The following is a 225,196-nucleotide window of genomic DNA, read 5'->3' on the forward strand; positions in this document are numbered from 1 at the left end:
TCGGCCGAGAGCGGCGCCGTGAGGGGCCGGCCGATCACGGCGAGCCCCGCGACCAGGGCCGCGAGGCAGAGGGCGGCCCACTTCGGCGCGGAGGCAGGGCGCAAGGCGGGAGGGACGGCGCGCGACATGACGGGCTCGGAACGACGACGGGCGGCGCGAGCCTAAGGCGTCGGGCGTTAACGGAGCGGTGCCCCCGCCGCCTCCGCCATGGCGACGAAGAGCAGCGCATGGCGGCCGGCCAGGGTGTCGATATCCGTGGCGTAGCCGCCGCCGATGACCCCGACGAGGGGAACCCCGCGCCGCCGGGCCTCGCCCACGACGAAGCGATCCCGCGCCAGCAGGCCCGCATCGGTGAGATCGAGGCGCCCGAGGCGGTCGTCACCGTGGGGATCGACGCCGGCATTGTAGAAGACGATGTCGGGCGCGAGCGCGTCGAGGAGCGGGCCGACATGGGCCTCCAGCACCGCGTGGTACCCGGCATCGTCCACGCCGTCGGGCAGCCCGACGTCGCGGTCGCTCGGGATCTTGCGGGCGGGATAGTTCTTCTCGGCATGGATCGAGAGGGTGAAGAGATCCGGGGTCACGCTGAGGCAATCGGCGGTGCCGTCGCCCTGGTGGACGTCGCAATCCACCACGAGGGCGCGGGCGATGGTGCCCTCCGCCTGGAGGGTGCGGGCGGCCACCGCCACGTCGTTGAAGATGCAGAAGCCGGCCCCGGTCGCGCGCCGGGCGTGGTGACTGCCCCCCGCCGTGCTCCCCGCGAGGCCGTGCGCCAGCGCGAGCCGGGCCGCCGCCAGGGTTCCGCCCACGGAGGCGCAGGAACGGGCCACCACCGAGGCGCCGACCGGCAGACCGATCTCGCGCTCGATGGCGCGGGGCACGTCGAGGGCGAGGACCGCCTCCACGTAGGCGCGGTCATGGGCGGCGGTGAGGAGGTCAGCGCCGGCGGGCTCGGGGCGTACGAAGCCGTCCGGCACGAGGCCCCGCGCCAGCAGGATCTCGGCGAGACGCCCGTACTTGCGCATGGGGAAGCGGTGCCCCTCGGGCAGGGTCGCCTCGTAGGCGGGATGGAAGACGATGGGCATGCTCAACGAGCGACCCCCACCTGCGCCGGCCCCATCATCGCCGTCCCCTTCGCCGGTTCTCCGGCCGGTTCACCGGCCGGTCCATCCGCCGAACCCTTCGCCGGCTCGGGCTGTCATACGCCTGAAGCATCAGGGCTGTTAGGGGCGCTGGGGTGGATCGGGTTGCGGCGTCGTGTCCGCGACCCGGGGCGGCGCGCGACGCCGGACCTCGTGGATGAAGGGACGTGACCGATGGGAGACGGTCTGATGGGACTTGAGACCGGACCCGTCGTCGCGCTGGCCCTGTGCGCGGCCCTGACCCTGATCAACCTCGCCGGCATCGGAGTGGCGGCGATGCGCCTCGGCCGGCGCAACCGCGATCCGGTGTTTCCCCTCGGCGCCCCGATCTCCCTGGTGCGGCCCGTCTGCGGGCTCGAACCCTTCAGCGAGGAGCTGCTCGCGCGCGGCTTCCGGCTGGCCCATCCCGATTACGAGCTCATCTTCTGCGTGGCGGATGGCGCCGACCCCATCGTCCCGCTCCTGCACCGGCTGATGGCGGCCCATCCGGGTGTTCCGTCGCGCCTCATCGTCGGCGACGAGCGCATCAGCGACAACCCGAAGCTCAACAATTGCGTGCGCGGCTGGGAGGCGGCCCGGCACGACTGGGTGGTGCTCGCCGATTCCAACGTGCTGATGCCGCCGGACTACCTGCAGCGGCTCCAGGCGGCCTGGCGCCCCGACACCGGCCTCGTCTGCTCGACGCCGATCGGCGCCCGGCCGGACGGGCTGTCGGCGGCGGTGGAATGCGCCTTCCTCAACACCCTGCAGGCGCGCTGGCAATATACCGGCGAGGCCCTCGGCCTCGGCTTCGCCCAGGGCAAGAGCATGCTCTGGCACAAGCCCTTCCTCGAAGCGCGCGGCGGCATCCGCGCCCTCGCCGCCGAGATCGCCGAGGACGCGGCGGCGACGAAGCTGGTGCGCGCGGCCGGCGCCCGGGTCCACCTCGTGGCCGCACCCTTCGACCAGCCCCTGGGGCGCCGCACCCTGCGCGAGGTCTGGTCGCGCCAATTGCGCTGGGCCCGCCTGCGCCGCGTCACCTTCCCGCTGTTCTTCGCGCCCGAGATCGGCAGCGGCCCCCTCCTGCCCTTCGCCCTCGCCCTCGCGGCCGCCCCCTCGGCGGTCCTGACCGCCTGCCTCCTCGGCCTCGCCGCGCTCTGGTACGGCGCCGAGATGGCCCTGGCGGCACGCGCGGACTGGTACCGCGCCCCGCGCCTCCTCCTCGCCTTCGTCATCCGCGATGCGCTGATCCCCCTCCTCTGGACCAGCGCCTGGATGCGTGGCGCGATCCTTTGGCGTGGCAACGCGATGGATATCCGAAGTAAAGGCGTCTCAGGCTTGAAGTGGCGACGCCTACGCCCAGGCACAGGCGTAGCGTGAAACCAACGCCTTCAGCTTTGGCTTTCAGTGAGCGATCATTCTCCAAGCATCAATCAATTTCTGATAAATATAAAATACACTGGCCTGATTAAAATCCACTACTATAAATGTAAATTAATTTTCGAGAATTCAGCCTAAATTTTCCGGATCAGCGCGATAAGCTCTGAATCCTACACTGTACTGCAAGCCGCCGAACAGTTGGCATCGGCCCATAGATTGCCGTAAGATGGCTGCGAAAATTCTAAAGCCACAGCAACCTTCTGCAGGCAAGACGTGACGACGCCATCCGAAATTCTACACAAGATACGCCAATCGATCGTATCCGGCGATCGCAGCAACATCTCGGATCTTGTATCGCGAGCCCAGCGCATAAGCGTAACCGACTATCATATTGTGGTAGAAATTGCCATTCTGCTACGTGACAACGGGCATTTCGATCAGTCTGCGTTCATGTGCAATGAGGTTCTCCGCAACGACGAAAACCATGTCGCAGCACTCTACGAACTGTCTATTTTACAAGCGATGCAGGGCCGCCATGTAGAGGCTTTGCTGGGCTTGGAACGGATACTTGTCTCCTGCCCGGCGGATGAACGGAGCCTCCGGTTTGCCGCCCGTATGAGCGCGCGTATCGGCGATTACGCCGCGGCGCGGCGCTATATCTATCGCGCCGACGAGACCTGTCCGGCGCATCCGGACATTCCGTGGCTCCGTGACCTGATAGGCTACATGGAAGCGTTTCCCGCCGGCGTCGCGGATCGTCTCACGCAGCTCTATGAGCGGGACCGCCTTTCGACCACAGCGGAAACCATTGTGAGCTGGGCCTCCGCTTCATTGCAGAGACGTGAAGGATTTTCCCTCATTCGGCTGGGCGATGGGGAGGGTGCGTTCTGTCGAATTTCGTCGGATGACGAGAGACAGTACCCACATATCTACGAGCATTGTCGTCAGGACCGAGCCCGGGTCTGGTTCAACAACGAGATTGACATCCATCAATCGGGCTTCACGGAGACGGCCTTCACCCTGCGGGATGCGATCCAGAATGCCAATGTCGTCGGCATGCCATACCGGAACTGGGTCGAACACGAGTATAAGTTCTGCAGTCCCACGGGGATCGTCGGACTTATCAATGCACTTCGAGTCGCACAACTTCCATCCGTGAAACGATCTCAATCTTGGACGTCACAATTAGTCCATATGGACCTTCTTCAGAAGGGAATTCTGGGGAACCTGCTACGCGAGCACCGGCGCGTAAGTCTTATCTCCTGCCTCTCAGGCGCGGCGGAGGCGATCAGGACCCATTTCGAACTCGAGGAGGTGACGCTCTACCGGATCCCGGGGGAAAAGCTGCACGCGGCGCAGCTTGGAGCAGAGACAACGGTCGGGCGCCACTACCCTGAACGCTACAACGAACTTATGGAAGAGTTAGCAAAACCGCTGCACGGACAACTCTTCCTCGTGGCAGGAGGGCTACTTGGAAAGCTGTACTGCAATCGCATCAAAATCAGCGGCGGCGTCGCCCTGGATATCGGCTCGGTCGTAGACAATTGGATGGGAAAAGCGACCCGTCCTGACAACGATCCGCGTCATGCTTTGTAAGGGGTGGTCTTGATGCACCCCGACCGGCACGATCATATACGTGGCCGAGAATACGCCTGCCGAAGGCTGTACAGACCGCAAGGGGGGCAGTCTCCCTCTGGCCGATGTCGATCAAGGTGATACCGACGGGAGACTTGGAGCGCCTAACAGAACGGTACCGAGCGGGCCTTTCCAGCGTTGGCTTGGCATAGACGGATCAATTCTCCCCGATGATTTTCGGAATGAGTTCGCTCCGCTCCTGCCGCCGCCTCAGCCGCGCCCGAAGGGTCGGCGTCGTCCGATCGAGAACTGGGCCGCACTGACGGGCATCCTGTTCGTGCTGCGCTCGGGCCTCCCATGGGAGATGCTGCCCGCTGAGAAGAGTTGCGGCTCCGGTATGAGTTGCGGGCGTCGGCTGCGGGATCGATAGGCGGTCGGCGTGTGGAGCCGTTTGAATCAGGTGTTGCTGTAGCGCCTACCCGCGTCGAGTGAGATCAACTAGAGCCGAGCTTGCCTGGACAGCGCGTCTGTCCCGGCAAAAAGGCGGCCTGCCACCGGCCCGAACCCGACAGACCGGGGCGAGACGGGCACGAAGCGCCACCTCGTAACCGATGCGCGCGACACGCCGCTCGGCTTCTGCCTGAGCGAAGCCGACTGGCGCGACAACCGCATGCTGGCAGCCACCATCGATGCCATCCCCTCTGTGCAGAGTGGGCGGCCCGGGGGATCGTCCCGCGCATCGCGCGCAAGGGCATGAGAGCCGCGAGAAACTCGGTCGTCACCATTGGGATTGTGGAGCGCACCCACGCCTGGTTCACTCGCTTCCGCCGCCTGCCCATCCACTACGAGCGACGCGCCGACATCTACGAGGCCTTCACGAGCCTCGCAGCCCGCATCATGACCCTCAATCAGATCAGACGGCTTTGTTAGGCGCTCTAAGCCGGCTAGCCTCGCGCGACCGGTCGATACCTTCCTAGTCTAAAACTGGGGCCTAGTCTAAAACTGGGGGAGGTCTTCAATCACGACAGATGAAGCAAAGCCAGAACTGGTGCCCGCGGAGGGACTCGAACCCCCACGCCTCTCGGCTTCCGATTTTGAGTCGGACGCGTCTACCATTCCACCACGCGGGCACGCGGCGAATGTCCTGCCGCGCGCGCCGCATCCTGTCAACCGAGCCCCACGAGCGGCCGCGCCCACCGCCTGCGGTTTGTTGCGGATGCGGCCCGGGATCGCTCGCCAGGGCGGGCGGGGTGTGGTCAAAGAGCGCCGCCCGTCGCTTCCAGCCTGTCCGGACTCCCATGATCCGTCGCCTCTACGAATGGATCCTCGCCCTCGCGGGGAAGCCCTCGGCGCCCTACGCCCTCGGGGCGGTGGCCTTCGCGGAAAGCTCCTTCTTCCCCGTGCCGCCGGACGTGATGCTGGTGCCGATGGCGGTGAGCCGGCCCGACCGGGTCTGGTTCTACGCGCTCGTCACCACCCTGGCCTCCGTGGCGGGCGGGTTGCTCGGCTACGCCATCGGGGCGCTGCTGTTCGATTCCATCGGGCAATGGGTGTTCCGGGTCTACGGCCTCAGCGACAAGGCCGCGACCTTCCAGGAATCCTACGCCCAGTACGGCCACTGGGTGATCCTGCTGAAGGGTCTCACCCCGATCCCGTTCAAGCTCGTGACCATCACCTCGGGCTTTGCCCATTACGACCTGTTCTGGTTCGTGGTGCTCTCGCTGCTGACGCGGGGCGCGCGGTTCTTCCTGCTCGCTGGACTTCTCGGGCGCTACGGCGTTCAGATCCGCGGGGTGCTCGACCGGCACCTCAACGTGGTGGCGGCGATTTCCGTCGCGGTGATCGTCCTGGGCTTCGTCCTGTTCAAGGTTCTGCTGTAGCGATGCGAGGGACACCCGTGGAGATCGATGACGCTTCGCTGCTGCGCCTGCGCCGGGCCGCCCTCCTCCTCCTCGTCGGCGCGGTGCTGACGCTCGGCGGGGCCTTCTATTTCCAGTGGGTGCTCGGCTACGTGCCGTGCAAACTCTGCCTGACGGAGCGCCTGCCCTATTACGCGGCGATTCCGCTGGCGCTCGCCGGACTCGTGCTGCCCCCTCGCCTGACCCGCCTCGCCCTCGGCCTCGCGGCCCTGGGCCTGCTCTACGGCGCCGGCCTCAGCGTCTATCACGCCGGGGCCGAATGGAGCTTCTGGCCGGGGCCCAGCGATTGCGGCGGCGGCGCGGGAGCCAACCCGGCGGCGATCGGGGATTTCCTGAATGCCCTTCAGACCACGCGGGTGGCCGATTGCTCGACCGCGGCCTGGCGCCTGCTCGGGATCTCGCTCGCGGGCTGGAATGCCCTGGTCGCCTTCGCCCTCGCCGCGATCTCCGGAACAGCGGCGCTGAAGCCCTGAGCTCAATGCCGCTCGTCGGGAGCCGGCGGCAGCGGGGCCACCGCAATGCCCTCGTCGAGCAGCGCCCGCGCTTCGTCGAGGCTGGCCTGCCCGTAGATCGCGCGGGTCTCGGCCTCGCCGTAATGCATGCGGCGAGCCTCCTCGGGAAAGCGCGGCCCGACATCGTCCGCGCCCTTCGTCGCTTCCGCACGCAGGGCCTGCATCAGGGCGCGCAGGCGCTGTTCCGGCTCGGTCGTGGCCAGTTGCGGCACGACCTCTGCGGGTTGCGGGGGCGTGGCCACCGCAGGCGCTTCGGCCCCCCGCCCGCTGCGGGCGATGGCCGGAGCCATCATGCCCTTGCCGACCCGCGCCGAGCCGCAGACCGGGCAGGTCACGAATCCGCGCGCCACCTGGTCGTCGTAGGAATCGCTCGAGGGAAACCAGCTCTCGAAGCCGTGCCCGGCCTCGCAGGCGAGGGTGTAGCGAATCATGGGCGAGGGTGATGCGACCGAGGGGGACGGGACCGGAGGTGACGGAACGGGTTCGCGGACGGGGTCAGGAGGGCCGCCCCACCCGCTCGACGGTGAAGGGGCGGGCGTGCTGCAGCGCCGGGATTCGGGCGCGGGCGTCGGTGACGCGGGCGAGGTCGATCTCGGCCAGGATCACGCCGGGCTCCGCTCCGCCCGCATCGGCGAGCACCTGGCCCCAGGGATCGACGATGAGCGAGTGGCCGTAGGTGTCGCGCCCGTCCTCGTGGTGCCCGCCCTGCGCCGCCGAGATCATGAACGAGCCGGTCTCGATGGCGCGGGCCCGGTGGAGCACGTGCCAGTGCGCCTCGCCGGTCCGCTGCGTGAAGCAGGCGGGCGCGGTCAGGATCGTCGCCCCGGCCTCGGCCAGGGACCGGTAGAGCGCGGGAAAGCGGATGTCGTAGCAGATGGCGAGCCCGAAGGGCGCCCAGGGCGTCTCGGCCACCACCGCGCAGGCGCCGCCCGTATAGGTCGCCGATTCCCGCCAGCGCTCGCCGTTGGGCAGGTCCACGTCGTAGAGGTGCAGCTTGTCGTACGAGGCGGTGATCGCGCCCTGCGCATCGATCAGGAAGGCCCGGTTGGCGACCTTGTCCCCGTTGCGGATCGCCAGCGACCCGACCTGGATCACGATGCCGCGCTCGCGGGCGACCTCGCGCAGGGCCGCCAGGGTCGGGTCGTCGTCCTGGCCCGTGACCTTCTGGAACAGGCTCGCCTTGCTGCGCTCCACCAGGGAGGTCATCTCGGGCGTCTGCACGTAATGCGCGCCCGCCTCGGCCGCTTGGCGCACCAGCGCCACGGCGGCGTCGCGGTTGGCCAGCGGATCGCGCCCGGAGCGCATCTGCACGCAGGCGGCGGTGAAGCGGGGCGCGGGGCTCACGCGGCCACCAGGGGGTCGAGCTTGCCCGCGCCGTTGAGGGCGTAGAGATCGTCGCAGCCGCCCACATGGGTGTCGCCGACGAAGATCTGCGGCACGCTGGTGCGTCCGCCGGCGCGCTGGACCATGGTCGCGCGGGAGCCCGACGTCTTCTCGACGTCGATCTCCGTGAAGGCGATGCCCTTGTCGCGCAGCAGGCTCTTGGCCGCCGAGCAGTACGGGCACCACGCGGTTGTGTAGATCGTGACCGGCTTCATCGTCGCAAGCGCCCCATCCCAATCCCACCAGCATATAGGCGAGCGCGGCGGCTCTTCCTACTGCCCGGTTCGACGGGGACGCGGAAGCGACGGTCAGGCCGCGAGCAGCTTCTCCACCTCGTTGACGAGGTCGCGCAGGTGGAACGGCTTCGAGAGGACCTTGGCGTCCTTCGGGGCCTTCGAATCCGGGTTCAGCGCCACGGCGGCGAAGCCCGTGATGAACATCACCTTGATGTCGGGATCGAGCTCGGTGGCGCGGCGCGCCAGCTCGATGCCGTCCATCTCGGGCATCACGATGTCGGTCAGGAGCAGTTCGAACGGCTCTTCGCGCAGGCGGTTATAGGCTGAGAGGCCGTTGTCGAACGACAGCACGTCATAGCCGGCGTTCTGCAACGCCTTGGCCAGGAAGCGGCGCATGTCGTTGTCGTCTTCCGCCAGGAGGATCTTCATCGAGCGGCGTCCCGTACCTTTGATTCGCAGTGTTCTTTCCACAAAGCACCGGCTTGGTAAACAGAACGTTGCCGAAGCCCCCGGGCGCGGGTGTCCAATGGCACGACGGGAGCCGCGCCTGCGGACGCGATGCCCTGGACAGGCCAGCCGGCAAACCGCAAAGTGGACCGATGCGTTGTCCCGTCCGCACCGAGGCGCCCGCGCCGCGATGACAGAGCCGTCGCCCTTCCCGAACGCGTCCGAGGTGGCCGCGTTCGACCCGCCCTTCGCGGTCGACGAGCCGGCGGCGCACACGCTGCCCTTCGTGTTCAACACGCCCCATTCCGGGGCGGTCTATCCTCCGTCCTTCCTGGCCGCCTCACGTCTCGGCGCCCTCGCGCTGCGGCGCTCCGAGGACGCGCATGTGGACCGCCTGTTCGCCCCCGTGGTCGACCTCGGCGCCCCCCTGATGCGGGCGCATTTCCCCCGCGCCTATCTCGACGTGAACCGGGAGCCCTACGAACTCGACCCGCGCATGTTCGACGGGCGCCTGCCGACCTTCGCCAACACGCGCTCCATGCGGGTGGCAGGCGGGCTCGGCACGATCCCGCGCCTCGTCGCGGACGGGCAGGAGATCTATCGCGGGCGCCTCCCCGTCGAGGCCGCAATCGAACGCATCGAGGCCCTGTACAAGCCCTATCACCGGACCCTGCGCGCCCTGATCCAGCGCACGGCGCGCCAGTTCGGCCACGCCATCCTGATCGATTGCCACTCCATGCCCTCGTCGAGCCTGGGGCGCGACGAGGCGGCCCGGGCCGACTTTATCTTGGGGGACCGCTTCGGCACGGCCTGCGCGCCGATCCTGATCGACGCCTTCGAGCACCATCTGCGGGCGCGGGGCTACCGGGTGCTGCGCAACAAGCCCTATGCGGGCGGCTTCATCACCGAGCATTACGGCGAGCCGAACGTCGAGCGCCACGCGCTCCAGATCGAGATCAATCGCGGCCTCTACATGAACGAGGCGACGCTGGCGATCACGCCGGGTTTCTCGGAGCTGGTCTGGCACCTGCGCAGCGTCGTCACGGCCGTGGCCGCCGAGGTGCAGGGCCTTTCGCCGACGCGAATGGCGGCGGAGTAGCGGGAACGCGAAAATTCATTTGCGTCGGGTCCGAAAAGATTTGTCCGGTCCGCGCGGGAAAGTGACGGTTTTGTCGGCCCCTTCCGGGGCAAGTCCGGTTAGGAGTAGCCCGGACCCGGCGCATACCTATAATGCAGGCCTGACGCCGCCGCACGAGCCAGAGCCCATGACGTCTCGCATCCCCGACTTCGCGTCCGTTCCCTACACGGCCGATGCCGTCCCGGCTCCGGTGCCGCCCGTGGGCGAACCCTGGATGACGCCCGAGGGCATTCCGGTGAAGGGGGTCTATGGGCCCGAGGACCGCGACGGCATCGAGTTCCTCGATACCTATCCGGGCGTGGCGCCGTTCCTGCGCGGGCCCTACCCGACCATGTACGTGACCCAGCCCTGGACCATCCGGCAATATGCCGGCTTCTCCACGGCGGAGGATTCGAACGCGTTCTACCGGCGCAACCTCGCGGCCGGGCAGAAGGGCCTGTCGGTGGCCTTCGACCTCGCCACCCACCGGGGCTACGATTCCGACCACCCGCGCGTCTCGGGGGATGTCGGCATGGCGGGTGTGGCGATCGACTCGATCTACGACATGCGGACGCTGTTCTCCGGCATCCCGCTCGACGAGATGACGGTGTCGATGACGATGAACGGCGCGGTGCTGCCGATCCTCGCCCTCTACATCGTGGCCGCCGAGGAGCAGGGCGTGCCGCCCGAGAAGCTCGCCGGCACGATCCAGAACGACATCCTCAAGGAGTTCATGGTCCGCAACACCTACATCTACCCGCCGGCGGGTTCGATGCGGATCATCGGCGATATCTTCGCCTACACTTCGAAGAACATGCCGAAGTTCAACTCGATCTCGATCTCCGGCTACCACATGCAGGAAGCCGGCGCGACGAACGACCTCGAGCTCGCCTACACCCTCGCCGACGGCGTCGAGTACATCAAGGCGGGCTTGGCGGCCGGGCTGACCATCGACCAGTTCGCGCCCCGCCTGTCCTTCTTCTGGGCGATCTCGACGAACTTCTTCATGGAGATCGCCAAGATGCGGGCCGCGCGCCTGATCTGGGCCAAGCTCGTCAAGGAGTTCGAGCCGAAGAGCGACAAGTCCCTGCCACTGCGCACCCATTCGCAGACGAGCGGCTGGTCGCTGACCGCGCAGGACGTGTTCAACAACGTCACCCGCACCTGCATCGAGGCGATGGCGGCGACCCAAGGCGGCACCCAGTCGCTGCACACCAATGCCCTCGACGAGGCGCTGGCCCTGCCCACCGACTTCTCGGCCCGCATCGCCCGCAACACCCAGCTCTTCCTGCAGCAGGAGAGCGGCACGACGCGCATCGTCGACCCGTGGGGCGGCTCCTACTACGTGGAGAAGCTGACGCAGGACATCGTCGCCCGCGCCTGGGAGCATCTGCGCGAAGTCGAGGAACTCGGGGGCATGGCCAAGGCCATCGAGGCCGGGATCCCGAAGCTGCGCATCGAGGAGGCCGCCGCCCGCGCCCAGGCCCGGATCGATTCCGGCCGCCAGACCATCGTGGGCGTCAACAAGTACAAGCCGGAGGACGACCGCGCCATCGAACTGATGCGGGTCGACAACGGCAACGTCCGCACCCTGCAGATCGACAAGCTGAAGCGCCTGCGCGCCGAGCGCAGCCAGGCCAACGTCGACGCGGCCCTTGCCGCGCTGACGGCCGCCGCACAGGGCCAGGGCAATCTCCTCGAACTCGCGGTCAGCGCGGCGCGGGCCAAGGCCACGGTCGGCGAGATCTCGGATGCCCTCGAGAAAGCCTGGGGCCGGCACCGGGCCGAGATCCGCTCGATCTCGGGTGTCTACAAGCGGGAGGTGGGTGGCATGTCGCCGGTGGTCGAGACCGTTCGCAAGCTCGTGGAGGCCTTCGAGGAGAACGACGGGCGCCGGCCGCGCATCCTCGTCGCCAAGATGGGCCAGGACGGGCACGACCGTGGCCAGAAGGTCATCGCCTCCGCTTTCGCCGATCTCGGCTTCGACGTGGATATCGGGCCGCTCTTCGCCACTCCGGCCGAGGCCGCCCGCCAAGCCGTCGAGAACGACGTCCACATCGTCGGCGTGTCGTCGCTCGCCGCCGGCCACCTCACCCTGGTGCCGGAACTCAAGGCGGCGCTGACCGAGCAGGGCCGCGGCGACGTGATGATCGTCATCGGCGGCGTGATCCCGCCGGGCGACTACGACGCCCTCTACGCAGCCGGCGCCTCGGCGATCTTCCCGCCCGGCACCGTCATCGCGGAAGCCGCCGTGAAGTTGATCGAGGAGCTGAACGGACGTCTCGGCTACGCGGCGCGCCAGGCCGCCGAGTAGCTTCGCCGGCAAACCGGAAGAGCCCTGCGTGCCGGCCCGGCTACGGGAACGCGCATTAACACCGTTGTGTCTTTCGCAATCCAGGCTGGTGGCGGCCAAGCTTCGGACACGCTACGATGCAGCGGGGAATCCGGCCTGAGCGCCGCACGGGGGGAAGCCCTGCGCGACCCGGCTCCGGGGGAAGAAGTGTCGATGTCCGAGCAGACGAGCCAGTTGATTCACCCGGTGATCCTGTGCGGTGGTTCGGGCACCCGGCTGTGGCCGGCCTCGCGCGAGAGCATGCCCAAGCAGTTCACCCGGCTCGTCAGCCTCGAGTCCTCGACCTTCCAGGACACCGCACGGCGCCTCGCGGATGCCGACGTGTTCGAGCGGCCCTGCGTGCTCACGAGCAGCGATGCCCGCTTCATCGTCGCCGAGCAGCTCGCGGAGATCGGCATCGACGCCGACATCATCCTGGAGCCGGAGCGGCGCGACTCGGCGGCCGCCGTGGCCGTGGCGGCCCTCCACGCGGCGCGGCGCGACCCGCGGGCCGTGGTGCTGATCCTCGCCGCCGACCACGTCATCGGCGACACGCCCGCCTTCGTGGAGGCCGCGCGCCACGCCGCCGCCGGCGCGCGGGCCGGACAGATCATGACGCTCGGCATCACCCCGACCGCGCCGGCCACCGGCTACGGCTACATCCGCGTGGGTGCTGCCCTCGACGGCGCCTCGGGCAATCACCGGGTCGAGCACTTCGTGGAGAAGCCGGACCGGGCCGGGGCCGAGCGCCTGATCGCCGAGGGCGCCCTGTGGAATTCCGGCTATTTCCTGTTCCGCGCCGACGTGATGCTGGCCGAACTGGAAGCCCACGTTCCCGAGATCCTCACCGCGACGCGGGCGGCGCTCGACGGCGCGGTGCGCGACCTCGACTTCGTCCGCCTCGATGCCGCCGCCTTCGGGCGGGCGCCGAAGACCTCCATCGACTACGCGGTGATGGAGCGCACCGAGCGGGCGGGGGTGCGTCCCGTCGCGTTCCCCTGGTCCGATGTCGGCACCTGGGACGCGGTCTGGGCCGTGCTGCCCCACGACGCGGAGGGCAACGCCCTGCGCGGCCGGGTGGAAGCTCTCGATACGCGGGGCAGCCTGATCCACAGCGAGGGCGAGCACCTGACCACCGTGGTGGGCCTCGACGACGTCGTGGTGGTGACCACCGCCGACGCGGTGCTGGTGACCTCGAAGGCGCGGGCGACCCAGGTGAAGGACCTCGTCACGCGCTTGCGCGAGAAGGCCCATCCGGAGGCGGACGCCCATCGGCGCATGTACCGCCCCTGGGGCTGGTACCAGCGCATCGACATCGGCGAGCGCTTCCAGGTGAAGCGCATCCTGGTGACGCCGGGCGGACGGCTCTCGCTGCAGAAGCACTACCACCGCGCCGAGCACTGGGTGGTGGTCAAGGGCACGGCGGAGGTCACGCTCAACGACGCGGTGGTGCTGGTGCACGAGAACGAGGCGATCTACCTGCCCATCGGCTCGATGCACCGCCTCACCAACCCGGGCAAGATTCCCCTCGAACTCATCGAGGTGCAGGTGGGCTCCTATACCGGCGAGGACGACATCATCCGCGTCGAGGACATCTACGGGCGCTAGCTTTTCGGTCCCTGAGCGGATTCAGAGACGCTCCAGCAGCTCCGCGATCGGCGCGACGATGACGGCCAGTGCCTGCGCACAGCGATGCGCCGTGAAGGCGCAGGCCGAGCGGGCATCCGCTGCCGCGCGCGCCAGGGTCCAGCGCGCGCCCCGTCCGACGGCGAGGCCGCGCAGCCGGTTGCTGAGGGCGAGGCTCTCGCGGTCGAAATCCGTCTTGACCCGGTCGGCGTAGAAGCCCGCGATCTTCTCCGTGCCCATGCCCGGCGTCGCGAGCCAGGCCGGGACGTGTTCCCGGCAGAGGCGCTCCACGTCGATCAGCGCCTTATGCATGCCGGTGCCGGAGACGGGACACGACGTGCAATAGGCATCGCCGATCAGGACGACCCCCGCGCGCTCGTGTCCCCGGGTCTGGCGCAGGTCGATCGGCCGGATATCGACGCCGCCCTCGATCGCGAGCGGTCCGCAGACCCGCTCGAGGTTCGGCAGCGTCCGCCGCAGCGTCGCCTCCGGTGCCTGCCGGAAGTCGCGCATCCAGGCCTCGTCATGCTCGCGGTAGACGAACAGGTTGGCGCGCATGCGCGACCCGATCGGGAACAGCGAGATGTAGGAGACGCGGTCGCTCCGGTGCTCCCCGTAATAGACGATCGACTCGAACGGATAATCGCTCGGCGGCGCCTTCAGGTAGAACCCGATGCAGATCGAGTGGTCGTGCGTGGCATCGACCACCTCGATCCCGACATGCCGGTGGATGGCGGCACTCGGGCCGGTGGCCACGATCAGCAGGCGCGCCTCGACCACAGCGCTGTCGTTCAGGGTTACCCGCTGGAGGTCCGGCCCGGTCGCGATCTCGGCGATGAGCCCGAACCGGAGCTCGACCCGTGCCGGCAGGGCCGCCCGCAGGGCGGTGACGAGGCTCTTGTAGGCGAAGGCGTATTCCAGGCGGGCGCGGCGCTTCATGACCCGCCCGAACCGGGCGATCCAGACGCTGCGGATCGGCGTCGCCGCCGCGCGCACCGTCTCGCCGAGGCCCAGCCGGTCGAACAGGGCGAGGATGTCGGTTCCGAGCTTCTCGGCCCTGAGGCTCGGCGGCACCACCGCCGCCGCGTCGATCAGGACCACGTCGGCCCCGCCCCGCGCCAGCGTGGCGGCCGCGACGCTGCCCGCGAGGCCGGCGCCGATGACGACGATGTCGGCCCGTCGCGGTTCGGGCGCGCCCGCCAGGGCCGCAAGCGTCTCCGGGACCTTCGGGGGACTCGTGACAGCGGGTTCGTGACGCATGAAAACCGTATCGGCACACGGGATTAAAATCGATCACGATCCTGTCAGCGAAATCCGACCGCGCAAAGCACGGCGCGACAGCCGAAGGTTGAAAAGCCGAGACTTGAGTAGTCTGCGCCCCTCCCGGATCCGTCCTCCCCGGGCCCCGGCAGCGAGTCGCCGGTCCCGCGCCGACGCCCCGGCCCCGATCAGGCGGGGACCGGCTGCTCCGCCCGGCCGCGATAGGACAGGGCCTCGGCGAGGTGGATGCGACGGACCTGCGCCTCGCCGTCGAGGTCGGCCAGCGTCCGGGCGACCCGCAGGGTCCGGTGGAAGCCGCGCGCCGAGAGGCGCATCGATTCGGCCGCCGTGCGGATGAGGGCCGCGCCCTCCGGGTCGGGGGCCGCCACCGCCTCGATCACAGGGGCGGGGCAGGTCGCGTTGGTGACGGAGCCGGGCAGGTCGCGGGCCTCGTAGCGTGCGCTCTGGAGGGCGCGGGCGGCCGCGACCCGGGCGGCCATCTCGGCCGAGCCCTCCGCGGGCGGCGGCAGGATCAGGTCGGCGGCCGTCACCGCGCCGACCTCGATGCGCAGGTCGATGCGGTCGAGGAGCGGGCCGGAGATGCGGGCGCCGTACTGCGCCACGCAGCGCTCGTTCGGGCCCTTGCGGCAGGCATAGCCCGGCTCCAGGGCCTGGCCGCAGCGGCACGGATTCATCGCCGCGACGAGCTGGAAGCGGGCCGGATAGGTCACGCGGTGGTTCGCGCGCGCGATCATCACCGTGCCGGTCTCCAGGGGCTGGCGCAGGGAATCGAGCACCTGGGGCGTGAATTCGGGCAACTCGTCGAGGAACAGCACGCCACCATGGGCCAGCGAGACCTCGCCGGGGCGGGCATTGACGCCGCCGCCGACGAGGGCCGCCATCGAAGCGGAGTGATGCGGCTGCCGGAACGGGCGTCGGTTCGAAAGGGCGCCGCCCTTCAGCTCGCCGGCGACCGACTGGATCATCGAGACTTCGAGGAGTTCGCGGGGGGCCAGCGGCGGCAGAATGGAGGGCAGGCGCGCGGCCAGCATCGACTTGCCCGCCCCCGGCGGTCCGTTCATGAGCAGGTTGTGCCCGCCCGCCGCCGCGATCTCCAGAGCGCGCTTGGCGCCCTCCTGGCCCTTGATGTCGCGCAGATCGGCCAAGGGGCCGCCAGGGGCCGCGATGGCGGGCTCCGGCCGGGCCATGACCTGCGTGCCCTTGAAGTGGTTGGCGAGCTGGATCAGCGAACGCGGCGCCAGGACGTCGAGGTCGCCGCCCGCCCAGGCCGCCTCCGGCCCCGTCGCGGCCGGGCAGATCAGCCCGAGCCCGCGTTCATGGGCGGCCATCGCGGCGGGCAGCACGCCGGAGACGGCGGTGATCGTCCCGTCGAGGGCGAGTTCGCCGAGCACGCAGTACCCGGCCAGGGCATCCGCCGGCAGGGCGCCGATGGCTCCCATGACGGCAAGCGCGATGGGCAGGTCGTAGTGCGAGCCTTCCTTGGGCAGGTCGGCGGGGGCGAGGTTCACGGTGATGCGTTTGGCCGGCAGCGCCAGGCCCGAGGCGATGAGGGCGGAGCGGACCCGCTCGCGCGATTCCGCCACCGCCTTGTCGGCCAGTCCCACCACGGTGAAGGCCACGATGCCGGGGGCGATCTGCACCTGGACATCGACGGCCCGCGCCTCGACGCCCTCGAAGGCCACGGTGGCGACGCGGGTGACCATGCTGAGAACCGCCCCTGTCCGCACGCATGCGGGCACCCGATGCCGGGCCCGCGAAATCCCCGCGACCGTAGGGGCGGGCCGGGCCCGATACAACCGCTGGACGCAGGGGATCCGGCGCCGGCGGTGGAACCTCCCCCGCGTTGAAATGTTCGCAGGGCGTCGGAAGACCAACTCATCAGCAACAGGGAGTTCGCACATGACGCTCAAGGTCACGGGCCTCGCCGCCCTCGCCCTCGGCCTCGCCCTCACGGGTTCCGCCTCCGCCGATCGGGCACCCACCCCGGAAGAGCAGACCCGGATCGAGGCCGTGCTGAAGCAGGAAGGCTTCACCAAGTGGAAGAAGATCGAGGTCGAGGACGACGAGATCGAGGTGGACGACGCCATCGACGCCAACGGCAAGCAGTTCGACCTGGAACTCGACCCGAAGACCTTTGCCATCGTGAAGCGCGAAGCCGAGTAGGCCGCCAGGCCAGCCGGATCGGAGCCCATCGGAACGGGGCGGGGCGGAATGGGGCGGGGCGGACTGGGGGTGTCGAGGGCATCGCCCGCTTGCATCCGCCCCGGACCCCGGCCATATAGCGCTCGGGAGGTTGGCGAGGGACGTTTCACTCGCCAACCGGGTCAGGTCCGGAAGGAAGCAGCCCTAACGAGACCGAGCGGGTCTTCGTCCAGCCTCCCACCTCTTTCGATGCCCGGGCTCGCGCGGCGGCACCCTCCGACCGGAGCCGCACCCAACCCACAAGGCGGCATGGACGCGACCTCCGGTCACTCAAGCGATGCCGGGCTCCTGCCCGGCCTTCCCGAGCCGGTGCAGGCCGCCACACCCTACCGGGTGCTCGCCCGCAAGTATCGCCCCCAGAACTTCGACGACCTGATCGGCCAGGGCGCCATGGTGCGCACGCTGGCCAACGCGTTTTCGGCCAACCGCATCCCGCAGGCCTGGATGCTCACCGGCGTGCGCGGCGTCGGCAAGACCACCACGGCCCGCATCCTGGCCCGCGGCCTCAACTACGTCCGCGACGGGCATCCCGATACCGGCCCCACCATCGCCATGCCGGAACTCGGCCGCCACTGCCGCGCCATCATGGAATCCCGGCACATGGACGTGCTGGAGATGGATGCGGCCTCGCATACCGGCATCGACGACGTGCGCGGCATCATCGACGGCATCCGCTACTCCCCGACGGAGGCCCGCTACAAGGTCTACATCGTGGACGAGGTCCACATGCTCTCCGAGAAGGCGTTCAACGCCTTCCTGAAGACGCTGGAGGAGCCGCCCCCGCACGCCAAGTTCGTGTTCGCAACCACCGAGATCCGCAAGGTGCCGGTGACGATCCTGTCCCGCTGCCAGCGCTTCGACCTGCGCCGCGTCGAAGCCGAGACCCTGGTGGGGCACCTCGCCCGGATCTGCGCGGCCGAGAGCGTCGAGGCGGATGCCGAGGCGCTGGCCGCGATCACGCGGGCGGCGGAAGGCTCGGTGCGCGACGCGCTCTCGCTCCTCGACCAGGCCATCGCGCACGGGGCCGGCCACGTCAGCGCCCAGGGCGTGCGCGACATGCTGGGCCTCGCCGATCGCGGCCGCATCGTCGACCTGTTCGAGGCGATGATGCGCGGCGACATCCCGGCCGCCTTCGCGGAGGTGCGCGGCCAGTACGAGGCCGGGGCCGACCCCGCCGTGATCCTCTCCGATCTCGCGGGCTTCACCCACCTCGTCACGCGCCTGAAGCTGGTGCCGGAGGAGGCCGCCGCCGACCCGACGCTGAGCGAGGCCGAACGCGCGCGCGGAGCCGAGTTCGCCCGCAAGCTCTCGATCCGGGTGCTCTCGCGGGCCTGGCAGATCCTCCTGAAGGCCATTCCCGAGGTTCAGACCGCGACGCGCCCGCTGGCGGCGGCGGAGATGGCCCTGGTGCGCCTCGCCTACGCGGCCGACCTGCCGACCCCGGATGAAGCGCTGCGCCAGATGAAGGCACAGGCACTCGTGGGGACGCCATCCTCCTCCGGCGCGGGTGGTTCCCCCTCCCCCGCGCCCGAGACCATGGGGGGCCGGCCGGCGCTGCCGCCGATTCCAACCTTCACGGATCGACCCGCGCCGCCCGCACCCGTGGCGATGGCCGCTCCGGGTGCCGTGGGTCTTACGCAAGGCGCCGGCAGCATGAGTCAGGGCGCCGCGAGCCTGGCTCAAGCCAGCCCCGCTCAGGCCGCCCGCCCGGTCGTGGCGCGCGTCGCGCCCGCGCCGCAGCCCGAGGGCCCGCGCCTGACGCGGTTCACCGACGTGGTGGCCCTCGCCGATGCCCGGCGCGACATCGGCCTGAAGATGGCGCTGGAGCGCGAGGTCCACCTCGTGCGCTTCGAGGAGGGCCGCATCGAGTTCCGCCTCGCCGAGGGCGGGCGCCCCGGCATCGCCAACGACCTCGCCCGGGCGCTCGACGCCTGGACCGGCCGCCGCTGGATCGTCGCCCTGTCGAAGGAGGCGGGCGAGCCGACGCTGGACGCCACCGCCCGGGCCGCGACGCAGACGCGCCACGAGAACGCCGCCGCCCACCCCCTGGTGCGCGAGGTGCTGGCGCGCTTCCCCGGTGCGCAGATCATCGACGTGCGCGACCTCGCCCCCGAGGTCTCGCCCGCCACCGAGGCCGCCCCGACCGGCGAGGCCGAGACGGACGAGCCCGACGACGAGGCATAGCCCCGGCCGGCCCGCCGCCTCAGATTCCAGTCCGTCACCGGACGTGAAACCAGCAAGGAGCAGACCCGATGCGCGACCTCATGGGCATCATGAAGCAGGCTCAGGCCATGCAGGAGAAGATGGCCGCCCTGCAGGACGAACTCGACACCGTCGAGGTCGCCGGCGCCTCGGGCGGCGGCGCCGTGCGGGTGACGATGACGGCCAAGGGCCTCGTGAAGGGCGTGCAGCTCGATCCCGCGCTGATGAATGCGGACGAGCGGGAGATCCTCGAAGACCTCATCGTGGCGGCCGTCAACGACGCCCGGGGCAAGGCCGAGCAGGTCGCCGCCGAACGGATGGGCGAACTGACCAAGGGCCTGCCGATCCCGCCGGGCATGAAGCTGTTCTAGGCCTCGTCAGCCGACACGGCCGGTCCGGGCGGGCCACCGCCGTTTCCCGCGCAACGGGCGCGATCGGGCGCGCTTTCGATGATCGCGGTACGGGTACCTTAACGAGTCCGAGCGTTTGATCGACGGATGGTTGAGCATCGCAAGACGATCCGCGCCCAGACGCATCTCGACGGCCGGGCCGCCCTCGATCGGGCGTCACCGGACATGCAGCCCTGCCTCGTGCGGAACCTGTCGCCGATCGGAGCCTGCCTCGAGTTCTGCTCGGAGGTGACGGTGCCGGACTCCTTCGACCTCTATCTCGGCGAGAGCCCCCGGGCCCACCGGGCGCGACGGGTCTGGCACCGGGCCAACGAGGTCGGCATCAGCTTCGTGAAGGCGCGCGAGAACGCACCCGAGGTGCTTCACGACGGGGACGTGTCCGGACGCTGAGACGCCCGGACATCAATGGGGCGCAGGCGCGATCGCCCGCGCCCGCTCGGCATGTCAGGCGGCGGCGAGAACCGGCTCGGCGGCGCGGACATCCGCGTCGACATGCGCGGCGAAGCGCTTGAAGTTCTCCTGGAACATCGTGACGAGGCGTGTCGCGGTCTCGTGGAAGGCCGGCTTGTTCGTCCAGGTCTCGATGGGCGAGAGCACCTCCGTCTCGACGCCCGGCACCGCGACGGGCACCTGGAAGCCGAAATAAGGGTCGCGCCGGAACGCGACATGGGCGAGCGAGCCGTCCAGCGCAGCGTTGAGCAGGCGGCGGGTGACGCGGATCGGCATGCGCCGTCCGGTGCCGACGCCGCCCCCGGTCCAGCCGGTGTTCACCAGCCAGCAATCGGCCCCGTGCTCCGCGATCAGGTCACGCAGCAGGTTGCCGTAGACGCTGGGGTGGCGCGGCATGAACGGCGCGCCGAAGCAGGTGGAGAACGTCGCCTCCGGCGCGGTCAGGCCCCGCTCCGTGCCGGCGACCTTGGCGGTGTAGCCGGACAGGAAGTGGTACATCGCCTCTGCGCCCGTCAGCCGGGCGATCGGCGGCATCACGCCGAACGCGTCGCAGGTCAGCATGACGATGTTCTTCGGGTGCGCGGCCCGCCCCGTGGCGCTGGCGTTCGCGATGAAGTCGAGGGGGTAGGCGCAGCGGGTGTTCTCGGTGAGCGAGGCGTCGTCGAAATCCGGCACGCGGGTCTCGGGGTCGATCACCACGTTCTCCATCACCGTGCCGAAGCGCTCGGTGGTGGCGTAGATCTCCGGCTCTGCGTTGCGCGAGAGGCGGATGGTCTTGGCGTAGCAGCCGCCCTCGAAGTTGAAGATGCCGTCCCGGCTCCAGCCGTGCTCGTCGTCGCCGAGGAGCTGGCGCGAGGAATCGTTGGAAAGCGTGGTCTTGCCGGTGCCGGAGAGCCCGAAGAACAGGGCCGAATCACCGGCCTCGTCGAGCGCCGCGTTGGCCGAGCAGTGCATCGGCATCACGCCGGCCCCGGGCAGGGTGTAGTTCAGGTAGGTGAAGACGGACTTCTTCATCTCGCCGGCATAGGCCGAGCCGCCGATGAGGACGAGCTTGCGGGCGAAATCGATGGCGATCACCGTCTTCGAGCGGCAGCCGTGGCGGTGCGGCTCGGCCTGGAAGCTCGGCAGGTCGATGATGGTCAGCTCGGGCACGTAGGTGCCGAGGGTCGCGCGGTCCGGGCGGATCAGCAGGTTGCGGATGAACAGCGAGTGCCAGGCGAGCTCGGTGAACACCCGGGCGTTGACGCCGTGAGCCGGGTCGGCGCCGCCGCGCAGGTCCTGCGCGAAGAGTTCGCGGCCCTCCGCATGGGCGAGGAAATCCGCGTACAGGGTCTCGAACTGCTCCGGCGTGATCGCGCCGTTGTTGTCCCACCAGATCTGGTTCTCGGTGGTGGCGTCGCGCACCACGAACTTGTCCTTGGGCGACCGGCCCGTATGGGAACCGGTGGTCGCCACGAACGCGCCGCCGCGCGCCAGCTGACCCTCGCCGCGCGCGAGCGCCTCCTCGTAGAGGCGCGGCGCCTCCAGGTTCCAGTGCACCGCCTTCAGGTTGCGCAGCCCGCTGGCGTCGGAACCGTGTGCCGCGTTGTAATCGCCGATGTTGGTCACGCTCATCTCTCCTCGGGCCCCTGATCGCGTCGCCGTCCCAGTGATCGGATGCCGTTCCGGCTTTTCCGTCGCCGCGTCCCGGAGCGTCCGCACGGTCGGTCAGGGCCGCCGCACGCAGGTTCACCGCTCGAGGAACACGCCCTTCTGCATAGACGCGGATCGTTTGCCGTCAATCCGCCTGTCGGCTGACAAAAAGACTTACATGATCCCGGTTTCCGGCCAGGGCGTCGCGAAATTTCCCCGGCCTTGAGGGCGCATGGCGCGCGTGGGGGCGAAATCCGGGCATGGAAACCCTATTTAGGCGGACATGGGATCGGATGCGGCGCGCCGTGATCCGTCAGCCGCCCCGCGTCCTCGGTACTCCACCGTGTGGACGCCTTCTTCGTCACGAGATCCGCCTTCATGCCCCAAGCCGTCGCCGGTCCCGAGATCGAGCGCCTGATCCAGCTTCTCGCCCGGATGCCGGGCCTGGGGCCCCGCTCGGCCCGCCGGGCCGCCCTGCAGCTCATCAAGAAGCGGGAAACCCTGCTGGCGCCCCTCGCCGACGCGATGCGGGTGGCGTCCGAGCGCATCGTGGTCTGCCACGCCTGCGGCAACGTCGATACGCGCGATCCCTGCACGATCTGCTGCGACGAGGGCCGTGACCCCGCCACCCTCGTGGTGGTGGAGGACGTCTCCGACCTCTGGGCCCTGGAGCGCTCCGGCGCGGTCACTGCCCGCTACCATGTGCTCGGCGGCGTGCTCTCCGCCCTCGACGGCGTACGGCCCGAGCACCTCAACCTCGAGAGCCTCGTCGCCCGCGCCGCCGATCCGGCGATGCGCGAGATCATCCTGGCGCTCAACGCCACCGTCGACGGGCAGACCACGGCGCATTACGTCACCGAATCCCTGAAGGAGCACGGCCTGCGGATCACGCGCCTCGCGCACGGGGTGCCGGTGGGCGGCGAGCTCGACTATCTCGACGAGGGCACGCTCACGGCCGCGATCCGCAGCCGCACACCGTTCTGAGGGCGGCGCGCGCCGTGCATTTGACCGGCCCCGGCCCGGACCGTATCTGCGGGGGCTCAGGCGGCCGCCGGCCCCGCACCCGACCCGCAAGTCCGATCGCCCCATGACCATCCGCCCCCTCGTGATCCTGCCCGATGCGCGCCTGCGCCTTGCCTCCGAGCCCGTCGGCCCCGTGACGGACGAGATCCGCACGCTCGCCGCCGACATGCTGGAGACGATGTACGACGCCCCCGGGGTCGGCCTCGCGGCGATCCAGATCGGCGTCCCGAAGCGCGTCGTCACCATCGACACCTCGAAGGACGAGAACGACCGCCAGCCGCAGGTCTTCCTCAACCCCGAGATCGTCTGGTCCTCGGAGGAGAAGCGCGTCTACGACGAGGGCTGCCTGTCGATCCCGGAGTATTACGGCGAGGTCGAGCGGCCGGACCGGGTCCGCGTGCGCTTCCGCGACCTCGACGGCGCGGAGCGGGAGATCGAGGCCGACGGGCTGCTCGCCACCTGCATCCAGCACGAGATCGACCACCTCGACGGCGTGCTGTTCATCGATCACCTGTCGAAGCTGAAGCGGGACCGGGTGGTGAAGAAGTTCGCCAAGGCGGCCAAGCGCGACGCCTGATTCGCCCCGTTCGAGGAACAGCCATGCGCGTCGTCTTCATGGGCACGCCGGATTTCGCCGTGCCGACCCTGGCGCGCCTCGCCGCGGACGGGCACGCGATCGCGGCCGTCTACACGCGTGCGCCGGCCCGGGCCGGGCGCGGCATGGCGCTCAAGCCCTCGCCGGTCCACGTCCTGGCCGAGACGCTCGGCGCGCCCGTGCTCACGCCCGCCAGCCTGAAGGATCCGCAAGCCGCCGAGACCTTCGCGGGGCACGCGGCCGATGTCGCCGTCGTGGTGGCCTACGGCATGCTCCTGCCGCAGGCGATCCTCGACCTGCCGCGCCACGGCTGCCTCAACCTGCACGGCTCGCTGCTGCCGCGCTGGCGCGGCGCCGCGCCGATCCAGCGGGCCGTGATGGCGGGCGACGCGGAGAGCGGCGTCGGCGTGATGCGCATGGAGGCCGGCCTCGATACCGGCCCCGTGGCCCTCGAGGCGCGGTTGCCCATCGCCCCCGGCATGACCGCGGGCGAACTCCACGACGCGCTGATGCCGCTCGGCGCCGACCTGATGGCGCGGGCGCTGCGCGCCCTGGACCAGGGCGACCTTCCCTTCACGCCCCAGGCGGAGACGGGGGTGCTCTACGCCCACAAGATCACCAACGAGGAGGCGCGCATCGACTGGACGCGCCCGGCACGCGAGGTCGCCAACCACGTCAACGGGCTCTCGCCCTTCCCCGGCGCCTTCTTCGAGGCGGATTTCGGGAAGGGACCGGAGCGCGTCAAAGTGCTGCGCGCCGAAGCCGTGCCGGGCTCGGGCGCGCCGGGCACCCTGTGCGATGCGCAGGGAACAGTGGCCTGCGATGCGGGCGCGGTACGGCTGCACGCGCTGCGTCGCGCCGGCAAGGGTGGCGTCGTCACCGGCGCGGAGTTCGTGCGCGGCGCGCACCGCGTGCCGGGCGACCGGCTCGCGTGAACGCCTGATGCCGCGCTACAAGCTCGTCATCGAGTACGACGGAACGCCCTTCTGCGGCTGGCAGCGCCAGACGTCGCAGCCCTCCGTGCAGGGCGCGATCGAATCTGCGGTCAAGCGCTTCTCGGGCGAGGTCGCCGGCCTCACCTGCGCCGGACGCACCGATACGGGCGTCCACGCCACCCATCAGGTCGCGCATCTCGATCTGGAGAAGGCCTGGCGCACCGACGTGGTGCGCGACGCGCTCAACGCGCATCTGCGGCCGAACCCGGTGGCGATCCTCGGCGTCGAGATCGTCGGCGAGACCTTCAATGCCCGCCATTCGGCCACCCGCCGGCACTACCGCTACCGGATCCTCAACCGGCGCACCCCGCCGGTGCTCAACCGCACCCAGGTCTGGCAGGTGCCCTGGCCCCTCGACGTGGGCCGGATGCAAGAGGCCGCCATCCGTCTCCTCGGGCTGCACGATTTCACCGCCTTCCGCGCCGCCGAATGCCAGGCCAAGAGCCCGGTCCGGACCCTGGACCAGCTCGACGTCGCGGTGCGACCGATGGGCTTGCACGAGGAGATCGTGGTCGCGACCTCGGCCCGCGCCTTCCTGCACCATCAGGTCCGCTCGATGGTCGGCACCCTGATGCTCGCCGGGAGCGGCCGCCTCAGCGCCGACGACGTCGCCGAGATCCTGGCGAGCCGCGACCGCAGCCGTTGCGGACCGCTGGCCCCGGCCTGCGGGCTGACGCTGGTGGGGGTGGACTACACCACCGATCCGAGCGGGTTCGAGGCCCCGAAATAGGCCGCCAGCACCCGCGTATAGATCGCGGTCAGCCGGTTCAGGTCGGCGACGGCCACGCATTCGTCGGTCTGGTGCATGGTCTGGCCGACGAGGCCGAACTCGATGACCGGGCAGGCCTCCTTGATGAATCGGGCATCCGAGGTGCCGCCCGTGGTCGAGAGCAGCGGGCGGCGCCCGGTCTCGGTGGCGATGGCGCCCGCCACGAGCTCGGTGAAGGCGTCCGGCTCAGTGAGGAAGGCGGGCGAGTTCGAGGGCAGGAGGTCGAGGGTGTAGCGCAGGCCCCGGCCCGCCGCCCGGTCCAGGCGGGCGCGGATCTCGGCACCGAGGGACTCGGCGGTCCAGGTCTCGTTGAAGCGGATGTTGAAGGTGGCCCGCGCCTCGGCCGGGATCACGTTGGTGGCCGTGTTGCCGACATCGAGGGTGGTGAATTCGAGGTTCGAGGCGTCGAAGTGCCGGGTGCCCGCATCGAGGGGCGCGGCGAGCAGCGCCGCGGCGAGGCGCAGGAGGCCGGGAATCGGGTTCTCGGCGAGATCCGGATAGGCGACGTGGCCCTGGCGCCCGTGCACGGTGAGGTGCCCGGTGAGCGATCCGCGCCGGCCGATCTTGATCATGTCGCCGAGCGAATCCGGGTTGGTCGGCTCGCCGAGCAGGCAATGGTCGAAGCGCTCGCCCCGCCCCTTCGCCCAGTCGAGGAGCTTGACCGTGCCGTTGATGGCCGGCCCCTCCTCGTCGCCGGTGATGAGGAAACCGATCGAGCCCGAAAAACCCGGGCCGGCGGCGTCGAGGTAGTCGAGGGCGGCGGCGAGCATGCAGGCGATGCCGCCCTTCATATCGACGGCACCCCGCCCGTACAGCACCCCGTCCTCCACGGTGCCGGCGAAGGGCCCGTGGCGCCAGCGGGCCGGATCGCCGGGGGGCACCACGTCGGTGTGGCCGGCGAACAGCAGGTAGGGCGCGCCCGAGCCGATGCGGGCGTAGAGGTTGTCGATGTCCGGAGTGCCAGGGCTGGAGAAGCGCGGGCGCTCGACGCTGAAGCCGGCCGCTTCGAGCACGCCGCCGAGCCATGCCAGCGCGCCGCCCTCCTCCGGGGTCACGGAGGGGCAGCGGATCAGCGCCTGCGCGAAGGCGAGCGGGGAGCGGTCGAGGGGCGCATGCGGCACGGACGGGACTTTCGCATGAGGTCGGGGTGCGGACGGCCATAAGCGCCGGCTCGCGGGGGCGCAATTCGCGGGCGGCCTTTCGGAGCGCCGCCGTCGGGGCTATCTGCGGGAGATGGCCCTCTCCTCGGACGAAATCGAACGCTACGCCCGCCACCTCGTCCTGCCGGAGGTCGGCGGGCCGGGACAGGCACGGCTCAAGGCGGCCCGCGTCCTCGTCATCGGCGCCGGCGGGCTCGGCGCCCCCCTGATCCAGTACCTCGCCGCCGCCGGGATCGGCACGATCGGCATCGTGGACGACGACGTGGTCTCGCTCTCGAACCTGCAGCGCCAGGTCATCCACGGCACGCCGGAGATCGGGCGCCTCAAGGTGGAGAGCGCGCGCGAGGCGGTGGACCGCCTCAACCCGCATGTCGGCGTCGAGACGCACCCGACCCGGCTGACGCCGGAGAACGCCGCCGGCCTGATCGGCGCCTACGACGTGGTCGCCGACGGCTCCGACAATTTCGCCACGCGCTACGCGGTCTCGGATGCCTGCTTCCACGCCCGGCGCCCGCTGGTGACGGCGGCCCTCGGGCGCTTCGACGGCTCGCTGACCACGCTGAAACCCTACGCCACCGATGCGCGGGGACGGCCGAACCCGACCTATCGCTGCCTGTTCCCGAACCCGCCGCCGCCCGGCAGCGTGGCGCCCTGCGCCGAGGCCGGGGTGCTCGGCGCGCTCGCGGGCATCATGGGCTCGCTCATGGCGCTGGAGGTGATCCGCACCGTCACGGAGTTCGGGGAGCCCCTGGTCGGACGCCTGCTCATGGTCGACACCCGCGCCATGCGGTTCGAGACCCTGGGCTACGGCTGGGACGAGGCGAACCCGCTGAACGGGACCGACGCGCCGGGCTGAGGGGCGTCACCGCCCCTCGCCTCCCCCTATTCCGCCGGGAGCGCGCTGAGGCGCGGACGCGGCTCCCGGCCCCGCGCCGTCTCGTCGAGGGCATCGGTGAACTGGAGCGCCGCGAGCTGGGCGTAGAGCGCGCCCTGCGCCAGCAGACTCTCGTGGGTGCCGCTCTCCACGATCCGCCCGCCGTCGAGGACGAGGATGCGGTCGGCCTTGCGGATGGTGGCGAGGCGGTGGGCGATCACCAGGGTCGTGCGGTCCCGCATCAGGGTGTCGAGGGCGGTCTGCACCGCGCGCTCGCTCTCGGCGTCGAGGGCGGAGGTCGCCTCGTCGAGGAGCAGGATCGGCGCGTTCTTGAGGATGGCCCGCGCGATGGCGACCCGCTGGCGCTGGCCGCCGGACAGGGTGACGCCGCGCTCGCCCACGCCCGTGGCGTAGCCCTGCGGCAGGGCCTGGATGAAGCCGTCCGCGTTGGCGAGTTCGGCGGCGCGCCGCACCTGCGCCTCCGTCGCCTCCGGGCGTCCGTAGCGGATGTTCTCGAGGACGGAGCCCGAGAACACCGTGGGATCCTGCGGCACCAGGGACAGGCGCTCGCGCAGGGCGTCCGGATCGGTGCGCGCGATGTCGACGCCGTCGACCCGGATGGTGCCGGATTGCGGGTCGTAGAAGCGCAGCAGCAGCTGGAGCACCGTGGTCTTGCCCGCGCCCGAGGGCCCGACCAGGGCCACGCGCTCGCCCGGCGCGATCGTGAAGCTGATCCCGTCGAGGGAGGGATGCTCCGGCCGCGTCGGGTACTGGAAGCGCACGGCCTCGAAGGAAACCGCGCCCCGGGCCGGCGACGGCAGCGGCAGCGGGTCGGCCGGCGCGCGAATCACGGGCTCGGCGGCCAGGATCTCGCCGAGGCGCTCGGCGGCACCGGCGGCCTGCGCGAGTTCGCCGTAGACCTCGGAGAGCTGGCCGAGGGCGCTGGCGCCGAACACGGCGTAGAGCACGAACTGCGAGAGCTGACCCGCCGTCATGGTGCCGGCCAGCACCCCTTGCGCCCCGTACCACATCACCCCGACGACGCTCGCCGAGATCAGGAAGATCGCCACACCCGTGAGCAGCGCCCGCGCCTGGATCGAATCCCGCGCCGCGCCGTAGGCGTTCTCGGAGGCAGTGCCGAAGCGGTCGGCCGTGGTCCGGCCCATGCCGAAGGCCTGCATGGTGCGGATCGCGTTCACCGCCTCGGCCGCGTAGGCGGAGGCGTCGGCGAGCCGGTCCTGCGCCGCCCGCGAGCGCCGGCGCACGCCCCGCCCCGACAGGATGAGCGGGAACACGATGAGGGGAATCGCGGCCAGGACCAAGACGGAGAGCCTGGGGCTGGTGATGACCATCATCACCACGGCGCCGGAGAACAGGAAGGCGTTGCGCAGCAGGATCGAGATCGAGACGCCGAACACCGCCTTGACCTGTGTCGCATCGGCGGTGAGGCGCGAGATGATCTCGCCGGAGAGCGAACGGTCGAAGAAGGCCGGGTCGAGCTGGGTCAGGCGCCGGAACACGGCGGTCCGCAGGTCCGCCACCACCCGCTCGCCCAGCGTCACCACCGTATAGTAGCGCGCGCCGCTCGACAGGGCGAGCACCGCCACCACGCCGATCAGGGCGGCAAAATAGGTGTCGATGACCCCGTGGCCGTCCGGCGAGAAGCCGTGGTCGATCACCCGGCGCAGGGCGATCGGGACGACGAGGGTCGCGCCGGACGCCGCCAGGAGCGAGAGGAACGCCGCCAGGATCCGCCCGCGATAGACCGCCGCGAAGGGAATCAGCGGGCGCAGCGATCCCAGGGGTGCCTTGGGACGGGCCTCTCCGGGATTTTTCTTGTCACGGCCGCGAGCCATGGTGCCTCGTCATCATTGGTCTTCAAGGAAAAGCGACCGTTGGGCGGTCTCTTCGAGCGGCGCACGCTTGTCGGGCGAAGGTGCGTGGGGTATAGGCGCGCCTTCATCCGATTGCGCGTGATCTATGGCCGCGGGCCGCCAGACGGGCCGGTCGGCTTGGCTATTCAAGGATTTCGTCATGGCAAAGAGCGCGGCCGACAAGGCCAAGGGTACCGAGCATCCCGACTACCACTTCATCAAGGTCGTGATGACCGATGGGTCGGACTACATGACCCGGTCGACCTACGGCAAGGAGGGCGACACCCTCAACCTCGATATCGACCCGAACACCCACCCGGCCTGGACCGGCGGCGAGCAGAAGATGCTCGATCGCGGCGGCCGCGTCTCGCGCTTCAACTCGCGGTTCGGCGCCCTCTCCTTCGGCAAGAAGTAAATCGACTTCGGTCGGCCGCCACGGCAACGTGGCGGCGCAGGTCATAGTACGACGCAGAACGGGCGGCTCCCTGGAGCCGCCCGTTCTGCGTTCCGGCCCTTCCTGGAGGGGCCCTCCCGGCGATGACGCCGGGAGGGCCCGCGGCGCCTCAGGCGGAGGCCGGCGCGAAGGCCGCGTGCAGGCGGCCGAGCTGCGCCACCACTGGGCTCTCCTGCGGCATCGGGACGGGACGCTCCTCGGTGATCGCGCCGTCGAGGTGGAGGATGCGGGTGTGGAGCCGGCGCGAGCGCACGATGAGATCCTGCAGGGTCGCCGGCAGCTGGCCGAAGACCTCGGCGCGGAAGGTCTCGGGCGTGGTGAGGCGCACGCGGGTCTTCTCCTGCATCGCCTCCGCCGGGGTGAGCTCGCCCTCGGACACCGCCCGCTGCACCAGCAGCCAGGAGGCGATCTGCATCAGGCGGGTGGTGAGGCGCATGCTCTCGCTGGCATAGCTCAGCGTGCCGTCGCGGGACATCAGACGCGATTCCTCGCGGCCCGTCCCGTCGAGATAGGCCGCCGCCTCCTCGACCAGCGTCATGCCCTCGCGGAACAGCACCTTGAACGCCTCGGAGGTGACGTAGGTGTCACCGAAATTCACCCAGTCCCGCCGGTCCTGAAACATGACGTCGAATCCGCTCATGGTGCCTCCTGTGCCGCGACCGGACCGAATCCGTCCCACGATGGGACGAAGGCGACGCGCTTGCACCTCGGAGCGCAATCCTAGCGCCGGAAGCGCGGCGCCGGGGGCTTTACCCAGTGTTAACGTTAATGGCGGGCGGTCGGTGCCATGGCGCTGCAGGCACGAAAAAAGGCCGCCCGTTCTCGGGGCGGCCGCATAAGGGAGAGCGTTGGGAGCAATCGTTACATGCGGGTAGGTCATCCGCACGCTGTCCGGCGCCGCCGAACAGGATCATAGGATGCCGCAGCGCGGTTAACGACGCGTTACCGCCCGCGAGCCTCGATTCGGATGAGATCGCGATTCGAAAGAGATCTCAACTCGAGAGAGATCCTGGCGTCGAGGAGCCTCCCGGAGACAGGCGTTCGGAATTGACTCGCGCGAGCCCTTCGGTCATAAGCCGCGCCATCGCGACGCGGCGCCCTTGAGGGGCGCTGTCCGCGCTTGCAGACACATTTCAGGGCGAGTGAATATCCGGCGCGGCCTCTGGCGCAGCCCGGATCGATCCTCGGCCATTCGGAGATCGCGCCATGAAGAGAACCTATCAGCCCAGCAAGCTCGTGCGTAAGCGTCGTCACGGCTTCCGCGCCCGCATGGCCACCGCCGGCGGCCGCAAGGTCATTGCCGCCCGCCGCGCGCACGGCCGCAAGAAGCTCTCGGCCTAAGAACCCGGCGCCGTCCCGGCGGCGCGCCTCATCACGGATCCGGCGTCTGGGTCTCGCGACCCGAGGCCGGACAGCGAGCCCCAGGATCGCATCGGCCATGTCGACGATCGGACGGCTCAGACGACGCGCCGAGTTCCTGGCTGCGGCCAGCGGGCGGCGCTTCCACAATGAACGCCTCTCGGCGCAGGGCCTCGTCCGCGCCGACGATGCGGCGGTCTCTGATGACGGCCTGCGGATCGGTTTCACGATCACCAAGCGGGTCGGGCATGCCACGGAACGCAACCGCATCCGGCGCCGGCTGCGCGCGGCCGTGGCTCAGGCGGCGGGCGACCTGCCGGCGCGCAAGGCCGACGTGGTCCTGGTCGCGAGGCGTCCTGCCCTGCACGCGCCCTTCGCGACGTTGATCGACGACCTGCGCCGCGCCGTGGCCGTGGTGACGAAACCCCAATCGGGGAAACCGACCGAAGCGGGCCGGACGCCGTCCCGTCGCGGACGCGGCAAAGGCGCGCCCGCGTCTGGCGCATCGGCGTCGGCTCCGCTATTGGCCTCGGGCGCGACGGCGTCCGCCGCGACGTCCGGCCCAGCGCCGGCTCCCGCGAAGGCGCCCTTCCCTCCATCCCACGCATGCGACGGACCGACCGATGGGTAATGACAAGACGAACATGATCGTCGCGATCGCCTTGTCGCTGGCGGTCCTGCTCGGCTGGAACTACTTCATCGCCGCCCCTCGGATGGAGGAGCAGCGTCAGGCCGCCCTGCAGAACAAGGCGGCGACGCAGGCCGCCGGCCCGGACGGCGTGCCGAGCCCGAGCCCGAAGGAGGGCGGCCCAGCGAGCCCCATGCCCGGCACCCTCCCGAGCGCGTCCGGCGGCACTGGCGGGGTCGTGTCCCGCGATGTCGCCATCGCCCGCTCGCCCCGCGTGAGCATCGACACCCCGGCCCTTGCCGGCTCGATCGCCCTCAAGGGCGGCCGCATCGACGACGTGTCACTGAAGAATTACCACGAGACCGTGGACGACAAGAGCCCGCGCATCGTGCTGCTCTCGCCCACCGGGACCGAGACCCCCTACTACGCCGAGTTCGGCTGGGTCGGCCAGAATGCCGGCCCGCTGCCGAACGGCGATACGGTCTGGACGGCCGACGCCACCAGCCTCGCGCCGGGCAAGCCCGTGACGCTGAGCTACGACAACGGCGCCGGGCTGCTGTTCAAGCGCGTGATCGCGGTGGACGACAAGTTCCTGTTCACGGTGCGCGACGAGGTGGAGAACAAGGGCGCCAACGCCGTCAGCCTCTATCCCTACAGCCTCGTCTCGCGCTGGGGTAAGCCGCACACCCAGGGGTACTACGTGCTGCACGAGGGCATGATCGGCGTGCTCGGCGCGGACGGCCTGCAGGAATACACCTACGACCACCTCGCCAAGGAGCCCGCGCTCGGCAATGCTGGCACCAAGGGCAAGACCTGGGCGGGCGTGACCGGCGGCTTCGTCGGCATCACCGACAAGTACTGGGCCGCCGCCGCGATCCCCGACCAGACGGCCCCCTATACGGGCAGCTTCACCGAGCGCACGGACGGCGCCACCAAGGTCTACCAAGCCAACGTGCTCGGCAACGTGCAGGTGGTGCAGCCCGGCGCCTCGGTGGCCGCGACGCAGCAGCTCTTCGCCGGCGCCAAGGAGGTCAACACCGTCAACGCCTACCAGGCGAACCAGAACATCAAGCAGTTCGACCTGTTGATCGACTGGGGCTGGTTCCACTTCATCACCAAGCCGATGTTCCGGGCGCTGGACTTCTTCTTCCACCTGTTCGGTAACTTCGGCGTGGCGATCCTGGTGGTCACGCTCTGCCTGAAGCTGCTGTTCCTGCCCATCGCCAACAAGTCGTACCAGTCCATGGCCAAGATGAAGGCCGTGCAGCCCGAGATGACCTCGATCCGGGAGCGGTACAAAGACGATAAGATGAAGCAGCAACAGGCGATGATGGAGCTGTACAAGAAGGAGAAGATCAACCCGGTCGCCGGCTGCTGGCCGGTGCTGATCCAGATCCCGGTCTTCTTCGCGCTCTACAAGGTGCTGTTCATCACCATCGAGATGCGGCACGCGCCGTTCTTCGGCTGGATCCAGGATCTGGCCGCGCCCGATCCGACGAACATCCTCAACCTGTTCGGCCTGCTGCCCTTCGCGGCGCCCGACTTCATCCACCTCGGCATCTGGCCCATCATCATGGGCGTGACGATGTTCATCCAGATGAAGATGAACCCCGCACCGCCGGACCCGGTCCAGGCGCAGATCTTCACCTTCATGCCCATCGTGTTCACTTTCATGCTCGGCTCGTTCCCGGCCGGCCTGGTGATCTACTGGGCCTGGAACAACACCCTTTCGGTGATCCAGCAATACGTCATCATGCGCCGCAACGGCGTGAAGGTCGAATTGTGGGACAACCTGAGCGGGATGTTCAAGCGCAAGAACGCCGTCGCTAAGAGCTGAGCGTCCCCCCTCTCCCGGTCCCGGCCGGAGAGGCTGCCCTCGACCCAGTCCTCCCCGTCCGGCGACGGGGAGGACTTCCTGTTTCCGGTGTGTCGGCGCGCGAGGGCGGCGGACACGCCTGCCTGGCCGGAGCGCCCCGATGTCCCAAGCCGAAGACGATGCCGCGCTCCTGGAGGCCGGCCGCCTGCTGTTCGCCGGTGCCGCCGACTTCATCGCCTCGGCCCCGAACGTGCCCGCCCTGCCCCCGATGAAGGGCGTGGAGATCGCCTTCGCGGGACGCTCCAACGTCGGCAAGTCGAGCCTCGTCAACGCGCTGACCGGGCGCAACACCCTCGCGCGCACCTCGCACACGCCAGGGCGGACCCAGCAGTTGAACTTCTTCGACATCGGCGGCCGGCTCACCCTGGTGGACATGCCCGGCTACGGCTACGCGGCGGTGGAGAAGACCAAGGTCGAGGCCTGGACCGACCTGATCCACGACTACCTGAAGGGTCGCTCGAACCTCGCCCGGGTCTTCATGCTGATCGATTCGCGCCACGGACTGAAGAGCATCGACACGGGCGTGCTCGACGGCCTCGACAAGGCCGCCGTCAGCTACCAGATCGTGCTGACCAAGGGGGACGCCCTGAAGAAGTCGGAGATGCAGGCCCGCATCGCCGGCATCCAGAGCGCCATCGCCCGGCGCCCGGCGGCCTATCCGGAGATCCTGCTCACCTCCAGCCGCGACGACCGCGGCGTCCCGGAATTGCGCGCCAGTGTCGCCCGGCTGCTGCAGGAGCGCGGCGCATGAGCGCCGTCGATCGCATCCTCCTGGCGCTCGGCGCGCTCGCCGGCCTCCTCGGCGTCGCGGCGAGCGCGGCCGCGGCCCATGTGAGCGGCGCCGACAGCCTGAAGACCGCCGCCCAATTCCTGTTGTTCCACGCGCCCGCGATCCTCGGGCTCGGCGCCCTGGCGGCGACGGGCACGACGCACCGGCTCCTCACCCGTCTCGCCGCGGGCGCCCTCGTCCTCGGCCTCGCGCTGTTCTCCGGGGACCTCGCGCTCCGGGCGCTCCAGGGTACGCCGCTGTTTCCCAGGGCGGCGCCGATCGGCGGCATGGCGCTGATGGCGGGCTGGCTGCTGGCGATGGTGGCGGCGTTCGTACCCGCGCGGCGGTGACCCTGGTCGTCAACGCGCAGACGAAGCGCCTCGCAACGGCCCTGAACACGACCGCCGGTTCGGGCCTCACGGTCGGCACCGCGAGGCCCGTTGCGGAATACGCCTGCACGCGGCTGCCGGCGCCCGTCAGGGTCGCTGAAGGCGGCCCTCAGCGGACGAGCGGCGGCAAAGGCGGTTCGGCCCCGTCCGGCAGCGCCGTGCGGGCCATGTTCATGCTCATGGCGAGCAGCGTGTAGTACCCGTTGATCCCTGCCATCTCGACGGCGCCCTGCTCGCCGAAGGCCGCGACCGCGCGGGCATAGGTCGTGTCGCTCACCGCGCGGTTGCGGTGAAGCTCGGTCGAGAAGGCGTGGACGAGCGCCTCCGCCTCCCCCATCGTATCCGGCCGGCGCCCCTCGCGAATCGCCGCCACGATGGCCGGATCGAGCCCGGCCTTCAGGGCGATCGGCGCGTGGATGTGCCATTCGAGCTGCTGCGTCCATTCCCGCGCGGTGATGAGGATGATGAACTCGCTCAGGTGCAGGGGCAGGACGCTGCGGTAGCGCAGGTGCAGCCCCATGGTGCTGGCGTTCGTCATCAGTTCGGGGCTGCGCAGGAGCGGCACGAACGGTCCGAAGACGGGCGTGCCGCGCGCGGCGCGAAACGCCGCCGCCGCCGCGACCTGCGCGTCGCTGAGGGCCTCGGCCGGGATCTCCGGCAGCCGGTCCTGGGTCGAATCCGTGAGCGGCATCGCGATTCCCTCGTTGAACGGCCCGAACCCGGGCGCCGCGTCACGCCTCGCGAAAGTCGAGGTTCGTCGGCGCCGCGGCGAGCTGGCCCTTATCACAGCGTGGGGGCGTACGGGGCTCGCCGGTGACGGGGATCTCCGGTCCGACGCCGTCGAGGCGCACGCGGCGCGCCCAGACCTGGCCGTAGCCCTTCAGAAACAGGCCGTAATGGAGGCTGTCCGCCGCGTCGGGTACGTCGAGGACGACGCTGCGGCGCGTCCAGTCCCGGTCGCCCGTCAGCGGGCCGTCGGTGGTCCGGCTCAGCATGTTGTCGAAGGCGAGGCCCATCCGCTCGCGTCCGTCGACGCGCATCCAGACCGTGCCGCAATCGGCATCGCGGCAGCGCAGATCCACGCTGAGCCGCAGGCGCTGGCCGCGATACGCGTCCGCTGCCACGCTCTGCATGAGCACCGCGATGCAGTCGGTGAGCGCGCCGAGTCCCTGCCCCCGCTCCAGCCGGCTCTCGATCAGGATCGCACCGGGCGTGGCGGGATCGAGCCCGAGGCGATGGCTCTCCGGGCGAGCGTCGCCCGGATTCTGGCCGAGCGCGGCGCATGACCGGCTTCGACCGCACCCTCCTTGCTCTCGGCGCGCTCGCCGGCCTGCTCGGCGTCGCCGCGAGCGCGGCTGCGGCTCATATCCCCGGGGCCGACAGCCTGAAGACGGCGGCGCAGTTTCTGCTGTTCCACGCGCCTACCATCATCGCACTCGTGGCCCTGACCGCCACCGGAATCACTCACCGCCTCACGACTCGGGTCGCCGCTGCCGCTCTGGTGATCGGACTCGCGCTGTTCTCCGGTGATCTGTCCTTGCGCGCCCTGAAGGGCATTCCGCTCTTTCCGATGGCCGCGCCGACCGGCGGCGTCATCCTGATGGCCGGCTGGCTCCTGGCCGCCCTGGTCGCACTGATCCCGACCCAGCGTTCCGAACGCTGACCCTCGACCTGCGGGGCCGAGGGTGTACGCTCCCCCGGACCCATCAGAAGGGAGGACCGCTTGCTGAAACCCGGTATTCTGCTCGCCGCCTATCTCGTGGCCTTCGCCGCCAGCGCCGCACAAATCGAAGAGAACAAGCCGCTGGTGATGCGGATCATCTTCGAGGATTGCCTCGGCTATATCCGCCACGGTCGCATGCCGTTCCAGGGGCTCGCGACGCGGCCTGCCTCGCGCGAGGCGATCGACACCATCCCGCGCCGGGCGCCGGACCGGGAGAAGGCAGTGGAGCTTTTGTCGCCGCGCTACGTGGCATCCTGGGGGCAGGACGAGAATAGCCGGCACTGCCTCATCCGTACGGTCTGGCAGGCCGAGCCCGACGCCCGGCCCATACGCCTTGGCGTGCGAAGTGAGGGCTTCCTCCAGCGCGTCGATGCGCGCGCCCGCTCCGAAGGCCTGACGCAGAGCGGAATGGCGGATACCTTCACGCCGATATCCGTCAGCTTCTGGTCCGAGGGCGAAACCGGCCATGACAGCGGTCCGCTACGACCGGTCATCTTCTCGCTCGTGGCCTCTGCCGCCGACGAGGCCCGGGGTCTCGCCGATGCGGGCGTGATCGCCATGGGCGGTCCGCCGCAGGGGCGCCCCTGAAAGCCCGACCGCTGTTCCATACGGCAGAGCGGAATGTCCGATCGGGACAATCGGCAGGCTCACGCCACGTAGTCGGGTCAGCCCCCAAAAAAAGAGGCCGCCCCCTACGGCATCACCGGCGGGTGATAGGTCAGCGTGAACGCGAGCGCCCAGAGCAGGAACAGCACCACCGGCAGGTGGATGAGCAGTTGCAGGAAGCTGAACCCGACGATGTCGCGCGCCTTCAGGCCGAGGATGCCGAGCAGCGGCAGCATCCAGAACGGGTTGATGAGGTTCGGCAGCGCCTCGGCCGCGTTGTAGACCATCACGGCCCAGCCGAGATGGACCTGCAGCTCGTTGGCGGCCTGCATCACGTAGGGCGCCTCCAGCAGCCACTTGCCGCCGCCCGAGGGCACGAAGAAGCCGAGCACCGCCGAGTACACGCCCATCGAGATCGGGAAGCTGCCCGTGGTGTTCAGGCTGACGAAGGCGTGGGAGATCACCTCCGAGACCGAGATCCCGGCCGCGTTCTTCGGCCCCGTGAGCATGGCGCTGATGGCGGCGTAGAGCGGGAACTGGATCAGGATGCCCGCGGTGGCCGGCACGGCCTTGGCGACGGCCACGAGGAAGCGCTTGGGGCGCCAGTGCAGGAGGAGGCCCAGCGTGATGAAGATGAGGTTGTAGGTGTTCAGGTTCGAGATCGCGGTGATCCAGGATTGGCGCGCGAATTCCTGGACGATCCATCCCCCGGCGATCAGCACCAGCAGGAGGGTGAGGATCGGCGAATGCTCCAGCCACTCGCCGGGCTGCTGCGGACGGGTGAGGTCCGGCTGCTCACGCGACACGTCGGCGCCGAGGTCCTGGGCCGTCACCGCCGTTCCGGGCTTGGGCGCGGAGGCATAGGCGATGATCACCGACATCACGAACAGGATGAGCGCGATCAGCATCGACTGCCAGAGGAAGATGGTCTCGCTGAACGGGATCACGCCGGTGATCGGCAGGAGTGCCTTCGGCAGGCTCGCGGGATTCGCCTGAAGCTGGGCGGCGGAGGAACTCAGGCCCATCGCCCAGGTGGCGCCGAGCCCGAGATAGGCGGCCGCCCCGGCGGCACGGTAATCCATGCGCAGTTCGGTGCGCCGGGCGAGCGCCCGGGCGAGCAGGCCGCCGAAGATCAGGCTGAGGCCCCAGCTCAGGAACGAGGACAGCATGGTGGCCGCCGCCACGAAGCCGACGGCGCCGCGGCCGGTCTTTGGGATGCCCGCCAGCCGGTCGATCAGCGCCTGCACGGGGGGAGCCGTCGCCACCACGTAGCCGCCGATGGTGACGAAGGCCATCTGCATGGTGAACGGGATCAGGCTCCAGAACCCGTCCCCGAAGCTCTTGGCGACGGCGGTGGCGGGCGCGCCGTTGGCCAGCGCTCCCAACGCCACGATGACCACCGCGATGGCCACGAAGATGAAGGCGTCGGGAAACCACTTCTCGGCCCAGGCCGTGAAGCGGATGCCGGCACGGGAGAGCGCACCCTCCTCGGTACGGGCGCGGGGCTCTACGGGCGCTTCCATGAACGTCGACTCCTCATCCGCGGCACGAGCGGCCACGGTTCGCATGAGTTAGAGAGGGGCCGGATCGTCGTTTCAAGCGCGTCCTGGCGCGAAACCCCAGGGCGCACAGGATTTGTCAGCCGATCGCGCGGCCGCCGGGAACACCCGCGCCCGCGCACCGGCCGTCCGACGGAGGTGTCCGCGATTCCCGTGGCGGCGTCGGGAACGGCTTCGGGGGCCTGCGCGCGAGCCTCGCTGAGTTCAAGGTTTCTTGAGACTCTACCGGGTAATTCCATTCCTCGATGCACGCGAGGATTGTCGGTGACCAGAACGTCGGAACTCCGGGATCTCGAAACCAGGATGGCCGAGCGGCGCCTGCGCGGTGCCAGGATCTGGAGCCAGGCCCCGCGCCGCCAGTGGGAGGCCCTCACGCCGGAGCAGCCGTTCCGGTCCCCGCTGCGCTGGCTCGCCGCGCTGCTCCTCAGCACCGCCCTGATCCTCGGGGTCGCGGCCGCCGTGGTCCTGGTGCCGCCCGGCCTCGACTGCCGGGCGCAGAGCGAACGCGGCTTCTTCGCGGGCGACAGTATCTCGGCGTGCTACGCACGGGGCGTGGCGACGCGGTTCGCGGAGCTCGACGGCCGCCTCCGGCGAATCATCCTGCGCTCCGGTCAGTGAGCGGATGACGAAAAGGGCCCGCGCCGGCCGATGCCGACGTGGGCCCCAAGGGTCGAGAAAAACAGCCCCGATCAGTTCAGGGTCGCACCCGGCGGACGACGCTCGGCCCCGAGGCCGGACGCGCCCACCGTGAGGCCGAGGGGGCCCACCTGCACCGGCACCGCCTCCCCGTCATGGACCAGGCCGGACAGGAGCTGTTCGGCCAGGCGATCCTGCACCGCCTTCTGGATCACCCGCTTCAGGGGACGGGCCCCGTAGGCCGGGTCGTAGCCCTTGTCCGCGAGCCAGTCGCGGGCCTCCGGCTCCACCTCGAGGGTGATCTTGCGCTCGTCGAGGAGCTTCTGCAGGCGCTTCAGCTGGATATCGACGATCGCGCCCATCTCCGACCGCTGCAGGCGGTGGAACAGGATAATCTCGTCGATCCGGTTCAGGAATTCCGGCCGGAAGTGGCTGCGCACCACCCCCATCACCTCCTCGCGCACGGCCTCGGTATCGTCGCCCTCGCGCTGGTTGACGAGATATTCCGAGCCGAGATTCGAGGTCATGATCAGGAGCGTATTGCGGAAATCCACCGTCCGCCCCTGGCCGTCCGTCAGCCGCCCGTCGTCGAGCACCTGCAGCAGGACGTTGAACACGTCCGGATGCGCCTTCTCGACCTCGTCGAACAGCACGACCTGATAGGGCCGGCGCCGCACGGCCTCGGTCAGCGCCCCGCCCTCCTCGTAGCCGACATAGCCCGGAGGCGCGCCGATGAGGCGGGCGACCGAGTGCTTCTCCATGTATTCCGACATGTCGATGCGCACGAGCGCCGTGTCGTCGTCGAAGAGGAAGCCCGCGAGCGCCTTGGTCAGCTCGGTCTTGCCGACGCCGGTGGGCCCCAGGAAGATGAACGAGCCGATCGGCCGGTTCGGATCCTGCAGGCCGGCGCGGGCCCGGCGCACGGCGGTCGAGACCGCCTCCACCGCCTCGCGCTGACCGATGACGCGCTCGCCCAGCGCCTTCTCCATCGCCAGGAGCTTGTCGCGCTCGCCCTCCAGCATCTTGTCGACGGGCACCCCGGTCCAGCGCGAGACGACACCCGCGATATGGGCCGGCGTCACCGCCTCCTCGACCATGCCGTCGCGCGCCACCGCGCTCTCGGCCTGAGCCTCGATCTCGGCGAGTTGGCGCTCCAGACCCGGGATCACGCCGTAGGCGAGTTCGCCCGCGCGCTGGTACTGGCCCTGGCGCTGGGCCGAGGCCAGTTCGTTGCGCGCCTCGTCGAGCTTGCGCTTGAGTTCGGCGGCGGCCCCGAGCTTGTCCTTCTCGGCCTTCCAGCGCGAGGTGATCGCGGCGGATTGCTCCTCGAGATCGGCCAGTTCCTTCTCGAGCCGCACGAGGCGGTCGCGGGAGGCAGCATCGGTCTCCTTCTTCAGAGCCTCGCCCTCGATCTTCCGACGCACGATCTCGCGGTCGATGTTGTCGAGTTCCTCCGGCTTCGAATCGACCTGCATGCGCAGGCGCGAGCCCGCCTCGTCCATCAGGTCGATGGCCTTGTCGGGCAGGAAGCGGTCGGTGATGTAGCGGTTCGACAGGGTCGCGGCCGCCACGAGCGCGGCGTCCTGGATGCGGACGCCGTGGTGCTGCTCGTACTTCTCCTTGATCCCGCGCAGGATCGAGACCGTATCCTCGACGGTGGGCTCGGACACGAAGACGGGCTGGAAGCGCCGGGCGAGGGCCGCGTCCTTCTCCACGTGCTTGCGGTACTCGTCGAGGGTGGTGGCGCCGACGCAGTGCAGCTCACCGCGGGCCAGCGCCGGCTTGAGGAGGTTCGAGGCGTCCATCGCCCCATCCGCCTTACCGGCTCCGACCAGGGTGTGCATCTCGTCGATGAACAGGATGATGCCTCCCTCCGCCGCCGTGACCTCGGAGAGCACGCCCTTCAGCCGCTCCTCGAACTCGCCGCGATACTTCGCGCCCGCGATCAGCGAACCCATGTCGAGGGCGAGCAGGCTCTTGTCCTTGAGGCTTTCCGGCACGTCGCCGTCGACGATGCGCAGGGCCAGCCCCTCGATGATCGCGGTCTTGCCCACGCCGGGCTCGCCGATCAGGACGGGGTTGTTCTTGGTGCGCCGGGACAGGACCTGGATGGTGCGGCGGATCTCCTCGTCGCGCCCGATCACCGGGTCGAGCTTGCCCTCGCGGGCCGCCTCCGTGAGGTCGCGGGCGTATTTCTTGAGGGCGTCGTAGGCGTTCTCCGCCGTGGCGTTGTCGGCGGTGCGGCCCTTGCGGAGCGCATTGATGGCGCCGTTGAGGGAGGCGGCGGTGACGCCGGCCGCCGCGAGCGCCTTGCCGGCCTCGGTCTCCTTCTCGACGGCCAGCGCGAGCAGCAGGCGCTCGACCGTCACGTAGCTGTCGCCGGCCTTCTCGGCCGCCTTCTCGGCGGTGTCGAACAGGCGCACGAGTTCGCGCGTCGCCTGCGGCTGGGACGCGTTGCCGGACACCTTCGGCTGCTTGGCGAGCCAGGCCTCGACCTGCGCGAGCGCGACCCGCGACTGGCCGCCGGCCCGGTCGATGAGACCGGCGCAGAGGCCCTCGGGATCGTCGAGCAGCACTTTGAGGATGTGGCCCGGCTGGAATTGCGGATGGCCCTCGCGCATCGCGAGGCTCTGGGCCGCCTGCACGAAGCCACGGGCCCGTTCGGTGTAGATCTCGAAATTCATGTGTCTCTCACCCTCCCCGTTCCGGCTTGACCCTCCGCCCGCATGACGCGGCACGGTCAGTCGCCGAGACGTCGCCCCCTCGGCCGCAGGCCGCCGGGGACCCCGGCGCCACCATGGCCGCCGGTCCGCTGGATGTGGTGTTGTAATTCGGCACCACAAGGGTTGCGGGCGGGGCATTTCATTCCCCTGGAGCGGAGCCCAGGGGGTGCCGCAGCGGCTTGCATCGGCGCGCAAATCAGGGCCACGCTGGGCGCATGAACCACGCCCCCCTGCACCTCGACGCCCTCTACCGCTATCCTGTGAAGGGGCTCTCCCCCGAACGCCTCGAGGCGGTGGACCTCGCGGCCGATGCCTACTTCCCGGGAGACCGCCTGTTCGCCGTGGAGAACGGCCCGTCCGGCTTCGATCCGGCCGCGCCGGTGCATCAGCCGAAGGTCAAGTTCCTGATGCTGATGCGCCACGAGGCCCTGGCGCAGCTCGACACCCGCTACGATCCCGCCACCGGAACGCTGACGATCCGCCAGGGCGGAACGATCGCGGCCGAGGGCGACCTCGCGACGCCGGAGGGCCGGACCGCCATCGAGGCGTTCTTCACCCGCTACCTGCCCGAGGCCCTGCGCGGCCCGGTGCGGGTTCTGACGGCGCCGGACGGATACCGCTTCACCGATTCCCCGCGTGGGTTCGTCTCGCTCCTGAACCTCGCGAGCGTCGCCGCCGTCGAGACCATGACCGGCGCGGCCGTGGACCCGCTCCGGTTCCGGGCGAACCTCCACCTGTCGGGCCTGGCCCCCTGGGCCGAACTCGACCTCGTGGGGCGCACGATCACGGGGCCGGGCGGCTTGCGCCTGCGCGTCCTCAAGCGGACCCAGCGCTGCGCCGCCACCAACGTCGACCCGGCCACCGGCCAGCGCGACCTCTCCATTCCCCACACCCTGACCCAGCATCTCGGCCACATGGATTGCGGGATCTACGCCGAGGTGATCGAGGGGGGTGCGCTCCGGGTCGGAGACGCGCTTCGGGTCGAGGCGGCCTGAAGGGACGGCACCGACCCGCCCGGTCGCCGGGATGGGTGGACGGTCGATCGGTCACAAGGCGTCGCGCGCCACGAGCACGATCGCGGCGGCATAGCCGGCGCGGCGCAGGTGGCGCAGGTCCGCGTGGCGGCGCTCGCAGGTGACCTTGAGGTAGCGGCCCTCCCCGCCGGGCAGGCCGGTGGCGGCGGCCACGGCCTGCCCGTGCATCAGGCATTCCATGGGCGTTCGGACCGGCGAGACGATGACGTCGAGGGCGGTATCGCGCGCGCAATCCTTGGCCATGAGGGTGGAGGCGCAGATGAGGGCGACGGACAGCAGTTCGGACATGACGGATCCCGTGTTCGAGATGGCGAATCAGGTCCGCGGTGTGGCTCCGGCGTCCGAGCGGCCGCGTGATCGTTGTCCTGGTGTTTCCCCGTGGGTCTTGTCGTCGGGTGCATCGTGAGGGGCACCCCGGCCTGAGAATGCACGGGGTATGCCATCGTGGGCCGCCACGCGGGCGGCGGGACTGCCTTCAGCGCCGGGTCGGCAGCCAGTGCGGCTCCGGTGCGGAGCACGGCAGCAGGGCCGCCACGGCGTCGAGGTCGACGGCGAAATGCTCGGTCAGGAGGCGCCAGACATCCGTCCGGGAGCCGGCATGGTGGGTGAGTTGATCCACCGCATCGGCGAGGTGCCCGGGGTTCAGGAGCGTCGGGCGGGGCAGCAGCGTTTCGGCGTTCGGCATGGCGCGGGATTCCGTGGCGACGGTCCGATCATGGATCATCAACCTTAATGGGGTCCTACCCGGCGGTGCCGCGCGCGAATTCCCGCCTTCGCTGCTTCGCAGCATCGCATTGCTGCGCTAGAAGCCCTGCGTCGCGCGCCGTACCCGATGCGCCATCGAGGACCAGACCCACGATGAAAGACCCGCTGCCCAACGTCCATGTGCGCGCCGAAGTGCTGGTCCAGGCCCTGCCGCACATGCAGCGCTACGACCAGGAGATCGTGGTCATCAAGTATGGCGGCCACGCCATGGGCGACCGCGCGGCGGCCGAGGACTTCGCCGAGGACATCGTGCTCCTCGAGCAATCCGGCCTGAAGCCGATCGTCGTGCATGGCGGCGGCCCACAGATCGGACGGATGCTCGGGCGGCTCGGCATCGAATCCGAGTTCCGCGGGGGCCTGCGCGTCACCGACGAGGCCACCGTCGAGGTGGTCGAGATGGTGCTCGCCGGATCCATCAACAAGCAGATCGTCGGCTGGATCTCGGCCGAGGGCGGGCGCGCCATCGGCCTGTGCGGCAAGGACGGGAACATGGTGCGGGCCCGTAAGGCGACGCGCACGATCATCGACCCCGAGAGCCAGACCGAGCAGGAAGTCGACCTCGGCCTCGTCGGCGAGCCGGACCATGTCGAGCGCGGCGTGCTCGACGCGGTGCTGAAGGCCGAGCTGATCCCGGTCCTGGCCCCCGTGGCCTTCGGCGCCGACGGACAGACCTACAATGTCAACGCCGACACCTTCGCGGGCGCCATCGCGGGGGCGCTGCGGGCCAAGCGCCTGCTGCTCCTCACCGACGTGCCGGGGGTCCTCGACAAGGACAAGAAGCTGATCCCGGAATTGTCCATCGACGATTGCCGCCGCCTCATCGCCGACGGCACCATCACGGGCGGGATGATCCCGAAGGTCGAGACCTGCATCTACGCCCTGGAGCAGGGCGTCGAGGCGGTGGTCATCCTCGACGGCAAGGTCAGCCACGCGGTGCTGCTCGAACTCTTCACCGATTACGGTGCCGGCACCCTGATCCGCCGGAGCTGATCCGGCCGTGCCCCGCGCTCATGCGGCGCGGGGCATCCGATCCCGGCGTGGCCGGAACGCCACGAGGGTCATGTCGTCCCGGCGGGGTTCGCCGGACCGGTAATCGGCCAGGGCCGCGTCGAGCCGCGCCACCTGCTCGGACAGGGGTGCGTCGGGACCGTCGCCGAGGATATCGGTGACGCCGCGATGGCCCAGCAGCCGGCGGCTGGGACCGGTTCCCCCCATCTGGTCGGTGATGCCGTCCGTCATCAGGTAGAAGCTCTGACCGGGCGCCACGCGCAGAATGGTCTCGTCGGCCGCCATCCGCTCGCCCGGGCGCTGCGGATAGCCGAGGCCGCGCCTGCCCCCCCGGATGCGGGTCACGTCAGCGCCGTCGAGGATCGTCAGCGCGGTTCCGGCCCCGGCGAAGCGAAGCTCCGCACGGGCCGGATCCCACACGCAGATCCCGCAATCGAGACCGTCGTCGGATTCCGAGCCGCGACCGTCCTGGCGCAGCTGCGTCCGCACCATGCCGTCGAGGGCCGTCAGGATGGCGACCGGGTCGCGCAGGGCCCGCTCGTGCAGCAGGCGGTCGAGGGCGGTGGCGACGATGAGCGTGAGGAAGGCCCCCGGAACGCCGTGGCCGGTGCAATCGGCCACCACGAGGATGCCGAGCCCGTCGACCTCCTCCAGCCAGAAATAATCGCCGCCGACGAGATGGAGCGGCTCGTACAGGACGGCGACCTCGAGGCCGGTGCCGTCCAGCGCCGTCCGTTCGGGCAGCACCGAACTCTGGATGCGCCGGGCGTAGCCGATGCTCTCCATGACGAGGCGGTTGGCCTCCGCGAGCTTGCCGTGCGCCTGTTCCAGCTGCTGGAGGAGCTGCTTGGCCTCGTCGCCGGAGCGCAGGCCCTCCACCATGCGGTTGAAGGCCTGCGAGATCACGTCGATCTCGTTGCTGGGCCGATACGCCCCGTCGAGCTCCACCGGGACCCAGCGCTTGTGCTCGACCGCGCGCATGGCGACGAGCAGGCGCTTCAGGGGGGCGAGGACGTGACGGCGCACGTTGGCGTGGAGCGTCAGCACGAAGGCGAGCATCAGGACCAGGCTGGTGCCCAGCGCGAGCAGCGCCTGTTTCTCGGCGTTGCCGCGCAGATCCTCGGCGGAGATCGAGAGCGTGAGGTGGCCGAGCGGCGCGGAGCCGGGGGCGGCGACGAGGTCGGCGCCAGCCGTGATGCGCTCGAACGCGCGGCCGTGCCGGGCTTCGCCGAGGGAGACCAGGACCGCTCCGTCGGCATCCCGCAGGGTCGCCGCCCGCAAGGCGCGGTCGAGGGTCAGGGCCTCCATCTGCCGACGGTAGACCTCCGGGCTCGCGGTCCAGTCCGGCCGGGCGATGGCCTTGGCCGTGAGGGCGGCCATGAGGTTCGCCCGCTCGGTGTAGAGGTGGAACTGGTCGCGGTAGTTGACCCAGGCGATGCCGATCTGGGTCACCAGCACGACCACGGCGATGACGGGGTAGATCCGCAGGAACAGGGTGTGGGCGAGGGTGTCGAGGTCGCGCCCGCGCGCCGCGCCGCGCAGGGCGCCCGGCCGGGCGGTGCCGGGCTCGGCGGTGGGCACGTCGACGAAGCCCGCCGCGTCCAGGAAGTCGCTGCTCCGGCGCGGCCCAGCCCCACGCAGGGAGCCGCCGCGCATCGGTGGGGGGGACGCCTCGGCGCTCACGGGTGCGCGCTCTGCGACGGGGCGCCGTCGGGTTCGAGCCCGACGCGGTTGCGCCCCTCGCGCTTGGCCGCGTAGAGCGCCGCATCGGCCCGCTGCATCGCGCTCTCCAGGCTCTCGCCCCGCCAGGCTTGCGCGGCACCGATGCTCACCGTGATGGTCACCCCCGCCTCCACCCCCGGCACCGGGGTCGCGGCGACCGCCTCGCGCAGGCGCTCGGCGAAGGCGTAGCCCGCCTCCAGGGTGGTATCCGGCAGCACGACGGCGAATTCCTCGCCGCCCGTCCGGCCGATGACATCGAGGGTGCGCAGGTTGGCCCGGCAGGTCGCCACGAATGCCACCAGGGCCGCGTCGCCGGCCGCATGGCCGAAACTGTCGTTCAGGAGCTTGAAGCGGTCGAGGTCGAGCATGAGGATGCAGACCGGGGCGCCGGCGCGCTCGTGGCGCAGCCATTCCCGAGCGGCGATCTCCATGAAGCGGCGCCGTGCCAGGGCGCCCGTGAGGTCGTCCGTATCCGCGAGGCTGCGCAGTTCGGCCTCGAGCCGGGTCCGGTGCTCGATCTCGCTCGACAGGGCCGCGTTCAGGACCTGGAGGTCGCGGCGCTGCTCGGCCAGGGCCTGGTTGGCCTTCTGCAGGTCGAGCTGCATGCGGTCGCTCAGGCGCACCAGGCGGCGCTGCTCGCGGTACCCCCGGCGATAGGCATCGGCGAGGGCCTTCACGCCCCCGGCCACGTCGGTGAGGCCGGCCAGCATGGCCTCCGAGCGGGTCAGCACCGCCTCCTCGGCATCGTAGAGGCTGAAGGTGTCCTCCGGCTTGGCGGGCGGCGCCCCGTCCACGGCCCTCACGGCGCGCGTCATGCCCCGGCCTCCCTCACCATCTCGAAGCGCGCATGCGCGAAGTCGGCGGCGAAATCCTCGCCCGCTTCCTCGATGGTCTCGTCGCCCTCGGCGAACAGCCAGCGCACGGTCACGGCGCGGCCCTCCTCGGCGGCATCCTCGAGGGGCATGAACAGGTTCATCAGCGCCTTGGCGCTGGAGGAATTGAAGTAGGCGAGCCCGACCTCGAAGACGATCGGCGTCTTCGAGCCCGCCGTGAGGTGGGCGCGCAGAGCCTGCAGGAGCGGGCCGAAGAAGGCGGCGGCGTCCTCAGGGTAGGATTCACCGCGCAACGACAGGTGACCGCTGGAGAAGTCGAAGTCGACCTCCGGCGAACGGTCCGTGGCGGCGAGCTGGATTCGGTCCATCGTGGGCGGGCTCGTCAGATATAGGCTTTGAGGCAGAAGAAGCTACGCCGCGTACCCAACGGCTGGAAGCCGTACTCCACCGGAGCGCTCGACCGCCGCGCGATCTCAATGAGTCCGATGCTACCCCCGAGGCTACCTTCGTCCGGGGGCTGACGCAGCTTCTCGCGGTAGAAAGCCTTCAGTTCGTCACTGTTCAGGCTGGCGATGTGATCGAGGCGAGCCCGCAGGGCCGGCACCTCGTCGTCCGGCAGTTCGTTGCCGCACAGGACGTAGAAGCGGGACGCCTCCATGCCGACGACGATCACGCCGTTGCTGATCAGTCCAGGCCCGGCCGGCTTCGTCACCTTGTCGGCGGAGTAGCGGATCACGTTCTGCGCCTGCTCGACGAAGATCGCGAACACGCGGTTGGCCACGGCGGCGTCGGTCTCGCCCTGGTTCATGCGCAGCTTCAGCACTTCGCCGAGCGAGAACAAGACGTTCTCGGAAATATCCCCGCCGAAGGACAGGATCACACCCTGACGCCTGGACGCGTCGAAGAAGTTCATGAAATCGCGAGCGAGCAAAGCACTCTTTCCCGGCAAACGAGATCGACGGCCAGCATCCACGTTGCGCCAGCCCAGTACCGATGACTAGCAGCGCATGCGTATATGCCGCGTTAAAGTGGCGCAAGGACGCACGTGACCGCGATGCTGCAGCACGCGCGCAACACATCGCAAGTCATGCACCGAACAACGATTAATTTTCCAGCGATTTGCCTCTTCAACGATCAAACAACGGGTCGTGAGGCCGGATCAGACCGGTCCATCCCGGCAGGCCGGGACGGTTTCGGGTCGCGCCCTCGCCCAGGTGCTTGCCGGATGCCCACGGCCATGCTCTGAAAAGCGTCCGTGCAACGCTTCCCTTCGCGGGGACCGGCCCCCATCTCGAACGGCCGGGCTTCGCGAGCCCACCCAGAACCGTGTCCAGACGCCTTGTTCCTTCCCGGCGAGAGCCACTTCACCACCGCCCAATCCCGCGGCTTTCGCCACGTCGACACCTGGGTGTTCGACCTCGACAACACGCTCTATCCGAGCGACGCCCGGGTCTGGCCCCAGGTGGACGAGCGCATCACGCTCTACGTCATGCGGCTCTACGGGCTGGATGGGCTCTCCGCCCGCGCCCTGCAGAAGTATTTCTACCATCGCTACGGCACGACCCTGAAAGCGCTGATGGTCGAGTCGGCGATCGACCCGCACGACTTCCTCGACTTCGCCCACGACATCGACCACTCGACGATCCGCCTCGATCCGGCGCTCGGCGATGCCATCCAGCGCCTGCCGGGGCGCAAGCTGATCCTCACGAACGGATCCCGGCGGCACGCGGAGAACGTGGCGGCCAAGCTCGGCATCCTCGATCACTTCGAGGACGTGTTCGACATCGCCGACGCCGATTTCGTGCCCAAGCCCGAGCGCTCCACCTACGAGCGCTTCCTCGCGCGGCACGGTGTCGACCCGCGCCGGGCCGCCCTCTTCGAGGACATCGCCCGCAACCTCGTGGTGCCGCACGACATCGGCATGTCCACCGTGCTGGTGGTACCCCCGACCCTCGACCCCTTCCGCGAAGCCTTCGAGCAGGAAGCCGTGCGCGAGCCGCATATCGACCACATCACCAGCGATCTGGCCGGCTTCCTGGAGCAGCGCGTGCTGCCGGACTGCGCATGAACGCCGGCGCCGAGACGGACTGGGCGCGCACGCGGGCGCCGGACCTCGCAGCCTTCGAGGACCTGGCGCACGCCGCCTTCGCCAATCTCCCCCTGACCTTTCGGACGCTCTGCGCCGGGGTGGTCATCCACGTCGAGGATTTCCCCGACGACGAGACCCTGTCCGAGATGGACTGCGAGAGCGAGTTCGACCTGCTCGGCCTGTTTCGCGGCATCGGCCTCGCGCAGGGCGGCGGGGTCGCGACCGGGCAGATGCCGAACCAGGTCTGGCTCTACCGGCGCCCCCTGCTCGATTACTGGGCCGAGCACGACGAGACCCTCGGGCATCTCGTCACCCACGTCCTCGTGCACGAGATCGGCCACCATTTCGGGCTGTCCGACGACGACATGCAGGCCATCGAGGCGGCGGCCGACGCCTGAGCCGGGGTCCGGTCGGACCCGGAACCGGATCAGGCCTCGCTGGCGGGCCGAAGCAGGCTGGCCTTGGGCCGGCGCGTGCGGAACTGGCCGCGCTCCACCGCGACGAAGACCAGCACGGCGAGCGCCAGGGTGGTGAGCCACCACATCACCATCATGCCCACACCGACGCAGGCGATGAGGAAGGCGGCCGCGAAGGCCGCCATGGCGCCGGGCACCAGCACCGAGACCTCGCGCCCGGCCCGCAGGATCGCGGCCCGCAGCGCGAAGGCGGCGGCGAAGGCGCCCACGAGCCCGAGTTCGTACCAGAGTTCGAAGAGCAGCGTCCGCGGCGCATTCATCGGCAGCAGGCCGACGAAGCGGCCCCGCAGGGCCGTCTCGAACCCGTGCCCGGTGATGAGGCGCAGGGGCTCGGAGGTGACGATCGCCTGCCAGGCCTTCAGGCTGAGCACGCCCGGGGCGCGGCCGCCGAACAGCCAGGCTCCGATCGGACGGGCGATGAAGGGCAGGACCGGGCCGAGGATCAGCAGGGCCGCGGCGACGGAGGCCACGATGCGGGGCCCCAGGACCGGGCGGGCGGCGGTGAGCGCGAAGGCCAGCGCTCCGACCGCGAGGGCGACGAGGGTGGTCGGCCCCGGCGAGACGATGAGCGCCACCGAGACCAGCACCGCCAGCCCCAGCGCCTCCGCGTCGCGCGCGCGCGAGCGCAGCCAGGCCACGCCCGGCCAGACCAGCAGCACGAGCAGGATCAGGCCGCGGTCGAGGATGGAATCGTCGTCGCCCGGACGGGCCAGCCCCTTGCCGAACAGGCCCGTATCGAACAGGCCGAGGCCGATGGCGAAGATGGCGGCGGCGGCCAGCCCCACCGGCAGCAGGTAGAGGTTGGCCGAGCGCATGCGGTCCGGCAGGGCGAGGTAGCCCGCCATGGTCATGAGCAGCGTCGCCACGAGGTTGAGCAGGCGCTCGGTGGCGACATCGAGGAAAGGCGTCCAGACCAGCGAGAGCGCCGCCCAGAGGATGAACAGGCACCCGGCCAGGAAGGCGGACGAGCGCAGGAGCCGGGTCGAGGCCGGGCGCACGGCCCGGGTCTTGCCGTCGATGATGCTGGCGAGCACCAGCAGCGCGATGGCGATGGGCGCCATCACCACCACGGCGCGGCGGGCATACTGGGCCGCCACCGGCATGATCACGAACAAGCCGAAGAAGCCGACGCGGCGCAGGAGCGCGGCGGCGTCATGGGCGGGATCGACGGAGGGATGAGGGACGCGCGCCATACGTTCGATCGAGGCCGTGAAACGGCGCCAGGATGGGCCCGCGCGCTACGCCCCAGTCCTAGTGGAGCCGCACCGGCCGTGCTGTAGACGCCGTGCAACAGTCGCGCGCCTGTCAGGGGTCGGCATGGAGCGCCGCCGCGACATCGGCCTGCGTGACCTCGGCGAGTGGGCGCGCCACCTTGAACGCCTGCGTCGGGCGCCCCGGCGCCATGACGAGGATCACCGTCTCCATGCCCGGGCAGGCGGGATCGGCGCAGACGATCTCGCTGACCTTGACGAGGACGCCCGTGTCGAAGCCGGCGAGCCGGCGGACCCAGGCGATGACCGCGTCGCGGGCGCCCTGGTCGACCGGGGGCCGGCGCGTACCGAAGCCGAACAGGGCCATCGCGTCGGCCTCAGCCCGGCAGCGTGAGCAGGCCGGCCTGCCCGTCGGCACAGCCGAAGGCGAGGCGCGCGCCGCGCCCGTCCCAGGCCAGCGCCGAGATCGCGCTGCCCTTCACGGCGGGGCGCACCAGCAGTTCCGATGCATCGGAGAAGCGCACGAGCAGGATGCAGCCGTCCTCGTAGCCGATGGCGAGCACCAGGGCCTTGGGGTGGAAGGCGACGCGGGAGACGCGGGCCGGGCGCACCCCGCATTCACGCGGAGCCTTGCCGGTGGGGCCCTCCTTCGAATCGAAGGGCCAGACGATCGCGGCCTCGGCGCCGCTGGTGGCGAGCCAGTCGCCGTCGCCGGACCAGGAGATCGAGCGCACCTTGCCCGGATAGCCCGACATCCGCATGTGGCCGCGATCCGGCTGCAGGCGCCAGCCATGCAGGGAATTCTCCTGCATGGTCGTCACCACGAAGCGCCCGTCCGGCGACCAGGTCGCGTCGATGTGCGAGCCCTTCCACTCGATGAACTCGGGGGCGGTGTCGAGGTTCGGGTACCACAGCGTGGCGCCGTTGTAGTGCGCCACCGCGAGACGGTAACCCTTCGGCGCGAAGGCGAGGCCCCGCGCCGTCGAGGGCGCCGCGAAGGTCTTCTCGCGCCCCTTCGCGTCCCGGGCGACGACGTTGCGGCCGGCCGCGTACGCGATCCCGCCCTCGGGATGCAGGGCCAATGCGTCGATCCAGGCGCCGTTCTTCGCGGCCGCCATCTCCAGGACCTCGCCCCGGGCGGAGGTCGCGACGACGCGGCCGTCGTCGCCGCCGGTGACGAGGCGACGCCCGTCCCCCGCCCCCACCAGGATACCCGCGTCGGGATGTGCGTCGACGCGCAGGGTCTCCGAGCCCGAGACGAGGAGGACGCCGCCATCCCCCAGGGCCAGGGCCAGGGTGTCCTTCAGCCAGACGGCCTGCGTGACGTGGGCGCCGGCCGCGACCGGCATGACGTGATCGAGGAGGGAGGGGGCGCTCATGCGAACGGGTCTCTCGAAGCGATGTCGGGCAGGCTCATGTCGCGGCGCCCTTGGCGGCGAGCGCCTTCGGGGTGGCGCGCGCGGTCAGGATCGTCGCGACGAGCGCGAGGAAGCCGGCGATGCCGGCGGGGATGGCGAGGGCATACAACGCCAGCCGCCCGTAGGCGACCGTCCCGGCCAGGGAGCCCACGAGGAGCGCGAGCCAGACGACGCCGTCGCCGACCCAGGCCCAGCGCGCCCCGCGCCGCGCCAGCGCCAGGGCGAGCTTCTGGCCGAATCCGAACAGCGCGCCGGTGACGAAGGTGGTCCCGGCCCGGAACCCCTGGACATGCGACAGCACCGCGTTCTGCGCGCCCATCGCCAGGGCCAGCATCAGCGAGGCGACGCCGGATTCCGGCGCGGCGGTGGCGGCCTGGAAGGCCGCGCTCACCACCGCCGTCTCGAAGCCGAGGATGACCGGCGTCACCCAGCGCGACGGGGTCAGGGCCGAGAGGCCGCCGCCGCAGAGCCCGCCGAGCAGGAAGGCGAGGATGAGCAGCCCCGGAAGCAGGGCATGGTGCGGATCCCCATGGCCGAGGGAGACCGCGAACTGCGTCGTGTTCCCGCTCATGAACGAGGTGTAGAGGCCGCCGAGGCGGATGAAGCCGAGGGCGTCGACGTAACCGGCGAGGGCCGTCAGGACGAGGCCGAAGCCGAGATGCCAGGGACGGGTCATGGCTGCGGCGCGAACCCGTCCGTCACACGGCCGGCAAGGTTAAAGCTTCGCTTACCAAGTCCGCGCAATTGGAGTGAACGGCGGCGAACGATGCACCCGGACGGCCCGTTTGTTCGATGATCCGGCACGGGGCCCTGGCCCACGTACCGGGTGAGTAGGAGTTGCGTCATGATTTCCTTCGCCTGCGCCTTTCCCGTTCAACCCGCCTTCCGCCCTCGCGCCGTCGGCGAGACCGTCCTGGTGGTCGAGGATGAAGCCATGGTCTGCGAGCTCGCCGCCGAGGCGCTGCTGGACGAGGGCTACCGCGTTCTCACCGCCGCCGATGCCGATGCGGCGGAGGACATCCTGGCGCGGGAGCGCGTCGATCTGCTCTTCACCGATATCGATCTCGCCCGCAACACGAACGGCATCGCTCTCGCCCATCACGCGCGCCGGCACTGGCCGAACCTGCCGGTGGTCTACACCTCCGGAGGACGCGGCCACCTCTCGCAGGCGGATGCGGTCTCCGACTCCGTGTTCGTGCCGAAGCCCTACCGCCTGAGCCAGCTCGTGGCCCTGGCCAACGACATCCTGCGCCCCAACCCCCATCACGCCTGACACCCGCCCCGCGCACCCCGCGGGACCCGCCGTTCCGGAGCCTCACGATGCGCATCATCATCCTCGCCCTCGCCGCCAGCCTCCTCGCGGCCAGCACCCTCGTGACCAGCTCCTTCGGCGCGCCCGCCGCCTGCGACGTGAAGGGCGCCAAACTGGAGGAGGCGATCGCCGGCAAGTCGGAGCTGCGCGAGGCCGCCAACAAGCAGACGGTGCGCGACCTGCGCACCCTGCGCGACGCCGCCATCGTGCTCGAGACATACAAGTATGAGGCCGAGTGCGCGCGCCTCGTGACGATCGTGCGGGCGCTGGCCGCAAACCCCGAGAAGACGATCGAGCGCGGCGGGGACACCGACGAGGAGAAGGCCGAGGACCTCATGGAGGCCCGCGAGCCCAAGGCCCCGGCCGAATTCGAAACCGTCAAGCCGAAATAACGTCCAAGCCTCTGATGGGTCCAAGCCTTCGATGGGTCCAAGCCTTCGATGGGCTCAAGCCTTCGGTCGGCCCAAGGCAGAAGTCGGCCCAAGCCAGAAGTTGGCCAAGCCCGAAGCGCGTCCTCGTGCGTTGAGTGGCGCACGACGGCGCACGAGAAGGGTGGGTGGACCGGCATGGCAAGAGAGACTCAGATCCGCGAGGCGGGAATCGCCCACGCGGCGCAGCGGCTGCCGTCGGTCAGCATCGACCACTACAACATCGAACTGAAGGACGGCGACGGCTTCATCGGCGACCGGGTCTCGAAGGCGGCCTTCCGCGAGATGCTGGAAGCGTGCCGTGAACCGCTTCGCGCCCTCGGCCTCGATCCGCTGGGCGACAAGGCGAGCTGCGATTTCACCAAGCGGCGCCTCGACCATATCCTGCTGGCCGAGGACCCCCTCGCCTCGGGCACGGTGTGGAGCGCCATCGAGGCGTTCGCGCAGGAACTCGCCCGGGTGGTCCGGGTGTTCTTGCGCCAGGAGGGCTGGGAGGGAACCCAGGCCATCGCGGTCGGCGGCGGCTTTCGCGACAGCCGCGCCGGCTGCCTCGCGATCGGACGGGCGGGCTACCTGCTGCGGGCCGAGGGCATCGACATCACCCTCGAGCCGATCCGCCACCATCCCGACGAGGGCGGCCTGGTCGGCGCCGTGCACCTCGCCCCCGCCTGGATCTTTTCCGGCTACGACAGCCTGCTCGCGGTGGATATCGGCGGCAGCAACATCCGGGCCGGCGTCGTCACGACGAACCTGCGCAAGGCGCCCGACCTCTCGCGCAGCGCGGTCTGGCGCTCGGAGATCTGGCGCCACCGCGACGAGGATCCCACCCCGAGCCGCGACGAGGCCCTGGAGCGCCTCATCGGCATGCTGAACGACCTGATCCGCCGCGCGGACCGGGCGAATCTCGCCCTCGCGCCCTTCATCGGGATCGGCTGCCCGGGGCTCATCACGGCCGACGGCACCATCGAGCGCGGCGGCCAGAACCTGCCCGGCAACTGGGAGGGGCGCGACTTCAACCTCGCCGAGCGCCTGACGGCGGCGATCCCGCGCATCGGCGAGCACGCCACCATGGTGGTGATGCACAACGACGCCGTCGTGCAGGGCCTCAGCGAGGTGCCGGACCGCAAGGACGTGACGCGCTGGGGCATCCTCACCATCGGCACCGGCCTCGGCAACGCGCGCTTCACCAATCGCGAGTCCGACGAAGCGGAGGGCTGATCGAGGCCCGCACCCGAGCTCCGCCCGAGTCAGCGCGCCTTCGCGCTGCTGCGGGCGAAGGCCTGGGCGATGCGCTCGCGCAGTTCGTCGTTCAGTTCGATGTCGACGATGCGCCAGGTCCAGCCGCGCAGGCGCAGGCGGACCCGCAGGCGGCGCTCGCGGCTCGCCTCGGGGGGTACGCCGACGACCACGGTCCGGAAGCCCCGCATCTCGGAGGCGAGATAGAACGGGATCAGCCGGCGCAGGTTCTCGATGCGCAGGCCCCCGCCCTTCGCCTCGGGCGCCCCCCGGGCGAGTTCGACCGATTGCGGCCAGCCGTCATCGAGGAGATCGACCACGGTGGCGGGCGTCACCAGCGCCTCGGCGATGGGGATCGCGAGGGCGGCGGCGGCCTCGGACAGGCGCTGTCGCTCGCGGGGCTCGACCTCGGGGGCGGCCGGGTCCCGCGCCTGCGCGGCGGCGGCGGCCTGACGGATCACCGACAAGCGCAGGGTCCGGAAGTTCACGTGCCGCGCGATGTAGTCGGTGTCGTGGGCCTGGACCGCGCGGGCGATGTCGTAGAGCGCCCACAGGGGCGTCAGCGTGAAGGCGAACCACCCGAGCGCCAACAGGATCGGAATCGACCACCAACGCATCGGAGCGCGGGCTCAAGCCGTCACGAGGGCGCGCGCCAGGCGGTCAGCCCGGAAAAGGCGGCGACCACCCCCTCGTAGACCGGCCGCTTGAAGGGCACGATGAGGTCGGGCAGCCCGGCCATGGGCTCCCAGCGCCAGGCGTCGAACTCGGACTTGAAGGCCCCGCCGCCCGGCGTGGCGACATCGATCTCGTCGTCGGAGCCGAGGAACCCGAAGGCGAACCATTTCTGGGTCTGCCCGCGATAGCGTCCCTTCCACGCCTGCTTCAGCACCGCAGGCGGCAGGTCGTACGAGAGCCAGCCCTCGGTCTGCCCCAGGGGGACGACAGAGCCGGGCGCGACGTTGGTCTCCTCGTAGAGTTCGCGCAGGGCGGCCGCCTCCGGGTCCTCGCCCGCATCGATCCCGCCCTGGGGCATCTGCCAGGCCCGCCCGTCCGCGACGTGTTCCGGTCCCGCATCGACCCGGCGACGCCCGATGAAGACGAGGCCGGCGCGGGAGATCAGCGTGATGCCGACGCAGGGACGATACGGCAGGTCGGCGCCGTCGGCGATCGGGGATGCGGTCATGGCGCGACCATAGGCAGGCCGGCCATGTGCTGCAACGCACGAAACGACGAACCTCTGCGATTCGGTTTCGCGGATTTTGCCCGGGCGATGCCGGGTCGTGCGGCTCAGGGCTTCGCGCTGGAGAGGCGGGTCTCCGGGTTTCGCAGGGCGACGCTCACCGGCACGAGGCGGATGCCGCGCGCCTCGGCCTCGGCGGCCCAGCGGGCGATGCGGTCGATGCTCATCGGCATGGCGCTGGCGGAGGCGAAGGCGAAGCCCTTCTGGCGAGCCAGGGCCTCGAGGCGCGCGAGTTCGCGGTCGATGGCATCGGGACGCGGCAGCGCGTCGAGGACGATCTCGGCGCGGGCCACCGGCACCCGGGCCTTGGCGGCGAGCGTCGTGGCGAGCGAGCGCGGCGAACTGCCGTCGTCCACGAAGCCGAGGCCCCGCGCGCCGATCTCGCGCATCACGGGCTCGAAGGCGGCCCCGTCGCTGGTCAGCTTGGCGCCCATGTAGTTCACGATGCCGACGAAGCCCGCGAACCGACTCATGACCCAGCTCAGGCGATCGAGATTCTCCGGCGGCCGCGAGCTGGTGAGCAGCGTCTGGGGGCCGGGATCGCTGTCGGGATAGTCGAAGGGCTCCATCGGGGCCTGGAGCAGCGCCTCGTGCCCGGCCTCCCGGGCGCGCGCGACGGTGCGCTCGAGATCGCCGCCATAGGGCGCGAAGGCGAGGCTGATCGCGGGCGGCAGCCGGGTGATGGCACTCGCCGTGGCGGCCTGCCCGATGCCGAGGCCCGAGACCAGGATGGCGACGCGCGGGCCGGATCCGCCCCCGTCAGGGCGAGCGTAGAGGTCGAGGGCGCGCAGGCGTCCCTCCCCGAGGCGCGGGAGGTTACCGTGGCGCCCGCGCTCGATGAGGCGCGGATCGGGCGCCGCGGCCAGCTTGACCGGCGCGGCGGAGGGCACCTGGATCACCACCGCGTCGGTCGGGGCGGCGGTTCCGGTGGGGCGGACGACGGTGACGCCGGAGGCGGTCTCGACCTCGTCGGCGCTGCTCGGACCGGTCCTGGCGGGCTCGACCCTGGCCGCGACCGGCGCCACGGGCGCGGGCTCGCGCAGGGTGATGGTGGCGACGGCGCTGGGCTCGCCCCCCTCGGGGTCACCGAACACCGCCAGGGCGCTGGCGCCCGCGACGAGCGCGGCGACGAGGCCACCGAGCAGCATCGGCCCGGTCACGCGGACCTGCCGGAGGGATCGGCTTCGCTGGCCGGAGCGGGCCTTGGTTCCGAGAGGCCGGGTCAGGATGTCGTCGGTGGCCACGCGCAGCCGCTTCCCCAGGCTTGCGAAGCGACGTCGCGGGGCCTTCGCTCAGACGGAAACGGCCCCCGAGGTCGGTTCTGAACCGACATTGGGGGCCGTCATGGTTAACGCTTCGCTAAAGCGGGCCGGCGATCAGTTCGGCACGGTGGCCTTCGTATTCGCGGCGCCCTTCTGGATGCCCCGCAGGAAGTCGAAGGCTGCGATGAGCTGCTTGTCCTTGGCCGGGTCCGGCGGGATGTAAGCCGACGAACCGCCGCGCTCCTCGACATCCTTCTGCTTGAGGTGGCCCTTCAGGCCGGCCTCGCCCTTCGTCTCGTCCTTGCCCTTCAGCTCGTCCGGCACCTCCTGCAGGATCTCCTGATCCGGCTCGATGCCCTTGGCCTGGATCGAGCGGCCCGACGGCGTGTAGTAGCGCGCCGTGGTCAGGCGCAGCGCGCCCGAGCCGCCGAGGGGGATGATCGACTGCACGGAGCCCTTACCGAAGGAGCGGGTGCCGAGCACGGTGGCCCGCTTGTGGTCCTGCAGGGCGCCGGCCACGATCTCGGAGGCCGAGGCCGAACCGCCGTTGACCAGCACCACGATCGGCTTGCCCTTGGTGAGGTCGCCGGACTTGGCCGAGAAGCGCTGGGTCTCGTCCGGGTTGCGGCCACGGGTCGAGACGATCTCGCCGCGATCCAGGAATGCATCCGACACCATCACGGCCTGGTCGAGGAGGCCGCCGGGGTTGTTACGGAGATCCAACACGTAGCCCTTGAGCTTGTCGGCGCCGATATCGCTGTTCAGCTTGTCGATGGCCGAGCGCAGGCCGTCGAAGGTCTGCTCGTTGAACTGGGTCAGGCGGATGTAGCCGACATCGCCGCCCTCGGCGCGGGAGCGCACGGGCTTGATCTTGATCACGTCGCGGTTGAGCGTGACCTCGATCGGGTCCTTCGCCTCCTTGCGGCTGATCTTGAGCTTAACCGGCGAGTTGACCGGGCCGCGCATCTTGTCGACGGCCTGGTTCAGGGTGAGGCCCTGCACCTGGTCCTCGTCGATCTGCGTGATGACGTCGTTGGTGAGGATGCCGGCCTTGGAGGCGGGCGTGTCGTCGATCGGGGTGACGACCTTGATCAGGCCGTCCTCCATCGTGACCTCGATGCCGAGGCCGCCGAACTCGCCGCGCGTCTGCACCTGCATGTCGCGGAAGCTCTTGGAATCCATGTAGCTCGAATGCGGATCGAGGGAGGTCAGCATGCCGTTGACGGCCGCCTCGATCAGCTTGGCCTCGTCCGGCTTCTCGACGTAGTCGGTGCGCACCTTCTCGAACACGTCGCCGAACAGGCTGAGCTGGCGGTAGGTCTCGGCGGAGGCCGCGATCGCGCTCGTTCCGGAGAGAAGGCGGGTCTGGGTCGCGACCATGGATGACCCGACGCCGAGGAACGCGCCGAGCAGAACGAGGGAAACCTTGCGCATTATCCGCGAACCTTCTCGCTGGGGCTTTTGGCCCACCAAGGCTCCGGATCGATGGAGCCGCCGTCTTTTCTGAACTCTACGTAGAGGACCGGATCGCCGCGATCACCGGCCGCCGCATCGGGACCGGGGCCGCCCTCCCCCATCGCCGCCACCGGCTCGCCCGCGAGCACGAACTGGCCGACCTCGACGTTGATCTGGTCCATCCCCGCCAACAACAGATAGTAGCCATCGCCGGCGTTGATGATCAAGAGTCGCCCGTAGGAGCGGAACTGCCCGGCGAAGGACACCCAGCCGTCCGCCGGTGAGGAAACGACCGCCTTGGGCCGGGTCGCGAGCGATATGCCGCGGGTGGTGCCGCCGTTGCCGTCGGGCTGGTTGAAGCTGCGCAGGGTCGCGCCGCTCACCGGGCGCGGCAGGTCGCCACGGGTCTCGACGAAGCGCACCTTCGGGGTCAGGCGGGCCGGGTCGCGGGCCCCGGCCGCCGCGAAGCGCTCCTGCGTGGCGCGGGCTTCCCGGGTCTCGGCGGCGCGGGCCTCCTCGGCGGCACGCCGCGCGGAAGCAACCTCGCCCTCCATCCGGTCGAGGAGGTCCTTGAGGCTGCGGGCCTGCACGGAGAGTTCGGCCGTACGGGTGCGCTCGGCGGCGAGCCCGCTCTCCACCTCCGCCTGACGGGTCCGGCGCGCGGCGATCAGCGCGTTCAGGCGCTGCTGCTCCCGCGCCCAGCCCGCGAGGTCGCCGGTCAAACCTTCGCGATCGGCGGCAATGAGCCCCTTCAGGCGGACGAGCTCGGACAGGTCGCCGGCCAGGGTCTCGGCCTCGCCGCGCAGTTCGGGCACCACCGCCCCGAGCAGCATCGAGGTCCGGATCGCCGCGAGCACATCCTCCGGCCGCACCAGCACGGCGGGCGGCGGGCGGCGCCCCATGCGCTGGAGCGCGGCGAGGATCTCGGCGATGACCCCGCGTCGGGATTCCAGCGACCGGCGCAGGGCCGTCTCGCTGGCGCCCATGGTCTTGAGGCGCTCCTCCAGCCGGCTCATCCGGACTTCGGTGGCCTGGGCCTGCCGGGCCGCATCAAGGAGCGCGGTATTGAGCTTGGCCCGGTCGCCGCCGATCGCCGCGATCTCGGCCTCGTACTTCGCGCGCGCGCCGGTGCTGGCCGCCAGGGCCTCTTCGATGCGCTTGAGGTTTTCGGCGCGGCGGTTCTTCTCGTCCAGCGCCTGCTGGACCGCTTCGGGACTCGCGGGCGCCTCCGCCCGCACGGCCCCCGTCAGGGTCAGCAGAACGGCCAGGACCAGCCCGCCGCGCCCTCCGTCTCGCCTGCATCGCCTGACCGGATTCATCGCTCGTCGAGGTTTCCGCGGTGATACGGGTGGCCGGCGAGGATCGTCAGCGTGCGATACACCTGCTCCAGGGCGAGCACGCGCACAAGCCCGTGCGGCAAGGTAGCGGCACCGAAGGAGAGACTCAGTTCGGCCCGTGCCCGCAGGGTCGGGTCGAGCCCGTCGGCCCCGCCGATGGCGAGGACGAGGGCGGGACGCCCGGCATCCCGCCAGCCCGCGACGCGCTCGGCGATGGCCTCGCTGGTGAGGTCCGAGCGGCCGCGCTCGTCGTAAAGCGCCAGGACGGCGCCCGTGGGGAACTGGGCCAGGAGGGCCGTCCCCTCCTCGGCGGCGCGGTCCGGCGCGCGGCGCGCCCGGCTCTCGGGAATCTCGGCGATGTCGCAGGCGGGGAAGCCGAGGCCCCGGCCCACCTGGGCGGCACGCTCGCGGTAGCGGGCGGCGAGGTCCCGCTCCGGACCGGGCTTCAGGCGGCCGACCGCCGCCACGAGGAGGCGCACGGGGCGCCGGCGCTCACTCGGCCACGGCGGCGGGGCGGTCGGCCCCCCACATCTTCTCAAGATTGTAGAAGCCGCGCACCTCCGGCCGGAAGATGTGCACGATGATGTCGCCGGCATCGATCAGCACCCAGTCGCAGGCCGGCATGCCCTCGACCCGGGCCGTGCCGAGCCCCTTCGACTTCATCTCCTGAAGGACGCGATCCGCGATCGCGCCGACATGGCGCTGCGAGCGACCGGAGGTGATGATCATCGTGTCGGCCAGGGAGGTCCGGCCCGTGAGATTGATCTCGATCGTCTCTTCGGCCTTCATGTCCTCGAGGCAGTCGAGGGCGAGGCTCCGGAGATCGTCGATCTTCCGGTTCGTGAGTTCGTCGGAGCCCGGGGCTCCGGTCTGGACCGCGTCGTTCAGCGTCTGGGTTCCTGCAATCGCCATCGTCATCCCGCCACCGTACTCCGGATAGGGATAAAGTGGAACGTGGCTCTTGCCTTTTCCATGCGCGACCTACGCGACACCGTCGTGTCCGGCGCGCAGGGCGGTGGAGGAGAGAGTCGAACGGGGGCCGTGCAGGAAGACCCAGGCCGGAGCGGCCCGGCTCGCGAGGCTGCCCGCGTCCGTTTCCGGAATGCGCCAGGGCGCCAGCCTGCGGGCGGCCCGGGCGGCGGGCGCGGTCAGCGTGAATCCGGGACGGTCGATGATGGCGATCGGCATCAGGGCGGCGATCTCGGAAAATCCGCGCCAGCGGTGAAATGTCGCGAGGCTGTCGGCACCCATGATCCAGACGAAGCGCACGGCCGGGTTGCGCCGGACGAGGAAGCGCAGGCTCTGCTGCGTGTAGCGCGCGCCGATCCGCGATTCGAAATCCGTCACGCTGATGCGCGGGTGATCGGCGACGCGGCTCGCCCGCGCGACGCGGGCCTCGATGGCGGCGAGTTCGCCCCGGTCCTTCAGGGGATTGCCCGGCGTGACCATCCACCAGATCCGGTCGAGCCGGAGCCGCTTGAGGGCGACGAGGCTGACATGCCGGTGGCCGAGATGGGCCGGGTTGAACGAGCCGCCATAGAGGCCGATGCGCAGGCCCGGCGCGACGGGGGGCAGGTGCACCGGCCCCGGCGCGTCAAGGCGCATCGGGGCCGGGCCGCGACGCGGGCGGACGCGTCAAGGACGCGTCTGCCCGTTCCCATGGACGCGGTACTTGAAGGTCGTGAGCTGCTCGACGCCCACCGGCCCGCGCGCATGCATGCGGCCGGTGGCGATGCCGATCTCGGCGCCGAAGCCGAACTCGCCGCCATCGGCGAACTGGGTCGAGGCGTTGTGCGTGACGATGGCGGAATCGACCTCCGCCAGGAAGCGCACGGCCGCGTCCTCATCCTCGGTGATGATCGCGTCGGTGTGGTGCGAGCCGTTCGTCTCGATGTGCTCGATCGCCGCGTCGAGGCCGTCGACCACCCGCACCGCGATGATGGCGTCGAGGTATTCGGTGCGCCAGTCGGCCTCCGTGGCGGCCGTCACCCGGCCATCGACGGCCTGCGTGTCCGCGTCGCCGCGTACGGCGCAGCCGAAATCGAGCAGGGCCCTGACCAGGGGGGCGAGGTGGGTGCCCGCGCAGGCGCGGTCGACCAGCAGCGTCTCGGCGGCGCCGCAGATGCCGGTGCGGCGCATCTTGCTGTTGAGCACCACCTTGAGGGCCATATCGAGGTCGGCGGCCGCCGCCACGTACACGTGGCAGATGCCGTCGAGATGGGCGAAGACCGGCACGCGGGCCTCCACCTGCACCCGCTCCACGAGGCCGCGCCCGCCACGCGGCACGATGACGTCGATGCCGCCGTCGAGACCCGACAGCATGGCGCCCACCGCCGCGCGGTCGCGGGTCGGCACGATCTGGATGGCGTCGGCGGGCAGGCCCGCCGCCTCGAGCCCCGCCCGCATGGCGCGGGCGATGGCCATGGCGGAGCGGTGGCTGTCGGAGCCCGCCCGCAGGATCGCGGCGTTGCCGGCCTTCAGGCAGAGGGCGCCGGCATCCGCCGTGACGTTGGGCCGGCTCTCGAAGATGACGCCGATGACGCCGAGGGGCACGGCGATGCGCTCGATGAGCAGGCCGTTGGGGCGCTCGAAGGCCGCGAGCTGGCGCCCGACGGGATCGGGCAGCGCGCCGATCTTGGCCACCGCGTCCGCGATGGCGTCGAGGCGGCCCGCGTCGAGGGTGAGCCGGTCGATGAGCGCCTGCGTCTGGCCGGCGGCCTGGGCCGCCTCCACGTCGCGGGCGTTCTCGGCGAGGATCGTGTCCCGCTCGGCGCGCAGGCGCTCGGAGATCAGGCGGAGCGCCGTGTCCTTGGTCTGGGCTGGGGCGAGGGCGATCTTGCGGGCGGCGGCGCGGGCGCGCCGGCCGAGGGCGTTCATCTCGGCGGAGAGGTCACCGGGGGGCGCAAGATCGGTTCGCAGGTTCAGAACGGGCACGGCCTTCATCCTCGCGACCGACGCGGAAAGGGCGCGGCCGCCATGTGTTCCCGCTCGTCATGGCATGCCGCGCAAGGCGAAAACAAGCATTGCCGCTGACAGATCAGCTATTCCCCCACCATCGCGAGGTCATCGCGATGCACCATCTCGGCGCGGCCGGGATGGGTGAGAAGATCCGCGATTTCGCGACTCGGCCGGCCGATGATGCGCAAAGCCTGATCACTGTCATAGGCGACGAGCCCCCGCCCGAGCGTGCGGCCGGCCTCGTCCCGGATGACGACGGCGTCGCCGCGCCCAAACCCGCCCTGGACCTTGGTGACGCCCACCGGCAGCAGGCTCGCCCCACCCTGGAGCGCGCGGGCCGCCCCCGCATCGACGGTGAGGATGCCGCGCGGTTCGAGCGAACCCGCGATCCAGCTCTTGCGGGCGGTGACCGGGTTGGATCCGGACAGGAACCAGCTGCAGCGCCCGCCCTTCAGGATGGTGCGCAGCGGGTTCTTCTCGCGCCCGTCGGCAATGACCATGTGGGTGCCGCCACTCGCGGCGATCTTGGCCGCCTCGACCTTGGTGCGCATCCCGCCGCGTGAGAGCTCGGAGGCCGGGCCGCCGGCCATGGCCTCGATCTCGGGCGTGATCCGCTCGATCAGGGGCAGGTGGCGGGCCGTCGGATCGGTGTGCGGCGGCGCGGTGTAGAGCCCGTCGATGTCGGAGAACAGCACCAGCACGTCCGCGCCGATCATCGTGGCGACGCGGGCGGCGAGGCGGTCGTTGTCGCCGTAGCGGATCTCCGAGGTCGCCACCGTGTCGTTCTCGTTGACGACCGGCACGGCCCGCACCTCGAGGAGCTTCAGCACCGTGGCGCGGGCGTTGAGATAGCGTCGGCGCTCCTCGGTGTCCTGCGGCGTCACCAGGATCTGCCCGGCCGCGATGCCGTGATGGCCGAGCGCCTCCGACCAGTGCCGGGCAAGCGCGATCTGCCCCACGGCCGCCGCCGCCTGGCTCTCTTCCAGGCGCAGGGTGCCGGGCGGGTAGCCGAGCACCGTGCGCCCGAGCGCGATGGCGCCCGACGAGACCACGAGCACGTCGGTCCCGCCCGCATGCAGGTCGGCGATGTCCTCGGCGAGCGCACTCAGCCAGGCATGACGCAGGCGCCCGCGCGCCCGGTCCACGAGGAGGGCCGAGCCGACCTTGATGACGATGCGGCGGAAATCTTGGAGGTTGGGGATCTGGACGTCGGAGGTCATCGGCAGCGTCGGCGGGAGGACGGTGTAGCGCTTGTGACGACCGGGTGCCCGCCACACAAGGGCCGGACGCTGCTCAGGGCTGCCACGCCTCGGCCGGCTTCGCCTCGGCCTCGGCGAGCCTCGCCGCATCCATCTCGTGCGCGAGTGCCCGCAGGGCGTCCTGTACCCCGAGGCCGGTGGCCGAGGAGAGGATCAGCGGCTTCTTCTTCGAGGCGCGCTTCAGGCGGGCGACCTGCTCCTTCAGGGTATCCGGATCGACCACGTCCGCCTTCGACAGGGCCACGATCTCGGGCTTCTCGTCGAGGCCGTTGCCGTAGGCCTCGAGTTCGCGACGGACGAGCTTGTAGGTCTGGCCCGCATGCTCGTTCGTGGCCTCCACGAGGTGGAGCAGGACGCGGCAGCGCTCCACATGGGCCAGGAACCTGTCGCCGAGACCGACGCCGTCATGGGCGCCCTCGATGAGCCCCGGAATGTCGGCCAGCACGAACTCGCGCTCGTCCGAGCGCACGACGCCCAGCCCCGGGTGCAGGGTGGTGAAGGGGTAATCGGCGATCTTGGGCTTGGCCGCCGTCACGGTGGCGAGGAAGGTCGACTTGCCGGCGTTCGGCAGTCCGACGAGGCCCGCATCGGCGATGAGCTTGAGGCGCAGCCAGATCCACTGCTCATGGCCTTCGAGGCCCGGATTGGCGTGCTTCGGGGCCCGGTTGGTCGAGGTGGTGAAGTAGGCGTTGCCGAAGCCGCCATTACCGCCCTTGGCGAGGCGCACGCGCTGTCCGACATGGGTCATGTCGGCGATCAGGGTCTCGCCGTCCTCGGCCAGGATCTCGGTCCCGGCCGGCACCTTCAGCACCACGTCGGCGCCGTTGGCCCCGTGCCGGTTCGAGCCCATGCCGTGCTCGCCCTTCTTGGCCTTGAAGTGCTGCTGGTAGCGGTAGTCGATCAGCGTATTGAGGCCGTCGACGCATTCCACCCAGACGTCACCGCCCCGGCCGCCATCGCCGCCGTTGGGGCCACCGAACTCGATGAACTTTTCACGGCGGAAGGCCACGCATCCGGCGCCACCGTCGCCGGAGCGGACATAGACCTTGGCTTCGTCGAGGAATTTCACGGGCGGACTCGGATCAGTTTCAGTGTCGGAACGTGGAGGTGTCGCCGAAACGACAACGGGGAAGACGGTTTCCCATCTTCCCCGGGATTATCTGGTGGTCGGGCCCGCCTGGCGGAAGGCCCCGGGGAAGCGCCTTACTCGGCGGCTTCCTGGACCGGCACGACGGTGACGAAGGCGCGGCCGCGCTTCGTCTCGAAGAGCACGCGGCCGGCGGCCTTGGCAAACAGGGTGTGGTCCGTGCCGATGCCGACATTGGTGCCGGGGTGCCACTTGGTGCCGCGCTGGCGCACGATGATGTTGCCCGGAATGACGGCTTCCGAACCGAACTTCTTCACGCCGAGGCGCTGGCCGGCGGAATCGCGGCCGTTGCGGGACGAGCCGCCTGCTTTTTTATGGGCCATGGGGAGCTACTCCGAAGTCTTGATCTCAGGGCGGATCGTCAGGCGCTGATGCCGGTGATGCGGACCACCGTGTGGTGCTGGCGGTGGCCCCGCTTGCGGCGGGAGTTCTGACGGCGGCGCTTCTTGAAGGCGATGACCTTCGCGTCGCGGCCGTGGCTGACGATCTCGCCGGTGACGCTGATGCCCGAGAGCAGCGGCGCGCCGACCTGGGTGGCGCCTTCGCCGTTCGTGAACAGGAGCACGTCACCGAAGGTGACGGCCGAACCGGCCTCGCCCTCGAGGGTGGCGATCGTGATGGTGTCGTTGGCGGCAACGCGATACTGCTTGCCGCCCGTCTTGATGACTGCGAACATCGTTCTCTCTTCGTGTTCTCTGCCGGCCTCCGGCGCGCCTCGCGGCGAATCCTGGACCGTCTTCTTGTTCAGGTCATCCGCGACACCGGATCGAGCCGAGCGCGAACGCGAAACGCGCGGACTTCGTCGAGGAAGCCGCGCGAGAGGCGGTGGATAGTCGGTGACGGGGTGATTTGTCAATGCGGGCGGGCCTCGCCCGAGCGATCACCAAGCCCCCCCTAGCGCCTCAGGATGTCTGGCCAGGCGATCTCTGGCCGGAAAGAACGGCGTCGACGATGGCCGGATCGCGGTCGATGATCGCCAGCAGGATCTTGGCTGCCCCATCGGGCTGGTTGCGGCCCTGATCCCAGTTCTGGACGGTATCGAGTTCGAAGCCGAACCGCAGGGCGAATTCGCTCTGAGACAGGTTCAGCCGCGCCCGGACCGCCTTCGTGCTGACCTCCGGCAGACGCAGTTCCAGCGCCTCAACGGCAAGTTCGGCGAACCGGGTCACCAGTTCCTCCACCCGAGGGGCTACCATCTGCACGGCCACGACCTCGCCCTGGACCAAGCTCCGCAGGAAGCCATGCGCCCGCCGAAGGGATACTCCGTGCTCCGTCATCAGGCGCGCCGCATCGACGGGGCGCACGATCTCACCCGTCGCCCGAAGGCGATAGCGGGTGGGGAAACCGGAAGGCTCGCTGGATGCGGCCCTGGGCACGTCCCGTCGTCCGAGTGCTTCCCTCAACGACAACGCCTTGGACATCGGCCTCCCCCATTAGCTTGCGGGCGATCGCGTTCAGGCCGGTGCGGCCCAATGCCCCCGGCCGGAGGCCCTGGACGTGGGCAGCCTCGATCCACAGCCAGCCGTCGCGGACACTGACGTGGCCCAGGAAATCGATCCGGCCGACGGGCGTCGTGATCGCCACAAGCATGATCTCGCGTTCGACGTCCGAGACCTCGATCGTCAGTTTATCGAGAGACCACATATACGCGATCCGCGCACAGAAGAGAAGGCGCGCCCGGCGCCCTACCGCTTGGTCAGCCCACCCAGCACGTTGCGCAGGATCGCGTTGCCCACTTCGGTCCCGACCTTGCGCGCCATCGAGCGGGCGGCGTTGCCGAGCACCTGCTCGGCGAGGCCCGGGGCCGGCCGGCGGCCGCCCTTGCCGGCGGGCTTGGTGCCGAGGACCCCGCCGAGCCAGCCGCCGAGCATCCCGCCCAGGCCGCCCTCGGCACCCTCGGGTCCCGCTGCCTTGAGCCCCTTGCGGGCCGCCAGCATCTCGTAGGCGCTCTCGTTGTCGACGGATTGGTCGTACTTGCCGCGCACCGGGCTCTGGGCGATCAGCGCGGCGCGCTCGGCCGGGGTGATCGGGCCGACGCGTCCCTGCGGCGGGGCGATCAGGACGCGCTCCACAACCGACGGGGTGCCCTTGGCCTCCAGGAAGCTGACCAGGGCCTCGCCGACCCCGAGTTCGGTGATCGCCTCGGCGACGTCGAAGCCGGGATTCTGACGAAACGTCTCGGCGGCGGCCTTCACGGCGCGCTGGTCGCGGGGGGTGAAGGCGCGCAGGGCATGCTGCACTCGGTTGCCGAGCTGGCCCAGCACCGATTCCGGCACGTCGAGGGGGTTCTGCGTCACGAAGTAGACGCCGACGCCCTTCGAGCGGATCAGGCGCACCACCTGCTCCACCGCCTCCAGGAGGGCCTTCGGCGCATCGTCGAACAGCAGGTGCGCCTCGTCGAAGAAGAACACCAGCTTGGGCTTGTCGAGGTCGCCGACCTCGGGCAGCTGCTCGAACAGTTCCGAGAGCATCCAGAGCAGGAACGAGGCGTAGAGCCGGGGCCGCTGCATCAGCTTGTCGGCGGCCAGGATGTTGACGATGCCCCGGCCCTCGCGGTCGACCCGCATGAAGTCGTTGAGGTCCAGCGCCGGTTCGCCGAAGAACCGGTCCGCGCCCTGGTTCTCCAGCATCAGGAGCTGGCGCTGGATCGCACCGACGGAGGCCGCCGAGACGTTGCCGTACTGGCCCGAGACCGCCTTCAGGTTCTCGGTCAGGTAGAGGAGCAATGCGCGCAGATCCTTGAGGTCGAGGACCGGCCATTGGTTGTCGTCCGCGACCCGGAAGGCGATGTTGAGCACGCCCTCCTGGGTGTCGTTGAGCTCGAGCAGGCGCGCGAGCAGCAGCGGCCCCATCTCGATGACCGTGCAGCGGATCGGGTGGCCCTGGTCGCCGAAGAGATCCCAGAACACCGTGGGGAAGCGGTCGGGCTCGTAGGGGATGCCCAGCTCCTCGGCGCGCTCGACGAAGACCGGCTTCGATTCGCCCGCCGCCGCCAGGCCTGAGAGGTCGCCCTTGATGTCGGCGGCGAAGACCGGCACCCCGGCATTGGAGAAGCCCTCCGCCATCACCTGCAGGGTCACCGTCTTGCCGGTGCCGGTGGCACCCGCCACGAGCCCGTGGCGGTTGGCGAGCCGGAGGGTCAGGCCCTCGGGCTTGAGGGTTCCGTCTCGGAGCGGAGCCTTGCCGACCAGGATCGTGCCGTCGTCCCGCATGAGCGTCCGCTCCCCCTGCCCGTCGAAGCGCAGCGGCATCGACCTGCAGCGTTATGGCGTCCGGCGCGGCATTTTCCAACGCTCGCGTTCCCGCCCTTGATTTCGCGTCGGCGAGGCCGGAAGGACTAGCTCCCGACCGTGCTGGAGCTGTTACGAGATGGAAGAGTTGATCGCCCGCGTCACGACCCGGACCGGCCTCGATGCCGCGACGGCCCAGACCGCCATCGGCCACATCCTGGCCTTCCTCCAGAAGGAGGGACCGGCCACCGAGGTCAGCCAGCTGCTCGCCGCCCTGCCGGGCTCCGAGACGGCGATCGCCGAGTCCAATGCCGGCGAGGGCGGCGGCGGCCTGATGGGCATGCTCGGCGGCATGATGGGCGGCGGCGTCATGGCGCTCGGCCAGAAGCTGATGGGCGCCGGCGTGCCGATGGGCCAGATGCAGCCGCTCGGCCAGGAACTCTTCGCCTATGGCCGCGAGAAGGCCGGCGAGGACGTGATGGGCCCGATCGTCGGTTCGATCCCCGGCCTGAATCAGTTCGTCTGAGTTTTCGAAGGCCCGATCCTTCGGCGACTACCCATCGGGCGGCCGCCGGAGGAGCGATGCGAAGGCCACGCAAGCCCCTCGGAATCCACGCGATTCCGTGTCATAAAAGCGTGCGCGCTTCGTGATGTTGTGACCTCCCGTAGGCACGAGGCCGGGGGCTCCAGCGGGAGCCCGCCTCGCGGTCCCGACAGGGCGGATTGGACGATGGTCCCGAACTTCGCGCGTGATGCCTCGACGGCGTGGCTGAATGGCTGGGAGGCGCACGTGAACGCGCCCTTCGCCCGGCTGAAGCAGAAGACCGCCGGCGCGGGGTTCGCCGGACTGCCGGGCTTCAACCCGCGCGGCCTGTTGCTGCCGCCCGGCGCCGCGCCGATCCGGTTCAAGCCCCGGCTGAAGAAGCCGCTCGCCGCGCCCGGCCTCGCCCCGAGCCTCGGCCGGATCGGAGCACTGGAGGTCCGGCTCGCCACCTCGGTCGCCGAGATCCGCCGGGCGCAGCGCCTGCGCTACCGGGTGTTCTACGAGGAGATGTCGGCGGTCCCGAGCGGTCTGGCGATGCTGTCGCGCCGGGATGTCGACGATTACGATGCGGTCTGCGACCACCTCCTCGTCATCGACCACGCCGCCGTCGACGCCAAGAGCTTCCCGGGTCGGCCCGCCCGCCCGAAGGTGGTGGGCACCTACCGCCTGCTGCGCCAGGAAGCGGCGGACCGGAACTTCGGGTTCTACACGGCGGGCGAGTACGACATCGCCCCGCTGATCGCCGCCAATCCCGGCGCGCGGCTGCTCGAACTCGGGCGCTCCTGCGTGCTCAAGCCCTACCGGACCAAGCGGACGGTGGAACTGCTCTGGGCCGGCATCTGGGCCTATGTCCAGCATCACCGCATCGACGCCATGCTGGGCTGCGCCAGCCTGGAGGGGACCGACCCGGAGCGCCTCGCCGTTCCCTTGAGCTTCCTGCACCACCACGCCCGCGCCTCGGAGGGCTGGTGCGCCCGCGCCCTGCCCGAACGCTACGTCGCCATGGACCGCCTCGCCCGCGAGGCCGTGGACCCGAAGGCGGCGCTGCAGGCCCTGCCGCCGCTGATCAAGGGCTATCTCCGGGTCGGCGCCACCTTCGGCGACGGGGCCGTGGTGGACCGCCAGTTCGGCACCACCGACGTCTTCGTGGTGCTGCCGGTCCCGGCCATCGCGGCGCGCTACCGCGACCATTTCGGGCCGGCGGCGAACCGGCAAGCGGCCTGAGCGGACCTCAGTCCCGCGCATCCGTCACGAGGGCGGCTAGGCCCTCGCGATAGGTCGGGTAGGCGAGCGTCACGCCGAGTTCCTCCCGGATGAGGCGGTTCCGCACCCGCTTGTTCTCGCCGTAGAAGCTGCGGGCCATCGGGCTGAGGTCGGCGGTTTCGAAATCCACCTCCGGCGGAAGCGGCAGCCCGGCGAGCTTGGCGGCGTATTCCGTCACCACCTGCGGCGGGGTCGGCGCGTCGTCGGTGACGTTGTAGGTCGCGCCCCCGCGCGGCCGCGCGATGGAGGCGAGCAGCGTGGTGGCGATGTCGTCCACGTGGATGCGGTTGAAGACCTGGCCCGGCTTGATGATGCGCTGCGACTTGCCCTCGCGCAGCTTCACGATCGGGTTGCGACCCGGCCCGTAGATGCCCGACAGCCGGAACACCTGCACCGCCTTGCCCGTCTCGGCCCCGAGCGACAGCCAATCGGTCTCGACGGACAGGCGCCCGCGCGAACGCGCGCTCACCGGCACCGGGGTCGTCCCCTCGTCGATCCAGGCGCCCTCGTGGTCGCCGTAGACGCCGATGGTCGAGAGATAGCCGATCCAGCGGATGCGGCTGGTCGCGATGGCGTCGCGGTAGCGGGCGAGCACCGTGTCGCCGTCGCGCCCCGGCGGCGCCGAGACGAGGAGGATGTCGCTGTCGGCGAGGTCCGCGGCGATGCGCGGGTCGTCGCTTTCCGGACCGAAGGCCCGCAGGTCGGCGAGATCGCTCGGGCCGGCGCGCGCGGGATCGGTGACGGTGGCGCGAACCTGCCCGAACCGGCCGCGTGCGCGCTCGACGAAGTGGCGCGCGGTGAAGCCGAGGCCGAAGACGAAGAGGTTCATGAAGAGGGCTGTCCTGTCGTCCCGGGGGTGACGCCGAGGGCGAGGTGCCACTCGGCCCGCACCGCCGCGTCGGTTTCGCCCAAACCCCGGGCGTTGAAAAGGGTGCGCAGCCGGGCCGGCGGCACGAGGCGGCCGAGGGCCCAGACCGCCATGCCGCGCACCAGGGCGGCGGAATCGGACAGACCGTCCTCGGCCAGGCCGGCCAGCGCGGCATCGCCCGAATTGCCGATGGCGATGAACACGTTGCGCAGGAAGCGGTCGCGACCCGTCCGCTTGATCGGCGTGCCGGCGAAGCGCGTGCGGAACGCCGCATCGTCGAGGCGCGCGAACTCGGCGAGCGGGGGTGCGGCGAGATCCGCTTGCGCCGCCATCCGCCCCTCACCGGCCCGCACCGCGAACTTGTTCCAGGGACAGACCGCGAGGCAATCGTCGCAGCCGAAGATGCGGTTGCCGATGGCGGAGCGGAATTCCGGCGCGATCGGCCCGGCATGCTCGATGGTCAGGTAGGCGATGCAGCGGCGCGCATCGAGGCGGTAGGGCGCCGGAAAGGCGTCGGTCGGGCAGATGTCGAGGCAGCGCCGGCACGAGCCGCAATGGTCGGCCTCGGGCGCGTCGGGCACGAGGTCGGCCGAGGTGTAGATCGCCCCGAGCAGGAGCCAGTTTCCGGCCTCGCGGGAGATCAGCACCGTGTGCTTGCCCTGCCAGCCGAGGCCGGCGGCGGCGGCGAGCGGCTTCTCCATCACCGGGGCGGTATCCACGAACACCTTCACGCGCACGTCGCCCTTCGCGGAGAGGTAGCCGCCGAGTTCCTTCAGCTTGCCCTTGACCACCTCGTGATAGTCGCGCCGCTGGGCGTAGGCCGCGATGGCGCCCCGGTCGCGCTGCCCGAGCACGACCCGGGGATCGACCTCGGGTCCGTAATTCATGCCGAGCACGATGATGCTGCGGACGCCGGACCAGAGGGTGGCGGGGTCGGCACGCTGGTCGGCCCGCTCCCGCATCCAGTCCATGGAGCCGTGATGGCCCGCGTCGAGCCAGGCGGGCAGGCGCTCGCGCAGTTCCGGGACGGCATCGGGACGGGTAACGCGGATCGATTCGAAGCCGAGGTGGCGGGCCCGCGCTTCGACGGCTTGGCGCAGCGCATCGCCGGCCAGGATTTTTCGCGGGGCCTTGATGTTCTGGAGAGCCTTGGTGTTCTGGAGAGCCTTGGTGTTCTGCGATTCGTTCAGAAATCCAGATTCGCGTAGTGGTCGGCCGGGGCCATGCCCGGCACCCGGTCCGCCAGCAGGGTGCGGAAGGACGGGCGCGACTTCACGCGCGCGTACCAGTCCCTCGCCGTCTCGTCCTCGTCCCATGGCACGTCGCCGAGATAATCCACGCAGGAGAGGTGGGCCGCCGCCGCCAGATCCGCATAGGTCAGATGGTCGCCCGCCAGCCATTTCCGGCGGGACATGAGGTAGCCGATATACTTCATGTGGTAGCGCACGTTGATGCGCGCGGCGCGAATGGCATTCATGTCCGGCGGACCGCCGCCGTTGGCGCTGTTCATGAAGCGTTTCGAGATCTTCTCGGTGACGAGGTAGTCCGTCACCTCCGCGTCGAACTTCACCAGGAACCAGTCGAGCAGGCGGCGCACCTCGACCCGCGCGGCGGTGGTCTCCGGCAGGAGGCGCCGGCCGCTCAGGCCCAGCCCCCGGGTCTCGTCGAGGTATTCCGCGATGATGCCGGCGCCCGGCACCGCCAAGCCGGTCTGCTCCACCAGCACCGGCGTGGTTCCGGCCGGGTTGATCAGCAGGAAGGCCTCGCGCCGGTCCCAGGCCCGCTCCTCCATCAGCGTCGGCTCCATGCCCATCTCGGACAGGACGAGACGGATGAAGCGGGAGTGCGGGCAGAAGGGTGAATGGTAAAGCGTCGCCATCGAGGCCGTTTCGAACGGGGGAAATACGCCGGGGACGATTCGCGTCGTCGCCCCGCTGGGATGGTCGGCAGGACAAGCCCTATCGCCCGATCATTGCCGCCTCATTAACACGAGCGCGGCGAACGCGATAACCGTCCGTCAACCTTGACGGATCAGGCTTGATCCGCGAGGTCGAAGCCGCCGGGGCGAACCACCGGCGCCGTCCGCATGGCCGGGCGAGCCTTTCGAGACGATCCCAACCGTAGAGGCGATGAGATGATGGATGCGATGAGCATCACGAAAGCGGTCGTGCTCGCGGTGGTGGAAGGGGCGACCGAGTTCATCCCGGTCTCGTCCACCGGGCACCAGCTCCTCGTCGGCCACTTCATCGGCTTTCAATCGCCCAACAACACCTTCGAGGTTCTGATCCAGCTCGGCGCGATCCTCGCCATCCTGACGGTGTATTTCCGCCGGCTGCTCGGCATCGCGCTGGCGCTCCCCAACGACCCGAAGGCCCGCCGCTTCGTGGCCGGAATCCTCCTGGCGTTCCTGCCGGCGGCGATCATCGGCGGCATCTTCTCGAAATACATCAAGTTCTATCTCTTCAACCCCTGGATCGTCTGCGCCACGCTGGTGGCGGGAGGCCTCGTCCTCCTCGTCCTCGACGACACCGAGCTCGACGTGAAGAAGCGCGACGTCTTCGACTTCACCCTGCCGATGGACCTGCGGATCGGCCTGTTCCAGTGCCTGGCGATGATCCCCGGCGTCTCGCGCTCGGGCGCCACCATCGTGGGCGCGATGCTGATGGGGGCCGACAAGCGCTCCGCCACCGAGTTCTCGTTCTACCTCGCGATTCCCACCATGGCGGGCGCCTTCGCGAAGGACCTGCTCGACAATTACAAGAACCTTTCGCCGGACGACACCGGCCTGATCGTGATCGGCTTCTTCGTGGCCTTCATCTCGGCCTTCATCGTGGTCCGCACGGTGCTCGACTACGTGGCCTCCCACGGCTTCCGGCTGTTCGCCTGGTGGCGCATCATCGTCGGCTCGCTGGGCTTTGCCGGCCTCATCATCTTCGGCTGAGCCATCCGGCCCCCCACCCCGAAGGGATATAAAATACAGCGTGGCCGGGCGATTGCCTCCGCGCGCCACGCCGTGCAAGGGCTTTGCGCAATCACCGTTGGGTCAGCCCGGCGGAAAAGTTCAATGCGGAGGCCCGCCCCGATGGAAGACCGTCCCCTCGCCGACCTGTTTCCGCCCGCGACCCGCGAGCGCTGGCTCGGCCTCGTCGAGGGCGTTCTGAAGGGCGGCGACTTCGAGAAGCGGCTGGTCTCGAAGACCGCCGACGGCATCCGCGTCGAACCCCTCTACGAGGCGGCCGCCCCCGTGGCGCAGCCGGTGCGGGCGCCGGGCCCGTGGCGGGTGTCCCAGCGGGTCGACCACCCGGAGGGCGAGACGGCGAGCGCCCTGGCCCTGGCGGACCTCCAGGGCGGCGCCGACGCGCTCACCCTGGTCTTCGCCGGCGCCCCCGCCGCACGTGGCCACGGCCTGAACCCGGCCGACGCGGCGGCGCTCGACGCGGCCCTCGGCAACGTGATGCTGCCGCTGATCGCCACCCGCCTCGATGCGGGCGCGCGCGGGATCGAGGCCGCCCAGCTCATCCGCGACGTGGTCGAGGCGCGCGGCGAGACGCTCAAGGGTCTCGACCTCGATCTCGGCCTCGACCCGATCGGCGTGCTGGCCGCCACCGGCAGCCTCGCGGAGGATCACGGCGCGCAGATCGCCCGCACCCTCGCGGCGTTCGACGCCGAGGGCTTCACCGGCCGCGCCTGCCTCGCCGATGGCCGGCCCTATCACGAGGCGGGCGCCAGCGAGGCGACCGAACTCGCCGCCGTGCTGGCTACGGCGGTCGCCTACCTGCGCGCGCTGGAGGCCGGCGGCCACGATCTCGCCCGTGCCCGCGACGCGGTGGCCGTGCTCCTCACGGCGGATGCCGACGAGTTCCTGACCATCGCCAAGTTCCGCGCCATGCGCCGGCTCTGGGCCCGGGTTGAATCGGCCTGCGGGCTTCCGCCGGCACCGCTGCGCCTCCATGCCGAGACCGCGTGGCGGATGATGACCCGGCGCGACCCCTTCGTGAATATCCTGCGGACCTCGATGGCGGCCTGCTCGGCCGGCCTCGGCGGGGCCGATTCGGTCACCGCCCTGCCCTACACGGCCGCACTCGGCCTCGCGGACGCGTTCGCCCGCCGGGTGGTGCGCAACAGCCAGATCGTCCTGATCGAGGAATCGAACCTCGCCCGCGTGGCCGATCCGGCGGCGGGGGCCGGCAGCTTCGAGACCCTGACCGAGAAGCTGACCGAGGCGGCCTGGGCCGCGTTCCAGGAGATCGAGCGCGAGGGCGGCATCGTCGCCAGCCTCCGGACGGGCGCGATCCAGGGGCGGATCGCCGCCACCCGTGCGGCGCGCGCCAGGGCCGTCGCCACCCGCCGGGAGGCACTGACCGGCGCCAGCGAGTTCCCCTACCTCGCCGAGAGGCCCGTGACGGTCCTCGACGTCCCGGCCGTGACGGCGCCCCCCTCGGCCGGCTTCGGCGCAGGCACCGCGCTGACCTGCGAGCCCCTCACCACGCTTCGCCTTGCCGAGCCCTACGAGGCGCTGCGCGACACCTCGGACGCGGTCCTGGCCGCGACGGGCCGGCGGCCGTCGGTGTTCCTCGCCAATCTCGGCCCCGTCGCGGCCTTCAACGCGCGCTCGACCTTCGCCGCCAATGCCTTTGCGGCCGGCGGCATCGAGGCCGTGAACCAGGACGGGTTCTCGGATCCCGCGGCCCTCGCCGAGGCGTTCCGGGCCTCCGGCGCCCGCATCGCCTGCCTGTGCTCATCGGACGCGATCTACGCCACCCATGCGGTGGAGGCCGCCCGGGCCCTGAAGGCTGCGGGCGTGACGACGCTCTATCTCGCCGGCAAACCCGGCGACCTCGCCGATGCCCTAGGCGCGGCGGGCGTGGATGCCTGTCTGCACGCGGGCGGCGATGTCCTCGCGCTGCTGCAGGGAGCGCTCGCGCACGCGACGGCCGCGTAGGGCTGCAACCGATCGGCCCTCCGTTCGTTCACGGCCAAGTCGAGACACAGCACGAACGGAACGCCATGCGACGCGCAGCCCTTGCGGTGACCACCTTCGTCCTTCTGACCGCCTCCCTCGGCAGCGCCGACGCCGCCAAGAAGAAGGTCCAGGTTCCGAACCGCTACGATGGCACCTGGAGCATCGAAGTGGTCACCCTCGAAGGCCCCTGCGACCGGGCCTACCGCTACGGCGTCCAGATCCGCCGGGGCGAGGCGAGCTATGCCGGGGGCGAGTTCAACATCCGTGGCCGGGTCTCGCAGGCCGGGGCGGTACGCGCCGTGATCTCGCGCGGCGACGATGCCGCCGACGTGGTCGGCAGCCTCGGGCGCCAGGGGACCGGCAACGGCACTTGGCGGACCACCGGCCTGATCGGGTGCAGCGGTCGCTGGAACGCCGAGCGCCGGAGCTGAGCCCCGCCTGTGGTGGACGTGCCACAACCCGGCACGGATCACCGCCGGGACCCGGCCTCGCGACGCTCTGCCCTTCTCCGGACGAAATCCGCAGGGAATACTGACGGCGAATCGAACTCGATTTCGCACGGGATGCCCCACGATGAAGGCTTTGCTGATCGGCGCATTCGTCATGACCTTGGGCCTCGGCGGCGTGGCGGACGCCGCCGGTCGCAACCCGGGCAAGCCGCACGCGGTGATGTCGCCCCTGGAAACAGCCGCGACGGATTGCTTCGCCGAGACCGTCCTGTCGAACCCCGCCGCTACGCGCCACGCCCGCGCGGGGCGCTGGTACGAGGCGGCCAGCGTTACGGGCTTCCTGTGTCGGCCGGAGGTCGACGCGATGGTCCAGGCCCATGACCGCCTCTATGGGCGCGGCACCGGTGTCCGCTACTTCCAGACCGCCTATACCCGCCATCTCGGCCAGCACCTCGCCGAGCGTTTGCAACCAATGCTGGAGCGCACGGCCATGGCCAGCGCCGAGCCGCCGGCGGACAAGGGCGAGATCCACGAATCGGACAAGCCGGCCGAATAGCCATTCGGCAAGCCGAACAGTTGTGTTAACCGACATCCGCTAACTATAGGGTTGCAGATCCGGCGCGGATGGAGGCGTTCCTGACGGTTTTGGCGCGTTCCCAGCCGGATCCCGCACGTTCAGGGGTGCCGGCGCCCTCGGTTGCCATGCCCGAGGCACCGGCTGGATCACGATCGCCGCAGAGCCGGCCCACCCGCCTCGGCCTGTCCCTCGCCGTCGTCGAGCTTGCCCATCGCGTCGTGCATGCCGCCGACCTTCGGCGCGTGGACGACGCTGTCACGATCGCCGCCCTACGGGCCGAGGTCGCCGCGCAGGCCGCGCAGATCCGCTCCCAGTCCAAGGCGCTCGTCCAGGCGAGGACCACCTTCGACGAAGCGATGACGGCCGCCGGGATCGGCCTCTGGGAATGCGACCTGCCCTGCGAGACCCTCCGCTGGAGCGAACCGGTCTTCGACCTGTTCGAGTTCCCGCGCGGCAAGGTTCCGGACCGGTCGGTCACCCTGGCCTGTTACCCGGAGGAGGCGCGCCGGAGACTGATCGAGATCCGGGCGGATGCCCTCGCCTGCCAGTCGACCTTCAGCCTCGACACCGAGATCGTCGGCCGCAAGGGCACCCATCGCTGGATCCGCATCACCGCCACGGTCGAACGCCGTGGCGGCGTCCCCGTGCGCCTCTTCGGCCTGAAGCAGGATATCACCGAGGAGAAGCTGCGGTCCGACCGCACCCGTTACCTGGCGGAATACGATTTCCTCACCGGCCTGGCCAATCGGGCCCATTTTCAGTCGCACCTCGCATCCCTGCCGGAAACGGGGACGCTGCTGCTCATCGATCTCGACGGCTTCAAGGCGATCAACGACGCACATGGGCATGCGGCCGGCGATGTCTGCCTGAAGGAAGCGGCGCGGCGCCTCGCCGTGGCGTGTCACGGCGCCGACCTGATCGCCCGAATCGGCGGGGATGAATTCGCCGTGCTGGTGATGAACGACCCGGATGGCAGCCGCGCCGAGACGTTCGGCCAGCGGATCGTCACCACGATGCGCGCGCCCGTGCTGGACGGGACCGCAAGCCATGGCTTCGGCGCTTCCGTGGGGATGGCGCGGGCCCGGCATTTCGCACCGGCGGACCTGGTCCTGAAGGCGGACGAAGCCCTGTATGCCGCCAAGGCCGCGGGTCGCGGCAGGGTCCGGGTTGCCGTGCCGGATCGATCCTTCGCCAGCGTTGGCGAACATCACGGCGGAATCTGACCGCCATTTGCGCAACGCAACGAAGCGCCGCGAAGACGCTCTCGATCCGCGCAGATTGACCGTGACCGGGCGACATCGTTCTCGAAGCCATGACCATCGATGTGCCGCGGTCCGCGTGAGCCGAACGACGTCGCCGAGCCTGCTTCGGCGGATACAAGGGGCGTTGTGCGGAAGACCGCCCTGCGGAGGCGTCAGACCCGATCCGTTCGATCCCTGCGGGATGGCGGCTTTGGGGGACGGCGCCAGGACATCCATGCGGGCCCGGCTCCTGGCCGCCGGCGGCGACAGCGCTCTGGCCCCGGACGAGACCTCGGCGCGCCTGCGCGACCAGAGGCACGATCTCACCGTGGCGGCGCGCCAACGCGTGGGCTCGGGCCGGTCGGCGAACCCGACCGGACGGCGGGCCGTGTCCGGTATCAAACTCCAGATCCGTTCACATAAGTGAGCACTGACTCCGGAGAACGGCTATACCGTTCAGGTTCCGGATGTTCTGCCCTCGCAGCTCGCGTCGTCCGGCCCAGACATGCGGCTCCGTTGATCCGCATTCGGACGTCATCGGAGCTCGTGAATGCTTGGCTGGTTCAAGGCCCTGATGCCGAGAGAGGATGGTTTCTTCAATCTGTTCGCACGACATTCACGAACGCTCGTGGCCGCCGCCGAAGCCCTGCAGGGTGTCCTGGAAGGCGTCGAGGCCGTACCGCGCCATTGCCAGATCATCGTCGATCGTGAGCACGAGGCCGATGCCATCACCGCCGAGGTTCTGCTCGCGGCACGCCGGACCTCCGCCGTACGTTGGAGCGTTGCCAGCAGCATCGTCGTTGCCTGGGTGTTGACACTACCGGCGGCCGGACTCGTCGCGGCGACCTGTTACGGCCTCACCACCCTGATCCGCTGAAAGGTCGAACCCCGCCCGTGCCGTCCGCCAAGATCACGCCCAAGAAGGATGCGGCCAAGAAGGATACGGCCAAGGCTCCAGGGTCCAAGGTCCATGGGACGAAGCCGCAAGGTGCCAGACCACCGAGAGCCAAACCTCACGTCTTCCTCGTCGCGGTAAAGCGCCGGCGCGAGGCGCTGCGCGTCTACGCCGTGCAGAGCCCCTCCGAGGCCGTGGCGCTCGCCATCGTGGAGGCCGCGAGCGCGGAGGATGCGAGCGTCGAGCCGGTGGGTCGGCTCTCGAAGAAGTTGGCGCGCCCGCTCAAGCTCCTGACGGGCGAGCCGCACCCGATCTGAGGCGGCTCATACTCAATCCGATTGATCCCCTCGGGATGGGGGATTTGGGCTTCGCTCAGACGCCGCGCAGGCTGATCTGCTTCGGCGTCCGCTTCGATCAAGCGGCAGCCGGATCAATCGTCCATCTTCAAGGCGGCGATGAAGGCCTCCTGCGGGATCTCGACCTTGCCGAACTGGCGCATCTTCTTCTTGCCCTCCTTCTGCTTGTCGAGGAGCTTGCGCTTGCGCGAGATGTCGCCGCCGTAGCACTTGGCCGTCACGTCCTTGGACAGGGCCTTGATGGTCTCGCGGGCGATGATCTTGCCGCCCAGGGCCGCCTGGACCGGGATCTGGAACAGGTGACGCGGGATCAGGTCCTTCAGCTTCTCGCACATGGCCCGGCCGCGATGCTCGGCGCGGGTGCGGTGGACCAGCATCGAGAGGGCGTCGACCGGCTCGGCGTTGACGAGGATCGACATCTTCACGAGGTCGCCCTCTCGGTAGTCCGAGATGTGATAGTCGAACGAGGCGTAGCCCTTGGAGATCGACTTCAGGCGGTCGTAGAAATCGAACACCACCTCGTTGAGCGGCAGGTCGTAGACCACCATGGCGCGCTTGCCGACGTAGTTCAGGTCGACCTGGGTGCCGCGCCGGTCCTGGCAGAGCTTCAGCACGCCGCCGAGATACTCGTCGGGCGTGAGGATGGTGGCGCGAATCCACGGCTCCTCGATGGCCGTGATCTTCATCACGTCCGGCATGTCGGCCGGGTTGTGCAGTTCCTTGATGGTGCCGTCCGTCATCTGCAGGCGGTAGACCACGGACGGGGCCGTTGAGATGAGGTCGAGGTTGAACTCGCGCTCCAGGCGCTCCTGGATGATCTCGAGGTGGAGCAGCCCGAGGAAGCCGCAGCGGAAGCCGAAGCCGAGCGCGGCCGACGTCTCCATTTCGTAGGAGAACGACGCGTCATTGAGCCGGAGCTTGCTCATGGCGCTGCGCAGGGTCTCGAATTCGGCCGCATCCACGGGGAAGAGCCCGCAGAACACCACCGACTGCACGTCCTTGAAGCCCGGCAGCATCTCCTTGCAGGGGCGCTTGTCCTCGGTGAGGGTGTCGCCGACGCGGGTGTCGGCGACCTCCTTGATCGAGCCGGTGAAGAAGCCGACCTCGCCGGGCCCGAGTTCGCCGATATCCGCCATCTTGGGGCGGAAGACGCCGATCTTGTCGACGCCGTGCACGGCGTCGGCCCGCATCATGCGGATGTTCATGCCCTTCTTGAGCACGCCGTCGACGATGCGCACCAGCACGACGACGCCGAGATAGACGTCGTACCAGCTGTCCACCAGCAACGCCTTGAGGGGCGCGTCGCGGTCGCCCTTGGGCGGCGGCAGGCGCGTCACGATGGCTTCCAGCACCGCCTCGATGTTGAGGCCGCTCTTGGCCGAGATCGCCACCGCCTCGGAGGCGTCGATGCCGATCACCTCCTCGATCTGGGCGCGGATGCGCTCGGGTTCGGCCGCCGGCAGGTCGATCTTGTTGAGGACGGGCACGATCTCGTGGTTGGCGTCGAGGGCCTGGTAGACGTTGGCGAGCGTCTGCGCCTCGACGCCCTGGGAGGCATCGACCACCAGCAGCGAGCCCTCGCAGGCGGCGAGCGAGCGCGACACCTCGTAGGCGAAATCGACGTGGCCGGGCGTGTCCATCAGGTTGAGGACGTAATCCTTGCCGTCCTCGGCCTTATATTCGAGGCGCACGGTCTGCGCCTTGATGGTGATGCCGCGTTCCTTCTCGATGTCCATCGAGTCGAGCATCTGCTCGCTCATGTCGCGCAGCGCCACCGTGCCGGTGGTCTGGATCAGCCGGTCGGCCAGGGTCGACTTGCCGTGGTCGATATGCGCGACGATGGAGAAGTTGCGGATGTTGTCGATGGGGGTCGTGGTCATCGAGGATGCGATCTCCGGCGCGCGCGGCCCGTCGTCTGAGGACGAACCCGGCGCACGGTCTTAAGGGGCTGAAAAACTGGAACGCCGCAGATAGCAGTGCGGCCTGTCTACGCCAAGCGTGGGACGGGACCGGCGACGCTCTGCCCCGAGCCCGATCGATCCCGGCGGATCGGGAGCGGTCGGGGTCGCGTTGCATCGTCCAGGCGAAACGCTATGTTCTCCAAAACTCAATCTTGTTGAACGCGGGACCTGCGCATGTCCAAGAGCAACGCGGTTTCGGAGTCCGGCGGTCCGGCTGGCACCGCTCCGGGCACGGCGGCCGAGCGCATCGAGGCCGTCATGCGCAAGGCAGCGGGCGAGGGACTGACGCGGGCCAAGGACGGCCGCATCACCGGGCGCGTCAGTGCAGCGTTGATCGCTGCTGCGAAGGTGCGGACCGGGCTGCAGTCGGACACCGAACTGGTGGCGTTCGCGCTGGCGAACGTGGCGCTGGAGGACAACTTCGCCCGCGCCTTTCGCGATGCGAAGGGAACCGTCGACCCCGATATCGACCTCTGCGTCTGAGATGGGTTTCAGCTTCGAGGCCGCCGAGCGGGTCCGGAGGCACGATCCACGGCGAACCCTCGGCCGGCGACCGGACAAGCTGCTGCCGTTCCTCGGTGAGGACATCTCGGCGGGGGGCGGCCTGCTGCTCGATACCTGCTGCTACATCGACCAGATGAAGGCGGCTGCACCCGAGGTGGTGGAACGCCTCTTGGATATCCGGATCGTCAACCACTCCATGGTTGCCGTTCAGGAACTCATGGTGGCCGTCGGCGCACTGCATCCCGACGATCCGCGAAGCCAGGGCGTCATCGCGTCGATCGAATGCATCGTACGGGCGATGCCCTCGCATCGCCTCTTCGAGCCCGACTCCGACGTCCTCGGCCGGGCCGCCGTCTATGCCGGGATCATCGGGCGGACGCAGGGCTATGCCCGCGACGACAGGATGAAGGCCCTGCACGACTGCGTGCTGTTCCTTCAGGCGGAAAAGCTCGGCCTGACCCTGCTCACCGCCAACGCCGCCGAGTTCGATGTCCTGCTGCAGATGCGGCCGAGCGGGCGAGTCCTCCTCTACCGCCCCGTGCTCGCGCGACGCACCGCCTGAACCTGCCCGGCCGCGCCCTCAGTCCGGCTCCGACCGCGCCCGCGCCGCCATCGCCACCAGCACCTTGCGCAGGGCACCCATCTCGCGCACCGGCTCGGGGTAGAGCACCCGCGCGGTCCGATCGCCGGTGAGCAGGTCCATGCCCTCCGGGTCGAGGCCGGTGAGACGCCAGGGGCCGGGCTCGGCCCCCGCCGCCACGGCGTAGAGCGCCAGTGCGTCGGCGTGGTCGGCGTTCATGTGCTCGACGGCGCCGGCCTCGCCCGCCACCAGGGTCTCGGCGCCGGCCAGGTCCAGGCGCAGCTCGGCGGCCGTCAGCACGGCGGCCTTGGCAAAGCCTCCGTTGAGGTGTCCAGCCGTCGGCTCCAGGGCGAAGAAACCGAAATCGGGAAAATCCGCGTAGAGCTTGGCCTTCGGATGCCGGGCGAGGAAGCGCGCGCGGGCACGCGGCTCGGTGGTCCGCGCCACGCGCCCCGTCACGGTCAGGCGCGGATGGGCCAGCGGGTCGCCCTTGCCGCCGGCGCTGAACAGCAGCGAGGCGCGCGGGTCGGCGAGCAGGTTGCGGGTGTGGGCCGAGAGCCGCGAGAGCAGCATCAGCGGCGTGCCGTCCGCGTCGGTGGCGATGGTCACCAGCGAGACGAAGGGGGTGCCGTCCTCCGGGTCGAGGGTGGCCAGCGCCCCGGAGCGGATCGTGCGCAGGAGGTGGCGCGCCAGGCCGATCGCGTCGAACGGCGCCTCCGCCGCCGGCAGCGGCACCGCCGGCCCGCGCCGCTCCGGCCCGGAATTGGTCTCGGCCTCACCCATGAACGTCTCCCCCTCGGCGCTTCCTGCGCGGCGCTCAGGCCGCGTTCAGCGAGGAGATCATAGCGAGGAAACGGGGCTCAGCACGAGGGCGCGGGAGTGCGGCCCGTTCGCCTCAGTCAAGCGCCAAACGGACAAACGCGCGACGTCGCTCGCTTTTATCGCACATTGGGATTACAGAGCCTGACTCTCCGCGCGAACGCGGCCCGTTCTCCGGCACGGCCGCCACCGCGTTTTTGCCGCTCCCCGGCCCGCCATCCCCAACGGCGAACCGGGGTGGGATGCGGAGGGGTGGGCGCCATCAGACGTCCGCCGAGCCGCCTTCCGAGCAACAGGATACGCGCATGCCGACCATCGCCCTCGTGGACGACGACCGAAACATCCTCACCTCCGTCTCGATCGCGCTGGAGACGGAAGGCTACCGCATCCAGACCTACACAGACGGCGCCTCGGCGCTGGACGGCCTGAAGCATTCCCCGCCCGATCTCGCGATCTTCGACATCAAGATGCCGCGCATGGACGGGATGGAGCTTCTCAGGCGTCTGCGGCAGAAATCCGACCTTCCGGTGATCTTCCTGACCTCGAAGGACGAGGAGATCGACGAGTTGTTCGGCCTCAAGATGGGCGCGGACGACTTCATCCATAAGCCGTTCTCGCAGCGCCTGCTGGTCGAGCGCGTGAAGGCGGTGCTGCGCCGCTTCGCCCCGAAGGACGGCCCCGGTGCGGCCGCCCGCGAGGCGGATGCCGCCGCCCGCTCTCTGGAGCGCGGCCTGCTGATGATGGACCCCGAGCGCCACACCTGCACCTGGAAGGGCGAGCCCGTGACCCTGACGGTGACGGAATTCCTGATCCTGCAGGCGCTCGCCCACCGCCCCGGCGTCGTGAAGAGCCGCAACGCCCTGATGGACGCGGCCTACGACGACCAGGTCTACGTGGACGACCGCACCATCGACAGCCACATCAAGCGGCTGCGCAAGAAGTTCAAGGTCACCGACACCAACTTCGACATGATCGAGACGCTCTACGGCGTCGGCTACCGCTTCAAGGAAGGCTAGGGCTGCGCCCCTCGCCGCCGCCTGCGTTTCCCTTCACACCCGGACGATCGTGGCCAGCACAGACCAAGCCGAGATTCCGCCGCGCGGCATGCTGAACTGGCCGCGTCAGATCTGGAATGGAATCGGCCAGCGCGCCTCGTCGAGCCTGACGCGGCGCATCGTCGTCCTCAATCTCGTCGGGCTCATCGCCCTGCTGTTCGGCTTCCTCTACCTGAACCAGTTCCGGCAGGGGCTGATCCAGGCGCGGGTGCAGAGCCTGCTGATCCAGGGCGAGATCATCGCGGGCGCCATCGCGTCCTCGGCCTCCGTCGAGACCGACGCGATCCGGATCGACCCGGACCAGCTCCTCCAGCTTCAGGCCGGCGAGGGCGAGGACAAGCCCTCCCCCCTCACCTTCTCCCTCAACCCCGAGCGGGTGGCGCCCCTCCTGCGCCGCCTGATCACGCCCACCGGCAACCGCGCCCGCATCTACGACCAGGATGGCGGCCTCCTGTTCGACACCCGCACCCTCTCGGCGCGGGGCGAGATGAACCGGAGCGACCCGGACGTCCGGCCGCGCAAGCGCACCGTCCTGGAGCAGATCTGGGATTTCGTGCAGGCGCGGTTCGGCGGACGGGCGGACGCGCCCGGCGCCGCGGAGGAGGTCGGCCCGGCGAGCGGGCACGGCCTCAAGGAAGTGCAGGTCGCGCTCGGCGGCGCACGCGGCACCATCGTACGCCGCAACCCGGCCGGTGAAACCATCGTCTCCGTGGCGGTGCCGATCCAGCGCGGCAATTCCGTGCGCGGCGCCCTGATGCTGTCGACGCAAGGGGGCGACATCGACCGGGTCATCGCCTCGGAGCGGTTCGGCCTGCTCCAGGTCTTCCTCATCGCCGCCGCCGTGATGCTGGTCCTGTCGATCCTGCTCGCCGGCGCCATCGCGGGCCCGGTGCGGCGCCTCGCGGATGCCGCCGAGAAGGTGCGGCTCGGCATCAAGTCCCGCGAGGAGATCCCGGACTTCACGGGCCGTACCGACGAGATCGGCCATCTCTCGGGAGCGCTCCGGGACATGACCCAGGCCCTCTATCGCCGCATCGACGCCATCGAGAGCTTCGCGGCCGATGTCAGTCACGAATTGAAGAACCCGCTGACGTCGCTCCGCAGCGCCGTCGAGACGCTGCCGCTGGCGAAATCCGATGATTCGCGGAGCCGGCTGCTGGCCATCATCCAGCACGACGTGAAGCGCCTCGACCGGCTGATCTCGGACATCTCCGACGCCTCGCGCCTCGACGCCGAACTCGCCCGCGCCGAGGCCCGGCGCGTCGACATGCGCAAGCTCATGACCACGGTGGTCTCGGTCGCCAACGAGCGCCGGCGCGCCAAGGATGCGCCGATCCAGTTCGACGTGGACACGGCCGCCGGCGAGGTGGACGCGCCCTTCACGATCTTCGGCCATGACAGCCGGCTCGGGCAGGTGGTGAACAACCTCCTCGACAATGCCCGCTCGTTCTCGCCCCCCGACGCCAAGGTGCGGGTCGCCCTGCGGCGGGTGCGCAACGATGTCGAACTCATCGTGGAGGACGAGGGCCCCGGCATTCCGGAGCATGCTCTGGAGCGGATCTTCGAGCGCTTCTACACCGACCGTCCGGAGCAGGGCTTCGGCCAGAATTCCGGCCTCGGGCTCTCGATCTCGCGCCAGATCGTCCAGGCCCATCGCGGCACGATCCGGGCCGAGAACCGGCCCGGCCCGGCGGACGAGGAGGGTGAGCCGACCGTGCGCGGCGCCCGCTTCATCGTGCGCCTGCCGGCGGCTCGCTAGACCGGCCCGTGTCCGCCCCGGCACGCGACGCGATCTGGATCCACGCCAGCTGCATCGCCATCGCGGGGGCCGGCATCCTGATCCGTGGGGCCTCGGGCGCCGGCAAATCGACGCTGGCGCTCCTCATCCTCGACCGGGCCGCCCTGACGGATCGTTCGGCCGGGCTCGTCGGGGACGACCGCATCGGGCTGACCCGCCTCGGCGACACCATCCTCGCTCGACCGCATCCGGCGCTGGGCGCGCGCATCGAGGTGCGGGGGGTCGGCCTCCTCGAGGCGACCGCCGCCTCCGGCTCGGCGCCCCTCCGCCTCGTGGTCGATCTGGTGGCTGCGCGGCCCCGCCTGCCCGACGCCCCGATGACGGGGATAGACCTCCTCGGGCTCCCCCTACCCGGGCTCACGCTCGATCCCGCGACCCTTCGGTCCGGCCTCGCCCCGCGCCTCGTCCTCGACGCGCTGGCGGCGTGTCAGGGCGTGACAGGCGGGACGGATGGTTCGGTCCTGAGGTTTCCGAAGCCGTCGGAACCGTAGCGCCGGGGCCACCACCGTGGCATGATCATGACGTTCGGGCATACAAAATGCCGCAATTATCTTGCGTTAGACCTTGCGGTGCACAAAATGGCGGCTCCGCTCACAGGGGCGTTGGAACCCGCGTCGATGATAGGAATGGTGCTCGTCACCCACGGCCTGCTGGCGACGGAGTTCAAGGCTGCCCTTGAACACGTCGTCGGCCCGCAGAAGCAGATCGAGACCATCACCATCGGTCCCGAGGACGATATGGAGTTGCGCCGGCTCGACATCATGACGGCGGTGGGCCGGGTCAACACCGGCAAGGGCGTCGTCGTGCTCACCGACATGTTCGGGGGCACGCCCTCGAACCTCGCCCTCTCGTGCATGACCGGGGGGCAGGTCGAGGTGGTGGCCGGCATCAACCTGCCGATGCTGATCAAGCTCGCCAGCGTGCGCGATGCCGAGCCCCTCGGCGACGCCGTGCTGCACGCGCAGGAGGCGGGACGGAAATACATCAACGTCGCGTCGCGCGTGCTCGCCGGCAAATAGTCTTCCTTCCCCTCCCGCCACGGCTTACAGGCAATCCGAGGCCCGGTTCGACGCGGGGCCGCGCGAGGCGGCGCGAACACGCCAGCGAGGGGATGGCCGACGCCCATGAGCCACGACGAGTACGACACCGACGACACCCTGCCGCCGGTGCCCGAGGGCGGGCTGATCCAGGTGCTCCCCATCATCAACCGGCGCGGCCTGCATGCGCGGGCCTCGGCGAAATTCGTCCAGACGGTGGAGCGCTTCGACGCCGCCGTCACCGTGACCCGCTCGGGGGAGACCGTCGGGGGGCGCTCGATCATGGGCCTGCTGACGCTCGGCGCGGCGCGGGGCACCTCCATCGCGGTCGTGGCCTCCGGCAGCGATGCCGAGGCCTGCATGCAGGCGATCACCGACCTCCTCGCCAACAAGTTCGGCGAGGACGAGTAGGACCGGATCAGGCCGAACGCTCGACCCGCGGCACCACCGGCTCCCTGGCCGCGTGGTGCCAGAGTACGGCCTGGGCTCCGTTGCCGAGGGTCACGGACGCGGCGACCACCGCGCCCGCGCGGCGGGTCAGCGCCACCGTGACCTGCCGGCGCTGCGCGAACAGGCGTGTCACCCGGCGCACCATCGCGACCGCCGACGGATCGCCGAGGATGGGCGCCGCCGAGACCTCGGCATCGAGGGCGAGGAACGCCTCCACGGCCTCGGGAACGCGCTGCGGGTCGCTGATCCGCTCGATCGTGGTCGCGGACGGGGCGTGGACCGGGCGCACGCCGACGAGGCTGTGCGTAGGGATGCCGCCGCGCGGGGCCACGGCCCGGAGGCGTGGGGCGGTGGTCCGGGACGTGGGCTCGGTAACGAGATCGAGGGCGAATCGCGGCCGCGCCTCTCCCAGGCGCGCGACCAGCGCCTCGCGCACGGCGGCCTCGTGGCCGGACGCGATGGTCGGAGCGACGGCCGTCCCGAAGGGCTGCCAGACCACGATCCGACCCCGGCCCCACAGGGAATGCGGCAGGGCGAGCGGCACCACGGCCTCCAGGCGCTCATGGCCACTGCCGTCGGCCCAAGCCAGGGCGAAGACGAGCTCGCGCCCGCCCGCCTGATGCTCGGCGGCCGGCAGCAGGTAGTCGGGATCGGCATGGATCGGGTCCGCGACGCCGGCGCGAACGAGGAGGGCGCGCCAAGCCGAAATCTCGCCCGCGCCGACGGCCGAGGCCGTTCGGAGGTCGACACGCCACGTCACGGGAGCGGCGGCGTCTCCGGTGCGGCCGGCCGCAGCCGTCACGCCGCCCGCGATCACCGTGAAGGGTTGTCTCATCGTTCTCGATCCGATCCCGCTTTTGTCCCGATCCGGGACGCTTGCGCGCCCTGGGGCGCCCGTTGGGGGTCGGGTCTCAAGATCGGTGCCGGCCCGGCGGTCGGCGTTCCCTCAGCCGCCCGGGATGGCGAGGGGGTTGTCGGTGAGCGCCGCCGCGTCGGGGCCGTCGACGCGCGGGCGACCGAGGAAGGCATCCCAAAGCCGCGCCACGAAGGCCGGGTCGAGGTCCCGCACGATGAGGACGAGGCGCGAGCGGTGGTCCGCGTCCGGCCAGGCATCGAGGTGAACGGGCGCGTGAACGACGTGCTGAACGCCGTGCACCACCTGCGGCCGGTCCGGCGCGTCGGCCAGCGCCACCAGCCCCTTGAGGCGCAGGAGGTTGGGGCCGTGATTGGCCCGCAGCAGATCGAGGAACATCTCGAAGGCCGCGCGCGGGACCGGTGCGTCGCTGGTCAGGCTGAACGCCCGGATCGCGGCGTCGTGCCGGTTCACATCGTGGTGGTGACCGTGGTGATGCCCATGCGCATGGTCGTGCGCATGATCATGTCCTTGCGCCGCACGCTCCTCGGCACCGAGCCAGTCGCGGACATCCGCGCCCTTGCCCGCGAGGCCGAACAGCCCGCCCAGCAGCGCGCTCGGCTCCACCGAGGCGGAATGGATCGGCGCGGCCGGGTTCAGGGCCCGAAGGCGCGCCTCCAGGCTCGTGCCGTCATCGTCGGCGAGATCCCGCTTGCCGAGGACGAGGTGGTCGGCCACGGCCACCTGCCGCACCGCCTCCGGATGGTTGTCGAGGGTGGAGACCCCGTTCACCGCATCCACCACGGTGACCACGCCCTGCAGCCGGTACCGGATGACGAGGTAGGGATGGTAGATCAGCGCGTGCAGGATCGGGGCGGGGTCGGCGAGCCCGGTGGTCTCGATCACCACCCGGCGGAACGGCTGGATGCGGCCGTTGTCGCGCTTGCGCAGGAGATCTTCCAGGGTGGCGATGAGGTCGCCGCGCACGGTGCAGCACAGGCAGCCCGCGCCGAGTAGCACCATATCCTCGTCGATGGTCTCGATGAGGAGGTGGTCGAGGCCGATCTCGCCGAACTCGTTGACGATCACCACGGTGTCGGCGAGCGCCGGATCGCGCAGCATCCGGTTCAGCAGGGTGGTCTTGCCCGCCCCGAGAAAGCCGGTGAGGACCGTGAGCGGGATCGGCTCGGGCGCGCGGGGATTGGGCGGGGAGAGGTCGGTCATGCCCCAGGCCTAGCGCGACCGGCCGCTCCGCTCAATCCATCGTCGATGTTATAACGTTACTCTATCCTGCGCCCGGCTCATTCGTCGGCCTGAGCGCGCCCGTTCGCCCGGGTGGATTTCTCGACTTTGGCGACGGGTTTCGCCGCCTTGGACTCCGTCTTCCGCGGCTCGGCCTTCGCTTCGGGCTTGGAGTTCGGCTTGGCCGAGGCCCTGGGCGCCGCCGGGGCCGGCTTCTTGACCGCTCCCACCTTGAGCTTCGGCGCCCCCTCCATCACGGGCGTGGACTCGGACGAAGCGTAGGCGCTGGCGGTGCTCGGCGCGCCGGCCCTGCCCCGGGCTTGCGCCTTCTTCGGGTCGGGCTTCGAATCGGGCTTGGCGACGACCTTCGCGGCCGGCCCCTTGGCCGGCTTGGCGGCTTCCCTGGTGGCCTGGGCCGCCTCGCGCTTGGCCGCGATCGCGTCGAGCTTGGCCTTGCGGGCCTCGGCGAGCTTGGCGGCCCGCTCGGCCTTGTCGGCCTCCTCCTGCTCGTTCAGGGCGATCGCCCCCTCGGCCGGGTCGCGGCCGATCCAGACCAGGATCGGCTGCAGGGGCGCGCGGGGCGGCAGGGCGCGGTTGCGCAGGGCCGCGCTGTTCATGGTGGCGAAGGCGAGCGCGGCGGAGGGCGGGGCGGCGGCGGCCATCAGCTGCGCGTTGGCATTGTCGGCGCTGGCGCCGGCCGCTCCGGCGCTCGCCGTGATGGCGCCCTGGCCCTCGTCGACGGGCATGGGCTTGCGCCGGTCACAGATGTAGGGGCGAAGGTCCGGCGGCGCGGAGAGGTTGGAGGTCGGCAGCGCGTCGAGGGTCTGCGCGGTCCAACCGGCGCTCTGCGAGAAACCGTAATCGAACAGGTCGGAGGCCTTGAGGTCGCGCTCGCGGGCGCTCGGCTGGCCCATCACCACGGTGATGATCCGCCGGCCGTTGCGGGTGGCGCTCGCCACCACGTTGAAGCCGCCCGAGCATATGAAGCCGGTCTTCATGCCGTCCGCCCCCGCGTAGCGGCCGAGCAGCCCGTTGTGGTTGGCCATGACGGAGCGGCCGAACTGGATCGCGCTGATCGAGAACAGGGCGCGGCTCTCGGGAAAGTCGCGGATGAGGGCGCGGCCGAGGACAGCCATGTCGCGGGCCGTCGTCCATTGCCGGGCGTCGGGCAGGCCGTTGGGGTTGGTCCAGCGGCTCTCGCGCATGCCGATGCGCTGCGCGGTCTCGTTCATGATCTGGGCGAAGCCCTCGATCGAACCGCCGAGGTTCTCGCCGATCGCCCAGGCCACGTCGTTGGCCGACTTGACCATGATGATCTTGAGGGCGTTGTCGAGGGTGAGCTTGGTGCCCGGCCGGAATCCCATCTTGGAGGGCGGCTCGGCGGCCGCAGCCGGCGAGATGGTGATCAGGGAATCGAGGGAGAGGCGGCCCTGGCGCACCATGTCGAGGGCGACGTAGGTGGTCATCAGCTTGGTGATGGAGGCCGGGAACCACGGGTCCGTGGCGGCCTGCCCGTAGATCACCTTGCCGGAATCCACTTCGACCACGAGGATCGGCGCGGTCACGGCGCCCGCCGGGGCGGCGCCCAGAACGCCCGCCGCCATCGCCAGACCCACGACGAAGCGCCTCAACAATCCGTTCGACATCAGGCCCGTCTCAAGAAGGTGTGCCCCGGCCCGGCCGAGTATCGGCCGGTGCGGGGAAGCCGGTCAACGGCCAAGCTTGAATCTGGTCGGCGGAGTGCCGACGGCAAGCGTGGTGCAGCCGGGCCGCGACGCGAAGGCCCATCATGAAGCGCCGTTCCATGGCAAGAGCATGGCGAACCGTCTCGCGGATGCGAGATCCCGGCGATTTCATGGTATGACCGCGCCCGGCGCATGGGCGCGCCATGGCACCGGCCCCGCGACGCGCCTATCTGCGGCGGAGCAGCCCGGCAGCGGGAATCTGGAGCGTGCGGCCGGACGGGGCGTTCGGGCGGCGCGGGAACGTGATGGCGTACGCGGTCAAGGAACTCTTCCACACCCTTCAGGGCGAGGGCGCGCAGGCGGGCCGCGCGGCGGTGTTCTGCCGCTTCGCCGGCTGCAATCTCTGGTCTGGCCGCGAGGAGGACCGCGCGAGCGCCGCCTGCACCTTCTGCGACACCGACTTCATCGGCATGGATGGCGAGGGCGGCGGCCGCTTCGCCACGCCGGAGGCTCTCGCCTCCGCCATCGCCGACACCTGGGCGGGAGGGCCGCGCCACCGCTACGTCGTCTTCACGGGCGGCGAGCCGCTGCTCCAGCTCGACCCGGCGCTGATCGCGGCGGTCCACGCCCTCGGATTCGAGGTCGCGGTGGAGACCAACGGCACCCTCCCCGCCCCCGAGGGCATCGACTGGATCTGCGTCAGCCCGAAGGCCGGCAACGCCATCGTGCAGCGCACCGGGCACGAACTGAAGCTGGTCTTCCCGCAGGCGGCCGTCGATCCGGACAGCTTCGCGGACCTCGATTTCCGGCATCACTGGCTCCAGCCCATGGATGGGCCCGACCGCCTCGCCAACACGGCAGAGGCCGTGGCGTATTGCCGGCGGGACGCACGCTGGCGCCTCTCGCTCCAGACGCACAAGATCATCGGGATTCCATGACTCCCGAAGCGCGATCGCGTCCCCATCACGGCCCGGCCGGGCCAGCAGGTTCCTCACCATGAAGATCACCCAGGCCTTCACCTTCGAGGCGGCGCATCGCCTGCCGAACGTGCCCGAGACCCATCGCTGCCACCGCATGCACGGGCATTCCTACCGGGTCGAACTCACCCTGTCGGGCGCCGTCGACCCGGCCACCGGCTGGGTGGTGGATTTCTTCGACGTGGAGCACGCCTTCGCCCCCGTCCTGGCGCGCCTCGACCATTACTGCCTCAACGAGATCGAGGGGCTGGAGAACCCGACCGCCGAGCACATCGCGGTCTGGATCTGGGAGCGCACCAAGGCGGCGCTGCCGGCTTTATCCTCGGTGAAGGTGTACGAGACGCCGATGTCCTGGGCCGAGTACGAAGGCGAGCGCCCGGCATGAGCGGCGGCGCCCTGGTCCTGTTCTCCGGGGGGCAGGACTCGACCACCTGCCTCGCCTGGGCCCTGGAGCGCTTCGACCGGGTGGAGACCCTCGGCTTCGATTACGGCCAGCGCCACCGGGTCGAACTCGATTGCCGCGAGACCCTGCGCACCGGGATCCGTGCCCTGAAGCCCGAATGGGCCAATCGCCTCGGCGACGACCACACCCTGGCCCTCGACGCCCTGGGCCGGGTCTCCGAGACCGCGCTGACCCGCGACACCGCCATCGCCTTCGAGGCCGGTGGGTTGCCCAACACCTTCGTGCCGGGCCGCAATCTCCTGTTCCTGACCTTCGCGGCGGCGCTGGCCTATCGCCGCGCGCTGACGCATCTGGTCGGCGGCATGTGCGAGACCGATTATTCCGGCTACCCGGATTGCCGGGACGACACCATCAAGGCGCTGCAGGTGGCGCTGAACCTCGGGATGGACCGCCGCTTCGTGCTGCACACGCCGCTGATGTGGATCGACAAGGCCGAGACCTGGGCACTCGCCAGGGACCTCGGCGGCCCGCCCCTCGTCGATCTCATCGTGGAGGAGAGCCACACCTGCTATCTTGGGGAGCGCGGCGCGCGCCATGCCTGGGGCCATGGCTGCGGCCAATGTCCGGCCTGTGAATTGCGGGCCAAGGGCTACGCCCGGTTCACCGCCGAGGCCGTGGCGGCTCCAAGGACCTGACCCTGTCGTCGGCAGCGCGCTGGCCCACGAGACCCTTCTCCGGCATCCCGGACGCGGCACGGCTCTCCACCCCGGAGACGCCTCGATCCCGGGCAAGACGTACCCAGACAAGACGTGCCCAGGCAAGACGTGGCGATCCGAGGATACGGATGAACGGTTCGGACCTCGGTCTCCCCCGATCTCCCTCCGGGCGTGGGATGCGCCCGCTGGCGATCGCCGTGGCCCTGAGCGCCATGCTCGCCGCGCCCGCAATCGTCGCCGCCCCCATGGCCGGCTCGACCGAGGAGGCGGAGCGCAACAGGCAATTGGCCAGCGAGCACCTGATGCAGCGCCTGCCGGCGATCCGCGCGGCACTGTCGGCGGCACAGCCGGGATTCGTCTTCCTGGCGGGCAACTCCCACGCCGAGCTCCTCGGCAACGTGCTCGCCCGGCGTCTCCCGGCGGTCGTCAATGGCGGGATCGGCGGCACCTCGGCACGCCGTTACGCGGCGGAACTCGACGGGTTGAGCGTCCCGGTCCGGGCCGGCGTCGCGGTGCTGTTCCTCGGCACGAACGACATTCTGCGTCACGCCGCCCCCCTGTCCGACAGAACCCTGGGCGGGTTTAAGGCGGCCGCTTCGCGCAGTCTCGAATGGCTGCGGGCCAACGCCGATCTCGTGCTGGTCGCCGCCGTCCCGCCGATCGGCCCGGAAGCGCAGGCAGACCGGGATCCCGCAGCGGTGGCGGCCTATTCGGCGGCCCTGCGCGGCTTGTGCGACCGGCACGGATGCCGGTTCTTCGATCCGTTCGCGAACCTGCGCGACGGCGAGGCGGGCCTGACCACGCAGGCGGCACCGCCGGACGGGGTGCACCTGCGCGACTACGAGGCGCTGGCTGCCGACCTGGAAACACGCCTGCGCGCGCTCGGCGACACCGTACCTCGACGGCCCCCGGAGTGATCCCGTTTCCGATCGATCCCCTCGGGGTCTTGCAAGGGCGGGCCCCCTCACGTTCGGGGGAGGGACCGCGTCGTCGGCTGCCGAGGCCGCGGGTCCCCCGCCTCAGCTCCAGGCGCGCATCCCCTCCGGTGTGGTGAAGTCCCGAGGCCGGACGTCGCGGGCGGCGCCGCGGACCGCTTCGATCCCCTTCGGAAACCCGCTTCGGTTCCGGTAATCCGCCCGGACCCGCTCCGAGGGCGCCAGCGGAGCGTCGGAGAGAGCCTGTGCGCAGAGGATGTCGGCCACGCCGACCCCCGCGAGGGCCGTCAGGGCGATGACCGTGTTGGTCCGGTGGCGCGGGTCGCCGCCGAGCCCGGGCAGCACGGTGGCGACGTCGAGGCCGTCGCCGGCGACCCGGGCCCAGATCCAGGGTGTCGGATCATGGGAGCCGAGGATGCCGGCGCCCTGGACGATCTCGCGCACGCCGTAGGCCCTCACCAGCGGGCCGGCGCGCGGCATGCCGAGCCAGCGCGCGATCGCGTCGCCGCAGGTCAGCTCCGTCACCCCGAGGACGAGGGAGAACCAGCCGAGGCCCTGCGCCAGCTGACGGGTGGCCGGATCGGGCCGGCGCCGCCGGTCCGAGGCGAGGCGGGCGGGCGGGGCGTCGCGCCCGGTGCGCCCGTGGCGGGCGGTCGGATCCTGTCGGGACGCGGATGCGGGCATGCGGACCTCCTTGAAGCGGGATCAGGGGATGATCAGGGCCTGAGCACGACCTTGATGCAGTTGTCCTTCTTGTCGCGGAACGTCTTGTAGAGCTCGGGCCCGTCCTCGAGATGGCCCCGGTGGGTGATGACGAAGGACGGGTCGATCTGGCCGTTGGCGATGCGCTGGACGAGGTCGTCGGTCCAGCGATTGACGTGGGTCTGCCCGGTGCGCAGCGTGAGTCCCTTGTTCATCAGGGCGCCCATCGGGATCTTGTCGACGAGCCCGCCATAGACGCCCGGAACCGAGAGGATGCCGGCCGGGCGGCAGACGTAGATCATCTCGCGCAGCACCGTGGCGCGGTCGCTCTCCAGCATCATCGCCTGCTTCACGCGGTCGTAGGCGTGCTCGAGGGCGCGGGGCGCGTGCGCCTCCATGCCGACCGCGTCGATGCACTTCTCCGGACCCTTGCCGGCGGTGAGCTGGTTCAGGCGCTCCACCGTGCTCTCGGTGGCATTGTCGATGGTGATCGCGCCGCCCGCGCGGGCCATCTCCAGGCGCTCGGGCACCCGGTCGATGCACACCACCTGCTTGGCGCCGAGTAGGATCGCGGAGCGGATCGCCATCTGGCCGACCGGGCCGGCGCCCCAGATCGCCACCGTGTCGGTGGGCTGGATGTCGGCCTGGACCGCGGCCTGCCAGCCGGTGGGGAAGATGTCGCCGAGGAACAGCACCTGCTCGTCGCTGAGCCCGTCCGGCACCTTGATGTGGGTCTTGTCGGCGAAGGGCACGCGGACGTACTCGGCCTGTCCGCCCTGGTAGCCCCCGGTGAGGTGGGTGTAGCCGAACAGGCCCGCGGTGGTGTGCCCGAAGGCCTTGGCGGCGAGGTGCTTGTTGCGATTCGAGCGCTCGCAGACCGAGAAGAAGCCGCGCTTGCACTGGTCGCACTCGCCGCAGATGATCGTGAACGGGATCACCACGCGCTCGCCCTTGCGCAGGGCGCCGTTGATGCCCTTGCCGGTCTCGACCACCTCGCCCATGAACTCGTGGCCCATGACGTCGCCCTTCTCCATGCCGGGCATGAAGTGGTCGTAGAGGTGCAGGTCGGAGCCGCAGATCGCGCAGGACGTGACCTTGATGATCGCGTCCCGGTCGTCCTCGATGCGAGGATCAGGCACGGATTCGCAGCGAATGTCCTGAGTGCCGTGCCAGACAAGAGCTTTCATCGCGTCCCTCCCGCATGCGGCGAATCTGTCGCCATCGCTGCGAGAACCGCGCAAGCGGGCGCGGGTTCGGTGCTCAATCGTACGGATCTGCCGCCAGGCTCGCGCACGCTCCCCGCAGCAGCTCGACCAGCCGCACCGCGTGAGGCCCCGGGGGGCGCCCCGCCGGCCGGATCAGCAGGGTCTCGATGGGCAGCGCGGGCCGGAAGGGTCTCAGCACGATGGGCAGGCCGGCGCAGGCCCGGGCCGGCACGGGATCGACGATGGCGAGCCCGAGTCCCTCGGCAACGAGCCCGCAGCGCGCCGCCGTGTACTGGGCCATCAGGGCGAAGCGCGGCGCGAGGCCGGCCGCCGCGAATCGCGCTTCGACGGCTGCCTGGAAGGGCCCGGGGCCGCCCGCGACGAGGGTTTCAGGGGCGAGATCTTCGACCCGAATCGTTCGCTCGCGTGCGAGCGCATGTCCGCGCGGCAGCGCGCAGACCGCATCGACGGTGAGGAAGGGCTCGGCCTCCACCCCCGCATAGCCGAATCGGGGCCGGACGAGGCCGAGGTCGCACTGGCCCGAGGCCGCCCAGGACCAGATCGTATCGGGACCGGGCACATGGACCGCGACGCGGATGCCGGGATGCTCTGCGACGAGCCCACGGATCGCCCGGGGCAGCAGGCCGGCCGCCAGCGACGGCTGGCAGGCGATGCGCAGGGGCCCCGTGCCCCGTTCACGGATCTGGCGGGCGGCGTGGCGCAGGTGCTCGAGCCCCGCACAGGTGTTCTCGACCTCGCGGGCGAAGGCTTCTCCCTCGGCGGTGGGCAGGGCGCTGCCGTGCCCGCGCACGAACAGGGTCAGCCCGAGCTCGGCCTCGAGCTGCGCCATCGCGCGGCTCACCTGAGGCTGGCCGAGTCCCAGCGCGGCGGCGGCCCGCGTCATGCCGCCGTGACGCAGCACCGCACGAAAGAGATCGAGATGGGCCGGGTTGATCATGCCGGATCCGCATGGACAGGCGCCGATCCGTCATTTGACGGCATGGGCCCGTGATGGTTGTCAAGGCGCGGTCACCTGCCGCGTCATGCGACGGGCGACCTCGGAGAGGTCCATGCCCCTGCTCACGCTCCTGCTTCCCGTGGTCCTGTCCGTCCTGGCGGGCGCCTGCATCGTCGTGCAGCAGGCGCTCATCGCGAACCTGCGGCTTGCCCTGAACTCCTCCGCCTGGGCCGGCTTCATCAGCTACTTCGTCGGATTGCTCTGCATGGTGGCGCTGGCGCTCGCGCTGCGCGATCCCCTGCCCCCGGCGAGTGTCGCGGCGCGCATCCCGTGGTGGGCCTGGAGCGGGGGCGCGTTCGGGGCGATCTTCATCGCGCTCGCCACCATCCTGGTGCCGCAACTCGGCGCCGCCACCTTCCTCGCCCTCCTCGTCACCGGGCAGATGCTCGCCTCGGTGGCCTTCGACCATTTCGGCTGGCTCGGCCTCGCCCAGCGCGCCCTCGACGGGCCCCGCATCATGGGGGTCGTGCTGCTGATCGCCGGGGTGATCCTGATCCGGCGCTGAACGCTCACGCCCCCAGGGCGTGCAGGACGATTTCGCGCCGGTGCGGACGGTCGCGGTGCTCGATGAGGTAGATGCCCTGCCAGGTGCCGAGCGCGAGGCGACCGCCGAGCACGGGGATGCTCAGGGCCGTATCCGTCACCATCGTGCGGATATGGGCCGGCATGTCGTCCGGCCCCTCCGCGCCGTGCACGTAGCCGGCATGGCGCGGTGCGAGGCCGTCGAGGGCGGTCAGCAGGTCCGTGCGGACGTCGGGGTCGGCATTTTCCTGGATCGTCAGGGAGGCCGAGGTGTGCCGGCAGAACACGGTGACGAGGCCGGTGGTGATCCGGACCTCGGCCAGGAACGCCGCGACCGCGCGCGTGAGATCCGTGAAGCCCTGGCCCGGCGTGGCGACCGTCAGCGTCGCGCTCGCCTGGCGCTCCACCGCGCCGCTGGAAAAACCTTGCGGCGCTCCGACCTTGCCCGCGTTCCTCATGCCTGAGCCTCACTGATGGCCTCGCCGGGCGCGACCTCGCGCTCGCCCCGCGCCAGGATGGTTTCCAGCGCCTCGATCCGGTCGGCTTCCGCCGCCGGCTTGTCCCAGCGGATGCGGGCGACGCGCGGGAAGCGCATGGCGACCCCCGACTTGTGCCGGGTCGAGCGCTGGACCCCCTCGAAGGCGATCTCCAGCACGAGGCCGTGGTCGAGCCCGTAGGCGACTTCGCGCACCGGGCCGAAGCGCTTCGTGGTGTTGTTGCGGACGTAACGGTCGAGCTTCGCGAGTTCGGCATCGGTGAAGCCGTGATAGGCCTTGCCCACCGGCACCAGTTCGGGGCTGCCGTCCTCCCGCTCGCGCCAGACCCCGAAGGTGTAGTCCGAGTAGAACGACGAGCGTTTCCCATGCCCGCGCTGGGCGTACATCATCACCGTGTCGACGCGGAACGGCTCGCGCTTCCACTTCCACCACGGGCCCTTGGGGCGGCCCGGCAGGTAGGCGCTGTCGCGGGCCTTCAGCATGACGCCCTCGATGGCGTCCGAGTCGGCGCCGCCGCCGACGGAAGCCGGGTCCGAGCGGGCCGCGGCGAGGTCGTCCCAGGTCGCGAACGGCACCAGGGGCGAGAGGTCGATGCGGGCGTGGTCCAGGGCGGCGACGAAGGCTTCCAGGCGCCGGCGCCGCTCGGTGAAGGGCAGCGGGCGCAGGTCCTCGCCCTCCGCATGCATCAGGTCGTAGGCGCGCACGTGGGCGGGGAACTCCTCGAGCAGCTTCGGCGTCACGGCCTTCCGGTTCAGGCGCTGCTGGAGCACGTTGAAGCTCTGCACGCGGGTTTCCCGCAGGATCAGGAGTTCGCCGTCGATGGCGCCGTCGAAGGTGATGGCCTCGGCGAGATCCGGAAACGCGCCCGAGATGTCCTCGCCCGTGCGCGAGTAGATCCGCGCCACCTGGGCGCCGGCTTCGTCGCGCCCGCCGACGAGCTGGACCCGGATGCCGTCCCACTTCCACTCGCCCGAGAACGCGGCCGGGTCGAGCTTCTCGAAATCCCCGTCCTCGTCGATGGGGTGGGACAGCATGGGCGGCCGGAACGGGGCCGGGTTCCGGGTGGTCGGGCGCTCGGCCCGCCCCTCCACCCAGGCGAACAGGGTGGCGTAGGGCGGCTCCAGCCCGTGCCAGACCTCCTCCACCGCATCGGCCTCGTGGCCGCCGAGCGCCCCGATGGCGGTCTTGGCCAGACGCGCCGAGACGCCGACCCGCAAGGCCCCGGTGATGAGCTTCAGGAGCGCCCAGCGCCCGGTCTCGTCGAGGGCGTCGAGCCACTCGGCGATGCGGGCCGGCAGGTCCGCCTTCTTCACGGTGCCGAGGGTTTCCACCACCTCGGCGAGGGTGGGGACGTGCGGCGGCGGGTTGTTGTGGCCGATGGGAGCGACCGCATTCGGCCCGCCCTCCGCCGCGGGGGAGGCATCCGCCGCGTGCCCGCCCGGGGCGCTCTTCGGCCGCCGTCCGGGACGAACCGCGACGGGCTCCCTCTCTTGGAATTCCCTCTCCTGGAAGGAGAGGGTTGGGGTGAGGTGTGGTCCATCTTCGGACAGGTCACGCACCTCACCCTGTCCCTCTCCTTCCAGGAGAGGGGACCCGCGATGCCGGCCGGATTCGGGAGAGCCGCCGTCATTCTCGGATGTCGGCGCGGGCGCCGGCCAGATCAGCGCCGTGGTCTCGGCGAGATCGCCGACGTAGTTGTGCGAGAGCGCGAACAGCACCGGGTCGATGCGCGCCTCCACCAGCCCCCGGATCATCGCGGGCTTGGCCTCGCGGAACGTCAGGCCGCCGGTCATCGCGGCGAGCGCGTAGCCGCGTTCCGGGTCCGGCGCATGGGCGAAGTAATCCTGCAGCAAGCGCAGCTTGGCGTTGCGGCGCGGCTCGTAGGCGAGGCGGTCGAGGAGATGAGCGAAGTCGTTCACGCAGCCTCCTCCGCCGTCGCGGCCGGCTCGGATTCCCCGTCGTCGCCGTAGCCGAGCAGGTGCAGGGGCTTGGCCTTGATGCCTTGCGTCCCGCACCAGTGCACCAGGGCGTCCTCCTGCCCGTGCGTGACCCAGACCTCGCCCGCCCCGGTCTCCCGGATCGTGCGGCAGAGGTCGGGCCAGTCGGAATGGTCGGAGATGCAGAGCGGCAGTTCGACGCCCTTCTGGCGGGCGCGGGCGCGTACCCGCATCCAGCCCGAGGCGAAGGAGGTCACGGGGTCGGGGAACTTGCGCGACCAGACGTCCTGGATCGAGGAGGGCGGGCAGAGCACGATGGCGCCGTGGAGCTGAGCCCGCTCGGCCGCCACCACCTTCGGGGTCTCGCCCAGCGGAATGCCCTCCTGCTTGTAGAGCTCGGTCAGCTTCTCCATCGCGCCGTGCAGGTAGATCGGCCGGTCGTAGCCGGCCTCCCGCAGCAGGGCCATGACCCGCTGCGCCTTGCCCAGTGCGTAGGCGCCGACGATGTGGGCGCGCTCTGGGAACAGGGCCACGGAATCGAGGAGTTTCCGCACCTCGTCGCGGGTGTCCGGCATGCGGAACACCGGCAGGCCGAAGGTCGCCTCGGTGATGAAGACGTCGCAGGGCACGACCTCGAAGGGCAGGCAGGTCGGGTCGTAGGCGCGCTTGTAGTCGCCCGACACCACCACTCGCACGCCCTGCGCTTGAATCGCGATCTGGGCCGAGCCCAGCACGTGCCCGGCCGGGGCGAAGCGCACCGTGACGTCGCCGATGCGGATCTCCTCGCCCAGCGGCGCCTCCTGCCGGCTCTCACAGAAATCGGCTCCGTAGCGCACCGCCATGATGCGCAGGGTTTCGCCCGTCGCGAGCACGCGCCCGTGCCCCGCGCGGGCATGGTCGGCGTGCCCGTGGGTGATCAGGGCGCGCGGCACCGGCCAGGTCGGGTCCACGTGGAAGCCGCCGAGGGGGCAGTACAGGCCCTCGCGGGTCAGGGTGAGAAGATCGCTGGCGCTGAAAGACATCGGCGCGGCATATAGGGCGCCCAGCGCCCCCGCGCAGCCACATCTCCCCCACCATTCGCGCATGAGATCCTCCACCTCCGGCGACCTCCTCGCCGACCGGCGCTACGCCTACGCCCAGGGCTGCCTCGACGACGGCGACCCGGACGGCGCCGCCGAGATGGCCGAGCAGGCCCTGGAGATCGCGCCCCGCTTCGCCCCGGCCTGGTTCCTCCTCGGTCGCGCCCGCGAGGCCCGGTACGCGCGGGACGGGGGGGCGGACGAGCACCGTGCCGCCCTGCGCGCCTACGCCGCCGCCCTGGAGATCGACCCCGACGACGCGCAGGGCGCCCGCCTCGCCCTGGTGCGCATCGGCGCGGGCGCGGCGGTGTCGGCGGTCTCGCCGGGCTATGTCCGCGCGCTGTTCGACGCCTACGCCCCGCGCTTCGACCGGCACCTCGTGGACGGCCTGTCCTATCGCGGCCACCAACTCGTTGCCGCCGCCCTCGACGCGGCCGGCGACGGGAGCCTCGGCCGGGTGATCGACCTCGGCTGCGGCACCGGCCTGGTGGGCGCGGCCCTCGGGAATCGTCCGGAGCACCTGACGGGCATCGATCTCTCGCCCGAGATGCTGGCGCGGGCGGAGCGCCGGGGCTGCTACCATCGCCTCGCCCTGAACGAACTCGTCGCGGCACTGGCCGAGGAGGCCCCGGCCTCGGTGGATTGCGTGACGGCGGCCGACGTCATGATCTATGTCGGCGATTTCGCGCGCGTGCTCGCCGCCGCCGCCCAGGTGCTGGGGCCGGGCGGGCGCTTCGCCTTCACGGTCCAGTCCCATCCGGGCGACGGGCTCATCCTCGGCACGGATGCGCGCTACGCCCACGGCGACGCCCTGGTGCGGCAGGCCGTGCCGGCGGCGGGCCTCGCGCTCACGCGGTTCACATCGGCCTCCCCGCGCCGCGAGAACGGCCGCGACGTGCCCGGGCGGGTGGTGGTGGCGGAGAAGCCGGGCGCTTCACGTTTGCGTTCGCACACTTGAACCGCTGCGTGCGACGCGGTTGAACCAAAACCGAGCGTGACTGTTGCCTGCCGTGCGCCCGGGAGCCATCGCCGCCGCCGGGCGGATCCCGTTCGCGTCGCAGGCCCGCCGCCCCACACGGAGAACGGAGAATCCATGGCAGAGACGCAGAACAAGTCGTTCCCGGCGAGCGCCGCGACCCGCATCCCCTTCGCACTGGCGCTCTCCGCGGTCGCAGGCTGCGCCGATTCGATCGGCTTCCTCGAATTCTCGCAGCTGTTCATGTCCTTCATGAGCGGGAACACGACGCGGTTCGGCGTCTCGGTGAGCCGGTTCGACTGGGAGAGCACGTCGCGCGTCGCCTCCGTCATCGTGCTGTTCTGCTTCGGCGCCTTCGCGGGCACGCTCATCGCCGCCTGGGTGGGGCGCTGGCGTCTCTCGGTGCTGCTCCTGCTGCAATCGGTACTGCTGACCATCGGGCTCATCATCCCGCACGGCACCTTCGCCTTCCCGCTCCACGCCTACCCCATCGTGATCGCGCTGGGCCTGCAGAACGCGACCCTGCAGGACGAGGGCGGCCGCAGCCTCGCGCTCACCTACGTCACCGGCGCTGTGGTCCGGTTCGGCACCGGGCTCGCCAACCTGATCCTCGGCACGGTGGCGCCCTCGTTCTGGATCCAGGCACCCCTGTGGGCGGCCCTCAGCACCGGCGCCGTCATCGGCGGCTTCCTGCAGATGCGCTACGGCGAGGACGCCTTCCTGTTCCCGGCCGCCGTCTCGGCGCTGCTCGCGGTCATCGCCCTGGTGCTGACGATCGTGAAGCCCGGCAGCCGCTACGTCAGCGGCGAGGTCGAGACGCATCCGCCGGACGGCACGGCTGCGGTGCGGATCTAATCGGCGCTGCTCCCGCGCAGGCGCTTGGTGGCGCTCCGCTTCGACTTGTCGTCGAGGCGGCGCTTCTTCGAGGCCAGGGTCGGGCGCGTGGCGCGCCGGGGCGTCGGCGGCACCGCCGCCTCGGCCACCAGTTCGGCCAGGCGCTCGCGGGCATCGGCCCGGTTGCGGTCTTGCGTCCGGAAGCGCTGGGCGCTGATAACGATGACGCCGTCCACCGTCAGGCGCTTGCCCGCCAGCCGCATCAGCCGCACCGCCACCGCGTCGGGCAGGGACGCCGAGCGACGGGCATCGAAGCGCAGCTGCACCGCCGTGGAGAGCTTGTTGACGTTCTGGCCGCCGGGGCCGGACGCACGCACGAAGGTCTCCTCCAGCTCCGCCTCGTCGATGGCGATGTGAGGCGTGCACTGCAGGGCCACGGCGCAGCTCCTCAGGCGGCCTCGGCGGGGGTGCGGGCGCGCACCGCCAGGGCGTGGAGACCGCGCTTGAATGCCGGTTCGAGGGCGCCGTTGACGATGCGGTGACGCTCGACCCGGCTCTTGCCCTCGAAGGCGGCGGCGACGACGTCCAGCCGGAAATGCGTCTCGCCCTCCGGGCGCGCGCCCGAATGGCCGGCATGCAGGTGTGATTCGTCGATGACCTCCAGAGCCTCGGGCGCCAGTTGCGCCCGCAGGGTCTCGTCGATCCACGCCTTCAGGGTTCCCGTCTCGCTCATCTGGTCGTCTCCTTCTGACCCGTTCGGGAGCTTCTTATCCGACCCGGCCGGGCCTGCCCCGGGTCTCCCGCGTCAACCCCCGGCGATCGCATGCGGCATCAGGCCCGCCGCTCTTGTGTCTGCGATCCGCCCCCTCATAATCGCCCCATCATGGATCTCAACTCGCCCCTGTTCGACAGCATCCGCATCAAGCCGTCCTGCGACGAGCCGAAGGCGGCTGCGACCCAGACCTGCGAGACCCCGGGCTGCAAGAATCCGGGCCTCTACCGCGCGCCCAAGGGCCGGAAGGCGGAAGGGCAGTACTGGCGCTTCTGCATGGACCACGTGCGCGCCTACAACGCCACCTACAACTACTTCGACGGCATGAACGACGCCGCCGTGCAGGCCTACCAGAAGGACGCCATCATCGGGCACCGGCCGACCTGGGCGATGGGGGTGAACCCCGCCGGCGCCGGCGAGAAGGGCAAGGCCGCGCCCAAGCGCGACTGGGCCTATGTCGACCCGCTGGACATCCTGCGCGCGGAGGGCGTCGGCGAGACGGCCCGGCGCAAGGCCGCACCCGAGCCGCGGCGGCCCCGGCACTCGGCCACCATCCTCAAGGCGCTGGACGTGCTCGGCCTCGACGAGACCGCGGATGCGGGTGCGATCAAGGCGCAGTACAAGACCCTGGTGAAGCGCTTCCACCCCGACGCCAACGGGGGCGACCGCTCCTTCGAGGAGCGCCTGCGCGACATCATCCGCGCCCACGATGCCCTGCGCGCCGCCGGGCTGTGCTGACCCGACGCGGGGGTCGCGGCACGATCGATGCACGTTTTCGGCCGCTTCTCCGCACGGGGTGGGGGAGCAATTGCCGCGCGAGGCCCTATATCCTCAGCTGTCACCCCTTGGCGTCGCCCGGCGCCGACCCTTAGATGGCGGTCGCGCACGGCTCGTGTCCCGAAGCGCGAGACTGCAGAACCCGATACAGCCCGCGCGCTGCGTGCTCGACCCCACGGCACCCGCGCCCCGACGAGGTCCTTATGCTTTCTGACGTCACGCCCGCCTCGCTGCCCGACCGGACCGTCTCCGTCCGCGAGGCCTTCGGCATCGACCTCGACCTCCAGGTGCCCGCGTTCTCCCAGACCGACGAGCACGTGCCCGCCCTCGATCCGGACTACATCTTCGACCGCGAGACCACCCTGGCGATCCTGGCGGGCTTCGCCCGCAACCGCCGCGTGATGGTCACCGGTTATCACGGCACCGGCAAATCGACCCATATCGAGCAGGTGGCCGCCCGCCTGAACTGGCCCTGCATCCGAATCAACCTCGACAGCCACGTCTCGCGCATCGACCTCGTCGGCAAGGACGCGATCGTTGTGCGCGACGGCAAGCAGGTCACGGCCTTCCAGGACGGCATCCTGCCCTGGGCGCTGCAGAACAACGTCGCGCTCGTGTTCGACGAGTACGACGCGGGCCGCCCGGACGTCATGTTCGTGATCCAGCGCGTGCTCGAGCTCTCGGGCCGCCTCACGCTCCTCGACCAGAAGCGCGTCATCAGCCCCCACCCGGCCTTCCGCCTGTTCGCCACCGCCAACACCGTCGGCCTCGGCGACACCTCGGGCCTCTATCACGGCACGCAGCAGATCAACCAGGGCCAGATGGACCGCTGGTCCATCGTCACCACGCTGAACTACCTCGCGCATGACCGCGAGGTGGACATCGTCCTCTCGAAGGCGACGCACTACCAGCGCGACGGCGGACGCGACATCGTCAACCGCATGGTGCGCGTGGCGGACCTCACCCGCAACGCCTTCATGAACGGCGACCTCTCCACCGTGATGAGCCCGCGCACGGTGATCACCTGGGCCGAGAACGCCGACATCTTCAAGGATATCGGCTTCGCCTTCCGGGTGACCTTCCTCAACAAGTGCGACGAGCTGGAGCGCACCCTGGTGGCGGAATTCTACCAGCGCGCCTTCGGCAAGGACCTGCCCGAGAGCGCGTCGAACGTCGCGCTGAGCTGAGGATCGTTTCTTCGGAGAATCGCGATGGCCGAGCCGGCCCTGAAGGATGAGACACGGGAGACATCGCCCTCCGAGCGCGCACCGAACCGTGCGCGCTACGAGGACGATTTCTACGCGTGGCTGATCCAGCAGGCCGACCTTCTGCGAGCGCGTCGCTTCGAGGATCTCGATCTCGAGCACGTGGCCGAGGAGCTTGAGGGCTTGTCGAAGAGCGAATTCAACAGACTTCGCAGCACCCTGCGCGTTCTCGTGATGCACATGCTGAAATGGGACCAGCAACCGGAGCACCGGACGCCGAACTGGATCTTCTCGATCCGCGAGCAGCGGCGGCGTTACATGCGGATCCTGGCGGACAATCCGGGGCTGAAGCCCCGCCGTGACGAGGCCCTCGGCACCGCCTATCCAGACGCTCGCGACTGGGCCGCCGATGAGACTCACCTTTCGCCAGATGAGTTTCCGCCTGAATGCCCCTACGCCTGGGACGATATCCTGGAGCGCCCCTTCGATTTCGACTCGGTGAAGACATAACCCCGTGAGCATCTCCAACCGCAAAGCCGGCGACCGGCGCGAGCCCGTCGCCGAACCGCTCAAGCGCTCGGTGGCCGGCTGCCTGCGCGCCATCGCCAAGCGTTCCGAGATCGAGGTGGTCTATGCCAGCGACCGGCCTGCGCTCACCGGCGACAAGGCGCGCCTGCCCGAACCGCCCCGCAAGCTGACGCCGGAGGATGTCGCCATCCTGCGCGGCAACGCCGACTCGATGGCGTTGCGCCTCGGCTGCCACGATGTCGCCGTCCACCGGCGGCTCGCCCCCGAGAATGCCGGGGCGCGGGCGGTGTTCGACGCCGTCGAGCAGGCCCGTGTCGAAGCGATCGGCTCCCGCCGCATGGCGGGCGTCGCCTCGAACCTCACGGCGATGCTGGAGGATCGCTATCACCGCGGCGGCAAGTACGAGGACATCACCGACCGGGCCGATGCGCCGATGGAGGATGCCGTGGCGCTGATGGTGCGTGAGCGCCTGACCGGCGCCGCTCCCCCGGCGGCGGCGCGCAAGATCGTCGACCTCTGGCGCTCGCACATCGAGGACAAGGCCGGCCCGAGCCTCGACGGGCTCATCGGCTCCATCGAGAACCAGCGTGCCTTCGCGCGCTCGGTGCGGGATCTGCTCACCTCCCTCGACATGGCGGACGAGACGCCGTTCGATCCCGAGGACGACGAGAGCGAGGACGAGAACGAGGCCCAGGACGACGAGCAGACTCCGAGCGAGGGCGAGGCCGAGGAGCAGTCGCAGGGTGACCGCTCCGAGATGGAGACCTCGCAGGAAGCCTCCGACGAGTTGCAGGAAGGCGCCACCGAGGCCGCCGACGCCCCCTCCGGCGAACTGCCGGACGAGGCCGAGGACGCCGATTCCGAGGAGGCCTCGGAGGCGTGGCGCCCCCCCTCGCCGCGCACGAACGAGCCGCGCGGCCCGGAGTACAAGGTCTTCAACCCGCGCTTCGACGAGATCATCCACGCCGAGGATCTCTGCGACGCCGACGAGCTCGCGCGCCTGCGCACCTATCTCGACAAGCAGCTCGCCCATCTCCAGGGCGTGGTCGGGCGCCTCGCCAACCGCCTGCAGCGGCGCCTGCTGGCGCAGCAGAACCGCGCCTGGGACTTCGACCTCGAGGAGGGTCAGCTCGACCCGGCCCGCCTCGTTCGGGTGGTCACCGATCCGTTCCAGCCCCTCTCGTTCAAGCGCGAGAAGGACACGAATTTCCGCGATACGGTGGTCACGCTGCTGCTCGACAACTCGGGTTCCATGCGCGGCCGGCCCATCACCGTCGCGGCCACCTGCGCCGACATCCTGGCCCGGACCCTGGAGCGCTGCGGCGTCAAGGTCGAGATCCTCGGCTTCACGACCCGGGCCTGGAAGGGCGGACAGTCGCGCGAGGCGTGGCTCGCCGCCGGCAAGCCGAACACGCCGGGGCGGCTCAACGACCTGCGCCACATCGTCTACAAGAGCGCCGACGCGCCCTGGCGGCGGGCGCGCAAGAACCTCGGCCTGATGATGCGCGAGGGCCTGCTCAAGGAAAACATCGACGGCGAGGCCCTGGACTGGGCGCACAAGCGCCTTCTGGCGCGCCCCGAGCAGCGCAAGATCCTGATGGTGATCTCCGATGGCGCGCCCGTGGACGATTCGACCCTGTCGGTGAACCCGGGCAACTACCTCGAGCGCCACCTGCGCTGGATGATCGAGGACATCGAGACCCGCTCCCCGGTGGAACTGCTCGCCATCGGCATCGGCCACGACGTGACGCGCTACTACCGTCGCGCCGTGACGATCATCGACGCCGAGGAACTCGGCGGCGCGATGACGGAGAAGCTCGCCGAGCTGTTCGAGGAGGATTCGGGCACGCCCGTATCCTCCCGGCGCTCCGCCGGCGGGCGCCGATAGCGCCCGCTCCTCAGGCGGCGCGCTGCGCCAGGGTCTCAAGGGCGGCGGCGACCTCGTGCGCGTCGAGGCGCCGGATGATCGGCCCGGAGGTCCAGACCAGCATCGGAACAACCCGGTGCGCCGGATAGATCTCGGCCAGCAGCGCGGCGTAGAGGGCGATCTGCCCGGCCTCGGCGCGCGGCAGAGCCGCGCCCTCCGCGAGAGGGCGGCCGGTCTTGAAATCCGCCACCCAGACCGTGTCGGCGGAGACCGCCAGACGGTCGACCCGTCCGAAGACCGGGCGTGAGACGCCCCCCACCCGAACCCGGCCCGAGAGCGTCACCTCGGCCCGCGCCTCGCGGGCGAAGAGCGGCGCGAGGTCGGGCTCTTCCAGAAGGCGCAGGGTAGCGGTGACGATGGCTGCCTGCTTGGCGGGCTCCAGGCCCGGCGCCCGCGCGCGCACGAAGGCCGTGGCGGCGGCCGCGCGCTGGTCCGGGTCGATCCGCGGCAGGTGTTCCACCAGGGAGTGGATCAAGGTTCCACGCTTGCGCGCCGCGTTGTCCGCCTGCCGCTGGCCGGGCTGGCGCCGGGTATCGGCGGCTCCGAGGGCGCCGGACGGGGTGACCGGGGGTGCCGCCTCGGCCTCCGGGGCCACGGGCCTCTCCAGCCAGGCCGGAAGGTTCGGCGGAGCGGCGGCGACGGCGGGCGTCGCCTCGGGCGCCGTCGCCGCGCCGCCGTCGCGCCAGAGCGTGGACGGGCCGTACGCCGTCTCGACGGACTCGCCGGCCCCGAACTCGGCCTCAAGGCCGGTGCGGATCATCTCGCACCAGGCCGCCTCGGTGGGGGCCTCGTGCCCCCGGTAGGGCGCGATCACGAGGCGGTCGGCGGCGCGGGTCATGGCGACGTAGAGGAGCCGGTTGTGCTCCTCGCGGGCCCGGGCCTGCAGGGCGGCGCGAGCCTGCGTGACGGCCTCGCAATCCCCGGCCTTGGCCCCAGCCCAGACCGGCGGAAGCGGGCCGGCCCCCTGCCCGAAGCGCGACCGCGCCGGCTCGGAACCCGCCACGGAGAGCAGCGGCGGATCGTTGCGGCCCAACGCCTCGCAGCCGTCGATGACGACCACGACCGGCGCCTCCAGCCCCTTGGCCCCGTGGACGGTCATCACCCGGACCTCGTCACGACCGGATTCGAGGTCGCGCTTGACCGTGTGCCCACCCTCCCCGCGCCCCGGGACCGTGTCGTAGCGGGCGAGGAACCCGCCGAGCGAGGGCGCATCGGGCGCCTGCTCGGCCTGGGCGGCCGTCATCAGGAAGACGTCGATGGCGTCGCCGGCCTCGCCGCCGAGGCGCGAGACCAGGGCGCGGCGCCCGCCACGCGCCCCGAGCAGGGTGGCGTAGAAGCCGAACGGCCCCTCGCAGGCCGCCAGGGCGATCCAGGCGCGCAGGGCCTCATGCCCCCGGATCGCCGCCGGATCGCCGGCCGCCGCGTGCCGGGCCAGGGCATCCTCCAGGGTCTCGTGCAGGTCGCGGCAGGCGGCGATGCGCACGAGGTCGTCGTCGTCGAGGCCCACCAGCGGCGTCTTCAGGGCGCCGGCCAGGGTGAGATCGTCGGCGGGCAGGAGTCCGGCGCGGCCCACCGCCACGAGGTCGTTGACGGCGATGTGGGCGGCGATGTCGAGGCGGTCCTGGCCGGCGACCGGCACGCCGAGCGCCTTCATGGCACGGATCACCTCCTCGAAGGCGGCCGAGCGCTTGCGCACCAGGATCAGGATGTCGCCCGGGCGCCAGACGCGGCCGCTCTCGTCGCCCGTCGTGATCCAGGCGAGCGCCGCCCGCGCCACGCGGCGCGCCGTGACGATCGCGGGCGCGTTGGTTTCCGGCGCGTCCACGGGGGCCGCCCAGGCATCGGGCTCGGGCTCGTCCGCCGGCTCCTCGATCGGCCAGAGTTCGACGGTGCCCGGCGCCGCTTTCCGCGCCGTACTGTGGGTGGTGCCGATCGCCGTGTCGTCGAAGGACAAGCCCTCGTAATGCTCGGCGATCTTGAAGGTGGCGTCGACCGCGCGCAGCACGCCGCCGGCCGAGCGGAACGAGAGTTCGAGCCGCACGTCCTCGAAAGCGAGCTCGGCGCCGGTGGCGGCGCGCTGCCAGGCGCGCCGGGTGGTCTCGAACTCGCGCGGCTCGGCGCCCTGGAAGCTGTAGATCGACTGCTTCGGATCCCCCACGGCGAAGCGCGTGCGGGCGACCTCGCGCGCCCCCTCGCCGCTGGCGAACTCGGCGGTGATGCGGCGCAGGATCTCCCACTGGTGCGGGTTGGTGTCCTGGGCCTCGTCGATGAGGACGTGATCGACGCCGCGATCGAGCTTGTAGAGCACCCAGGTGGAATCGACCCGGCCGAGCAGGTCCAGGGTCTTGTGGATCAGGTCGTCGAAATCGAGCGCCCCGAGGCGTGCCTTCTGGGTCTCGACCCGCCGGTGGATCTCGGCCGCGAGCGTGAACAGGGCCTGCGTGCGTTCCAGGGCACGCACCCCGCGCAGGCTGTCCTGGAGGGGTTCCAGGCGGTCGCGCTCGTCGCGCAGGGCCTGCTTGACGTCCTCCGGAACCGCCTTGGTTCCGAGGCTCTTGTCGGCCTTCGGCTCGCCCTCCTTGGTGAAGAAGATGGCGCGATAGACCTCCAGGGCCTCGTCCCGGCGGCTGGCCTCGTCCCGTATCGCATCGACCTGCACCAGCCTGTCGGCGATGCCCTCGTCGGTGGCCTTGCCGGTGCGCAGGCGCGCGGCGGTCTCCACGAGATCGCCCAGGACCCCGTCGAGCATCCGGGTCTCGATCTCCGCCACGGTCTCGCCGGCCCGGACGCCGAGGGCGTCGGCCAAGGCGCCGAAGGCGCCGTCGAGTCCGCCGCGCGCGGCCAGGACGTCGCGCGCCCGCATCGCGTTGCGGATCGCCTTGCGCAGGGCGTCGCCCGTGGCCTCCGGCCCGACGATGGCGAGGGCATCGCCGAGATGGGGATAACCACCGCCGATGGCATCGGCGAGCACGTTGCCGGTCTCGATCTGGAAGGCGTCCGAGGCCTGGACCTCGTCCAGCACCACGAAGCGGGCGGGAACGTTCGCCTCGAAGGGAAACATGTGCAGCAGCCGCTCGCAGAGCGCGTGCAGGGTCTCGATCTTCAGGCCGCCCGGCGTCTCGACGGCTCGCGCGAACAGGCGCCGCGCCACCTGCAGGGTTTTTCGCGCGGGGCGCTCACCCGTCAATTCGGTGAGTTCGGCGCTGAGCGTGGCGTCGTCCAGGGTCACCCAGCGGCCGAGCACGCGGAACACCCGGATCGACATGTTGGCCGCCGCCGCCTTGGTGAAGGTGAGGCAGAGGATGCGCGCGGGCGGCGCCCCGTCGAGGAGCAGGCGCACCACGCGGTCGGTGAGCACCTTGGTCTTGCCCGCACCCGCATTGGCCGAAACCCAGGCCGAGGCGCGCGGATCGGCGGCCCTCCGCTGCGCGGTCTTGGTGAGGTCGTCGACGACGAAGGCTTCGCGGGTGGATACGCCACTCATCAGCTGGTCGGCCTTTCGTCGCCCGGTTCGGCGGCCACATCGGGGACCTGATCGAGCAGCACCAGGGCGGCCCCGATATCAGCACGGTCGGCCCGCGCCCGGATTTCCTTCAGGCCCCGGCGATGGCCGAGCCCCTCCGCGATGAAGGCGACGAGCAGTTGATTGACGGAGACCTTGTCCTCGTCGGCCGCGGACTTGGCCTGAGTCATGACGTGCTCGGGCAGGCGGAGTGCGAAGTTCGACATGATCCCTCCTTCGTCTGTCAGCGGGTCAGGAATGCTTGCGGGGTCATGGCCTCGATCCCGAAAGCCATGAGGACGGGTTTTCGAAAGTGCCGATCGTACGTCAGGATGGTGTCGGCTCCGGCGGCCAGGGCGCATTCCACGTAGAGATCGTCCTTCGGATCGTCGAGAAAGGGCCTGAACCGGAACCAGGGCAGGACCGGAACCGCCGTCGCGCAGACGGCGTCGAGGATCGTGTCGATCCCCTGAGGATCGATCGCCGGATTGGGCCCGAGTAATCCTGGTCGCTTCAGCACATCCTCGTATTCGAAGATCATCGCCGGTGAGACCGCGAACGCGAACCGGCGCATGAGCATCCCACGCAGGACGAAGTGGGACGCGCCGTTCCGCGATCGCAGGGCGCCGAGCACGACATTGGCATCCACGACGATCATGCCGCGAATTTGATATCGTGAGCGATATCGGTCAAGGCGCTTCGCCGATGTTACGGCACCGTCGACGCGTCATGACTCGGCTTCCCCGCCAAGCGACCATTCGAGCACCCGCGCGAGGTGATCGTAGTTCCCATAGGATTTGGCGTATTTCGGGTAGGGCCGCGAGGTGTAGGCCGCCTCGCCCGCGAGGAAGCGGGCGACGAGTCCCCGGAACCGGGTGACGTGATCGGCCACGATGGCGGCGACCTCGCGCTCGTCGCCGCGCGGCGGCTTCACGAGGAGGGGCTCGAAGGGTTTGCGGCCGCCCGAGGCGTGGACGTAGAGGAGGTCCGGCGTGGCATGGGTCGCAGCGAACCCCTCGAAGGCGCCCGCCATGAGCATCGCCGCCTCCAGGGTGAGCTGGGGCGAGAAGCCGGCGAACACCTCCTTGTTGCTCGGGGGCAGGCCGGTCTTGAAGTCGACGATGCAGGCTCCCCCGTCGCGGCGGCGCTCGATCCGGTCGGCCCGCGCCCGCAGGGTGAAGGTCTCCGCGCCCATCGGGATCGCCCAGCTGCCGGAGATCTCCGGATGGACCTTCGCGAGCCCTTCGCGCCGCTCGGTCTCCCAGTCGAGGAACCGGGCCGCCAGCCGCTCGTAGCGCGGCCACCACTCGGCGTAGAGTTCGGGATAGGTGTCGGAGATCGGCCGGAAGGCGTTGAGGGCGAGGTCGTAGAGCTGCTCCACCGCCGCCTGGGGCAGGGCCTCCGGGTACCGCTGCGCGAAGCCGCCGAGGATGTCGTGGATCAGCGTGCCGCGATCCGCCGCGCCGGGCTCGGCCGCCACCGGATCGAGGGGGTCGAGGCCGAGCACGTGGCGGGCGAAGATCACGTAGGGGTCGCGCACCAGGGTCTCGACCTCGGTGACGCTCAGGGACCGCGGGAACAGGGCGGGATCGGGCCGGGGCTTCGGCTGCTTCAGGCGGCTCTGCGCCGGGCCGGTGCCCTGGTCGAGGGCGGCGGCGTAGGCCGAGAGGCGGCGCCCGGCCTGGAGCGCGCCGTTCCAGTGGGCCTCGCCCGCGAAGGCGCGCAGGCGCTGGAGGAAGCGCGACGGCACGGTGGGGGCGCCCTCGCGCTTGGCCGCGCGGGTGATCACGGCGTCGCGGTGGCCGAGCGCCTGGACGAAGTCGTGGGCGCTCTGGCCGATGCGGCGCTCGGGAGGATTGAGGCCGATGCGCTCGCGCATGGGGCGGTTGAGGAAGGCGTCGGTGGTCGTCTTCATCGGCCAGACGCCCTCGTCGAGGCCGCCGAGCACCACCCGGTCGACCCGCATCAGGCGCGCCTCCAGGAGCCCGAGGATGCGCAGGCGCGGGTGCGGGCGCCCGTCGCTGCAGGCCACCATCCGCTCGCGGGCCAGGGCGGTGAAGAAGGCGGGGTAATCGCCGAAGCGCCCGGGCAGGAGGCCCGGCTCGGCGAGTTCGAGATCGTCGAAGAGGGCGTCGAGGACGGCGAGCGAGGCGTCGTCGATCGCCTCCCCCTCGGCCGCTTCGATCAAACGGTCGAAGGTAGCGCGATGGCAGGCCGCATAGGCGACGAGGTTTCCCACACCGCGATGATCGGTGTCGATGAAACCGCGGAACGTGAGTTCCAGGCAGTCGAGGAGTTGGGCGGCGAGATCCCAGTCCAGCTCCGTCAGGCGACGCTTGGCGCGGGGTCGACGCCCGGTGGCGGCGCGCTGGTCGGCGAGCGCCTCGCGCAAACCGTCGAAGCCCGGGGCGGGCGCGGGACCGCGCAAGGTCCCGATCTCCAGGGCGGCCGCGGCACGCACCACGTCGCTGCGTGGCATCCCGAGCCGGACGAAGGGATGCGACAGCAGGGTGATCAGGCGGGCCGGCGTCAGGTCGGCGGCGAGTTCTGCGGCCAGGCGCGCGAGCCGGCCGGCGCGGCTGCGCGAGAGGGCCTCGCCGCCGGAATCCTCAGCCACGATGCCCCAGCGGGCGAGTTCGGCGGCCACCCGGACGGCCAGGGCCCGGTCGGGCGTCACCAGGGCCGCCTCGGCGCCCGGAACCTCCAGCGTCTCGCGCAGGGCGATGGCGATGATCAGCGCCTCCTCGCGCTCGTCGGCGGCCTCGACCAGGGCGAGGCCGCGCATTCCGGATTCGGCGAGGGCGGCCCGCGCCGCCGGCGTGAGGTCGGCCCAGGCCTCGGTGGTCTCGGCCGGGCGCAGGGCCTGCGAGAGCAGGCCGGACCGGGCGACGGCGTCCGCGTCGGGCTCACCCAGGCGGGTGACCCGCGAGCGGTCGAGCCCGAGGCAGCCCGGACCGAGCAGGCGATGCAGGATCGCCTGCGGATGCCCGTGGGCGATCTCCCGCGAAAACCCCTCGCCGGTCTCGATCGCGTCCCAGCCGGCTGCGTCGAGGTCGGCATCGAGGCCCGGCAGCACCACGGCCCCGCGCGGGAGCCCCGCCACCGCGCCGATCAGCCGGGCGGTGGCGGGCACCGAGCCCGTGGAGCCCGCCACGATCACCGGATCGCCGGGGCGCTCGCGGGTCAGGCGCTCGGCCTCGGCCAGCACGAGCCGCCGCGAGCGCGAGACCGGGTCGCTCATGCCGCGCTCGGCGAGAATGCCCGGCCAGGCTTCGGCGGCGATCTTCACGAAATCCAGAGTCAGGCCGAAATAGCGCGAGTATTCGGCCTCGACCGCACCGCCGATCTCAGCCCAGGGCAGGCCCTCCACGGTGAGCGCATCCATCAGCCGCTCGAGGTCGGCCGCGAGCCCGATCGCGTCGGCGGGCGAGGACGGCACGAGGAAGGGCACGTCGTCGTCGATGGGCAGGAGCGTGCGGTCGACCGCCTCGGCCCATTTCTGCACGAGCCGGGCCAGGATCAGCCGGCGCTCCAGGGGCGGCATCGCCGGGGCGAGCACGTCCGGCCCGTTCTCGATCAGGGGGTTCGCGGCGAGATCCAGTTCGGCCTCGTCCGCCTCGCCGAGGGGGACCATGCGGGGCAGCAGCGCGGCCTGGCCGAGGCGTGCGGCCAGGATCGCCGAGAGGGCGCGCACCGCCCGCTGGGTCGGCAGGTAGAGGGTGACGCTGGCCAGCGCGAAGGGGTCGGCGCCGAGATCCCCGACGAGCCGGCCCGAGATCAGAGCATCGGCCAGCGTGGGCAGGAACGGCGCACCGGGAGGAATGGTGAAGACGTGGGAGGACGGGGATTCGCCGGAACTCATACGCGCAGCCAGTTGTCCCGTTCATGGGAAACGGTGATCGACGTCCGTCCAGCGGAGACGCTGGCCGGGTCGCGATCGACGGTCATCGGGTGATGTCGCGAGACGGTCGCGCCGGCAAGGTGAAGTCGCTGGAAGCCCGGAGATCGTACGGCATCGCGGCCGGCGTTTGGGAACAGGTTCTTGCGGCGACGCTGCGGCCGTCGACATCGATCGACGCATCGGGCCTCCGATGACCGAACGGTCTCATGCGATTCGCGGGCTCGGACGGCCCGCCCGGCGTCAGGGCCGGATGACCCCACAGAGAGACGATTCGTTCCGGGCAACGAAAACCAACATTGGTTTACGAGATCGTTCGCCGAGGCCGCGAATTCAAGTCCCGCGACGCCGTCCCGACGCCCGACGCGCCTGTCTCGGCAACACCTCCATCAGCAAACAGGCCGGCGGGCCGCGAGTTTACGCCACCGGCGCGGTCGACTTCACCCGTGCCTCGGCGGCCGTGATCGCCTCCGGCGTGCCGACATGCAGCCATTGGCCGTCGAGGCGCAGGCCGTGCAGGCGCCCGGCCGCGATGGCGCGGTCGAACAGGAGGTTCAGGGAGAAGGCGCCCTCCGGCGTCTCCGCGAACAGGCCCGGCTTCAGGATCGCGACACCCGCGTAGATGAAGGGCGCCACCTCGCGCTCGCCGCGCCGCTCCAGGGCGCCGGAGGAATTCATGACGAAGTCGCCGGCCCCCTCGTAGCCGAGGCTGGTCGCCGTGGGGGCGACGAGGAGGAGGATGTCCATCGCCTCCGGATCCCAGGCCGCGATCAGGCGCCCGAGGTTGGATTCCGGCCCTTCGAGCCAGAACGAATCGGCGTTGAACACCACGAACGGCTCCGCGCCGAGGAGCGGCAGGGCCTTCTTCACGCCGCCGCCGGTCTCCAGGAGGGCGTCGCGCTCGTCGGAGATGACGATCTCCGGTGCCGTCCGCCGCTTGCCCACATGCCCCTCGATCAGGTCGGCGAGGTAGTGAACGTTGACCACGGCCCGGGTGATGCCGCCCTCCGCCGCCCGGTCGAGGGCGTGGTCGAGGAGCGCGCGGCCGGCCACCTCCACCAGGGGTTTCGGGACCGTCGCGGTGATCGGGCGCATGCGCTTGCCGAGGCCCGCCGCGAGGACGAAGGCGTGCGTGATGGGGGAGGTGTCGGGCATGGGCCTCTCGGGTCTCGGAAGCTCTCGGATATAGGGGGCTCTCGGTGTCAGGTGGCGCCCCGCCGGGGGGGATGACTCAGGCGCCCTCGGCCGGGTCCGGTGCCTTCTTCGGCACGAGGTGAGGCAGGTGCGCCTCGTGCCAGAGGCGCAGTCGCGTCAGGGCCGGATGGTTGAGGTTGCGTGCGAGGTAGCCCTCGATGCGCGGCAGGTGGGCGAGGTAGCCCGGCTTGCCGTCGCGCCGGTCGAGGCGCGCGAAGATGCCGAGGATCTTGGTGGCGCGCTGGGCCGCCAGCACCGCGTAGGCCTGGGCGAAGGCATGCATGTCGAAATCGGGCTCGCGGGCGCGGCGCTCCCGCACGTAGAGGCCGAGCAGGCGCAGCTCGAATTCGGCAGAGGCATCGACGCGCGCATCCTGCAGGAGCGAGGCGACGTCGTAGGCCGGGTGCCCCAGCACCGCGTCCTGGAAATCGATGACGCCGATGCGCTCCAGGCCCTCGCGCTCGGGCAGCCAGATCAGGTTGGGCGAATGATAGTCCCGTAGGGTCCAGGTCGGACGATCCGGCGTGATGCTGTCGAGCACCTCGGCCCAGAGCCCGACGAACTCGGAGCGGGCCGGCCCGGGCAGGTCCGCGCCCCGGATCGCCGGGCAGTACCAGTCCGGCAGCAGTTCGGTCTCGAAGACCAGAGCCTCGAGGTCGTAGGGGGGCAGCACGTGATCGATGCCGTCGGCCACGGGGAGCACGCCGGGCAGTTCGGTGGCGTGGAGCTTGGCGAGCAGCCGCACCGCCTCCGCGTAGCGCTCGGGACGCGGCCCGGCCGCATCGACCACGGGCTCCGAGCCGAGATCCTCGATGATCAGCAGGCCCTCGGCGAGGTCCTCGCCGTAGATCCGGGGGGCGGAGAAGCCGAGGGCCCGCAGGCCCCGGTCGACGCCCACGAAGGCGTGGACGCTCTCGGCGAGCTTGACGATGGCGCTGTAGGGACGGCCGTTGCGCACCGGCGGGCCATCCGCGCGGGGGGGCGAGATCATCAGCACCGCGCTCCGCCCGTCGGCCTTCACCAGGCGCTCGTAGGCGCGCGAGGAGGCGTCGCCCTGCATGGCAATGCGGGTCGCCTCGTCCCAGCCGCTGCGGACCAGGAGCGCGCGCAGGGCACGGGCCCGCCTGAGGCGGGCGGCCATGCCGCCATGGCCGTCGATGCGGGCGAAGCGCGCGTTGTCGCCGAACTCGGCCCGGAGGGAGAGGTCGATGGCGAGGATCGGCGCGTCGCGGTCGCCGAGGCGCTCGGGCCATTCCACCAGGGTGATGGCGGTCTCGGTCATCTCGTCGAAGCCGAGCTCAACGAGCTCGTCGGGACTGCGCAGACGGTAGAGGTCGGCATGCACGATGGGGCGCCCGTCGGCCGCCTCGTAGGGCTGGATCAGCGTGAAGGTCGGGCTCGGGACATCGAGGCCCGGGTCGCCCACGAGTTCGCGGATCAGCGCGCGGGCCAGCGTGGTCTTGCCGCCGCCGAGCCCGCCGGAGAGGGCGACGATGTCGCCGGGCAGCAGGAACTCGGCGACGAAGCGACCGAGATCCTCGGTGGCGCCCTCGTCCGGGAGCATGATCTCCCAGGCCGATTTCACCGCGCGCTGGGGCGTGTCGGCACCATCCTCGTTCAACGCCCAACTCCTCCTCGGCTCGCCGCGACCGCGCGGATGCCCGCTGTCCTAGCAGAGCATCCTTAACCAAATCGCGGGCGGGCCCAAGGCTCCCGTGGTCGTGCCCGGCCTCGCGGACGGTTCCTACTCAGCGGCATCCCGACGCGCGGTCGGCTCGGAGACCGGGAAGGTGCAGGTGACGCGGGTGCCCTGGCCGGGCTCCGATTCGAGGCTGACCCGGCCGCCGTGCAGTTCCACGAAGGAGCGCACGATGGAGAGGCCGAGCCCGACGCCGCGATGGCGGGTGCCCAGCGTATGGCTCTCGAACCGGTCGAAGACCCGGGCGGCGACCTCCGCGGGCATGCCCTGGCCCTGGTCCACCACCGACAGGGTGAGCTCGGACGCGTCGCGCCGGACCTCCACGCGCACGTGCTGGCCGGGCGCGGAGAAGCCGACGGCGTTGGAGAGCAGGTTGAACAGGATCTGGCGCACGCGCTTGCCGTCGGCGACGAAGGTGCCGACATCGTCGGGCACGTCGAGATCGAGGCTGATGGCCGAATCGGCGAGGCGGTCCTCGAGGCCGCGCACGGCCGCGTCGACGGTGGCGCGGACATCCACCACCTCGCGGGTGAGCTCGAGGGAGCCGGCATCGATCGAGGCGAGGTCGAGGATGTCGTTGATCATCACCAGGAGGGCGCCGGACGAGCGCATGATGTGTCCGGAATACTCGCGCTGGCGCTCGTTGAGGGCGCCGACCGTCTCGTCGCCGAGGAGCTGGGTGAAGCCGATGATGTTCGTGAGCGGCGAGCGCAGCTCGTAGGAGACGTGGTTCACGAAGGTGTCGCGCAGCTGCGAGGTGCGCTCCAGGGCGTCGTTCTTGTCGGTGAGCGCGCGCTCCACGTTCACGCTGGCGGTGACGTCGATGAGGGTGAGCAGCGTCGCGCCCTCGGGCAGCGGCTGGGCCGCGCAGTCGAGGACCGTCCCGTCGACGATCTCCAGGCGGCAGGTCAGGCCGGCGCGGCTCTCCAGACCGGTGATGGCGCCGCGGATGTCGAGCCAGGGATCCTCGTCGGGCGAGAGGACCTGACAGGCGGCGATCACCGCGTCGACGCGGGGGCGCTCGCCCAGGGTCTCGGGGTCGAGGCGCCAGAGGGTCGCGAAGGCGCGGTTGGCGAAGGTCAGCCGGCCATCGGCGCCGAACACCGCCACGGGCTCCTTGAGGGTGTCGAGGGTCTCGGCCTGCACCCGCATCAGCGCGTTGTAGCGCGATTCGAGCTTCATGTTCTCGGAGACGTCGTCGAACAGGTAGGTCAGGCCTCCCTGCGGGTTCGGGTCCGCCACCACGCGGAGCGAGCGCCCGTCCGGCAGGTACCACCAGGCCTCGCTGGCCTCCACCGCCCGGTAGGCGGCCAGCACGTCGGACTTCCAGGACTTGAAATCGGCCTGCTCGGGCAGCTTGCGGGTGGCGCGGAGCCGGTCGAGGATCTCGCCGTCCAGGGGGCGGCCGTCGAGGAAGCCCTGGTCGAGGCCCCAGAGGTGACGATAGGCGGCGTTGTGGAAGATCAGGCGCTGGCTGGCGTCGAAGATCGCGACGGCGGTCGGCAGCTGGTCGAGGGTGCGCACGTTGGCGTCCATCTGGCGGTGCAGGTCCGCCCGCACGCTCTCCAGCTCCGAGACGTCGACCGCGATGCCGACCCGGCCCGTCTCGATCGCCGTCTCGCTGACGTCGAGGGTGCGGCGCCCGCCGGCCACCACGGCGGAGAGCCGGTGGGCGGCGCGCACCCCGGAGGCCGGACGCCTGGTTTCGTCGCGTACGATGAGGTCGCGCGCATGCCGGTCGAGGAGTTCGATGCCGCCCTCCAGGGCCGCCTCTCGGCTGCCCGCCTCCACCGCCGCCACGTAGGCGAGGTTGACCCAGGCGAGCGCGCCGTCGCGGTTGCGACGCCAGACCGGCTGCGGGATCGAGTCGAGGAGGCTCGACAGCGCGGAGAGGCTGCGCCGGGCCTCGTAGAGGGTCATCCGCTGGTCGATGAGTTCGCGCTTCTCGTCCGTGGTCTCGCGCAGGCGCAGGATCGCGCGGCCCGACAGGGCCTGGCCATGCGCGTCGACGAAGCGTCCGGATTGCGTGCGCAGGCTGAGGCGGAACCCGGTCCCGCGCGCCCGGAGCGCCTCCACGGCCGTGTTCACGGCATCGGCGTCGACGGCATGCAGCCAGGTCTCGAAATCCGGCAGCGCGGCCTGTCCGCTCCCCGGGGCCTGCTTGCCGTCGATGAGGCTCAGGTCGCCCTCGAGGGTGGGCGCGCCGCGCCCGGACCAGGTCACGAGCACCTGCCGTTCGGCGTTCAGCAGCATCTCGGCCCGGTCATGGGCGCCCCGCAGGGCCGACAGCTCGTCCACGAGGTCGCGCTCGCGCCGGGCCCAGCCGCCGCGCTCGCGCATGTAGAGCAGCGCGACGATGGTCGCGAAGACCGTGAGCCCGATCAGGATCGCGAGGCCCGCGGCGTTGTGCGTGTGCTGCCCGAAACCCGCCGCGACGGCGCTGGCATCCATCCCCGGTTCGACCGCCCGCGCCGGTGTCCCGGCTATGGCGACGACGAGGGAGCCGGCGCACACGACGATGCGCGCCGCTTTTTCGACCCTCATGATCCGTCCCGCCTCCACGAATCTTCGATGAGGCGCCAAGCTGCGCCCTTCCCGCAACCGGCCTGAAGCCGGGTGCGGGGCACTCCATCTGAGGAATCCACCCACCTTAGCGCGAGGCGGAATCCTCCCGGAAGGGGTTTAAGCTTAACTTTAGCCTTTCGTGTCGCGATCGCCTCCCGGGGGCGTAGAAAAGCAACACCGCGCCCGTGGCGGGGGTCGGACGTGGCGAGGGCCAAACGCGACGAAGCCCGGCTCGCGTCGGGCCGGGCTTCGCGGGTCGTTTCGGGTGTGAGGCGGCGCCCCGGGCGGGGGCGCCGGCCGTCTCAGTAGCGGTAGTGGTCGGGCTTGAACGGGCCGGTCTCGGACACGCCGATATAGGCCGCCTGATCGGGACGGAGCTTGGAGAGCTTCACGCCGATCTTCTCGAGGTGGAGGAGGGCCACCTTCTCGTCCAGGGCCTTGGGCAGGGTGTAGACCTGCTTCTCGTACTTGCCCGGGTTGGTCCAGAGCTCGATCTGGGCCAGGGTCTGGTTCGTGAACGAGGCCGACATCACGAAGGACGGGTGTCCGGTCGCGTTGCCGAGGTTCACCAGGCGTCCCTCCGAGAGGAGGATGATGCGGTGGCCGTCCGCGAAGGTGATCTCGTCCACCTGCGGCTTGATGTTCGACCACTTGAGGTTCTTCAGGCCGGCGACCTGAATCTCGTTGTCGAAGTGGCCGATGTTGCACACGATGGCCCGGTCCTTCATCGCCCGCATGTGGTCGAGGGTGATGATGTCCTTGTTGCCCGTGGCGGTGACGAAGATGTCGGCGCGGGGGGCCGCGTCTTCCATCGTCACGACCTCGTAGCCTTCCATGGCGGCCTGAAGCGCGCAGATCGGGTCGATCTCGGAGATCAGGACGCGGCAGCCGGCATTGCGCAGCGAGGCGGCCGAACCCTTGCCGACATCGCCGAAGCCGGCGACCATGGCGACCTTGCCGGCCATCATCACGTCGGTGCCGCGACGGATGCCGTCGACCAGCGACTCCTTACAGCCGTAGAGGTTGTCGAACTTCGACTTGGTGACGGCGTCGTTCACGTTGATGGCCGGGAAGAGCAGCTTGCCTTCCTTGGCGAGGTTGTAGAGGCGGTGCACGCCCGTGGTGGTCTCTTCCGAGACGCCCTTGATCGAGTCGGCGAGACCGGCGAACCAGCCCTTCGGCTTCTCGGCGAGCTTCTTCTTCAGGAGCGCGAAGAAGATCTCCTCCTCCTCGGACTCCGGCTTGTCGAGGAAGGCGGTGTCGCCGTTCTCGGCGCGCAGGCCCAGGTGCACGAACATGGTGGCGTCGCCGCCGTCGTCGAGGATCATGTTCGGCAGGCCGCCGTCATGCCAGTCGAACAGCTTCGAGGTGTAGTCCCAGTACTCTTCGAGGGTCTCGCCCTTGATGGCGAAGACCGGGATGCCGGCGGCCGCGATGGCGGCGGCGGCGTGGTCCTGGGTCGAGTAGATGTTGCACGAAACCCAGCGGATGTCGGCGCCGAGCGCCTTCAGGGTCTCGATCAACACGGCCGTCTGGATCGTCATGTGCAGCGAGCCGGCGATCTTCGCGCCCTTGAGCGGCTGCGACGCACCGTACTCCGCGCGCGTGGCCATCAGGCCCGGCATCTCGGTCTCGGCGATCGAGATCTCCTTGCGGCCGTACTCGGCCAGTCCGATGTCCTTGACGATATAATCCTGGGCCATGGAATTTCTGTCTCCGCACTCACTGTGTCGCCGGGGGCTATAGCAGCGCGCGGAGGCGGAAGCAATCAAGATATAAAGATGTCTTTATACGTGTTCCAGACTTGCCGGCTCGATTCCGACCGGTAGCTCGGCGCCGCCGGCCGCGCTCACCCTTCGTCCCGCAGCTGTCTCCGGATGATCTTGCCCGTGGTGGTCATCGGCAGGCGCTCCCGGAACGCGATCTCGCGCGGATATTCGTGCGCCGACAGCCGGGTGCGCACGAAGGCCTGGATCTCGGCGGCGAGCGCGTCCGAGGCCGTGAAGCCGTCGCGCAGGACGATGTACGCCTTCACGATCTCGGTGCGCAGCGGGTCCGGCTTGCCCACCGCCGCGGCGAGCGCCACGGCCGGGTGCGATCCGAGGCAATCCTCGATCTCGGTGGGACCGATCCGGTAAGCCGCCGAGGTGATGAGGTCGTCCTCGCGCCCGACGAAGTGGATGTAGCCGTCAGCGTCGCGCCGGGCGGTATCGCCGGTGAGCAACCAGTCGCCGGAGAACTTCCGCGCCGTCGCCTCGGGCTGGTTCCAGTAGCGCAGGAACATCACGGGATCGGGCCGCGCGATGGCGATCTCGCCTGGCTCGTCGGTCCCGGCCTCGCGGCCGTCGGGTCGCAGGATCGCGACCCGGTGACCGGGGACGGGACGGCCGGTGGAGCCGGCCCGCGCCACGCCGGCGGCCGAGCAGGCGGCCAGCACGAGATTGCACTCGGTCTGGCCGTAGGCCTCGCCGATGGTCAGGCCGAGTTCGCGCCTCGCCCATTCGAAGGTCTCGGGGCCCAGGGCCTCGCCGGCCGAGGCGATGCTGCGCAGGGCCGCGAGGTCGAAGCGGCCGCGCGGGTCGGGCACGCCGCGCAGCATCCGCAGGGCGGTGGGCGGCAGGAACGCGGTGGTGATCGCCCGCTCGGCGATGAGGCGGAAGGCGGCCTCGGGCTCGAACCGGAAGCTCGGGCAGGCCACCACCGGCACGCCGAGGCGCAGGCTCGGCAGCGTCGCGTTGAGGAGGCCGCCGGCCCAGGCCCAGTCCGAGGGCGTCCACATCCGGTCGCCGGCCTTCGGGGGAAAGTCGTGCATCATCAGGAAGCCCGGCAGGTGCCCGAGGAGCACCCGGTGGGCGTGCAGGGCGCCCTTGGCGGGCCCGGTGGTGCCGGAGGTGTAGATCATCAGGGCCGGATCGTCGGCCCGGGTGTCGACGGCCGTGAAGCCTTCCGAGGCTTCCGCCATCAGGTCGCCGACACCGACCGCCTCCCCCGACGACCCGTCGACGCTGACCACGAGTTCGAGGTCGGGGAGGTCGGCGCGGATCGCCTCGAGCTTGGCCAGCCCCGCCGCGTCGGTGACGAGCACCCGCGCGCCTGCATCGCGGAGCCGGTAGCGCAGGGCGTCGGGGCCGAACAGGCCGGCGAGCGGAAGCGCGATCGCCGCGAGCTTGTAGGCCGCCGCGTGGGCGACCACCACGGCGGCGGATTGCGGCAGCAGCACGCCGATCCGGTCGCCGGGGCCGATGCCGCGCCCGCGCAGGCCGGCGGCGAGACGGTCGGAGCGCTGCCGCAGCGCCCCGAAGGTCGTCGGCGTCACCGTCGCGCCGACAACCTCCTGGATCGCGACCCGGTCGGGCTCGCGGATCGCCCAGGCATCGCAGACATCGACGCCGATATTGTAGCGCTCCGGGATGTCCCAGCTGAAGCCGGCGACGAGCCCGGCATAGTCGGCAGCAGGTCTCAGCACGGGGGCGGGCTCAGGCTTCGCGGGCCTTGAAGCTCCCGGCGAAGGCGAAGTCCGTGATCGGCCGGCGGCCGTTCGGCACCTCCTTGGCGCGCTGCTCCTCGCTGAGGTCGGCCGGGTCCGCCACCCGCCCGACCCCGTAGGCGGCCTCGACCTGATGGTCGTCCGGAACGTTGAGCACGCTCACGGAGCGCTCCTTGTCGAACCCGCCCATGCCATGCACGTGCCAGCCCTGGCGGATGGCCTGGAGCTGGAAGTTGGCGGAGGCCGCCCCGGTATCGAGGGAGTGGCTCGCCGAGGGCTTGAGGCCGTCGCCGGTCTTCATGAGCTTGCTGGAGACGAGGATCACCAGGGCGCCGCAGCCTTCCGCCCACTTGCGGTTGCCCGGCACCAGGAGGTCGAGGAAGGTCTCCCAATCCGGCGTGTCCCGCAGGGCGTAGACGAAGCGCCAGGGCTGGGAATTGTAGGAGGACGGCGCCCAGCGCGCGGCCTCGAACATCCGCAGCAGTTCCGATTCCGGCACGGCCTCGCCGGTGAAGGCGCGCGGCGACCACCGCTCCGTGAACAGCGGGTCGATGGCGTGGTCGGGCTGGCGGGGATTCGGGACGGTCACGGGCGGGCTCCAGGCAGACGGCATCGCGGGCGGGAAGCAGACGGCCGAACGCGTGGCGCAAGACCCGAAGCCGGACTCACGCCCTCACGACAGCCGTGCCCATACCCGAGAAGGGGGCACGCCGCGAACCCGCGCAGCCTTGCACGAGGTCGGGCTGGCGGCGCAATTGGCCATTGAGCCCCAGGGCATCTCCCGACTTGATGCCATGTCCCGACTTCATGCCGTGTCCCGACTTCACGGCATGTCCCGCCCCGGCGGCGTCGCGGCCGTCGGGGCGGGACGGCGCCGGTGCTACTCGACCACCTTGGCGGTGGGACGATCGTTGCCCTGCGCGGTCTCGTCGTGCCAGGCGCCCTTGCCGTCCTGGTAGCGGATGCCCTCGGTGGAGCCCGGCACCTGCTGCTCGGCGGCGGCCGCCTGCGCGGCCTGGAGGGCCTCGTCGTGGCTCGGGTAGGTTTCGGAGAACACGTCGCCGACCTTGTAGGCGTAGCCGCCGTCATGCTCGACGATACGATAGGTGACCTCGGACATCGTGCCTTCCTTCCTCGACGCTGTTCGTCTGTGGGAGGGCGAACCCGGTGCGGTTCGAGAGGTTCCGCCGCATCCCCCCGGGGCGGGTCGACGCCTCGCCCCGGGGGGAGGGTTGGGGTAAGGCCGGGTCAGCCCCGATCCCGCGAGCACCGCGATCACGCCAGGAACCGCATGCGCCCGATCCTCCTCGCCCTGTTCCTGATCCTGCCGCTCGCGGCCGGCGCGGCCCGTGCCGAGTTCAGCCTGTTCGGCAGCGCCGGACGCACGCCCGCCAACCCCTTCGCCTCGAACTATGCCTCGCCGCCCGTGCGCGGGGCGGTGGAGCGGCCGCGTCGGGCGCGGCGCCCGTCGCCGGACGCACCGAGGCCGCCGCGCGACATTCCCCGCTGACGCCTCAGGCGGTGGGCAACGCGTTGGCGATGGCGGTGACGAGGCGCGGGTCGCTCGGCTCGACGGAGGACGGGAAGGCCCCGATCAGGGCGCCGTCACGGTCCACCAGGTACTTGTGGAAGTTCCAGTTCGGGGCGGTGCCGGGCTTCTCGGCGGCGGCCCAGCGATAGAACGGATGGGCGGCAGGCCCGCGCACGTGGGTCTTGGCGGTGACCGGGAAGGTCACGCCGTGATTCCGGCGCGCGGCCTCCGCGATGGCGACTCCGTCCAGGGGCTCCTGGTTGCCGAAATCCGGGGACGGCACCGCGATGACGGTGAGCCCCCGGTCGCCGAAGCGCGTCCAGAGTCCCTGGAGCCCGGAGAACTGCCCGGCATAGCCGCAGGCGGTGGCCGTGTTGACGACGAGGATGGGCCGGCCCGCATAGGCGTCGAGGGGCAGGGTTCCGCCCTCCGGCTTCTCGAAGGCGAAGGCCCCGGCCCGGATCTCCCCGGCGTGAGCGGGCCGCAGGCCCCAGGCGATGCCGGCGCCGATCAGGGCGAGGGCCCCACGGCGGGCGGGATTCGGAGATCGGAAACTCGACATGGCGCCACGCTCCACCCGGCCGGCGCGCGGGATCCGCCGACCTCTCTCCGGCAAACTAACGCGACGGCGCCCATCGTCCATCATCCCCGTCGTTTCGCGGGAACCTTTGGCAGGCCCTGAGCTTGAGCGTGTGCCATCACGACCCCCCGTTCGATCCACGGAAAGACCATCGCCCATGCGCAGCCTGATGCTCGGCACCGCCCTCCTGGTCGCGGGCTCCACCCTCGCCCTCGCCCAGACCACGGAGACCACGGCACCGGCCCAGACGGCACCGGCCCAGGCCGCGCCGGCGACCCTCGCCAACGACCTGCGCCCGACCTTCGTCGTTCAGAACAAGAGCGACATGGTCACCTCGAAGCTCGTCGGCCTCACCATCCAGAACGGCGCCAACGAGACCATCGGCGAGATCGCCGACGTGGTCCTCGACGAGAAGAACACCGTGAAGTCCTGGGTGGTCGGCGTCGGCGGCTTCCTCGGCATCGGCACGAAGTACGTCGCCATCGACCCGAGCGCCCTCAAGCTCGCCCGCGTGGACGACACCACCCTGAAGGCGACGATCGACACCAACAAGGACCAGCTCCGCGCCGCGCCGGAATACGTCTATCTCGGCAAGGCCAAGTCGAACGCGGATGCCAAGCCGGCGGATACCAAGCCTGTTGAGTCCAAGCCTGTTGAATCCAAGCCTGCCGAGGCCCCCAAAGCCCAGTAAGGAGGCGATCGTCCAGGCGGCCCGGCGACAGATCGCCTCTGAAGCGAGATCGCCGGGCGTCTTCGACCGCGCGTCGGAGGCGCCCTTCGTTCAGTGGCTGGGGCTGCGCTTCCGTCCGACTGTCAAACGCCTGTCACGCACGAAGCCTAGACCGCCCCGCACCGAAGCGGCGCAGATCAGTCGGTGCCGCGCAGGGCGTCCTTGACCGTGCTCACCACGTGGTCCAGGCGCCGGATCGCAATCAGGCCGTCGCGCCCATCGTAGAGGTCACCTTCGAAGAGATCATCCAGCCCCGGCCTCGCATGGGCTCCGGGTTCCGGGGGCTCGATGTCGTTGGCGAAGACGATGCGCAGATCGGGGCGCAGGGCGCGTGCTTCCCGCGCCAGCTTCTGGCAGCACAGGGTGCCCTGCAGGCCGACATCGGTCACGAGGACATCGACCGGGAGGCCGAGCGCGAGCACCGTCATCGCGTCGACGCCGCAATCCACCGTCGTGGCCGCGTAGCCGGCTCGGCGGATCTGGGACGAGATCTCGTCGCGCCAATGTTTCTGGCGTCCCGCGATGAGGACCTGGACGCCGTAGGCGCCGCCCGGCGCGGTTAGTCGTTCCATAGTCGAAACTCCCCGCTCCCGCCCGGACATGCGTGCCGACCACCCGTCTCATCTGTGCGTCGCAGCATGCTACGTCACGTCTGCTTGGGCAGACAAGCCCCCACCGTCACGAGAGCCGAAACTGACCGCGAATCGGGAGACCGGGCTCGGGGCCTGGTCTCGAACACGACGATCGCATGACGCGCTCCACGGTTGACGCGGGCCGCGCGGGCGGGGCAACACCGCCCTCGCCGCGCGACCGACGCTGCGGCGGACAGCCGGAGCCTTGAACCCCATGTCATCCGCCAAGAGCCCGCCCGTCTCGCCGCTCGCGCCCCGGACCCGGCCGGACCTCCCGCCGATCCGCGGCGTCGGCCTCGCCACCGCGCAGGCGGGCATCCGCTATTCCGGCCGGACGGACGTTCTCTACGTGGCGCTGGCCGAGGGCACCCAGGCGGCCGGCGTCTTCACCCGCTCGAAATGCCCCTCCGCCCCGGTGGATTGGTGCCGGGCGGCGCTGGGCAGCGCGGGCGCCCGCGCCCTGGTGGTGAATTCCGGCAATGCCAACGCCTTCACGGGCCAGCGCGGGCGCGAGGCCGTGGAACGCACCGCCGCGATCGCGGCCGAGGCCGCCGGTGGCCGCCCGGAGGAGATCTTCATCGCCTCCACGGGCGTGATCGGCGAGCCCCTCGACGCCACGAAGTTCCAGGGCGTGCTGGCCGACTGCGCCGGACGCACCGAGCCGGGCCCGGAGGCCTGGGCCGCGGCCGCGCAGGCGATCATGACCACCGACACCTTCCCGAAGCTCGCCACCCGCCGGGCCGCGATCGACGGCGTCCCGGTGACCCTCAACGGCATCGCCAAGGGCGCCGGCATGATCGCCCCCGACATGGCGACGATGCTGAGCTTCGTGTTCACCGACGCCGCCCTGCCCAAGGACGTGCTCCAGACGCTGCTCAGCGCCGGCACGGCCACGAGCTTCAACTGCGTCACGGTCGACGGCGACACCTCCACCTCCGACACGCTGATGCTGTTCGCCACGGGGGCGGCCGGCAACGCCGCGGTCTCCGAAGCCGATGATCCCCGCCTGTCGGACTTCCGCGCCGCCCTCGACGACCTCCTGGTCGAACTGGCTCAACTCGTGGCCAAGGACGGCGAGGGCGCGCGCAAGTTCGTCACCGTCTCGGTGACGGGCGCCACCAGCGATGCGTCGGCCCACCGCATCGCCATGTCCATCGCCAACTCGCCCCTGGTGAAGACCGCGATCGCCGGCGAGGACGCCAATTGGGGCCGTGTGGTCATGGCGGTGGGCAAGGCCGGCGAGCCGGCCGACCGGGACCGCCTCGCGATCTGGTTCGGCGACGTGCGCGTGGCCCGCGAGGGCGCCCGCGACCCCGATTACAGCGAGGACGCGGCGAGCGCCGTGATGCGCGAATCGGACGTGACCGTCCGCGTCGACCTCGGCCTCGGGGACGGCAGCGCGCGCGTCTGGACCTGCGACCTGACCAAGCTCTACATCGAGATCAACGGGGATTACCGCTCGTGAGGCGTCCGGGCGCGGCCGCCCTCCTCGCGCTGTCGCTGCTCGGCGCCGGCGCCGAGGCCCGCGCCGACGAGAAGGCGGCACCGGCCGAGGGCCGGATCAGCGTCGTCGGGCGGGCCCGCTCCGAGGTGGCGCCGGACTTCGCCACGGTGGAGATCGGCGTCGAGGCCAGGGGCGCGACCCCGGCCGCCGCCCTCGACGCGGCCAGCGCCGTGGTCAAGGCGATCCTCGCCCTGGCGGGCGAGTTCAAGGTGCCGGAGGCGGATCTCGGCACCTCGGCGGTGACCCTGCAGCCGGTCACGCGCTCGGTCCGGCAGGCGGATGGCAGCGTCACCGAGAAGGCGGACGGCTACCGCGCGAGCAACACGGTGCGGGTGCGCCTGTCCGACATGGGCCGTCTCGGCGACCTGATGCGCCGGGCCCTCGATGGCGGCGCGAACCGCATCGACGGCGTCAGCTTCGGCCTGCGCGACCCCGACGCGGCCGAGTCCGCCATGCGGGCCGCTGCGACGAAGGATGCCAGGGCCCAGGCCGAACGGCTCGCGGAGGCCGCCGGCATCACCCTCGGGCGGGTCCTGTCCCTCCAGTCGCCGCCGGCCGGCAACGGATCGCCGATGGCCTACCCGGCACCGGCGCCGATGCGGCTGAAGCGCGGCGGCACGCCGGTCCCCCTGGTGGCCGGCACCATCGAGACCGCCGCCGAGGTCGCGGCCACCTTCGCGATCGCCCCGTGAGGACGCTCACCACCGGTGCGGCCCCCGCGCCCCTGCGCATCCTGCTCGTGGTCGCCGTCGCCCTGGTGGATGCGGACGGGCGCGTGCTCCTCGCGCAGCGTCCGCCGGGCAAGCAGCTCGCCGGGCTGTGGGAGTTCCCCGGCGGCAAGGTCGATCCGGGCGAGCGGCCGGAGGAGACCCTGATCCGCGAGCTCGCCGAGGAGCTCGGGATCACGGTGAAGGAGGACTGCCTCGCCCCCCTCACCTTCGCGAGCCACGCCTACCCGGATTTCCACCTGCTGATGCCGCTCTACGTCTGCCGTCGCTGGGAGGGCCTGCCCCGCGCCCTGGAGGGCCAGGTCCTGAAATGGGTGCGCCCGCGCGACCTCAAGGACCAGCCCATGCCGCCGGCCGACGCGCCGCTGATTCCGTTCCTGTTGGATCTGCTCGGCCCCTGATACACTGGAACACCGGACATCCTGGCCGGCCGAAGGCGCCGCGCCGAAGGGGAGAGCGGAGCATGGCGCGCAGGGCAGCGGCGATCCCGGGACAGGCCGCCCCTCGGGCGAAGTCCCGCCGCGCGGCCCCGGTGGAGGGCGGATCGTCCCGGGCGACGGACTCCGAACTCGCCCCCGCCAAGCCGAAGCGGGCCTCGCGGCGGACGACGCCGAGCCCGGAGACCCTGACCGAACTCGGGCTGGAGCGGCTGATCGGGCTCGTGCTGGACGAGGTCGGGCGCAACACCGCCTTCAAGAAGCTGGTGACGGCGGCGGTGGCGAGCCTCCAGGGGTCGGACGCCGTCGCGGCCCTGATCGACCGGCGTCTGACTGCCCTCGAACGGGCCGGGGGCTTCATCGACTGGCAGAAGCGACGGGCCTTCGGGGCCGACCTCGACGCCATGGTCACCACCGTCGTGAACGAGCTCGCCCCCCTCGATGCACGCGGAGCGCTGGACCGGCTGATCCGCTTCCTCGCGGGGGCCGGCGGCGTGCTCGGCCGGACCGACGATTCCACCGGACGCATCCAGGGGATCTACGAGCGCGCGGCCGCGGCCGCCGCCACGCTGATCCTCGACCTCACCGACGCGGATGCCACGGCGGTGGCCTTGAGCCTCGTGAAGCGCCTGGAAACCGACCCGCACGGGCTGGTGGAGCGCCTGCTGAACGACCTCAGCGCCAGGCTCCCCTTGGCCGCCCTGGGCCCCCTCGGTGCCGCCCTGGCGGAGGCCACGCCGCCGGCCCCCACCGGCACGGGACGCGACCGGGACTGGATCGCGGAAGCGGAGCGTGGCCGCCTGCTGCGGATGCGCCAGGCGCTCGCCGACCGCGCGGGCGACGTCGACGCCTTCATCGCCCTCGAAACCGAACGCGACCCCAAGCGCCCGGACCAGGTGCTCATCGCCGAGCGCCTGCTCGCGGCCGGACGCGAACGCGAGGCCCTGAAGTGGATCCGCCGCTCGCAGAAGCGCGTCTTCACCGTCACGAGCGAGTGCCCGGAGACCGCGCGGATGACGGTGAGCGATTCCGAGCGGGTGCGGATCGCCCTCGAGATCCGCATCCAGGAGGCGGTGGGCAACACCGAAGCCGCGCAAGACCTGCGCTGGCAGGAATTCGTGGACTATCTCAACCGGGACATGCTGCGCGCCTACCTCGCCAAGCTGCCCGATTTCGAGGACGATGCGGCGCTGGAGCGGGCCTTCGGGGCGGTCGAGGCCAACGACGACCCCTACGCGGCGCTCGACTTCTACACGCACTGGCCCGCCCCTGCCCGGGCCGCCCGCCTCGTCGCGGCGCATCCCGACCTCTGGGAGGGGTTTCGCTACGAGTTCCTGGTGGCCGCGGCGGAGGTCCTGGAGCAGGCCCATCCCCGGGAAGCCACCATCCTCTACCGTCACGTTCTCGACGACATCCTGTCCGCGGGCCGCAGCAACGCCTACGGCCACGCCGCGCGCTACCTCGCCACCCTCGACCACCTCGCGTGCCGGCTCGAACCGGGCGCGATCGAACCCGCGCCGGAAGAGTACCGCGCCGGCCTGCGCCGCCAGCACGGTCGCAAGGCCGCGTTCTGGAGCCAGGTGCGGGGCTGACTCGGACGGCATCGGCTGGTCCCGCTCCACGACGCGGAGCTCAAGGGTTCGCGTCTCCGGCTTTCCGCTCGGTGGTACCGAGGGCATCGGCGAGGCGCGCACGGGCGGTCCCGGGCTTGAGCGGCTTCTGCTGGCTCTCGTGCGGGGCCCAGCCCGACAGCCAGAGGATCTCGAAGCTGGCCCGCAGGCGCCCGTCGGCATCGGCGAATCGCTCGGCATAGAGGGCGGCGGCGCGCATCAGGGTCGCCCGGCGCAGGGGGGTGCGCCGGCGCTCCACCAGGACGTTGGTGAGGCCCATGGCGCGCAGGTCGCGCATCAGCGCGAAGGGGTCGGGATAGCGCACGGTCAGCGTCTCGACATCCGTCACCGGCAGGGCGAAGCCCGCGCGCTGGAGCAGGCTTCCCATCTCGCGCACCTCGGCGAAGGGCGCCACGCGCGGGCTGATCCCCCCCTCGATCTCGCTCTCAGCCTGCCCGAACACCTGGCGCAGTTCCGTGAGGGTCCGCCCGCCGAGGAGGCAGCCGATGAACAGGCCGTCCGGGCGCAGGGACCGGCGCAGCTGCGCCAGGGTGCCCGGGAGGTCGTTGACGTGCTGCAGGGCCAGGAGCGACACCGCGAGGTCGAAGCCCTGGGCGGCGAGGGGCAGCACCTCGGAATCGCCGACGACGGCGCCGGGCTCCGGCACCGGGGCGAGGCGCAGCACCCGCTCCGCCCGTCCGCTCGCGCGCAGGGTCTGCGCCGCCAGGGGCGACGGCGTCGCGAGGTCGAGGGCCGTCGGGAACGTCCGCAGCACCGCGCCCAGGCGATCGTCGAGGTCCTCCACCACCCGGCGCAGCAGGAAATCGGCGTAGCCGATCCGGTGAGCGCGGGCGAGGCGGCGGCGGGCGAGGCCCGTATCGAAGAGCGGCGGTGGCGTCATGCGCATCAGATGGCGCGCAGGGCTGGCCCGCGCCAGCGTCCGGAACGGGAAACCGCCGCTGCGGGTTGAGGCCAGCGATTCGATAGGGGATCGGGAGATCGATGCCATGAAAGCCATTCTGTTCGGCGCGGCCCTCACCCTCGCGGGCGTCTCGCTCGCCACCAGCGGCGCGGAGGCCAAGGGCTGCCTCAAGGGTGCGGCCGTCGGCGGCGTCGCCGGTCACGTCGCCGGCCACGGGGTCCTCGGCGCGGCGGCGGGCTGCGCGGTGGGCCGGCACAAGGCGAACAAGCGCGACCGCGAGCAGAACCAGGCCCAGCCGGCGCGCTGAGCCGCCCGACGGATCGTCATCCGGTGCGGCGGGCGCTAGGATCGCCGTCATGGCTCCCGCCGTCCGCCCCGCCCTGACGGGCCTGCGCCTCGCCCTGAAGGGCGCGCTGGCCCTGGTCTATCCGCCCACCTGCCCCGGCTGCGGTGGAGCGGTCGCCGATGCCCATGCCCTGTGCCCCGCCTGCTGGTCGAGCCTGCGCCTGATCGCGCCGCCCCATTGCCAGCGGCTCGGCACCCCGTTCGCCGTGGATCACGGCACCGGTCCCCTGCTCTCGCCCCGTGCCCTCGCCGATCCCCCGGTCTTCGGACGCGCGCGGGCGGTGGCACTCTACGAGGGCGGGGCCCGTGACCTCGTGCATCGCCTGAAATACGACGACCGCCTCGATCTGGCGGCGGTGCTCGCGCGGATGATGGCGGGGGCGGGCTCGGAGCTCCTGGCGGAGGCCGATTGCCTCGTGCCCGTGCCGCTTCACCGCCTGCGCCTGTGGCGGCGACGCTTCAATCAGGCGGCGCTATTGTCCCACCGTATCGGTCGGATCGCGGGACGGCCGAGCGACCCCGGCCTCCTCGGCCGCGTGCGGGCGACGCGCTCGCAGGTGGGCCTGAGCCGTACCGCCCGCGCGACCAATCTCCAGGGCGCCTTCCGGGTGCGCGACGCGGCGCGGGCGCGCCTCCAGGGACGCCGCATCCTCCTCGTCGACGACGTGATGACCACCGGCGCCACCGCCAACGCGGCGTCGCGCATCCTCCTGCGGGCCGGTGCCGCCTCCGTCGACGTGCTCACCTTCGCGGTCGTGTCGGGCGAGACCGGCTGACGCGTGCGGGGCCCGCGAAGGCCCCGACCGATCCAGGAGGCCCGATCCGTCAGGCGGTGACGGGACCGAGCCGTCCGGCGCCCTCGGAGGCGGGTGCGGCCGGCGCCAGTACCTTGCCGCGCGGCCCGACCCAGGTGCCGACCCATTTGCGCTGCCAGACCAGAAGGCAGACCAGCACCACCGCCGCGAAGACCGCGTAGCCGACGAAGCCGTAGGCGAAGGAGCCGGTATACTGCTTCGAGAGGCCCATGACGTTGGGCAGGATCGCGCCGCCGAGCGCCCCGACCTCGCCGATCATGGAGCCGGCCACCGCCGTGTTGGCCGGCCAGCGCAGCGGAACGAGCTGGAAGAGCGCCCCGTTGCCGGCGCCGAGCGCCGCGAAGCAGAGCATGAACAGGGCCGTCGTCAGAGCGAGCGACGGGGTCGCCGTGAGGAGCAGGAACGATCCCACCGCCGCCAGCAGCACCACCGACAGGACCAGGATGCCGCCCAGGCGATCGGCGAAGTAGCCGCCGACGACGCGGATGCCGGAGCCCATCAGGGCGGCGAGCATGGTCAGGCGCCCGGCCTCGACCTTGGTCACGCCGAACTGCTCGTAGAAAAAGGTCGGCAGGAAGTTCGACAGCCCGATGAAGCCGCCGAAGGTGATGATGTAGATCAGGTTGAACGACCAGCCGTCCTTCTGGAACAGGCACGAGACGTGCTCCTTGAACGACTGGTGCTCGGCATCCGGCGGCTCCTTGGCGAACAGGATCATGACGATGAGCGGGAGCGCCATCACGCAGCCGGCGAAGCCGTAGACGGTCTGCCAGCCATAGGCCTGGGCCAGCGGCGGCGCGAACAGCACGGCGAGCACGGTGCCCGAATTGCCGGCCCCCGCGATGCCCATCGCCAGGCCCTTGTGCTCTTTAGGGAACCAGCCCGAGCCCAGGGAAAGGGCGACGCCGAAGGAGGCGCCGGCGATGCCGAGCAGCACGCCCATGGCGAGCACCTCGTCATAGGTGTTCACCGCGAAGAACCCGTAGGCCATCGCCATCATGATGACGACCATCTCGGTGATCGCGGCGTTCTTGCGCCCGATGTACTGGGCGAGCACGCCGAGCGGAAAGCGCATGATCGCGCCCGCCAGGATCGGCAGTGAGATCATGAACCCGGTCTGGGCCGGGGAGAGCCCGTAGGTCTCGGTGATGAACGGGCCCATCGCGCCGTTGAGCACCCAGATCGCGAAGCAGAAGTCGAAGTAGAGGAACGCGGCGAAGAGGGTCGGGGGATGACCGGATTTCATCACGGTCTTGAAGCTGGCCATGGAGGGCGTCTCGAGGTTCGCGGCCGCGCGGGCGGCCGTTCATGCCAAGGGATCCGGACTCACGCCGTCCGCCTTGCGAAGCGCCATTGCTTCGCGCGTCGCTCGAGAGCGACGTCCATCCCGAAGCACCGACCGTGCCAAGCCTGCCCTCCCGGTGATGCCCGGCCACCGGAAGGGGCGCGGCCCGTCCCCGCTCAGGCGCCGGCCGGCTCGGCCCTCGGCTCCACTCGCGCCTTACCAGCGTTCACGAAAGTGTCGTGGGCGACGAAGGAAGCCGGGCCTTCAGCGGCACACCGTGACGGTGCGCACGACCCAGCCCTCCCCCGCCTGCCAGAGCTTGCGCCGGCTGCGCTGGCAGGCGGCGTTCTCCGGCTCGCCGGAGGTCCAGGCGGTGCTGGGGACGGCCGGATCCACGGGACGCGCCGTCGGGCTGCGGCCCGCGAGCGCCTCCCCGGGAACGAGGGCGAGGAGCAGCAGCGCCGCGAGCACCGGTCGGGGTGCGCGGGGGCAGGGACGCGGAGAGACCGGCACGGGTCGCGTTCCATCATGGGGGGTGTGGGGAGCCCTTGCGAGCCCGTCCTTATGTCGGCGGCGGCGTGCGATTTGCAATCGCCTCGCGGGCCGGTCCGCATCTTTCCCCAGACATGGTGAAGGCCGGTTCGCCGGAGACCCCGCCGCCCACGGTCTCGACCCGCGAAGTTGTGCTCGCCATGCATCGCAGACGACCTTTGGCGCCAACGCAGGGCTGATCAATCATCAACGTGGCGTGACGCGCGGAGATTGACTTGCTAGGCCCGCCTCACGTCACCGAATTCCACGACGACTGCCCGAGCGACCTTTCCATGCCCCAGACGACCCGCCGTACGCTACTCACCGGGGCGGCGACGAGCCTCGCGCTCCTCACGCCCATCGGATCCGCCCTCGCGCAGGGGCGCGGCCTCTTCAACGACGGCATCGACGGCGACCTGCCCTACGACGACGAGCGCCTCTACCGCGACGAGATGGGCCGGCTCTACCGGCGCCGCGGCGGTGAATACGTGCCGTATTCCGAGCGGGACGCCGCGCGCGACCCGGACCGCATGGGCGGCCGGCGCGGGCGGGCGGCGGTGTCGGACGACCCGGATGCCGACCTCTACGCACCCCGCCAGGTGCCGCCGGCCTCGCCCCAGCAGGCGGCGCCCGCCCGGCCCGTCGACAACGGCCCGATCGACCACGCCCGCGCCTACGCGGCGATCACCGACGAGCCGTTCCCGGTCTATGCCTTCAATTGGCGCAAGGCGAACCCGTCCTTCCTGCGCCAGGAAGTCGCCTATACGGGCGCGGAGCCCCCGGGCACGATCGTGATCGACCCGCGCGCCCACCACCTTCTCCTGGTCCAGCCGAACGGGCGGGCGCGGCGCTACGGCGTCGGCGTGGGCAAGCAGGGCTTCTCCTGGTCCGGCGCCTCGACGGTGAACTCGAAGCAGATGTGGCCGGACTGGTATCCCCCGAAGGAGATGATCGCCCGCACGCCGAAGCTGGCGAAATCCGTCTCGCAGCTCCAGAGCGGCCTCGGCGTCCCGGGTGGGGCGAGCAATCCGCTCGGGGCCCGCGCGCATTACCTCTGGCAGGGCAAGAAGGACACGCTCTACCGGATCCACGGCACCCTGGAGCCGGATTCGATCGGCAAGAGCGTCTCGTCGGGCTGCATCCGGATGATCAACCAGGACGTGATCGACCTCTACGGTCGCGTCGAGATCGGCAGCCGCGTCGTGGTGCTCGGCTAAAAAAATCCCTCCCTCGCCCGGTCAGGGGCGAGGGAGGGATTTGGTCCTCGGACCGGATCCGGTCGATCCTTTCGGGATCATGGATCTGGGAGCCGACGGATCTGGGCTTCGCTCAGGCGCCGCGCGGGTCGTTCCGATCCGGCGCCCGCTTTGAACCCAGCGGAGGCCGTATCAGACCTCGCTGATCTCACCCTCGCGCACGGCGCGTTCGGTGGAGCCGGACTTGATGCGATAGAACGGCTCGCCGGTCTGGTCCTCGGGCACGAGACGGACGATCTCGAAGACATCCGAGACATCGGCCTTGATCGCCGCGTAACCGGACTGGGTCCGGCGCACGCGCTGGCCGAGCTTGAACTTGTGGGACATGATGTGTCTCCGCGCAGAGGTCCGGCGCCGGGGGCGCCGTGACGGAAGGGCCGGATTGCGACCGGCCCGGGATACCAGCGACGCCGAGACGTGCGGCCCCGAGACGGAGCCGGCACGGCGTCAGCGACGCAGCGGGCGATGGATCAGCGACGTGCCGGGATTCAGCGACGGGCCTTGGCCTTGCGGGCGGCGTAGCGCGCGTCGCGCTGGGCTTTCTGCTCGAGGCGCGCGGCGGCGGCCTGGGCGACCTTCTCCTCGCTGGCGCGAATCTCCTCGGCGGCGGCCCGCTCACGCTCGGCCTCGGCCTCGGCTGCAGCCTGAGCTTCCGCCTCGAGCCGGGCCTGCTCGCGGGCGGCGACGCGGATCTCGCGCTCCCGCGCGATCTGGGCCCGCTCTTCCTTGCGGGCGAGGACCGCCGGGTCGTCCGCCGGGGGACGATCGCGGAAACGCGCCAGCGCAGCCGCACGGGCTTCGGTGGCGGCCTTGAGACGGTCGGTCATCGAGTTCGGATTGAATTGGCTCACACAGGATCCTGTCAGGCGGAAGGCCGCACGGTGGGTGCGCTCCCCAGGGAAATGAAGGTTCGGAAACACAAGTGAGCCGCCTCCCTTTCGGGGGCGGCTCACAGGATACGTCGTGGGCTCCCGATTCGGGAGGCCCGACCGAATCAGACGGTCTGGAGGCTGCCGGCGGACTGCTTGCCGCTGCGCTTGTCGGTTTCCATCTCGTAGGAGACCTTCTGGCCTTCGGCGAGGCCACGCAGGCCTGCGCGCTCGACAGCCGAGATGTGCACGAACACGTCGTTGCCACCGTTATCCGGCTGGATGAAACCGAAACCCTTGGTCTCGTTGAACCACTTTACAGTACCGACAGCCATTCTATTCCTTCGCCCTTGCGGGCTTCGTATCTGGAGGTCCACGCGATCATGCGCGACCATCTCCGTGATCGAGCCGAGGTGCATAATCTGGAGCCCGATTTCATCGCGAAATCGGGACGAGAGAAATGCACCGCTGGCTTGATGTCCCATCTGTACGCCCTTTCCGACGTTTTAGCAAACTGATCTTCGCATCATCAAACATGACCACCCGCTCACGACGCGTTGATCGATCGATTTCGTCTCGTTTCAACCTTATTTCCGACGCCGCGCCGGCCGGCGCGAGCCATCGCCACACCGATGATCCGTGGCGCATGCGGAGTGCCGCGATCGCCATACCCGTCGAAGATCGAACAGAGGTTCGTAGTTTTCGCCCCTAGTTCCTCCGCCAGCCGCGCTTATCTTGTCGCAGGCCTCGAAAGCGGAAGCGGCGCGCATCTCCGGCTCGGACTGCAACCACCCTGGAACGACTCGGACAAGAACCTTGCAGCCGAACGCGTCAGATCCACCGGAAGGCGTTTTCCCGATTCGGAAAGCTCATTTCTCAAGTCACGAATACCCGCAGGAGGATGCGGCCAGCGTCTATCAACTCATGTTTGCGAGTTCCGCGCTGGTCACGCCCCTCGTCGCGCCGTTCCACGTGGAGATCACGAGCTACTGGTCCGAGCACATGCGCTTCCATTTCCTGGAGGGCGTGCCGTTCATCTTCCACCGGCCGGCACAGAAGATTGCCTATGACGGGCTCGACGTCGTCATCGTCCAGCACGTGGAGACGGGCGGGATGGTCGGCAATTTCGACGGGGAGGAGGTCCGGGCGGAGGCGGGCTCGCTCTACGTCATCGACTTCTCGCGGCCGGCCCTGATCCGGGACGCGTCGGATATCCCGCGCCAGAGGCGCAACTTCGTCACCCTGCCCCGCGCCTTCGCCAAGCGCTGGTTCGGCCCCCTCGACCGGCTCCACGGCTTCGTGATCCCGCCCGAGATCGCCGGTGCCTATACGGCGCACCTCCTGCGCCTGCGCGAGCGGCTGCCCCACCTCGGCAGCCTCGACGCCGCGACCCTCGGCGGCACCGCGACCCTGCTGGCCCAGGCCCTGACCCAGGCCGCCGGCCACGGCACCTCCCGCTCCGATCCGGCGCGGCTGTTCCAGAAGGCCTGCCTCCATATCGAGGCCTCCCTGAGCAACGCGGAGCTCAGCGCCACCGAGATCGCCCGCGCCATCGGCACCTCGCGCACCCGCCTGTTCGCGGCGTTCCAGGGTGTGGGCGGGGTCGAGCGCTACATCCGCTCCGCCCGGCTCGAACGGGTCAAGGCTGCGCTGGGCGCCCCCGCCCAGCCGCACCCCATCGCGGTGCTGGCCGAGCAATTCGGCTTTCGCAGCGCCGGCCAGCTCAGTCGCCAGTTCCGGCAGCATTTCGGGGTGACGCCCTCGCAGTTCAGCGCCGGCGCCGATCCCGGCGGGGTCCGGCGCTACCCGGCGCTGGATTGAGACCGGACCCCGGCGCGCCCGACGGAATCCCGGTCCGCCGGACCTCGGGGTTCCGACCGGCCGGGGTCAGGGAGAGGTCGAATCCGGTCCGGAATCGGGCATCAGGGCGAGCGACACCTTCACGAGGCCCGGATCCTCCCGGTCCGGCCGCTTGGTGAAGCCGAGCTGCCGGCACACGGCGAGCATCGGGCGGTTCTCCCGCAGCACCGTGCCGTCCACCCGCGCCAGTCCCTCGACCCGGGCCCAGTCGATCATCAGGCTCATCAGGGCGTGGCCGAGGCCGGTGCCCTTGCGGTCGCCGTGGATCAGGATGGCGTATTCGCCGCTCGCGTGGTTGGCGTCGGCATGCAGGCGCACGGCGCCGAGCATCAGGCCGCTCGCCGCGTCGATGGCCACGAAGGCGATGGCGCGGGCGTAGTCGAGCTGCGTGAGCTTGGCGAGGAAGGCATGGTTGAAGTCGCGCACGGGCGCGAAGAAGCGCAGGCGCAGGTCCTCGGCGCTGACGGACTGGAAGAAGGTCAGGAACAGGGCCTCGTCCTCGGGCCGCACCGGGCGCACCCGCACCGTCTCGCCCTTCAGGGTCAGGGTGCGCTCCCACTCCACCGGATAGGGCCGGATCGCGAAGCGCGGATGCGAGGCGCCGCGCGGGCGCGGCCCCGCCACCGCCTCCGGCGCCACCATCACGCGGGCATCGAGGGCGAGCGCCCCCGTCTCGTCGGCCAGCAGCGGGTTGATGTCGAGTTCGCGCACCTCCGGGCAATCGGCGGCGAGCTGCGCGAGCTTGACCAGCACCAGGGCCACCGCGTGCCGGTCCACCGCCGGCACGTCGCGATAGGCCGCCAGACGCCGCGCGACCCGGGTGCGGTCGATGAGGTCCGAGGCGAGGCGCAGGTCCAGGGGCGGCAGGCCGAGGGCCCGGTCGTCGATGACCTCCACCGCCGTGCCGCCGCGCCCGAACACCACGACGGGCCCGAAGGTCGGGTCCTCGGCGAGACCCGCGATGAGTTCGCGCTGCTTGCCGCGCCGGATCATCGGCTGCACGGCGAACCCCGTGATCCGCGCCTCCGGCGCCAGTCGGCGGGCCCGCAGGATGATGTCGGCCGCCGCCGCCCGCACGTCGGCCTCGCTGGTGAGGTCGAGGCGCACGCCGCCGACGTCGGACTTGTGCACGATGTCGGGCGAGACGACCTTCAACGCCACCGCCCCGCCCCCGGCGATGATGGCCCAGGCGGCGGTGGCGGCCGCATCGATGTCGGGGGCGAGCGTCAGGGGTACGCTGTCGATGCGGTAGGCGGCCAGCAGGTCGGACACCGCCACGGGGTCGAGCCAGGTCTGGCCCTGTTCCAGGGCGCGGGCCACGATGGCGCGGGCGGCGGCGACGTCGGGGGAGAAGTCCCGGGGCAGCGAATCCGGCGTGCGCATGAGGTCGTCCTGCGCCTCGCGGTAGCGCACGAGGTGCAGGAAGCCTTCGACCGCATCGGAATCGGTGGGAAAGCGCGGGATCCCGGCCTCCGCCAGCCGGCTCGCGGCGCCGGCCTCCTCGCCGATGGTGACGGCGAAGACCGGCTTCTTGCGCCCGCCTCCCCGGCGCAGCCGCGTCACCGTCTCGGCGATCGCGGCGGCGACCTCGGTGCTGTCCGAGCGCGCGGTAGGCACGTGCACCGCCAGCACCGCATCGTTGCCGGGATCGGCGAGCAGCGGCGCCAGCGCCTCCGCATAGGCTTCGGGCCCGGCGGCGACGCCGAGATCCACGGGGTTGCCGAGCGCCCCGGCCGCCGCCAGCGTCCCACCCCGGTCCGCCAGGCGGTCGGCGGCGAGGGCGGCGATGCCGCGACCGTTGCCGAGAATCGCCAGCCGGTGGCCCGGAAAGGGGCGTTGCCGGCCGAGCGTCTCCACGGCGGAGAACATCGCGTCGAGGCTGTCCACCGAGAGAAGGCCGGCCCGGCGGAAGGCCGCCTCGTAGACGGCGTCCGGCCGCGCCAGGGCGCCCGTATGGGTGGTGGCGTGGCGGGCCGGCGCCCGGTGCCGACCGGCGCGCAGGATCACGACCGGCTTGGCGCGGGCCGCCGCCCGGGCCGCCGACATGAACTTGCGCGCATCCACCACCACGTCGAGCGAGAGCAGGATCGCGCGGGTCCGGATGTCGGCGGCGAAGTGGTCGAGGCAGTCGGCCACATCGATGTCGCAGGCGATGCCCAGCGACATCACGGCCGAGAAGCCGACCTCGCGCCGGGCCGCCCAGGCCACGATCCCCGCCGCCACGGTGCCCGATTGCGAGACCAGCGCCAGGTCGCCGGCCTTCGGCGGGTGGGCGAGCAGGCTGGCGTCGAGATGCGCGCCCGGTACCGCCAGCCCGACGCTGCCGGGGCCCAGGAGGCGCAACCCGTGCCGGCGCGCCTCGGCCCGCGCCGCCTCGCACAGGTCCTCGCTGACATCCGGCGTGAGGATGATCGCGGCGGCGGCCCCGCGACGTCCGGCTTCGGCGATCCGGCCGGGAATCGCCTCCGGGGCCGTGGCCAGGATCACGAGGTCGGGCACCTCCGGCAGGTCGTCCAAGGTCGGGACCTCGTCCGCCTCAGGCGCGGAGCCGACGCAGCGGATGGGCCCCGGGAACCCGGCGCGCCGCAGGTTGGCGAGCGCCGCCGCCGCGAGGCCGTCGGGACCGGCCTCGAACCCCACCAGGGCGATGGCGCGCGGCGCCACCAGCGCCTCGAAGCGGTAGGTGCTCATCGACCAGACTGCCTCATGTCGGACGACCTCTCGCAGCGTGCATCGACAGGGAGCGAGCCGGGTGGATCAGGACATCCCGGGCCGGTGGCGGACGGGGATGTCCGGCGCGCGGTGTTATAGACCGGCCGCGCCCGCGATGCAGGGCCCTGCCCCGGAGATCCGCATGCAAAACTCCATTCCGCCGCTGGGTTCGCCCGGCACGCCCGCCGAGGCGAAGGTCCGCGCCGACATCATCGCCGCGATGCGCGACCTCCTGCGTCTCGGATTGAGCCAGGGAACGTCGGGCAACGTGTCCGTGCGCTTCGGCGACGGCTTCCTGGTCACGCCCTCGGGCATTCCCGCCGAAACCCTGCGCCCGGAGAACATCGTGGCGATGACCTGGGAGGGCGAGCACAGCCATCCGCTGAGCCCCTCCTCGGAATGGCGCTTCCACCGCGACATCCTGGCGGCACGGCCCGAGATCGGGGCCGTGGTCCATGCCCATCCGACCTACTGCACCGCCTTCGCGATCTGCGGCCGCGAGATCCCGGCGGTGCATTACATGATCGCCGCCGTGGGCGGACCGACCATCCGCTGCGCGCCCTACGCACCCTATGGCACGCAGGAGTTGTCCACCTCCGCCCTCGCCGCCCTCGAAGGACGGACCGGATGCCTGCTTGCCAATCACGGAATGATCGCCTGCGCAATTGACCTGCAAAAGGCGCTCTGGATCGCCGTGGAGATGGAAGCCCTCTGCCGTCAATATGCGGTCGCCCTGCAAGTCGGCGCTCCGGTCATCCTGTCCGACGCCGAGATCTGGCGAACCGTCGAGCGCTTCAGATCCTATGGGCCGCGCCCACAGGCAAACAACTCAGAATATCTGTCACCCTCCTGACGCCTCAATCGCAAGCGGTGTCGCGTGCGAAGACGCACGGATGCCGGCATCTCAGTGGTTTTCCAGCGACACAGCCTTTGAAATCCCGTGGATACCCCCGGAATTTCACAATCTCGTCGCGGGGGCAGAAAACGTACTTTGTATTTTTGGACTGATACAGGCCAGAAATCACGGCGTGGATTTCTGCGCTGGATTTCCGTCCGCGCGTCGGGGCCATGAACACGAACGGTTCTTTTCTGAACCATTTGCGCCATCCAACGGGCTTTCATACCTAAACTTTTGATAGCCGTCCTATTTTCAGGGCAGGGCGTGATGAGCCCCGTGGCGAGAAATCGCACTATCCTGACAAAAACAGCCCGGATTCCCAGAACAAAACTGTTTCATTTGAGACATTCTAGTTCATTTCAGGTGGAACTTCTCGGTCTTCACGAACACATCCCGCTCCTCTTGCGCTTTTGTTTGCGCCATCTTAGTAGGCGGTAAGTCACAACCATGAACTCACCGAGCGACTGCTTCAGGAGCCCAGCTCCAACAGAGCGGCCGCGCAGCGCATCGACAACCAGGAGTGTGGGATGAGAGCAGACGAAGAGTTTCAGCCGGACTACATCGAACTCGCCGCAGACATCGTTTCGGCGTTCGTCAGCAACAATTCGGTTCCCATCGCGGATCTACCGGCCCTGATCGGCTCCGTTCACGCGACGCTGGGCAAGCTGACGCAATCCTCGGTTGAGGAAAAGCCCGAGCCGCTGACGCCGGCCGTGTCGATCAAGCGTTCGATCACGCCCGACTACATCGTCTGCCTGGAAGACGGTAAGAAGTTCAAATCGCTCAAGCGCCACCTGCGGACGCGCTACGACATGACGCCCGATCAGTACCGCGCCAAGTGGAACCTCGCGAGCGACTACCCCATGGTGGCGCCGAACTACGCGGCCGCCCGTTCCGAGCTTGCGAAGAACATGGGCCTGGGCCAGCAGCGCCGGAAGCAGGACAGCGTCCCGACCGAGGTCGAGACCGATGCCAAGGCGGCCCCGGCGCCGCGCGGCCGCCGTCCGAAGGTCGCCGCGCAGGCCTGATCGGGCCTGCGCGCACGGCATCCTCCGCGACGGGGCGTCCTCCGCTTTGCAGACCCGACCGGCGACCGCGGCTCAGGCCCCGGTCGCCGCTCCCGTTGTCCACAGCTTGTGCACCCGGCGGGCCGCGCAAGCATCGAGATCGCCGACCGGGCCGCGCGGCAAGGTCAGCGCGCCCTCCCGCTTGCGCGGATACAGTTCTGTGAGGCTCGGCCGAGGCCACGGCCGCGGAATCACGCGGGTCCTCCCCGGGGACCGTGTCCGCGCCGGGCGTCGGCGTTAGAGATCGTGCAACGCCTCGCTGGCAGGGTCCCGGACATCGACGCCGCCCTTCGCCCCGATCCCGGTGAAGGCCCGGCTCCCTGGACCCGGGCCACCACATGACGGACCGTTCGCGCCTCGTGGCGCGCCTGTTCTGGACCACCGTCGCCGGGGGCTGCCTCGCCTTCTGGCTCGGCCCCCCGGCCGCGGCGGCCACCGGCCTCGCGCTCGCCGCCCTCCTCCTCCACCGGCTCGACCGGCCACGGCGCGTCCGGCGGCTGATCCGGCGGGTCACGCGCCGTCACGCCGCGACCCTCGCCCTGCGACGCCGGCAGGAAAGCTACACCGACGCCTACGGGAACCTGATCCGGGACGGCTGGGAGCGCGAGCGCGCCTATTTCGCCGAGCGCAACGTGGTGCCGGCCCTCGAGGCGCGGGGCCTGCCCGAGATCGACGACGCCCTGTGGGCGGACATTCTCGCGATCATCGAGGAGGTGGCGGAGGCCGTCGACCTCCCCGACGAGGACGAGGCCCCCGAGGACGGCATCGCCTACGAGCGCTACTGCGCCGCGCAGTTGCGGGAGGCGGGCTGGGAGGCCCGGGCGACCCGCGCCAGCGGCGACCAGGGCGCCGACATCGTCGCCGAGCAGGCGGGGATCCGCCTCGTGGTCCAGTGCAAGCGCTACGCGAAACCGGTCGGGAACGGCGCCGTCCAGGAGATCGTGGCCGCGACCCATTACTGGTCGGGCGACATGGCGGCGGTCGTCTCCAATGCCGGCTTCACGCCCGCCGCGCGCAAGCTCGCGGCCGCGACGGGCATCCTGCTCCTGCACCACGACGATCTGCCGGAACTGCGGCCCGCACGCCGGGCCGAAACCCGGCGGCGGCCGGGCGGCCAGAGGGACTCAACCCGCGCCGAGCGGTGACCAGCGGTGGCCCTCGCGGGCGAGCAGCGCCTCGGCACCGGCCGGCCCGTCGCTGCCGGCGGGGTAGGCCTCGACCCCGGCCTCGGCCCAGGCCCTGAGCAGCGGCTCGACGGCGGCCCAGGCCGCCTCGATGCTGTCGGCGCGCTGGAAGAGCGTCGCGTCACCGATCATGCAATCGTAGAGCAGGGTCTCGTAGCCGACGCTCGGCGTCTCCTGGAAGAAGTCGCCGTAATCGAACGCGGCGGTGACGCGACCGAGATCCATGCGCGGGCCGGGGCGCTTGGCGTTGAGGACGAGGTCGAGCCCCTGCTCGGGGTCGATCCGGAAGCGCAGGACGTCCGGCGCGACCGCGCCGTCCGGCCCGGCGAAGGGCGAGGCGGCCGGCGCCCTGACATGCAGCGCGATCTCGGTGACCCGGCCCGCCATCCGCTTGCCGGTGCGCAGGTAGAACGGCACGCCGGCCCAGCGCGCGTTGTCGATGCCGAGCTTCAGGGCGACGTAGGTCTCGGTGTGCGAATCACCGGCCACGTTCGGCTCTTCCCGGTAACCCGGGACGGAGTGGCCGTGCTCCTGGCCGGCCGCGTACTGGCCACGCACCGCATCCGTGAGCGGGATCGGCCGCACCGCCTGGATCAGGCGGGCCTTCTCGTCGCGCACGGCCTCGGCATCGAGGGTGGCGGGCGCCTCCATCGCCACCATGCAGAGGAGCTGGAACAGGTGGTTCGGCACCATGTCGCGCAGCGCGCCGGTCGGCTCGTAGAAGGCGCCGCGCGCCTCGACGCCGATGGTCTCGGCCGCCGTGATCTCCACATGATCGATGTGGTCGCGGTGCCAGACGGGGCCGAGCAGGCCGTTGGCGAAGCGGATCGCCAGGATGCTCTGCACGGTCTCCTTGCCGAGGAAGTGGTCGATGCGGAAGAACTGGCTCTCGGCGCCCCGCTTCAGGATGCGGGTGTTGAGGGCGCGGGCGGATTCGAGGTCGCTGCCGAACGGCTTCTCGATGACCACGCGGCGGAAGGCGCCTTCCGCTTCCTTGAGGAGACCGGCCTCGCCGAGCGCGTCCACGATCGGCCCGAAGAAGCGGGCCGAGACCGCCAGATAGAAGATCACGTTGCCGGTCAGCGCCCCGGCCAGCCCCGAGAAGGTCTCGGGCGCCGTGAAGTCGCTCTGCCGGAAGGTCAGGCGCTCCCGCACGAAGCCCCAGGCCCGCGGGTCGATGTGCTCGGGGTGGAACTCGGAGGTGCGGTCCGTGGTGAAGGACTGCATCGTGTCGGAGAGGCTCTGGCGCCAGCCCTCGTCGGTGTTCGGGTTGTGATCGACCCCGATGATGCGGATGGCGTCGTCGAGGAGGCCGCCCTCGGCGAGATTGTAGAGGGCCGGCATCAGCAGGCGCTTCGTCAGGTCGCCGGCGGCCCCGAAGATCACCAGGGTGCAGGGCGGCGCCTTGGCGATGGCCTCGCCGGCATCGGGGGCCTTCGGAGCGGGGTTCGGGTCCATGGCGCTCGGTCTCCACGCGCGGGTGCCGCACGGCGCATCGGCGAAATCGCTCGTCAACCTCCGGCGCCCGGCGACGTTCCTGCCGGCCCCGTGAGAGATCGCACGCGCCGAGACTTATGCCGCGAGGCTCATTCGTCGGGGCGCACCGCCTGACCGGAATCGATGGGCAGGCGAACCTCCTTCAGTTCCTCGCCCGTGGGCAGGCTGCGCGCGTCCCAGCCGCCGCCGAGCGCGCGGATCAGCGCCACGGCGGTGGTGAAGCGGTTGAGGCGCACCTGGAGGGACGTGACCTCGTTGTTGAGGGCGAGCGCCTGGGCCGTGACCACGGTGGTGAAGTTCTGGGTGCCGGCCCGGTACTCGTTGAGGGTGATCTCCACCGCGCGGCGGGCGGAGGCCACGGCCGCGTCCTGGGCGGCCTGCTGGCGGGCGAGGATGCGCACGCCGGCCAGCCCGTTCTCCACCTCCGCGAAGGCGGTGAGCACGGTCTGGCGATAATTCGCCACGCTGGCGTCGTAGGCCGCGCGGGTGATGCGCAGGGCCGCCGCGAGGGCGCCGCCGTCGTAGAGCACCTGCGAGCCGGAGGCCGCCACCGCCCAGACCTGATTGGCCGCCGAGAACAGGCCCCCCGCCGGGCTTCCCGAGATGCCGCCGGAGGCCGAGAGGGTCACGGTGGGGTAGAAGGCTGCCACGGCGACGCCGATCTGCTCGCTCTGCGCCTGGACGTTGCGCTCGGCCTGGGCCACGTCGGGCCGCCGCTCGAGGAGCGCCGAGGGGATGCCGACGGGCACCGCCGGGGGCCGGGCCGCGAGCGGCGCCACGGGCAGGCTCAGTTCCGAGGGCGGGCGGCCGACGAGGAGCGCGATAGCGTGCTCGAAGGTAGCGCGCTGGAGGCCGACCGCGATGGCCTGGGCCTGGGTGGTCTGGAGCTGGGTCTGGGCCGTGATCACGTCCGACCGGGCCGCGACACCGGCATTGTACTGGTTCTCGGTGATCGCGAGGCTGCGCTTGAAGCCCTCGATGTTCTCGTTGAGCACGCGCTGCAGCGAATCCTGGTAACGCAGGGTGAGGTAGTTGGTGGCGACCTCGGATTGCAGCGTCAGGCGCACCAGGGCGAGATCCGCGGCGCTCGCCTGCGCGGTGGCCACCTCGCTCTCGATGTTGCGGCGGATGCGCCCGAACAGGTCGAGCTCCCAGGTCGCCTGGCCCTGGAGCGAGACGTTGGTGCGCTCGATCCCGAGGGCGCGCGAGCGGGTGATGCTGGGCGCCCCGATCACCGTGGGGAACAGGGCCGCGCGGGCCTGGGCCACGAAGCCGCGCGCCTGCTCGTAGGCCGCGACCTGGGCCCGCAGGCTCTGGTTGTCGACATCGACCAGCCGGATCAGCCGGTCGAGGGTGGGATCGCGGAACACCCGCCACCAGTCACCGCGCTCGGCCCCGTCGTTGGGGGCGGCCTGGCGCCAGCCCTTGCGGCTCGCAACATAGCCCGCGCTGTCCTCCCGGGTGCCGCCTTCCTTGAAGGCGAGCGGCGTCTCCACGGAGGGCCGGGAATAATCGGGGCCGACCATGCAGCCGGAGAGGCCCGCCGTGAGCAGGAGCATCGTCGCCGAAAGCCGCGCGCAGCCGAACAGGCTGCCCGGTGGATTGAGGCGCGACAGGCGCCCCCTCCCGGACGGAGAGGGTTGGGGTGAGGTGTGGTCCATCTGAGAGGTCACGCCCCTCACCCAGTCCCTCTCCTGCCAGGAGAGGGGACGGCAGAGGGTCGCCTGTCCCGAGAACACGCCCCTGCTCATTCGGCCGGGCTCAGCGAAGCGCCGGCCGCCGGCTTCCGACGCCGGAGACGGTCGAGGTACAGGTAGACGACGGGGGTGGTGTAGAGGGTCAGGATCTGACTCACGATGAGGCCGCCGACGATGGCGATGCCGAGGGGCCGGCGCAGTTCGGAGCCCTCCCCGCCGGCGAGGATGAGGGGCAGGGCGCCGAGCATCGCGGCGAGCGTTGTCATCATGATCGGACGGAAGCGCAAGAGGCAGGCCTCGAAGATCGCGTCGCGGGGCGAGGCACCGTGGCTGCGCTCCGCGTCGAGGGCGAAGTCGATCATCATGATCGCGTTCTTCTTCACGATGCCGATGAGCAGGAACACCGCGATCAGCGCGATCACGGTGAACTCCGTGTCCGAGACGAGGAGCGCCAGCAGGGCGCCGATGCCGGCGGACGGCAGGGTCGAGAGGATCGTCACCGGGTGGATGAAGCTCTCGTAGAGGATTCCGAGGATCGTGTAGACGGCGATGAGCGCGGCCAGGATCAGCAGCGGCTGGCGCGAGGACGATTCCTGGAAGCTCTTGGCCGAGCCCGCGAACTCGCCGTGGATGGTGGCCGGCAGGCGCAGGTCCGTGATGGCCGCCTCGATGGCCGCGGTGGCATCCGACAGGCTCTTGCCCGGCACGAGGTTGAACGAGATCGTGGTGGCCACGAACAGGCCCTGGTGGCTGACCTGCACGGGGGCGTTGCCGGTCTCCAGGCGGGCGAAGGCCGAGAGCGGGACCATCGTCTCCCGGGAACTCGAGACCGGTGCGCTCGAACTCGCGCCGCTCCTGCCGCCCGCGATGGCGTTGGAGGCGGCGTTGCGGGCCGAATCCGTGGCGATGGAGGCGGCCGTGGCCTCCGCGGTCGTGCTCGTGCTGCTCGCCGCCACGGTGCCCGCCACCGCGTTGGTGGTGGCCGAGCCCCGCGCCTTGCCCCCCGAGGTCGAGACGAAGATCGTCTTCAGGGTGTCGGGGCTCTGGAGGTAGCGCGGCGCGATCTCCATCACGACGTGGTACTGGTTGAGCGGGTTGTAGATGGTCGAGACCTGGCGCTGGCCGAAGGCGTCGTAGAGCGTGTTGTCGATCTTGTCCGGGGTGAGCCCGTAGCGGTAGGCGCTGGCCCGGTCGATGACGAGGCGGCTCTCCAGCCCGCCCTCCTGCTGGTCCGAGGTGACGTCGGCGAAGATCGGGTTCTTCTGCAGCGCCTGAACCAGCTTCGGGGCGGCCTGGTAGAGTTCCTCCGCCGTGTCGCCCTGGAGGGTGTACTGGTACTGGGCGAAGCTCTGGCGGCCCCCCATGCGCAGGTCCTGGCGCGGGAACAGGAAGAGCCGGGCGCCGGCGACGCGGGAGAGCTTCGGGCGCAGCCGCGCCATCACCGCCGTGATCGGATCGCGCTCGCCCCGGGGCTTGAGGCCCACGAAGACGTTGGCCGAGTTGGTGCCGCGCCCGCCCGTGAAGCCGACCACGCTGTCCACCGCCGGATCGGCCTGGACGATGGCGGTGGCCTGTTCGAGCTTCTGCTTCATCGACTGGAAGGAGATGCGCTGGTCGGCCTGGATGCCGCCCATCATCTGCCCCGTATCCTGCTCGGGGAAGAAGCCCTTCGGCACGATGATGTAGAGGTAGACGTTGAGCCCGACGGTCGCCAGCAGCGAGAGCGCCACCAGCCGGCGGTGGCGCATGGCGATGCGCAGGGTGCGCTCGTAGCCCGCCAGCATGGCGTCGAACCCGGCCTCCAGGCCGCGCACGAGCAGGTTCGGGCGCGCGTGGCCGTGGGCGGCTTCCGGACGCAGGAACAGCGCGCACATCATCGGCGTCGTGGTGAGCGAGAGCACCAGCGAGATCAGGATCGCCAGCGAGAGCGTGACGGCGAATTCCTGGAACAGGCGCCCGACGATGCCGCCCATCAGCAGGATCGGCAGGAACACCGCCACCAGGGACAGGCTCATGGAGATGACGGTGAAACCGACCTCGCGCGAGCCCAGCAGCGCGGCCTCCACGCGCGACCGGCCCTTCTCGATGTGGCGCTGGATGTTCTCCAGCACCACGATGGCGTCGTCGACCACGAAGCCCGTGGCGATGATGAGCGCCATCAGCGAGAGGATGTTGAGGCTGTAATCGAGCAGGTACATCGCCGAGTAGGTGCCGACGATGGAGATCGGCACCGCCACGGCCGGGATCAGCGTGGCCCGCCCCGAGCGCAGGAACAGGAACACCACGCAGACCACGAGGACGACCGCGATGAGCAAGGTCTCCTCGGTCTCGGCCAGCGAGGCCCGGATGGTGGCGCTGCGGTCGCCGGTGATCGTGAGTTCGATGTCGCCGGGAAGCGCGGCCTTTACCTGCGGGATCGCGGCCTTCAGGCCCCTGATCGTGTCGACGACGTTGGAGCCCGGTTCCTTGTAGATGAACAGGATCACGCCCGGCTTGCCGTTGACGAGGCCGAGGTTGCGGCGGTCCTCGACGGAATCCTCGATGGTGCCGACATCGGTGAGGCGCACGGCGGCGCCGTTGCGGTAGGCCACGACGATGTCGCGGTAATCGGCCGCCACGCGGCCCTGGTCGTTGGCGTAGAGCTGGTAGCGGCGCGTGTCGGTCTCGATGGCGCCCTTGGGCGAGTTCGCGTTGGCCGAGGCGAGCGCCGCGCGGATGCCCTCCAGGCCGATGCCGTAGTTGAACAGCGCGGTCGGATCGAGGGCCACCCGCACCGCCGGGAGCGAGGATCCGCCGATGTCGACGTTCCCGACGCCGGGCAGCTGGGCCATCTTCTGCTGCACCACCGTGGCGGCGGAATCGTAGAGCTGGCCCGGCGTCAGGGTGTCGGAGGTAAGCCCGAGGATGAGGATCGGCGCGTCGGCCGGGTTGAACTTGCGGTAGGTCGGATTCGAGCGCAGCGCCGTGGGCAGGTCGGCCCGCGCGGCGTTGATGGCGGCCTGCACGTCGCGGGCCGCACCGTCGATGTTCCGGTTCAGGCCGAACATCAGCACGAGGCGCACCGAGCCGAGCGAACTCGTCGAGGTCATCTCGGTGACGTCGGCGATGGCGCCGAGGCGCCGCTCCAGGGGGGCCGCCACGGTGGTGGCCATGGTCTCCGGCGAGGCGCCGGCCATCTGCGCCTGGACCAGGATGACGGGGAAATCCACCTGCGGCAGCGGCGCCACCGGCAGCTTCAGGAAGGCGAAGATGCCGGCCAGCAGCACGCCGATGGTGAGCAGCGTGGTGGCAACGGGCCGCCGGATGAACGGCTCGGAGATGTTCACGGCAGCGCCTCGACGCTGCCCGCGCCGCCGGTCCGGCGGCCCGAGAATCGCCGCTCCAGCCGGTCGAAGGCGAGGTAGATCACCGGGGTGGTGAACAGGGTCAGCACCTGGCTGACGATGAGGCCGCCCGCGATGACGATGCCGAGTGGCTGGCGCAGCTCCGACCCCACGCCGGTGCCGACGATGAGCGGCACCGCCGCGAACAGGGCGGCCAGCGTCGTCATCAGGATCGGCCGGAAGCGCAGGATGCAGGCCTCGTAGATGGCGTCGCGGGGGCTCATGCCCTGCTCGCGCTCGGCCTGGAGCGCGAAGTCGATCATCATGATCGCGTTCTTCTTCACGATGCCGATGAGGAGCACGATGCCGATGATCGCGATGATGTCGAGGGAGAGCCCGAAGATCATCAGGCCGATCAGCGCTCCGATGCCGGCGGACGGCAGGGTCGACAGGATGGTGATCGGGTGGATGAAGCTCTCGTAGAGGACGCCGAGGACGATGTAGACGGTGACGATGGCCGCCAGCACCAGGAAGAGCTGGTTCGAGAGCGCCGACTGGAACGCGAAGACCGAGCCCTGCGGGACGATGCGGAAGCTCGGGGGCAGGTCGATGGCCTTGCCCGCCGCCGTCACCGCCGCCACGGCGTCGCCGAGCGCCGCGCCGGGGGCGAGGTTGAACGAGACGGTGGTGGCCGGGAACTGGCCGAGATGGCTGATGAGGAGCGGCGCGCGGCGCTCGCTGACGCGGGCCACCGCCGAGAGGGGCACCTGGCCGGAAGCCACGGTGGAGGACGGCAGGTAGATGTGGTCCAGGCTCTCGATGGTCTTGTGGAGGTCCGGGTCGGCCTCGAGGATGACCCGGTACTGGTTCGACTGGGTGAAGATCGTCGAGATGATGCGCTGGCCGAAGGCGTCGTAGAGGGCGTTGTCGACGGTGGCGGGCGTGATGCCGTAGCGCCCGGCGGTGGGCCGGTCGATGGTGATGTAGGCCGCCAGCCCGCTCGCCTGCAGGTCGCTCGCCACGTCCATCAGCAGGGGCGAGGCCTGGAGCGCCTGCACGAAGCGCGGAACCCAGGTCTCGAACTCCGTCAGGTTCGGGCTCTCCAGGATGACCTGATACTGCGTGGCGCTCACCGCCGTGTCGATGGTCAGGTCCTGCACCGATTGCAGGTAGAGGCGGATGCCCGCCACCCCCGTGGTGGCGGCCTTGAGCCGCTCGATGATCTCGGGCGCGCGGGCGCTGCGCTGATCGTGCGGCTTCAGGTTGATGAGGAAGCGCCCGGAATTCAGGGTGACGTTCTGGCCGTCCACCCCGATGAACGAGGACAGGCTGGCGACGTCCGGGTCCTTCAGCACGACGGCGGCGAGCTTCTGCTGGCGCTCGGCCATGGCGGCGTAGGACACGGTCTGGTCCGCCTGGGTGATGCCCTGGATCACGCCGCTGTCCTGCACGGGGAAGAACCCCTTCGGGATCACCACGAACAGGTAGGCGGTGAGCGCGATCGTCCCGAGGGTGACGAGGAGCGTCAGCCCCTGGTGGCGCAGCACCACCCGCAGCATCCGGCCGTAGCCCGCGATGACGCCGTCCATGGAGCGGCGCGCGCTTCGGGCGATGAAGCCCTCGCGACGGTCCTGGACGCCGGGCACGTGGGCCTTCAGCAGGCGCGCGCACAGCATCGGCACCAGCGTCAGCGAGACCACCGCCGAGATCACGATGGTGGCCGCCAGGGTGATCGCGAATTCGTGGAACAGGCGCCCGACCACGTCGCCCATGAACAGGAGCGGGATCAGGACCGCGATCAGCGAGACGGTGAGCGAGATGATGGTGAAGCCGATCTCGCGGCTGCCCTTCAGCGCGGCCTCCAGGGGCGAATCCCCCTCCTCCACGTGCCGGGCGATGTTCTCGATGACCACGATGGCGTCGTCGACCACGAAGCCGGTGGCGATGGTCAGGGCCATCAGCGACAGGTTGTCCAGCGAGAAGCCGTAGAGGTCCATGATCGCCAGGGAGCCGATCAGCGACAGCGGCACCGACAGGCTCGGGATCACGGTCGCGGAGACGCTGCGCAGAAAGAGGAAGATCACCAGCACCACGAGGCCGATGGCCAGCGCCAGCTCCACCTGCACGTCGTGGACCGAGGCCCGGATGGTGGTGGTGCGGTCGGTCAGCACGGTGACGCCGATAGCGGCCGGCAAGGTCGCCTGGAGCTGGGGCAGCAGCGCCTTGATCTTGTCGACGGTGGCGATGACGTTGGCGCCGGGCTGGCGCTGGATGTTCAGGATGACGGCCGGCGTCTCGTCCATCCAGGCGCCGAGCTTGGTGTTCTCGGGGCCGTTGACCACCTCGGCCACGTCCGACAGGCGCACCGGGGCGCCGCTCTTGTAGGCGATGATCGCCTCGTCATAGGCCTTCGGGTCGCGGATCTGGTCGTTGGCGTTGATCGAGTAGGATTGCGTCGGCCCGTCGATGGTGCCTTTGGGCGTATTGACGTTGAGGTTGGTGATCGTGGTGCGCAGGTCGTCGATGTTGAGGCCGTAGGCCGCGAGCGCCCGGGCGTTGAAGCGGATACGCACGGCGGGACGCTGCCCGCCACCGGTGCTGACGAGGCCCACGCCCGCCACCTGGGAGATCTTCTGCGCCAGCCGCGTCTCGGCGAGGTCGCGCACCTCGGTGAGCGGCAGGGTCTTCGAGGTGAGCGCCAGCGTCAGGATCGGCGCGTCGGCGGGGTTCACCTTGGCGTAGATCGGCGGTGCGGGCAGGTCGGAGGGCAGCAGGTTGCCCGCCGCATTGATCGCCGCCTGGACCTGCTGCTCGGCGATGTCGAGGGCGAGATTCAGGCTGAACTGCAGGGTGATGACGGAGGCGCCGGCCGACGATTGCGACGTCATCTGGTTGAGGTTGGCGAGCTGCCCGAACTGCCGCTCCAGGGGCGCCGTCACCGCCGAGGTCATCACCTCGGGGCTGGCGCCGGGATAGAAGGTCTGGATCTGGATCGTCGGGTAATCGACCGACGGCAGGGCCGAGACCGGCAGGTTCAGGTACGACACCATCCCGACGAGCAGGATCGCCAGCATGAACAGCGTGGTGGCGACGGGCCGCAGGATGAAGAGGCGGGACGGGTTCATGGCCGGAACCCGATCCCCTCGAACCGCAAGCCCCGGCGCTTGCCCGAATGCTCATGGCATGGCGAAAACGCGCTCCGACCGTCGATGGAGACGGCCACAGGGCGCCCTCGCGTGGACGAAGCGGGGTGGGATGAGCCGTACCGGAACGCCCTCTCCGCGACGGAAAGGGTTGGGGTGAGGTGTGGTCCATCTCCGGACAGGTCACGCACCTCACCCTGTCCCTCTCCTTCCAGGAGAGGGGACCCGCGGGATTCCTCGAAAGTCTGGCGACGAAAGCCTTCCGGGAGAACGACGGGATGCAGGCCATCCCGGTTCGCTCGTGAAGCACCACCGCGCTCCCTCTCCTGGAAGGAGAGGGCTGGGGTGAGGTGTGGTCCATCTCCGAAGAGGTCACGCCCCGCGCCCGACCCCTGCCACGCCGGGGCGGTCATGATGCCGGTATCGCCCATCACTCGGCGGGCCTCTGGCGGCGGCGCTCGCGCTTCTGGCCCTCGGGAGCGACGGCGTCCGCCTTGGTGGCGTCGGGCTTGGCGCCCTCCGTCACCGGCGCGGCGGCGGGCATCGCCTGGGCCTCGGCCGGGGCGCCGTCCCGACGCGGGGCCGGGACGGCCTTGCCGCCGGCCTCGGTGACGCGCACGCTGGCACCGTCCCGAAGCCGGTCGGTGCCGTCCACGACCACGCGGTCACCCGGCTGCAGGCCCTCGAGCACCACCGTCCGGGCGCCGTCGGCCTCCCCGAGCTTGATCGGGCGAACCACCACCTTGTCGTCGCCCTGCATCAAGTAGACGTAGGTGCCGGGCGTGCCGCGCAGGATCGCCGCCGTCGGGACGATCGGCGCATCGCGCACCGTGTCGACGGTGAGCTTGGCGTTGACGAACTGGTTCGGGAACAGGGCGTCGTCCTGGTTCTGGAAGATCGCCCGCAGCTTCACGGTGCCGGTGGTGGTGTCGATCTGGTTGTCCACCGTGTCGAGGGTGCCGGTGGCGATGGCGTTGACGTCGCCCCGGTCGTAGGCCGTCACCGCGAGCTTGGCGCCCGAGCGCACCCGCCGCATCACCCGGGCGACGTCGTCCTCCGGCAGGGTGAACACCACCGAGATCGGATGGAGCTGCGTCACCACCACGATGCTGGTGGTGGCGGCGGTGACGTAGTTGCCCTGGTCGATCTGGCGTAAACCCACGCGGCCCTCCACCGGCGAGACGATGCGGGTGTAGGTGATGTTGAGGCGCTGCTGGTCGACGAGGGCCTGGTCGGCCGCCACCGTCCCCTCGTTCTGCTTCACCAGGGCGCCTTGCGTGTCGACGTTCTGCTTCGAGATCGAATCCTGCTGGGCGAGGCGCTGGAAGCGGGCGAGGTCGAGCTTCGAGTTCTGCAGGAGCGCCTGATCGCGCATGAGCTGGCCCTGGTACTGGGCGAGCTGCGCTTCGTAGGGGCGGGAATCGATCTGGGCGAGGAAGTCGCCCTTCTTCACGGTCTGGCCCTCGCGAAAGCCGATCTCGGTGAGGTAGCCGCTGATCTGCGAGCGCACCGTGACGGTGGCGAGCGGCGTCACCGTACCGAGGCCGGCGAGCACGATCGGCACGTCGCCGGGCGTGATCGTGGCGATGCCCACCGCCTGGGGCGGCTCCGCATGCTGTCCGCCGCGCGCGCCCCTGCCCCGGCCCTGCGAGGCGGCGGTCTGGGTGTCGGCCTTCGGTGCGAGGTAGAACCGGTATCCGGCATAGCCCGCCCCCGCCAGGATCAGGAGCAGCACGAGCCACAGCCAGCCCCGGCGGCGCCGGCGGACGGGCGGCGCGCTTCGCGTCTCGGCCGGCATCGCGTCGGGATATTCCCGCGCGGTCTCGGTTCGGATGGGCGAGGTTTCGTTCATGGCCTGACGATCTTGTCGTTCCGGATCATGGCGTTCGCGAACTTGGCATTCGGGATCTTGGCAATCGGGATCTTGGCGTGTCGGGAACGGCGTGACGAGCCGGCGGTCAGCGGGCAAGCCCCGGCGTTCCACCTTCGAGACATTCCAGATAAGGCCGTTGGCGACGGAGCGACAGCGTCGAACGGGGTCGCACCCCCAGATCTCGACAGGTCCGTATGCCCGATCCCGCCCGTTCAGGGTTTGCAGGATCAGAACTTGTAGGTTCGAAGCTTGCCAAACCCGGCCTTGCCGGGCCTGGGCTCCGCGTCGCCGTTGCGGCGCGGCAAGACCTCGTCAGGCAAAGGCTCACGCGGTTGAGGATTGGCAGCATGGGCGCTTCCTGAAGGACCAATGCGTCTCCAGTGGGGCCTTCGGGTTTCCCCCGTGTTGCTGGCCCGCGCGCCTGCGGAAACCTTGGACCGCCGGGCGAAATCCTGTGGAGCGGGCACGAAAAAGGCCGCCGCCTGGGGGGGAGCGACGGCCTTTTCAGGAACGGACCGGAGCGGTGACACGTCGAGTACGGAACGAGGGGGCGAAGTCCCGCGCTGGCAATCACCGCTCCAGCCGTGAGATGACCGTGCCGTGATGGCTGATGATTGTCAATAATCGTCAGTCGACATCGCCGCCCGACTGGGAAGCCGCGTGCGGGGACGCACATTTCGTTGCCGGATGGGGCCGTGCTAGGCCACGCCGTCAGGAGCCTCGGCGTCCTCCCCACCTCCATCGCTTCCCCGTCACGCCCTTCCGCGTCATGAATTCTGTCCCAGCATGAATCCTGTCCTCGCCGACCTGCCGACGACCATCTTCACGGTGATGTCGGGCCTCGCCCGAGAACTCGGTGCGATCAATCTCGGCCAGGGCTTCCCCGACGATCCGGGACCGGAGGACGTGCGCCGTCGGGCCGCCGAGGCGGTGCTGCACGGCGACAACCAGTACCCGCCGATGATGGGGCTGCCGACCCTGCGCTCGGCAATCGCGGCGCATTACGCGCATCACCAGGGCCTCGACCTCGACCCGATGGCGGAGGTGATGGTCACCTCGGGCGCCACCGAAGCCATCGCGGCAGCCCTGTTCGCCCTGATCGCGCCGGGGGACGAGGTGGTGCTGTTCGCCCCCCTCTACGACGCCTACCTCCCGCTGGTGCGTCGCGCCGGGGGCGTGGCCCGCATCGTGCCCCTGCAGCCCCCGCATTTCCGCCTCGACGCGTCGGCGCTTGCCGAGGCCTTCTCCGACCGGACGAAGCTCGTCGTCCTCAACAACCCGCTCAATCCCAGCGCCACGGTGTTCGGGCGGGAGGACCTGGCCCTACTGGCGGGGTTCTGCACCCGACACGACGTGGTGGCGGTCTGCGACGAGGTCTGGGAGCACATCGTGTTCGACGGCGCGCGGCACTGCCCGCTGATGGCCCTGCCGGGCATGCGCGCCCGCACCGTCAAGATCGGCTCGGCCGGCAAGATCTTCGGGCTGACGGGCTGGAAGGTCGGCTTCGTGATGGCGGCCCCGCCCCTGCTGCGGGTGGTGGCCAACGCGCACCAGTTCCTCACCTTCACGACGCCGCCCGCCCTGCAGGAGGCGGTGGCCTACGGTCTCGCAAAGGAGGACGGCTACTTCGACGGGATGCGGGCGCGTCTGGCCGCCTCCCGAGACCGCCTGACGGCGGGCCTGAGCGAGCGGGGCTTCCGGGTGCTGCCCTCCCATGGCACCTACTTCCTCAACGTCGACCTCGCGCCGCTCGGCTGGACCGACGACGTCGCCTTCTGCGACGCGCTGGTGCGCCGGCACGGAGTCGCGGCGATTCCCGTCAGCGCATTCTATCCCGACGCCGCGGTGCGCCACATCGTCCGGCTGTGCTTCGCCAAGGCCGATCCCGTCCTCGATGCGGCCCTCGACCGGCTTGCCTCCGTCGCCGGGGAGCGGGCCTGATGCGCGGGATCCAGCAGGTCGCGCCTGCGCGCGGCACGGTCGAACAGGTCGCGCTTGCGCGCAGTTGGGGCCGGGGCCACATCCTCGCCCATGACAACGCCGCGCATCCCCCGGAGCCCGCAGATGGACTTCACCCAATCCGCCGGTGCCACGACCCGCTTCAAGCCGAAGGCGGACGACCGGGAGGCGACGCTGCTGCGCCTGGAGGCGTTCGCGCACCTCATGGATTCGGCCTTCGTGATCCCGGGGATCAACCGCCGGGTGGGCCTCGACGCCCTGGTCGGCCTCGTGCCGGTGGTGGGGGATGTCGCCGGCATGCTGCTGGCCTCCTACATCGTGGTGGAGGCGCGCCGGCTCGGGGCCCCGCGCTGGCTGATCGCCCGGATGGCGATGAACATCGCCGCCGACGGGGCGCTCGGCGCCGTCCCCCTGGCGGGCGACCTGTTCGATGCGGCCTTCAAGGCCAACCGCCGCAACGTGCGCCTGCTGCGGCGCCACCTCGAGCGCCATGGCGGCCTGCGGCCCAACGAGATCGAAGGAACGGCCACCCGCATCGACGGCTGACATGCGGGATGGGGGGCGCCCGGTGAACGAGGTCGTGCGCCCCGACGCCACGCCGGCCGTCGCCCTGCCCCCGCCCACGCGCGGGCTCTCGCCGCTGAACCGGCGGCGGCTCGCCAATTTCCGGCGCAACCGCCTCGGCTACTGGTCCTTCCTGATCTTCACCGGGCTCTTCGTCACGAGCCTGTTCGCCGAATTCATCGCCAACGACCGGCCCCTCGTGGTCTCGTACAAGGGCGAGATCCTGTTTCCGGTCGTCATCGACTATCCGGACGAGAAGTTCGGCGGCTTCTACGCGCGTCCGGACTACCGCTCGGCGGAGACGCGCAAGGAGATCGCCGAGCACGGCTGGGCGATCTGGCCGCCGATCCCCTATTCCTACGCCACCATCATCCAGGGCCTGCCGACCCCCTCCCCCTCCCCGCCGACCTGGATGCTGACCGAGGCGCAGTGCCAGTCCGTCGGAAAGCCGTGCTCCGAACTCGAGACGCACTGGCTCGGCACCGACAACACCACCCGCGACGTGCTCGCCCGCATCATCTACGGCTTTCGCATCTCGGTGCTATTCGGGCTGATCCTCGCCCTGGTCTCCTCGGTGATCGGGGTGATCGCGGGGGCGGTCCAGGGCTATTTCGGCGGCTGGGTCGACCTCGCGCTGCAGCGCTTCATCGAGGTCTGGAGCGGGATCCCGACCCTCTACCTCATCATCATCATCTCGGCCTTCATCGAGCCGGGCTTCTTCGTCCTGCTGGGAATCCTGCTGCTGTTCTCGTGGGTGTCGCTGGTGGGCGTGGTGCGGGCCGAGTTCCTGCGGGCGCGCAACTTCGAATACGTGCGGGCCGCCCGCGCCCTCGGGCTGTCGAACATCCGCATCATGAGCCGCCACCTCCTGCCCAACGCGATGGTGGCGACGCTGACCTTCCTGCCCTTCATCCTGAACGGCTCGATCGGGACGCTGACCTCCCTCGACTTCCTCGGCTTCGGCCTGCCCCCCGGATCCGCGTCCCTCGGCGAGCTGCTGGCCCAGGGCAAGGACAACATCCAGGCGCCCTGGCTCGGGCTCACGGGCTTCTTCGTGGTCGCCGTGATGCTGAGCCTGCTGGTGTTTTCCGGAGAAGCGGTGCGCGACGCCTTCGATCCGCGCAAATCCTTCCGCTGACGGGCGCCGTCACCTCACGGACCCCGATTCTCAGAGCGGGCGCGGGCCGCCCTCGAGGAGCCAGCCCTTCGCCCGCAGCAGCAGGGCCGGCCGGACGCGGGCGACATCCTCGTCGTCCACGAGCGGCGAGGTCGAGAGCGCGGCGAGATAGGCCTGCTCGCTGGGACGGCAGGTCCGCAGCGCCGCATCCGCCGCGATCACCCGGCTGGACAGGGCGGCCTGCAGGGCGAAGTTGCGATGCAGGCAGGCGCGCCAGGCGCCATGGCGATCGGCCACGCCGGGCCGGTCCTCGGCCTGGGCGAGGGGGGCGGACAGGATCACGCAGAGCAGGGTGAGCGCCGGCAGGGCGCGGTCGCGGATCGTCATGGCGAGGCTTTCCCGAACCCGGCCACCCTCGCGCCGCCACGCTTAACCCATGATGAAAGGCTTGGATTGTCCCCAGTCCCGTTTCGGGACGCTTTTCCACGCAGCGCTCTCAACCCACCCTCGTGAGCGGTCAGTCGGGCCGAACGGCTTCAGCGGTTCGCGGTGGTGGCCGGCGAGGCGGCCCGGCCGAGGGAGACCCAGCCGACGGCGTTCTGGCTCTCGCGCTTGATGAAGGTGTAGCCGGTCTGGCGCCAGGGCAGGACGGCACTGGTCTTGTTGTCGAGGATGATGTCGCCGCGATCGGTGATCAGGGTAAGCACCGCATGGCCTTCGCCCTTCTCGTCGATCACGACCGTCATCCGCATGGCCCGGCGCGACAGGCCGGCCTCGGCCAGGAGCTTGCGCTTCACGAGCTGGAAGTCCTCGCAATCGCCCGAGCCGTCCTCGGCGAGGTCCCAGCGGTCCGGCACGTGCAGGTGATCCATGTCGGTCACCGCCTGGATGGACCGGTTCACCCGCCGGTTGACCGAGACGATGGTGGCCCAGGTCGCCGCGGTCAGGGTGATCTGGGCGGGCGCCGCCACATCCACCGCGCATTCCGCCGCGTAGCCCTGGCAGAAATCCACCCAGGCGGCGATCGGCCGGGCCGGGGCACCGGTGCTGACGGCGCTCGACACGGTCGGCAGCGCGGCGAGGGTCTGTGCCTGCGCCGAAGGGGCGAGGACGAGCCCGGCGACCAGGGCGACGCCCATCAGGGTCTTCGCTGTCAGGGCCTGGAGACGCCGGGAAAACACGTACCGCATGACCGCCTCGGGCCTCGTTAAGCTTCTGTTAACGAATGTCCCACGGCCGGCGTTGCACGACAATCGGCGGGTTAAGAAAAGGTTAACACTGTGGATGGCGGCGGCCCACGACGTGGGCGGGGCCGAATCCCGAGAGGACCAGAGCCGGCACGGCGGGGCGGCGGGCGTGCCGGGCGGCACGGGGCCGAGCCGGCGGACCAGCGGTTGCGCTTGCCGCATTTCGGCGCGGCCCCATCTCTCCCCGCGAGGGTGCAACAGACCAGGAGGACCAGGATCTTGATGCTTGCAATCGCTCGACCTTCGCGGACCGCCCGGCTGCGCCTTGGGCCGTCGCGTCTTAGACAGCCGCTTCTGGCGGGCCTGCTCGCCGCCGCGAGCCTCTCGGCCGCGCTGGCCGTCCCGGCCCGAGCCCAGGAGATGCCCTTCATCGATGCCGAGCGCGGCACCCTGCTGATCCACGGCAACTATTGCGGCCCGGGCAACCGCAGCCCGCGCCCTCCGGTGGACGCCCTCGACGTCGCCTGCATGCACCACGACCAGTGCTCGCCGCCGCGCGGGCAGATCCCCACCTGCGCCTGCAATGACCGCCTGCACCGGGAGGCGGAGGCGGTCTCCCTAGATCCGACGCAGGCCGAGACCCTGCGCGACACGGCGGGCTTCGTCGCCGACACCGCCACGGCGCTGCCCTGCCGGTAGCGGCCGTGGGGGTGGGACGTCGCGCCGGGCGTGACGTCCCACGCCGGATCAGGCCTGCGGCAGGTCCGGCGTGATGCCGAGGTTGGACAGCCCCTCGTCGAGCAGGTCGCCCGCGTTGGGAATGCCGAGGATCTCGCGGGCCGCACCCTCGCCGGCGGCTTCGCGCTCCCGGGCGAAGCGCACCGCGTCCGCCCATTCCTCCGGCTCCATGTCCCCGCGCCCGATATAGAGGAGCGCGAGCAGGTCGGCCCGCTCGTCGTCGTTGAGCGCGCCGATCATGTCGCGCAGTTCCTCCTCGGTGGCGTCGTCCGTTCCCGACATCAGCACGTCGGTGGCGCCGTCATCGATGGGGTTGGAGCCGGAATCGGGGTCGGTCGGCCCTTCCTTCACATCGACGGCGCGCACGCGCAGGATGATCTCGGTGACCTTGTCGACGGCGATGTCCATGAACGCATTCCCGGTTCGGCGGGCGCCCGCAGCGGCAGCCCTGAGCAGCGACAACGAGCGAGGTCCGATCCGGTTCGCGTCGTGCGCCCGGAGGCTGCGGTGACGCGCTGGGTCGGCGGCCTCGACGGCTGTCGCGGTGCCTGGGCCGGCGTCCTCCTCGACCTCGACGACCCGACGCGCTACCGCGCCGCGCGCTTTGCCCGGGTGGCCGATTTCCTCGACGCCGCCGAAGCGCCGCTGCGCGTCGGCATCGACATCCCCATCGGCCTCGACACGCATGTCACGGCGGGCGGCCGCGTGGCCGACCGTGCGGCGCGGGCCCGGCTCGGGGCGGGGCGCGCCAGCGTGTTTCCGGTGCCCGCCCGCGCGGCGGTCTATGCGGAGACCTACGCGGAAGCGAAGGTGCTCTCGCGGGCGAACAGCACGCCGCCCTTCGCGCCCTCGATCCAGTGCTGGAACATCCTGGCCTACATCCGGGAGGTGGACGGGCTGCTCCGCGCGCGGCCGGAACTCGGCGCGCGTCTGCACGAGGTGCATCCCGAGATCGCCTTCCGTCGCCTCAACGGCGACCGGCCCCTCGCGGCGGGCAAGAAAGGCCCGGCACGCGGGGCCGGACTCGCCGAACGCCGGGCGCTCCTGACCGCCGCCGGCCTGCCCGAGGGGCTGATCGCGGCCCGCCCGCGCGGGGTCGGAGCCGACGACCACCTCGACGCCCTGGCCGGCCTCGTCGTCGCCCGCGACCTCCTGGGAGGGACCGCCCGGCCGCTGCCCGATCCCCCCGGCCGCGACACGCACGGGTTGCCGATCGTGATCTGGATGCCGGACGGGCCGCCCCTGGCCCCGCACGAATTCCCTGCTAAAGCGGGGGCCTGAAGCGAAACCGCAGGAGGCACGCGTGACCCAGGATCTACCGGTTCGCGACATCGCACGGGCGCTGGTGTTCGACCCGGACCAGCGCCTCCTCCTCATCGCCTACGAGGCGGTGCGCCCCATCGATCCGGCGACCCCTGAGGCCCGCACCTTCTGGTTCATGCCCGGCGGCGGGCTGGAGGCGGGCGAGACCCACGTGGAGGCCTGCCGGCGCGAATTGTCGGAGGAGATCGGCGTGCACGATGCCGAGATCGGACCGCAGGTCGCCGCCTGCGACGGTCCCTTCCACCTGTTCCGCGCGCCGCGCTTCGCCCGCGAGCGCTACTTCGTGGTCCGGCTCCCCGACGCCACCGTCGACACCAGCCGGCTCGCCGAGACCGAGGACAACCCGGTGCTCGGAACCCGCTGGTGGACGCTCGATGAACTCGACGCGACGGCGGAACGGATCGAGCCGGCCGGGCTTGCCCGGGTGGCGCGTGCTGTCGCCGAGGGTCGGCTCCCGGACTCGCCTTTCGCCCTCAGCTGGCAGCCGCGCTGATCCGGCATGCCGCAGGACGGCACGCTTTCATCCCTCTACCCTGGCCTCCACCCTGCCCTCCAACCTGAAACGAGGATCCCCGTATGTTTCCTGAGAAGCTCAAAGCCGGCTATCGCTCGTTCATCGACGGACGGCTGACCGACGAGGCCAAGCGCTATGCGAAGCTGGCCGAGAGCCAGAGCCCGGAAGTGCTGATGATCAGCTGTTGCGACAGCCGGGTCTCGCCCGAGGTCATCTTCAATACCGGACCGGGCGAACTCTTCGTCATCCGCAACGTCGCCAACATCGTTCCGCCCCATGAGACGGGCGGCGACTTCCACGGCACCTCGGCGGCGATCGAGTTCGCGGTGGAGGGTCTGGAGGTCAAGCACATCGTCGTGCTCGGGCATGCCACCTGCGGCGGTATCAAGGCTTACGCGAATCCCGCCAAGCCCCTCTCGAACAGCGACTTCATCGGAAGCTGGGTCTCGCTGGTCGAGCCCGCCGCCGCCATGGCGGGCAACCCGAGCGATCCGGATTACCTCACGCGGCTCGAATACTCGATGGTCGCGCAGAGCCTCAAGAACCTGATGACCTTCCCCTTCGTGCGCACGCGCGTCGAGAGCGGACGCCTCGCCCTGCACGGGGCCCATTTCGGCATCGCACGCGGGGAACTCCTCCTGCGCGACCCGGAGACCGGCGAGTTCAAGCCGGCCGTCGATCAGGCCGGCCGGAGCCTGAGCCCCGCCTCGCTGATCGGCTGCGTCGAGCAGTAAGGCACCCCCGAACGAAAAGGACGTCGAGCCCCGGGCTCGACGTCCTTCTCGTCTCGAACCATGCCGGGCGACGCGCCCGGCATGTCATTTCACGCGATCAGCGAGCGCCGGGCAGGCGCTGGGCCATCTGGTAGTGCGACTGCAGCACCGGCAGGGCCTGCTCCGCATGGGCGCGCAGGGCCGGGTTCGGGCCGGACGCCGCGTAGGCGCGGAACATGCCGATCGTCATCTCGTGGGACTGCACCTGCATGCGGCCGTAGAGGCTGTCGAAGCGCGGGCCGGCCGGGGTCTGCGACAGCTCGGCCAGCATCGCCTGCTGCTGCGGGTTCGGCGGGATGATCGTGGTGCCGGCGGTGGTGTCCACGTCGCCCCGGAAGGCACGGCTCCCGGCCTCGGCGCCGCGCGCCGCACCGCTGCCGATGCCCTCGACGCCGCCCACCGGGCCGCCGCTCAGGGTGCCGCCGACGACACCGGTGGCGATCCCCGTGGCGGCGCCGACCGCGCCACCGGCCACCGCGAGGGGTGCCGTGATCAGGCCGCCCACACCTTCGCCGCCGCGCACGGCCGCGTAATTGTTCTCGCCGCCGGCCAGCGCCACGTTGGCGGCGCGGTGGTCGCGGACGGCCTCGCGGGCGAAGCGCAGAACCTGCGGGTTACGGCTCTTGCTGAGGGCGATCTGGCTCGACTGGATCTCGAAGGCGTTGGCCTGCATCGCCTCCATGCGGAAATCGCCCTGCATGCCCTGTGCGAAGGCCGGGGTGGCGAGGGCGGCGAGAACGGCGGTGGCGGCGAAAGTCGTCTTGATCATGAGAACCTCGAAAAGAGTTGGAGTCCGTGACAGGCGCCGGCCCGAAGCAGTACAGCCTCTGGGCGGCATCGATCCGTCGCGGTTGTGGGGCCAACGAACCCCGAACGATACGGTTCCCCATAAAGAACATCTCTTCCTTGTGCCGAACGCAAACGCATCCGGTCTTTCCAAGGCCAAGCTTCGTGCATTCTATAGCCTCGTGGTGGCTCCCGGATCTGGTCCTCGTCCCGGTGGACAGGCTCGCGTCGACGCTCTCAAAAAACCTCTGGGGGCCGGTGGCGTGCCGCAGTTTGCCGCCGGGCCGTTTGGCTCTAGCCTGTCGGGGTTTCGTGCCGCTTCGTAGGAAGCCACTCCGATGCAGACCTTGCTCGTTCCCGTCGCGTCGCATGACGCGCTCCCCTCGGTCTTCGAGACCGCGATCCTCGCCGCCCGGCGCTTCGGCAGCCTCATCGAAGGCGTGTCCCTGCGCCCGGCGCTCGCCGAGTACGTCCCCGTCGACATGGTGGGCGGCATGACCTGGCTGCGTGACGAGGAGGCCGACAAGGCCGAGGCCGAGACGGCGGGCCAGGCGTTCGTCGCCTTCATGGAGCAGGCCGGGCTGCCGCTGGCGGCGCAGGGCCCCTGCACGCCGGAGACGGTCGCGGCCGCTGGAGCCCGCTACCGCTGGCGGGCCGACGTGCCGGCGGGGGATGCCTTCCTCGGGCAATATGCCCGCCTGTTCACCGCCACCGTCGTGGGCCGGCCCGGCGGTTCGGATGGCACGCCGCGCATGACCACCTTCGAGACCGCGCTGTTCGAGAGCGGCCGGCCCATCCTGCTCGCCCCCCCGATCGCCCCGGCGACGCTCGGCGAGGCGATCCTGATCGCCTGGAACGGCTCCACGGAGACCGCCCGGGCCGTGGCCTTCGCGATGCCGTTCCTGCGTCAGGCCCGGCGCATCCGGGTGATCAGCGTCGAGGGCGGCACGGTGCCGGGGCCGAGCGCGGAGGATCTGGCCCAGGCGCTCGCCTGCGAGGGCATCGCGGCCGATTTCCGGGCCTATTCGGCCGGCCGGCGCACCCCGGGGGAAGTCTTCCTGACGGAGGCCGAAACCTTCGGCTGCGACCTGCTGATCAAGGGGGCCTACACCCAGAGCCGCCTGCGCCAGATGATCTTCGGCGGGCCGACGAGCCACCTCCTGGCCCATGCCGGCATCCCGATGCTGATGGCGCATTAGGGCGTCGGTTCCGGCTAGCGCAGGCCGTCCCATCGTCAACGTTTCAACGGGCCGCAGGCCCGGGCATCCGGGTCGCGCGCAATTGACTTGCGCATGCATCCCGATTGGGCGCAGCCTGCGGGAGGCCGGCAGGGATCGGTCGCCAGGAACTTGCGCATGACGTCGTCGACCGTTGCCCTCGCCCTCTCCGGCCTGACCTTGAGCCTCGGACTCACCCTGGGCCTGACTGCCCCGGCCCGCGCCGAGGCCCCCGTGGTCCGCATCCGGGGTACGATCGAGGCGGTGGACGGGACGAACGTCACGATCAAGCCGCGCCTCGGCGCACCCGTGCAGGTCAGGCTCGGCGAGGCCGTGCGCGTGGCCACCGCCAACACCGCCAAGATCAGCGACATCCAGTCCGACAGCTACATCGGCACCGCCGCGACCCCGCAGGCGGACGGCACCCTCAAGGCCCTCGAGGTCGCGGTCTTCGCGCCGAGCATGCGCGGCACCGGCGACGGCCACTACCCGTGGGACCTCGAGAAGGAGAACACCATGACCAACGGTGCGGTGGGCGCCCTCTCGGGCACCGCCGGCCGCACGATCACGGTGACCTACAAGGGCGGCGAGAAGACCATCACGGTGCCGGAGGACGTGCCGGTGGTTTCCATCGCCCCCGGCGACGTCGGCAAGATCCGGCCGGGCGCCCGGGTCGTGGCCTTCACCCGGGCCGATGCCGGCGGCACCGCCGTGGCCGACCGCATGATCGTGGGCGAGAACGGCACCGTCCCGCCCATGTGATCGTCGGGATCCCGATGAGAACCGCCCGATGAGAATCGCGCGGGCCTCCGTGCCCGGTCGACGCGCAAGGAAGAACGCCATGATGAAGACGCTGCTCACCGGCCTGACCCTCGGCCTCGTCGTCGCGACGGCCCCGGCCCGCGCCGACGACATCGTGCGCTACCGGGGCACCATCGAGGCCATCGACGGCTCGACCCTGACGATCAAGCCCCGCACCGGCGAGGCGAAGACCGTGACCTTCGGGAGCGACACCAAGATCCTGGCCGCCAGCAGCGGCCAGATCTCGGACATCAAGTCCGAGAGCTACATCGGCACCGCCGCGATCCCGCAGCCCGACGGCACCCAGAAGGCCCTGCAGGTGACGGTGTTCGCCTCCTCCCTGCGCGGCACCGCCGACGGGCACTACCCGTGGGATCTCGGCGCGAACTCCACCATGACCAACGGCGCCATCGGCAGCCTGTCGGGCACGGAGGGCCGCACCCTCCTGGTCAAGTACAACGGCGGCGAGAAGAAGGTGTTGGTGCCCGAGGACGTGCCGGTGACCCTGGTCGATCCCGGCGAGAAGAGCATCGTGGTGGCCGGCGCCAAGGTCGTGGCCTTCACCAAGGCCGGTCCCGACGGCAAGCTCAACGCCGCAATCCTCATCGTCGGCCGCAACGGCACCGTCCCGTCGATGTGAGCGCATCCCGCCCCGCCGGCACCCGCCGGCGGGACGGAGGACAGCATTCCGAGGTCCGGAGATTTCCCGTTGACGATCGTGCCCGAAACGCCCGCGCGCCTCACGGTGATCCACCCCCTCGTGGTGCGGATCACCCACTGGATCAACGCGGTGGCGGTGTTCTGCATGCTGTTCAGCGGCTGGGCGATCTACAACGCCTCGCCGCTGTTCCCCTTCGTGTTCCCGAAATGGGCGATCCTCGGCGGCTGGCTCGGCGGCGCACTCGCCTGGCACTTCGCCGCGATGTGGCTGTTCGCCCTGAACGGTCTCGCCTACGTGCTCTACGGCCTGCTCGCCCGGCACTTCGCCACCGCCTTCCTGCCCCTGAGCCCGCGCGCCGTCTGGCGCGATGCCGGGGCGGCCCTGCGCCTGTCCCTCGCCCACCGGGTCGGGCGCTACAACGCCGTGCAGCGCCTCGCCTACGTGGTCGCGGTCGTCCTCGGCCTCCTGCTCGTCGCCTCGGGCTGCGCCCTGTGGAAGCCGGTGCAGTGGCAGGGGCTCACGAACCTGTTCGGCGGCTACGAGTGGGCGCGCCGGGTCCACTTCTTCGCCATGGCGGGCCTGGGCGCCTTCATCGTCCTGCACCTCGCCCTCGTCCTCGTCGTGCCGCGCACGCTCGTGGCGATGATCACCGGCCGCGCCCGCGTCGCCGAGGAGCCCGTTCGCTGATGCCCCGCAATCCCGACGACGCCGCCCGCCTGCGGGCCCTGCGCCGCGACATCGCCCCGGAACTGGCCGGCCTCGAACGCCGCATGGTCCTGCGCGGCGGCCTCTCGCTCGGCGCCCTGACCCTTCTCTCCGGCTGCGACCTCTCCACGGGGAGCAACGGCACCCTGGCCGACCGGGTGCTCTGGACGATGTCGCGGGCCAACGACCGGGTGCAGCAGTGGCTGTTCGACCCGGCGACCCTGGCCCCGACCTACCCGGCCTCGATGATCGACACGCCGTTCCGCTTCAACGCCTATTACCCGCCGGACAACATCCCGGAGATCGACACGGCGACCTGGAAGCTCGACGTCGGCGGCCGCGTCGCCGACAAGGCGTCCTGGACGCTCGCGAAGCTGCGCGCCCTGCCGCAGGAGAGCCAGATCACCCGGCACATCTGCATCGAGGGCTGGAGCCAGATCGGTCAGTGGAGCGGCGTGCCCCTGCGGACCTTCCTGGAGCGCACCGGCGCGGACCTGACCGCGAAGTATGTCGGCTTCAAATGCACCGACCGCTATTACGGCAGCCTCGACATGCCGAGCGCGCTCCACCCGCAGACCATCCTGGCCCTCGACTTCGCCGGCCAGACGCTGGCTCCCGAATACGGCTATCCCGTGCGGGTGCGGGTGCCGACCAAGCTCGGCTTCAAGAGCCCCAAGCACATCGCGGAGATCTTCGTGACCAACGATTATCCGGGCGGCTACTGGGAGGACCAGGGCTACAACTGGTTCAGCGGGATCTGAGCGGGGCGCCCCTCGCATCGGCCACGGTTCCGCTCTACATCGCTGCGCGATGAGCACCGACTTCACCCTCGACCCGCGGCTTGCCGCCGACACCGTGCATGTGGGCGACCTCGCCCTGTGCAGCGTCCTCCTCATGGACGATGCCCGCTTCCCCTGGCTGATCCTGGTGCCGCGCCGGGCCGGCGCCAGCGAGATCACCGATCTCGGGCCGGACGACGCCCACGCCCTCATGGACGAGATGCGCCTCGCCACCGGGGTGATGCTGGAACTGGCCAAGCCCGACAAGGTCAACGTCGCGGCCCTCGGCAACATGGTGCCCCAGCTCCACGTCCACGTGATCGGGCGCTTCCGCTCCGATCCCGCCTGGCCGAAGCCGATCTGGGGCGTCGGCACCGCGACCCCCTACCCGCACCACGCGCGCGCCCAGATGATCGAGCGCATCGGCGCCCTGTTCGCGGCGGCCTGAGGCGATGCCCGATTCCGCGAACCGGCTCGGCTACGTCCACAGCCGCCTCGTGCGTCACTCCGCCGAGAGCGCGGCGGCGATCCCGGATTTCGGCGCGGAGGGCGACCGGATCGTGATCCTGGCCGGCGACCGGGTCCTGCTGTCCGGCGACACCGCCCTCCTCACCCCCGCCGAGGCGTCACGGGCGGGGGTGCCCGGCCTGACCCTGTTCCTCGGCCGCCTCGACGGGGCCCCGGTCTTCGCCGCCGCCTTGCCGGCGGAGGTGGCGGAGGCGTACGACGCCGAGCCGCCGTTCCGCAGCAACGACCTGCGCAGCCTCGCCGGCGAGGGCCGGATCGCAGCCCACGAACTCGGGCTGCTCGCCACCGCGAAGTCGCTGCTCGGCTGGCACGCGCGCCACGGCTTCTGCGCCAATTGCGGAACCCCGACGACGCTGGCGGCCGGCGGCTACCGCCGCGAATGCGCGGCCTGCGGGACGCACCACTTCCCCCGCACCGATCCCGTGGTGATCATGCTCATCACCCGGGGCGAGGCCTGCCTGCTCGGCCGCTCGCCGCGCTTCAACGAGGGCATGTATTCCTGCCTCGCCGGCTTCCTCGAACCCGGCGAGACCATCGAGGACGCCGTGCGGCGCGAGACCTTCGAGGAGGTCGGCCTGACCATCGGCGCGGTGCGCTACCACGCCTCGCAGCCCTGGCCGTTTCCCGCCTCGCTGATGATCGGCTGCGTCGCGGAGGCGCTCGACGACGCCATCACGATCGACCCCGTGGAACTCGCCGATGCGCGCTGGTTCACGCGGGCGGAGGCCGCGGCGATGCTGGAGGCCCGCCACCCGGAGGGCTTCACCGCTCCGCCCCCCCTGGCGATCGCCAACCTGCTGGTGCGGGCCTTCGTGGACGGGCGGGTGTGAGGCCCGATCTCAGGTGAGAACCCGGATCGGCGCCCCGTCGAGGAAGGCGCCGATATCCTCCACGATCTCGGGGAAGTAGGTGCGGTAGTTGCGCTCGGTGACATAGCCGAGATGCGGCGTCGCCAGCACGTTGGGCAGGGTGCGCCAGGGCGAATCCGGCGGCAGCGGCTCGGTTTCGAAGACGTCGAGGCCGGCGCCCGCGATGGCGCCCGCCCGGAGCGCGGCGAGCAGGGCCGCTTCGTCGACGATCGCGGCGCGCGACGTGTTGATGAGGAGGGCATCGGGCCGCATCCGGCTCAAGGCACGCGCATCGATCAGGCCCCGCGTGCGGTCGCCGAGGACGAGGTGGATCGAGACGACGTCGCTCGCCTCCAGCAGCGCCTCCAGGGAGGGCGCCAGGGCGACGCCCTCCGCCTCCGCGCGCTCGGTCGTGAGGTTCCGGCTCCAGGCGCTGACCTGCATGCCGAAGGCCTGCGCGATCCGGGCGACGCGGGCGCCGGTCTTGCCGAGGCCGAGGAGGCCGAGGCGGCGGCCGGCGAGGTCCGTGCCGACGCTGCCCTGCCAGGGCCCGCCGGACCGCAGGGCCTGGACCTCGGGCACGAGGTGGCGGGCAAGCCCGAGGATCAGCGCGAAGGTGAGTTCCACCGGCGGCTCGGGGTGGCTCGCGGTGCCGCAGACCGTGACGCCGTGCGCCTTCGCGGCGGCGAGGTCGATCGACGCGTTGCGCATGCCGCTGGTGAGGAGGAGCTTCAGCCGCGGCAGGCGCGCGAACAACGCGGCCGGGAACGGCGTGCGCTCGCGCATCATCACCACGATCTCGCAATCCCGGATCGCGTCGACCAGCGCGTCCTGCGTCGCGAAGGTGGTGCGCAGGTCCCGCAGCACGAGGCGGTCCGTCAGCCCCGACCAGTCCGCCATCGTCGGACCGACGCCCTGGTAGTCGTCGAGGATCGCGCAGGTCAGCATGGGACATCCTGTCTGGGGAGGACCGGGCTAGCGCACGGCGAACCGGTTGGCCAGCGGCCCCGAAGCTTTGACTCCCGCGCACGAAACCGGCACCCCGGGATCCAATATGATCACGGTTCGTTCTCTATCCTGAGACGGGTTCCGGAAGCGGGAGCGAGGGAGATGGCACTGACGTCCGAGCCGCCCGCCTATGCCGAACTCGTCGTCACCACGAACTTCTCGTTCCTGCGGGGAGCCTCGCATCCCGGCGAGATGGTGGGCCAGGCCGCCGAACTCGGGCTGCACGCCATCGGCATCGCCGACCGCAACACCCTGGCGGGCATCGTGCGGGGCCATGCCGAGGTCAAGCGCCGCAAGGCGGCGGGCGAGCCGGGCATCCGCTTCCTGCCGGGCGTGCGGCTCGTGACCGAGGCCGGCTTCGAGGCCGTGGCCTACCCGATGGACCGGGTTGCCTACGGGCGCCTGTGCCGGCTCCTCACCCGGGGCAACCGCCGGTCCGAGAAGGGCCAGTGCCGGTTCGACTTTTCGGAGCTGCTGGAGGCCAGCGAGGGGCAGATGCTGATCGCGGTCCCGCCCGAGCATCTCGGCGACGACGACCCCTTCCTGTCTCACCTCGCGGACCTCGCCGCCCACGCCCCCGGCCGGGTCACCCTGGCGGGGAGCCATCGCCGGCGCGGCGACGAGCGCCGCCGCCTCGGGCGTCTCGCGGAACTCGGCGCGCGCCTCGGCGCCCCCCTGGTGGCGGTCTCGGACGCGCTCTACCACCACCCGGACCGGCGCCCCCTGCAGGACATCGTCGCCTGCATCCGCGAGGGCTGCACCCTGGCGTCGGCGGGCTACCGCCTGGAGGCCAATGCCGAGCGCCACCTGAAGCCGGCCGCCGAGATGGCGCGCCTGTTCGCCGACCACCCGGAGGCCCTGGCCCGCACCATCGAGATCGTGCAGGCCTGCGACTTCTCCCTCGATGAACTCAAGTACGAGTATCCCGACGAGCCGGTGCCGCCGGGATCGACCGCGCAGGGTTACCTGACCGACCAAGTCCTGCACCGGGCCCGCTGGCGTTATCCGGAGGGTATACCAGAACAAATCATGAACACGATCCACGAGGAACTGCGTCTCATCGAGAAGATGGACTATGCGCGCTACTTCCTGACTCTGTTCGACATCGTCGAATTCGCCCGCAAGCGCGGCATCCTCTGCCAGGGGCGCGGCTCGGCGGCCAATTCGGTGGTCTGCTACTGCCTCGGCATCACGGCGGTCGACCCCACCGAGATCCGGCTGCTGTTCGCGCGCTTCATCTCGGAGAACCGGGCCGAGCCCCCCGACATCGACGTGGATTTCGAGCACGAGCGCCGCGAGGAGGTGATCCAGTACCTCTACGACCGCTACGGCCGCGACCGCGCCGCGATCTGCGCCACGGTGATCCACTACCGCCCGCGCAGCGCCATCCGGGAGGTCGGCAAGGTCTTGGGGTTGCCCCCCGACATCACCGGCGTGATGGCCGACACGGTCTGGGGCTCCTGGGGCAAGGACCTGCCGGACGCGCATATCCGGCAGGCCGGCCTCGACCCGGACAACCCGTCGATCCGGCAGGCGCTGGAGCTCGCCCATGCGCTGATCGGCTTCCCGCGCCACCTCTCGCAGCATGTGGGCGGGTTCGTGCTGACGCGCGGGCGCCTCGACGAGACCGTGCCGGTGGGCAACGCCGCCATGGCGGACCGCACCTTCATCGAGTGGGACAAGGACGACATCGACGTGCTCGGCCTGATGAAGGTCGACGTGCTGGCGCTCGGCATGCTGAGCTGCCTGCGCCGGGGCGTCGATTTCCTCCAGCGCGACTATGGGCACGACTACCCGACCCTGGCCGACCTGCCGCGCGAGGACCCCGCCACCTACGCGATGCTGGCGAAGGCCGATTCGGTCGGCGTGTTCCAGGTCGAGAGCCGGGCCCAGATGTCGATGCTGCCGCGCCTGAAGCCGCGGGAATTCTACGACCTCGTGGTGCAGGTGGCGATCGTCCGGCCCGGGCCGATCCAGGGCGACATGGTCCATCCCTACCTGCGCCGCCGCCAGGGGCTGGAGCCCGTCAGCTACCCCTCCCCCCATCCCGATCACGGGCCGAAGGACGAGCTGGAGAGCGTGCTGAAGCGGACCTACGGCGTGCCCCTGTTCCAGGAGCACGCCATGCAGATCGCGATCACGGCCGCCGGCTTCGCGCCGTCCGAGGCCGACGGCCTGCGCCGGGCCATGGCGACCTTCCGGCACAACGGCCAGATCGTGAACTTCCGCACCAAGTTCGTGGAGGGCATGGTGGCACGCGGCTACCCGCGCGACTTCACCGAGCGCTGCTTCAAGCAGATCGAGGGGTTCTCGACCTACGGCTTCCCCGAGAGCCACGCGGCGAGCTTCGCGCTGCTGGTCTACGCCTCGGCCTGGATGAAGTGTCGGCACCCGGACGTCTTCCTCGCCGCCATCCTGAACTCCCAGCCCATGGGGTTCTACCAGCCGGCGCAGCTCGTGCGCGATGCCCGCGCCCACGGGGTCGAGGTGCGGAGCGTCGACGTCAATGCCAGCGACTGGGACTGCACCCTGGAGCCGGCCTCCGAGCCCCCGCCCCCCGGCGTGGCGCGGCGCCTCGCCGTGCGCCTCGGCCTGCGCCAGGTCAGCGGGGTGCCGCAGGCCGCCATGCACCGCCTCGTGGCGCTGCGCGGCAACGGCTACGCCAGCATCGAGGGGTTGCAGGCGGCCCTGGCGCTGCCCCGCAACGCCCTGGAGCGGCTGGCCGAGGCGGATGCGTTCCGCTCCCTCGACCTCGACCGGCGGGCCGCCCTCTGGGCGGTGCGGACCCTGGAAGGCACCTCCGCCCGCAAGGCCGCCCTGCGGGCCGCCGGCGACCGGCGGGCCCATCTCCTCGACACGCCGATGCCGCTCTTCGCCTTCCACGCCGATGACGGGCTGTTTCGCCACGAGCCTGCGGTGAGCCTCCCCGCCATGGCGGCCTCCGAGCACGTGGCGGAAGATTACGCCGCCACCGGCCTCTCCCTGAAGGGCCACCCGGTGGCGTTCTTCCGGACCCGGCTCGCCCGGATCGGCGCGATCCCCGCCCGCGACCACCATGACGGGGCCAAGGTGGCCAACAACGCCCGGATCATGGTGGCGGGCCTCGTCCTCACCCGGCAGCGGCCGGGCACGGCGCGCGGCACCGTGTTCCTGACCCTGGAGGACGAGACCGGCATCGCCAACGTCATCGTCTGGCGCGACGTGTTCGAGGCCAACCGCGCCGTGGCCATGGGTGCCCGCTTCCTCGCGGTGCGGGGCCGGGTGCAGCGCCAGGGCCTCGTCGTGCACCTGCTGGCCGAGCGGTTCCGCGACCTCTCGCCGGCCCTGCGCGACCTGCGCGCCGGGGGCCTGCGCCTGCCGCCCGAGACCACGGATTTCGGCGCCCCCGAGGATCGGCGGATTTACCGCAGCCGCGATTTCCATTGAGGCCGAAACGCGACCGGGCACGATCCGAGCTGGTCAGCCGTTGCCGCCGCCCGTAAATCTGGTGCGATTCCAAAGAGACGACGACGCTGCCCCGATCTTCGACGCGTACCTCCGAGATTCCGGCCTCCAAGATTCCGGCCTCCAAGATTTCTGCTTCGTGGTGGAAGGGCTGGCAGGCCGTCCACGCGACCGAACGCCTGCGCGCGCGCATCTGGCTCGGCGAGGCCGCCGCCGTGGCCGCCTCGGCCCTGGCCCTGGCCCTGCGCTTCGCCCTCGACGACGTGCTGCCGCCGGGCTTTCCCTACCTGACCTTCTTCCCGGCCGTGATCCTCACGACCTTCTTCTTCGGCCTGCGCCCCGGCATCACCTGCGCGATTCTGAGCGGGCTCGCCGCCTGGTACTTCTTCATCCCGCCGGCCAGCGCCTTCCTCATCGACGGGCCGACCGCGCTGGCCCTGGCCTTCTACGCCTTCATCGTCACGGTCGACATCGCGCTGATCCACATCATGCACCGGGCGGGCGAGCGCCTGCGCACCGAGCAGGCGGTGACGGCGGGGCTCTACGAGCAGCAGCGCACCATGTTCCAGGAGCTGCAGCACCGGGTCGCCAACAACATGCAGTTCGTGGCCGCCCTGCTCACCCTGCAGAAGCGCAAGGTCGGGGACGACCCGAAGGCGGCGCTGACCGCCCTCGACGAGGCGCGGGTGCGGCTGGAGACGATCTCCCGCATCCACCGCCGCCTCTACGACCCGAGCAGCATCGAGGCCCCCGTCGGCCAGTACCTGAAGGAACTCTGCGCCGACCTCCTCGACGCCACGGGCGCGCAGAACATCGTCTGCCTCGTGGACATGCCCCCGGTGCGCCTCGACCTCACCCGACTGACCACCCTGTCGCTCCTCGTGGTCGAGGTGGTCACCAACGCCCTCAAGCACGCCTTCCCGGCGGGTGGGCGGGGCACCATCACGATCCAGATCGAACGGATCGACGCGGAGCGGCTCCGGCTCACCATCGCGGATGACGGACGCGGCATGCCGGTGGATTTCGACCCCGGCACCACGCGCAGCCTCGGCTTTCGCATCGCGCAGGGGCTGGCCGGACAGTTGGGCGGGCAGCTCGCCTACAGCAACGAGGGCGGTACCGTGGTCCGCCTCGCCTTCCAGGCCTGAAGCACTCCGCCCCTCGGCGGCGCGGACCGTCGTTGTCACACCCGCCAGCTTGCAAATTCGACCGGCTTATCTGACGAAGACAGCCGGCGAAGCTGCGCCGTACTGGCCCGTGAGCGGGAGCGAAGCATGGAAACCATCGGCCGTGACCTGCGCGAGATGCAGCGCGTCCCCCTCGCGGCCTCGCATATCGCGGCGCTGCGGGCCGCCGGCACCGAGCGGCTTTATCCGGCCGGGACCTTCCTCGCGCGGGCCGGCCAGCCGGCCGACCGCTTCGTCTACGTCCTCACGGGCGAGATCGAGGTGGTGGACCCCTTCACGGACGAGCGGCACCTCCCGTCCACCCTCGGGCCGACGCAGTTCATGGGGGAGATCGCCTTCCTGAACGGCGGCAACTGGTCGATGCCGATGCGGGCGGTGACGGAGACCCGCGTCATCGAGGTGCCGCGCCCGGAGATGCTGCGGCTGATGTCCGAGATCCCGGAGATGTCGGACATCGTGATCACGGTGCTGGCGGCCCGGCGGCGACGGCAGCTCGATTCGCGCGACGGCACCCTGGTGCTGATCGGCGAGGACGACGACCGCGCCGTTCGGCGGATCGCGGAGTTCGCCAGCCGCAACCGCCTCCCCTACCAATCCTATGCCCTGGGCAGCCCGGAGGCGGCCCGCGTCGCGACGAGCTGCGCCATCGGGGCCGACCGGCCCGCGGTGATCTTCGGCCGCGACGTGGTCCTGACCGATCCGACCCCCGACAAGGTCGCCCACCTGCTCGGCCTCAACCACGACCTCGTGGACGACGAGGTCTTCGACGTGCTCATCGTCGGCGGCGGCCCGGCCGGCGTGGCGGCCGGCGTCTATGCGGGCGCGGAGGGCCTGCGCGCCCTGGTGGTGGAGGACGTCGCCATCGGCGGGCAAGCCGGCACGTCGAGCCGGATCGAGAACTACATGGGATTCCCGACCGGGATCTCCGGGGCCGACCTCGTCTGGCGGGGCGAGGTCCAGGCGATGAAGTTCGGGACGCGGTTCGCGATGCCGCGGCGGGTGGCCAAGCTGGAGCGGCTCGCGGATGGGGGCTTCTGCGCGACCTTCGAGACCGGCCAGCGCGTGCGCGGGCAGGCCGTCGTCGTGGCGACCGGGGTGCAGTACCGGCGCCTGCCGATCGAGCGCCTCGAGGCGTTCGAGGGCGCGGGCGTCTACTACGCGGCGACGGAAATCGAGGCGCGCTACTGCCGGAACGCCGAGGTGGTCATCATCGGCGGCGGCAATTCCGCCGGGCAGGCGGCGATGTTCCTCAGCCGCGCGGCCCGTCACGTCCGCCTCCTGGTGCGGGGGCCGTCGCTCGCGACCTCGATGTCGCGCTACCTTTCGAGCCGCCTGGAGGCCGATCCGGCGATCACGATCGAGTACGGGGCCGAGGTCGCCGCCCTCCACGGGGCGGATCGCCTGGAGGCGGTGACGATCCGCAGCGTCGGCGACGGCGGCTCCCGCCGCCTCGCGACCTGCGCGGTCTTCATCATGGTGGGGGCCGCGCCCAACACCCGCTGGCTCTCGGGCCTCGTCGAACTCGACAGCCACGGCTTCGTGCTGACCGGGGACATCGACGGCGCGGGCTCGCCCTACGCCACGTCGCATCCGGGCATCTTCGCGGTGGGCGACGTGCGGGCCGGCTCCGTCAAGCGCGTCGCCTCGTCGGTCGGCGAGGGCTCGGTGGTGATCTCCAAGGTCTGGGAGCACGTCCGCGCCCGGACCTGAGCCCGGCGGGCTCGCGCGCATACGGACCCAGCGCGAACGGTTCGCGCCGGGTCCGGATCGTACACGATCAGTACTCGATCACGTCCTCCAGGGCGTAGTGCTTCACCGTCTTCCGATTGGCGATGAGCTCGTCGATGGTCGGCTCGCCCCGCATGGCGCGCCCGATGGCGAGCTTCGTCGCCTCGTAGTTGGTGCGGTAGAGGTCCTTCTGGTCGAGGTTGGCGTCTTCGGCGCAGCGCGGGTCGAGCCAGATCATGATGATCATGCACAGGTCGTCGAGGCCGTCCTTCGGCAGCACGCCCTCGATCACGCAGTCGATGATCGCGTCGCCGGTGGCGGCCTGGACCACGCCGCCGAGGAGCTCGACGTAGGCCGCCGTGTGAATCGTCGCCTTCGTGGTCATCATCGTGGCCGGGCGCACGAGCTGGTTGAGGTCGCGCACCACGAACATCCGGGTGTGGCCCTGGACCTGCCCCATCATGCCGGCGAAGGCCTGGCCCGCCGGGCCCCGGGTGGAGCCGATCAGCACTTCGGGCATGGCGTCGGTGTACTGTCCGTCCGCCGCGAGCACGGTCGCCTCGCCGGTACGGAACCAGATCTCGGACATGGGGTCTTCCTCCAACGCTGTTTCGATGGCCCCGGCGGGCCGGGGACGGGTCGGGCGGACAAACACCACCGGGCCGGGGGCCGTCAATCGCGGCGCGGCGCGCCGTCGGCCACCCCCTGGCCTCGCGCCCCGGGATCGGTCATGCAGGGCCGCCGGGATCGACGGCACGGTAAGAGGCGCGTGACCCGATGAGCACGGAACGGGACTGGAGCTTGGCGGTGGCGGCGGAGGCCGGGGGCGTACGGGTCGAGATCGACCTGCCCGACCTGGAGGGCCGGCCCGTCACGGCGATCCTGGCGCTGAGCCGGGAGGAGGCCCGCACCCTCGCCCGGGCGCTGCTGGCCGCCTCGGGCGACGCGATGGAGCGGACGTTCCCCCACGTGCCCGGCGGGGCCTAGGCCAGGCGCGCCCTAGAGCCCGACGCGGTTGCTGCGGCCGGGCAGGCGCGGCACCTTGGCGTCGCGGGGCTCGATCGGCGCGGCGCAGGTATAGGTGAACTCGGTCTGCAGGTCGGTGAACACGGTCTCGCCGCTGATCCGGCAATCCTCGCGCACAGTCTCGTTCAGGTAGGTGCGCGCCGCCTCGCGGAAACGCTTGACCCGGGTCAGGGCCGGGTCGCCCCCGGCCAGCGCGTCGTCGATGCCGCAGCCCGTGGTCTCCCGCAGGGCGTTCGAGACGATCAGCATCCGGCGCACCCGGCGCTGGTCGTAGACCTCGTAGGGGTCCTTGCAGCCGATGGTCACGACCTGGGGCGTCAGGCTGACATAGGTCTTCGAGATGTAGGCAAAGCCCGTGCAGCCCGAGGCGACGAGCCCGAGCGCGACGGTGGCGACGAGGGAGCCGGTGAGCCGGTACACGTTTCGGACGCCCTTCGCTGATCTCGGGCCATGGTTGAGCCGGACCGGCATTGAAGCGCAGGCACGCCCACGGTCAAGCCTCGCCGGGACACATGCCTGGGGTTTTCGGTCCCGCCTCCACCCCGGCCATGGAGAGGAGGCGGGCAGCGAAGACCTACTCGGCGGCCGCCGCGAGGTAGCGGGCCGGATCGTAGTTGAGGATCGGGCCGAGCCAGCGCTCGACCTCCCGCAGATCCATCCCCTTGCGGATCGCGTAATCCTCGACCTGATCGCGCTCCACCTTCGCCACGCCGAAGTAATGCGCCTCCGGGTGGGCGATGTAGAGGCCCGAGACCGAGGAGCCCGGCCACATGGCGTAGCTCTCGGTGAGCTTCACGCCGATGCGGGACTCGGCCTTGAGCAGGTCGAACAGCGTGACCTTCTCGGTGTGGTCGGGCTGGGACGGGTAGCCGGGGGCCGGACGGATGCCGGCGTATTCCTCGCGCACGAGGTCCTCCGGCGCATAGGTCTCGTCGGCGGCGTAACCCCAGAATTCCTTGCGCACCCGCTCGTGCATGCGCTCGGCGAGCGCCTCGGCGATGCGGTCGGCGAGCGCCTTGACCAGGATCGAGCGGTAATCGTCGTTGGCCCGCTCGAAGCGCTCGGCGATGCGCACCTCCTCCAGGCCCGCCGTGACCACGAAGCCGCCGACGTAATCGGCGATCCCCGTCTCGGCCGGCGCCACGAAGTCGGACAGGCAGGTGTTGGCGCGCCCGTCCCGCTTCGACAATTGCTGGCGCAGGCCGAAGAAGGTCGCGAGCTTGTCCGAGCGGCTCTCGCCGGTGAAGAGCGCGATGTCGTCGCCGACGCTGTTGGCCGGCCAGAAGCCGATGATCGCCTTCGGGTTGAACCAGCGCTCGTCGACGATCTGCTTCAGCATCTCCTGCGCGTCGTCGAACAGGGCCTTCGCGGCCGCCCCCTGGTTCGGGTCCTCGAAGATCGCGGGATAGCGGCCCTTGAACTCGTAGGTCTGCAGGAACGGCGTCCAGTCGATATAGGGCACGAGGTCGGCGACCTCGTAGGAGGAATAGACCCGCACGCCGGTGAAGCTCGGCTTCTTCGGCTGGTAGCCGGACCAGTCGATCTTGAACGGGTTGGCGCGGGCTTTGGCCAGCGGCAGGCGCTGCTTGTCGAGTTCCGAGCGGGCATGCGCGTCCGAGACCTTTTTGTACTCGGCCCGGATGTTGGCGATGGTGGTGTCCCGCGTCTCCCGCGAGAGCAGGCTCGAGACCACGCCGACGGCGCGGCTCGCATCGGTGACGTAGACGGTCTGGCCCCGGTTGTACGAGGGGTGGATCTTCACGGCGGTGTGGACGCGGCTGGTGGTGGCCCCGCCGATGAGGAGCGGCACGTCGAAGCCCTCGCGCTCCATCTCGGCGGCCACGTGCACCATCTCGTCCAGCGACGGGGTGATGAGGCCGGACAGGCCGACGATGTCGACGTTCTCGCGCTTGGCCACGTCGAGGATCTTGGCCGCCGGCACCATCACGCCGAGATCGATGATCTCGTAGTTGTTGCAGGCGAGCACGACGCCGACGATGTTCTTGCCGATGTCGTGCACATCGCCCTTCACCGTCGCCATCAGGATCTTGCCGGCGGCCTGGCGCTTGCCGTCGCCGCCATTGGCGCGCTTCTCCTCCTCCATGAAGGGTTCGAGATAGGCCACCGCCTGCTTCATCACGCGGGCGGATTTCACCACCTGCGGCAGGAACATCTTGCCCGAGCCGAACAGGTCGCCGACCACGTTCATGCCGGCCATGAGCGGCCCCTCGATGACGTGGAGCGGGCGCTCCACGCCGAGGCGGGCCTCCTCGGTGTCGGCCACGATGTACTCGGTGATGCCGTTGACCAGGGCATGCTCGATGCGCTTGGCCACCGGGGCCTCGCGCCAGGTGAGGTCGGCGGTCTTGGCCTGGGTGGAGGCCCCGCTCTTGAAGCGCGCGGCCGCCTCCAGCAGGCGGTCGGTGGCATCCTCGCGGCGGTTGAGGACGACGTCCTCGCAGAGTTCGCGGAGCTCGGGCGGCAGCTCGTCGTAGATCGCGAGCTGGCCCGCGTTGACGATGCCCATGTCCATGCCGACCTGGATCGCGTGGTACAGGAACACCGCGTGCATGGCCTCGCGCACGGGCTCGTTGCCCCGGAAGGCGAAGCTGAGGTTCGAGATGCCGCCCGAGATGTGGGCGTGGGGCAGGGTCTCGCGGATGGTCTTGGTCGCCTCGATGAAGGCGACGCCGTAGCCGTTATGCTCCTCGATGCCGGTGGCGACCGCGAACACGTTCGGATCGAAGATGATGTCCTCGGGCGGGAAGCCGACCTCCTCGGTCAGCACCCGGTACGCCTTGGCGCAGATCTCGACCTTGCGCTCGTAGCTGTCGGCCTGGCCCTGCTCGTCGAAGGCCATGACCACGATCGCCGCGCCGTAGGAGCGGCACACCCGCGCGTCGGCGATGAACTTCTCGATGCCCTCCTTCATGGAGATGGAGTTCACGATGGCCTTGCCCTGGACGCACTTGAGGCCGGCCTCGATGACGTGGAACTTGGACGAGTCGATCATCACCGGCACGCGGGCGATGTCGGGCTCGGCCGCCACGAGGTTGAGGAACTCGACCATGGCCTTCTCGGAATCGAGCAGGCCCTCGTCCATGTTGATGTCGATGATGCTGGCGCCCGCCGCGACCTGGTCGCGCGCCACGTCCAGCGCCGCCGCGTAGTCGCCCGCCGTGACGAGCTTCCTGAACTTGGCCGAGCCGGTGACGTTGGTGCGCTCGCCGACGTTCACGAAGGGGATCTCCTTCGTCAGCGTGAAGGGCTCGAGGCCCGACAGGCGCATCAGGCGGGGCACCTCAGGGATGGCGCGGGGCTTCACGCCCTCGACAGCCTGCGCGATGGCGCGGATGTGGTCCGGCGTGGTGCCGCAGCAGCCGCCCACCATGTTGACGAGGCCGGCGGTGGCGAACTCGCCCACCAGCTTGCCCATGGCCTCGGGGCTCTCGTCATAGAGGCCGAACTCGTTGGGCAGGCCCGCATTCGGATAGGCACAGACCAGGGTGTCGGCGATGCGCGACAGCTCCGAGATGTGGCCGCGCATCTCCCGGGCGCCCAGCGCGCAGTTGAGGCCGATGGTCAGCGGGCTGGCGTGGCGCAGCGCGTTCCAGAACGCCTCCGGGGTCTGGCCCGACAGGGTGCGGCCGGAGAGATCGGTGATCGTGCCCGAGATCATGATCGGCAGGACCATGCCCCGCTCCTCGAACACCGCCCAGGCGGCGGCGACCGCCGCTTTGGCGTTGAGGGTGTCGAAGATGGTCTCGATCAGGATGAGTTCGGCGCCGCCATCCATCAGGCCGCGCACCTGCTCGATATAAGCCTGCTTGACCTCGTCGAAGGTCACGGCCCGGTAGCCGGGATTGTTCACGTCCGGCGAGATCGAGAGGGTGCGGTTCGTCGGGCCGATGGCGCCGGCCACGAAGCGGCGGCGGCCGTCCTGCGCCTCGGCCAGGGCCGCCGCCTCGCGGGCCAGTCGGGCGCCCTGCGCGTTCAGCTCGTGGATGATCGATTCCATGCCGTAATCGGCCTGGGCGATGGTGGTGCCGGAGAAGGTGTTGGTCTCGCAGACGTCGGCGCCCGCGAGGAAGTAGTCGAGGTGGATCTGCCGGATCGCGTCCGCTTGCGTCAGGATCAGGAGGTCGTTGTTGCCCTTCTGGTCGTGGCCGTGATCGACGAAGCGCTCCCCGCGGAAATCCGCCTCGCCGTAGCCGAGGCGCTGGATCACGGTCCCCATCGCCCCGTCGAGGACGAGGATTTTTTCCGCCGCCCGCTGGCGCAGGGCGGCTTCGATCTCTTTTCCGTCGACGGGGCGCAGGTCGGTCATGTGTGTCTCGGATTCCGTCGCTGATGAGTCCCCTCCCCCTTGCGGGGAGGAGTTAGGGGTTGAAGCGAAGGTGCCGCGCCGTATCCGACACCGCCCCCACCTCCGGCTCCTCCCCGCAAGGGGGGAGGAGAGGTCCCGTGCCCCGGGATGATTGGCTTCAGGCTGCCTTGGCAGCCGCCACCTTCGGCGCCTGGGCCCGCAGGCCGAGCACGTGGCAGATGGCGTAGACGAGGTCGGAGCGGTTCATCGAGTAGAAGTGGAAGTCGTTGACGCCGTGGTCGACGAGGTCGAGCACCTGCTCGGCCGCCACCGCCGCCGCCACGAGGCGCCGGGTCTCGACGTCGTTGTCCAGGCCCTCGAACCGGGCCGCGAGCCAGTACGGAACCGAGGCGCCGGTGCGGCGGGCGAAGTTCGCCGCCTGCTTGAAGTTCTGCACCGGCAGGATGCCGGGGATGATCGGGATGTCGATGCCGGCGGCGCGCACCTTGTCGACGTAGCGCAGATAGATGTCGTTCTCGAAGAAGAACTGGGTGATCGCCTGGTCGGCGCCGGCATCGACCTTGGCCTTCAGGGCATCGATGTCCGCGTCCAGCGAGGAGGCTTCCGGGTGCTTCTCCGGATAGGCCGAGACCGAGACCTTGAAGTCGCCGATGCGCTTGATGCCGGCGACGAGATCGGCGGTCTGGGCATAGCCGCCGGGATGGGGCCGGTAGGCGGTGCCGACGCCGTCCTGCGGGTCGCCGCGCAGGGCCACGATGTGGCGCACGCCGGCATCCCAGTAGGATTGCACGACGGCGTCGATCTCCTCGCGGGTGGCGTCGACGCAGGTGAGGTGGGCGGCCGGCTGGAGGCTCGTCTCCTTCACCATCCGGGCGACGGTGTTGTGCGTGCGCTCGCGGGTGGAGCCGCCGGCGCCGTAGGTCACCGAGACGAATTTCGGCTGGAGCGGCGCGAGGCGCTCGATCGAGGACCAGAGGATCTTCTCCATCTCCTCGGTCTTGGGGGGGAAGAACTCGATGGAGACCCGGATCGGACGGTAGCCGTCGCGGCTGGCGCGATGGTGGGAGGCGGATGGCATCGGGGTCGTCCTCTATGTCGGTCGGTTCAGACGGTCGGCGGAAGGGGTGTTCGAGGTGGCGGCCGCCCTCAGGCGACGGCCCGCTCCTCGTGGCGAAGCGGCGGCCGGGCCTGCGCCTCGGCGGCGTCGGTGGCGAGCCAGAGGGTCACGGTCAGCTGATCCTCCACCTCTCCGGTGGGGGCGAGGTCCCGGACCGTGACGCTCGGCAGGCCCGCATCGGCGAGCCAGCCCGTCACCTGTTCGGGCGCGAAGCCGAGGCGGCGATGCGCCTGGGCTTCGCGCAGGAATTCGAGGTCGTGGGGCGCGAAATCCACCACGAGCAGGCGCCCGCCCGGGGCGACGAGGCGGGCGGCTTCGCGCAGGGCGCGCGCCGGGTCGTCGAGGTAGTGCAGCACCTGATGTACCACGACGAGGTCGAAGGCGCCGCGTCCGAAGGGCGGCGCGTGGATGTCGCCCTGGCGCAGGTCGACCCGCGCGAGGCCCGCGCGCTCAAGGTTCGCCCGCGCCACGGACAGCATGGCGTGGCTCGAATCGAGACCGACCGCCCGCGCGGCCCGGGCGGCGAGCAGCCCGAGCATGCGCCCGGTGCCGGTGCCGAGGTCGACGAGGTTCTGGATCGGCCGGTCGCCGAGGGCGTCGAGCACCGCCGCCTCGACGGTGGCCTCCGGCACGTGCAGCGAGCGCAGGTGGTCCCATTTCGGCGCGAGGCGCGCGAAGAACGCCTGGGCCGCCTCGGCCCGCTGGCCCCGCACCGCGCCGAGGCGGGCGAGATCCTCGGAGAGCGGCGGCCGCGCGGCGTCGAGCCCGGCGATCAGCGGCTGGACGAGGGCGGCGCGCTCCTCCACGAGGCGGAAGAAGGCCCAGGCCCCCTCGCGGTGCCGCTCCACCAGACCGGCCTCGACCAGCAGCTTGAGGTGGCGCGAGATGCGCGGCTGCGACTGCCCCAGGATGTCCGTGAGGTCCGAGACCGACAATTCCCCGGCGGCCAGCAGCGCGAGGACGCGCAGGCGCGTCTCCTCGGCCGCCGCGCGCAGGATGGCGAGGGCGTCGGTGAACGGCAGGGTCGACGTGAAGGCAGGGCCCGCGTGAGACATAAAGATATCTTTATGTGAAAACACCGTCCCTGACAAGCGCCTCTCGCACGGCTCCCGGTGGGATCGTGGCGGATCCTCGGAGCTGCCGACGTCGACAGCCCTGGCGCGCGGGGCCTCGGGCCCATGCTGAGCGCGCGGACGTCGACGGTCCGCGATCAGCCGCGCGGCGGGTTCCAGAGCCAGGCCGCGCCCCGGACCCCCGAGGCGTCGCCGTGGCGGCTCGGGAGGATCGGCGTGTCGAAGCCGTCCGAGAAGACGTGCGGCGCGATCGCATCGGGCAGGCCCGCGAGGATCTCGGGCACACGGGAGAGCCCGCCGCCGATGACGATGACGTCCGGGTCGATGAGGTTGACCACGTGGGCGATGCCCCGCCCGAGCCGGTCGCGGTAACGGGCGAGCGTCGCCCCGGCCGCGTCGTCCCCGGCCCGCAGGGCGGCGATCACCCCCTCCCCGACCAGGGCGCCCCCGCCGTGCCGGGCGTGGTCGGCGGCGAGCGCGGGGCCCGAGAGCCAGGTCTCCAGGCAGCCGTGGCGCCCGCAATAGCAGGCGGGGCCGGGGCGCTCGTCGTCGCGGGGGCGGGGCAGCGGGTTGTGGCCCCATTCTCCGGCGATGCGCCCGCGCCCCGACAGCGCCCGGCCCTGGATCGCGATCCCGGAGCCGACGCCGGTGCCGAGGATGATGGCCCAGACGAGGCCGAGCCCGGCCCCCGCGCCGTCGACCGCCTCGGAGACCGCGAGGCAATTGGCGTCGTTCTCCACCCGAACGAGGCGGCCGAGCGCACGCTCCATATCCGCGGCGAAGGGGCGTCCGTTCAGCCAGACCGAGTTGGCGTTCATGACGCGGCCGCTGCGGGGCGAGACGGCCCCGGGCATCCCGACGCCCACCGTGCCGGGCGCCCCGGCCTCGGCCTCCAGGGCCGCGACGAGGCCCGCGATGGCCCCGAGCGTCCCGTCGTAATCACCGCGTGGGGTCGCGACGCGGCGCTCCCCCCGCGTCGCCCCGGTTTCGTCGAGGGCGATCCCGGCGATCTTGGTGCCGCCGAGATCGATGCCGATGCGCAGGGGACCGGTCAGCGCGGACCCCTCAGCGCGCCGGGGCCGGGATCGGCGCCGCCGCGCTCGACGGGGTCGTCGTGTCCATGTTCGGCGCGTGATCCGAGATGTCGGTGCCGATGGAGACCGGATGCGCCATGACCTGGTTCAGCTTCTCCTGGTCGAGCTCGCCCTCCCAGCGGCTGACCACGACGGTGGCGACGCCGTTGCCGATCAGGTTGGTGATGGCGCGGCACTCCGACATGAACTTGTCGACGCCGAGGATCAGGGTCATGGCCGCAACGGGGACCGGGTTGTTGGGGATCGCCGAGAGCGTGGCCGCGAGCGTGATGAACCCGGCGCCGGTGACGCCGGAGGCGCCCTTCGAAGTCAGCATCGCGACCAGGATGATGGTGGCGTACTGGGCGAACGAGAGGTCCGCTCCCACCGCCTGCGCCAGGAACAGCGAGGCCAGCGTCATGTAGATGTTGGTGCCGTCGAGGTTGAACGAGTAGCCCGTCGGGATCACGAGGCCGACCACGGAGTCGGAGGCGCCGAGCCGGCGCATCTTCGTCATCATGTGCGGCAGCACCGTCTCGGAGGAGGAGGTGCCGAGCACGATGAGGAGCTCGTCCTTGATGTAGGCCAGGAACTTGAAGATCGAGAAGCCGGCGACGCGGGCGATGCCGCCGAGCACCAGGACCACGAACAGGAAGGCGGTGACGTAGAAGGTGCCCACCAGCCAGGCGAGGTCGACCACCTTGCCGATGCCGTATTGGCCGATGGTGAAGGCCATGGCGCCGAAGGCGCCGATGGGCGCGAGCTTCACCACGAGGCCGATGATGCGGAAGAAGACCTGGCCCGCCGTGTCGATGGCGTGGGTGATGGCCTGGCCGCGCTCGCCCATGCCGGTGACGACGACGCCGGTGAGGATCGAGATCAGCAGCACCTGCAGCAGGTCGCCGGTGGCGAAGGCGTCGAAGAAGCTCTTCGGGATCAGCGCCATGATGTGGCCGGTCACCGAATCGTCGGCCGCCATCTTGGCGTACTTCTCCACCGCCTTGGCGTCGAGCTTGGTCACGTCGGCGTTGAAGCCGGCGCCCGGCTTGACCACCTCGCCCACGAGGACGCCGATGAGGAGCGCGATGGTGGAGACCACCTCGAAGTAGATCAGCGCCTTCAGGCCGACGCGGCCGACCTTCTTCAGGTCGCCGATCGAGGCGATGCCGTGCACGATGGTACAGAAGATGATCGGCGCGATCATCATCTTGATCAGTGCGATGAAGGCGTCGCCGAGCCACTTGACCGACTTGCCCCATTCCGGGTGCAGGTAGCCGAGCAGGATGCCGAGCGCGATGGCGATCAGCACCTGGATGTAGAGCACCTTGTACCAGGCTTCCTTCTGGGGAGGAGCGGAGGGCGCATGAACCGCTCCGTGTGTCGTTGCCTGAGCCATGATGCCTCCCGCCGCGCTCTGCGCGTCCCGTCGATTGTTAATCCCGACGCTAGCCACTTTATTCTCATGGCTCAATCGCGCGCGCCCGCCACCGGTGACAAACGGCGGGGCGTCCCACCCCCTCCGCGCGGAAGGCGGCGGCGCGTCGGCGCGGGGTCGGGCGGGGGTTCAGACGGCAAGGGCGTGGGCAGGCGGGCCGATGCCGGCCGATGCCGGCGCGACCGCGTCGCGGGAAACGCGCGATCCCCCGATGCCGGGGGCCCGCCCCGGCAGGGGTTCGTCAGGCGGGCTCCGCAGCTCGACGCCGGGAGCGCCCTCCGGTCCGGAGGGCGACGGCGCTCAGGTCTGCTGGGTGCGCCGGGGGCGGACGGTCCAGCGCTCGAACTCGGCCGCGATGTCCTCCTCGCCCCGGGAGGGGCCCTGGGGCTGCGGGTTGCCCAGCGCCTGGGACAGGCTCTCGATGACGTCGTCGATCCGGGAATCGATGGGCTGGCCCGCATCCGGGGCCGGCTCGGACTCCGCGGCCGCGGCATGCGCGGGCTCCGGGTGCGGCTCCGCCGGCACGGCTTCGGCGGGCGGGGTTTCGACTGGCGGGGTTTCGGCGTGCTGGGCTTCGGCGGGCGCGCTCGCTTCCGCCGGGGCGGGCGCGGTGGCCCCGGCCACCACCGGAGCGGCGACGGCGGCGCCCCCGGCCACGCGGCGCAGGGCCTTCATCATCCCGTCGCCGTCGCCGGTCTTGGCGGTGCCGCCGAAGCGGCCGAAGCCGAAGCGCGGCTCCACGAGGTCGAGGACCGCCTCGAGGGCGGCGTTGCTCAGAGCGATCTCGCCGGGCTGGGGCGGGCCCTGCAGGGCGACGGCGTGCCGGTCATAGGCGGCATCGCCCGTGACCTCGGGTCCGAACCAGGCCGGCACCGGGAAGGCGCCCGCCTCGTCGGGGCCCTCGAAGGCGACGCTGACGAGGTCGAGCTCGCCCGGCACCACGTAGCGGTCGACCAGGGCCTCCCGCCCGCCGCCGAGGGCGAGGCTGGTCCGGTCATAGGCGGCCTTGCCCGAGCACACATCCATGAGCGCGTCGCCATGGGCGCGCGGCACGTCGGTGCGCTCCTCGCTCGTGGCGCCGTCCGGCGCGGAGGTGACGAGGACGAGGTGGCAGGTCTGGCCGTCCACCCGCACGTAGGAGACGCGCCCGGCCTGGGGCGCGAAGTAGCCCTCGCTGATCCGGGCGGCCCCCCGCTCCTTGCGGACGAGGCGGACCAGGGACGGGGCCACGAGAAACCGGCGTACGAGGCTCATCGACATTCTCCGCGCGAGGGCAGGTCGTCCGGGCATGCGGAGCCGGGCGGACCCTGAGGTCAGGACCGCCGACCTCCCGCAAGGCGAGGCGGACCGCCGGCTCTTCGAGGTGGCGTCACGGACCGGAGAGGACGAACCGACCCGTCAAGCCATTGACAAAGGTTATCTTCTGCGCTCGCCCCAAGCGTTGCGAGGCAGAAGGTCAATAATACGTCGTTCCGGACTAAGCAAAACCGCGGCGAAATCAAGACCATCGCGCCCGCACGGGCCGGATCATCCCCATCCCAATGTGCCGCCCCCGTCGATCAGGCGTTCGGCTCGAACCGCAGCGCGATGCCGTTCATGCAGTAGCGCAGGCCGGTGGGCGCGGGGCCGTCGTCGAAGACGTGGCCGAGATGGCCCTTGCAGCGGGCGCAATGGGCCTCCGTGCGGGTCATCCAGTGGCTGCGGTCCACCTGGGTCTCCACGGCGCCGTCGATCGGATCGAAGAAGCTCGGCCAGCCGGTGCCGGATTCGAACTTGGTGCCGTTCACGAAGAGCGGCGCGTCGCAACCGGCGCAGTGGAAGGTGCCGGCCCGCTTCTCGGCGTTGAGGCAGCTCGTGCCCGCCCGCTCGGTGCCGTGCTCGCGCAGCACCCGGTACTGCTCCGGGGTGAGGAGGGCGCGCCACTCCGCCTCGGTGCGGGCCGCGATCGCGTCGTCGGCGGGGGCGTGAGGGGTTGAGGATTGGCTCATGGGGCACGGATTCCAGGCGGGGTGGCGGGTTCGTGAAACGCTTCCCCCCACATAGGTGCCCGGCCCCCGAAAGGGGAGCCCGCCGTCAGGCCACGGCCCCGAGAGTGTCGGCCATGCGGGCGCGGCGGGCGCCCATCGGCCGCTCCGGCCCGGTGGTGGTGTCGCGGGCGGTCTGGTGCTCCATCTCGGCGTTGATCTCGCCCCCGAGCAGGACGATCGTCACGGAGATCCAGATCCAGGTCATGAAGCCGATCGCGGCGCCGAGCGAGCCGTAGGTCTCGTTGTAGTTGCCGAAGCTCGAGACGTACCAGGAGAACAGGATCGAGGCGACGAGCCAGAGCAGGCCCGCCACCGCGCCGCCGATGCCCACCCAGCGCCAGCGCGGACGCTCGCGGCTCGGACCGTAGCGGTAGAGCAGCGACAGGCCGCCGAGCAGCACCACGAGGAGCGCCGGCCAGCGCAGGAGGGCGATCAGCCAGGCCGTGTCGCTCAGCCCCACGAATTTGAACACCACCGGCAGCACCACGATGCCGGTGAGCGCCAGGATGATGAAGCCCAGCGCCCCGATGGTGAAGGTGAGCGCGCGCAGGTTCAGCATGACGAAGGAGCGCTTCTCCTCCTCCTCGTAGACGACGTTGAGGGCGTCGAACATCGCCTTCATGGCGGCGTTGGCGCTCCAGAGCGAGAGCACGAGGCTGGTGAAGAAGGTCAGCCCCAGGGTGCCGTTGCCCTTGGCGGCGATGCGCTTGACCTGATCGCCGATGATCTCGATGGCGCCGGACGGCAGCACGCCCTGCATGCTGGCCAGGTGCTCGTTGATGGAGTTCACATCCGCCACGAGGCCGTAGCAGGAGACGAGCGCGGCCACTGCCGGGAACAGCGATAGCAGGGAGTAGAAGGTCACGCCCGCCGCGACCGAGAGCACCCGGTCCTGGTTGAACTCGAGGTAGACCCGGTAGAGGATGTCCTTCCAGCCCGAGGCGGTGATCTCGGTCGGCGAGCGCGCGGCGCGGCCCCGCGCCACCTGCGTCGCCGCCACGTGCTCGGCCGCCGCCCCCGTATGCGAGCGCGCGCCCTCCCCCGCGTCCGGTCCGGAGACCCGGACCGGGGGGCGGGAGCCGCCCGTCCGTCGCGGCCCCGCCGCCAGCACGATCAGCGTGGTTCCGAGCAGCAGCGTCCAGAGGACCGGGCTCGCCGCTTCGCCGGCGCGCGCGGGGTTGGGGCGGGGTGAGGCGGGCATGGCAGGACCGGAAGGAAGCTGGACGGCGTGGGGCCGCGCGATGTTTCAGCGCATGGCATCAACGTCACGCAGGCTTGACCGTTCCGGAGCGCGCAGCCGCATCCGACCGGTCCCGGCGGAGCCAGACGCCCCATCGGGCCGCAGGTCGAACTGGGGACGAACCCGAGTCATCAGGATCTCCCCGCAAAGTCTCCCGACCGGGTTCGAAGGTTCCTTCCGACGCCGGGCGTCCCTCCGTGCCGCCGTCTTGTTCCCAGACCTGCGCGTGCGCACCGATCCCGCTCAAGACGTCTTGAACAATCGCCGATAGCCGCCCCGACAATCTTATCGGAATCGTCTTCAGTCGATCAGATACACGCGATGAATTTAGAACAATCTTTCACGCGCACGACAAGAATACACAACAGAGACGCGGCCAACTGAATAAAGATTTTTTCAACACTCTCAATCACTGACTGTCTCGATGGTGGCCGAGACTACGGCCGATGCACTGTCGCGCCGTAGGAGTTGAGAGCATGAAAATCGTCAATGGAGCCAGCGTTCTGGCCAAGATCGCCGTCCCCCTCGTGACCCTGGGTATCCTGACGATCGGGCTCATCCTCTACGCGCGGATCAAGCTGGAGACCGTCGCGGACCAGACGCGGAACGTGGTCGAAGTCCTCAGCGTGCGCCAGGAGGCGTATCTCAGGCTTCAGATGAACATCTCCGAGGCCGGCCTGATGTCGCGGAACATCGTCCTGGAAACGGGGCCGGCCGAGATGGCGCGGTACAGAGTTTGTATCAGACCGCCTCCTAGAGAGCCTATGAATCGGTCGACAAGCTGAGCACGCTGGCCGGGACGGTCGAGCGCCGCAAGATCGCCGACGAGGTGCGTGTGTTGGCGGATGGCTACTTCGCGGCGCTGAACCGCGGCATCGAGCAGGGGCTTCGAAACAACAATGTCGTCGCGACCGAGATCATCCTGCGGGAAGCCCCGCCCGCCCGCGCCAAGTTGAACGCCCTGGTGGATGCGCGCACGCGCGCCATCGCGGAGCAGATGCAGGCCGGGAAGCAGTCCCTCCAGGCGGAGGTGTCCGGCACGATCGAGCGCCTGATCGCGTTCACGGTGATCGGGCTCGGTCTCGCCGCCATCCTGTGCGGGAGCATCGTCGTGTTCGGGATCACCCGGCCGCTCGCCCGCCTCGTGGCGGTCCTGCGCCGGATGGCGGAGGGCGAGGTCAACGCCGACATCGCGGAAGCCCGGCGCGGCGACGAGATCGGCGCGGTCGGCAAGGCCGTGGACGGCATCAAGGCCATGGTCGCCCGCAAGGCCGCCGAGGAGGCCGAGGTCCGGCGGATCGCCGACACGGCCGCCGTGGCGGAGCGCCGCCGCACCATGATCGAACTGGCCGACAGCTTCGAGGGTGCCGTCGGGGGCATCATCGGCATGGTCTCCTCCTCGTCGACCGAGCTGCAGGCGACGGCGCAGACCATGACCGCGACCGCCACCCAGACCGCCTCGCAATCCACCACCGTGGCGGCGGCCGCCGAGGAGGCTGCGACCAACGTCCAGACCGTCGCGGCGGCCGCCGAGGAACTCGGCTCCTCCGTGCAGGAGATCGGCCGTCAGGTCGCGAACTCGGCCCATCTCGCGCAGTCCGCCGTCACCGAGTCGGACACCACCTCGGCCTTGATCCAGGATCTCAGCGCTGCCGTGAGCCGGATCGGCGACGTGGTCAGCCTGATCTCGACGATCGCCAGTCAGACCAACCTGCTGGCCCTGAACGCCACGATCGAGGCGGCCCGGGCCGGCGAAGCGGGTCGCGGGTTCGCGGTGGTCGCCGCCGAGGTGAAGGAACTCGCCAACCAGACCGCCCGGGCCACCGAGGAGATCAGCGGACAGATCGGGCATATCCAGGGGGCGACCGGCCAGGCGGTCGCGGCGATCGGTTCGATCACGACACGGATCCGCGACATCAACACGGTGGCGGCGGCGATCGCGGCGGCGGTCGAGCAGCAGGGCGCGGCGACGCAGGAGATCGTGCGCAACGTCGCCCAGGCGTCCGCGGGCACGAACGAGGTGACGGGCAACATCACGGGCGTCGCGCAGGCGGCCGAGGAGACGGGCGCGGCCGCGAGCCAGGTGCTCGGCGCCGCCGGCGAGCTCTCGCGTCAGTCGGAGCACCTCAGCGCCGAGGTGCAGCGCTTCCTCGGCACCGTCCGGGCGGCGTAGCGGGCGGGCCGCCGGGCGTCGGAGACGAGGCCCGGCGGCGCGAAGCCGCCGGACGCCTCAGGCCCGCCCGGCGGCGTAGAGCCCCGCATGGGTGTCCCGCAGGAGGTTCTTCTGAACCTTGCCCATGGCGTTGCGGGGCAATTCCTCCACGAAGAGCACCCGCTTGGGGCACTTGTAGCGGGCGAGGCGCGCCTCCAGGGTCCGCAGGATCGTGGCCTCGTCGGGAACGCCGGCGCCGCCCACGACCACGGCCGTGACGCCCTCGCCGAAATCCGGATGGGCGATCCCGATCACGGCGGATTCGACCACGCCCGGCAGCGCGTCGATCTCGTTCTCGACCTCCTTCGGGTAGACGTTGTAGCCCCCCGTGATGATGAGGTCCTTGCCGCGCCCGACGATGTGGACGTAGCCCTGGGCGTCGATCTTGCCGAGATCCCCGGTGATGAAGAAGCCGTCGGCCTTGAACTCGGCGGCCGTCTTCTCCGGCATCCGCCAGTAGCCCTGGAACACGTTCGGGCCCTTCACCTCCACCATCCCCACGGCGTCGGTGCCGAGGGCGGCGCCGGTCTCGGGGTCGACCACCCGCACGCTGACCCCGGGCAGCGCCGGCCCGACCGTGCCCGCCACCCGCGCCCCCGCATAGGGGTTGGAGGTGTTCATGTTGGTCTCGGTCATGCCGTAGCGTTCGAGGATGGCGTGGCCGGTGCGGGCCTCCCAGTCGCGGTGCGTCTCGGCGAGGAGCGGCGCGGAGCCCGAGACGAACAGGCGGATGCCGGCGGCGACCTCGCGCGTCAGGCCCGGCTCCCTCAGGAGGCGGGTGTAGAAGGTCGGCACGCCCATCATCGCGGTGGCGCGCGGCATCAGGGCCAGCACCCGGGCGGGCTCGAAGCGGGGCAGGAACAGCATCGTGGCGCCGGTGGCGAGCACCGTGTTGGTGGCCACGAACAGGCCGTGGGTGTGGAACACCGGCAGGGCGTGGATGAGCACGTCGTCGGCGGTGAAGCGCCAGGACTCGACGAGGGTGCGGGCGTTCGAGGCGAGGTTCTCGTGGCTGAGCATGGCGCCCTTCGAGCGCCCGGTGGTGCCCGAGGTGTAGAGGATGGCCGCGAGGTCCTCAGGGCCCCGCGCCACGTCGGCGAAGGCCTGCGCGGCGGCGGTGGCGGCCTCCGCCAGGGTGCCGCGCCCCTCGGCGTCGAGGGTGTGCACGAGGGCCACGCCCGCGCCCTCGGCCACGGGCTCCAGCAGCGCGCGCCTGCCCGGATCGCAGACGAACACGGCCGGCTCGGCATCCCCGAGGAAATAGGCGACCTCGGGGGCGGTGTAGGCGGTGTTGAGCGGCAGGAAGACCGCGCCGGCCCGCACCGCGCCGAGGTAGAGGAACAGCACCTCCGGGCTCTTCTCGACCTGCACCGCGACCCGGTCCCCGGGCGTCACTCCCGCCGCCACCAGGGCCGCCGCGTAGGCGCCCGAGCGCACGATGAGGTCGGCGTAGGTGTAGCGCGCGCCGTCCGCCGTCTCCAGGAAGAGCTTGGCGGCCGGGTCGGCGGGCAGGTTGGCGCGGACGAGATCGAAGAGGTGATTGGACATGATCGGACGGGATACGCTTTCGAACTTCGGGTAGAGGGGCGCGGCGGCCGGGGTGCCGTCAGGCTTCGGCCAGGGCCACCGCGCGCATCGGCGGCAGGTTGGTGCGCAGTTCGCGGCTCACCGCGCCGGAGGCGGCGACGGTGCCGAGATTGGCATAGGTCTCGTGGTTCTTCTCGATGGCGGACAGGTCGTAGAGGTAGTTGACCATCAGCCCGCGCGACTGGGCGAGCCCCTTGCCCGAGACGTCGCCGAGGAAGTTCAGGCGCTCCAGACGGGCGCCGTTGCCGAGGTGGAAGCGGGCCACCGGATCGAGGGGCCGTCCGCGCTCGTTCTTGGCGCGCAGGAAATAGGCCGCCGCCGCCGGGATCATCGCCTTGCGCACGGCCTCGCACCGGGCCTTGTCGGCGTGCCAGTCCGGCTCGTCGATGGCGCGCAGCGCCTCGACATCCTCGCGGGTCAATCCCTGCGGCGCGTCGGAGCGGCGCTCGCGGTCGAGCCAGGCCGAGAAGCCTGGCACCGGCGAGAGGGTGACGAAGGTCTTCAGGCTCGGGATCTCGCGGGCGAGATCCTCCACCACCTGCTTGATCAGGAAGTTGCCGAAGGTGACGCCGGCCAGGCCCTTCTGGCAGTTCGAGATCGAGTAGAAGATCGCCGTGGTGGCGGCCTTCAGGGGCAGCGGCTGGCGCTCGTGGGCCAGGATCGGCGCGATGGCCGGGGCGATGCCGTCGGTGAGCGCCACCTCCACGAAGATCAGCGGCTCGTCCACCAGGGCGGGGTGGAAGAAGGCGAAGCAGCGCCGGTCGGTGGGTTCGATGCGCCGGCGCAGGTCGTCCCAGCCCGTGATCGCGTGCACCGCCTCGTAGCGGATGATCTTCTCGAGGATATGGGCCGGCGTCGTCCAGTCGATGTGGCGCAGCACCAGGAAGCCCCGGTTGAACCAGGAGGCGAACAGGTGCTCGAAATCGCTGTCCAGGCTGTCGGCGGCGTCGATGAGGTCGGGGTCGGCCTCCTCGCGGCGCAGGTCCCGGCGCAGGGTGAACAGGTCCTCGCGCATCCGCACTAGGGCGCGGGTGCCGTCGCGGGCGAGGTTCAGGCGGCGGATGAGTTCCTGGCTGCGCGGCTCGGCGGCGTCGTGGAGCGCGCTCAGGGCCGCCCGGGTCGGGTCGGCCCGGTAGGCCGCGATGGCCTCGTCCACGGCGGCATGGTCGGCGGAGAACTCGGTGGCCACGAGGCGCAGGAAGCCGCCGCGCTCGGCCGGGCCGAGGGTGGCGTAGCGTTCGAGGATCAGGCGGGCCAGGGCGACGCCGGAGGCCTCGCCGCGCCGGGAGATCAGGTCCTCGCAGAGCTTGACGAGTTCCGGCGCGGTGGCACGGGCGCCGAGTTCGCCCCGCCCGATCCCGATGAGGTCCCGGCCCCGGTCGCTGATGGTCTGGAGCAGATCGCCGAAGAAAGAGATCGCCGCCATGTCACGCCGCCTGACCCTTCACTGACGCCCGGCTCGGGCGGACCCAAACCCTCCGCCCGGCTCGGGCGAATCCAAACGCCGCGCATGCGCGCCCGGCTGGGCCATTCGTTGGCTTGGCCGTCACTTTAGGGCGGGAGCGCCCTGAGGGCCAGAGCCGGAACCGAAGAGCCGAACCGCCGGGTCGCGGGAAAGGGATCAGCCCGGCTCGCTGGTTGGGGTGAAAGGGGTCAGCTCGGCTCGCCGGGCCGCACGAAAGGGATCAGCCCAATTCGCCGGGCCCGGACGCGATCTCGGCCCGGTCCGCCCGTTCGCGCCAATCCTCGACGCCGTGCAGGCGGGCGAAGCGCAGTTCGGCCGCGCGCAGCGCCCGCATGGGGTCGCGGGCGCGGGTGATGTCCACCGACCCGACCGTGAACGGGACGCCGAGGATCTGCTTGGCAAAGTTGACGCGATAGGTCGCCATCCGAAACTCCCTGGCCGATGCGGCGGGCTTCGCGCAGGAGGGCCCGTCACGCCCCGCGAATCCGGCGACTCATCGGTGCCGGCCGCGATCAAAGCGCAGAATGCGAAGAATTCCAAGCACCGTCGCTGTGAAAGCCGGCCAACTCCGTAGTCGCCGCTAACACGCGGTATATGGCGACCTTGAAATCGCTCGCAATGGCCGCCGCGACGACATGCCCGCACGGGTCGAGCCAAGACAAACCTCGCCCCTGAGCAAGATGAGCACGGCAATCGACGGGCCGGGAACGCCGGTGCGGCGTCCTGCCCGGCCATCGCGAAGGTCGTATCCGGGTTGCCGAAGCCGCCGCACGCGCTTAACCGACCGGGTCATGCCGTCCAGTCCCTCCTATTCTCTCGCGGCGCCCGCGCCGCAGACGTGCGAGCTCCCTCCGATGACCGTCGCATCCGATCCGGAATTCCTTCCGTCCCCGCGTCCCGCCCCGGCGGGCCGCCGCGCATGAGCGGCGTGGACGGGACGGCCGCCCCGGCGCACGGCTTCACCCCCAGGGCGCGCTTCGGCCTCACCCTGATCGCGGGCGGCGCGGTCGCCAACATCTACTACAACCAGCCCCTGCTGGCGCTGCTGGTGGGCGAGTTCGGCGAGCGGGCGGCGCTCTGGGTGCCGACTGCCTCCCTCATCGGCTACGGCCTCGGCATCCTCGGCCTGGTGCCGCTCGGCGACAGCCTGTCCCGCCGCAGCCTGATCATCGGCCAGACCCTGGGTCTCGCGGTGGCGCTCCTGGCGGCGGCGCTGAGCCCGACGCTGACGACGCTGGTGCTCGCCAGCCTCGTCATCGGCGTCCTGGCCTCGGCGGCGCAGCAGGCGGTGCCCTTCGCCGCCGAACTCGCGCCCGATGCCAGCCGGGGCAGCATGGTCGGCCAGGTCATGACCGGGCTCCTCACCGGCATCCTGCTGGCGCGGACGGCCAGCGGCCTCGTCGGCGCGCAGTACGGCTGGCGCGCCGTGTTCTTCGCCGCCAGCGCCGTGGCGGTCGGCATGGCGGCCGTCGCCGCCGCCACCCTACCGGGCCCGGCGCAGACGCGGCCCCTGCGCTACCGCGCGCTGATGCTGTCGATCCTCCACCTCGTTCGCACGCAGCCCGCCCTGCGCCGCGCCAGCCTCTCGCAGGGCCTGCTGTTCGGCAGCTTCAACGCCTTCTGGGCGACCCTCGCGCTGCTGGTGGAGGCGCCGCCCTTCGACCTCACCGCCGCCGGCGCCGGGCTCTTCGGGGTGATCGGCGTCGCGGGCGCCTGCGTCGCGCCGCTGTCCGGGCGCTTCACCGACCGCCACGGCGCCCGCCCGATGGTGGTGATCGGCGCCGGGCTGGTGGTCGCCTCCTTCGCGGTGCTCTGGATCGGCGGCACCTGGTCCCTGGTGGCGGTGGGTCTCGGCGTCCTGCTCATCGATATCGGGCTGAACGCCGCCCTCATCGCCAACCAGACCCGGGTCTACGCCCTGGTGCCGAGCGCGCGGGGGCGGATCAACACGGTGCTGTTCACGGTGATGTTCGTGTTCGGGGCGCTCGGGGCCTTCGCGGGTTCGCAGGCCTTCCTGGTCGCGGGCTGGTCCGGGGTCTGCGCGGTGGGCATCGCGCTCGCGGGCGCGGGCTTCCTCGTCAACGTGCTGGAGCCCCGCGCGGCCTGACGCCCCTCACTTCAGGACGCGCGACAGGCGGCACCATTCGCCCCGGTCCGCCGGCAGGCCGAAGCGCAGGCGCCGGGGTGCGTCCGAAAAGCGGCGGACATAGATCCCGGCCCCGCCGAGGCGCGCGAACAGGTCCGGCCCGTCCGGGAAATCGGCGGTGCGGAACAGGCGGGTGCCGCCGACCACCGCGCCGCCGGCCCGGACGATCATCCGGTCGAGGCGCGCGGCGTCCCGCCCCCGCGCGGCGACGGCCGATCGGCGCCAGGCGTCGTCCGAGAGGGCGGCGCGGCCGATCGCCAGGGCCGGGCCGGACACCGCCCAGGGCCCCAGCGCCCGCGCGATCGCGGCGACGAGACCGGGCTCGCCGAGGGCGAAGCCGAGCCGGATGCCCGCGAGCCCGTAGGTCTTGCCGAAGGAGCGCAGGACCACGAGGCCGGGGCGCGGGCTGCCGGCCAGCGTCGCGACGGGTTCGAGGTCGGCGAAGGCCTCGTCCACCACGAGGAGCCCGCCCCGCCCCGCGAGTTCGGCGGCGAGCGCCAGCAGGGTCGCGGCCTCCCAGCTCCGCCCGTCCGGGTTGTTGGGGTTCACCACCACGGCGACATCGGCGCCCCCGATCCGGGCCATCTCCGGCACGGTCTCGACGGCGTGGCCCGCGCGGGCCCAGGCCGCCGCGTGCTCGGCATAGGTCGGCCCCAGCACGGCGACGCGGCCCGGCGGCCTCAGGCGCGGCAGGGTCTCGATCAGGATCTGGGTTCCGGGCGCCGCCGCGATGCCGTCCGGGTCGGGCGCGCCGTAGGCCCCGGCCGCCGCCCGCCGCAGCGCCGCGAGGTCGGCCGCCGAGGGCAGGCGACGCAAGGCGCTGGCCTCCAGGGCCGGACACGGATAGGGCACCGGGTTGATCCCCGTGGAGAGATCGACCCAGGGCTCGGGCGCCCCGGGGAACAGGCGCCGCGCGGCATCGAGGTCGCCCCCGTGGTCGATGGCCCCGCCCGTCGCCGGTTCCCCCGGGCCCCGCGCCCTCACCGAGACGTCATGTATCAAGACGCCATGTACCGAGACGTCATGCCCTGGACCGCCCTCACCCATCCGCCCGATACGCTCATCGTCCTGGTGCTGGCCCTCGCCGCAGAGGCGGCGGCCGGCTATCCGGACCGGCTCTACAGGGCGCTCGGCCACCCTGTCACCTGGATCGGCGCGCTGACCGGCGGGCTCGACCGGCGCCTGAACCGGGGGAACGACGCGCAGCGCCGGATCGCCGGGCTCCTCGGCCTCGGGATCCTGCTCGCTTGCGTCGGCGGCGTCGCCCTGGCGCTCACCGCGCTCGCGGGCGCGGCCGGGGCGGTCCCGGCCCTCGGCCTCCTCGCCCTGCTCTGCGCCAGCCTGCCGGCCCAGCGCAGCCTGCACGACCACGTCGCCCGCGTCGCCACGGACCTGCGCCGCGACGGGCTGGCGGGCGGACGGATCGCGGTCTCGATGATCGTCGGGCGCGACCCCGAGAGCCTGGACGAGGCCGGGATCTGCCGCGCCGCCATCGAGAGCCTCTCCGAGAACTTCTCCGACGGGATCGTGGCGCCGGCCTTCTGGATCGGGGCCGGCGGGCTGCCCGGCGGCGCGCTCTACAAGGCGATCAACACCGCCGACAGCATGATCGGCCACCGCACGCCGCGCCACGAAGCCTATGGCTGGGCCGCCGCCCGCCTCGACGACCTTGTGAACCTGCCGGCCTCGCGGCTGACCGCCCTCCTCCTCGTGGCGGCCGCCGCGCTCCATCGCGGGGCCTCGCCCGGGGCGGCGTGGCGGGCGGTCCGGCGCGATGCGCGCCACCACCGCTCGCCCAATGCGGGCTGGCCGGAGGCCGCCATAGCCGGGGCGCTGGGCCTGCGGCTCGCCGGTCCGCGCGTCTATGGCGCCACCCGCGTCGCGGATGGCTGGATGGGCGACGGCCGCGCCGAGGCGACGCCCGCCGACGTGGAGCGGGCGCTGGCGCTCTACCGGACGGCCTGCGCGCTCCTGTTCGGCCTCGCCCTCGCGCTCCTGGCCCTCCTCACCCTGGTGTTCGCATGATCCCGGTTCGCATGATCCGTCTTCCCCTGCTCGCCGCCCTCGGAGGCGCCCTCTCGGCCGCGAGCCCGGGATGGGCCGAGGCCCCGGGGCCCGGCCCGACCCCCTACGCCCTGGCCCGGGATTTCGACGGGGAGACCGAGGACGGCGCGATACGCCCGGCCTACGACATCAGCGGCGCGGCCTGCCGGCCGGCCGGGCCGGACGGCACCCGGACCTGCATCGCGGTGAACGACGAGAATTCCGGCGCGCAGGTCTTCCGCCTCGCCGGCACCACGGTCTCGCCCGGCCCCACCGCCTTCGACCAGGGCCGGGCACCCTCGCCCGAGACGCGGGGCACGGCCCCTCGGGCCTGGTCCTGCAGCGGCGGCAAGGGCGGGTTCAACCAACTCGACGGGGAGGCCGTGGCCTATGCCGAACCCTACTTCTACGTCACCGGCTCGCACGGCTGCACGCGCGGCAAGCGCAAGTACAAGCGCTCGTCGATGATCCTGACGCGCCTGCGGCTGGATGCGGCCGGAACGGCCTCGGAGATCGTGAGCACCTACCGGCTGACCGACGCGCTGAACGCGGCCGCGCCGGTGCGGGACGTCGTCCTGCGCGACCTCGAATTCGACCGCAACGACCCGCCCCCCGCCGGCACGCCCCAGCCGAACGGCCTCAACGTCGAGGGCCTCGCGGTGGTGGGCGCGCGGCTCTATGCGGGCCTGCGGGCCCCGAGCCGGGACGGCATCGCCTACCTCGTCTCGGTGCCGGTGGAGCCGCTGTTCGCGCCGGGCGAGGCGCCCCTGCGGGCCGAGATCGAGGCGATCCCCCTGCGGGTCGGGACCGATGCGGGCATCCGCGATCTGGCGGCCCTGGAGGACGGCCGCCTCCTCGTGCTCGCCGGGCCGGCCCGCAACGGGCTCTCCGCCCCCTACACCCTGTCCATCGCCGAACTGCCCTCGGGCCGGCTGACCCCGGTCGGAACCCTGGAGCCGGTGCGCGGCCAGGACGAGGACGGCAAGACGGTCAGCGGCAAGCCCGAGGCCATCGTCCGGCTCGGGCCGGGCCGCGTGCTGGTGCTGTTCGACAGCCTGCGCAACGGCGCGCCGCACGAATACGCGCTGCCGATCCCGTAGGGCCCAAGCGCTCGGGCCGGCATGCCGTCAGGCCACTCGGCGGTCAGGCCACTCGGCGGTCAGGCTACTCGGCGGTCAGGCCACTCGGCGGTCAGGCCACCTTCAGGCCGGGGGCGACCGCGCCGCGGCGGGCGGCGTCCCGGCGCAGCGCCGAGAGCACCACGAACATCAGGCTCGCGCCGAGCCCGAGGCAGGCGGCCAGGAAGTACATGGGCGCGAGGTTGCTGCCGGTCTGGTCGCGGATGAACGGCACGGCGTTCTGCGCGATGAAGCCGCCGAGGTTGCCCACCGCGTTGATGGCCGCGATGCCGGCGGCCGCGCTCGCGCCCGTCAGGAAGGTCGCGGGCAGGGACCAGAACACGGGCTGGGCCGAGAAGACGCCGGCCGCCGCCACGCAGAGGCAGGCGAATTTCAGCGCCGCCCCGGGCAGCACCACGCTGAGCACCAGGGCGAGCGCCGCGACGAGGCCCGGCACCACCACGTGCCAGACCTGATCGCCCGAGCGCGCCGCCCGCCGGGGCACCCACCAGAGCGCGAACGCGGTGATCAGCCACGGGATGACGTTGATGAAGCCGTTGAGCGTGTTCGAGACCTCGAAGCTCCGCACCACCGTGGGAAGCCAGTAGCTCAGCCCGTAGGCCGCCAGCGGAAACGCGATGTAGACGGAGGCCAGCATCCAGACGCGCCGGTCGAGGAGCGCCGCGAAGGGGTTGGCGTGCTCCACCTGCCCGCCCGCCGCGCGCTCGGCGGCCAGCGTCCGGCTCAGCCAGTCGCGCCCCTCCGGGCTGAGCCAGGGCGCCTGCTCGGGCCCGTCCGGCAGGATGCGCAGCACCACGACCGCCAGCGCCAGGGCGGGCAGGCCGGTGGCCACGAACACCCATTGCCAGCCCTTGAGGCCGAGCAGCCCGTCGAGGTCGAGGAGCGCCCCGCCGATGGCGGCCCCGACCGCGTTGGCGAGCGCGCTCGCGATCATGAACCAGCCGATCATCCGGGCCCGGTGCGATTGCGGGAACCACAGGGTCAGCGCGAACAGCACGCCGGGGAAGAAGCCGGCCTCCGCCACCCCGAGGAGGAAGCGCAGGGCGTAGAACATCGTCGTGTTCTGGGTGAAGCCGAGCAGGATGGTGATGACACCCCAGGTCAGCATGATCCGGGCGAACCAGCGCCGGGCCCCGACCCGCTCCAGGATCACGTTGCTCGGCACCTCGAACAGGAAGTAGCCGAGGAAGAACAGCGACGCCCCGAGGCCGTAGACGCTCTCGCTGAGGCCGAGGTCCCCCACCATCTGCAGCTTGGCGTAGGAGATGTTCTGCCGGTCGATATAGGCGATCAGGTACATCAGCCCGAGGAGCGGCATCAGCCGCAGGGTCACGGTGCGGATGGTGGCGTGCGCGAGCGGCGCATCCACGGGGGCCGGGGGCGTCGTCATCGGGGGCTTCCTCGCGGGGCCCGTTCGGCGCGGGCCTTTCGCGACGACCCTAAGCCCAGGGCGGCCTACAACGCCAGCGCGAGCAGGCGCTCGCAATCCACGTGCGCTTCGAGGTGTTCGGCCAGGCGGTCCAGCACCGCCTCGATGCCGGCCTCGTAGGCGAGCCCGCTCGGGGCGGCCCCGAGGCGGGCGAGCCAGGCGCCCCGCTGCCGGTCGTCGGCGAACAGGCCGTGCACGTAGGTGCCGGTGACGAGGCCGTCCGCCGAGACCGCGCCGTCGCGGCGCCCGTCGCGCAGCCGGAGCGCGGGACGGTCCGTGTCGGGGCCGGTGGTGTTGCCCACATGCATCTCGTAGCCGGAGAACGGCACCGCGTCGGGCAGGCTGGTGCCGGTGACGGCGGCGAGGTGCTTGAGCGGCGTCATCACGGTCTCGATGTCGAGGAGGCCGAGGCCCGGCACGGAGCGCGGCGCCCCCTCGATGCCGTGCGGATCGTCGATGCGCCGCCCCAGCATCTGGTAGCCGCCGCAGAGCCCGAGCACCCGCCCGCCCCGGCGGACATGGGCGCGGATGTCGATGTCCCAGCCCTGCGCGACGAGGAAGTCGAGGTCGTCGATGGTGGTCTTCGAGCCCGGCAGCAGCACGAGGTCGGCCACCGGGATCGCTTCGCCGGAGCGCACCAGCACCACCGCCAGGTCGGGCTCGGCCCGGAGCGGGTCGAGGTCGTCGAAATTGGCGATGCGCGGCAGCACGGGCACCGCCACGACCCGGCGCCGCCCCGCCCCGGCGCCCGAGCCCACGAGCCCGAGCACGTCCTCGGCCGGCAGCCGGGCGGCATCGGGAAAGTGCGGGATCAGGCCGAGGGCGGGCCAGCCGGTGGCGTCCGCGATGGTGGCCATGCCGTCGGCGAACAGGCTCGGGTCGCCCCGGAAGCGGTTGACCAGGAACCCCCGGATCATCGCGGCGTCCTCCGCCGCGATCACCGCCTTGGTGCCGACGAGGCTGGCGATGACGCCGCCCCGGTCGATGTCGCCGAGCAGCACCACCGGCGTGTTCGCGGCGCGGGCGAATCCCATGTTGGCGATGTCGCCGGCCCGCAGGTTGACCTCGGAGGCCGAGCCCGCGCCCTCCACGATCACGAGGTCGGCCTCGGCCTTCAGGTGCGAAAAGCTCTCCAGCACCGAGGCGAGGAGGCGCGGCTTCCAGGCCTGGTAGTCCCGCGCCCTGGCGGTGCCGACCATGCGGCCCTGGACCACGACCTGGCTCCCGGTCTCGCTCTGGGGCTTCAGCAGCACCGGGTTCATGTGCACGGAGGGCGCGATTCCGGCCGCTCGCGCCTGCAGCGCCTGCGCCCGCCCGATCTCGCCGCCCTCCGCCGTGACGGCGGCGTTGTTCGACATGTTCTGCGGCTTGAACGGCCGCACCGCGAGGCCGCGCCGGGCGAAGACCCGGCAGAGCCCGGCGACGATCAGCGACTTGCCGACATCCGAGCCGGTGCCCTGGATCATGATGGCGCGGGTCATGCGGCGGGATCCGCTCATGTCAGGGCCGCGACGGCGGGGATGCCGAGCAGGCGGGATCGGCGGCGCGCGCAGCGCGACGGAAATCCAGGATGGCGGCCCCGTAGGTCTCGACGACTTCCGAGAACGGCGCCCGCTCCGCCGTGAACAGGACGGCGCGATGCTGGAAGAGCTGGCCGGGAATCGCGAGGTCGCCGCAGGAGGAGGCCGAGGGGGAAGCCTGGTCCCAGCCCTTCGGCAGCGGATGCCAGAGAAACCGGGCATCGATAGTCTGGCGCGTCGTGCCGAGGGCCTGCACGGCCCGGCCGAACGGCGTGTCCGTCGTCTCGAGGAGGCGGTTCATCTCGGGCGTCAGACGCTCGGGGACATACCAGTTCTCCGCCTCCGACAGCACGTGATCGCCGCAGGCGAGCCGGACCTGCCTGTACTTCAGGATCGCGTCGGGGCCGACGCTCAGGCGCTGGCGCGTCTCCTGGGAGGCCGGCTTGTCCACCGCGCGCTGCAGGTGTGCCGCGAGGCGGGGCGTCGCCGCCATGCCGTGGTCGGCGCACCACGCCTCCAGCGTCGCCGTGGCGGAACGGCTGGCGAGCAGCCGGGCATTCAGCCCCTCCATCACCGCCAGCACCTCCACCCGGCCGAGATAGGTGTCGGGCCAAGGCGCTGCGGTTTGGGCACGCGCGGACGGGTTTCCCATCAGGGCCAGGAGGGTCACGGCCAGGATCGCGACCGCCCGCATCAGAACTCGATCCCCACCTGCGCCTTCACCCCGGCGGCGAAGTGGTGCTTCACCGATGCCATCTCGGTGACGAGGTCGGCGGCCTCGATCAGCGCCGGCTTGGCGTTGCGGCCGGTGACGATGACGTGGAGGTCGGGGCGCCGGGCCCGGAACGCCGCCACCACCGCGTCGATGGCGAGGTAATCGTAGCGCAGGGCGATGTTGAGCTCGTCCAGCACCACGAGGCGGATCGTCGGATCGGCCATGAGGTCGAGGGCTTTCGCCCAGGCGTGCTCGGCGGCGGCGATGTCGCGGGCCTTGTCCTGGGTCTCCCAGGTGAAGCCCTCGCCCAGGGTATGCCAGTCGATCCGGTCGCCGAAAGCCTGGAGCGCATGCTTCTCGCCGGTGTCCCAGGCGCCCTTGATGAACTGGACCACCCCGACGCGCCAGCCATGGCCGAGCGCCCGCAGCATCAGCCCGAGGGCCGCCGTGGTCTTGCCCTTGCCGGGGCCGGTGTTGACGATGAGGAGGCCCTTCTCGATGGTCTTGCCCGCCACCTCGGCGTCCTGCACGGCCTTGCGCTTCTCCATCTTCTCCCGGTGACGGTCGGCCTCGGCATCGCTCATGGGGTGGCTCCGGGTTGGGGTTTCACGAACATCGGCAGGCCCGCCACCATGAAGACCACGCGGTCGGCGCGGGCCGCGAGGCGCTGGTGCAGACGCCCGGCGGCATCGCGAAAACGGCGGGCGAGGGCATTCTCCGGCACGATGCCGAGGCCGACCTCGCTGCCCACCAGCACCACCGGGCCGGGGGCCGCCGCACAGGCCGCGATCAGCGCGTCGGTGGCGGCGTCCACTGCGGCCTCGGACAGAATGAGGTTGGTCAGCCACAGGGTCAGGCAATCGACCAGCACCGGGCCGGACGCGGAGGCGACGGCCTCCGGCAGGTCGATGGGCACGTCCCGGGTGATCCAGTCGCCGGAGCGGCGCTCCCGGTGAAGGGCGATGCGCGCGCGCATCTCGTCGTCCCAGGCCTGCGCCGTGGCGAGATAGAGCCAGGGCGCAGGGCAGGCCTCGATCAGCCCCTCGGCGTGGACGCTCTTGCCCGAGCGCGCGCCGCCGAGCACCAGGGTCAGTCGGGGAGGCAGTTGCGGCATGCGCCTCCTGTGCCCGAGATCGCCCCCTCCGGTCAAAGGCGGGAAACCCCGCATCGCCGCGTTGTCAGCGAACCGGCAACCGCGTAGAAGCACAGGCTGGACGGTGCCCCGGCGACGGGGTGAAAAGGGAATGCGGTGAGGGGGCGACCCTGAAACCGCGGCTGCCCCCGCAACTGTGAGCGGAGACGGGACTGCCATCGGCCACTGGAGCGATCCGGGAAGGCGGCAGGACCAGCGACCCGCGAGCCAGGAGACCTGCCGTCCAGAGGGGACTTGTCGTCCCTCCCGCTCGATCGCGGCCGCCGGCGGGGCGGCCAGGAGATAAACCGATGTCGACCAACACCCTCGTCCTCACCGGCACCCGCACCAACGAGCGCCTCGGCGCCGTGCTCGTGGCCGCCTTCCTCGGCCTCGGCCTCGTGTTCATGGCGGGCTTCGCCCCCGCGATGGCGCTGCACAACGCGGCCCACGATTTCCGGCACAGCCAGAACTTCCCCTGCCACTGAGCGCCTCCGCTTAAGGCAGACACCCCCATGATCATCCGGCTCGTGTCGGCGGCCCTGGTCGCCGGCTTCCTCGCGGCCGTCGTCGCGACGGGCCTGCAGCTCGCGCTCACCTCGCCGCTCATCATCGCGGCCGAGCGCTTCGAGACGCAGGCGTCCCTCGCGCCCGACCAGACCTTCGGCGCGCCCGACCAGACCTTCGGTGCGCCCGAACTCGTGTCGCCCACCGCCCTGATCGTGCGCGTCCATGGCGGTCACGATCACGGCACCCGGGACCCCGCGGTCAGCGGCGGCGAGACGGCGCCCGACTGGCAGCCCGGCCCCGGCCTGCCGCGCATGGCCTTCACCGGGCTCTCCACCCTGGTGGGGGGCGTCGGCTACGCGCTGCTGCTCGGTGCCGTCCTGCTCGCGTGCAACCGCGAGCCCAGCCCGGAGACGGGCCTGCGCTTCGCCATCGGGGGCTTTCTCGCGGTCGCGCTGGCGCCCGCCCTCGGCCTCGCGCCGGAGCTTCCCGGCATGGAGGCCGCGCCGCTGGCCGACCGCCAGTTCTGGTGGGTGATGACGGCCGCCGCCACCGCCATGGGGCTCTACCTCATCGCGATCCGCCGGGCGCCGATCGCCATCGCGGGCGGCCTCGTGCTCCTCGTGGCGCCGCACCTCGCCGGCGCGCCGGAGACGAGCCACGCCGCCTCGAACCTGCCGGCGGCCTATGCGGCGCAGTTCGCCGCCCGCTCGCTCGGCATCGCCTTCGTGTTCTGGGCCGTGATCGGGCTGGCCTATGGCTGGGCCTGGGGGCTGTTCGGGCGGGACAGGCCGGCGCATGGCTGAGCCTGCACCCGAGCCCGTCACCCTCTACGTCTGCGCCACCTGCCGGGCCGCCGGCGACACCGCGGAGCCGCGTGCCGGCGCCCGCCTGCTCGCCGCCCTCCAGGACGCCGTCGGCGCGGGCGGCCATGCCGGCATCACGGTCGCGGGCGTCGAATGCCTCTCGGTCTGCAAGCGGCCCTGCACCGTGGCGGTCGCCTCGCAAGGCCGCTGGACCTACGTCTACGGCGACCTCGACGCCGCCGAGTCGGCCCGCACCATCCTGGAGGGCGTCGGCCTCTATGCCAGCACGCCGGACGGGATCGTGCCCTGGAAGGCGAGGCCGCAGGAATTCCGCAAGGGCGTCGTCGCCCGCATCCCGCCCTTTCCGCCGCTCGCGGCGCCCTGCCTCCCGGACGCCGCCGAATGACCCTCGTCGCGAAGATCCCCTGCACCATCGTCACCGGCTTCCTCGGGGCCGGCAAGACCACGCTGGTGCGCCACCTCGTCGAGAACGCGAACGGCCGGCGCCTCGCCATCATCGTCAACGAGTTCGGCGATATCGGCTTCGACGGCTCGTTCCTGGCCGCCTGCGGCATCGAGGGCTGCGGCGACGAGGACATCGTCGAACTCGCCAACGGCTGCATCTGCTGCACGGTGGCCGACGATTTCGTGCCGGCCCTGAACAAGCTCCTCGACCGGGCCGACCCGCCCGAGCACATCCTCATCGAGACCTCGGGCCTCGCGCTCCCGAAGCCCCTGGTCCAGGCCTTCCAGTGGCCGGCGATTCGCTCGCGGGTGACGGTGGACGGTGTGGTCGCCGTCATCGACGGCCCCGCCGTGGCGGCCGGCTTCTTCGCCGACGACCCGGCCGCCTCGGCTGCCCAGCGCGCGGAGGATACGAGCGTCGACCACGACAACCCGCTGGAGGAGGTCTTCGAGGACCAGCTCCTCTGCGCCGACCTCGTGGTCATGAACAAGGCCGACCTCCTCGACGCGGCCGGCCGCGCCAAGGTCCGGGCCGAGGTGACGGAGCACCTGCCCCGCGCGGTGAAGATGGTGGAGGCCGAGCACGGCCGCCTCGACCCCCGCGTGATCCTCGGGCTCGGCGCGGCGGCCGAGGACGACCTCGACGCCCGCCCCTCCCATCACGGTGAGGGCGAGGACCACGACCACGACGATTTCGACTCGGTGGCGCTCCCCGTGCGCGCCACGGCCAGCGCCGAGGATCTGGCGATCCGCGTGGCGCGGGCCGCCGAGACGGCGGGCGTGCTGCGCATCAAGGGCTTCGCGGAAGTCACGGGCAAGCCCATGCGCCTCGTGGTCCAGGGCGTCGGCGCCCGCATCGCGCATCATTACGACCGCCCCTGGAAGGCCTCCGAGCCCCGCGACGGCCGCCTCGTCGTGATCGGCCTCAAGGGCTTCGACCAGGGGGCGGTCGCCGCCGCCCTGGCGGGATAAGCCCCGCCCATGCACCTGATCCGCATCGATACGGTCTCCCTCGACGAGGGCGAAGCCGCGGTCGATCTCGGTCAGGCGCCGGGCGACATCGTCTTCCTGTCGTTCACCGATTCCGACCTGTTCGGCATGGCCGGCGCCTATGCGGCGGCCTTCCCGGCGGGCTCGGCCGACACGCCGACCCTGCGTCTGGCCAAGCTGGCGAAGCTGCGCCACCCGATGTCGGTGGACCTCTACGTCGACGGGGTGATCGCCAAGGCCCGGATCGTCGTCATCCGCTGCCTCGGCGGCCTCGATTACTGGCGCTACGGCATCGAGCGGGCCGCGGCCGCCGCCCGCGCCCACGGCGTGGTCCTCGTGGTGCTGCCGGGCGACGACCGGCCCGACCCGCGCCTCGACGGCTTCTCCACCCGGCCGGGCCTGGCCCCGGAATGCGACGCCTATTTCCGGGCCGGGGGCACCGCCAACCTGCGACGCCTGATCGGGCGGCTCGCCGCCGAGATCGGGCTCGCCGGGACGGTCGAGCCGCCCCAGCCCCTGCCGCGCGGCTTCATCGCCTGCCCGGGCTGCGGCCCCGTCGATCTCGCCCAGGCCCGCGCCGCCGGACGGCCGTTCCAGACCGGCCGCGGTGCCATCGAACGCTCGGACCGGAAGAGTCGCGACGGGCGCCCTCTCCAAGAAGGAGAGGGTTGGGGTGAGGTGTCGTGCATCTCCGCAGAGGCCACACACCTCACCCTGTCCCTCTCCGCGCGGGAGAGGGAACCCGAGCCGGAAAGCCCGACGCAGGGGCATGGCCGGAGGCTGGAGCCAGCGGACGGACGCCATGGCGAAGCACCGCTGGCGCTCCTCGTGGTCTACCGCTCCAGCGTCCTCTCCGGCGACACCGCCCCGATCGCCGCGCTCGCCGACGCGCTCCAGGCGCGCGGCCTCGCCGTGCTCGCGGTGGCGGTCTCGAGCCTGAAGGACCCGGCCGCGATCGCCCCGCTTCGGGAGGCCATCGCGGCGCACGGTCCCGCCATCGTGGTGGCCGCCACCGCCTTCTCGGCGCGGGACGATGCCGGCTTCGTCCTCGACGCGGCCGATTGCCCGGTGATCCAGGCCTTCAGCATCGGCGCGGCCCGCGATGCCTGGACCGCCTCGGCCCGGGGCATGGGCGCGGCGGACCTCGCCATGCAGGTCGCCCTGCCGGAATTCGACGGCCGGCTCTCCGGCTTTCCGATCTCCTTCAAGGAGGACGGCCCGGAGGTCGAGGGCTTCGCCGAGCGCCGGGCGGTGCCCTACGCCGAGGGCATCGCGGCGCTGGCCGACCGGGCCGCCGCCTGGGTGCGTCTCGCCCGCACGCCCCGCGCCGCCCGCCGCCTCGCCCTGGTGCTGTCCGACTACCCGGCGCGGGGCGGCCGGGCCGGCTTCGCCGTGGGCCTCGACACGCCGGAGAGCGCCCGGGCCATCGCGGCGGACCTGCGCGCGGCGGGCTACGCGGTTGGCGCCCTGCCGGAGGCGGACCCGCTGATGCGGACGCTCACGCAGGGGGATGCGCACGTGGCGGTGTCGCTCGCGGCCTATCGCGCCTGGGCGGACACGCTGCCGGACGCATCCCGCGCGGCGCTGGATGCCGAATGGGGGCCGCCCGAGGCCGACCCGGCCTGCCGGGACGGGGCCTTCCGCTTCCGGAGCGTGACCACCGGGCGCCTCGCGCTGTTCCTGCAGCCCGATCGCGGCCGGGCGGCGGATCGCAAGGCCGGCTACCACGACCCCGACGCGGTGCCGACCCACGCCTACCTCGCCTTCCACCTCGGCCTGCGCCGGGACTTCGACGCGCTGATCCATCTCGGCACCCACGGCACCACCGAGTGGCTGCCCGGCAAGGCGGTGGCCCTCTCGCCGGAATGCTGGCCGGCCCGCGCCATCGGCGCCCTGCCGGTGATCTATCCCTTCATCGTGGACGATCCCGGCGAAGCCGCGCCCCTGAAGCGGCGCCTGGGGGGCGTCGCGCTGGGGCACCTGACCCCGCAGACGATGGCGTCCGGCCTCGACCCGGATGCGGCGCGCCTGCGCGAACTCGTGGAGGAGTATTCGGCCGCCAGCGTGCTCGACCCGCGCCGCGCGACGATCCTCGCCCGATCCATCCTCGACGAGGCCGCCGCTGCCGGACTCCTGGGGAACGCGGGCATCGATGCCGGGACGCCGATGCCCGACGCCCTGGCGGCCCTCGACGCGCATCTCTGCGACCTCGGCGAGGTCACGACCCGCGACGGGCTGCACGTCTTCGGCCGCGCCGCCCCGGATGCCCCCGCGGCGGTCGCGGCCTGCGCGGGGGCCGAGCGCGACGGGCTGCTCGCCGCCCTCGACGGGCGCTTCGTGCCGCCCGGCCCCGCCGGCTCGCCCTCGCGCGGGCGCACCGACGTGATGCCCACGGGCCGTAACCTCGCCACCCTGGACCCGCGCGCCCTGCCGACCCGGGCCGCCGCCACCCTGGGGGCCAAGGCCGCCGAGGCGGTGGTGCTGCGCTACCTCCAGGACGAGGGCGAGTACCCCGCCCGCATCGTCATGGACCTCTGGGCCTCGCCGACCCTGCGCACCGGCGGCGAGGACGTGGCGCACGCCCTCGCGCTGATGGGGGTCCGGCCGGTCTGGGACCACGCCTCCACCCGCGTCACCGGCTTCGAGGTGCTGCCGCTCGCCCTCCTCGACCGGCCGCGCATCGACGTGACGGTGCGGGTCTCCGGCGCCTTTCGCGATACCTTCCCGGAGACCCTGTCGCTGCTGGCCCGCGCCGCCGAGGCCGTAGCCCTCCGCAACGAGGAGGACGACGAGAACCCCCTCGCCGCCGCCCGGCGCCGGGGCGAATCGCCCGCCCGCGTCTACGGCGCGGCGCCCGGACGCTACGGCGCCGGGGCGGGCGGCCTCGCCCTCGACGGGGCCTGGGAGGGCCGCGACGACCTCGGCCGCGCCTATCTCGACGCCACCTCGCACGCCTATGGCGGCGCGGCGGACGCGGCGGATGCGGGCTTCGCCGCCCGGGTCGCTGGGGCCGACGCCTACGTGCACGCCTTCGACGTCGCCGAACGCGACCTCCTCGACGGGGACGCCGCCGTAGAGGCGATGGGCGGGTTCGCCGCCGCCGCCGCGCTGACGGGGGCGCGCCCGGCCCTCTACAGCCTCGACGTGGCCATTCCCGAGACCCCGAAGGCCCGCACCGCCCGCGAGGATGCCGCCCGCCTGATCCGGGGCCGCCTCGCCCATCCGCGCTGGATCGCGGCCCAGCTGCGCCACGGCTATCGCGGTGCCCAGGAACTGGCCCAGGGAGTCGACGCCGTCTTCGTGCTCGCCGCCACCACCGACGCGGTCTCGGACGCCGACCTCGACCGGCTCTACGGCGCGATGATCGCCGATCCCGACACCTTCGAGGCCCTGCGCGCCGCGAACCCGGAGGCCGCCCGCGCCATCCTGGAGCGCTTCGACGACGCCCGGCGGCGCGGCCTCTGGACGACCCGGCGCAACGCCATGGCGGCCGACGAACTGCTGCCCGAGGCGGCCGCGTGAGCGCGCCCCGCCGCGTCTCGCCGGAGGCGCCGGCCCGGCGCGGCTGGTGCCCGAGCCTCGCCCGCCCGATGCCGACCGGGGACGGGCTGCTCGCGCGCATCCACCCGCCGCTCGGGCGCCTCAGCCCCGCCCAGGCGCGCGCGGTCGCGGACGGCGCCCGCTGCTTCGGCAACGGGCATGTGGATGTCACGGCGCGGGCCAACCTGCAGGTCCGGGGCGTCACCGAGGCGACCCGCTGCGGCCTCGCCGAAGCCCTCGACGCGGTCGGCCTCGGCGACGTGCGCGGGGATGGCGGGCCGCAGCGCCTGACCCTGACCACGCCGCTCGCCGGGCTCGAAGCGGACGCGATCCCGGCCCTCGCCGACGCCATCGAGGCGATCGGACGGGCGATTCCCGGGCTGCCGCCGAAGACGCTGGTCGCCGTCGAGTCGGCCACCCGAGGCCTCGCCCTCGGCGCGTCGGAGGCCGATCTTCACCTCGTCGCCGGCCCGGACGGCCTCGCCCTGCATCTGGCGGGCGAGACGACGTGGTGGGGAATCCCCGGTGCCGATCCACGGCCGGCGGTGGACGCGGCCCTGCGCCTGCTCGCCGCGAGCGGGCAACGCCGGATGCGGGATGTTTCGGCCGAGGCGCGGACGGGCTGCCTGAAGAGTCTGGGCCTACGCCACGTGCCGGGTCCCTCGGGGATCTCGACCCTGAGTCCGGGCCTGCTCGCCCTGGGCGGTGGTTCGCCGATCGGGCGTGGGCAGCTCGGGTCCCCTCTCCTGGAAGGAGAGGGACAGGGTGAGGTGCGTGGCTTCTCCGGAGATGGACCACACCTCACCCCAACCCTCTCCTTCCAGGAGAGGGAGCGCGGTGGTGCTTCACGCGCGAACCGGCATGATCCGCACGACGACGTTCTCCCGGAAGGCTCTCGCCGCTCCACCTCTCGAGACACCCGCGGGTCCCCTCTCCTGGCAGGAGAGGGACAGGGTGAGGTGCGTGACCTCCCCGGAGACGGACCACACCTCACCCCAGCCCTCTCCTTCCAGGAGAGGGAGCGCGGTGGTGCTTCACGCGCGAACCGGCATGATCCGCACGACGACGTTCTCATGGAAGGCTCGCGCCGCTCCACCTCTGGAGACACCCGCGGGTCCCCTCTCCTGGAAGGAGAGGGACAGGGTGAGGTGCGTGACCTCCCCGGAGATGGACCACACCTCGCCCCCGCTCTCTCCTTCCAGGAAAGGGAGTTCCGTCGCGTTTCGGATCTGCCGTCAGATCCTGCCCGGACCACGATCTCCGGACGACACCGACCGCCGGCGCCGGCGGACGGTCCCCGCGCCCTTCTCGTGGACGCCCCCTTCGGCCGCTGCACGGCCGACGCCCTCGCGCGCCTCGCCGACGCGGCGGACGCCGCCGGGGCGAACGACCTGCGCCTCTCGCCGACCCGCGGGTTCCTGCTCGTCTGCTCCGACCCCGGAGCCGCCGAGACCGCGCGAAAGACCCTGGCCGCGGCCGGCTTCCTGACCGAGGCCGACGATCCGCGCGGGGCGGTGGCCGCCTGCCCCGGCGCGCCGGCCTGCGCGTCCGGCTCGACGCCGACGCTGGCGGATGCCGCCCGCCTCGCGGAGGCGTTCCGGCCGTTCGCCGCGCGAGGCCTGCGCGCCCATGTCTCGGGCTGCGCCAAGGGCTGTGCCCATCCCGGGGCGGCCGACCTCACCCTCGTGGGGCGGGACGGCCGCTACGACGTGGTGCTGTCCGGGCGACCCGATGCGTTGCCGGCGACGCGCCTCCCTTTCGAGGCCGCGCTGGAGCGCGTAAGGAGGGCGGATTCGGCACGATCCCTCGCTGAGATCCTCCCAGAACACACGCCAGGACCAGGACCGTCATGAGTTCCCGCCTCGACTACCTGCGCGACGGAGGGGCGATCTATGCCCGCTCCTTCGCGATGATCCGGGCGGAGGCCGACCTCAGCCGCTTTCACGGCACCGCCGAGCGGGTCGTGGTGCGCATGATCCATGCCTGCGGCATGACGGACCTGCCCCGCGACGTGGAGGCCTCGGAGGATTTCGCCGCCGCCGGCGAGGCCGCCCTGAAGGCGGGCGCGCCGATCCTGTGCGATGTCCGCATGGTGGCCGACGGCGTCACCCGGGCGCGCCTGCCCGCCGACAACCGGGTGATCTGCACCCTCAGCGACCCGCGCGTGCCCGGGATGGCCGGGGCCATGGGCACCACCCGCTCGGCCGCCGCCATGGAATTGTGGCGCGAGCACCTGCCCGGCAGCGTGGTCGCGGTCGGCAACGCCCCCACCTCCCTGTTCCGGCTCCTCGAGCTGCTGGACGAAGGCGTGCCGCCCCCGGCCGCCGTGATCGGCATCCCCGTGGGCTTCGTCGGCGCCGCCGAATCGAAGGAGGCCCTCGCCCGCGACGGCCGGGTGCCCTTCATCGTGGTGCACGGACGGCGCGGCGGCAGCGCCATGACGGCGGCGGCGATCAACGCGCTCGCCCAAGAGATCGAGTGATGGAATCCGGCGAGCGGCTTCCCCCCGGGCCGGCGGAGCGCACCGACGCGCCCCGCGCGGTGACCACCGGCACCCTGTACGGCGTCGGCATGGGGCCGGGCGAACCGGACTACCTCACCGTCCGCGCCATGCGGGTGCTGGAGCGCGCCCCCGTGCTCGTGCATTTCTGCAAGAAGGGCCGGCGCGGCAACGCCCGCACCATCGCGGACGCGGTGCTGGCGCCCGAGCCCGCGCGCGAACACCCGCTGGTCTATCCCTACACCACCGAGCTGCACCCCGAGCATCCCGACTACGTCGCGGCGCTGGCCGCCTTCTACGACGACGCGGCGGGGCACCTCGCCGACCACCTCGGCGCGGGGCGCGACGTCGCCATCCTGTCGGAGGGCGACCCGTTCTTCTACGGCTCGTTCATGCACCTGTGGCGGCGCCTCAAGGACCGCTTCCCCGTGGAGGTGGTGCCCGGCGTCACCGGCATGTCCGGCTGCTGGACCCGGGCCGGCACCCCGATCACCTGGGGCGACGACGTGCTCACCGTGCTGCCCGCCACCCTGCCCCAGGCCGACCTCGCGCAGCGCCTCGCCCGCACCGACGCGGCCGTGATCATGAAGCTGGGGCGCCACCTGCCCAAGGTCCGCGCGGCGCTGGCGGAAGCCGGCGTGCTGGAGCGCGCCGTCTACGTGGAGCGCGGCACCATGGCGGGCGAGCGGGTGATCCCGCTCATCGACAAGCCCGACGACGTGGCGCCCTACTTCTCCATGGTGCTCCTGCCCGGCGAGGGGCGCCGGCCGTGACCGGGTCGCTCACGGTCATCGGCCTGGGGCCGGGCGACCCGCGCCTGCTCACCGGCGCGGCGGAGGACGCCCTCGCCCGCGCGCAGGACCTGATCGGCTACATCCCCTACGTCGCCCGCGTGCCCGAGCGGCCGGGGCTGATCCGCCACGCCAGCGACAACCGGGTCGAAGTGGACCGGGCCCGCCACGCCCTCGAGCTCGCGGCCTCCGGCCGGCACGTGGCGGTGGTGTCGGGGGGCGATCCCGGCGTCTTCGCCATGGCGGCGGCGGTGTTCGAGGCGGTGGAGGCCGGCGACCCGGCCTGGGCGCACCTGCCCATCACCGTCGAGCCCGGCATCACCGCCATGCTGGCCGCCGCCGCCCGCCTCGGCGCGCCGCTCGGGGGCGACTTCTGCGCGATGTCGCTCTCGGACAACCTCAAGCCGTGGGAGGTCATCACGGCCCGGCTGGAGGCGGTGCTGCGGGCGGATTTCGTGGTCTCGCTCTACAATCCGATTTCCTCGGCACGCCCCTGGCAGCTCGGCCGGGCGCTCGAACTCGCGGCCGGAATCCGGCGCGGCGACACCCCCGTGATCTTCGCCCGCGCGGTCTCGCGCCCCGACGAGGCGATCCGGGTGCTCACCCTCGACGAGGCGCGCGCCACCACCGCCGACATGGCCACCGTGGTCATCATCGGCGCCTCGGCGACGCGCCTCATCCCGCGCGGCGAGGCGACGCCCTTCGTCTACACGCCCCGCAGCGTGCCGGCGGCGTGAGGGGCGCGGCCGCCCCGACCCGCCCCGCAGGGTCAGCGGCCCTCGGGTCGGAGCGCCACGATCCGGGCGAGGGCCGCCGCCGCGTCCGGCACACTCGGCACTGCGGGCTTCTCCGGGCGGGACACCATCACCACCGGCAGCCCGAGCGCCCGCGCGGCGGCGATCTTGCCGTAGGTGGCGCCGCCCCCGGAATTCTTGCTGACCAGGATGTCGATGCCGCGCGCCACCAGGAACGCCGCCTCGGCGGCGTCGTCGAAGGGCCCCCGCGCCCGGATCGCGGTGAAGCGCGGCACGGCGAGCGCCAGGTCCTCGATGGCCCGCGCCACGTAGTCGTGCTGCGGGGCGGCGGCGAAGGCCGCGACCTCCTGCCGGCCGACCGTGAGGAAGACCCGGCGGGGGACGGGCCCGAGCGCCGCCGCCGCCGCCGCCATGTCGGGGACGCCGATCCAGCGGTCGCCGGCCTCCGGCGTCCAGGCGGGGCGGCGGATCGCCAGGAGGGGAACGCCGGTCAGGGCGCAGGCCCGCGCCGCGTTGGCGCCGATGCGCGCCGCGAAGGGATGCGTCGCGTCGACGACGAGGTTCGTGCCCTCCCGCGCGATCCAGGCCGCCAGACCCTCGGGCCCGCCGAACCCGCCGGTCCGGACCGGGACGGGCTCCGCCTTCGGCTGGCTGGTGCGGCCGGCGAGCGACAGGGTCGGGGCGAAGCCCGCGTCCAGCGCCAGCAACCCGCGCACCAGCGCGCTCGCCTCGCCGGTGCCCCCCAGGATCAGGATCCGCATGCCGCCCTCACTCGCTGGCGCCCTTCTCCATGAGCGTTGAGTCGGAGTCCACGCCCTGGCTCACCATCGTGGGCATCGGCGAGGACGGCCGCGCGGGCCTGAGCCCCGCCGCCGCCGCCGCCCTCGACGGGGCGTCCCGCGTCTATGGCGGGCGCCGCCACCTCGCCCTGGCCGCGCCCCTGGGCGCCGAGACGCGGGTCTGGCCGAGCCCGATCGCGGACGCCTATCCGGACCTGCTGGCGCGGCGCGGGACACCGACCTGCATCCTCGCCACGGGAGACCCGTTCCACTACGGCATCGGCGCCGAGATCGCCCGGCTCGTCCCGGCCGGGGAGATGCGGGTGTTCCCCCATGCCTCCGCCTTCAGCCTCGCCTGCGCCCGCCTCGGCTGGCCCCTGGCCGAGACCGCCTGCCTGACCCTGCACGGGCGCAGCCTGCCCCGCCTGATCCCCCATCTCCAGCCCGGGGGCCGCCTCCTCGTCCTGTCCTGGGACGGGTCGACGCCGGGGCGGGTCGCCGAACTCCTGCGCGCGCGGGGCCTCGGGGCCTCGCGCCTCACCGTGCTGGAGGCCATGGGCGGCCCGCGCGAGCGCCGCCGCAGCGCGACGGCCGACGATTTCGGCCGGGGCGACGTCGATCCCGGCGACATCGACCCGCTGAACACCCTCGGCATCGCGGTCGCCGACGCGCCCGAGGCCGAGATCGTCCCCCTGAGCCCCGGCCTCGAGGACGCCTGGTTCGAGAATGACGGGCAGCTCACCAAGGCCGACATCCGCGCCGTGACCCTCGCCGCCCTGCGCCCGCGCGGCGGCCAGGTGCTGTGGGACGTCGGGGCGGGGGCGGGCTCCATCTCCATCGAGTGGATGCTGCGCCACCCGAGCCTGCGCGCCGTCGCGGTCGAGGCGAATCCGGGCCGCGCCGCCCGCATCGCCCGCAACGCGGAGCGCCTCGGCGTGCCGGACCTGCGGGTGGTCGAGGGGCCGGCGCCGCAGGCCCTGGCGGGCCTCCCCTCCCCCGACGCCGTCTTCATCGGCGGCGGGATCACCCGGCCGGGGCTGCTCGACGCGGCGCTGACGGCCCTGCGCCCCGGCGGGCGGCTGGTCGCCAACGTGGTGACCCTGGAGGGCGAGGCGGTGCTGCTCGGGGCCTTCGCGCAGCGGGGCGGCAGCCTCAAGCGCCTCGGCGTGGCCCATGCCGACCCGGTCGGCCCCCTCCATGGCTGGCGCGCCGCGATGCCGGTGACGCAATGGGCCTGGGTCAAGCGATGAGCACCGCCCCCGACATCGTCGCCGGGCTCGGGTTCCGCCACGCGACCCCGGCGGCGGAAATCGTCGCCCTGGTGGAGCGCGCCTTCCGCGAGGCGGCCCTGCCGCTCGCGCGCCTGCGCCACCTGGCCACCGCCGCCGACCGGGCCGGCGAGCCCGCGATCCGCGCGGCCGCCGCGCAGTTCGGCCGCGCCCTGGTCCCGGTCCCGCCCGAGGCCCTGGAGGCGGCGGATGAGGGGGTGGTCACCCGCTCCGCGCGGATCGTCGCCGCCCGCGGGGTCGGCTCGGTGGCCGAGGCGGCGGCGCTGGCCGCCGCCGGCCCGGGTGCGACCCTGCGGACCCCCCGAATCGCCAGCGCCGGGGCGACCTGCGCCCTTGCGCTTCGCGCGCAATCCGTCACGCAGGCGCCATGACCGTTCACTTCATCGGCGCCGGCCCGGGTGCCGCCGACCTCATCACGGTGCGCGGGCGCGACCTCATCGCCCGCTGCCCCGTCTGCCTGCATGCGGGCTCCCTGGTGGCGCCCGAGATCCTGGGCTGGTGCCCACCGGGCGCCCGCATCGTCGATACCGCGCCCCTCGACCTCGACGCCATCGTCGCCGAATGCGCCGCCGCCCACGCAGCCGGGCAGGAGGTCGCCCGCCTGCATTCGGGCGACCTCTCGATCTGGAGCGCGCTGGCCGAGCAGACCCGCCGGCTGACCGAGGCCGGCATTCCCTTCACGGTGACGCCGGGCGTGCCGTCCTTCGCCGCCGCCGCCGCCCTCCTGCGGCGCGAACTCACGGTGCCGGGCCTCGCGCAATCCGTCGTCCTCACCCGCACCACGGGCCGCGCCAGCGCCATGCCGGAGCGCGAGACCCTGGCCGCCTTCGCGGCCACGGGGGCGACCCTGGCGCTGCATCTCTCGATCCACGTCATCGACGCGGTGGTGGCCGAGCTGACGCCGTTCTACGGGGCGGAGTGCCCGGCGGCGGTGGTGTTCCGCGCCACCTGGCCCGACGAGCGCGTGCTCACCGGAACGCTGGCGACCATCGCCGGCGAGGTCGCGCGCGCCGGGCTGGAGCGCACCGCCCTGATCCTGGTCGGCCCCGCCCTGGACCCGTCGGGGTTTCGCGAGAGCGCCCTCTATTCGACCGACTACGACCGGCGCTTCCGCCCGACCCGCGAGACCGTTCTGGCCGCGCGCGCGGACAGAGACCGGCGTTGAGCGTCCCCGGCCTCCTCGTCGCCGCGCCCCGGTCGAGTTCCGGCAAGACCACGGTGACGCTGGCCCTGATGCGGGCGCTCAGCCGGCGCGGCCTCGCCGTGCGCGGCGCCAAGTGCGGGCCGGACTACATCGATCCGGCCTTCCACTGGGCGGCCACAGGCCATCCGAGCTTCAACCTCGACAGCTTCGCGATGCCGGAGGCCATGCTCGACGCGGTGGCGGCGCGGGCCGCCGTCGGGGCCGACCTCGTGGTGGCGGAGGGCTCCATGGGGCTGTTCGACGGCATCGTCGCCTCGGAAGGCCGCACGGGCGCCAACGCCGACATCGCGGCCCGCTACGGCTGGCCGGTGATCCTCGTCCTCGACGTCTCCGGCGCGGCGCAATCCGCCGCCGCCCTCGCGCTGGGCTGCCGGGCCTACGACCCCCGCATCCGCATCGCCGGCGTCATCCTCAACAAGGTCGCGAGCCCCCGCCACCGCCGCCTGGTGGAGGCGGGCCTGAGCCGCATCGGCATGCCGGTGCTCGGCGCCCTGATGCGCGACGCCAGCCTCGTCCTGCCCGAGCGCCATCTCGGCCTCGTCCAGGCGCGGGAGACCGGCGACCTCGAGGCCCGCCTCGACCGGCTGGCGGACCTCGCCGAGGCGGGGCTCGACCTCGACGCGATCCGGGCCGCCGCCGCCGGGGCCGCGCCGCCCCCCGGCGCGGGCATCCTGCCCCGGCCGCCGGGCCAGCGCATCGCCATCGCGTCGGATGAGGCCTTCTCGTTCCTCTACCCGCACATGGCGGCGGGCTGGCGGGCGGCGGGCGCCGAACTCGTCCCGTTCTCGCCGCTGGCCGACGAGGCCCCGCCGGCCGGATGCGACGCCTGCTGGCTGCCCGGCGGCTACCCCGAACTGCATGCGGGGCGCCTCGCGCAGGCGCAGCGGTTCCTCGGTGGCCTGCGGGCTTTCGCGGCGACCGGGCCGGTGCACGGCGAGTGCGGCGGCTACATGGTGCTGGGCGAGAGCCTGGAGGACGCCGCCGGGGAGACCCACGCCATGGCGGGCCTGCTGCCCGTGGCGACCTCCTACAAGGCGCGCCGCCTGCACCTCGGCTACCGGGTCGCGACCCTCATCGCCGACGGCCCCCTCGGCCGGGCCGGGGATCGCCTCGTCGGGCACGAGTTCCACTATGCCAGCGAGCGGAGCGACGCGCCGACGCCGGAGACCGCCCTCGCCGCCGTCACCGACGCGGAGGGCGTCGCCCTCGGACTCGCCGGCCACCGCCGGGACCGGACCACGGGGAGCTTCTTCCACCTCATCGGCTGACGGCGCGACCGCCGGGTTTTCCGGAGGCTCGTACCGGATCCCGTTGACGGCTTGAGGGCCCCTCCCGAGGCCCCATGGGTTCCCTCTGCTTCCAGGCAGGGCGATCAGGTTGTCTGCCCCGGGCGCGGTGGTGACGGCTGGCGCTATCCGGCGTTCGAACCACGACGGCGTCCCCTCCCCCTTGCGGGGAGGGTCAGGGTGGGGGTGCCGGCACGCCGGTTCTGAGTTTCCGCGAACCGGATCGCCAGGAGTGCTTCAGCTTCCGAAGTAAGGCGCCGGCACCCCCACCTCCGGCTCCTCCCCGCAAGGGGGAGGAGAGCGGTGCTGGACCTTTGTAGGCTTGCGCTCGTGCGATCGGTTTCCCTGCCCCGAAGGCGGACGTGAAGGCCGGCGAGATCCGGCGTTCGAACCGCAACGGCCTCCCCTCCCCCTTGCGGGGAGGGTCAGGGTGGGGGTGCCGGCACGCCGCTCCTGAGTTCCCGCAACCCGGATCGTCAAGAGCGCGCTAGCCTTCGAAGCGAGGCGCCGGCACCCCCACCTCCGGCTCCTCCCCGCAAGGGGGAGGAGAGCGGTGCCAGGTCGATGCAGATTAACGCTCGTGCTATCGGCCTCTTCTGCCCGAGCACAGTGGTGAGGGCCGGCGAGATCCGGCGTTCGAACCGCAACGGCCTCCCCTCCCCCTTGCGGGGAGGGTCAGGGTGGGGGTGCCGGCACGCCGCTCCTGAGGTCCCGCAAACCGGATCGCCAAAAGCGCCTCAACGTCCGAAGTAAGGCGCCGGCACCCCCACCTCCGGCTCCTCCCCGCAAGGGGGAGGAGAGCGGCGGTCGACGGACTCGGGTTCGTACTGGGGCGATCAGTCTTTTCTGCCCGAGCGGGGACCTGAAAGCTGGCGAGATCCAGCGTTCGAAACGCAACGGCCTCCCCCTTGCGGCAGGTCGACCGCATAG

General features: G+C 71.0%; 215 protein-coding genes, 1 tRNA gene, 1 other RNA gene, 3 pseudogenes and 1 riboswitch (1 of these 221 cut by a window edge). Of the genes and pseudogenes, 111 read left to right on the forward strand and 109 right to left on the reverse strand.

Annotated features, from left to right (window positions below):
• Both OF380_RS04340 and OF380_RS04345 read right to left on the reverse strand, forming a co-directional pair.
• A protein-coding gene (locus OF380_RS04340; protein WP_264049560.1) for a creatininase family protein crosses the window boundary here: on the reverse strand, positions 1-128 show its 5' portion. The gene continues 739 nt to the left of window position 1, outside the view; the window shows 128 of its 867 coding nt (coding positions 1-128); its start codon is at positions 126-128; its stop codon lies off the left edge, out of view.
• A 48-nt stretch (positions 129-176) separates the two neighbouring features.
• The gene (locus OF380_RS04345; protein ID WP_264051183.1) at positions 177-1,085 is read right to left on the reverse strand and encodes a histone deacetylase family protein; all 909 of its coding nucleotides are present in this window, start codon (positions 1,083-1,085) and stop codon (positions 177-179) included.
• A gap of 246 nt (positions 1,086-1,331) precedes the next feature.
• Between OF380_RS04345 and OF380_RS04350 the strand changes: the two genes are divergently transcribed.
• The 3 genes and pseudogenes from OF380_RS04350 to OF380_RS04360 all read left to right on the forward strand — a co-directional run bounded on the left by OF380_RS04350 (position 1,332) and on the right by OF380_RS04360 (position 5,006).
• A complete protein-coding gene (locus OF380_RS04350) occupies positions 1,332-2,501 on the forward strand; it encodes a ceramide glucosyltransferase (protein ID WP_404810536.1) in 1,170 nt (389 codons plus the stop codon).
• Between the two features lie 273 nt (positions 2,502-2,774).
• Positions 2,775-4,097: a tetratricopeptide repeat protein gene (locus OF380_RS04355; protein ID WP_264049561.1), complete on the forward strand. Its 1,323-nt coding sequence runs from the start codon at positions 2,775-2,777 to the stop codon at positions 4,095-4,097.
• 187 nt (positions 4,098-4,284) lie between these two features.
• Positions 4,285-5,006: pseudogene (locus OF380_RS04360) on the forward strand (transposase).
• 116 nt (positions 5,007-5,122) lie between these two features.
• On the opposite strand, the gene OF380_RS04365 reads toward OF380_RS04360, so the two are convergent.
• Positions 5,123-5,206 (reverse strand) — tRNA-Leu (locus OF380_RS04365).
• Between the two features lie 168 nt (positions 5,207-5,374).
• On the opposite strand from OF380_RS04365, the gene OF380_RS04370 reads away from it, so the two are divergent.
• Complete coding sequence (locus OF380_RS04370) at positions 5,375-5,956, forward strand: YqaA family protein (RefSeq protein WP_264049562.1); 582 nt, start codon at positions 5,375-5,377, stop codon at positions 5,954-5,956.
• Positions 5,957-5,979: 23 nt separating this feature from the next.
• Positions 5,980-6,468, forward strand: coding sequence for a disulfide bond formation protein B (locus OF380_RS04375; protein ID WP_264051185.1), 489 nt, complete (start codon positions 5,980-5,982; stop codon positions 6,466-6,468).
• A gap of 2 nt (positions 6,469-6,470) precedes the next feature.
• Here OF380_RS04375 and OF380_RS04380 read toward each other — a convergent pair whose 3' ends face one another.
• The 4 genes from OF380_RS04380 to cpdR form a co-directional block, all read right to left on the reverse strand.
• Positions 6,471-6,938, reverse strand: a complete 468-nt coding sequence (locus OF380_RS04380) for a DUF1178 family protein (protein WP_264049563.1) — start codon at positions 6,936-6,938, stop codon at positions 6,471-6,473.
• 64 nt (positions 6,939-7,002) lie between these two features.
• The gene (locus OF380_RS04385; protein WP_264051186.1) at positions 7,003-7,812 is read right to left on the reverse strand and encodes a carbon-nitrogen hydrolase family protein; all 810 of its coding nucleotides are present in this window, start codon (positions 7,810-7,812) and stop codon (positions 7,003-7,005) included.
• Positions 7,813-7,847: 35 nt separating this feature from the next.
• On the reverse strand, positions 7,848-8,105 hold the full coding sequence (gene grxC / locus OF380_RS04390) for a glutaredoxin 3 (protein WP_056179577.1): 258 nt from the start codon (positions 8,103-8,105) through the stop codon (positions 7,848-7,850).
• 93 nt (positions 8,106-8,198) lie between these two features.
• Positions 8,199-8,555 carry a cell cycle two-component system response regulator CpdR gene (cpdR, locus tag OF380_RS04395; protein WP_003603128.1) on the reverse strand — a complete coding sequence of 119 codons (357 nt, stop codon included), beginning with the start codon at positions 8,553-8,555 and terminating at the stop codon, positions 8,199-8,201.
• A gap of 208 nt (positions 8,556-8,763) precedes the next feature.
• Between cpdR and OF380_RS04400 the strand changes: the two genes are divergently transcribed.
• The 3 genes from OF380_RS04400 to OF380_RS04410 all read left to right on the forward strand — a co-directional run bounded on the left by OF380_RS04400 (position 8,764) and on the right by OF380_RS04410 (position 13,630).
• Positions 8,764-9,672 (forward strand): N-formylglutamate amidohydrolase, encoded by a 909-nt coding sequence (locus OF380_RS04400; protein WP_264049564.1) that lies wholly within the window; start codon positions 8,764-8,766, stop codon positions 9,670-9,672.
• Positions 9,673-9,838: 166 nt separating this feature from the next.
• Positions 9,839-12,004, forward strand: coding sequence for a methylmalonyl-CoA mutase (gene scpA / locus OF380_RS04405; RefSeq protein WP_264049565.1), 2,166 nt, complete (start codon positions 9,839-9,841; stop codon positions 12,002-12,004).
• A gap of 192 nt (positions 12,005-12,196) precedes the next feature.
• Positions 12,197-13,630, forward strand: a complete 1,434-nt coding sequence (locus OF380_RS04410; protein ID WP_264049566.1) for a mannose-1-phosphate guanylyltransferase/mannose-6-phosphate isomerase — start codon at positions 12,197-12,199, stop codon at positions 13,628-13,630.
• 21 nt (positions 13,631-13,651) lie between these two features.
• Here the strand turns inward: OF380_RS04410 and OF380_RS04415 are convergent, their stop codons facing one another.
• Positions 13,652-14,908, reverse strand: coding sequence for an FAD-dependent oxidoreductase (locus tag OF380_RS04415; RefSeq protein WP_264049567.1), 1,257 nt, complete (start codon positions 14,906-14,908; stop codon positions 13,652-13,654).
• A gap of 188 nt (positions 14,909-15,096) precedes the next feature.
• Entirely contained in the window at positions 15,097-16,632 is a 1,536-nt protein-coding gene (locus tag OF380_RS04420; protein ID WP_264049568.1) for a YifB family Mg chelatase-like AAA ATPase, read from the reverse strand.
• Positions 16,633-16,828: 196 nt separating this feature from the next.
• Between OF380_RS04420 and OF380_RS04425 the strand changes: the two genes are divergently transcribed.
• The 5 genes from OF380_RS04425 to OF380_RS04445 all read left to right on the forward strand — a co-directional run bounded on the left by OF380_RS04425 (position 16,829) and on the right by OF380_RS04445 (position 20,133).
• On the forward strand, positions 16,829-17,092 hold the full coding sequence (locus OF380_RS04425; protein ID WP_264049569.1) for a PepSY domain-containing protein: 264 nt from the start codon (positions 16,829-16,831) through the stop codon (positions 17,090-17,092).
• A gap of 124 nt (positions 17,093-17,216) precedes the next feature.
• Positions 17,217-17,313: signal recognition particle sRNA small type (ffs, locus tag OF380_RS04430), an RNA gene on the forward strand.
• Positions 17,314-17,380: 67 nt separating this feature from the next.
• Positions 17,381-19,315, forward strand: coding sequence for a DNA polymerase III subunit gamma/tau (locus tag OF380_RS04435; protein WP_264049570.1), 1,935 nt, complete (start codon positions 17,381-17,383; stop codon positions 19,313-19,315).
• 68 nt (positions 19,316-19,383) lie between these two features.
• Entirely contained in the window at positions 19,384-19,704 is a 321-nt protein-coding gene (locus tag OF380_RS04440) for a YbaB/EbfC family nucleoid-associated protein (protein WP_264049571.1), read from the forward strand.
• Positions 19,705-19,830: 126 nt separating this feature from the next.
• A complete protein-coding gene (locus tag OF380_RS04445) occupies positions 19,831-20,133 on the forward strand; it encodes a hypothetical protein (RefSeq protein ID WP_264049572.1) in 303 nt (100 codons plus the stop codon).
• Positions 20,134-20,187: 54 nt separating this feature from the next.
• Here the strand turns inward: OF380_RS04445 and OF380_RS04450 are convergent, their stop codons facing one another.
• Positions 20,188-21,801 carry a phosphoenolpyruvate carboxykinase gene (locus OF380_RS04450; protein WP_264051187.1) on the reverse strand — a complete coding sequence of 538 codons (1,614 nt, stop codon included), beginning with the start codon at positions 21,799-21,801 and terminating at the stop codon, positions 20,188-20,190.
• Between the two features lie 402 nt (positions 21,802-22,203).
• Here OF380_RS04450 and recR point away from each other — a divergent pair, with 402 nt between their 5' ends.
• The 4 genes from recR (at position 22,204) to truA (ending at position 25,168) form a co-directional block, all read left to right on the forward strand.
• Entirely contained in the window at positions 22,204-22,809 is a 606-nt protein-coding gene (gene recR / locus OF380_RS04455) for a recombination mediator RecR (protein ID WP_264049573.1), read from the forward strand.
• A gap of 103 nt (positions 22,810-22,912) precedes the next feature.
• Positions 22,913-23,425: a peptide deformylase gene (locus tag OF380_RS04460; protein WP_264049574.1), complete on the forward strand. Its 513-nt coding sequence runs from the start codon at positions 22,913-22,915 to the stop codon at positions 23,423-23,425.
• A gap of 23 nt (positions 23,426-23,448) precedes the next feature.
• Positions 23,449-24,378, forward strand: a complete 930-nt coding sequence (gene fmt, locus OF380_RS04465) for a methionyl-tRNA formyltransferase (protein WP_264049575.1) — start codon at positions 23,449-23,451, stop codon at positions 24,376-24,378.
• 7 nt (positions 24,379-24,385) lie between these two features.
• Positions 24,386-25,168: a tRNA pseudouridine(38-40) synthase TruA gene (truA, locus tag OF380_RS04470; protein WP_264049576.1), complete on the forward strand. Its 783-nt coding sequence runs from the start codon at positions 24,386-24,388 to the stop codon at positions 25,166-25,168.
• Here the strand turns inward: truA and dapE are convergent.
• Positions 25,129-26,328 carry a succinyl-diaminopimelate desuccinylase gene (gene dapE, locus OF380_RS04475; RefSeq protein WP_264049578.1) on the reverse strand — a complete coding sequence of 400 codons (1,200 nt, stop codon included), beginning with the start codon at positions 26,326-26,328 and terminating at the stop codon, positions 25,129-25,131. The genes truA and dapE overlap by 40 nt on opposite strands.
• Before the next feature lie 112 nt (positions 26,329-26,440).
• Here dapE and OF380_RS04480 point away from each other — a divergent pair, with 112 nt between their 5' ends.
• Positions 26,441-27,223, forward strand: coding sequence for a HesA/MoeB/ThiF family protein (locus tag OF380_RS04480; RefSeq protein WP_264049579.1), 783 nt, complete (start codon positions 26,441-26,443; stop codon positions 27,221-27,223).
• A gap of 26 nt (positions 27,224-27,249) precedes the next feature.
• Here OF380_RS04480 and OF380_RS04485 read toward each other — a convergent pair whose 3' ends face one another.
• Positions 27,250-29,097: an ABC transporter transmembrane domain-containing protein gene (locus OF380_RS04485; protein WP_264049580.1), complete on the reverse strand. Its 1,848-nt coding sequence runs from the start codon at positions 29,095-29,097 to the stop codon at positions 27,250-27,252.
• A 178-nt stretch (positions 29,098-29,275) separates the two neighbouring features.
• On the opposite strand from OF380_RS04485, the gene rpmE reads away from it, so the two are divergent.
• Entirely contained in the window at positions 29,276-29,530 is a 255-nt protein-coding gene (gene rpmE, locus OF380_RS04490; RefSeq protein WP_018045309.1) for a 50S ribosomal protein L31, read from the forward strand.
• 148 nt (positions 29,531-29,678) lie between these two features.
• On the opposite strand, the gene rcdA is transcribed toward rpmE, so the two are convergent.
• Complete coding sequence (gene rcdA / locus OF380_RS04495) at positions 29,679-30,209, reverse strand: protease adaptor protein RcdA (RefSeq protein ID WP_264049582.1); 531 nt, start codon at positions 30,207-30,209, stop codon at positions 29,679-29,681.
• 566 nt (positions 30,210-30,775) lie between these two features.
• Here rcdA and rpmH point away from each other — a divergent pair.
• The 5 genes from rpmH to OF380_RS04520 all read left to right on the forward strand — a co-directional run bounded on the left by rpmH (position 30,776) and on the right by OF380_RS04520 (position 34,551).
• Positions 30,776-30,910 (forward strand): 50S ribosomal protein L34, encoded by a 135-nt coding sequence (gene rpmH, locus OF380_RS04500; RefSeq protein WP_055947927.1) that lies wholly within the window; start codon positions 30,776-30,778, stop codon positions 30,908-30,910.
• 97 nt (positions 30,911-31,007) lie between these two features.
• On the forward strand, positions 31,008-31,559 hold the full coding sequence (rnpA, locus tag OF380_RS04505) for a ribonuclease P protein component (protein WP_264049583.1): 552 nt from the start codon (positions 31,008-31,010) through the stop codon (positions 31,557-31,559).
• Entirely contained in the window at positions 31,552-33,393 is a 1,842-nt protein-coding gene (gene yidC / locus OF380_RS04510) for a membrane protein insertase YidC (RefSeq protein ID WP_264049584.1), read from the forward strand. Before rnpA ends, yidC begins: the two co-directional genes overlap by 8 nt.
• A 139-nt stretch (positions 33,394-33,532) precedes the next feature.
• Positions 33,533-34,183, forward strand: a complete 651-nt coding sequence (gene yihA / locus OF380_RS04515; RefSeq protein ID WP_264049585.1) for a ribosome biogenesis GTP-binding protein YihA/YsxC — start codon at positions 33,533-33,535, stop codon at positions 34,181-34,183.
• Positions 34,180-34,551 (forward strand): DUF423 domain-containing protein, encoded by a 372-nt coding sequence (locus tag OF380_RS04520; protein ID WP_264049586.1) that lies wholly within the window; start codon positions 34,180-34,182, stop codon positions 34,549-34,551. The genes yihA and OF380_RS04520 overlap by 4 nt, the downstream gene beginning before the upstream one ends.
• A 148-nt stretch (positions 34,552-34,699) precedes the next feature.
• On the opposite strand, the gene OF380_RS04525 is transcribed toward OF380_RS04520, so the two are convergent.
• Both OF380_RS04525 and OF380_RS04530 read right to left on the reverse strand, forming a co-directional pair.
• Positions 34,700-35,281, reverse strand: coding sequence for a carboxymuconolactone decarboxylase family protein (locus OF380_RS04525; protein ID WP_264049587.1), 582 nt, complete (start codon positions 35,279-35,281; stop codon positions 34,700-34,702).
• 40 nt (positions 35,282-35,321) lie between these two features.
• Entirely contained in the window at positions 35,322-35,729 is a 408-nt protein-coding gene (locus tag OF380_RS04530; protein WP_264049588.1) for a hypothetical protein, read from the reverse strand.
• Positions 35,730-35,872: 143 nt separating this feature from the next.
• On the opposite strand from OF380_RS04530, the gene OF380_RS04535 reads away from it, so the two are divergent.
• Both OF380_RS04535 and OF380_RS04540 read left to right on the forward strand, forming a co-directional pair.
• Entirely contained in the window at positions 35,873-36,253 is a 381-nt protein-coding gene (locus OF380_RS04535; protein WP_264049589.1) for a DUF423 domain-containing protein, read from the forward strand.
• A 60-nt stretch (positions 36,254-36,313) separates the two neighbouring features.
• Positions 36,314-36,901, forward strand: coding sequence for a hypothetical protein (locus OF380_RS04540; RefSeq protein ID WP_264049590.1), 588 nt, complete (start codon positions 36,314-36,316; stop codon positions 36,899-36,901).
• Between the two features lie 104 nt (positions 36,902-37,005).
• Here the strand turns inward: OF380_RS04540 and OF380_RS04545 are convergent, their stop codons facing one another.
• On the reverse strand, positions 37,006-38,442 hold the full coding sequence (locus OF380_RS04545; protein WP_264049591.1) for a short-chain fatty acid transporter: 1,437 nt from the start codon (positions 38,440-38,442) through the stop codon (positions 37,006-37,008).
• Between the two features lie 300 nt (positions 38,443-38,742).
• On the opposite strand from OF380_RS04545, the gene OF380_RS04550 reads away from it, so the two are divergent.
• Entirely contained in the window at positions 38,743-39,096 is a 354-nt protein-coding gene (locus OF380_RS04550) for a hypothetical protein (RefSeq protein ID WP_264049592.1), read from the forward strand.
• Between the two features lie 71 nt (positions 39,097-39,167).
• Here OF380_RS04550 and clpB read toward each other — a convergent pair whose 3' ends face one another.
• Positions 39,168-41,798, reverse strand: coding sequence for an ATP-dependent chaperone ClpB (clpB, locus tag OF380_RS04555; RefSeq protein ID WP_264049593.1), 2,631 nt, complete (start codon positions 41,796-41,798; stop codon positions 39,168-39,170).
• A gap of 254 nt (positions 41,799-42,052) precedes the next feature.
• Between clpB and OF380_RS04560 the strand changes: the two genes are divergently transcribed.
• Positions 42,053-42,832: an MOSC domain-containing protein gene (locus OF380_RS04560; RefSeq protein ID WP_264049594.1), complete on the forward strand. Its 780-nt coding sequence runs from the start codon at positions 42,053-42,055 to the stop codon at positions 42,830-42,832.
• A gap of 51 nt (positions 42,833-42,883) precedes the next feature.
• Here the strand turns inward: OF380_RS04560 and OF380_RS04565 are convergent, their stop codons facing one another.
• Together OF380_RS04565 and OF380_RS04570 are read right to left on the reverse strand one after the other, a co-directional pair.
• Positions 42,884-43,159: a hypothetical protein gene (locus OF380_RS04565; protein WP_264049595.1), complete on the reverse strand. Its 276-nt coding sequence runs from the start codon at positions 43,157-43,159 to the stop codon at positions 42,884-42,886.
• A gap of 187 nt (positions 43,160-43,346) precedes the next feature.
• Positions 43,347-43,556: a hypothetical protein gene (locus OF380_RS04570; protein ID WP_264049596.1), complete on the reverse strand. Its 210-nt coding sequence runs from the start codon at positions 43,554-43,556 to the stop codon at positions 43,347-43,349.
• Between the two features lie 173 nt (positions 43,557-43,729).
• Here OF380_RS04570 and argB point away from each other — a divergent pair, with 173 nt between their 5' ends.
• Complete coding sequence (argB, locus tag OF380_RS04575; RefSeq protein WP_264049597.1) at positions 43,730-44,626, forward strand: acetylglutamate kinase; 897 nt, start codon at positions 43,730-43,732, stop codon at positions 44,624-44,626.
• An 18-nt stretch (positions 44,627-44,644) separates the two neighbouring features.
• Here argB and OF380_RS04580 read toward each other — a convergent pair whose 3' ends face one another.
• From OF380_RS04580 to OF380_RS04595, 4 genes are read right to left on the reverse strand one after another with little or no spacing between them, the layout of a single operon-like run.
• The gene (locus tag OF380_RS04580) at positions 44,645-46,327 is read right to left on the reverse strand and encodes a PP2C family protein-serine/threonine phosphatase (RefSeq protein WP_264049598.1); all 1,683 of its coding nucleotides are present in this window, start codon (positions 46,325-46,327) and stop codon (positions 44,645-44,647) included.
• Positions 46,324-47,181 (reverse strand): GGDEF domain-containing protein, encoded by an 858-nt coding sequence (locus tag OF380_RS04585; protein ID WP_264049599.1) that lies wholly within the window; start codon positions 47,179-47,181, stop codon positions 46,324-46,326. Before OF380_RS04585 ends, OF380_RS04580 begins: the two co-directional genes overlap by 4 nt.
• Complete coding sequence (locus OF380_RS04590; protein ID WP_264049600.1) at positions 47,178-47,567, reverse strand: DUF1987 domain-containing protein; 390 nt, start codon at positions 47,565-47,567, stop codon at positions 47,178-47,180. The genes OF380_RS04585 and OF380_RS04590 overlap by 4 nt, the downstream gene beginning before the upstream one ends.
• A 14-nt stretch (positions 47,568-47,581) precedes the next feature.
• Positions 47,582-48,112, reverse strand: coding sequence for a SiaB family protein kinase (locus OF380_RS04595; protein WP_264049601.1), 531 nt, complete (start codon positions 48,110-48,112; stop codon positions 47,582-47,584).
• Between the two features lie 426 nt (positions 48,113-48,538).
• On the opposite strand from OF380_RS04595, the gene OF380_RS04600 reads away from it, so the two are divergent.
• Together OF380_RS04600 and OF380_RS04605 are read left to right on the forward strand one after the other, a co-directional pair.
• On the forward strand, positions 48,539-49,267 hold the full coding sequence (locus OF380_RS04600; protein WP_264049603.1) for a pyrimidine 5'-nucleotidase: 729 nt from the start codon (positions 48,539-48,541) through the stop codon (positions 49,265-49,267).
• A complete protein-coding gene (locus OF380_RS04605; RefSeq protein ID WP_264049604.1) occupies positions 49,264-49,686 on the forward strand; it encodes a metallopeptidase family protein in 423 nt (140 codons plus the stop codon). Before OF380_RS04600 ends, OF380_RS04605 begins: the two co-directional genes overlap by 4 nt.
• 29 nt (positions 49,687-49,715) lie before the next feature.
• On the opposite strand, the gene OF380_RS04610 is transcribed toward OF380_RS04605, so the two are convergent.
• The 4 genes from OF380_RS04610 to OF380_RS04625 form a co-directional block, all read right to left on the reverse strand.
• Entirely contained in the window at positions 49,716-50,957 is a 1,242-nt protein-coding gene (locus OF380_RS04610; RefSeq protein ID WP_264049605.1) for a peptide ABC transporter permease, read from the reverse strand.
• A 112-nt stretch (positions 50,958-51,069) separates the two neighbouring features.
• Positions 51,070-51,342 (reverse strand): hypothetical protein, encoded by a 273-nt coding sequence (locus tag OF380_RS04615; protein WP_264049606.1) that lies wholly within the window; start codon positions 51,340-51,342, stop codon positions 51,070-51,072.
• Between the two features lie 10 nt (positions 51,343-51,352).
• Complete coding sequence (locus tag OF380_RS04620) at positions 51,353-52,354, reverse strand: WD40 repeat domain-containing protein (protein WP_264049607.1); 1,002 nt, start codon at positions 52,352-52,354, stop codon at positions 51,353-51,355.
• A gap of 34 nt (positions 52,355-52,388) precedes the next feature.
• Entirely contained in the window at positions 52,389-53,069 is a 681-nt protein-coding gene (locus tag OF380_RS04625; RefSeq protein ID WP_264049608.1) for a YoaK family protein, read from the reverse strand.
• Between the two features lie 168 nt (positions 53,070-53,237).
• Here OF380_RS04625 and OF380_RS04630 point away from each other — a divergent pair, with 168 nt between their 5' ends.
• From OF380_RS04630 to OF380_RS04640, 3 genes are all read left to right on the forward strand, one after another.
• Entirely contained in the window at positions 53,238-53,666 is a 429-nt protein-coding gene (locus tag OF380_RS04630; protein ID WP_264049609.1) for a response regulator, read from the forward strand.
• Between the two features lie 47 nt (positions 53,667-53,713).
• Positions 53,714-54,097, forward strand: coding sequence for a photosystem reaction center subunit H (locus tag OF380_RS04635; RefSeq protein ID WP_264049610.1), 384 nt, complete (start codon positions 53,714-53,716; stop codon positions 54,095-54,097).
• Between the two features lie 174 nt (positions 54,098-54,271).
• Complete coding sequence (locus OF380_RS04640) at positions 54,272-55,351, forward strand: ROK family protein (protein WP_264049611.1); 1,080 nt, start codon at positions 54,272-54,274, stop codon at positions 55,349-55,351.
• 29 nt (positions 55,352-55,380) lie between these two features.
• Here the strand turns inward: OF380_RS04640 and OF380_RS04645 are convergent, their stop codons facing one another.
• From OF380_RS04645 to OF380_RS04720, 16 genes are all read right to left on the reverse strand, one after another.
• Positions 55,381-55,986, reverse strand: coding sequence for a DUF2939 domain-containing protein (locus OF380_RS04645; protein ID WP_264049612.1), 606 nt, complete (start codon positions 55,984-55,986; stop codon positions 55,381-55,383).
• 20 nt (positions 55,987-56,006) lie between these two features.
• Complete coding sequence (locus OF380_RS04650; RefSeq protein ID WP_264049613.1) at positions 56,007-56,552, reverse strand: RNA pyrophosphohydrolase; 546 nt, start codon at positions 56,550-56,552, stop codon at positions 56,007-56,009.
• 104 nt (positions 56,553-56,656) lie between these two features.
• Complete coding sequence (locus OF380_RS04655; RefSeq protein ID WP_264051188.1) at positions 56,657-57,859, reverse strand: divergent polysaccharide deacetylase family protein; 1,203 nt, start codon at positions 57,857-57,859, stop codon at positions 56,657-56,659.
• Positions 57,860-57,985: 126 nt separating this feature from the next.
• A complete protein-coding gene (locus OF380_RS04660; RefSeq protein WP_264049614.1) occupies positions 57,986-59,305 on the reverse strand; it encodes a S41 family peptidase in 1,320 nt (439 codons plus the stop codon).
• Positions 59,305-60,645, reverse strand: a complete 1,341-nt coding sequence (locus tag OF380_RS04665; RefSeq protein ID WP_264049615.1) for a murein hydrolase activator EnvC family protein — start codon at positions 60,643-60,645, stop codon at positions 59,305-59,307. Before OF380_RS04665 ends, OF380_RS04660 begins: the two co-directional genes overlap by 1 nt.
• Positions 60,642-61,142 (reverse strand): 23S rRNA (pseudouridine(1915)-N(3))-methyltransferase RlmH, encoded by a 501-nt coding sequence (gene rlmH, locus OF380_RS04670; RefSeq protein ID WP_264049616.1) that lies wholly within the window; start codon positions 61,140-61,142, stop codon positions 60,642-60,644. Before rlmH ends, OF380_RS04665 begins: the two co-directional genes overlap by 4 nt.
• A gap of 13 nt (positions 61,143-61,155) precedes the next feature.
• Positions 61,156-61,581, reverse strand: coding sequence for a ribosome silencing factor (gene rsfS / locus OF380_RS04675; RefSeq protein ID WP_264049617.1), 426 nt, complete (start codon positions 61,579-61,581; stop codon positions 61,156-61,158).
• Between the two features lie 63 nt (positions 61,582-61,644).
• Positions 61,645-62,268 carry a nicotinate-nucleotide adenylyltransferase gene (locus OF380_RS04680; RefSeq protein WP_264049618.1) on the reverse strand — a complete coding sequence of 208 codons (624 nt, stop codon included), beginning with the start codon at positions 62,266-62,268 and terminating at the stop codon, positions 61,645-61,647.
• Between the two features lie 30 nt (positions 62,269-62,298).
• Positions 62,299-63,597 (reverse strand): glutamate-5-semialdehyde dehydrogenase, encoded by a 1,299-nt coding sequence (locus tag OF380_RS04685; RefSeq protein ID WP_264049619.1) that lies wholly within the window; start codon positions 63,595-63,597, stop codon positions 62,299-62,301.
• A gap of 107 nt (positions 63,598-63,704) precedes the next feature.
• On the reverse strand, positions 63,705-64,841 hold the full coding sequence (proB, locus tag OF380_RS04690; protein WP_264049620.1) for a glutamate 5-kinase: 1,137 nt from the start codon (positions 64,839-64,841) through the stop codon (positions 63,705-63,707).
• A 73-nt stretch (positions 64,842-64,914) separates the two neighbouring features.
• Positions 64,915-65,949: a GTPase ObgE gene (gene obgE / locus OF380_RS04695; protein WP_264049621.1), complete on the reverse strand. Its 1,035-nt coding sequence runs from the start codon at positions 65,947-65,949 to the stop codon at positions 64,915-64,917.
• Positions 65,950-66,083: 134 nt separating this feature from the next.
• A complete protein-coding gene (gene rpmA / locus OF380_RS04700) occupies positions 66,084-66,350 on the reverse strand; it encodes a 50S ribosomal protein L27 (protein WP_056466480.1) in 267 nt (88 codons plus the stop codon).
• A gap of 38 nt (positions 66,351-66,388) precedes the next feature.
• On the reverse strand, positions 66,389-66,703 hold the full coding sequence (gene rplU / locus OF380_RS04705; RefSeq protein WP_055947814.1) for a 50S ribosomal protein L21: 315 nt from the start codon (positions 66,701-66,703) through the stop codon (positions 66,389-66,391).
• Positions 66,704-66,929: 226 nt separating this feature from the next.
• Positions 66,930-67,196, reverse strand: coding sequence for a helix-turn-helix domain-containing protein (locus tag OF380_RS04710; protein ID WP_264049622.1), 267 nt, complete (start codon positions 67,194-67,196; stop codon positions 66,930-66,932).
• 139 nt (positions 67,197-67,335) lie between these two features.
• Positions 67,336-67,671 carry a hypothetical protein gene (locus OF380_RS04715; protein ID WP_264049623.1) on the reverse strand — a complete coding sequence of 112 codons (336 nt, stop codon included), beginning with the start codon at positions 67,669-67,671 and terminating at the stop codon, positions 67,336-67,338.
• 41 nt (positions 67,672-67,712) lie between these two features.
• Complete coding sequence (locus OF380_RS04720) at positions 67,713-69,239, reverse strand: DUF853 domain-containing protein (RefSeq protein WP_264051189.1); 1,527 nt, start codon at positions 69,237-69,239, stop codon at positions 67,713-67,715.
• Between the two features lie 157 nt (positions 69,240-69,396).
• On the opposite strand from OF380_RS04720, the gene OF380_RS04725 reads away from it, so the two are divergent.
• Together OF380_RS04725 and OF380_RS04730 are read left to right on the forward strand one after the other, a co-directional pair.
• Positions 69,397-69,783 carry a DUF2267 domain-containing protein gene (locus OF380_RS04725; RefSeq protein WP_264049624.1) on the forward strand — a complete coding sequence of 129 codons (387 nt, stop codon included), beginning with the start codon at positions 69,397-69,399 and terminating at the stop codon, positions 69,781-69,783.
• Between the two features lie 204 nt (positions 69,784-69,987).
• Complete coding sequence (locus tag OF380_RS04730; protein ID WP_264049625.1) at positions 69,988-71,025, forward strand: GNAT family N-acetyltransferase; 1,038 nt, start codon at positions 69,988-69,990, stop codon at positions 71,023-71,025.
• A 7-nt stretch (positions 71,026-71,032) separates the two neighbouring features.
• Here OF380_RS04730 and OF380_RS04735 read toward each other — a convergent pair whose 3' ends face one another.
• Both OF380_RS04735 and queG read right to left on the reverse strand, forming a co-directional pair.
• Positions 71,033-71,893 (reverse strand): SDR family oxidoreductase, encoded by an 861-nt coding sequence (locus OF380_RS04735; RefSeq protein ID WP_264049626.1) that lies wholly within the window; start codon positions 71,891-71,893, stop codon positions 71,033-71,035.
• On the reverse strand, positions 71,890-72,984 hold the full coding sequence (gene queG / locus OF380_RS04740; RefSeq protein ID WP_264051191.1) for a tRNA epoxyqueuosine(34) reductase QueG: 1,095 nt from the start codon (positions 72,982-72,984) through the stop codon (positions 71,890-71,892). The genes OF380_RS04735 and queG overlap by 4 nt, the downstream gene beginning before the upstream one ends.
• Here queG and OF380_RS04745 point away from each other — a divergent pair.
• Positions 72,913-73,140, forward strand: a complete 228-nt coding sequence (locus OF380_RS04745) for a hypothetical protein (RefSeq protein WP_264051524.1) — start codon at positions 72,913-72,915, stop codon at positions 73,138-73,140. The genes queG and OF380_RS04745 overlap by 72 nt on opposite strands.
• On the opposite strand, the gene OF380_RS04750 is transcribed toward OF380_RS04745, so the two are convergent.
• Positions 73,119-73,811: a glutathione S-transferase family protein gene (locus OF380_RS04750; protein ID WP_264049627.1), complete on the reverse strand. Its 693-nt coding sequence runs from the start codon at positions 73,809-73,811 to the stop codon at positions 73,119-73,121. The genes OF380_RS04745 and OF380_RS04750 overlap by 22 nt on opposite strands.
• A 258-nt stretch (positions 73,812-74,069) precedes the next feature.
• Between OF380_RS04750 and OF380_RS04755 the strand changes: the two genes are divergently transcribed.
• The 8 genes and pseudogenes from OF380_RS04755 (at position 74,070) to OF380_RS04790 (ending at position 80,374) form a co-directional block, all read left to right on the forward strand.
• Entirely contained in the window at positions 74,070-74,873 is an 804-nt protein-coding gene (locus OF380_RS04755; protein WP_264051192.1) for an undecaprenyl-diphosphate phosphatase, read from the forward strand.
• Positions 74,874-75,014: 141 nt separating this feature from the next.
• Positions 75,015-76,874, forward strand: coding sequence for a methylmalonyl-CoA mutase family protein (locus OF380_RS04760; RefSeq protein WP_264049628.1), 1,860 nt, complete (start codon positions 75,015-75,017; stop codon positions 76,872-76,874).
• Positions 76,875-76,939: 65 nt separating this feature from the next.
• On the forward strand, positions 76,940-77,326 hold the full coding sequence (locus tag OF380_RS04765) for a hypothetical protein (protein ID WP_264049629.1): 387 nt from the start codon (positions 76,940-76,942) through the stop codon (positions 77,324-77,326).
• Positions 77,327-77,468: 142 nt separating this feature from the next.
• Complete coding sequence (locus OF380_RS04770) at positions 77,469-77,900, forward strand: hypothetical protein (RefSeq protein WP_404810537.1); 432 nt, start codon at positions 77,469-77,471, stop codon at positions 77,898-77,900.
• A 146-nt stretch (positions 77,901-78,046) separates the two neighbouring features.
• Positions 78,047-79,144: a sensor domain-containing diguanylate cyclase gene (locus tag OF380_RS04775; RefSeq protein ID WP_264049630.1), complete on the forward strand. Its 1,098-nt coding sequence runs from the start codon at positions 78,047-78,049 to the stop codon at positions 79,142-79,144.
• A gap of 253 nt (positions 79,145-79,397) precedes the next feature.
• A complete protein-coding gene (locus OF380_RS04780) occupies positions 79,398-79,589 on the forward strand; it encodes a hypothetical protein (protein WP_264049631.1) in 192 nt (63 codons plus the stop codon).
• A 123-nt stretch (positions 79,590-79,712) separates the two neighbouring features.
• Positions 79,713-79,925 (forward strand): annotated as a pseudogene (locus tag OF380_RS04785) (DUF47 family protein); the annotation flags it as partial.
• Positions 79,926-80,056: 131 nt separating this feature from the next.
• A complete protein-coding gene (locus tag OF380_RS04790; protein WP_264049632.1) occupies positions 80,057-80,374 on the forward strand; it encodes a hypothetical protein in 318 nt (105 codons plus the stop codon).
• A 113-nt stretch (positions 80,375-80,487) separates the two neighbouring features.
• On the opposite strand, the gene lepA is transcribed toward OF380_RS04790, so the two are convergent.
• The gene (gene lepA / locus OF380_RS04795) at positions 80,488-82,293 is read right to left on the reverse strand and encodes a translation elongation factor 4 (RefSeq protein ID WP_055948858.1); all 1,806 of its coding nucleotides are present in this window, start codon (positions 82,291-82,293) and stop codon (positions 80,488-80,490) included.
• 255 nt (positions 82,294-82,548) lie between these two features.
• Here lepA and OF380_RS04800 point away from each other — a divergent pair, with 255 nt between their 5' ends.
• Positions 82,549-82,857: a hypothetical protein gene (locus OF380_RS04800; protein WP_264049633.1), complete on the forward strand. Its 309-nt coding sequence runs from the start codon at positions 82,549-82,551 to the stop codon at positions 82,855-82,857.
• A gap of 1 nt (position 82,858) precedes the next feature.
• Positions 82,859-83,440: a type II toxin-antitoxin system VapC family toxin gene (locus tag OF380_RS04805; RefSeq protein WP_264049634.1), complete on the forward strand. Its 582-nt coding sequence runs from the start codon at positions 82,859-82,861 to the stop codon at positions 83,438-83,440.
• Positions 83,441-83,458: 18 nt separating this feature from the next.
• Here the strand turns inward: OF380_RS04805 and OF380_RS04810 are convergent, their stop codons facing one another.
• The gene (locus OF380_RS04810) at positions 83,459-84,241 is read right to left on the reverse strand and encodes a HugZ family pyridoxamine 5'-phosphate oxidase (protein ID WP_264049635.1); all 783 of its coding nucleotides are present in this window, start codon (positions 84,239-84,241) and stop codon (positions 83,459-83,461) included.
• A gap of 341 nt (positions 84,242-84,582) precedes the next feature.
• On the opposite strand from OF380_RS04810, the gene OF380_RS04815 reads away from it, so the two are divergent.
• The 5 genes from OF380_RS04815 to OF380_RS04835 all read left to right on the forward strand — a co-directional run bounded on the left by OF380_RS04815 (position 84,583) and on the right by OF380_RS04835 (position 88,578).
• On the forward strand, positions 84,583-85,293 hold the full coding sequence (locus tag OF380_RS04815; RefSeq protein WP_264049636.1) for a response regulator transcription factor: 711 nt from the start codon (positions 84,583-84,585) through the stop codon (positions 85,291-85,293).
• Positions 85,294-85,381: 88 nt separating this feature from the next.
• Complete coding sequence (locus tag OF380_RS04820; protein WP_264051194.1) at positions 85,382-87,091, forward strand: sensor histidine kinase; 1,710 nt, start codon at positions 85,382-85,384, stop codon at positions 87,089-87,091.
• Positions 87,092-87,099: 8 nt separating this feature from the next.
• Complete coding sequence (locus OF380_RS04825; protein ID WP_264049637.1) at positions 87,100-87,621, forward strand: HPr kinase/phosphorylase; 522 nt, start codon at positions 87,100-87,102, stop codon at positions 87,619-87,621.
• Positions 87,622-87,747: 126 nt separating this feature from the next.
• Positions 87,748-88,149, forward strand: a complete 402-nt coding sequence (locus tag OF380_RS04830; RefSeq protein WP_264049638.1) for a PTS sugar transporter subunit IIA — start codon at positions 87,748-87,750, stop codon at positions 88,147-88,149.
• A gap of 105 nt (positions 88,150-88,254) precedes the next feature.
• The gene (locus OF380_RS04835) at positions 88,255-88,578 is read left to right on the forward strand and encodes an HPr family phosphocarrier protein (protein WP_264049639.1); all 324 of its coding nucleotides are present in this window, start codon (positions 88,255-88,257) and stop codon (positions 88,576-88,578) included.
• 7 nt (positions 88,579-88,585) lie between these two features.
• On the opposite strand, the gene OF380_RS04840 is transcribed toward OF380_RS04835, so the two are convergent.
• The 3 genes from OF380_RS04840 to OF380_RS04850 all read right to left on the reverse strand — a co-directional run bounded on the left by OF380_RS04840 (position 88,586) and on the right by OF380_RS04850 (position 92,358).
• Positions 88,586-89,452 (reverse strand): GNAT family N-acetyltransferase, encoded by an 867-nt coding sequence (locus OF380_RS04840; protein WP_264049640.1) that lies wholly within the window; start codon positions 89,450-89,452, stop codon positions 88,586-88,588.
• A gap of 111 nt (positions 89,453-89,563) precedes the next feature.
• Positions 89,564-90,694 (reverse strand): CobW family GTP-binding protein, encoded by a 1,131-nt coding sequence (locus tag OF380_RS04845; protein WP_264049641.1) that lies wholly within the window; start codon positions 90,692-90,694, stop codon positions 89,564-89,566.
• 77 nt (positions 90,695-90,771) lie between these two features.
• Positions 90,772-92,358 carry a serine hydrolase gene (locus OF380_RS04850; protein ID WP_264049642.1) on the reverse strand — a complete coding sequence of 529 codons (1,587 nt, stop codon included), beginning with the start codon at positions 92,356-92,358 and terminating at the stop codon, positions 90,772-90,774.
• A 344-nt stretch (positions 92,359-92,702) separates the two neighbouring features.
• On the opposite strand from OF380_RS04850, the gene queE reads away from it, so the two are divergent.
• From queE to OF380_RS04870, 4 genes are all read left to right on the forward strand, one after another.
• The gene (queE, locus tag OF380_RS04855) at positions 92,703-93,335 is read left to right on the forward strand and encodes a 7-carboxy-7-deazaguanine synthase (protein ID WP_264049643.1); all 633 of its coding nucleotides are present in this window, start codon (positions 92,703-92,705) and stop codon (positions 93,333-93,335) included.
• 58 nt (positions 93,336-93,393) lie between these two features.
• Positions 93,394-93,759 carry a 6-carboxytetrahydropterin synthase QueD gene (gene queD / locus OF380_RS04860; RefSeq protein ID WP_264049644.1) on the forward strand — a complete coding sequence of 122 codons (366 nt, stop codon included), beginning with the start codon at positions 93,394-93,396 and terminating at the stop codon, positions 93,757-93,759.
• On the forward strand, positions 93,756-94,472 hold the full coding sequence (gene queC, locus OF380_RS04865) for a 7-cyano-7-deazaguanine synthase QueC (RefSeq protein WP_264049645.1): 717 nt from the start codon (positions 93,756-93,758) through the stop codon (positions 94,470-94,472). The genes queD and queC overlap by 4 nt, the downstream gene beginning before the upstream one ends.
• Positions 94,473-94,621: 149 nt before the next feature.
• Entirely contained in the window at positions 94,622-95,410 is a 789-nt protein-coding gene (locus OF380_RS04870) for an SGNH/GDSL hydrolase family protein (RefSeq protein ID WP_264049646.1), read from the forward strand.
• Between the two features lie 102 nt (positions 95,411-95,512).
• Here the strand turns inward: OF380_RS04870 and OF380_RS04875 are convergent, their stop codons facing one another.
• The 3 genes from OF380_RS04875 to OF380_RS04885 form a co-directional block, all read right to left on the reverse strand.
• The gene (locus OF380_RS04875; protein ID WP_264049647.1) at positions 95,513-96,112 is read right to left on the reverse strand and encodes a cyclase dehydrase; all 600 of its coding nucleotides are present in this window, start codon (positions 96,110-96,112) and stop codon (positions 95,513-95,515) included.
• 32 nt (positions 96,113-96,144) lie between these two features.
• Entirely contained in the window at positions 96,145-97,317 is a 1,173-nt protein-coding gene (locus OF380_RS04880) for a zinc-dependent alcohol dehydrogenase (protein ID WP_264049648.1), read from the reverse strand.
• A 73-nt stretch (positions 97,318-97,390) separates the two neighbouring features.
• Positions 97,391-98,293, reverse strand: a complete 903-nt coding sequence (locus tag OF380_RS04885; RefSeq protein WP_264049649.1) for a LysR family transcriptional regulator — start codon at positions 98,291-98,293, stop codon at positions 97,391-97,393.
• Positions 98,294-98,411: 118 nt separating this feature from the next.
• Between OF380_RS04885 and OF380_RS04890 the strand changes: the two genes are divergently transcribed.
• On the forward strand, positions 98,412-98,858 hold the full coding sequence (locus OF380_RS04890) for a DMT family transporter (protein ID WP_264051196.1): 447 nt from the start codon (positions 98,412-98,414) through the stop codon (positions 98,856-98,858).
• A gap of 4 nt (positions 98,859-98,862) precedes the next feature.
• Here OF380_RS04890 and OF380_RS04895 read toward each other — a convergent pair whose 3' ends face one another.
• From OF380_RS04895 to OF380_RS04905, 3 genes are read right to left on the reverse strand one after another with little or no spacing between them, the layout of a single operon-like run.
• The gene (locus tag OF380_RS04895; protein ID WP_264049650.1) at positions 98,863-99,333 is read right to left on the reverse strand and encodes a secondary thiamine-phosphate synthase enzyme YjbQ; all 471 of its coding nucleotides are present in this window, start codon (positions 99,331-99,333) and stop codon (positions 98,863-98,865) included.
• Entirely contained in the window at positions 99,330-101,291 is a 1,962-nt protein-coding gene (locus OF380_RS04900; RefSeq protein WP_264049651.1) for a cisplatin damage response ATP-dependent DNA ligase, read from the reverse strand. The genes OF380_RS04895 and OF380_RS04900 overlap by 4 nt, the downstream gene beginning before the upstream one ends.
• Positions 101,288-102,331: a ligase-associated DNA damage response exonuclease gene (locus tag OF380_RS04905; RefSeq protein WP_264049652.1), complete on the reverse strand. Its 1,044-nt coding sequence runs from the start codon at positions 102,329-102,331 to the stop codon at positions 101,288-101,290. The genes OF380_RS04900 and OF380_RS04905 overlap by 4 nt, the downstream gene beginning before the upstream one ends.
• A 61-nt stretch (positions 102,332-102,392) precedes the next feature.
• Between OF380_RS04905 and OF380_RS04910 the strand changes: the two genes are divergently transcribed.
• Both OF380_RS04910 and OF380_RS04915 read left to right on the forward strand, forming a co-directional pair.
• The gene (locus tag OF380_RS04910) at positions 102,393-103,346 is read left to right on the forward strand and encodes a methyltransferase domain-containing protein (RefSeq protein ID WP_264049653.1); all 954 of its coding nucleotides are present in this window, start codon (positions 102,393-102,395) and stop codon (positions 103,344-103,346) included.
• A gap of 135 nt (positions 103,347-103,481) precedes the next feature.
• Positions 103,482-104,219, forward strand: coding sequence for a YoaK family protein (locus OF380_RS04915; protein WP_264049654.1), 738 nt, complete (start codon positions 103,482-103,484; stop codon positions 104,217-104,219).
• Here OF380_RS04915 and arfB read toward each other — a convergent pair.
• Together arfB and OF380_RS04925 are read right to left on the reverse strand one after the other, a co-directional pair.
• Positions 104,216-104,635, reverse strand: a complete 420-nt coding sequence (gene arfB, locus OF380_RS04920; protein WP_264049655.1) for an alternative ribosome rescue aminoacyl-tRNA hydrolase ArfB — start codon at positions 104,633-104,635, stop codon at positions 104,216-104,218. The genes OF380_RS04915 and arfB overlap by 4 nt on opposite strands.
• A gap of 11 nt (positions 104,636-104,646) precedes the next feature.
• Positions 104,647-104,931: a BolA family protein gene (locus OF380_RS04925; RefSeq protein ID WP_264049656.1), complete on the reverse strand. Its 285-nt coding sequence runs from the start codon at positions 104,929-104,931 to the stop codon at positions 104,647-104,649.
• Positions 104,932-105,081: 150 nt separating this feature from the next.
• Between OF380_RS04925 and OF380_RS04930 the strand changes: the two genes are divergently transcribed.
• The 4 genes from OF380_RS04930 (at position 105,082) to cobT (ending at position 109,368) form a co-directional block, all read left to right on the forward strand.
• Complete coding sequence (locus OF380_RS04930; RefSeq protein WP_264049657.1) at positions 105,082-105,708, forward strand: J domain-containing protein; 627 nt, start codon at positions 105,082-105,084, stop codon at positions 105,706-105,708.
• 242 nt (positions 105,709-105,950) lie between these two features.
• The gene (cobS, locus tag OF380_RS04935) at positions 105,951-106,934 is read left to right on the forward strand and encodes a cobaltochelatase subunit CobS (RefSeq protein ID WP_264049658.1); all 984 of its coding nucleotides are present in this window, start codon (positions 105,951-105,953) and stop codon (positions 106,932-106,934) included.
• Between the two features lie 24 nt (positions 106,935-106,958).
• A complete protein-coding gene (locus OF380_RS04940) occupies positions 106,959-107,462 on the forward strand; it encodes a DUF29 domain-containing protein (RefSeq protein ID WP_264049659.1) in 504 nt (167 codons plus the stop codon).
• 4 nt (positions 107,463-107,466) lie between these two features.
• A complete protein-coding gene (gene cobT / locus OF380_RS04945; protein WP_264049660.1) occupies positions 107,467-109,368 on the forward strand; it encodes a cobaltochelatase subunit CobT in 1,902 nt (633 codons plus the stop codon).
• Positions 109,369-109,378: 10 nt separating this feature from the next.
• Here cobT and addA read toward each other — a convergent pair whose 3' ends face one another.
• The 11 genes from addA to OF380_RS05000 form a co-directional block, all read right to left on the reverse strand.
• Positions 109,379-112,891, reverse strand: a complete 3,513-nt coding sequence (gene addA, locus OF380_RS04950; RefSeq protein ID WP_264049661.1) for a double-strand break repair helicase AddA — start codon at positions 112,889-112,891, stop codon at positions 109,379-109,381.
• The gene (locus tag OF380_RS04955; RefSeq protein ID WP_264049662.1) at positions 112,891-113,136 is read right to left on the reverse strand and encodes a hypothetical protein; all 246 of its coding nucleotides are present in this window, start codon (positions 113,134-113,136) and stop codon (positions 112,891-112,893) included. Before OF380_RS04955 ends, addA begins: the two co-directional genes overlap by 1 nt.
• A gap of 17 nt (positions 113,137-113,153) precedes the next feature.
• Positions 113,154-113,567: a PIN domain-containing protein gene (locus OF380_RS04960; RefSeq protein ID WP_264049663.1), complete on the reverse strand. Its 414-nt coding sequence runs from the start codon at positions 113,565-113,567 to the stop codon at positions 113,154-113,156.
• Between the two features lie 69 nt (positions 113,568-113,636).
• Positions 113,637-116,771 (reverse strand): double-strand break repair protein AddB, encoded by a 3,135-nt coding sequence (addB, locus tag OF380_RS04965; protein WP_264049664.1) that lies wholly within the window; start codon positions 116,769-116,771, stop codon positions 113,637-113,639.
• A 453-nt stretch (positions 116,772-117,224) separates the two neighbouring features.
• Positions 117,225-117,962: a nucleotidyltransferase family protein gene (locus OF380_RS04970; RefSeq protein ID WP_264049665.1), complete on the reverse strand. Its 738-nt coding sequence runs from the start codon at positions 117,960-117,962 to the stop codon at positions 117,225-117,227.
• A 76-nt stretch (positions 117,963-118,038) separates the two neighbouring features.
• Complete coding sequence (gene tsaE, locus OF380_RS04975) at positions 118,039-119,565, reverse strand: tRNA (adenosine(37)-N6)-threonylcarbamoyltransferase complex ATPase subunit type 1 TsaE (protein ID WP_264051197.1); 1,527 nt, start codon at positions 119,563-119,565, stop codon at positions 118,039-118,041.
• Between the two features lie 180 nt (positions 119,566-119,745).
• Complete coding sequence (locus tag OF380_RS04980) at positions 119,746-122,244, reverse strand: sensor histidine kinase (RefSeq protein WP_264049666.1); 2,499 nt, start codon at positions 122,242-122,244, stop codon at positions 119,746-119,748.
• Positions 122,245-122,567: 323 nt separating this feature from the next.
• On the reverse strand, positions 122,568-123,968 hold the full coding sequence (gene ahcY / locus OF380_RS04985) for an adenosylhomocysteinase (RefSeq protein ID WP_264049667.1): 1,401 nt from the start codon (positions 123,966-123,968) through the stop codon (positions 122,568-122,570).
• 146 nt (positions 123,969-124,114) lie between these two features.
• Positions 124,115-125,731 (reverse strand): AMP-binding protein, encoded by a 1,617-nt coding sequence (locus tag OF380_RS04990; protein ID WP_264049668.1) that lies wholly within the window; start codon positions 125,729-125,731, stop codon positions 124,115-124,117.
• A gap of 10 nt (positions 125,732-125,741) precedes the next feature.
• A complete protein-coding gene (locus tag OF380_RS04995) occupies positions 125,742-126,341 on the reverse strand; it encodes a nitroreductase family protein (protein WP_264049669.1) in 600 nt (199 codons plus the stop codon).
• Positions 126,342-126,632: 291 nt separating this feature from the next.
• Positions 126,633-126,872, reverse strand: coding sequence for a hypothetical protein (locus OF380_RS05000; RefSeq protein WP_264049670.1), 240 nt, complete (start codon positions 126,870-126,872; stop codon positions 126,633-126,635).
• Positions 126,873-127,043: 171 nt separating this feature from the next.
• Between OF380_RS05000 and OF380_RS05005 the strand changes: the two genes are divergently transcribed.
• Positions 127,044-127,262 (forward strand): hypothetical protein, encoded by a 219-nt coding sequence (locus OF380_RS05005; RefSeq protein WP_264049671.1) that lies wholly within the window; start codon positions 127,044-127,046, stop codon positions 127,260-127,262.
• Between the two features lie 4 nt (positions 127,263-127,266).
• Here OF380_RS05005 and OF380_RS05010 read toward each other — a convergent pair whose 3' ends face one another.
• Positions 127,267-127,845, reverse strand: coding sequence for a glutathione peroxidase (locus OF380_RS05010; RefSeq protein ID WP_264049672.1), 579 nt, complete (start codon positions 127,843-127,845; stop codon positions 127,267-127,269).
• 175 nt (positions 127,846-128,020) lie between these two features.
• Here OF380_RS05010 and OF380_RS05015 point away from each other — a divergent pair, with 175 nt between their 5' ends.
• Complete coding sequence (locus OF380_RS05015; RefSeq protein WP_264049673.1) at positions 128,021-128,554, forward strand: PRC-barrel domain-containing protein; 534 nt, start codon at positions 128,021-128,023, stop codon at positions 128,552-128,554.
• 176 nt (positions 128,555-128,730) lie between these two features.
• Here OF380_RS05015 and OF380_RS05020 read toward each other — a convergent pair whose 3' ends face one another.
• Positions 128,731-129,165 (reverse strand): response regulator, encoded by a 435-nt coding sequence (locus tag OF380_RS05020; protein ID WP_264049674.1) that lies wholly within the window; start codon positions 129,163-129,165, stop codon positions 128,731-128,733.
• Between the two features lie 274 nt (positions 129,166-129,439).
• On the opposite strand from OF380_RS05020, the gene argJ reads away from it, so the two are divergent.
• From argJ to OF380_RS05040, 4 genes are all read left to right on the forward strand, one after another.
• Complete coding sequence (argJ, locus tag OF380_RS05025; protein WP_264049675.1) at positions 129,440-130,690, forward strand: bifunctional glutamate N-acetyltransferase/amino-acid acetyltransferase ArgJ; 1,251 nt, start codon at positions 129,440-129,442, stop codon at positions 130,688-130,690.
• The gene (locus OF380_RS05030) at positions 130,687-131,421 is read left to right on the forward strand and encodes an SIMPL domain-containing protein (protein WP_404810538.1); all 735 of its coding nucleotides are present in this window, start codon (positions 130,687-130,689) and stop codon (positions 131,419-131,421) included. Before argJ ends, OF380_RS05030 begins: the two co-directional genes overlap by 4 nt.
• Positions 131,418-131,858 (forward strand): (deoxy)nucleoside triphosphate pyrophosphohydrolase, encoded by a 441-nt coding sequence (locus OF380_RS05035; protein ID WP_264049676.1) that lies wholly within the window; start codon positions 131,418-131,420, stop codon positions 131,856-131,858. The genes OF380_RS05030 and OF380_RS05035 overlap by 4 nt, the downstream gene beginning before the upstream one ends.
• Before the next feature lie 62 nt (positions 131,859-131,920).
• Positions 131,921-133,486, forward strand: a complete 1,566-nt coding sequence (locus OF380_RS05040) for a DUF6880 family protein (RefSeq protein ID WP_264049677.1) — start codon at positions 131,921-131,923, stop codon at positions 133,484-133,486.
• Between the two features lie 40 nt (positions 133,487-133,526).
• Here the strand turns inward: OF380_RS05040 and OF380_RS05045 are convergent, their stop codons facing one another.
• Positions 133,527-134,405: a methyltransferase domain-containing protein gene (locus OF380_RS05045; protein WP_264051199.1), complete on the reverse strand. Its 879-nt coding sequence runs from the start codon at positions 134,403-134,405 to the stop codon at positions 133,527-133,529.
• 106 nt (positions 134,406-134,511) lie between these two features.
• Between OF380_RS05045 and OF380_RS05050 the strand changes: the two genes are divergently transcribed.
• A complete protein-coding gene (locus OF380_RS05050) occupies positions 134,512-134,733 on the forward strand; it encodes a hypothetical protein (RefSeq protein ID WP_264049678.1) in 222 nt (73 codons plus the stop codon).
• A 49-nt stretch (positions 134,734-134,782) separates the two neighbouring features.
• Entirely contained in the window at positions 134,783-135,547 is a 765-nt protein-coding gene (locus OF380_RS05055) for a ComF family protein (protein ID WP_264049679.1), read from the forward strand.
• A gap of 49 nt (positions 135,548-135,596) precedes the next feature.
• On the opposite strand, the gene OF380_RS05060 is transcribed toward OF380_RS05055, so the two are convergent.
• The gene (locus OF380_RS05060) at positions 135,597-136,853 is read right to left on the reverse strand and encodes a nitrate/nitrite transporter (RefSeq protein ID WP_264049680.1); all 1,257 of its coding nucleotides are present in this window, start codon (positions 136,851-136,853) and stop codon (positions 135,597-135,599) included.
• Positions 136,854-137,135: 282 nt separating this feature from the next.
• The gene (locus OF380_RS05065) at positions 137,136-137,384 is read right to left on the reverse strand and encodes a hypothetical protein (protein WP_264049681.1); all 249 of its coding nucleotides are present in this window, start codon (positions 137,382-137,384) and stop codon (positions 137,136-137,138) included.
• A gap of 311 nt (positions 137,385-137,695) precedes the next feature.
• Between OF380_RS05065 and OF380_RS05070 the strand changes: the two genes are divergently transcribed.
• Positions 137,696-138,619 carry a L,D-transpeptidase gene (locus OF380_RS05070; protein ID WP_264049682.1) on the forward strand — a complete coding sequence of 308 codons (924 nt, stop codon included), beginning with the start codon at positions 137,696-137,698 and terminating at the stop codon, positions 138,617-138,619.
• 171 nt (positions 138,620-138,790) lie between these two features.
• On the opposite strand, the gene OF380_RS05075 is transcribed toward OF380_RS05070, so the two are convergent.
• The 3 genes from OF380_RS05075 to OF380_RS05085 all read right to left on the reverse strand — a co-directional run bounded on the left by OF380_RS05075 (position 138,791) and on the right by OF380_RS05085 (position 139,862).
• A complete protein-coding gene (locus OF380_RS05075; protein ID WP_264049683.1) occupies positions 138,791-138,985 on the reverse strand; it encodes a hypothetical protein in 195 nt (64 codons plus the stop codon).
• Positions 138,986-139,146: 161 nt separating this feature from the next.
• Positions 139,147-139,485, reverse strand: a complete 339-nt coding sequence (locus tag OF380_RS05080; RefSeq protein ID WP_264051200.1) for a DUF6481 family protein — start codon at positions 139,483-139,485, stop codon at positions 139,147-139,149.
• A gap of 167 nt (positions 139,486-139,652) precedes the next feature.
• Positions 139,653-139,862 carry a cold-shock protein gene (locus OF380_RS05085; protein ID WP_238275572.1) on the reverse strand — a complete coding sequence of 70 codons (210 nt, stop codon included), beginning with the start codon at positions 139,860-139,862 and terminating at the stop codon, positions 139,653-139,655.
• Between the two features lie 589 nt (positions 139,863-140,451).
• Here OF380_RS05085 and OF380_RS05090 point away from each other — a divergent pair.
• A complete protein-coding gene (locus OF380_RS05090; protein ID WP_264049684.1) occupies positions 140,452-141,348 on the forward strand; it encodes a helix-turn-helix domain-containing protein in 897 nt (298 codons plus the stop codon).
• 66 nt (positions 141,349-141,414) lie between these two features.
• On the opposite strand, the gene OF380_RS05095 is transcribed toward OF380_RS05090, so the two are convergent.
• Positions 141,415-144,078 carry a bifunctional acetate--CoA ligase family protein/GNAT family N-acetyltransferase gene (locus tag OF380_RS05095; RefSeq protein WP_264049685.1) on the reverse strand — a complete coding sequence of 888 codons (2,664 nt, stop codon included), beginning with the start codon at positions 144,076-144,078 and terminating at the stop codon, positions 141,415-141,417.
• 241 nt (positions 144,079-144,319) lie between these two features.
• Between OF380_RS05095 and OF380_RS05100 the strand changes: the two genes are divergently transcribed.
• The 3 genes from OF380_RS05100 to OF380_RS05110 all read left to right on the forward strand — a co-directional run bounded on the left by OF380_RS05100 (position 144,320) and on the right by OF380_RS05110 (position 147,209).
• Complete coding sequence (locus OF380_RS05100; RefSeq protein ID WP_264051201.1) at positions 144,320-144,952, forward strand: class II aldolase/adducin family protein; 633 nt, start codon at positions 144,320-144,322, stop codon at positions 144,950-144,952.
• Between the two features lie 572 nt (positions 144,953-145,524).
• Entirely contained in the window at positions 145,525-146,025 is a 501-nt protein-coding gene (locus tag OF380_RS05105; RefSeq protein WP_264049686.1) for a MucR family transcriptional regulator, read from the forward strand.
• A 377-nt stretch (positions 146,026-146,402) separates the two neighbouring features.
• Positions 146,403-147,209: a restriction endonuclease gene (locus tag OF380_RS05110; protein ID WP_264049687.1), complete on the forward strand. Its 807-nt coding sequence runs from the start codon at positions 146,403-146,405 to the stop codon at positions 147,207-147,209.
• On the opposite strand, the gene zwf is transcribed toward OF380_RS05110, so the two are convergent.
• The 5 genes from zwf to OF380_RS05135 all read right to left on the reverse strand — a co-directional run bounded on the left by zwf (position 147,189) and on the right by OF380_RS05135 (position 158,760).
• A complete protein-coding gene (gene zwf / locus OF380_RS05115) occupies positions 147,189-148,706 on the reverse strand; it encodes a glucose-6-phosphate dehydrogenase (protein WP_264049688.1) in 1,518 nt (505 codons plus the stop codon). The two genes, OF380_RS05110 and zwf, sit on opposite strands and share 21 nt — an antisense overlap.
• 128 nt (positions 148,707-148,834) lie before the next feature.
• A complete protein-coding gene (locus OF380_RS05120; RefSeq protein WP_264051202.1) occupies positions 148,835-150,304 on the reverse strand; it encodes an efflux transporter outer membrane subunit in 1,470 nt (489 codons plus the stop codon).
• A 188-nt stretch (positions 150,305-150,492) separates the two neighbouring features.
• Positions 150,493-153,768, reverse strand: a complete 3,276-nt coding sequence (locus OF380_RS05125; protein ID WP_264049689.1) for an efflux RND transporter permease subunit — start codon at positions 153,766-153,768, stop codon at positions 150,493-150,495.
• The gene (locus OF380_RS05130; RefSeq protein WP_264049690.1) at positions 153,765-156,890 is read right to left on the reverse strand and encodes an MdtB/MuxB family multidrug efflux RND transporter permease subunit; all 3,126 of its coding nucleotides are present in this window, start codon (positions 156,888-156,890) and stop codon (positions 153,765-153,767) included. The genes OF380_RS05125 and OF380_RS05130 overlap by 4 nt, the downstream gene beginning before the upstream one ends.
• Positions 156,891-157,338: 448 nt before the next feature.
• On the reverse strand, positions 157,339-158,760 hold the full coding sequence (locus tag OF380_RS05135) for an MdtA/MuxA family multidrug efflux RND transporter periplasmic adaptor subunit (protein WP_264049691.1): 1,422 nt from the start codon (positions 158,758-158,760) through the stop codon (positions 157,339-157,341).
• A gap of 807 nt (positions 158,761-159,567) precedes the next feature.
• On the opposite strand from OF380_RS05135, the gene OF380_RS05140 reads away from it, so the two are divergent.
• From OF380_RS05140 to OF380_RS05150, 3 genes are all read left to right on the forward strand, one after another.
• On the forward strand, positions 159,568-160,722 hold the full coding sequence (locus OF380_RS05140; RefSeq protein ID WP_264049692.1) for an aminotransferase: 1,155 nt from the start codon (positions 159,568-159,570) through the stop codon (positions 160,720-160,722).
• A 123-nt stretch (positions 160,723-160,845) separates the two neighbouring features.
• A complete protein-coding gene (locus OF380_RS05145; RefSeq protein ID WP_264049693.1) occupies positions 160,846-161,286 on the forward strand; it encodes a DUF4112 domain-containing protein in 441 nt (146 codons plus the stop codon).
• Between the two features lie 22 nt (positions 161,287-161,308).
• On the forward strand, positions 161,309-162,442 hold the full coding sequence (locus tag OF380_RS05150; RefSeq protein WP_404810539.1) for an ABC transporter permease: 1,134 nt from the start codon (positions 161,309-161,311) through the stop codon (positions 162,440-162,442).
• Between the two features lie 30 nt (positions 162,443-162,472).
• Here OF380_RS05150 and OF380_RS05155 read toward each other — a convergent pair whose 3' ends face one another.
• Both OF380_RS05155 and OF380_RS05160 read right to left on the reverse strand, forming a co-directional pair.
• Positions 162,473-162,808 carry a hypothetical protein gene (locus tag OF380_RS05155; RefSeq protein ID WP_264049695.1) on the reverse strand — a complete coding sequence of 112 codons (336 nt, stop codon included), beginning with the start codon at positions 162,806-162,808 and terminating at the stop codon, positions 162,473-162,475.
• Between the two features lie 149 nt (positions 162,809-162,957).
• A complete protein-coding gene (locus OF380_RS05160; protein ID WP_264049696.1) occupies positions 162,958-163,611 on the reverse strand; it encodes a transglutaminase-like cysteine peptidase in 654 nt (217 codons plus the stop codon).
• Between the two features lie 279 nt (positions 163,612-163,890).
• Here OF380_RS05160 and OF380_RS05165 point away from each other — a divergent pair, with 279 nt between their 5' ends.
• Positions 163,891-164,307 carry a hypothetical protein gene (locus tag OF380_RS05165; RefSeq protein WP_264049698.1) on the forward strand — a complete coding sequence of 139 codons (417 nt, stop codon included), beginning with the start codon at positions 163,891-163,893 and terminating at the stop codon, positions 164,305-164,307.
• Between the two features lie 48 nt (positions 164,308-164,355).
• Here the strand turns inward: OF380_RS05165 and OF380_RS05170 are convergent, their stop codons facing one another.
• Positions 164,356-164,754 carry a DUF3775 domain-containing protein gene (locus OF380_RS05170; protein ID WP_264049699.1) on the reverse strand — a complete coding sequence of 133 codons (399 nt, stop codon included), beginning with the start codon at positions 164,752-164,754 and terminating at the stop codon, positions 164,356-164,358.
• Positions 164,755-164,853: 99 nt separating this feature from the next.
• Between OF380_RS05170 and OF380_RS05175 the strand changes: the two genes are divergently transcribed.
• From OF380_RS05175 to OF380_RS05185, 3 genes are all read left to right on the forward strand, one after another.
• Entirely contained in the window at positions 164,854-165,627 is a 774-nt protein-coding gene (locus OF380_RS05175) for a DUF429 domain-containing protein (protein ID WP_264049700.1), read from the forward strand.
• A gap of 22 nt (positions 165,628-165,649) precedes the next feature.
• A complete protein-coding gene (locus OF380_RS05180) occupies positions 165,650-166,162 on the forward strand; it encodes an NUDIX hydrolase (RefSeq protein ID WP_264049701.1) in 513 nt (170 codons plus the stop codon).
• 83 nt (positions 166,163-166,245) lie between these two features.
• Positions 166,246-166,917 (forward strand): carbonic anhydrase, encoded by a 672-nt coding sequence (locus OF380_RS05185; RefSeq protein ID WP_264049702.1) that lies wholly within the window; start codon positions 166,246-166,248, stop codon positions 166,915-166,917.
• Between the two features lie 97 nt (positions 166,918-167,014).
• Here the strand turns inward: OF380_RS05185 and OF380_RS05190 are convergent, their stop codons facing one another.
• Complete coding sequence (locus OF380_RS05190) at positions 167,015-167,725, reverse strand: DUF4142 domain-containing protein (RefSeq protein WP_264049703.1); 711 nt, start codon at positions 167,723-167,725, stop codon at positions 167,015-167,017.
• 355 nt (positions 167,726-168,080) lie between these two features.
• On the opposite strand from OF380_RS05190, the gene OF380_RS05195 reads away from it, so the two are divergent.
• The 7 genes from OF380_RS05195 to nudC all read left to right on the forward strand — a co-directional run bounded on the left by OF380_RS05195 (position 168,081) and on the right by nudC (position 173,263).
• On the forward strand, positions 168,081-168,941 hold the full coding sequence (locus OF380_RS05195) for a universal stress protein (protein ID WP_264049704.1): 861 nt from the start codon (positions 168,081-168,083) through the stop codon (positions 168,939-168,941).
• Positions 168,942-169,097: 156 nt separating this feature from the next.
• Positions 169,098-169,721 (forward strand): hypothetical protein, encoded by a 624-nt coding sequence (locus OF380_RS05200; RefSeq protein WP_264049705.1) that lies wholly within the window; start codon positions 169,098-169,100, stop codon positions 169,719-169,721.
• A 79-nt stretch (positions 169,722-169,800) separates the two neighbouring features.
• On the forward strand, positions 169,801-170,400 hold the full coding sequence (locus OF380_RS05205; protein WP_264049706.1) for a hypothetical protein: 600 nt from the start codon (positions 169,801-169,803) through the stop codon (positions 170,398-170,400).
• A gap of 75 nt (positions 170,401-170,475) precedes the next feature.
• Complete coding sequence (locus OF380_RS05210) at positions 170,476-171,108, forward strand: cytochrome b/b6 domain-containing protein (protein WP_404810598.1); 633 nt, start codon at positions 170,476-170,478, stop codon at positions 171,106-171,108.
• The gene (locus OF380_RS05215; protein ID WP_264049708.1) at positions 171,108-171,887 is read left to right on the forward strand and encodes a molybdopterin-dependent oxidoreductase; all 780 of its coding nucleotides are present in this window, start codon (positions 171,108-171,110) and stop codon (positions 171,885-171,887) included. Before OF380_RS05210 ends, OF380_RS05215 begins: the two co-directional genes overlap by 1 nt.
• A gap of 49 nt (positions 171,888-171,936) precedes the next feature.
• On the forward strand, positions 171,937-172,353 hold the full coding sequence (locus OF380_RS05220) for an HIT domain-containing protein (RefSeq protein WP_264049709.1): 417 nt from the start codon (positions 171,937-171,939) through the stop codon (positions 172,351-172,353).
• A 4-nt stretch (positions 172,354-172,357) separates the two neighbouring features.
• Positions 172,358-173,263 carry an NAD(+) diphosphatase gene (gene nudC / locus OF380_RS05225; protein WP_264049710.1) on the forward strand — a complete coding sequence of 302 codons (906 nt, stop codon included), beginning with the start codon at positions 172,358-172,360 and terminating at the stop codon, positions 173,261-173,263.
• 9 nt (positions 173,264-173,272) lie between these two features.
• Here the strand turns inward: nudC and OF380_RS05230 are convergent, their stop codons facing one another.
• Positions 173,273-174,229, reverse strand: a complete 957-nt coding sequence (locus OF380_RS05230; RefSeq protein ID WP_264049711.1) for a D-2-hydroxyacid dehydrogenase family protein — start codon at positions 174,227-174,229, stop codon at positions 173,273-173,275.
• A 162-nt stretch (positions 174,230-174,391) separates the two neighbouring features.
• On the opposite strand from OF380_RS05230, the gene OF380_RS05235 reads away from it, so the two are divergent.
• From OF380_RS05235 to OF380_RS05245, 3 genes are all read left to right on the forward strand, one after another.
• Entirely contained in the window at positions 174,392-177,715 is a 3,324-nt protein-coding gene (locus OF380_RS05235) for an error-prone DNA polymerase (RefSeq protein WP_264049712.1), read from the forward strand.
• Positions 177,716-177,948: 233 nt separating this feature from the next.
• Positions 177,949-178,881 (forward strand): sensor histidine kinase, encoded by a 933-nt coding sequence (locus OF380_RS05240; protein ID WP_404810540.1) that lies wholly within the window; start codon positions 177,949-177,951, stop codon positions 178,879-178,881.
• Positions 178,882-179,007: 126 nt separating this feature from the next.
• Positions 179,008-180,630 carry an FAD-dependent oxidoreductase gene (locus OF380_RS05245; RefSeq protein WP_264049713.1) on the forward strand — a complete coding sequence of 541 codons (1,623 nt, stop codon included), beginning with the start codon at positions 179,008-179,010 and terminating at the stop codon, positions 180,628-180,630.
• 67 nt (positions 180,631-180,697) lie between these two features.
• Here OF380_RS05245 and fae read toward each other — a convergent pair whose 3' ends face one another.
• Positions 180,698-181,237: a formaldehyde-activating enzyme gene (gene fae, locus OF380_RS05250; protein ID WP_264049714.1), complete on the reverse strand. Its 540-nt coding sequence runs from the start codon at positions 181,235-181,237 to the stop codon at positions 180,698-180,700.
• Positions 181,238-181,425: 188 nt separating this feature from the next.
• On the opposite strand from fae, the gene OF380_RS05255 reads away from it, so the two are divergent.
• On the forward strand, positions 181,426-181,635 hold the full coding sequence (locus OF380_RS05255) for a hypothetical protein (protein WP_264049715.1): 210 nt from the start codon (positions 181,426-181,428) through the stop codon (positions 181,633-181,635).
• A 12-nt stretch (positions 181,636-181,647) separates the two neighbouring features.
• Here the strand turns inward: OF380_RS05255 and OF380_RS05260 are convergent, their stop codons facing one another.
• From OF380_RS05260 to OF380_RS05300, 9 genes are all read right to left on the reverse strand, one after another.
• Positions 181,648-182,094 (reverse strand): hypothetical protein, encoded by a 447-nt coding sequence (locus tag OF380_RS05260; protein ID WP_264049716.1) that lies wholly within the window; start codon positions 182,092-182,094, stop codon positions 181,648-181,650.
• 154 nt (positions 182,095-182,248) lie between these two features.
• Entirely contained in the window at positions 182,249-186,001 is a 3,753-nt protein-coding gene (gene metH / locus OF380_RS05265) for a methionine synthase (protein ID WP_264049717.1), read from the reverse strand.
• 157 nt (positions 186,002-186,158) lie between these two features.
• Positions 186,159-187,079, reverse strand: coding sequence for a methylenetetrahydrofolate reductase [NAD(P)H] (gene metF / locus OF380_RS05270; RefSeq protein WP_264049718.1), 921 nt, complete (start codon positions 187,077-187,079; stop codon positions 186,159-186,161).
• A gap of 68 nt (positions 187,080-187,147) precedes the next feature.
• Positions 187,148-188,173 carry an ArsR/SmtB family transcription factor gene (locus tag OF380_RS05275; protein ID WP_264049719.1) on the reverse strand — a complete coding sequence of 342 codons (1,026 nt, stop codon included), beginning with the start codon at positions 188,171-188,173 and terminating at the stop codon, positions 187,148-187,150.
• 155 nt (positions 188,174-188,328) lie between these two features.
• Positions 188,329-189,234, reverse strand: coding sequence for an ROK family protein (locus OF380_RS05280; protein ID WP_264051204.1), 906 nt, complete (start codon positions 189,232-189,234; stop codon positions 188,329-188,331).
• A 22-nt stretch (positions 189,235-189,256) separates the two neighbouring features.
• Positions 189,257-190,660, reverse strand: a complete 1,404-nt coding sequence (locus OF380_RS05285; RefSeq protein WP_264049720.1) for a dicarboxylate/amino acid:cation symporter — start codon at positions 190,658-190,660, stop codon at positions 189,257-189,259.
• Between the two features lie 339 nt (positions 190,661-190,999).
• Positions 191,000-191,953, reverse strand: a complete 954-nt coding sequence (locus OF380_RS05290) for a CYTH domain-containing protein (RefSeq protein WP_264049721.1) — start codon at positions 191,951-191,953, stop codon at positions 191,000-191,002.
• A 305-nt stretch (positions 191,954-192,258) separates the two neighbouring features.
• Entirely contained in the window at positions 192,259-192,687 is a 429-nt protein-coding gene (gene msrB, locus OF380_RS05295) for a peptide-methionine (R)-S-oxide reductase MsrB (protein WP_264049722.1), read from the reverse strand.
• Between the two features lie 85 nt (positions 192,688-192,772).
• On the reverse strand, positions 192,773-193,927 hold the full coding sequence (locus OF380_RS05300; RefSeq protein ID WP_264049723.1) for a YihY/virulence factor BrkB family protein: 1,155 nt from the start codon (positions 193,925-193,927) through the stop codon (positions 192,773-192,775).
• Positions 193,928-194,442: 515 nt separating this feature from the next.
• On the opposite strand from OF380_RS05300, the pseudogene OF380_RS05305 reads away from it, so the two are divergent.
• Positions 194,443-196,139, forward strand: a pseudogene (locus OF380_RS05305) (methyl-accepting chemotaxis protein).
• 57 nt (positions 196,140-196,196) lie between these two features.
• On the opposite strand, the gene OF380_RS05310 reads toward OF380_RS05305, so the two are convergent.
• The 3 genes from OF380_RS05310 to OF380_RS05320 all read right to left on the reverse strand — a co-directional run bounded on the left by OF380_RS05310 (position 196,197) and on the right by OF380_RS05320 (position 199,654).
• Positions 196,197-197,726, reverse strand: coding sequence for a malonate--CoA ligase (locus OF380_RS05310; RefSeq protein ID WP_264049724.1), 1,530 nt, complete (start codon positions 197,724-197,726; stop codon positions 196,197-196,199).
• Between the two features lie 58 nt (positions 197,727-197,784).
• Positions 197,785-199,191 (reverse strand): malonyl-CoA decarboxylase, encoded by a 1,407-nt coding sequence (locus tag OF380_RS05315; RefSeq protein ID WP_264049725.1) that lies wholly within the window; start codon positions 199,189-199,191, stop codon positions 197,785-197,787.
• A 259-nt stretch (positions 199,192-199,450) separates the two neighbouring features.
• Positions 199,451-199,654: a hypothetical protein gene (locus tag OF380_RS05320; protein WP_264049726.1), complete on the reverse strand. Its 204-nt coding sequence runs from the start codon at positions 199,652-199,654 to the stop codon at positions 199,451-199,453.
• A gap of 495 nt (positions 199,655-200,149) precedes the next feature.
• Here OF380_RS05320 and OF380_RS05325 point away from each other — a divergent pair, with 495 nt between their 5' ends.
• Positions 200,150-201,337, forward strand: coding sequence for an MFS transporter (locus OF380_RS05325; RefSeq protein ID WP_264049727.1), 1,188 nt, complete (start codon positions 200,150-200,152; stop codon positions 201,335-201,337).
• Positions 201,338-201,343: 6 nt separating this feature from the next.
• Here OF380_RS05325 and cobD read toward each other — a convergent pair whose 3' ends face one another.
• Positions 201,344-202,360, reverse strand: coding sequence for a threonine-phosphate decarboxylase CobD (gene cobD, locus OF380_RS05330; RefSeq protein WP_264049728.1), 1,017 nt, complete (start codon positions 202,358-202,360; stop codon positions 201,344-201,346).
• A 39-nt stretch (positions 202,361-202,399) separates the two neighbouring features.
• On the opposite strand from cobD, the gene cbiB reads away from it, so the two are divergent.
• Complete coding sequence (gene cbiB / locus OF380_RS05335; RefSeq protein WP_264051205.1) at positions 202,400-203,401, forward strand: adenosylcobinamide-phosphate synthase CbiB; 1,002 nt, start codon at positions 202,400-202,402, stop codon at positions 203,399-203,401.
• An 11-nt stretch (positions 203,402-203,412) separates the two neighbouring features.
• Positions 203,413-204,519 (forward strand): DUF3616 domain-containing protein, encoded by a 1,107-nt coding sequence (locus tag OF380_RS05340; protein WP_264049729.1) that lies wholly within the window; start codon positions 203,413-203,415, stop codon positions 204,517-204,519.
• 91 nt (positions 204,520-204,610) lie between these two features.
• Here the strand turns inward: OF380_RS05340 and OF380_RS05345 are convergent, their stop codons facing one another.
• The 5 genes from OF380_RS05345 to cobU all read right to left on the reverse strand — a co-directional run bounded on the left by OF380_RS05345 (position 204,611) and on the right by cobU (position 209,336).
• On the reverse strand, positions 204,611-205,948 hold the full coding sequence (locus OF380_RS05345; RefSeq protein WP_264049730.1) for an MFS transporter: 1,338 nt from the start codon (positions 205,946-205,948) through the stop codon (positions 204,611-204,613).
• Positions 205,949-206,013: 65 nt separating this feature from the next.
• A complete protein-coding gene (locus tag OF380_RS05350; protein ID WP_264049731.1) occupies positions 206,014-207,468 on the reverse strand; it encodes a cobyric acid synthase in 1,455 nt (484 codons plus the stop codon).
• A 19-nt stretch (positions 207,469-207,487) separates the two neighbouring features.
• Complete coding sequence (locus OF380_RS05355) at positions 207,488-208,201, reverse strand: hypothetical protein (protein WP_264049732.1); 714 nt, start codon at positions 208,199-208,201, stop codon at positions 207,488-207,490.
• The gene (cobO, locus tag OF380_RS05360; RefSeq protein WP_264049733.1) at positions 208,201-208,806 is read right to left on the reverse strand and encodes a cob(I)yrinic acid a,c-diamide adenosyltransferase; all 606 of its coding nucleotides are present in this window, start codon (positions 208,804-208,806) and stop codon (positions 208,201-208,203) included. Before cobO ends, OF380_RS05355 begins: the two co-directional genes overlap by 1 nt.
• A complete protein-coding gene (gene cobU / locus OF380_RS05365) occupies positions 208,803-209,336 on the reverse strand; it encodes a bifunctional adenosylcobinamide kinase/adenosylcobinamide-phosphate guanylyltransferase (RefSeq protein ID WP_264049734.1) in 534 nt (177 codons plus the stop codon). Before cobU ends, cobO begins: the two co-directional genes overlap by 4 nt.
• Before the next feature lie 84 nt (positions 209,337-209,420).
• Positions 209,421-209,613, forward strand: a riboswitch (cobalamin riboswitch).
• A gap of 52 nt (positions 209,614-209,665) precedes the next feature.
• Here cobU and OF380_RS05370 point away from each other — a divergent pair.
• From OF380_RS05370 to cobJ, 9 genes are read left to right on the forward strand one after another with little or no spacing between them, the layout of a single operon-like run.
• Positions 209,666-209,842 (forward strand): CbtB domain-containing protein, encoded by a 177-nt coding sequence (locus OF380_RS05370; protein WP_055947494.1) that lies wholly within the window; start codon positions 209,666-209,668, stop codon positions 209,840-209,842.
• A 27-nt stretch (positions 209,843-209,869) separates the two neighbouring features.
• Entirely contained in the window at positions 209,870-210,667 is a 798-nt protein-coding gene (locus OF380_RS05375; protein WP_264049735.1) for a CbtA family protein, read from the forward strand.
• Positions 210,660-211,073, forward strand: coding sequence for a DUF1636 domain-containing protein (locus tag OF380_RS05380; RefSeq protein ID WP_264049736.1), 414 nt, complete (start codon positions 210,660-210,662; stop codon positions 211,071-211,073). Before OF380_RS05375 ends, OF380_RS05380 begins: the two co-directional genes overlap by 8 nt.
• On the forward strand, positions 211,070-212,104 hold the full coding sequence (gene cobW / locus OF380_RS05385; protein WP_264049737.1) for a cobalamin biosynthesis protein CobW: 1,035 nt from the start codon (positions 211,070-211,072) through the stop codon (positions 212,102-212,104). Before OF380_RS05380 ends, cobW begins: the two co-directional genes overlap by 4 nt.
• A gap of 9 nt (positions 212,105-212,113) precedes the next feature.
• Complete coding sequence (gene cobN / locus OF380_RS05390) at positions 212,114-215,644, forward strand: cobaltochelatase subunit CobN (RefSeq protein ID WP_264049738.1); 3,531 nt, start codon at positions 212,114-212,116, stop codon at positions 215,642-215,644.
• Positions 215,641-217,515 (forward strand): hypothetical protein, encoded by a 1,875-nt coding sequence (locus tag OF380_RS28750; RefSeq protein ID WP_264049739.1) that lies wholly within the window; start codon positions 215,641-215,643, stop codon positions 217,513-217,515. Before cobN ends, OF380_RS28750 begins: the two co-directional genes overlap by 4 nt.
• Entirely contained in the window at positions 217,512-218,144 is a 633-nt protein-coding gene (locus tag OF380_RS05400; protein ID WP_264049740.1) for a precorrin-8X methylmutase, read from the forward strand. Before OF380_RS28750 ends, OF380_RS05400 begins: the two co-directional genes overlap by 4 nt.
• On the forward strand, positions 218,144-218,935 hold the full coding sequence (locus tag OF380_RS05405; RefSeq protein ID WP_264049741.1) for a precorrin-2 C(20)-methyltransferase: 792 nt from the start codon (positions 218,144-218,146) through the stop codon (positions 218,933-218,935). Before OF380_RS05400 ends, OF380_RS05405 begins: the two co-directional genes overlap by 1 nt.
• Complete coding sequence (cobJ, locus tag OF380_RS05410) at positions 218,932-219,690, forward strand: precorrin-3B C(17)-methyltransferase (protein WP_264049742.1); 759 nt, start codon at positions 218,932-218,934, stop codon at positions 219,688-219,690. The genes OF380_RS05405 and cobJ overlap by 4 nt, the downstream gene beginning before the upstream one ends.
• Before the next feature lie 32 nt (positions 219,691-219,722).
• Here the strand turns inward: cobJ and OF380_RS05415 are convergent, their stop codons facing one another.
• Positions 219,723-220,469, reverse strand: coding sequence for a cobalt-precorrin-6A reductase (locus OF380_RS05415; protein WP_264049743.1), 747 nt, complete (start codon positions 220,467-220,469; stop codon positions 219,723-219,725).
• Positions 220,470-220,498: 29 nt separating this feature from the next.
• On the opposite strand from OF380_RS05415, the gene cbiE reads away from it, so the two are divergent.
• Genes cbiE through OF380_RS05435 form a run of 4 tightly spaced genes read left to right on the forward strand, consistent with a single transcriptional unit; the run spans position 220,499 to position 224,248 of the window.
• Positions 220,499-221,737, forward strand: a complete 1,239-nt coding sequence (cbiE, locus tag OF380_RS05420; RefSeq protein WP_264049744.1) for a precorrin-6y C5,15-methyltransferase (decarboxylating) subunit CbiE — start codon at positions 220,499-220,501, stop codon at positions 221,735-221,737.
• A complete protein-coding gene (locus OF380_RS05425; protein ID WP_264049745.1) occupies positions 221,716-222,147 on the forward strand; it encodes a cobalamin biosynthesis protein in 432 nt (143 codons plus the stop codon). The genes cbiE and OF380_RS05425 overlap by 22 nt, the downstream gene beginning before the upstream one ends.
• Complete coding sequence (gene cobM, locus OF380_RS05430) at positions 222,144-222,941, forward strand: precorrin-4 C(11)-methyltransferase (protein WP_264049746.1); 798 nt, start codon at positions 222,144-222,146, stop codon at positions 222,939-222,941. The genes OF380_RS05425 and cobM overlap by 4 nt, the downstream gene beginning before the upstream one ends.
• Positions 222,938-224,248 (forward strand): cobyrinate a,c-diamide synthase, encoded by a 1,311-nt coding sequence (locus OF380_RS05435; protein ID WP_264049747.1) that lies wholly within the window; start codon positions 222,938-222,940, stop codon positions 224,246-224,248. The genes cobM and OF380_RS05435 overlap by 4 nt, the downstream gene beginning before the upstream one ends.
• Positions 224,249-225,196: the final 948 nt, after the last annotated feature.

The sequence above is a fragment of the Methylobacterium sp. FF17 genome (assembly GCF_025813715.1).
Lineage (GTDB): Bacteria > Pseudomonadota > Alphaproteobacteria > Rhizobiales > Beijerinckiaceae > Methylobacterium > Methylobacterium flocculans.

Coding starts and splice junctions, on each gene's coding strand:
- OF380_RS05320 (WP_264049726.1), bottom strand. CDS start 199,654: ATGGCGACCTATCGCGTCAACTTTGCCAAGCAGATCCTCGGCGTCCCG.
- OF380_RS05275 (WP_264049719.1), bottom strand. CDS start 188,173: ATGTCTCACGCGGGCCCTGCCTTCACGTCGACCCTGCCGTTCACCGAC.
- OF380_RS04635 (WP_264049610.1), top strand. CDS start 53,714: ATGCGCATCATCATCCTCGCCCTCGCCGCCAGCCTCCTCGCGGCCAGC.
- OF380_RS04930 (WP_264049657.1), top strand. CDS start 105,082: ATGGATCTCAACTCGCCCCTGTTCGACAGCATCCGCATCAAGCCGTCC.
- OF380_RS04910 (WP_264049653.1), top strand. CDS start 102,393: ATGAGATCCTCCACCTCCGGCGACCTCCTCGCCGACCGGCGCTACGCC.
- OF380_RS05190 (WP_264049703.1), bottom strand. CDS start 167,725: ATGATCAAGACGACTTTCGCCGCCACCGCCGTTCTCGCCGCCCTCGCC.
- OF380_RS04755 (WP_264051192.1), top strand. CDS start 74,070: ATGGATGCGATGAGCATCACGAAAGCGGTCGTGCTCGCGGTGGTGGAA.
- truA (WP_264049576.1), top strand. CDS start 24,386: ATGCCGCGCTACAAGCTCGTCATCGAGTACGACGGAACGCCCTTCTGC.
- OF380_RS04730 (WP_264049625.1), top strand. CDS start 69,988: ATGGTCCCGAACTTCGCGCGTGATGCCTCGACGGCGTGGCTGAATGGC.
- OF380_RS04830 (WP_264049638.1), top strand. CDS start 87,748: ATGATAGGAATGGTGCTCGTCACCCACGGCCTGCTGGCGACGGAGTTC.
- OF380_RS04520 (WP_264049586.1), top strand. CDS start 34,180: ATGAGCGCCGTCGATCGCATCCTCCTGGCGCTCGGCGCGCTCGCCGGC.
- OF380_RS05340 (WP_264049729.1), top strand. CDS start 203,413: ATGATCCGTCTTCCCCTGCTCGCCGCCCTCGGAGGCGCCCTCTCGGCC.
- OF380_RS05245 (WP_264049713.1), top strand. CDS start 179,008: ATGGAAACCATCGGCCGTGACCTGCGCGAGATGCAGCGCGTCCCCCTC.
- OF380_RS05160 (WP_264049696.1), bottom strand. CDS start 163,611: ATGCGGTACGTGTTTTCCCGGCGTCTCCAGGCCCTGACAGCGAAGACC.
- OF380_RS05080 (WP_264051200.1), bottom strand. CDS start 139,485: ATGACCGACCGTCTCAAGGCCGCCACCGAAGCCCGTGCGGCTGCGCTG.
- OF380_RS04725 (WP_264049624.1), top strand. CDS start 69,397: ATGGAAGAGTTGATCGCCCGCGTCACGACCCGGACCGGCCTCGATGCC.
- OF380_RS04420 (WP_264049568.1), bottom strand. CDS start 16,632: ATGGTCACCCGCGTCGCCACCGTGGCCTTCGAGGGCGTCGAGGCGCGG.
- OF380_RS05355 (WP_264049732.1), bottom strand. CDS start 208,201: ATGCGGGCGGTCGCGATCCTGGCCGTGACCCTCCTGGCCCTGATGGGA.
- nudC (WP_264049710.1), top strand. CDS start 172,358: ATGCCCGATTCCGCGAACCGGCTCGGCTACGTCCACAGCCGCCTCGTG.
- OF380_RS04845 (WP_264049641.1), bottom strand. CDS start 90,694: ATGACCGACCTCTCCCCGCCCAATCCCCGCGCGCCCGAGCCGATCCCG.
- OF380_RS05140 (WP_264049692.1), top strand. CDS start 159,568: ATGAATCCTGTCCTCGCCGACCTGCCGACGACCATCTTCACGGTGATG.
- cobU (WP_264049734.1), bottom strand. CDS start 209,336: ATGCCGCAACTGCCTCCCCGACTGACCCTGGTGCTCGGCGGCGCGCGC.
- OF380_RS04445 (WP_264049572.1), top strand. CDS start 19,831: ATGGTTGAGCATCGCAAGACGATCCGCGCCCAGACGCATCTCGACGGC.
- OF380_RS04980 (WP_264049666.1), bottom strand. CDS start 122,244: ATGAGGGTCGAAAAAGCGGCGCGCATCGTCGTGTGCGCCGGCTCCCTC.
- OF380_RS05415 (WP_264049743.1), bottom strand. CDS start 220,469: ATGCGGATCCTGATCCTGGGGGGCACCGGCGAGGCGAGCGCGCTGGTG.
- OF380_RS05020 (WP_264049674.1), bottom strand. CDS start 129,165: ATGGAACGACTAACCGCGCCGGGCGGCGCCTACGGCGTCCAGGTCCTC.
- OF380_RS04415 (WP_264049567.1), bottom strand. CDS start 14,908: ATGCGTCACGAACCCGCTGTCACGAGTCCCCCGAAGGTCCCGGAGACG.
- OF380_RS05085 (WP_238275572.1), bottom strand. CDS start 139,862: ATGGCTGTCGGTACTGTAAAGTGGTTCAACGAGACCAAGGGTTTCGGT.
- OF380_RS04435 (WP_264049570.1), top strand. CDS start 17,381: ATGGACGCGACCTCCGGTCACTCAAGCGATGCCGGGCTCCTGCCCGGC.
- OF380_RS05165 (WP_264049698.1), top strand. CDS start 163,891: ATGCTTGCAATCGCTCGACCTTCGCGGACCGCCCGGCTGCGCCTTGGG.
- OF380_RS05070 (WP_264049682.1), top strand. CDS start 137,696: ATGCCCCAGACGACCCGCCGTACGCTACTCACCGGGGCGGCGACGAGC.
- cpdR (WP_003603128.1), bottom strand. CDS start 8,555: ATGAAGATCCTCCTGGCGGAAGACGACAACGACATGCGCCGCTTCCTG.
- OF380_RS05100 (WP_264051201.1), top strand. CDS start 144,320: ATGCGCGACCTCCTGCGTCTCGGATTGAGCCAGGGAACGTCGGGCAAC.
- OF380_RS05345 (WP_264049730.1), bottom strand. CDS start 205,948: ATGACGACGCCCCCGGCCCCCGTGGATGCGCCGCTCGCGCACGCCACC.
- OF380_RS04410 (WP_264049566.1), top strand. CDS start 12,197: ATGTCCGAGCAGACGAGCCAGTTGATTCACCCGGTGATCCTGTGCGGT.
- OF380_RS04535 (WP_264049589.1), top strand. CDS start 35,873: ATGACCGGCTTCGACCGCACCCTCCTTGCTCTCGGCGCGCTCGCCGGC.
- OF380_RS05095 (WP_264049685.1), bottom strand. CDS start 144,078: ATGAGCACCTACCGCTTCGAGGCGCTGGTGGCGCCGCGCGCCATCGCC.
- lepA (WP_055948858.1), bottom strand. CDS start 82,293: ATGACCACGACCCCCATCGACAACATCCGCAACTTCTCCATCGTCGCG.
- OF380_RS04595 (WP_264049601.1), bottom strand. CDS start 48,112: ATGAACTTCTTCGACGCGTCCAGGCGTCAGGGTGTGATCCTGTCCTTC.
- fmt (WP_264049575.1), top strand. CDS start 23,449: ATGCGCGTCGTCTTCATGGGCACGCCGGATTTCGCCGTGCCGACCCTG.
- metF (WP_264049718.1), bottom strand. CDS start 187,079: ATGCCATCCGCCTCCCACCATCGCGCCAGCCGCGACGGCTACCGTCCG.
- OF380_RS04350 (WP_404810536.1), top strand. CDS start 1,332: ATGGGACTTGAGACCGGACCCGTCGTCGCGCTGGCCCTGTGCGCGGCC.
- OF380_RS05060 (WP_264049680.1), bottom strand. CDS start 136,853: ATGGCCAGCTTCAAGACCGTGATGAAATCCGGTCATCCCCCGACCCTC.
- OF380_RS04615 (WP_264049606.1), bottom strand. CDS start 51,342: ATGGCCCTGTTCGGCTTCGGTACGCGCCGGCCCCCGGTCGACCAGGGC.
- OF380_RS05285 (WP_264049720.1), bottom strand. CDS start 190,660: ATGGCTCAGGCAACGACACACGGAGCGGTTCATGCGCCCTCCGCTCCT.
- cobS (WP_264049658.1), top strand. CDS start 105,951: ATGCTTTCTGACGTCACGCCCGCCTCGCTGCCCGACCGGACCGTCTCC.
- OF380_RS04760 (WP_264049628.1), top strand. CDS start 75,015: ATGGAAGACCGTCCCCTCGCCGACCTGTTTCCGCCCGCGACCCGCGAG.
- OF380_RS05015 (WP_264049673.1), top strand. CDS start 128,021: ATGCGCAGCCTGATGCTCGGCACCGCCCTCCTGGTCGCGGGCTCCACC.
- OF380_RS05110 (WP_264049687.1), top strand. CDS start 146,403: ATGACGGACCGTTCGCGCCTCGTGGCGCGCCTGTTCTGGACCACCGTC.
- OF380_RS04820 (WP_264051194.1), top strand. CDS start 85,382: ATGCTGAACTGGCCGCGTCAGATCTGGAATGGAATCGGCCAGCGCGCC.
- cobW (WP_264049737.1), top strand. CDS start 211,070: ATGACCCTCGTCGCGAAGATCCCCTGCACCATCGTCACCGGCTTCCTC.
- OF380_RS05195 (WP_264049704.1), top strand. CDS start 168,081: ATGCAGACCTTGCTCGTTCCCGTCGCGTCGCATGACGCGCTCCCCTCG.
- OF380_RS05325 (WP_264049727.1), top strand. CDS start 200,150: ATGAGCGGCGTGGACGGGACGGCCGCCCCGGCGCACGGCTTCACCCCC.
- OF380_RS04770 (WP_404810537.1), top strand. CDS start 77,469: ATGAAGGCTTTGCTGATCGGCGCATTCGTCATGACCTTGGGCCTCGGC.
- OF380_RS04480 (WP_264049579.1), top strand. CDS start 26,441: ATGGCCCTCTCCTCGGACGAAATCGAACGCTACGCCCGCCACCTCGTC.
- OF380_RS04960 (WP_264049663.1), bottom strand. CDS start 113,567: ATGATCGTCGTGGATGCCAATGTCGTGCTCGGCGCCCTGCGATCGCGG.
- proB (WP_264049620.1), bottom strand. CDS start 64,841: ATGACCTCCGACGTCCAGATCCCCAACCTCCAAGATTTCCGCCGCATC.
- OF380_RS05050 (WP_264049678.1), top strand. CDS start 134,512: ATGAAAGCCATTCTGTTCGGCGCGGCCCTCACCCTCGCGGGCGTCTCG.
- OF380_RS05005 (WP_264049671.1), top strand. CDS start 127,044: ATGCGCCCGATCCTCCTCGCCCTGTTCCTGATCCTGCCGCTCGCGGCC.
- OF380_RS05205 (WP_264049706.1), top strand. CDS start 169,801: ATGATGAAGACGCTGCTCACCGGCCTGACCCTCGGCCTCGTCGTCGCG.
- cbiE (WP_264049744.1), top strand. CDS start 220,499: ATGAGCGTTGAGTCGGAGTCCACGCCCTGGCTCACCATCGTGGGCATC.
- OF380_RS04345 (WP_264051183.1), bottom strand. CDS start 1,085: ATGCCCATCGTCTTCCATCCCGCCTACGAGGCGACCCTGCCCGAGGGG.
- OF380_RS04485 (WP_264049580.1), bottom strand. CDS start 29,097: ATGGCTCGCGGCCGTGACAAGAAAAATCCCGGAGAGGCCCGTCCCAAG.
- cobO (WP_264049733.1), bottom strand. CDS start 208,806: ATGAGCGATGCCGAGGCCGACCGTCACCGGGAGAAGATGGAGAAGCGC.
- OF380_RS04720 (WP_264051189.1), bottom strand. CDS start 69,239: ATGCGGGACGACGGCACGATCCTGGTCGGCAAGGCTCCGCTCCGAGAC.
- rcdA (WP_264049582.1), bottom strand. CDS start 30,209: ATGAGCGGATTCGACGTCATGTTTCAGGACCGGCGGGACTGGGTGAAT.
- OF380_RS04915 (WP_264049654.1), top strand. CDS start 103,482: ATGGCAGAGACGCAGAACAAGTCGTTCCCGGCGAGCGCCGCGACCCGC.
- ahcY (WP_264049667.1), bottom strand. CDS start 123,968: ATGGCCCAGGATTATATCGTCAAGGACATCGGACTGGCCGAGTACGGC.
- grxC (WP_056179577.1), bottom strand. CDS start 8,105: ATGAAGCCGGTCACGATCTACACAACCGCGTGGTGCCCGTACTGCTCG.
- OF380_RS05310 (WP_264049724.1), bottom strand. CDS start 197,726: ATGTCCAATCACCTCTTCGATCTCGTCCGCGCCAACCTGCCCGCCGAC.
- rplU (WP_055947814.1), bottom strand. CDS start 66,703: ATGTTCGCAGTCATCAAGACGGGCGGCAAGCAGTATCGCGTTGCCGCC.
- OF380_RS04895 (WP_264049650.1), bottom strand. CDS start 99,333: ATGAGGAACGCGGGCAAGGTCGGAGCGCCGCAAGGTTTTTCCAGCGGC.
- OF380_RS04835 (WP_264049639.1), top strand. CDS start 88,255: ATGAGCCACGACGAGTACGACACCGACGACACCCTGCCGCCGGTGCCC.
- OF380_RS04590 (WP_264049600.1), bottom strand. CDS start 47,567: ATGGACCGAATCCAGCTCGCCGCCACGGACCGTTCGCCGGAGGTCGAC.
- OF380_RS04970 (WP_264049665.1), bottom strand. CDS start 117,962: ATGCCCGACACCTCCCCCATCACGCACGCCTTCGTCCTCGCGGCGGGC.
- scpA (WP_264049565.1), top strand. CDS start 9,839: ATGACGTCTCGCATCCCCGACTTCGCGTCCGTTCCCTACACGGCCGAT.
- OF380_RS04850 (WP_264049642.1), bottom strand. CDS start 92,358: ATGTCGAACGGATTGTTGAGGCGCTTCGTCGTGGGTCTGGCGATGGCG.
- OF380_RS05375 (WP_264049735.1), top strand. CDS start 209,870: ATGATCATCCGGCTCGTGTCGGCGGCCCTGGTCGCCGGCTTCCTCGCG.
- OF380_RS04870 (WP_264049646.1), top strand. CDS start 94,622: ATGAACGGTTCGGACCTCGGTCTCCCCCGATCTCCCTCCGGGCGTGGG.
- OF380_RS04425 (WP_264049569.1), top strand. CDS start 16,829: ATGACGCTCAAGGTCACGGGCCTCGCCGCCCTCGCCCTCGGCCTCGCC.
- zwf (WP_264049688.1), bottom strand. CDS start 148,706: ATGGACCCGAACCCCGCTCCGAAGGCCCCCGATGCCGGCGAGGCCATC.
- OF380_RS04805 (WP_264049634.1), top strand. CDS start 82,859: ATGGGTTTCAGCTTCGAGGCCGCCGAGCGGGTCCGGAGGCACGATCCA.
- argJ (WP_264049675.1), top strand. CDS start 129,440: ATGTCATCCGCCAAGAGCCCGCCCGTCTCGCCGCTCGCGCCCCGGACC.
- OF380_RS04545 (WP_264049591.1), bottom strand. CDS start 38,442: ATGGAAGCGCCCGTAGAGCCCCGCGCCCGTACCGAGGAGGGTGCGCTC.
- OF380_RS05235 (WP_264049712.1), top strand. CDS start 174,392: ATGGCACTGACGTCCGAGCCGCCCGCCTATGCCGAACTCGTCGTCACC.
- OF380_RS04765 (WP_264049629.1), top strand. CDS start 76,940: ATGCGACGCGCAGCCCTTGCGGTGACCACCTTCGTCCTTCTGACCGCC.
- OF380_RS04660 (WP_264049614.1), bottom strand. CDS start 59,305: ATGCGCAAGGTTTCCCTCGTTCTGCTCGGCGCGTTCCTCGGCGTCGGG.
- yihA (WP_264049585.1), top strand. CDS start 33,533: ATGTCCCAAGCCGAAGACGATGCCGCGCTCCTGGAGGCCGGCCGCCTG.
- OF380_RS04605 (WP_264049604.1), top strand. CDS start 49,264: ATGAACGCCGGCGCCGAGACGGACTGGGCGCGCACGCGGGCGCCGGAC.
- OF380_RS05135 (WP_264049691.1), bottom strand. CDS start 158,760: ATGAACGAAACCTCGCCCATCCGAACCGAGACCGCGCGGGAATATCCC.
- OF380_RS05090 (WP_264049684.1), top strand. CDS start 140,452: ATGTTTGCGAGTTCCGCGCTGGTCACGCCCCTCGTCGCGCCGTTCCAC.
- clpB (WP_264049593.1), bottom strand. CDS start 41,798: ATGAATTTCGAGATCTACACCGAACGGGCCCGTGGCTTCGTGCAGGCG.
- OF380_RS05220 (WP_264049709.1), top strand. CDS start 171,937: ATGAGCACCGACTTCACCCTCGACCCGCGGCTTGCCGCCGACACCGTG.
- OF380_RS04625 (WP_264049608.1), bottom strand. CDS start 53,069: ATGACCCGTCCCTGGCATCTCGGCTTCGGCCTCGTCCTGACGGCCCTC.
- OF380_RS04460 (WP_264049574.1), top strand. CDS start 22,913: ATGACCATCCGCCCCCTCGTGATCCTGCCCGATGCGCGCCTGCGCCTT.
- tsaE (WP_264051197.1), bottom strand. CDS start 119,565: ATGCTCCCGGACGAGGGCGCCACCGAGGATCTCGGTCGCTTCGTCGCC.
- OF380_RS04800 (WP_264049633.1), top strand. CDS start 82,549: ATGTCCAAGAGCAACGCGGTTTCGGAGTCCGGCGGTCCGGCTGGCACC.
- OF380_RS05075 (WP_264049683.1), bottom strand. CDS start 138,985: ATGTCCCACAAGTTCAAGCTCGGCCAGCGCGTGCGCCGGACCCAGTCC.
- OF380_RS05215 (WP_264049708.1), top strand. CDS start 171,108: ATGCCCCGCAATCCCGACGACGCCGCCCGCCTGCGGGCCCTGCGCCGC.
- OF380_RS04840 (WP_264049640.1), bottom strand. CDS start 89,452: ATGAGACAACCCTTCACGGTGATCGCGGGCGGCGTGACGGCTGCGGCC.
- OF380_RS05380 (WP_264049736.1), top strand. CDS start 210,660: ATGGCTGAGCCTGCACCCGAGCCCGTCACCCTCTACGTCTGCGCCACC.
- OF380_RS04610 (WP_264049605.1), bottom strand. CDS start 50,957: ATGGCGCGCGTCCCTCATCCCTCCGTCGATCCCGCCCATGACGCCGCC.
- rpmH (WP_055947927.1), top strand. CDS start 30,776: ATGAAGAGAACCTATCAGCCCAGCAAGCTCGTGCGTAAGCGTCGTCAC.
- queD (WP_264049644.1), top strand. CDS start 93,394: ATGAAGATCACCCAGGCCTTCACCTTCGAGGCGGCGCATCGCCTGCCG.
- OF380_RS05400 (WP_264049740.1), top strand. CDS start 217,512: ATGAGTTCCCGCCTCGACTACCTGCGCGACGGAGGGGCGATCTATGCC.
- recR (WP_264049573.1), top strand. CDS start 22,204: ATGCCCCAAGCCGTCGCCGGTCCCGAGATCGAGCGCCTGATCCAGCTT.
- OF380_RS04525 (WP_264049587.1), bottom strand. CDS start 35,281: ATGCCGCTCACGGATTCGACCCAGGACCGGCTGCCGGAGATCCCGGCC.
- OF380_RS05055 (WP_264049679.1), top strand. CDS start 134,783: ATGGCTCCCGCCGTCCGCCCCGCCCTGACGGGCCTGCGCCTCGCCCTG.
- addA (WP_264049661.1), bottom strand. CDS start 112,891: ATGAGTGGCGTATCCACCCGCGAAGCCTTCGTCGTCGACGACCTCACC.
- yidC (WP_264049584.1), top strand. CDS start 31,552: ATGGGTAATGACAAGACGAACATGATCGTCGCGATCGCCTTGTCGCTG.
- OF380_RS04585 (WP_264049599.1), bottom strand. CDS start 47,181: ATGACGCGCGCCGTGAGGGCCGTGGACGGGGCGCCGCCCGCCAAGCCG.
- OF380_RS04810 (WP_264049635.1), bottom strand. CDS start 84,241: ATGGGTGAGGCCGAGACCAATTCCGGGCCGGAGCGGCGCGGGCCGGCG.
- rsfS (WP_264049617.1), bottom strand. CDS start 61,581: ATGACGATGGCGATTGCAGGAACCCAGACGCTGAACGACGCGGTCCAG.
- OF380_RS04955 (WP_264049662.1), bottom strand. CDS start 113,136: ATGTCGAACTTCGCACTCCGCCTGCCCGAGCACGTCATGACTCAGGCC.
- cobM (WP_264049746.1), top strand. CDS start 222,144: ATGACCGTTCACTTCATCGGCGCCGGCCCGGGTGCCGCCGACCTCATC.
- queE (WP_264049643.1), top strand. CDS start 92,703: ATGGCGTACGCGGTCAAGGAACTCTTCCACACCCTTCAGGGCGAGGGC.
- OF380_RS04650 (WP_264049613.1), bottom strand. CDS start 56,552: ATGACCGCATCCCCGATCGCCGACGGCGCCGACCTGCCGTATCGTCCC.
- OF380_RS05170 (WP_264049699.1), bottom strand. CDS start 164,754: ATGGACATCGCCGTCGACAAGGTCACCGAGATCATCCTGCGCGTGCGC.
- OF380_RS04570 (WP_264049596.1), bottom strand. CDS start 43,556: ATGCCGAACGCCGAAACGCTGCTGCCCCGCCCGACGCTCCTGAACCCC.
- OF380_RS05300 (WP_264049723.1), bottom strand. CDS start 193,927: ATGCCCGCCTCACCCCGCCCCAACCCCGCGCGCGCCGGCGAAGCGGCG.
- OF380_RS04925 (WP_264049656.1), bottom strand. CDS start 104,931: ATGAGCGAGACGGGAACCCTGAAGGCGTGGATCGACGAGACCCTGCGG.
- rpmE (WP_018045309.1), top strand. CDS start 29,276: ATGGCAAAGAGCGCGGCCGACAAGGCCAAGGGTACCGAGCATCCCGAC.
- OF380_RS04385 (WP_264051186.1), bottom strand. CDS start 7,812: ATGCGCTCCGGGCGCGATCCGCTGGCCAACCGCGACGCCGCCGTGGCG.
- OF380_RS05155 (WP_264049695.1), bottom strand. CDS start 162,808: ATGACGATCCGCGACCGCGCCCTGCCGGCGCTCACCCTGCTCTGCGTG.
- OF380_RS05185 (WP_264049702.1), top strand. CDS start 166,246: ATGTTTCCTGAGAAGCTCAAAGCCGGCTATCGCTCGTTCATCGACGGA.
- queC (WP_264049645.1), top strand. CDS start 93,756: ATGAGCGGCGGCGCCCTGGTCCTGTTCTCCGGGGGGCAGGACTCGACC.
- OF380_RS04715 (WP_264049623.1), bottom strand. CDS start 67,671: ATGTGGTCTCTCGATAAACTGACGATCGAGGTCTCGGACGTCGAACGC.
- OF380_RS04775 (WP_264049630.1), top strand. CDS start 78,047: ATGCCCGAGGCACCGGCTGGATCACGATCGCCGCAGAGCCGGCCCACC.
- OF380_RS04880 (WP_264049648.1), bottom strand. CDS start 97,317: ATGAAAGCTCTTGTCTGGCACGGCACTCAGGACATTCGCTGCGAATCC.
- cbiB (WP_264051205.1), top strand. CDS start 202,400: ATGCCCTGGACCGCCCTCACCCATCCGCCCGATACGCTCATCGTCCTG.
- OF380_RS04885 (WP_264049649.1), bottom strand. CDS start 98,293: ATGATCAACCCGGCCCATCTCGATCTCTTTCGTGCGGTGCTGCGTCAC.
- OF380_RS04630 (WP_264049609.1), top strand. CDS start 53,238: ATGATTTCCTTCGCCTGCGCCTTTCCCGTTCAACCCGCCTTCCGCCCT.
- OF380_RS04745 (WP_264051524.1), top strand. CDS start 72,913: ATGGCCCGCGTCGAGCCAGGCGGGCAGGCGCTCGCGCAGTTCCGGGAC.
- OF380_RS04750 (WP_264049627.1), bottom strand. CDS start 73,811: ATGGCGACGCTTTACCATTCACCCTTCTGCCCGCACTCCCGCTTCATC.
- OF380_RS04815 (WP_264049636.1), top strand. CDS start 84,583: ATGCCGACCATCGCCCTCGTGGACGACGACCGAAACATCCTCACCTCC.
- OF380_RS05045 (WP_264051199.1), bottom strand. CDS start 134,405: ATGACGCCACCGCCGCTCTTCGATACGGGCCTCGCCCGCCGCCGCCTC.
- metH (WP_264049717.1), bottom strand. CDS start 186,001: ATGACCGACCTGCGCCCCGTCGACGGAAAAGAGATCGAAGCCGCCCTG.
- OF380_RS04440 (WP_264049571.1), top strand. CDS start 19,384: ATGCGCGACCTCATGGGCATCATGAAGCAGGCTCAGGCCATGCAGGAG.
- OF380_RS05200 (WP_264049705.1), top strand. CDS start 169,098: ATGACGTCGTCGACCGTTGCCCTCGCCCTCTCCGGCCTGACCTTGAGC.
- OF380_RS05370 (WP_055947494.1), top strand. CDS start 209,666: ATGTCGACCAACACCCTCGTCCTCACCGGCACCCGCACCAACGAGCGC.
- OF380_RS04640 (WP_264049611.1), top strand. CDS start 54,272: ATGGCAAGAGAGACTCAGATCCGCGAGGCGGGAATCGCCCACGCGGCG.
- OF380_RS04560 (WP_264049594.1), top strand. CDS start 42,053: ATGAACCACGCCCCCCTGCACCTCGACGCCCTCTACCGCTATCCTGTG.
- OF380_RS04620 (WP_264049607.1), bottom strand. CDS start 52,354: ATGAGCGCCCCCTCCCTCCTCGATCACGTCATGCCGGTCGCGGCCGGC.
- OF380_RS04565 (WP_264049595.1), bottom strand. CDS start 43,159: ATGTCCGAACTGCTGTCCGTCGCCCTCATCTGCGCCTCCACCCTCATG.
- OF380_RS04905 (WP_264049652.1), bottom strand. CDS start 102,331: ATGTCTTTCAGCGCCAGCGATCTTCTCACCCTGACCCGCGAGGGCCTG.
- OF380_RS04370 (WP_264049562.1), top strand. CDS start 5,375: ATGATCCGTCGCCTCTACGAATGGATCCTCGCCCTCGCGGGGAAGCCC.
- addB (WP_264049664.1), bottom strand. CDS start 116,771: ATGAGTTCCGGCGAATCCCCGTCCTCCCACGTCTTCACCATTCCTCCC.
- OF380_RS05230 (WP_264049711.1), bottom strand. CDS start 174,229: ATGCTGACCTGCGCGATCCTCGACGACTACCAGGGCGTCGGTCCGACG.
- rnpA (WP_264049583.1), top strand. CDS start 31,008: ATGTCGACGATCGGACGGCTCAGACGACGCGCCGAGTTCCTGGCTGCG.
- OF380_RS04680 (WP_264049618.1), bottom strand. CDS start 62,268: ATGCGCCTTGACGCGCCGGGGCCGGTGCACCTGCCCCCCGTCGCGCCG.
- msrB (WP_264049722.1), bottom strand. CDS start 192,687: ATGAGCCAATCCTCAACCCCTCACGCCCCCGCCGACGACGCGATCGCG.
- OF380_RS05290 (WP_264049721.1), bottom strand. CDS start 191,953: ATGAGCCTCGTACGCCGGTTTCTCGTGGCCCCGTCCCTGGTCCGCCTC.
- OF380_RS04645 (WP_264049612.1), bottom strand. CDS start 55,986: ATGCGTTGGTGGTCGATTCCGATCCTGTTGGCGCTCGGGTGGTTCGCC.
- OF380_RS05145 (WP_264049693.1), top strand. CDS start 160,846: ATGGACTTCACCCAATCCGCCGGTGCCACGACCCGCTTCAAGCCGAAG.
- OF380_RS05425 (WP_264049745.1), top strand. CDS start 221,716: ATGGGCCTGGGTCAAGCGATGAGCACCGCCCCCGACATCGTCGCCGGG.
- fae (WP_264049714.1), bottom strand. CDS start 181,237: ATGTCCGAGATCTGGTTCCGTACCGGCGAGGCGACCGTGCTCGCGGCG.
- OF380_RS04780 (WP_264049631.1), top strand. CDS start 79,398: ATGCGGGCCCGGCTCCTGGCCGCCGGCGGCGACAGCGCTCTGGCCCCG.
- OF380_RS04940 (WP_264049659.1), top strand. CDS start 106,959: ATGGCCGAGCCGGCCCTGAAGGATGAGACACGGGAGACATCGCCCTCC.
- argB (WP_264049597.1), top strand. CDS start 43,730: ATGAAAGACCCGCTGCCCAACGTCCATGTGCGCGCCGAAGTGCTGGTC.
- OF380_RS05130 (WP_264049690.1), bottom strand. CDS start 156,890: ATGAACCCGTCCCGCCTCTTCATCCTGCGGCCCGTCGCCACCACGCTG.
- OF380_RS04875 (WP_264049647.1), bottom strand. CDS start 96,112: ATGCCCGCATCCGCGTCCCGACAGGATCCGACCGCCCGCCACGGGCGC.
- OF380_RS05105 (WP_264049686.1), top strand. CDS start 145,525: ATGAGAGCAGACGAAGAGTTTCAGCCGGACTACATCGAACTCGCCGCA.
- OF380_RS05120 (WP_264051202.1), bottom strand. CDS start 150,304: ATGCTCCTGCTCACGGCGGGCCTCTCCGGCTGCATGGTCGGCCCCGAT.
- OF380_RS04380 (WP_264049563.1), bottom strand. CDS start 6,938: ATGATTCGCTACACCCTCGCCTGCGAGGCCGGGCACGGCTTCGAGAGC.
- OF380_RS05315 (WP_264049725.1), bottom strand. CDS start 199,191: ATGGCGGCGATCTCTTTCTTCGGCGATCTGCTCCAGACCATCAGCGAC.
- OF380_RS04400 (WP_264049564.1), top strand. CDS start 8,764: ATGACAGAGCCGTCGCCCTTCCCGAACGCGTCCGAGGTGGCCGCGTTC.
- OF380_RS05040 (WP_264049677.1), top strand. CDS start 131,921: ATGGCGCGCAGGGCAGCGGCGATCCCGGGACAGGCCGCCCCTCGGGCG.
- rpmA (WP_056466480.1), bottom strand. CDS start 66,350: ATGGCCCATAAAAAAGCAGGCGGCTCGTCCCGCAACGGCCGCGATTCC.
- OF380_RS05000 (WP_264049670.1), bottom strand. CDS start 126,872: ATGTCCGAGGTCACCTATCGTATCGTCGAGCATGACGGCGGCTACGCC.
- OF380_RS05255 (WP_264049715.1), top strand. CDS start 181,426: ATGAGCACGGAACGGGACTGGAGCTTGGCGGTGGCGGCGGAGGCCGGG.
- OF380_RS04735 (WP_264049626.1), bottom strand. CDS start 71,893: ATGAACCTCTTCGTCTTCGGCCTCGGCTTCACCGCGCGCCACTTCGTC.
- cobN (WP_264049738.1), top strand. CDS start 212,114: ATGCACCTGATCCGCATCGATACGGTCTCCCTCGACGAGGGCGAAGCC.
- OF380_RS05010 (WP_264049672.1), bottom strand. CDS start 127,845: ATGTCGAGTTTCCGATCTCCGAATCCCGCCCGCCGTGGGGCCCTCGCC.
- OF380_RS05405 (WP_264049741.1), top strand. CDS start 218,144: ATGGAATCCGGCGAGCGGCTTCCCCCCGGGCCGGCGGAGCGCACCGAC.
- OF380_RS05350 (WP_264049731.1), bottom strand. CDS start 207,468: ATGACCCGCGCCATCATGATCCAGGGCACCGGCTCGGATGTCGGCAAG.
- OF380_RS04665 (WP_264049615.1), bottom strand. CDS start 60,645: ATGAATCCGGTCAGGCGATGCAGGCGAGACGGAGGGCGCGGCGGGCTG.